Source organism: Amycolatopsis sp. SB7-3, from assembly GCF_041021335.1.
Lineage (GTDB): Bacteria > Actinomycetota > Actinomycetes > Mycobacteriales > Pseudonocardiaceae > Amycolatopsis > Amycolatopsis japonica.
Genome location: NZ_JBFPJQ010000002.1, coordinates 450,099 through 679,623, shown reverse-complemented (window position 1 = coordinate 679,623; position 229,525 = coordinate 450,099). Strand labels below are relative to the sequence as shown.

Sequence of the window (229,525 nt, the reverse complement as noted above, 5' to 3'; positions counted from 1 at the left end):
GCGGCGCAGAAAGCGAGACAAACGGGGTGAAGGGAGCCTCCATCCGGACAGCGGGCCGTATGGGATCGTGAGCGGATGAGGATCTTGCTCGTGGAGGACGAGCGACGCCTGGCCGAGTCGCTCCGGGCGGGATTGAGCGCCGAGGGTTACGCCGTGGACGTCGCGCACAACGGCCGCGACGCGCTCTGGTACGCCGCCGAACATCCGTACGCCGCGATGATCCTCGACATCATGCTGCCGGGGCTGAACGGGTACCGCGTGTGCCGGAGGTTGCGCGAACGGGGCGACACCACCCCGATCCTCATGCTGACCGCGAAGGACGGCGAGGACGACGAGATCGAGGCGCTCGACACCGGCGCCGACGACTTCCTCCCGAAGCCGTTCTCCTACGGCGTCCTGCTCTCCCGGCTGCGTGCGCTGATCCGGCGCGGGGGAGCGATCCGGCCGGGCACACTGCGCCTCGGCGACCTCGAGCTGGACCAGGCGAGCCACACCTGCCGTCGAGGCGGCGCCGATATCCCGCTGACCACCAAGGAATTCGCCCTGCTGGCGTATCTGATGAAACGGCAGGGCGAGGTGGTCACCAAGGCGGAACTGCTGGAGAACCTCTGGGATTTCGCGGCTTCGGCGACCACGAACCTGGTGGAGGTCCACGTGAGCGCGTTGCGGCGGAAGATCGACCTGCCGTTCGGCGCGGAGACCATCCGGACGGTACGCGGCGCCGGCTACCACGTGGTGGGCTCCGGTGCCTAAGGCGTGGCGGTCGACCCGCTTCCGGGTCGCGCTGACGTCGTTCGTGACGTCCCTTGTCGCGCTCAGCGTCGTGTCGGCATGGCTGGTGCTCGATGCCCAGAACCGGCTGGGCAACGGCGCCGCGCAGGTGGCGAGGGAGCGTGCGGCCGCGGTCGTCCACGTGCTGAACACCGGCGCCGCTCCGGCTGATCTAGGGTTCCTTGTCCGGGGTTCGATCTACGAGGTGACCACCCAGACCGGTGAGCGGGTCGCGACCTGCCCCGGCCTGCGGTTCGGGACGATCGTCCCGGACGGAGGCTTCGAGTACGGCGACAGTGTCCAGAACCTCAAGCCCGGCGCCGTCGACCTCGCCAGCCGGGAATCCGTCGGCTGCGCGCGTGAGCTCGGGGAAGATCCGGAGAGGAACGGGATCCGGCTGCACGTGGCGGCCACCGTGAGTGGCGACAGCAAGTACCGGATCTACGGCGCCGCCATCGTCGACGAGTCCGGACAGGCGGCGCTCGATTCGGTGCGGGTGACGCTGCTGGTGGGTGTCCCGGTGATCGCCCTGCTGATCGGGGCGATCGCGTGGTTCGCGGTCCGCCGGTCACTGCGACCGGTCGAGGCGATCCGTTCCGAGGTGGCGGAGATCGGCGCGCACGACCTCTCCCGCCGGGTCCCGGCGCCGGACAGCGCCGACGAGATCGCGAAGCTCGCCGAAACGATGAACACGATGCTCGCGCGCCTGGACACCGCGGTCACCCGGCAGAGCCGGTTCACCTCGGACGCGTCGCACGAACTGCGCACTCCGCTGGCGTCCCTGCGGACTCAGCTGGAGGTGTTGCTCGCGCATCCGGACCGGCTGGACTGGCGCGACGCCTGCCGCAACGCGCTCCTCGACATCACGCGGCTGCAGGATCTCGTCGGAGACCTCGTCCTGCTCGGCAAGCTGGACAACGCCGAGCCGGACCGGGCCGCCCCGGTGCGACTGTCCGAAGTGGTCGAATCCTGTCTGTCCGGGAGGGTGGGTGTCCGCGCCGAGATCAGGGACGATCCGATGGTTTTCGGCGACCGCGGCAGGCTGGAGCGGCTACTGCGGAATCTGGTGGACAACGCGCAACGCCATGCCAGGACCGGGGTCGAGGTACGAACGTCCATTGTGGACGAATTCGCCGTGGTGACGGTGACCGACGACGGACCCGGCATTCCCGCTGCGGACCGCGAGCGGGTGTTCGACCGCTTCGTGCGGCTGGACGACGGACGTGCGCGTGACGAAGGCGGCGCGGGCCTCGGGCTGGCCATCGTGGCCGAGATCGCCCACGCGCACGGCGGCACCGTCGAGGTCGCCGACTACGACGGCGGCGCCCGTCTCGTCGTCCGCCTGCCGTTGGCGGAAGTGCGAAGCTGAAGACGTCTTCAGCTTCCTTAAGCTTCGGTTCAGCGTCCGGGCCCGAATCTTCGGGCCATGTTCGCTCCTTCGCTCCGTTCGTGGTGGCGGCCCCTCGGCCACGCCGACTACCTGGCCTCGTCGTGGTTCCCCGGCCTCACCGGTGTGCGCGCGCTCGCCGCCGTGGCCGTCGTGTTCTTCCACTACGGAGGTCCCGTCGTGGACCGCCTCCAGGGCTGGATCGCCGTGCAGCTGTTCTTCGTGCTGTCCGGTTTCCTCATCACGACACTGGCCCTGCGCGAGGAAGACCGTGACGGCCGGATCTCGCTGCGCGGGTTCTACCTGCGCCGGATCTTCCGGATCATGCCGGTGTACTTCCTGCTCCTGGCGCTGACCACGGTCGCGGTGACGATCGCCGGGACGTATCAGAGCAGCAGGCTCGCCGACGCCATGCCGTACTACCTCGTCTTCGGCAACGAACTCGTCGACTTCAACACGCCGTATCCGACCTCGTGGTCACTGGGGGTGGAGGAGAAGTTCTACCTGGTGTGGCCGGCGCTGCTGGTGCTGACGTCGTTCGCGAGAAGCGGGAAGACCGCGTTGCGCCTGTTGCTGGGCGTATCGGCCGTTCTCGGCGTGGTGCTGTTCGCGGTGCCGCTGGCACCGTCGCACACCTGGGCGAGCCTTTCGGTGCATTACTGCTCGCTGGTCGTCGGCTGTCTCTTGGCGATGACGCTCCACCATCCGCGCGGGTTCGCCCTGGTCCGGCCCTTGACCAGCCCGGCAGTCGCCACGGTGATCGGCTGCGGGTTCATCGTGCTCCAGTTCTCCGTCGGTCCGCTGGCGAAGGCGCTCGGCGGGCATTGGCAGTTCGTCGTCCCGGTCTACGCGGCGGGCTCGGCGCTGTTGCTCGTCGCCGTCGTCTCGCCCGGCCCGGTGCGAGCCCTGCTCGCGAGCAGGCCGTTGACGTTCGTCGGAGATCGTTCGTACGCGCTCTATCTCGCCCAGACCGGCGCCGCCGGGGTCACCGGCTGGCTGCTGCCCAGCGGACTCGCCAAGGCCGCCGCGACCACCGGTGTCGCGCTGGTGTTCGCCTGCGCGCTGCGCCGCTGGGTCGAACAGCCCGCCATCGCCTACGGCCGGAAGGTGCTCGAACGACGCGCGCCCGCCGAGCCTCCGGTGGAGGCCACGGCGGGCGCGCGGTGAAGCGGCGGATCAGTGGTGAGCGGCGGCCGGGGTGCCGCCGGCGCTCTTCTTGACGAACAGCGAACCGACGAACGCGGCCAGCCCGACGCAACCGGCGACCATGAACGTGGTGCGGATACCCGCCGAGTCGGGGCTGGCCGCCCCGGCCGTGGTCGTGCTCGCCGTGGCCACCGCGATGAACACGGCGGTGCCGAGTGCGCCGGCGAGCTGCTGCAGGGTGGCGAGGATCGCGCTGCCGTGTGAATAGAGGTGCTCGGGCAGCGACCCGAGCGACTCGGTCATCAGCGGGGTCATCATCAGGCCGAGCCCGCCCATGAGGAGGACGTGGATGGCGATGGCCGCGATGAGCGGCGATTCCGGGCCGAGCAGCGCGAACAGCCACAGCGAGACCGCCATCGCGGCCGCGCCGGGGATGACCAGGGGCCGGGGGCCGAAGCGGTCGTACAACGCGCCGACCGGGCGGCCGAGCAACCCGAGGACCAGACCGCCGGGGAGCACCGCGAGCCCGCTGACGAACGTGCTGGTGCGCAGGACGGTCTGCAGGTACAGCGGAAGCAGGATCGCCGCGGCGCCGAGCAGGCACATGAACAGCAGCGCCGTCAGCACCAGCGAGACGACGAAACTGCGGTGGGTGAACGGGCGCAGGTCCAGCAGCGCGCGATCTTCCTTCTGCAGGCGCAACTGGCGCCAGGTGAACACCGCGAGCGCCGCGGCCCCGACGACGATCGGCACCCACGGCGGCACCGGCTGGTGTCCACCCGCGGACTCGCCGGACACGGACAGGCCGTACAGCACGCCACCGAAACCGACGGCGGACAGGATCACCGACAGCACGTCCAGCGGAACCTTGCGGGTGTCGCTCTCCAGGCGCAGCTGAAGCAGGCCGACCACCAGGGCGGCGAGCGCGAGCGGCAGCACGATCCAGAACATCCAGCGCCAGCCGAGCGAGGAGAGCACGGCCCCGCCGATGGTCGGGCCGATCGCCGGGGCGACCGCGATGACGATGGTGATCGTGCCCATCGTGGCGCCGCGTTTCTCGACCGGGACCAGGCGCATCACCGTGGTCATCAGCAGCGGCAGCATCACCGCGGTACCGCAGGCCTGGATGACCCGGCCGGTCAGCAGGAGCGCGAAGCCCGGGGCCAGCGCGCTGACCAGGGTGCCGGTGCTGAACAGGGTCAGCGAGGCGAGGAAGACCTGGCGCGGGGTGAACCGTTCGAGCAGGAACCCGGTGGTCGGGATGACGACCGCCATGGTCAGCAGGAAGCCGCTGGTCAGCCACTGGACGGTGGTGGTCGGGACCTTCAGGTCGACGGTCAGGTCACGCAGCGCGACGCTCAGGATGGTCTCGTTGAGGATCATCACGAACGCGGACAGGACCAGGACCCCGATCAGGAGCCCGGCTTTCGCCGGTGCCCGTTCCTGGTCTTGGGTGGTTTCGGGCAGGGTCTCGGTCATCAGTGAAGGGCTCCTGGAAGGGCGCGGGTCCGCGTGGGCCGCCTTCGACGACGGCAACGGTGACAGCGAAGGCGAGGGTGAATTCGTCCTTCAGTCTGCCTGTGCCGGTCCTTGCCTGTCACGTGAATTTCCGTAGTGAGTACGGTCACTGCCCTTTCGGGCGGCCTCGGACAGCACGCCGGCGGAACGGATTTTCGGTGGTGGCACGATAAAATCGGCCTGTGACCAGAGCGATCACGGCGGAGCGGTGGCATTCGGTGCGGCGAGCCTATCGGGTGACGGGCGCGCGATTCGCGGAAATGGTGGGCCGCGTCCGGGATCCGGCGGCGATGGTCACCGCGGAGTGGACGGTGGCCGAAACGGTCGCCCACGTCGCGATGATCGCGAAGATGTACACGGCGCTGGTGCGCCCGGACAGCGCCCCGGTACTGGACGCCAGCGGCCGGAGCCAGGTCGAAAAGACCACTGTGGACACGGTTTCCGTATTGAACGGCTTGGTGCTTCGGGACTTTCCCGAACGCGACCTCGGTGTGCTGGTGACCGGATTGCTGGCGGACATCGAAGAAGTACTGCGCGTGACCGAGGACGCCGATCCGGCGAGGTTGCTGGATTGGCTCGGGGATTCGAAGGTGCCGCTGGCCGGTGTGCTCGCCCACCTGGTCAACGAACTGCAGATCCACGGCTGGGACATCGCCAGGGCGCTGAGACTGCCGTGGACGATTCCGCCGGCCGACGCGGCGTTGTTCTTCGATCTCTTCCTGGTCGGTGTGCTGGGTCACGACGTCGGGCACCTCCTCGACACCGACGAGCCGCCGCGAGAACGACGGATCGCCGTGGCGTTCCGGTCGGCCTACACGTCGCCGGTCGTGCTGGTGCTGCATCGGGGACGGGTGAGCGTCGAGGAGCCCGGAGGACCGGTCGACGCGCGGATCTCGTTCGATCCGCCGTCGCTGAACCTGATGCTGTTCCACCGGGTCGGCAAGGTCCGTTCCGCGCTGACGGGCAAGATCGTCATCGGCGGTCCGCGACCGTGGCTGCTCCCCGCATTCCTGCGTGTCGTGCGTCTGCCCTGAGCGCACGGCTAGGCTTTCGCGGTGCCGAGGGATTCCATCGACCGCATGGTCGACGAGTGGGCCGCCAGCGACGGCGCGCTCGACGTCAGCGCCCTGCAGGTGGTCGGCCGGTTGTTCCGCACCGCCGGGCACGGCCAGGCGGCCGTCGTCGAGGCACTTCGGCCGTTCGGTCTGAGCTATGCCGACTTCGACGTCCTGAACACGCTCCGGCGGCGCGACGATCCCGGCGGGACGCATCCGCGGGATCTGGCGGAGACCGCGCTGATCACCTCCGGCGCGATGACCGCGCGGCTCGACCGGCTGGAGCGGAGTGGCCTGGTGAAGCGTCACTCCGATCCCGAGGATCGCCGCGCGGTCCGGATCCGGCTCACCAAGGCCGGGACCGACCTCGCGGCGAAGGCGCTGGACGCCGTTCTCGTCGCCGACGAGGACATCCTGTCGCCGCTCAGTCCCGCGCAACGGCGGACGCTGGCCGCGCTGCTGAAGAAGCTCCTCCTGCACGCCGAAACGGGCTAAGCGTTCTCGGTCTCGAACTCCGCCTTGTACGCGGCCGCGCGCTCGATCGAGTCGACCGGCCAGGCGACCAGGCTCACCGGGACTCGGTCGCCGACGGCCGCCGCGACGTCGCGCGCGATGGTCAGTGAGGTGCCACCGCAGATCTCGATCGCCTCGGTCCCGGCGTCGGCCAGTTCGCGGGCGATCCGGACCGCGGTGGGGGAGTCCGGCACTGAAACCACCGTCGTCCTGCCGCCGTTCGCGTGCTCGCGGACCAGGCGGTGCTTCGCCGGATCGGCACTCGGATGCCCGACGAAGACGGTGGCGGAATCGCGGATCGGCCGCGGCGCCGGTGCCCCGTACCCCGCGATACCGACCGCGGCCCTGCCGTCGACGGCCTCGATGACCTGAGCGGCAGAGGCGAGGTCGAAACCGCGGTACAGCTCCATGAGCCGGGCGCCGTCGGCCACCGCCTCGGCCGCGACCTCCGCGGCGGCGGCGCCGTCCGGAACCCAGACGAGCAGGGCCTCCGCGTCGCCGAGGTCTTGTGTCACCCGGTCGATTCCGGGGTCGGAACCCGGCTCCAGAAAGAGGAACAGATCGATGTTCTCGGTCATGACATCCACCCAGTTAGCTTGGTATTAAACTACTTGACGCCAAGGTTAACCAGCCGGGAGTGCCGCGTATTCCGGGAAGTTCAGGCGGGAGCGTCGAACCGGCGCCGCGAGTCCTCGATGTGGCCGAGGAACCGGTGGGTCCAGTCGCACATCCCGTCGACCGTCGCGCGCAGGCCGTGGCCCGCCTCGGTGAGGGTGTAGTCGACGCGCGGCGGCACCGTCGGATGCACGGTTCGCTCGAGCAGGCCGTTGCGCTCCAGCATGCGGAGGTTCTGGGTGAGCATCTTGTGGCTGATGCCCTCGATGTCGTCGCGCAACTCGGTGAACCGCCGCGTGCGGTCGCCGATCGTTTCGATGATCAGGAGCGCCCACTTGTTGGCGACGTCGGAGAAGATCTCGCGCGCCAATGAGTCCGCCCGCAGGAGATCGGCGTCGTCCGAACCGTCGAGCTGCTTGGTCACCATCAGGTTCCCCAGTCACGAAAAAGTGCGTTCTTCCAGGTCGCCGCACACTCTCCTACAGTTCCTGGGTAACCACAAGTGACCTATGAGGAGTACGGATGAGCATCACCCTGGTGAATCCCGCGGGACTGCCGGAGATCCCCGCCTACCGGCAGGTGTCGATCGCGACCGGGTCGAAGCTGGTCTTCATCGCGGGGCAGGTCTCCTGGGGCGCGGACGGCGCCCTTGTCGGCGAAGGCGACCTCGCCGCCCAGGTCGAGCAGTGCTACCTGAACGTCGGTACCGCGCTCGCCGGGGCCGGCGCCACCTTCGACGACGTTGCGAAGGTGACCGTCTACGTCGTCGACTGGACGCCGGACAAACTCGCGCTGTTCCTCGAAGGCGTGGACCGGGCCGCCGCGAAACTGGGCGGTACCCCGGTCCCGCCGGGAACGCTGATCGGTGTCGCGGCACTCGACGTGCCCGAGCACCTCGTCGAGGTCGAGGCGACCGCGGTCATCGACTGAGGCTCACTGACCGCGTGCGGCACGCCAGATGGGGCTGTCGACGTAGTGGTTGTCGTACTGCTTCGAGGACGCGGCGATCTCCGAAGGGTCCGCTTCGCCGCGCGCGACCCGGTCGAGGAGGCGGTAGTAGTCGAAGCGGGCCATGCCCGGCGTGAAGGTGACCAGGACGTCCGCGTCCGATCCGGCGGCGGGCCCGAACGCGTGCGGCACCTGGGGCGGCACGGCGAGGAAGTCGCCCTTTTCCAGCGTGTGCAGGGTTTCCTCGACGAGGACCTGGAGTTTCCCTTCGAGCACGAAGAAGAACTCGGTCGCGCGGGTGTGGAAGTGGGCCGGAGTGCCGAAGACGCCGTCCTTCAGGGTCGCGCGGTTCGCGGTGAAGCCCCCGTCGGTGGTGTCCGAGTCGGCCAGCAGTGTGATCTCGCTGCCCGGCGCGTCGCTGACGATCTCGGCGTCGGCGGCCCGGAGGAGAATGGGGTCGAACATGGTGGCGGCTCCTTGGTTCTGCGTGTTCAGCAGGCTCGCTGACAGGACCAAGCCTCTCCCGGTGGCGGAAGGTGATCAACGCGGAAAGCCGCGCTGATCGATAATGCGGAGGTTATCGATGCGGCCTGGTCGCGCGTGAAGGACTCCTTTCCTCGGCTCAGCCGAGGGAAGGAGTCCTTCACGCGCTCGCCCATAGGTCAGGCGGCGAAGACCTGCGAGTCGTCGGCGAAAGCCTTGAACTCCAGTGCGTTGCCCGCCGGGTCCAGCAGGAACATCGTCCACTGCTCGCCGGTCTGACCCTCGAAGCGGACGTAGGGCTCGATGACGAACGAAGTGTCCGCGGCGCGCAGCCGGTCCGCGAGCTTCTGGAACTCCGGGACCGTCAAGATCAGCCCGAAGTGGGGGACGGGCACGTCGTGGCCGTCGACGGGGTTGTGGATCCGCTGCGGCCGTTCCGGGGCGAGGTGCGTGACGAACTGATGGCCGTGGAGGTTCCAGTCGATCCAGGTGTCGGAGCTGCGGCCCTGCTCGAGACCGAGGACTTCGCCGTAGAACGTGCGCGCGGCGGCCAGGTCGTCGACGGGCATGGCGAGGTGGAAGCGCGGGATGGGGGAGTCGAGGACGGTCATTCCGGGGGATCCTTTCCGGCGGGGCGAGCACTTGTCGCAATGTTAACATTAGGACAAAGTGCGTGGTCGCTACGATCGGGCGGTTCCGGCGGAAGGATGAGGATGAGCGAACCCGGCAGGGTGGTGCCGGCGCGTCGTCGCGGGCTGGCGGACGAGGTGGCCGACAGGGTCAGGGACGCCATCTTCGGCGGCGCCTATCCGCCCGGCGCGCAGCTGCGCGAGGTCGAGCTTTCGGAGGCGCTGGGTGTCAGCCGTGGTCCCGTACGGGAGGCGCTGCTGAAACTGGAGCGCGAGGGCTTGGTTCGCAGTGAATGGCATCGCGGCGCGATCGTCACGACGCTGTCCGATGTGGACGTCGCGGAGCTCGACAGCCTGCGCTCGGCCCTGGAACAGCTCGCTGTCCGGCTCGTGGTCGCGAACGCGCCGGAGGCGGACCTGGCCGCGATCGACGAGGTCGTCGACCGGATGGACCGGGCGCGCGACGAGCACGAGATGGTCCGCTGCGACATCGACTTCCACGACGCGGTCTATGCCGCGTCGGGGCACCGGCGGCTCGTCGAGGCGTGGCAGGCGATCCGCTCCCAGGTGTACCTGTTCCTGCTGACCCGGATCGGCGTGAGCTCCGACGGCTACCTCACGTGCATCCCGGCCGAGCATCGCCAGCTGGCGTCCGCGCTTCGTGCCCGTGATGGTGAGAAGGCGCTCGAACTGTTCGCCGTCCACCGCGGGGAAGCCTTCGACGTGCTGACCGGTAAGTGACCGTGCTCAATATCCGGTTCAACGACCTGGCCGCCGCCGCACTCGGCCCGGCGGATGCGATACCGCCCGGCCAGCTGGCGCCCGGGCTGCGGGAGATGATCGCCGACGGGGTCGTTCTGACCGGTGAAGTGCTCACTCTCGGTGGGATTCCCGACTGGGCCGGACGGCCGCCGGGAAGGCAGGCCAACCTGACCGGCTGGGAGTGTTTCGTCAGCAGCTTCCCTCTCGAAGACCATCTGCCGATCGAAGTGGGAAGCCTGCCGGACGGCGAACCGGTGATCTCCGAAGCGGATCAGACCCTAATGTTGCGTCACGGCCTCGGGTTCGCGCTCGAGATCGCCAAGGCGGCGCCGGTCGCCGTCCGGTGCGTCGTCGGGGCCAACAGTACGAACGGGACGTTCCGGTTCCACCGTGCCCGGCCGGGGGAGTCCTGGCTTCACAGCGATCTGGACGCCTATCGTATGGAGAAGGTGATCACCGTCGATCGCGGTCCCGCGACCCTGGGCGGAACCCCCTGGTGACCGATACGGCGCCGAGGCGGACGAAATGGTGCCCTGGGTCTTGACGCCAAGGTGGGCCACGGCTTAACTCAAGCCCTGAAATAAGGCGTGTCCCGGGTCACAGGCCCGGACGCGGCTTGGCCACTCACCCCGAGGACCATCGATGCGAATCGGAAAGATCGCTCCCGCGCTCGTCCTGGCGCTGGCGGCCGCCGCCACGACGGCTTGCGGCGGCGGCGACACGTCGTCCAGTGCTCCCAAGGAGCTCGTGTACTGGGCGTCCAACCAGGGCACCAGTCTCGACAACGACAAGGCCGTCCTGCAGCCCGAACTCGACAAGTTCGAGAAGGCCTCCGGGATCAAGGTCAAGCTCGAGGTCGTCCCGTGGACGGATCTGCTCAACCGGATCCTCGCGGCCACCACGTCCGGCAAGGGGCCGGACGTGCTCAACATCGGCAACACCTGGTCGGCCTCGTTGCAGGCGACCGGGGCGTTCTTGCCGTTCGACGACGCCGCGCTGGAGAAGGTCGGCGGGAAGTCGCGGTTCCTCGGGCCCTCCCTGGCGGCCACCGGGGCAAGCGGGCAGCCGCCGGTCGGCGTACCGCTCTACGGCCAGGCGTACGGCCTGTACTACAACAAGAAACTCTTCGCCGAGGCCGGCATCCCCAAGCCGCCCGCCACCTGGGAAGAGCTCGTCGAGAACGGCAAGAAGCTCACCAAACCGGACAAGGGTCAGTGGGGGCTGTCGCTGCAAGCCGGCCAGGTCACGGAGAACAGCCACCACGCGGCGATCCTCGGCGCTCAGCAGGGTGCGCAGTTCTTCACCGCCGAGGGCAAACCGCAGCTCGCGTCGGATCCCTCTGTCGCGGCCGTGCGGCAGTTCGTCGACCTGATGCAGAAGGACAAGATCGTCAACCCGGCCAACGCCGAGTACGCCGACACCGCCAAATCCCTCAAGGACCTGTCCGACGGCAAGGCCGCGATGTTCATGAACCAGGCTTCCGCGGGGTCGTTCAAGAACATCGGGATGGACATGGCGAACCTCGGTGTCGCACCGATCCCGTTACCCGCCACCGCGCCGCCGAACGGCCGGAAGGTGACCAGTTTCGTCGCGGGCATCAACATGTCGGTCTTCAAGAACACCAAGAACCCCGACGCCGCCCTGGACTTCGTCAAGTTCATGGTTTCGGCGCCGGAGCAGGCGCTGCTCAACAAGACCTACGGTTCGCTGCCGACCGTCCAGGACGCCTACAGCGACGCGGCGTTCCAGACCGAAGACGTCAAGGTGTTCCAGAACGTGCTCGCGAATTCGGCCGAGCCGATGCCGCAGGTTCCGCAGGAATCGCAGTTCGAGACCCTGATCGGCACCGCGATGAAGGGGATGTTCGCCGACGTCGCGGCGGGCAAACCGGTCGACGAGGCCAAGATCCGCGACCAGCTGAACCAGGCGGACCAGCAGATCGCGGCCGGTAGTTGATGCCGACCGCGCTCGACGAAGCCCCGGCCGTGAAGGCGGCCGGGGCCCCCGGACCCCAGGGTGTCCGGCGCAAGCGGCGCCGGGTCGCGCTGCCGTATCTGCTCCTGCTTCCGGCGATCCTGCTCGAACTGCTCGTCCATCTGATCCCCATGGTCGCCGGGCTCGTGATGAGCTTCTTCAAGCTCACGCAGTTCTCCATCCGGGACTTCTCGTCGGCCCCGGCGGCAGGTCTGGACAACTACAAGTTCGTCCTTGACTTCAACGCGGCGGCGGGGAAGTCGCTGCTCGGCTCGTTCTGGATCAGCATCCTCTACACCGTCCTTTCGGTCGGCTTCTGCTGGCTCTTCGGGACGTCGGCGGCCGTGCTGATGCAGAAGGACTTCCGCGGGCGCGGCCTGCTGCGGACGCTGTTCCTGGTGCCGTACGCGCTGCCGATGTACGCCGCGGTGATCACCTGGTCGTTCATGTTCCAGAAGGACACCGGCCTGGTGAACGACCTGCTGGGCACCGATTCCTTCTGGCTCATCGGGGACAACAGCTTCTGGTCGCTGGTGGTCGTCTCGGTGTGGCGCAACTGGCCGTTCGCGTTCCTGATCGTGATGGCCGGACTGCAGAACATCCCCGGCGAACTGTACGAGGCGGCCGCCATCGACGGCGCGAGCTGGTGGCGCCAGTTCCGGGCGATCACCCAGCCGATGCTGCGCCCGGTCAACCAGGTCCTGCTGCTGGTGCTGTTCCTGTGGACGTTCAACGATTTCAACACGCCGTATGTCCTTTTCGGAGCGTCCGCGCCGAAGGAGGCGTCGCTGATCTCGATCCACATCTACCAGAGCTCGTTCGTGACCTGGAACTTCGGTCTCGGCTCGGCGATGTCGGTGCTTCTTCTGCTGTTCCTGCTGATCGTCAGCACCGTCTACTTGGGACTGACCGCACGCAGGAGGAACGCCGTTGTCTGAGCCTCGCTGGGTCCCGTGGGCCCGCCGATTCGTCCTCGGTTTCCTCGCCCTGTTCACCCTGATTCCGCTGTACGCGATGGTTTCTTCGTCGCTGAAGCCGCTCGGGGACGTGCAGGGCACCTGGGAGTGGATCCCGACGACGCTGACCATCCAGCCGTTCTTCGACATCTGGGAGACCATCCCGCTCGCCGAGTACTTCGTGAACAGCCTGGTCATCTCCGGATCGGCGGCGATCCTCTCCGTGGTGATCGCGATTTTCGCGGCGTACGCGCTGAGCAGGTTCCGCTTCCGCGGCAAGAACTTCTTCAAGATGACCGTGCTGTCCACGCAGATGTTCCCCGGCATCCTGTTCCTGCTGCCGCTGTTCCTGATCTTCGTCAACATCGGCAACACCACCGGCATCGTCCTGTACGGCTCCCGGCTCGGGTTGATCATCACGTATCTGACCTTCTCGCTGCCGTTCGCCATCTGGATGCTCGCCGGCTACATCGACTCCATCCCCAAGGAACTCGACGAAGCCGCGATGGTCGACGGCACCGGGCCGTTCGGCGCGCTGATCCGCGTGGTGGTCCCGGCGGCCATGCCGGGCATCGTCGCGGTGGGGATCTACTCGTTCATGACGGCCTGGGGCGAGGTCCTGTTCGCGTCGGTGATGACCGACTCGGGCACGCGGACCCTCGCCGTCGGTCTCCAGGAGTACTCCACCCAGGTCCAGGTGTACTGGAACCAGGTCATGGCCGCGTCCCTGATCGTCTCCGTCCCGGTCGTCGCCGGATTCCTTCTGCTCCAGCGTTACCTCGTCGCCGGGCTCACCGCCGGTGCCGTGAAATGACCCGCCCGTCGTTCCGTACAGAGAGGTCCGCCTTGAATCTGCACCTGCCCGCCGATTTCCTGTGGGGTGCGGCCACCGCCGCGTACCAGGTGGAAGGCGCCGTCGACGCCGACGGCCGCCTCCCGTCCATCTGGGACGACTTCGTCCGGGTCCCGGGTGCCGTCCTGAACGGCGACACCGCCGACGTCGCGTGCGACCACTATCGGCGCTGGCCGGAGGATCTCGCCATCATGAAGCGGTTGGGCCTTGACGCGTATCGCTTCTCCGTCGCTTGGCCGCGGGTGATCCCGACCGGTCGCGGCACGGTCAACGCGGCGGGTCTCGACTTCTACGACCGGCTGGTCGACGCGTTGCTCGAAGCCGGGATCCGGCCGTTCGCCACGTTGTTCCATTGGGACCTGCCCTCGGCGCTGAAAGGCGGCTGGCCGGAGCGCGACACGGCCTACGCGTACGCCGATTACGCCGCCGTCGTCGCGGCTCGGCTGGGAGACCGGGTCGCGGACTGGAACACCGTGAACGAGCCGCTGTGCTCAGCCTGGCTCGGCTACCTCGAAGGCCGGTTCGCCCCCGGCGTCAAAGACCTCAAGCAGGCCATCGACGCGTCGCACCATCTCCTGCTCGCGCACGGCCTCGGCGTGCAGGCGATCACCGCCAATGCCGCGAAGCCCGCCAACGTCGGCCTGGTGGTCAACCTCAGCGGGATCGAGCCCGCGTCGGACTCCACCGCGGACGTCGAGGCGGCGAAGCGGATGGACGGACACGTCAACCGGTGGTGGCTCGACCCGTCGAACGGCCGCGGCTACCCGGCGGACATGATCGAGGTCTACGGCGTCGAACCGCCCGTGGTCGGTAACGACCTCGAAGTGATCTCGACGCCGGTCGGCTTCCACGGGCTGAACTACTACTTCCGGCAGATCGTCGAGGACGACCCGGACGGTCCCGCACCCCGTGCCCGGCAGGTGCCGGTCGAAGGCGCGGCGACCACGGCGATGGGCTGGGAGATCCACGGGCAGGGACTCGCGGACCTGATCCACCGGCTCGCCAACGAGTACGGCGCCCGCGCCATCTACGTCACCGAGAGCGGGGCGGCCTTCGACGACAAGGTCGCCGAGGACGGGTCGATCCACGACGCCGACCGCATCGCCTACCTGGAGGAACATCTGGGCGCCGTGGCCGGGGCCGCCGAAGCCGGGGCGCCGGTGAAGGGTTATTTCGCCTGGTCGCTGCTCGACAACTTCGAATGGGACAGCGGGCTGAGCAAACGGTTCGGGCTCGTGCGGGTCGATTACGACACGCAGGTCCGCACGGTCAAGGCGAGCGGGTACCGGTACGCGGAGATCATCGCGGAACACCGGAAACGCTGAGGGGTCCCGGTATGTCATGAAAGGGCCGTTCAGGACATATTTCGTCCTGAACGGCCCTTTCATGACACCCGACCCGCCGGGGCTGAGCCGGCAAGCGGTTCGTGCGGACGGATGGACCGAGGGGTCCGGATTCGTCGCGCGGTACGAACGGACGTCCGCCGAAACCTCCTAGGGTCGCCATGAACGAGGCGATCCTAGGAGGCGAAGTATGCGGACACTCTTGCGTGGCGGTCGTGTCGTCGATCCGGCGACGGGCTTCGACGGTACGGCCGACGTGCTGGTATCCGACGGGGTGGTCACCGCCGTCGGGGAGGGTTTGACCGCCGAGCCGGGCGACGTGGAGATCGACGTCCGCGGGCTCGTCGTCGGACCGGGTTTCATCGACCTGCACAGCCACGTGCACACCATCGCGGGCCAGCGGCTGCAGGCGATGGACGGGGTGACGACCGCACTCGACCTCGAAGCCGGGCTGATGCCGATCGAGCGAGCGTATGCCGAGGCGGCCGCGGCGGGACGGCCGCTGCACTACGGGTTCTCCGCGTCCTGGGGTGCCGCGCGGGCGCAGGTGCTCGCCGGGATCGAGCCGGACGCGAATATCGACAGCGGTTTGGCGGTCCTCGGAAACCCTGTCTGGCAAAGGACGTCGTCGCCCAAGGAACTCGCCGCATGGCTGTCCCTTGTGGACGGTGAGCTGGCCGCGGGCGCGCTCGGCGTCGGCGTGCTCCTCGGCTACGCGCCCGACACCGACCCCGGCGAGTTCCTCGCGTTGGCCCGGCTGGCCAAGGAGGCCGGGGCGCCGACCTACACCCACGTCCGTGAACTGGTCGAGGTGAATCCGGAGACGCCCATCGACGGCTCGGCGGAGATCGCGATCGTCGCGGCCGAGACCGGCGCGGCGATGCACCACTGCCACGTGAACAGCACCTCCGGTCACCAGATCGAGCGAGTGCTCGCGGCGCTCGAAGCCGGGCGCGCGGCCGGGTCGCGGGTGACCGTCGAGGCTTATCCGTACGGGGCGGGCAGCACGGGGATCGGTGCGGCGTTCCTCTCACCCGAACGCCTGAAGATGAAGGGCCTGTCCCCGTCCAGTGTGATCATGCTGGAGTCGGGGGAGCGGATCGCCGACGAAGGCCGCCTGCTCCAGGTACGTGCCGAGGATCCCGGCGCGCCGTGCATCCTGGAATTCCTCGACGAGAGCAGCCCGCACGATCTCGGGCTGCTGCACCAGGCGCTCGCGTTCCCGGACGCCATCGTCGCCAGTGACGCGCTGCCCGTGTACTGGAAGAACGGCACGAGCGAGAGCACCGAATGGCCGTTGCCGCCCGGCGGCGCGACGCATCCGCGCACGGCGGGGACCTACGCCAAGACGTTGCGGCTCATGGTGCGGGAGAGCAAGGCCTGGACGTGGCTGGAGGCGTTCCGGCGCTGCTCCTACCTGCCGGCGCGCGTACTCGACGAGGTCGCTCCCGGCGCGCTGGCGAAGGGACGGCTGAACGTCGGGGCCGACGCCGACATCGTCGTCCTCGACCCGGAAACCATCACCGACGCCGCGACCTACTTCGACTCGACCAGGCCGTCGGTCGGCGTCCGGCACCTGTTCGTCTCGGGGGTCCCGGTCGTCACCGACGGGAATCTGCGCACGGACGCGTTCCCCGGCAAGCCGTTGCGGGGTGAGCCTCGATGAGCGAGCTGCTCGCCGACATCGAGACACTCGTGCGCTGCGAGTCACCGTCGTCGGATCACGCGGCTGTGGCCCGCAGTGCCGAAGTGGTGGCCGAGGTCGGACTGAGGCTGCTCGGTGCGGAGCCCGAGCGGATCGTCGTGGACGGGGTCACCCATCTCCGCTGGCGATTCGGCGACGGCCCGCCCCGGGTGTTGCTGCTCGGTCACCACGACACGGTGTGGCCCCACGGTTCGCTGGAGACACATCCGTTCTCGGTGCGGGACGGGGTGCTGCGCGGCCCCGGTTGCTTCGACATGAAGGCGGGCGTCGTGATGGCGCTGCACGCCGCGGCGACCGTTCCTGACCGCGACGGACTGTCCATTCTGGTCACCGGTGACGAGGAGATCGGTTCGCCGTCGTCCCGTGCGCTGATCGAGGAGACCGCGGCGGGCTGTGACGCGGCGTTCGTGCTGGAGGCTTCGGCCGACGGCGGTGCGCTGAAATGCCGCCGCAAAGGCGTTTCCCACTACCGGGTCGAGGTCGTCGGCCGCGCCGCGCACGCCGGGCTCGAACCGGAGAAGGGCGTCAACGCGGGAATCGAGATCTCCCACCAGATCCTCGCGGTGGCCGCGCTCGCCGACCCCGCGGCCGGGACCAGCGTGACACCCACCGTCGTCTCGGCGGGAACGACCGTCAACACCGTGCCCGCCGCCGCGAGCGTGGCCGTCGACGTCCGCGTATGGGACGAGGCCGAGCAACTCCGCGTCGACCGGGCCATGCGGGCACTTCCTCCGGTACTGGAAGGAGCCGAGGTCCGGGTGACCGGCGGGATCAACCGGCCGCCGCTCGAAGCGGGCTCGTCGGCCGGATTGTTCACGCTGGCCCAGGATCTGGCGGGCGAACTCGGCCTCGGAGAACTGACCTCGGCGTCGGTCGGTGGCGCCTCGGACGGCAATTACACCGCGGGTATCGGGGTTCCCACCTTGGACGGTCTGGGTGCCGTCGGGGGCGGAGCGCACGCGGATCACGAACACGTCGTCGTCGCGGAACTGCCGCGCCGCACCGCTTTGCTGGCCGCGCTCGTGGAGAACGTGCTCGCGAAACGGGATCCGTCCGGTGCGACGAATCGCGCGGGCGAATCTGGTACGGCACGACGGTGACTCGGCCGTCGTGCGGGGAAAGGATTGTCCCGTGACGAATCTTGCGACGAACGCGGAAAGCCTCGCGTCGGCGGAGGTGCGCGACGAAGCCGTCGCCGCCGCGCGGGCCGCGGCCGCGGCTTCGGGCGTCGAAATCCGCGAACTCACCGAAATCGCCGAGCTGGCCGCGGTGGTCGGCCTGTTCGAGTCCATCTGGCGATCGGCACCCGGCGCGCGGCCGGTGAGCACGGAACTGCTCCGCGCGATGTCCAGCGCGGGGAACTACGTCGCGGGCGCCTTCGAGAACGGTGAGCTGCTGGGGGCTTGTTTCGGATTCTTCGGGAGTCCCGGAAAGGCGAGTCTGCACAGCCACATCGCCGGTGTCGCCAAGGCGGGGGCGGGCCGTGGGATCGGGCACGCGCTCAAACTGCACCAGCGCGGGTGGGCCCTGCTCCAGGACGTCTCGGTGATCACCTGGACGTTCGACCCGCTGGTGCGCCGCAACGCCTATTTCAACCTGGGGAAACTCGGCGCGCGCCCGATCGGCTACCTGCCCGATTTCTACGGTCCGATGGAGGACAGCATCAACGGCTCGGGCGACACCGACCGGCTGATGGTCGGGTGGGATCTCAAAAGCCCGGAGGTCCGTGCCGCCGCCTTCGGAGAACCCGTCCTCATCGACGCCGAAGCACTGGGCGCGGTGAAGGCGCTCACGGTCGACTCCGACGGCGGCCCGAGCATTGGTTCGGCCGACGCGCCGACCGTGCTCGTCGCCGTCCCGCCCGACATCGAACGGTTGCGCCGCACCGACCCCGGTCGCGGCACCGCGTGGCGCGCCGCCCTGCGTGAAGTCCTCGGTGGACTGATGGCGGACAACGCCCAGGTCACCGGTTTCGATCGTGCCGGCTGGTACGTGATCTCGAAGGAGCAGTCGTGAAACTCAGCGGTGTGGAACTGCGCCGGGTCCGGATGCCGCTCGTGGCCCCGTTCCGGACGTCGTTCGGAACGCAGTCCGAACGGGAACTGCTGCTCGTCCGCGCGGTGACGCCGGCGGGCGAGGGCTGGGGCGAATGCGTCGCGATGGAGGCGCCGCTCTACTCGTCGGAGTACAACGACGCCGCCGAACATGTGCTGCGCACCCATCTGATCCCCGCCCTGCTGGCCGCGGAGGACGTGACCGCGTACAAGGTGACGCCGTTGCTGGCGAAGTTCAAAGGACACCGGATGGCGAAGGGGGCGCTGGAGATGGCGGTCCTCGACGCCGAACTCCGCGCGCACGAACGATCCTTCGCGGCCGAGCTCGGGTCCACCCGCGACTCCGTGGCCTGCGGGGTCTCGGTCGGGATCATGGACTCGATCCCGCAGCTGCTGGACGTCGTCGGCGGCTACCTCGACGAGGGCTATGTCCGGATCAAACTGAAGATCGAGCCGGGCTGGGACGTCGAGCCGGTCCGTCAGGTGCGCGAGCGCTTCGGTGACGACGTGCTGCTCCAGGTCGACGCGAACACCGCGTACACCCTGGGCGACGCGCCGCTGCTGTCGCGGCTCGACCCGTTCGGGCTGCTGCTGATCGAGCAGCCGCTCGAAGAGGAGGACGTGCTCGGCCACGCCGAACTGGCCAAGCGGATCCGGACACCGATCTGCCTCGACGAGTCGATCGTCTCGGCCAAGGCCGCCGCGGACGCGATCAAGCTGGGCGCGTGCCAGATCGTCAACATCAAACCGGGCCGCGTCGGCGGCTACCTCGAAGCACGCCGGGTGCACGACGTCTGCGCGGCGCACGGGGTGGCGGTGTGGTGCGGCGGGATGATCGAGACCGGGCTCGGCCGCGCGGCCAACGTCGCGCTGGCCTCGCTGCCCGGTTTCACGCTGCCGGGTGACACCTCGGCCTCCGGCCGGTTCTATCGCACCGACATCACCGAGCCTTTCGTGCTGGACGCCGGGCATCTGCCGGTACCGACGGGACCGGGACTGGGCGTGACTCCGATTCCGGAACTCCTGGACGAGGTCACCACCGAGAAAACGTGGATCGGTTCGTAGCGCACCACGAAATCCGGGGTTAGATTTGGTCGGATCGAACCAGTCGGTTCGGTGAGACCGGGTTTAACTTCGGGGGGTGCTGACACCGGTGCCCAGCAAGCCGCATACGAGCTTGGGACGCGTCCTCGAAGACCTCGGGGACGTGCTCCTGGAGCCGGTCGCGGTCGGCCGGACCACCCGCAAGCAGCTGGGCGGGGTGGTCATCCACGATCCGCACGACGAATCCGAAATCCCTGGCGGGGCCGTCGTGCTCGGCGTCGGGGTGCGGGATCGGGACGAGATCGTCCGCCTCTTGCACGACGTGGGTGCGCGAGGCGCGGCGGCGCTCGTCGTCCGGTCTCCCGTCACCCCGGCGCCGGAACTCCGCCGCGCCGCGGACTCGTCCGGGGTCGCCCTGCTCGGCCTCGCGCGCGGCGCGTCCTGGGCACAGCTCGCCGCCATGCTCCGGACCTTGCTGGCGGAAGAGGACGTCGGCGAGGTCTCACCCCAGACGCTCGGCGGAATGCCGTCGGGGGATCTCTTCGCGCTGGCCAACGCGATCGCCGCGCTCATCGACGCGCCGGTGACCATCGAGGACCGCAGCAACCGGATCCTCGCCTTCTCCGGGCGCCAGGACGAAGCGGACCCCTCCCGGGTCGAGACCATCCTCGGCCGTCAGGTGCCGGAGCGGTTCGCCCGCGGCCTGGAACGGGACGGCGTCTTCGAGCGGCTGTACCGCGACCACGCGCCCGTGTATGTCGATCCGCAGCGGTACGACGACAACGAGATCGCGATCCCGCGCGTGGCGTTCGCCGTCCGCGCCGGCGACGAGGTACTCGGGTCGATCTGGGCCGCGGTGCGGGAACCGCTCAGCGAAGAGCGGACGCAGGCGCTGATCGACGCCGCCAAACTCGTCGCGCTGCACCTGCTTCGGCTGCGTGCGGGCGCCGATGTCGAACGGCGGCTGCGCGCGGACCTGGTGAGCACGGCGCTCGAAGGCGGGACCGGTGCGCCGGAGGCGATCGCCCGGCTCGGCCTGCTCGGCCAGCCGTCGATCGTGCTCGCCATGGGCCTGCTCGGCGCGCCCGATCCCGAGGACGATCTGAGGCTGGTCGCCGACCGTCAGAGGGTCGCCGACGCGCTGGCCATGCACCTGAGCGCCGTCCAGCCCCGGTCGGCCGTCGCGCTGGTCGGCGACGTCGCCTACGGCATCCTTCCGATGCCCGGCGGGCACGCCGACTGCCAGGAGCGTTCGGTGCGGGTCGCGTCGACCTTCCTGGAGCGCACGGGACGCCGGGCGGCGGCCGCGATCGGCATCGGACCGCTCGCGCTCGACGCGTCCGGGCTGCACGCCTCCCGCGACGGCGCGGACCGGGCGTTGCGCGTGCTGCTCACCAACGGCGGCGCCAAACGCGTCGCGACCGCGGACGACGTCCACGTCGACGCGCTCATGCTCGATCTGGCCGACCTCGCCGCGGCCAGGGGAGACGTCGCGACAGGACCTGTCGCGCGGTTGCTCGCCTACGACGCGCAGCACCAGTCACAACTGGTGCACACCCTTCGATGCTGGCTCGACGCCTTCGGTGACATCGGCGCCGCGTCCGCGTCGGCCTACGTCCATCCGAACACCTTCCGCTACCGGCTGCGGCGGCTCGCCGAGGTCGGCGAGATCGACCTCGACGACGCGGGGGAGCGGTTCGCCGCGATGCTGCAGTTGCGGCTGCTGCCCCGTGACGCGCGGACCGGACTGCCGGGCGCCGAAGACTGACGTTGGTCTTCCGGCCCGAAACGACGGCCGATGTTCGTGTGATCGCACGAACTCCGCTCGACGACCGCGTTTCAGAATGAGTGATCGGCGCCACGCTCGCGTCGTTCTCCTTTTCTCCCCAAGTTTCCGCGGAGGCGCCATGACGGCAGTGGTCAACGAGGACACCTGGACAGCACGGCGGATCAACCGGACGGCGCTCATCACGATGGTGGTGATGGTGTTCGCCTGGGCGGTCGACTACATCGACCGGTTCTCGATCGGGATGGCGCTGCCGATGATCGGCGCCGAATTCGAGCTCAGCAAGACCCAGCAGGGCTGGCTCGTCACCGTGTTCGCGCTGGTGTACATGGTCTGCCAGATCCCGGCGGGTTTCCTCGCCGACCGGTACGGCTCGCGGGGGCCGATGCTGGCCACGCTGCTGCTCTGGTCGGCGTTCACCGCGATGACCGGGATGGCGGGCACGTTCGGCATGCTGCTCGTCGTCCGCGGCCTTTTCGGTGTGTGCCAAGGACTTTTCCCGGCGGCCTCGTTCAAGGCGATCGCCGAACGGACCACGCCCGGGAATCGCGCGACAGTGACCGGCGTGATGCTGTCCGCCGGTGGCATCGGTGCCGGCCTGGCGCCGTTGATCGTCGGCCCGCTGCTGATGGCGGTCGGCTGGCGGCACACGTTCTTCTGGATGGCGGGTGTCGGCGCGATCATCGGCGTGGTCGTCTGGACGCTGCTGCCCAAGGCGCTGCCCGAAAGGCTGAGCAGCCTTCCGCGCGACGAGGCCAAGACCCCGGAGGTCTCCCGCAAGCAGGTGCTGAAGTCCTTTGTGGTCTGGAAGTTCACGCTGTTGTTCTGTGCCACCAACATGCTGAACTACGGCCTGATCACCTGGGTGCCCAGCTATCTGCTCGAGGCGCGTGGCCTGACGCTGAACCAGACCGGTGTGCTCGCGGCGATCCCGATGCTGGTCAGCATCGGCACCACCATCCTCGGCGGCTGGCTGTTCGACCGCTACTTCCACGACCACGGCCGGTGGTACCTCAGCTCCATCGCGCTGGTGACCGTGGTGCTGCTGATCCTGATGGTGTCCGCGGAGACCACGGCGGAGTTCACCCTCTACGAGACGCTGGCGCTCGCGGTGTTCGGCATGGCGACGATGGCCGTCTTCGGTCTGCCGCTGCGAGTGCTGCCCACGGCGGTCACCGGGATCGGGATGGGAGTGATGAACTTCGGCGGCCAGGTGGCGGGCGCGGTCGCGCCGGTGGCCATGGGCTGGCTCGCCGACGCGTTCTCCTACACCGCGGCGTTCGGTTTCCTCATCGGCACGACGTTCCTCACCGCCGTGATGGCGTTCTGGGTACCGCAGAACCCGGCGCAGTTCACGTTCTCCCCGGCCGGTTCCCGCTCGGCGTCGTGAGTGGCGTTTCGGGTTCTAACCCGAAACGCCACTCACGACCCCAACGCAGACAAGGAGTTCCATGTCTACCGCGTCCCAAGTCACCGAAAAGATCACCGAGCGCGCGAAGGAGGTCGGAGTCCGGGTCCGGCTGCACGCGGCCGAAATCGACGGCTCCCGGAGGATCGGCGTCGACGAACACGCCCCGGTCGTCACGGCGTCGGTCTTCAAGGTCCCGATCGCGCTCGAACTGGCGAAGCAGGGAGCGGAGGGCGCGCTCGACCTCGGCGAGCGGATCACCGTCCCGCCGGGGCATCCCACGCCCAGCCCGTACGGTCTGGCCACCTTCCGGCACGAGATCACGATGTCCTGGTACGACCTCGCGATCCTGATGATCGGGATCAGCGACAACGTCGCCACCGACCTGATCCTCGAGCGCGTCGGCAAGGAAGCGACCGAGAAAACGTTGCGAGACCTCGGTTTCGAGCACACCACCGTTTCGCAGGACTGCGGTGAGGTGCTCGGCGGTATTGGGGAAGACCTCGGGATCTCCTACGAGGACGACGAAAGACTGCTGACCGAGCTCCCGATCGAGCGGATCAAGGCGTTGCGCGCCCTGCAACCGGAGCACAGTTGCGCCACGACCGCGGAGGAGATCACCCGGCTGCTCGCGCTCATCTGGCGCGACGAGGCGGCGGCTCCGGCGGCGTGCGCGGACGTCCGGCGCTGGATGGACCTCCAGGTGTGGCCGCACCGGCTGCGGTCCGGGTTCCCGGACGACGGGATCCGCGTCAGCGGCAAGACCGGGACCCTGCCGTCGGTGCGCAACGAGGTCGGCGTGGTCGAGTACCCGGATGGCGGCCGTTACGCGGTAGGGATTTTCACCGACGCGGTCGACGGGCGGTCGCGGGTGCCGGAGCGGGACGCGTTCATCGGTTTCGCCGCGGCACAGGCCGTCGAATGGCTCAGGCTTCCCGAGGCCGACCGCGAATGATTCGTCCGCCCGGATGAATTTTCCCGCCGCTCTCGTCGTTCCGCACGAACCGGTGACGCCCGTCACCGGCCTAGCATTCCGGGAACCGCCGGACCACCCTTTCCACGGACAAGAGGTGCGCATGTCGAAACTTTCCGAAATCGATACCTGGCTCGCGGAGAACTTTTCCGCCCTTCTGGAGAAGCATCAGGTGCCCGGCGCCGCCATCGCGGTCTTCGCGAACGGCGAGGTGATCGACCACGCGGCCGGAATCCTGAACAAGAACACCGGTGTCGAGTCCACAGTGGACTCCGTATTCCAGATCGGGTCGATCACCAAGGTGTGGACGACCACCCTGGCGATGCAGCTCGTCGACGAAGGCAGGCTCGACCTCGACAAGCCGGTCCGCGACTACCTTCCCGAGTTCACCCTCGCGGACGACGACGCGGCGTCGCGGATCACGGTGCGGCAGCTGACCTGTCACACCTCCGGATTCGAGGGTGACATCTTCACCGACACCGGGCAGGGCGACGACTGCGTCGCGAAGCTCGTGGCGACGCTTTCCGACGTGCCCCAGCTGTTCCAACCGGGGGAGATGTTCTCCTACAACAACGCCGGGTACTGCGTGCTCGGCAGGATCGTTGAAGTCCTGCGCGGCAAGTCCTACGACGACTGCCTGCGCGACCATCTCTTCACGCCGCTCGGCCTGACCCACGCCGCGGCCGGGCCCTACGACGCGATCCGGTACCGCGCGGCGATCGGGCACCTCCAGCCGAAGCCGGACGACGAGCCGGTGGCCGCGCCCGCCTGGGCGTTGACGCGGTCCAATGTGCCGGCGGGTTCGCATCTGGCGATGCGCCCGCGTGACCTGCTGACCTTCGTGCGCATGCACCTCAACGAAGGCCGTGCGGACGACGGCACCCAGGTCCTGAAGCCCGAAACCGCCCGCGCCATGTGGGAACGCCAGGTCGAACTGCCCTACCTCGGCTTGATGGGCGGGGCGTGGGGCCTCGGCTGGATGATCTTCGACTGGGACGGCGGCCCGGTGATCGGCCACGACGGCGGCACCATCGGCCAGTCCGCGTTCCTTCGCGTGGTGCCGGGCAGCAACGTCGCGGTGGCCCTGCTGACCAACGGCGGCAAACCGTTGCACCTGTACCTGGACGTCTTCCGGAAGGTGCTGGGCGACCTCGCCGGCGTCGAGGTCCCGCCGCTGCCGGAGCCGAACGCCGCGGAAGCGCCGGCGGACCCGTCGCGCTATGTGGGCGAGTACTCGTCGCAGGTGGCGGACATCGTCGTCACGCAGGACGAAGAGGGCGGCCTGTGGCTGGAACGCACGATGAAGGGCATGTTCGCCGACCTCGGTTCGGCGCCGGAGAAGACCAGGCTGCTCGGCTACAAGGGCGACACCCTGGTCGCCGAGCACGACGGCCTCGGCCTGCACATGCCGCACGCGTTCGTCGGTGACGACGGCACCGGCCGCGCGTTGTTCGTCCACACGGGACGGGCCGACCGCCGGGTGGCCCGGTGACGGCGATCGCCGACGAGATCGAGGCCGTCTTCGCCGAGGCGGGGGCACGCGGATTCGTGCACGCGCGCGAGATCGGCGTCCCCGACGGCCCCGAAGTCGGTGTCGGCGCCGACGATCCGGTCGTGCTGGCGTCCGTGTTCAAGATCCCGGTGGCGGTCGCCTTCGCCCGTGAGGTGGCCGCCGGACGGATCGACGAAACCGAGCGGACCCGCGTCACCGCACGGTACCGGATCGGCGGGATCGGGACCGCCGGCTGCGCGGACGACGTCGAGATGAGCTGGCGCGACCTCGCGCATTTCATGCTGACGATGAGCGACAACGCCGCGACCGACGTCGTCTACCACCGGGTCGGGCAGGAGGCCGTCGACCGGGTGCTCACGGACCTCGGCCTCGCCAGGACACGGCTGGTCGGCTGCTGCGAAGACCTGTTCGCCTCGGTGATCGCCGATCTCGGCGCGAAACCGGACGACGACCTGGAAGCCGTCTTCGCCGCGGCGACCGAAGAACAGATGTGGAAGCTCTCGGTGCTCGACCCGGAACGCACGACGTCGTCGACGCCGAGGGAGATCACCGCGTTGCTCGACGCGATCTGGACCGACCGCGCGGGCGACCCGGCCGCCTGCGAACGCGTGCGGACGATCATGGCGCAGCAGATCTGGCCGCACCGGATCTCGTCCGGTTTCCCCTCGGGGGTCGCGATCGCGGCCAAGACCGGGACGCTCCCCGCCGTCCGCAACGAAGCGGGGGTGGTGACCCATGTGGACGGTCGCCGCTACGCCGTCGCGGTGTTCACCCGCGCCGAATCCCTCGCCGACCGCCAGCCCGCGGTCGACTCCGCCCTCGGTGAGGCCGCCCGCCTCGCCGTCGATCACCTCCGTGCGCAGACCGTGACCCAGTAGGAGAAACCGCATGAAGAAAGCCCGGCTCACCGCCGCGATCACGAGCGTGGTGGCCTTGACCGTGAGCGCGTGCGGGGGGACGTCGCAATCCGGGCAGGACCGGACCGCGAACCAGAAATTGACCGAGGGCAAGACCTTCACGATGGCGATCGGCACCGATCCGGGAGCACTGGACCCGGCGATGACCGTGCTCTCGGTCGCGCTCGACATCGGGCGCTACCTCTACGACAGCCTGATCAACCTCGACGAGGCGGGCAAGCCGATCGCCGGCCTCGCCGAGAAGTGGGAGGCCACCACGACCACGGCCTCCTTCATCCTGCGGAACGGGATCACCTGCGACGACGGCTCGCCGCTGACCGCGAGCGACGTCGCCGCGAACGTCAACTTCGTCGGCGATCCCGCCAACAAGTCGCCGATGTCCGGGCTCACCGTCGCGCCGGGGACCAAGGCGACCGCCGACGACGCGGCGCGGAAGATCACGCTCACCAGCGGTGCGCCGGACGCGTTCCTGCTGCGCAACGTCGGCGGCCTGCCCATCGTGTGCGGCAAGGGCGTGACCGACCGACAGGCGCTGGCCAAGGGCAAGTACGGCACCGGCATGTTCACCATGACCGAGATCGTGCCGAACGACCACTACACCCTCACCCGGCGAAAGGACTACGCGTGGGGGCCGGGGGACTGGCAGCGTGAGCAGCCCGGACTGCCGGAGAAGGTGACCTTCCGAGTCATCCAGAACATGACGACCGCCGCGAACCTGCTGCTGTCCGGTGAGCTCAACGGCGCCCGGATCACCGGCCAGGACCAGCAGCGGCTGCGTGCACAGAAGCTGTTCCACGGCGAGCAGGTCGTGCCGATGGGCGAGATGTTCTTCAACCAGGCACCCGGCCGGGCGGGCGGCGACCTGGCCGTGCGTCGCGGACTGGTGCAGGCACTCGACCTCGCCCAGATCGGCAAGGTGCTCACCAGCGGCTCCGGGGCGCCCAGCCAGGGGATGGTCACCACCGAACCCAGGGCGTGCGCCGGGGACGCGGTGGCGGGCAAACTCCCCGCGTTCGACGTCGCCGCCGCGAAGTCGGCTCTCGACGCGGCCGGCTGGAAGCCGGGAGCGGACGGGGTGCGGGTCAAGGACGGCAAACGGCTCGCGCTGACCGCCATCTACGGCACGCAACTCGGGCCGACGATGGCGCCCGCGGCGGAACTGATGCAGCAGTCGTGGAAGGCCGTCGGCGCCGACGTGACGCTCAAGGGCCTCGACAGCCCCGGGACCAGCCAGGTGCTCTTCAACACCGGCGAGTGGGACATCTCGCTGGCGCCGGTGACCTTGCTGCTGCCGAGCCAGGTCGGCCCGTTCGTCTCGGGACCGAAACCGCCGGCGGGCACGAACTTCGCCCATATCGAGAACGAGAAGTACACGTCGCAGGCCGCGCAGGCGGCGCGGATGTCCGGTGAATCGGGCTGCGCGACCTGGCTCGCGGCGGAACAGGCGCTCATCGAGCGGCTGGACGTCGTGCCCTACGTCAACTCGGTCATCCCGACCTTCGGCAGCAACGCGCGGTTCAAGGTCATCTTCGGTTCGGTGGAGCCCTCGTCGATCCGGATGTACAGCTGATGGCCGTCTCGGTCGCCCCGGCCGGATTGCGCGGCAACCCTTGGCTGTCGTTCGCCGTGCGCCGCCTCGGCCGGTTCGCGATCTCGTTGTGGGTCCTGATCACCACGGCGTTCCTGATGATCCAGCTGATCCCGGGCGACCCGGTCCGGGCGGCGCTCGGCCTGACCGCGCCGGTCGAGCTGGTGAACGCGCGGCGGGCGGCGCTCGGCCTCGACGATCCACTGTGGCTGCAGTACGTCCACTACCTCGGCGGACTGGTCACCGGTGACTTCGGGACGTCGATGACGAGCGGGCAGCCGGTCTCCGAGGTGATCGGCGACCGGCTGCCCGCCACCCTCGAACTGGCGTTGCCCGCCTTCGCGGTGGTCATCGCGGTGGCGATCCCGCTGGGCCTGCTGTTCGCCGTGCTGACCCGCGGCGGACGCCGTCGGGGCGGCGAGCTGGCGTTCACCTCGACGACCGTGCTGCTCGCGGCCATCCCGGAGTTCCTCCTCGCCGTGGCGTTGGTCGCGTTCTTCTCGGTCCAGCTGGGCTGGTTCCCGGTCGCGGGGAACGCGGACGCGAGTTCGTTCGTGCTCCCCGTGATCGCGCTGGCGCTCGGTCCGGCGTCGGTACTCGCCCGTATCGTCCGGGTGGAGACGCTTTCCGTGCTGGGCAACGACTTCATCCGCACCGCGCGGGCGAAGCGGCTGCCCGCGAGGCTGGTGTACCTGCGCCACGCCTTGCCGAACGCGTTGACCGCGACGCTCACCATGGGCGGGCTGATGCTGACCGGCATGGTCGCCGGGACGGTGCTGGTGGAGAACGTCTTCGCCTGGCCGGGCCTCGGTTCGACCATCGCCCAGTCGATCCTGCAGAAGGACTATCCGCTGGTGCAGGGGATCGTGCTGGTCTACGGCATCGGGGTCCTGCTGGTGAATCTGACGGTGGACGTGCTGCTGGCCGTCCTCGATCCGCGTTCGACGATCCGGGAGAACTGAGATGGCGAAATGGTTCGCGGCCCTGCGCACCCCGGTCGGCGCGTTCGCGGCGGCCCTGCTGACGCTGGTGCTCGCGCTCGCGGTGTTCGCCCCGATCCTGTGGCACGACAACGCTTTCGCGATCGACACGAACGCCATCGGGCAGGGACCTTCGGCGGCGCATTGGCTGGGCACCGACGACCTCGGCCGCGACATCCTCTTCCGCGTCCTGGTCGCGACCCGGCTTTCGGTACTGCTCGCGGTGCTCGCGACGGTGATCGGAGTGGTGAGCGGGCTCGTGCTCGGCACGTTGCCCTCGCTGCTGCCACGCCCCGCCGCACGGCTGGTGACGTCCGCGGTGAATATCGCGGTCGCGTTCCCCGGGCTGTTGCTGGTGTTGTTCTTCTCGGTCATCTTCGGGGTCGGGACGCACGGCGCGGTGTTCGCGGTCGGGTTCGCGCTGGCACCGGCGTTCGCGCGGCTCGCGCAGACACTGTCGGCCTCCGTCGCGGGGCAGGACTTCGTGTCCGCCGCCCGGATCTCCGGGGTCGGCCGGATGCGGTTGCTGCTCCGGCACATCCTTCCCAACATCGGCGAACCGCTGGTGGTGAACGCGACCATCGGCGCGGGTGCTTCCCTGCTGGCCTTCTCCGGACTGTCGTTCCTCGGCATCGGCGTGCAGGCACCGGATTACGACTGGGGACGGCTGCTCGGCGAAGGGCTCAACGGGATCTACGTCAACCCGGCGGCCGCGCTCGCGCCGGGCGTGGCCGTGGTGCTGGCGGGGCTCGCGTTCAACCTGGTCGGTGAGACCGTCGCCGGGGTGATCGGCGTCCGCACGGGACTTCGCAAGCTCGCGCCGCGGCCGGTCACGCCCGCCAGGGAGGCCGCCGCCGACGACCGCGACGACGCGGTGCTGGTGGTGGAGAACCTTCAGGTGGCGTTCCCGCGTCCGGCGGGCTGGACCGTTCCGGTACGCGGGGTGAGCTTCACCGTCCGCGCGGGCGAGGCGATCGGGGTCGTCGGCGAGTCGGGCTCGGGGAAGAGCCTGACCGGGCTGGCGGTGTCACGGCTGGTCGAAGCGCCGGCCGTGGTCACCGCGGACAAACTCGAATTCGCCGGGAAAGCGGTGCTGACGACGCCGGAACGGGAGTTGCGCGGGTTGCTCGGCACCTCGCTGGCGATGGTGTTCCAGGATCCAATGACGTCGTTCAACCCGACCAGGCGGATCGGGCGTCAACTGGCCGAAGTCGCCGAGCAGCACCAGGGACTTCCGCGTGCCAAGGCCTTCGAGCGGGCCGTTGACCGGTTGCGCGCGGTGCGGATCCCCGCCGCCGAACGCCGCGCGCGGCAGTATCCGCACGAGTTCTCCGGCGGGATGCGGCAGCGCGCGATGATCGGCATGGGCCTGATGGGCGACCCGAAGCTCATCATCGCCGACGAGCCGACCACCGCACTCGACGTCACCGTGCAGCGGCAGTTGCTGCGCCTGCTGGCGCGGACCAGGGCCGAGCGGGACACGGCGATCATCCTGATCAGCCACGACATCGCGGTCGTTTCCCAGACGTGCGAACGGATGCTGGTCATGTACGCGGGCCGGGTGGTGGAAGATCTGCCGTCCGCCGCGACGCCGCGGCATCCCTACACACGGGCCCTGATGGCCGCGACGCTCGACCTCGAAACCGATCGTGAGGCGTCGCTGGCGGTGATCCCGGGCCGTCCGCCGGAGCCGGATCGCGTGCCCAACGGCTGCGCTTTCGCCGACCGATGCCCGTCGGCGACCGACCGGTGCCGTCTCGAAGACCCGGCGTTGGAGCGCGTGGGGGCCGAGCATCGCGTCGCGTGCTGGTATCCCGCGCCGCTTTCCCAACCCGCCAAGGAAACCGTGACCGCCGGAGGTGCGGAGTGAGCGATCTCGTGTTCGACGCGGTGAGCGTGCGGTACGGCGGCAGGCGCGGGCTCACCGCCGTCGACCGGGTCGGCCTGACCGTCCCTTCCGGACAGGTCGTGGGGCTCGTCGGCGAATCGGGCTCCGGGAAATCGACGCTGGCCCGTGCCGCCGTCGGGCTCTCGCCGATCAGCGCCGGACGGGTCCTACTCGGTGGCGTGGACGTGCGGAAACTGCCCCGCCGTCCGCCCTTGCAGATGGTGTTCCAGGATCCGTATTCCTCTTTGGACCCCCGGATGAGCATCGGGGAGTCGATCACCGAGGCGATCCCGCGCGGGGTCCTGCCCGGCCGCGCCGCGCGCCGGGACGAGGTCGCCCGGCTCCTGGAACTGGTCAATCTCGATCCCGAGCGGGCGGCCCACCTGCCGGGGCAGTTGTCCGGCGGCCAGCGGCAGCGGGTGGCGCTCGCCCGTGCGCTGGCCGGACGGCCGGAGGTGCTGATCGCGGACGAGATCACCTCCGCACTCGACGTTTCGGTGCAGGGAGCGGTGCTGAACCTCGTCCGGTCGGTGCAACGGCGGCTGGGCCTGTCGATGTTGTTCATCTCGCACAACCTCGCGGTGATCCGCTATCTCAGCGACATCGTCGCCGTGATGTACCTCGGCCGGATCGTGGAGGTCGGCCCGGCCGAACAGGTGCTCACCGATCCGCAGCACCCGTACACCCGGGATCTGCTCGCCGCGGCGCCGTCGGCGACCGGTTCGCTGCTCGACGTCGGTGACGCGAGCGAGACCGCCGACGCCGAACCCGCCGACCCGCACCATCCGCCGGCCGGATGCCGCTACCACACCCGCTGTCCGGTCGGCCCGCTCGTGCGGACCGGCCGCGAACTCTGCCTCCAGGCGGATCCCGCCGATGACGCGGCACACCGACGTCATTCGGCGGCCTGCCACTTCAGCGAAACCGAGAGCCACCAGCTCACGATCTCCAGAGGAGCAAGCGCATCATGACCCGACGTCTCGGTCTCGACGACCTGTACGACATCGCCGTCCCCAGCCAGCCTTCGCTTTCCCCGGACGGCGACCGGATCGTCTACGTCCTGCGCACCGCCGACCGCGACGAGGACCGGAACGTCCACACGCTCTGGGAGGTCGGCGCGACCGGAGGCGAAGCGCGACAGCTCACGCGCGGAACCGCCGACATGGCACCGAAATGGGCGCCGGACGGCACGCGGATCGCGTTCCTCCGTGCCCAGGACGGACCACCGCAGGTGTGGTTCCTGCCGTCGTCGGGCGGGGAGGCCGAACGGATCACCGAACTCCCGCTGGGGGCGGGTGCCCCGGTCTGGAGCCCGGACGGCGGCAAGATCGCGTTCTCGGCCGCGGTCGACCTCGCGGGCGGTGAACTGGCGCCGAACGCCCCCGTGGTGGCCGACCGGCTCGACTTCAAGGCCGACGGCGCGGGGCTGATCAAGACCATCCGCAAACATCTGCACGTCCTCGACGTCGCCACCCGGGAAGTCCGGCAGGTGACCTTCGGCGATTGGCACGCGGGGGACCCGGCCTGGTCGCCCGACGGAACCCGGCTGGCCTTCTCCGCCGGGCGGGACGGTGACGCGGATCTGACCTTCCGCTCCGGTGCCTACGTGCTCGACGTGACCACGAAGACCTCCGAGCCGCGGCTGATCGGCTCCGGCGAAGGGATGGCGGGCACGGTCGGCTGGACCGCCGACGGCGCCGCGCTGCTGGTGGTCGGCAGGCCCGATACCGAGGTCGGGCACCTGGGGTTGTGGCGGGTACCGCTCGACGGTGGCGATCCGGTCGACCTGGCCGCCGCGCTGGACCGGAACGTGATGTCCGGCGGCCCCGGTTATCCGGGAGCCCTGCCGCAGGTGACCGAGGACGGAGCCGTGCTGTTCGGCGTCCGGGACCGCGGGTGCACTCATCTGTACAAAGTGGACACCGAGGGCGGGACGCCACGAGCGGTACTGGCGGGCGCGGACCGCGTCGTGTCCGGAATGGACATCGCGGGCGGCAGGGTCGTAGTCGTCCTGGCCACGGGCACGTCGTTCGGCGAGGTCACCCTCGTCGACCCGGCCACCGGCGCGGTCGACGTGCGGACGAAACACGGCGAGTCCGACATCGAGCTTTTTCGTCATGAGGAACGGGAATTCACCATCGGCGACGGCACCGTCGTCCACGGCTGGCTCCTGCGGGACCCGTCACGAACCGGTGCGGCGCCACTGCTGCTCGACATCCACGGCGGGCCGCACAACGCCTGGAACGGCGCGGCCGACTCGATCCACCTCTATCACCAGGAGCTCGTGGCACGAGGCTGGGCGGTGCTGCTGCTCAACCCGCGTGGCAGCGACGGCTACGGAGAGGACTTCTACACCGGCGCCGTCGGCGCGTGGGGGGCCGCCGACGCGGCCGACTTCCTCGAACCCCTCGACCACCTGGTCGCCGAAGGGATCGCCGACGCGGACCGGCTCGCCGTGGCGGGCTACAGCTACGGCGGGTTCATGACCTGCTACCTGACCAGCCGCGACGACCGCTTCGCCGCCGCTGTCGCCGGCGGTGTGGTCAGCGACCTCACCAGCATGGAAGGCACGTCCGACGCCGGGCACTACCTGGCCGTCGGCGAGCTCGGCGGTTCGGCTTGGGACAAGGAGAACGAGCGGTTCTCGCCGTTCGCCCGCGTCGCCGACGTGCGGACGCCGACGCTCGTCGTCCAAGGCGCGAACGACGACCGGTGCCCGGTCGGTCAAGCCGAGCAGTGGTTCGGCGCCCTGCGTGCGCGCGGTGTCCCGTCGCGGCTCGTGCTGTACCCGGACGCCTCGCACCTGTTCATCCTCGATGGCCCGCCCTCGCAGCGTGTCGACTTCAACCGGCGCGTTCTCGAGTGGGTCGAGCAGTACGCCGCGCCCGCGGACGGGGTGTCGCGAGTGCCGATCGAAGCGGCGCACTGGCGGCGACGGCTGGCCGAACTCGCGCGCAAGCACCGCGTCCCCGGAGCCGCGCTGGGCATCACGCGCGTCGGTGATGACGCGGAGGTCTTGGCCTCCTACGGCGTGCTGAACACGAAGACCGGCGTCGAGGTCACCGAGGATTCGGTGTTCCAGATCGGCTCGATCTCCAAGGTGTGGACCGCGACCGTGGTCATGCAGCTGGTCGACGAAGGTCTTCTCGACCTCGACGCCCCGATCGCCGACGTCGTCCCCGAGCTGCGGCTCGCCGATCCGGACGTCGCCAAGCAGGTGACCATGCGGCATCTGCTGACGCATACCAGCGGGATCGACGGGGACGTCTTCACCGACACCGGCCGGGGCGACGACTGCCTCGAACGCTATGTCGAAATCCTCGACCAGGCCGCGCAGAACCATCCGCTCGGCGAGACGTTCTCCTACTGCAACTCGGGTTTCGTGCTCATGGGGCGGGTGATCGAGAAGCTCACCGGGCAGACCTGGGACGCCGCGATGCGGGAGAAACTGTTCGCGCCGCTCGGTCTCACCCACACCGTGACGCTGCCCGAGGAAGCGCTGCTGCTCCGTACCGCCGTCGGGCACGTCGGTGGCGCGGACGAAGACCCGAAACCCGCGCCGGTCTGGGGATTGCCGCGGAACATGGGCCCGGCGGGCCTGATCACCGCCACCGCCAAGGACGTGCTCGGCTTCGCGCGGCTCCACTTGGCCGGCGGTCTCACCCCGTCCGGTGAACGGATCCTGACGACGGCGTCCGCCACCGCGATGGCCGAGAAGCACGCCGACCTGCCCGACAAGCACTCGCTCGGTGACTCCTGGGGCCTCGGCTGGATCCGCGACGAGTGGAGCGGACGACGGGTCATCGGCCACGACGGCAACACGATCGGGCAGTCGGCGTTCCTGCGGCTGCTGCCCGATCAGGGGCTCGCCGTCACGTTGCTCACCAACGGCGGCAACGCCCGCGACCTGTTCGAGGAGCTGTACTGGGAGATCTTCGCCGAACTGGCGGATGTGGCGATGCCGCGGCCGCTGACACCGCCCTCGTCTCCGGTCACCGTCGACGGTTCGAGGCACGTCGGCGTCTACGAGCGGGCCGGGGTGCTGATGGAGGTACTGTCCGAAAAGGACGGACTCCGGCTGCGGCAGACCGCAACGGGCCCGCTTGCCGAGCTGATGCCGGAGAAGACGATGGAATTCGACCTGGTCCCGGTGACCGATTCGCTCTACGTCTGCCGTGAGCCGGGCGCGCAGACCTGGATGCCGGTCACGTTCTACACGTTGCCGACCGGTGAGCCGTACATGCACCACGGCGTGCGCGCGACGCCGAAGGTGTCCTGAACGCACTTCGGCCCGCCCGGACTTCCGGGCGGGCCGAAGTGTTCAGGCCCTGCGCCGGGCGACGTAACGGACGATCAGCAGCACGATGCACACGACCGCGACTGCGCCCGCGATCGTGCGGAAAGTCCAGTCCAGCCCCGCGAACTGGCCGATCGCGTTGATGGCCGAGCTGACGAGGAGGACCAGCCAGAGGGAGGCGGTGACGAGCGTGCCGCCGGCGTTTTTGGTGTCGTTCATGGGAAAGACGCTATGGTCCGGCGGATCGGGGAACCAGGGGAGTGACCCCCGTCGTGGGGTGGTGCCAGCGCTACCGCGCCTGCCGGGTCGAGGCGCTGACCCTTCGCTTTAGGACCTCACGAGGGCGTCAGCCTTTACCGCCCAAGTAGGCCAGCACCGCCAAGACCCGCCGATGCCCGCTGTCCTCCGGCAACCCGAGCTTCGCGAAGATGTTCCGGATGTGCTTGTGCACCGCGCCGTCGCTCACCACCAGCAGCTCGGCGATGGTGGTGTTGTTGTAGCCCTCCGCCATCAGCCCGAGCACCTCGCGTTCGCGCGCGGTCAGCCCTTCGAGCGGATCGGTCGCCCGGCGGTGCGCCATCAGCTGGGTGATCACCTCGGGATCCATCGCCGTCCCGCCCTTGACGACCCGGTCCAGCGCGTCGAGGAACTTCTCGACCTTCCCCACCCGCTCCTTGAGCAGGTATCCGACGGCACCCTTGCCGTCGGCCAGGAGTTCCGCCGCGTAGCCGGTTTCGACATGCGCGGACAGCACGAGCACGGGCAGCCCGGGGTACATCTTCCGCGCCTTGACGGCCGCGCGGAGGCCCTCGTCGGTGTGGGTCGGCGGCAGCCGGACGTCGGTGATCACCGCGTCGGGCCGGTCCTTGGTGACCAGTTCGAGGAACTCCTCCACGTCGTCCACCGCGGCGACGACATCGATGCCCGAGGTGTTCAGCAGCATCACCAGGCCTTCGCGCAGCAGCGCGTCGTCCTCGACGATCACGACCCGCATGGCAACTCCACTTTCAGTACGGTCGGCCCACCGGCGGGGCTCGACAGTTTCAAGGTCCCATCGAAGGCCTCGGCCCGTTTGCGGATCCCGGACAGGCCACTGCCCGCGGCTTCGTCGGCGCCGCCGTGGCCGTCGTCGCGGATTTCGATGAGCAGGGTGTCGGCGGTGCCGTCGAGGGTGATCCAAGCGTGTTCGGCGCCGGAATGCTTGGTGATGTTGGCCAGCATCTCGGCGACGACGAAGTAGGCGGCCGCTTCGACGGCGGCGGGACGGCGGCTGCGGCTGCGAACGTCCACAGTGCACGGAACCGGGCAGCGGTCGGCCAGCGCGGTGACGGCGCCGTCGAGGCCGCGGTCGGTCAGCAACGGCGGATGGATGCTGCGCACGACGGTCCGGAGTTCGGCGAGCGCGCCGGTCGCGGTGTCCTGCGCCTTGCCGAGCAGTTCCCGTGCCCGCTGCGGGTCTTTGTCGAAGAGCGAATCGGCGATCCCCAGCTGCAGCACCACCGCGGCGATCCTCGCCTGGGTCCCGTCGTGCAGATCGCGTTCGAGGCGACGGAGTTCGGCGCCGTGGGCCTCCAGCGCGGCGGCCCGCGACGCGGCCAGTTCGACGACGCGGTCGGTCAGCACCACCCCGGGCGCCGGCCCGAGCAGCCTGCGCGCGATGGAAGCCTGCCAGCGAGCCAGACGAGGATACAGGAACAGGAGCGCGATCATGCCGGCGCCGGTGACCGCGCTGAGCGCCGCGAGCGGCCACGACGTGACCATGAACCCGAGCGAGCTTTCCACTCCGCCGGGCACCAAGGGCCAGATGAACGCCGTGACGATCTGGCGGACCCCGCCGAGCGGAAAGGCGATGGCGAAGATGCCGATGAGGAAACCGGTGGCGGCGTGGAAGGCGAGCCAGGCCAGATCCCGTCGCGAGGCAGGATCGGTCACCGGGTTCCCGGATCGGTACGGCTCGGGGATGGGCTCGTCCAGCAGGCGCGCCGATCGCCGTCGTTCGAAGTTGACCGGATACCTGATCAGCCTGAGCGCGTGCGGCACCGCCGGGATCCCGACACCGAACGGGCACATCATCAGCACGAACAGCATGCCGACGAGGACGAACCAGGAGACGATGGACGAGGCCGCGCCGACCGCCAGGTACCGGATCGCGGACCAACTGGACCGGAGCCGGGTGATCACCCCGTCAGTCTTTCATCCGGCCGCCGGCGGCCTCGGAGCGGAGCGCGTGAAGGCCCGCTTTGCGATACTCGGACCATGATCCTGATCGTTCTCAAAGCACAGATCCGCCCCGAGAAGCGCACCGAATGGCTCGCGGGTATCGAGCGCTACACGCAGCAGGTGCGTAGCGAACCGGGCAACATTTCGTTCGACTACTACCAGAATGCCGGCGACGAGAACGAGTTCGTCCTCGTCGAGGTCTTCGCCGACAGCGCCGCCGGTGACGCCCACGTCGCCACGCAGCACGCACAGGAGTTCTTCCCGTTCATGGCGACCGTCGTCGCCGAGAAGCCCCGGATCAACTACCAGAACCTCGACGGCGATGCGTGGTCGGAGATGGCCGAGGTCACACCGGTCGACTAGCGGCCTCCGTGGCGGTGCGGTCGATGATGGCGGCGAGCGTCGTGGCCGCTTCTTCGGGCACCCAGTGGCTGACGCCGGTCAGGATTTCGAGCCGGTAGGCGGCGTCGACGTACTGGCCGGCGAGTTCGGCGCTGCACCGGGACAGGGCGGTGTCGCCGTCGCTCCAGACGTGGGTGGTCGGCACGGTGACCCGGGCGCGGAGGGCGGCCGGGTGGTTGAAGACCATCGCGCGGTACCAGTTCAGTCCGCCGGTGAGGGCGCCGCCGCGGACGATGTCCTGGCGGACCTGGTCGATCTGGGCGGGTGTCATCCCGGTGCCGGCCAGCGTGCGTTCCAGTACGCGTGGCCGGCTCCGGATGGCGAGTTCGGGCAGCCAGGGGAGCTGGAAGAGGAACATGTAGTACGACCGGATCAGCTGATCGCTGCCGAGCATCGCGCGGAGGAACGCCCCGGGATGGGGGACCGACACGGTGGTCAGGGAGGTGACCAGGTCGGGTCGCCGGGCCGCGGTCGACCACGCGGCGACGGCACCCCAGTCGTGTCCGACGAGGTGGACCGGGCCGGTGCCGAGGGTGTCGATGAGGGCGACGGTGTCCGCCACCAGACGGCTGGATCGGTAGGCGAAGCGGCCCCGCGGGCGTGCGCGGGGTGAGTAGCCGCGCTGGTCGGGCACGATCGTGCGGTATCCGCGCTGGTGGAGCAGGGCGGCGGTGTCGGCCCAGGAGGCGCCGGTCTGCGGGAAACCGTGCAGCAGGACGACGACGTCGCCGTCGAGCGGGCCGGTGTCCCGGACGTCGAAGACGAGTCCGTCGTGGTCGAAGGTGGCGATGCGGCGGGGCGCGGTCATGGGCGGATTTCCCCTTCTTTCGTGGACTGCTCGTATATGTTACCTTGAGTAACAGTGAATCGCGGTAACAGGTAGCCGCGCACTCTGTCGACGTCGTCAGGGAGGTCCGTATGACCAGCACCGATGTGCCACGAACGGCCGGGGCAGGCCGCCACGAGACCGCGCAGCGGCTCCTCGATTCGTCCGCGATGCTGTCCTACGACCCGGCCACCGAGGTGGACTGGGAGACGCCGCTGGACAAGGACTTCCACGGCGCCAGCCCGGAGTGGAGCACCCTCTACGGCACGAGCTACTGGGCCGAGATGAGCCCGGAGCAGCAGAAGGAGCTCACGCGCCAGGAAGCCGCTTCCGTGGCGAGCACCGGCATCTGGTTCGAGATGATCCTGCAGCAGATGGTGCTGCGCGACTTCTACGCCAAGGACCCGACCGATCCGGCGTTCCAGTGGGCGCTGACCGAGATCGCCGACGAATGCCGTCACTCGATCATGTTCGCCCGCGGCGCGGCGAAGCTCGGCGCGCCGCCGTACCGCCCGCGCAAACTCGCCGTCGAACTCGGCCGGATCTTCAAGGCGACGGCCAGTGGCGAAGCGGCGTACGCGGCGATCCTCGTCGCCGAGGAAGTCCTCGACGTCATGCAGCGCGACTGGATGCGCGACGAACGCGTGGTCCCGTTCGTGCGCACCATCAACAACATCCACGTGGTCGAAGAGTCCCGGCACATGAAGTTCGCCAGGGAGGAGACGCGTGAGCAGCTGGAGGGCGCGGGTTTCCTGCGCCGCCGGATCAACGCGCTGGTCATCGCGATCGCTTCGTACTTCATCGTCAGCAGCATGATCAACCGCGACGTGTACAAGCACGCGGGACTCGACACCAAGCGCGCCTTGCGCGAGGCGAAGGCCAACGAGCACCACAAGTCGATGATGCGGTCGAGCTGTGCCGGGCTGATGGAGTTCCTCGGCTCGTGCGGCCTGCTCACCCGCCCCGCGCTGGTGTTCTACAAGCGGGCGAACCTGATCTGACATGGCCTTCGCGATCACCCAGACCTGCTGCAACGACGCCACCTGCGTGTCGGTCTGCCCGGTCAACTGCATCCACCCGACGCCGGACGAGCCCGATTTCGGCACCACCGAGATGCTCTACGTCGATCCGGACACTTGCATCGACTGCGGGGCGTGCGCGGACGCCTGTCCGGTGGACGCCATCTTCCCGGCGGACCTGCTGACCGGACCGCTCCAGGTCTACGCGGGAATCAACGCGGCCTTCTACGCCGACCGCGAGCCCGTCGCCTCGGTGGATCCGGCGCCGAACTTCCACCGGTGGAGCCCGCCGACGTTCGACCGGGCCATCCCGAGCGACTTCGCGCCGCCGGACATCGCCGTCGTGGGCACCGGCCCGGCCGGTATGTACGCGGTGGAGGACCTGCTTCTCCACACGAACGCGCGGGTCACGCTGATCGACCGGCTGCCGGTCGCCGGCGGGCTCGTCCGCTACGGCGTCGCCCCTGACCATCCCGCCACGAAGCGGATCGGCGAGACCTTCTCGCGTCTTCACGAGCATCCGCGGCTGAAGATGCGCCTGGGCACCGAGATCGGGCGCGACGTGTCGGTGGACGAGCTGGCCGAGCGGCACGACGCCGTCGTCTACGCGGTCGGCGCCTCGTCCGCGCGCCGGCTCGGCCTGGACGGCGAGGATCTGCCCGGCAGTATCGCCGCGACCACCGTCGTGGCCTGGTACAACGGCCATCCGGACGTGCCCGCGAACGCGGTCGACCTGTCCGCGGAACGTGTCGTGCTGGTCGGCACGGGCAACGTCGCGCTGGACGTGGCCCGGATCCTCACCGCCGACCCCGACGACCTCGCCGGGACGACGATCGCCCCGCACGCCCTGGAACGCTTGCGCACCAGCAAGATCCGGGAGGTCGTACTGCTCGCCCGGCGCGGACCGGAGGACGCGGCCTACACGTCACCGGAGCTGCTCGCCCTGGCGGGACGCGACGGTGTGCCGCTCGTCGTCGATGACGCCGACCCGCGCACCACGGCCGCGATCGACGCGGGCACCGGCAAGGCGGCGCTGCTGCGCGATATCGGCCGGGAGACCGTCGACTGGACCGTTGCGCCGGGTTCGGACGCTCGCCGGATCGTCCTGCGGTTCCACTCCGCGCCCACCGAGATCGTGGGCGACACCCAGGTGCGCGGCGTGCGCGTCACGGGGCAGGAGGGGCCAGTGGAGATCGCCGCCGGTCAGGTCATCCGCGCCGTCGGCTATCGAGGTGTCCCGGTGCCGGGGCTTCCATTCGACGACGACCGCGGCACCATCCCGAACACCGCCGGTCGCGTCGACGGGCGCAGTGGCGCCTACGTGGTCGGCTGGATCAAACGCGGTCCGTCGGGCGGGATCGGCGCGAACCGCACTTGTGCGCGGGAGACCGTGGCGACGTTGCTGGAGGACATCACTTCCGGCGCAGTTCCGGTGCGGGCGCGGCGATCGCCGGTGGCCGCGCTGGCCGCACGGTTCCGCGGACGGTGACGCGACGGTTTCGACGTCCGATGTCGCTGTTGGTTTGATGCGCGGGCGGCGATGTCGCGTGACTGGATGGCCGACACGTGTGATCAGGTGGACGACACGCGTGTCCAGGCGGACGGCTCGGCGCCAGGCCACGGCCACGCGTGTGTCGTCCGTCCAGTCACGCGTGTCGTCCGCCTGAGCACGCGTGCCGTCCTCTGTACCTACTGGTCCGGACTGGGCGCACAGGGCGCGGCGTGATCAGGCGCGTGACTCACGTGATCAGAGACGTGACTCGTGTGATTGGACGCCGCACTCGGTGTTCCGCCTCTGATCACGCGAGTTCCGGCTTCGATCACGCGTGTGCGGCGTTCACAACACCGACCTGACCGAGTCCGACAAGACTCGCTCGACATCTGGCGGAATCGGCCACATCATGGGGGGATGGATCCACTCGATCTCCGTATCATCGGCGCCCTGCAGGTGGACGGCCGGGCGTCGTGGCGGCGTATCGCCGAAGCGCTCGGCGCCCCCGAGCGCACCGTGGCCCGGCGCGGGGTTCGGTTGCTGGAAACCGGGATCGTCACGGTGACGGCGGTGACGCCCTACGGCGTGCCGATGCTGGTGCGCGCCAAATGCACCGCCGGGCTCGCCAGGACGGCCGCGACCGCGCTGGCCCGCCGCGCCGAGGCGAGCTTCTGCTACCTGCTCACCGGTCAGGCCGAGGTCGCCGCCGAGGTGTGCTGCTCGCGCGAGCGGCTCGCGGCCTACCTATCGGAGGACATCGCCACGACCCCGGGACTGCACGAGATCACCGCGGATCCCATCACGAAGTACTACCGGACCGTGCACGAATGGCAGCCGGGGATCCTGACCGCGGCGGAAGTGGCCGAACTCAGCGAAATTCCCCAGCTGACGCCGCAACCCCGGCATCCGGACGGCGACGTCTTCACCCCGGACGAGCGCGCGCTCGTCCGGGCGTTGCGCGAGGACGGCAGGCGGACGCACGAGGAACTCGCCCGGCTGGCCGGGGTGTCGGAGTCGACGGTGCGCCGCCGGGTGGAGTCGCTGCGCCGGAGCGGGGAGATGTTCATCCGCGCCGTCGTCGAACCGGCGGTGCTCGGTCTGCCGATCGAAGCCTTGCTGTGGATCCGCAGCCGTCCGTCCGATGTGGACGGACTCGGCCGGGAGCTGCTCGCCTCGCCGTACGTCCGGTACGCCGCGGCGACCATGGGGGAGCACCAGCTGATGGCCGACGTGACGTTGCCCGATTTCGAGACCCTGCACCGGTTCATCGCCGAATCGGACTGGGCGCGGCTCGCGGTTTCGGTGCACACCGGGCTGGTGACGAAGGGACTGAAGCGGAGCAGCGTGCTGACACCCGAGCTACAAGGCTGAAGCCGGGCTCTTGAGCCGGACCGGTAGCGATCGATGGCCGTTGGAGATGAACGAGTCGAGATGCCGTAAGGCCTCCGGTGGCGTCGCGAGAGTCATGTCCGGGAAACGCTCGAACAGGGCCGGAAGGGCGATCGCCGCCTCCAGCCGGGCCAGCGGCGCGCCGATGCAGAAATGCGCGCCGTACCCGAACGCGATATGCGCTTTGTCCTTCCGCGTCACGTCGAACGCGTCGGCGTCGTGCCCGTGCAGCGCCGGGTCACGGCCGGCGGCGGCGTAGCCCGCCAGAATCGCGTCGCCCTGCCGGATGACCACACCGGCGACGGCGATGTCCTCGACGGCGTAGCGCAACGGCAGGTTCGCCACGGGAGCCTGCCACCGCAAGGTTTCTTCGATCGCGTCGGTCCAAGAGACCTGCCCTGCGCGCAGCAGTGCGAGCTGATCGGGATGGGTCAGCAGCGCGGTGATGGCCTGGTCGAGGAGATTCACGGTGGTTTCGTGACCGGCCGAGATGAACAGGATCAGGGTGTCGATCAGTTCGGCTTCATCCAGCCGGGCGCCGTCGTCCTGTGCCGCGATGAGCGCGGTGGTGAGATCCTCGCCGGGGTTCTCCCGCTTGGCGGCGACGAGCTCGGTGAAGATCGAATGGATGTCCTGGTACGCGGCCAGCATCGCCTCCTGGCTCGCCGAAGTCCGGAAGAAGACGTCGACCGAGTGCCGCAGTCTGCCGCGGGCCGAGTCCGGTACGCCGAAGAGGTGGCAGATCACTTCGATGGGCACCGGATAAGCGAAGTTCTCCCGCAGGTCCACGGGTTCGTCGGCGGGCAGGGCCGCGAGCCCGTCCAGCAGATCGGTGACGATCCGGGTGATCCAGGGCTCCAGCGTGGCGATCCTGCGTGCCGTGAAGGCCTGCGTCACGAGCGAGCGGAGCCGTTTGTGGTCGGCGCCGTAAGCGGTGAACATGTTCCGCACGTTGACCCACACCAGCAACGGCCAGTCCGCGCTGACCTCGGCCAGCGCCGGCCAGTGCTGCCGGGCGTCCTTGGACACCCGCGGGTCGCTGAGCAGGTCACGCAGGAGTTCGTAGCCGGTCACCGACCACGCCACGACACCGCCCGGCAACTCGACCTGGGTGATCGGGCCTTGTTCGCGAAGTCGTTCGTTCTCGGCATGGATGTCTTGGCCGTTCGGGTCCAGAACCAGGGGACGCGTCACCGGGGATCACCCTTTCTCGGCGGAGCGGACCGGGTCCAGCGTGCCAGCGGTGGCCGTCGCCGGGCTATTCGCCAAACGGTGGTCGCCCAAACGGTGGTCGCTCAGTACAACTCGATGACGAGCCGGTCGGTGAGCGCGCGCGAAACGCAGAGTGCCATCTGGCCCTCGCGGTCGGCGGCGGTCAGGCAGTTGTCCCGATGGTCCGGGGTGCCTTCGAGCACGCCGGACACGCACGAGCCGCAAATCCCTTCCTCGCAGGACTTGAAGACCTCGATGCCGTTGTCCTCGAGCACCGCCAGGATCGATTTCCCGGCCGGTACCTCGAATTCCTCGCCGGTGTCGAGTTCGACGGTGAGGGGACGGTCGCCGGAGGTGTCCACCTCGGCGGCTTCGAAATGTTCGACGTGCACGTGGTCCGCGCCGACGACCGGGCCGAGCACGTCGCCGACCTGTCGCATGAAACCGTCGGGTCCACAGGTGTAGACGTGGGCCGACGGGGTGATGCCCTCGGCGATCGTCCGCAGTACGGCGGGATGTCCGGCGCGGGGGACGCCGAAATGAAGCCGGACGCGGTCGGCGAATTCGACCCGTTCTTCGAGAAGTTCCACGAAAGCCGCGGTTTCCCGCGAGCGCGCGAAGTAGTGCAGCTCGAATTCGCTGCCCCAGGTGTAGAGCTCGTAGGCCATCGAAAGCAGCGGCGTGATGCCGATGCCGCCGGCGACGAGGACGTGCCGGTCCGCGTCTTCGGCGACGGTCAGCAGATTGCGCGGCTCGCTGATCTTGAGGTGGTCGCCGACCGAGACCTGGTGCATCGCCACGGATCCACCGCGCGAGGCCGGTTCCCGTTTGACCGCGATCAGGATCGAACGCGGGTCGTCGGGGGCCCCACACAGCGAATACTGCCGCAGCACCCCAGTCGGGCCGACCACGTCGACGTGCGCCCCGGCCCGGTAACGGACGCGCAGCGGCTCGTCGTCCTGCCGGACCAGCCGCAGGGTACGGATTTCCGGTGTCTCTTCGATGATTTCGACGACGCGGAAGAGGACGTTCGTCATCTGGATGCCTCCTGGTCAGCGCATGAACAGGCCGCCGTTCGCGTCCCAGCAGGCGCCGGTGACGGAGGCGGCTTCGGGGGAGGCGAGCAGCGCCACCATCTCGGCGATGAACGTCATGCTGCCCAGCCGTCCGACCGGGATGCCCGCCGTCAGCTTCGCGAGGTTCTCCTCACCGACGATCCGGTGGACCATGGGGCTGTCCTGCGGTCCGGGGGAGACCGCGTTCACGGTGACTCCCCGTGCGGCGAGCTCGCGGGCGAACACCTTGGTCGCGGTCAGGACCGCGCCCTTGGAGGACGCGTAGTGCCCGCCGGTCGAGGTGCCGCCATTCTGCCCGGCCAGCGAGGCCAGGTTCACGATCCGGCCGTACCCGGCTTCGGCCATATGCGCGCCGAACAGCTGGCAGGCGTGGAAGGTGCCGTTGAAGTTCACCGCCATCACCTCGTCGAGCTCCTGCGGCGTGATCTCCAGCAACGGCCGTGCCTGGGTGCGGGCGGCGTTGTTGACCAGCACCTGGACGCCGCCGAAATCGCCGAGCACCGACGCGAGCAATCGATCGATGTCCGGGCGGTTGGCGACGTCGACGTGGTAACTCTGGGCGTGCGCCCCGGTCCGGTCCAATTCGGTCGCGAGCCGTTTCGCGGCCGCCTCGTCGAGGTCGGCGATCGCCACCCGGTGGCCGCCGCCATGCAGGCGCCGGACGATCTGCTCGCCGAGCCCGGTCGCCCCGCCGGTGATCACGGCGACCGGCGCGGTGCCGCTCACAGCAGGAATCCCGCGGCGGGCACGGCTTCGTCGGCGTTGACGAGCCGGACGACCTTGCGGGCGAAGCGGTCTTCGTCGGCACTGGCGCCGAGGCGGACGACGTAGTCGACGTCCGCGGCCCAGAGGTCGTGACGGCCGCGTTTGTACGCCACGATGATCTGCGCTGCTTTGAGCGTGACCGATCGGTCGTCGACGTCCGTGGGGATGAAACGCGACACGGTCCGCACGGTGATCGCCGAGTCCACCGCGGCGATCGCGTAGCCCTCGGTCATCCGCCGTACGCGCAACCCGCGCATCCGGGCGTCGTCGTTGACCATGTTGAGGACGTCGTCGAAATCCTCGGCGTCGCGTTCGATCGGGATGACGTACATCGCGTCTTCGGCGTAAAGCCCTTGCCAGGTCTCGTAGTCCTTGCCGTCCAGCAGCGCGGCTTCGCGCCAGGCCAGCTCGATCGCGCGGACCACCCGCGGATCGGTGAGGGTCTCAGTCATCGCTCATCATCCGCTTCCATTGGGCGTACGCCGCCCGCATCCCGGTCTCGTCGGTGACATGGCTGGTCGGCCAGCCTTCGGCGGAGGGCTTCTCGCGCCCCAGACCGCGGTTGACCATGATCGGCAGCTCGGGCGCGCCCTGGGCGCCGCGCTGCACCCGGTCCCAGCCCTCGGAGTCGTCCGGGGTGCCGAATCCGAACGGACCCTGGAAATGTTCGTGGGCGCGCAGCCGCTCGCGGTTGACCGGCCCGACGATCTCGGCCGGGCCGTCACTGCCGAGGGCGACGTGCTCGATGACGGTCTCGTCGACACTGATCGGCCGCAGCACCCGGAAGAACGAGATCGACATCGACACGTTCGGGAACAGGTTGAGGTTGAAGCCCGTCCCGTGCACGGCACGGACGAGCCTGCGGATCTCGGTCTCGTCCGCCCCAGCGGCTTCGAGTTGGGCGACCAGGCCGTCGAACCGCGGCTGGAGCGGCTCGCTGCCGTCGTCCGCGTCCAGATCCGAGTGCTCGGGGACCATCTGCATCACCGAGTTGCCGTTCCCCAGATCGTGGGTGACCGCCGTCGGATCGGTCATGAACGACATCATCTCGGCGGTTTCCGCATCGACCGAGGCCATCCAGGACCGGTGCACGATGGGGAAGTGGTACCCGTCGGTGGTGTTCTCCAGCTGGATCTTCCAGTTGCCCCGATAGGTGAACCGGTGGGTGCCGAGCACCTTCACCGGATAACCGCCGCCCTGCGCCATGAAGCGATCGATCCACAGCTTGACGTCGCCGAGGAAGCCGGCCAGCGGCTCGGCGTCGGCGTTCAGGGTCGCGAAGATCATCCCGCCGTAGGACTCGGTGCGCAGGGTCTTCAGGCCGAGATCGGCCTTGTCCATGACGCCCTCGTACCCGTCGGGGTACGGGATGCCGCGCAGTTTGCCGTCCAGCCCGTAGGACCAGGCGTGATAGGGACAGGTGAAGCCGTTGGCGTGGCCGGTCTTCTTCTCGCAGAGTGACGCGCCCCGGTGGCGGCAGCGGTTCACCAGCGTGCGGATCTCGCCCTTGCGGTCCTTGGTGACGATGACCGGATGCCGTCCGACATGGGTCGACTTGAAACTGCCCGCCTTGGGCAGTTCCGATTCGTGGGCGACCCAGATCCAGGACCGCTCGAAGATCTTCGTCATCTCCTGGTCGAAGATCGCGGGGTCGGTGTACATCCGGCCGGCGACCCGGTCGCCGAGGACGAGGTCCGCGGGAGGCAGGTCGTACACGGTGGCGGCGGTGAAGTCGGTCATCGCGATCAGCCCCGGTATTCGCGCGGAGTGAGGGCGCGGCCGATGCGCGCTTCGATCTTGGCGTACTTCCACAGCTTCCACGGGCTGTCGCCGACGGGTGTGGTGCGCAGGAAATCGCACGCCTTCTTGACGGTCTCCTGCGTGTCGACGTCGCAGAGCAGGTAACAGGTCCACGGCCACCCGTCGGACGGGCCGACCATATGCGAGTCGTCGTCGATGTCGCCGATGAAGTCCACGCCGGGCAGGCCCTTGATGCCGTCCATCAGCGCGACGAAGGCGGTCCAGACGTCACCGGCGGCGACGCCGCCATCGGGCAGGTCGAAGAAGTTCTGGTTGATACCGATGCAGAACAGCACGCGCAGCGGGGTATCGCTCATGGTGGTGGTCCAACTCCTCGTCAGCGGTCGGTGGTGGGTCACTGGAAGCCGGGAACGGTGGGCGGATGGCCCATCAGCACCGCACCCGCGGCGTCGTACATGGCCGGACCCAGGAAGGCGTGCTGCTGCGGGACGAGGGCGTCGCCGAGCAGCCATTGCAGCGGGTGGTCGTCGGCGATGGCGCCCGTCCCGGACAGGCCGATGACCCGGTTGACGGTGTCGGCGGCGGTCTTCGCGAGATGGGTCGAGGCCAGCCGGAGATGGGCGTTCTGGTGCGGCGCCACGGGATCGCCGTCCAGCACGGTCTGCCACGCCTCGTCGGTGACCTCGTAGAAGTACGCCCGTGCCGAACGCATCGTCGCCTCGGCTTCGGCCAGTCCCGTCCGGTAGTAGGCGCGGTCGGCGAGTTTCGGCGCGCCCGTGACACCCGAACGGCCGCTGCCGACCTCGGTCGCGAAGTCGAGCGCCGCGCGGGCGACACCCGCTCCGACGACCGCCAGCACCTGTGAGGCGTACGCGAGCGTGGGGTAGCGGTACAACGGCTCGTCGATGGTGGGCTCACCGCCACGGATGAACGTCCATTCGCGTGGCACCTCGACCTTGTCGACGACCAGGTCGAAGGAACCGGTGCCCTTCATCCCGACGACGTCCCACTCCTGGACGATCTCGACCTGCTCGGGTCGTAGCAGGGCGGTGCGCGGCTTGCCGGCGGTCGTGTCGTCGCCTGGGATCCCGACGCCGAGGATGTCCGCACCCATGCAGCCGCTCGCGAACTTCCAGCGCCCGTCGACCAGGAAACCGGAGGCGGTCGGCTCGGCTCGTTGGACGGGGAAGAGACCACCGGCGAAGCACACGTCGGGACCGTCGGCGTAGAGCTCGGCCTGCGTCTCGACGGGCAGCGCCGCGAGGTACACCAGCGCAGAGCCGAAACTGGCCACCCATCCGGTGGATCCGTCGACGACGGAGATCCGCTCCACCATCCGCAGGAATTCCGCCGGGGGCAGGGGCCTGCCGCCGAACCGTCCGGGCGTCGCGGACCGGTAGACGCCTATCGCCTTGAGCCGGTCGACGAAGTCGCGGGAGACGTACCTCTGGTCCCGGAACTCCTGACGGCGCTCGAGGAGTTCGGCCAGGACATCGTCGAGTGTCACGGCCGGGCTCTCCTGGATCTGGGCCATCGGGCGCTCCTCGCGTCGTAGGGAAGATGTCTCCGACGCTAGGGATCATCGCCGCGTGTGGCCATTGGTCATTGCCTGCCGGTGGCCGGGGATTCCCACGCAGAGGGGTAGGGGAAATCCTTACCGGAGGGCCCGGCGGCGAACTCCTATGCTGAGGCCGTGGAGGTCGACCCGATCGCGCCCGAGCTGGCCACCGGCGACTTCGTGGCGATGATGAACGCCTCGAAGGTGTGCGTGCTGGTCCACGACGCGGCGACCAAGAACATCCTGTGGGCCAATCCCGCCGCGTGCGAAATGCTCGAATTCAGTCTTTCCGAGCTGCGCCCGCTCAAGGCCAACCACATGAGCAGCTCCGCCCAGCAGTACGACCGGGTGATCGGGCGGGCGTGGCTTCAGGCGGCGGTGGAACACGGTTCGAGCCGGATCGTGTGGCACTACCGGAGCAAATCCGGCCGGGTCATCCCCACCGACGCGGTCGCCATCCGGGTCGAACTGGAGCGCGGGCCCGCGGTGATGGTCCAGTTCCGCGACATCCAGCGCGCGGAGGAGATCGAACGAGAGCTGAAGCTGACGACGTCGTACGTCGACGCGCTGGCACGGCACACCTCGACCGTGGCGTTCATGCTTGACGCCGCCGGCGCGGTGCGGTTCGCGACGGACAGCGCGCTGACGTTCCTCGGCCTGACCGGCGACGACGACCGCCTGGCAGGCGAGCCGCTGACCGCGTACGCACGGCTGTACCTGGGCGGCAGGCCGGTGCGCTGGGCCGAGGTGGTCGCCGGTGCCGACCCGGTCGGGCCGGTGCAGCTGGAGTTGCCGGGGGAGAGCTCGATCTGGCTGGAAGGGAGCCTGGAGCGGCTTTCCGAGTCCGAGGTCGACGCGTATCTGATGATCCTGCACGACGTCTCCGAGCGCGTCCGCGGCGAAGCACGGCGAGAGCTGGAACTGCGGCACGAGAACTACTTGGCGCGCTACAACGCCATGGGGGACATGGCGATGGCGATCGCGCACGAACTCGGGCAGCCGCTGGCCGCCGCCGCGAACTTCATCGCGGGGATTCGCGCGCGGGCCGCCACGATCGCGGACGGCGGTGACGTCCGCGAGCAGATGGGCTACGGCCTGGACAGCGTCGCCCGCCAGATCGACCGGGCCAAGGACATCGTCGGTTCGCTGCGGTCCTTCGTCGGGCATCTGGAACAGGTCGAGCAGGTGGTCGACCTGAACGAGATCGTCCGGGAGTGCCTGTACTTCATCGAGCTGAGCGCCGCGCCGAACTCCGTCGCCGTCGAGGTCCGGCTCGATCCGGCGCCGGTGCTGGTGCGGTGTGAACGCGTCCTCACCGGGCAGGTGGTGATGAACCTCTGCCTCAACGCGATCGACGAGACCACCGAATGCGAACCCGTGCAGCGACGGATCACAGTGGGCACCGAGGCCAAGGAAGGCGTCGGCGTCCTCACCGTCGACGATCACGGCCGTGGTGTCGCCAGGGATCCGTTCGCCGAGTCCTTCACCAGCAAACCCGGTGGCAGCGGGATCGGGCTGGCGCTGAGCCACCGCATCATCACCCGGCAGCACGGGAGCATCTGGGCCGAGCGGCGGGAAGGCGGGGGCTCGCGGTTCGGGTTCGCGCTGCCGCTGGACACGTAAGGGAAATCCTCAGGCGGCGCGGTGGAAGTCGGGATATCGCCGGTTTCGGCCCCGGCTCTAGCGTCGAGGTATGCCCGATGAGCTGACCACCACCCAGCGACGGTTTCGCGCGGCGATGGCGAACCTTTCGACGGCTGTCAACATCGTCACCACCGACGGCGTCAGCGGCCGCGCCGGCATCACGGTGAGCGCGGTCTGCTCGGTCACCGACTCGCCGCCGACGCTGCTGGTCTGCGTCAACCAGTCGAGCTACACGCACGACATCTTCCGGACCAACGGCAGGATGGCCATCAACGTCCTGGCCCCCCAGCACGAGGATCTCGCCCTGCAGTTCGCCGGGGCGACGGACGTGCCGATGCTCGACCGGTTCCGGTTCGAGGTCTGGGATCACGACAGGTTCCGCATCCCCGTCGTCCGCGACGCGGCCGCCGTTCTCATCGGAGGAGTCGGCGCCGAGTTCACCCAGGGCACGCACACGGTGCTTTTCGTCGAGGTCGAGGACGTCTTCGTCGACGAGGACGCCGGGGGCCTCGCCTACTTCCGCCGCGAGTTCCACCGGATCGCGCCATGAGCGAGCGCACGACGTTGATGTGTTACAACGACAACCACGGGTACGGCTGGCGCCATGTGGATCTGTTCGTGCACGACGCCGAGGGCCGTGAGCTGAACTGGGTCCATTGGCAGGCCCCGGCCGACGGTCCCGACGCCGCCGACGAGGTGACGGCGCGGGTCGAACCCAGGCTGAAGCGGACGTCCGAGTGGCGGCACGCGGTCAGCGCCGGCGGCGTCGACTACTGGGAAGCGGATGCCGCTTGGGAGGACGAGTGAACCTCAGGCGCCCGTGGTCGCTGCGGGAACTCGTCCAGGACCTGCGGCAGGGGCGCACCACTCCGGAGGCGGCCGCGAAACGCGCCCTCGCCCGGATCGCCGAGACGGACGCGGAGCTGCGCGCCTGGGTCGACCGGACGGACTTCCCGCCGGGCGCGGGTGTGCCACTCGGGGTCAAGGACATCATCGATCTGGCGGGTTTGCCCACCCGTTGCGGTTCGACACTGCGCGCGGAGGCCGCTCCGGCGACCTTGGACGCGGCGATCGTGACGGCGTGGCGCGCGGCCGGGATGGCTCCGCTCGGAAAGACGGTCACTACCGAGTTCGCGTTCTTCGCGCCCGGCCCGACCCGGAATCCCGCGGCTCTCGGCCATACCCCGGGAGGTTCGTCGAGCGGGTCGGCCGCCGCGGTCGCGTCCGGGCAGGTGCCGTTGGCGCTCGGTTCGCAGACCGCCGGGTCGGTCACCAGGCCGGCGTCGTACTGCGGGGTCGCGTCGCTGGTGATGAGCCACGGCCGGTATCCGGTCACCGGGGTGACGGGATTGAGCCCCAGCTTGGACAGCCACGGCGTCTTCGCGGCCACGGCGGCCGACCTCGCGCTCGCGTGGTCCGCGCTGACCGGCGATCCCGCACGGGAATCGCGTCCGCCGCGGATCCTGGTGTGGTCCGCCGACGCGCTCGACGTCGTCGAAGCACCGATGCGGCATGCGCTGACCCAAGCGGCGAAGCGTCTGCAGGACGCCGGGGCGACCGTCGAGCCGTTCCGCGACGAACAGCTGATGGTCGAGCTCACGGCCGCGCATCCCGTCGTGATGGCCTACGAAGCAGCGCGGGAAAGGGCCGCCGAACTCGCGGTGGCCGAGCGCTTGAGCGCTCCCTTGGCGCGGTTGCTCCAGGCCGGGGCAGCGACGTCGGCCGACGAATACGAAACCGCCCGCGCCACCATCGCCGACGGTGCCGTCCGTCTGGCCGACGCTTTCGACGTCGTGCTCGGCCCGGCCGCGCCCGGCGCGGCGCCACACGGACTGGACGCGACCGGGAACCCGGTGCTGAGCCGAGGCTGGCAGGCGCTCGGCCTGCCCGTGGTCACCATTCCCGGATTCACCGACGCGGCGGGTCTGCCGCTCGGTCTGCAACTCGTCGGCCGTCACGGTGGGGAGAACGAGCTGCTCGGGCACGCGTGCTGGGCGGAGCGGGTGCTCGCCGGGGATTCATGATAGGGAGCTCTTCATGGTCACCACCGATTCCGCGTCCGGCGGCGAGACGTCGCCGGTGGTCTACATCGTCGACGACGACGAGGCCATCCGCCAATCCCTGGTGTTCCTGCTGGAGAGCGTCGGGATCCAGGCGCTCGTCTACCCGGACGGGCCGACGTTCCTGGAGGAGTTCGACCCCGGCGAGCCGAGCGTGCTGATCATCGACGTCCGGATGCCGGGGCTCAGCGGCCTGCAACTGCAGGAGAAGCTGGTCGCCCGTGAATTCCCGGCCCCGGTGATCTTCTGTTCTGCGCACGGCGACATCCCGATGTCGGTGCGGGCGCTGCGCCTGGGTGCCGTCGACTTCCTCGAGAAACCGTACGAGCCGCAGCGGATGCTGGAGGTCGTCCAGGCGCAGCTGGTGGTCGCGGCGGAACGGTTCGCGGAGGCCGCGTGCCGCAAAGCCGTCGCCGAGCGGATCGCGACGCTGACCCCGCGCGAACGGGAGGTGCTCCGGCTGGTGATCGACGGCCTGCCCAGCCAGCTGATCGCGCGGCGGCTGGGCACGAGCGTGAAGACCGTCGACGTGCACCGGGCCCGGATCAAGGCCAAGACCGAGTCGGACAGCCTCGGCACTCTGGTGCGGGATGTCCTTCAGCACCAGGTCACCGTCTAGGTGCGAGCGGGAATTCCGGCGCAAGTCCGTGAAGGCCTCCTTGAGGGACTCTGGGTCCCTCAAGGAGGCCTTCACGGACTGGGCACCCAAGCGCGGCGTGAGCGGAGGCGTGACTCGCGTGATCAGGGACGTGACTCGCGTGATTGGAGGCCGCGCTCGGGGTGTTCCGCCGCTGATCACGCGAGTTCCGGCTTCGATCACGCGAGTTTCGGCTTCGATCACGTGAGTGCGGCCGATCGGTCCAGGTGGTCGTGAGTGGCGATTCGGGTTAGAACACGAATCGCCACTCACGACACGCGGTCAAGCCATCAGTACCGAAGTCGCCGGGAAGTCCGAAGCGAACCCCGCGGGCAGCGGCGCGATGAAGACGTTCTCGGTGCGCGTACGGGTGATCAGCCAACGTCCGTCCTCGCGCCGGAACGCGTTGTTGAGCCTGCTCGATCGCAGCAGCCCCGTCCCGTCGGCGTACAGCCACGGCTGGACGTGGATCCATTGCCCGTCGGCCTGATCGCCGTCGACGTGGATCTGTTCCGAGGTCAGGTAATGGGCGTTGAGGACCAGCGCCGGGTCCCGCTTCTCGCCCCAGAACCGCCGGAAATGCGCCCGGATCGCGTCCTTGCCCACCGCGCGGCCGAACTGCCCGTCGTAGTGCTCGCCGACGCCTTCCCAGACGGCGTCCTCGGCGTAGAGCTCGAGGATCAGGTCGATGCGCCGGTCGTCGTCGGTGACGCCGTACTCCGGACACGGCGTGTCGCAGAGGAACATGTAGCGGGCCTGGACGCGGCGGATCTCGGCCTCGGCCTCCAGCACCTCGACGCGGCACCGGAGTCCGGTGAGTTCGTCGTTCATCGGTGGGTCCTCACGGGTGCGGTTTCGGGAAGGGCCAGCAGGCAGACGACGGTCAGCGCCATCCCGCCCGCCAGGTAGTAGCCGACCGACGTCGACGTGCCCGTCCATTCGATGAGCCGGTTCGCCATCGACGGCGCGAGACCGCCGCCGAGTACCGCACCGATCTGGTACGCCAGCCCGGCGCCGGATTGCCGTTGTTCGGGCGTGAACAGTTCCGTCAGGTAGGTGATCAGCGGGCCGAACAGGAACCCGGTGAGCGCGAAACCGACGGCGATGGCGAGCGCCCAGGCGGTCAGCGTGCCGACCCGCGCGATCGGGAAAAGCGCGAACATGTACGCCAGGACAGCGACGGACGCCGCGAGCATTACGGGTTTGCGGCCCAGTCGGTCCGAGAGCCGGGCGCCGAGCACGACCGTCACCGCGTGGATCGCGAGGCCGGGCAACGTGCACCACAGCACGTCCTGGATGTCCAGGCCGAGGCCCTTCGGTGCGGGACCGGCGGCGTAGGAGAGCATGAATCCGGCCAGGACGAACATGACGCCGTTGAGCCCGGTGTTCGCGCCGGCGGCGAGCAACAGCCTGCCCCAGTTGTCGCGGATGACGTTCCAGATCGGGATCTTGACGATTTTCTCGTCCAGTTTGCTGGCCGCGAGCTCGTGGAAGACCGGCGATTCCTCGAGCGCGCGCCGTGCCCAGACACCGATGGCGAGGACGACCGCGCCCGCGATGAACGGGATCCGCCAGCCCCAGCTTGTGATGACCCCTTGCGGCAAGTAGAAGATCAGCACGAAGGCGAGGTTCGCCAGCAGCGCGCCGAGCGGCGAACCCAAGGCGACGAAGGCGCCGAACGCCGCCCGTCGTGACGGCGGCGCGTGCTCCACGGCGAGCACCGACGCTCCGCCCAGTTCACCACCCCGGGAGAAACCGTGCACCAGGCGCAACAGGACGAGCAGGAACGGCGCCGCGACCCCGATGGTGGCGTAGCCGGGCAACAGTCCCATCAGGACGGTGGCCGCGCCCATGAGGTAGAAGGTGATGAGCATGGCGCGACGGCGGCCGTAGCGGTCGCCCACCCAGCCCATCACGATCGCGCCGAGCGGCGCGACGACGTAGCCGATCGTGTAGGTCGCCAGGCTCATGAACGAGGCGAACCAGGGATCGGTGTCGCCGGAGAAGAACACCTTCGGGAAGACCAGCGCGGAGGCGACGGTGTAGATGGAGAAGTCGAAGAACTCCAGCGAGGTCCCGGCACCCGCGCCGATCGCGAGCCGGCGGGTCTGGGTCGAAGTGGTCCTGGATGGAGCGGTGGATGCTGTCATGCGCGCTCTTCCTTGAACGGTGACGGGCGGTCGACGTTGCGCCCCTCCCCGGCAACGTTCGTCCCAAGGTAGGAAGGCCGGGGTGCCGCGCCTATTGGAGGAAACTGTTGGCGGGCTGAAGGATTTCCCTACCGTGGCCCACCTGGAGCCAGAATCGGCCACGGATGTGGCGATAACGAGCAGGTCGCCACCGCTTCTTGTCCGAAAGGGCCATCGGGTGCGATGGTGTGCGTCGTGAGCGCGATCAACGATCTGCCCGCCACCGTTCAGGCCGGACTGCTGGCCTCCGGAGAGTTGTCGGCGAGGGAACTGCTCGACGCCACCCTCGATCGCGTGGCGGCGGTGAACCCGGTGCTGAACGCCGTCGTCAGTATCGACGAGGAGCGGGCGTGGGCCGCTGCGACGGCGGCCGACGAGGCACGGGCCGCCGGTCGGTCGCTCGGGCCGCTGCACGGGCTTCCACTCGCGATCAAGGACCTCCACGCGACGGCGGGGATGCGCACCACCCTCGGTTCGCCGGCGTTCGCGGACAACGTCCCCGACGCCGACGAACTCGTCGTCGCCCGGATGCGCGCGGCCGGGGCGATCGTCTTCGGCAAGACGAACGTTCCCGAGTTCGGCGCTGGTTCGCACACCTTCAACCCGGTGTTCGGCCTGACCCGCAACCCCTACGCGCCGGACCGTTCAGCGGGCGGTTCGAGCGGAGGCGCGGCCGCCGCGCTCGCGGCCGGGATGACGTCGCTGGCCGACGGCAGCGACATGGGCGGCTCGCTGCGGAATCCCGCCTCCTTCTGCAATGTCGTCGGCCACCGGCCGAGTCCGGGGCGGGTCCCGACCTGGCCAGCCAAGGACGCCTGGTTCACCCTCGGCGTGCAAGGCCCGATGGGACGCACGGTCGCCGACACTGCGCTGCTGCTGTCCGTCCAGGCGGGCCCCGACGAACGCGCCCCGCTGTCGCTGGCCGAACCCGGCAGCGTGTTCACCGCCGGATTGCCGACCCGGTTGGACGGCTTGCGGATCGCGGTTTCGCCCGATCTGGGCGGCCTTGTGCCCGTGGACGCCGACATCGCGACGGTCGTGGAAGGGCAGGTGGACGTGCTGCGCCGGCTCGGCGCCGAGGTCGTCTCCGGCTGTCCGGATCTGACCGGGGCCGAGGAGGTGTTCCAGACCTTCCGCGCGCTGAACTACGCGCAATCCGTCGGCGACCTCGTCGACAGCGAGCCGGACAAGGTCAAGGAGACCGTCCGCTGGAACGTCGCGAAAGGACGCGCGCTCACCGGAGCGGACGTCGCGACCGCCAACCGGCTGCGCACCGAACTGTTCCACCGCGTGCGCGCCTACTTCGCCGACGTGGACGCCGTCGTTCTTCCCGCCAGCCAAGCACTTCCGTTCGACGCGGAGCTGGAATACCCGAAGACCGTCGGCGGGACCGAGGTCGAGAACTATCTGCACTGGATGCGCGCGGCCTACCTGATCACGGCCACGGAATGCCCGGCCACGGCCGTCCCGGCGGGGTTCACCGCCGACGGGCTGCCGATCGGGGTCCAGGTGGTCACCCCGCATCATGCGGATTTGCGCGCGCTGGGGATCGCCCACGCGCTGGAGCAGGCGACCGGTCACACCGCTCGCAGACCGGCCTGACCGTCGCATGGTGGTGCCAGCGCTACCACGAGTCTTCCCTCACGCGGGATCGATCACGGCCCTCGCCGCCCGTAGGTTTTGGCGAGAGAGATCACCACCGCTAAGGGGAAATGATGAATTCAGGGGGCGCATGCGCCTTGACGCTGGAATCCGTGAGCAAGGTCTACGGATCCGGTGATGGCGCGGTCACGGCTTTGAACGGGGTGACCGTCGATGTGCGCCGGGGCACGTTCACCGCGGTGATGGGACCGTCGGGCTCGGGCAAGAGCACCTTCCTGCACTGCGCGGCCGGGCTGGACAAGCCCAGCTCGGGCCGGGTGCTGCTGGGGGACACGGAATTGAGCAGGATGCGGGAGAAGGCGCTCACCGAGCTGCGGCGGACGCGTATCGGGTTCATCTTCCAGGCCTACAACCTGTTGCCGTCGCTGAACGTGCTGCAGAACATCACGCTGCCGCTGCGGCTGGCCGGGAAGAAGCCGGACCCGCAGTGGCTGCGCGAGATCGTCGAAGGCGTGGGGATCGCGAAGCGGCTCGAACACCGTCCGTCCGAACTGTCCGGTGGCCAGCAGCAGCGGGTCGCGATCGCCCGCGCGCTGGTCACCCGGCCGGAGGTCGTCCTCGCCGACGAGCCGACCGGGGCGCTGGACACCCGCACCGCGAAACAGGTCCTCGACCTTCTTCGCTCCATTGTGGACGGTATGGGGCAGACCGTGCTGATGGTCACCCACGACCCGGTCGCGGCGTCGGCCGCGCACAGCGTCCTGTTCCTCGCCGACGGCAGGCTGGCCGGTCACCTCCCGGCGCCGACGCCGGAGCGGGTCGCCGAGCGTATGACCCACCTCGGGGAGTGGTGACGTCATGTGGGATTTGGCCTGGCAGACGACGAAGACCCGCTTGAGCGGTTTCGTCGGCGCGTTCGTCGCGATCCTGTGCGGGACGGCGCTGGTCGCCGGTTGCGGCGTCCTGATGGAATCCGGACTGCGCGCCGGTGTCCCCACCCAGCGGTACGCCGACACGGCGGTCGTCGTGGGCGGCGGGCAGACGGTCGCCCCGCCCGGGACCGGTGCGCTCGACGGCCAGCAGGTCGCCGAGCAGGCGACGGTGCCGGTGACGCTCACGGGCGCGATCACCGCGGTGCCCGGCGTGCGTGGTGTGGTGGCGGAGCAGAGCTTCCCGGCCACCGTGGTGACCGCCGACGGCCGGCCGTTGACCGGGCCGGAAGGCGGCCAGTCGCTCGGTCACAACTGGGACGCCGCCGTACTGGCGCCGTTCTCCTTGCGCGACGGCCAGGCGCCCGCCGGTGCCGACGACGTGGTCCTGGACGCGGACCTCGCGTCACGGAGCGGTGTGACCGTGGGGCAGCGGGTGAAGATCGCCGTCCGCTCGGCACCGGTCGAGTTCCGGGTCTCCGGGATCGCCGCCCCGAAGACGGGTGACGGTCTCACCCGGCAGTCCGCGCTGTTCTTCTCACCGGAGAAGGCCACCGAACTCGCCGGGATCCCCGGACAGGCGCACGCGATCGGCGTGCTGGCGGAGCCCGGTGTCACGCCGGGCGACCTCGCCGAAAAGATCAGCGCCGCGGTCGGCGACAAGGTGACGGTGACGACCGGGGTCGAGCGCAGCACGGTCGAGTTCCTCGACGTCAGCCAGACCCGGATGCTGCTGATGGCGCTCGCGGGCTCGTTCGGCGGGTTCGCGCTCCTCATCGCGGTGTTCGTCGTGGCCAGCACCCTGGCGCTCGTCATCAACCAGCGCCGCCGGGAGTTCGCCCTGCTGCGGGCGATCGCGGCGACACCGCAGCAGATCCGCAAGCTCATCGGCGCCGAGACGATGATCGTCGCCTCGGTCGCCGGGGTGCTGGGCAGCGGTCTCGGGGTGGCGGTGGGCTTCGGCCTGCGCAACGCCTTCGGTGCCATCGGGGTGATCCCGCCGGACTTCGAACTGGCGATCAGCCCGATCCCGCTCGTCGCCGCACTGGTGCTGGGTCTAGGCACGGCGCGGCTGGCCGCCTGGTCGGCTTCGCGGCGTCCGTCGTCGATCCGGCCGGTGGAGGCACTCGGCGAGGCCGCGGTGGAGCGGCGCGAACTCGGCCGGGTGCGCCTGATCGTCGGCTGCGCGCTGATGGCGGTCGGTCTCGCCGGGGCGATGGTCCCCATCTTCGTGCGTGGTGAGGCGGGATTGGCGGCTTCGGGCAGTTCGGCGCTGGTGATCGTGATCGGGCTGGGCGTGCTCGGCCCGAAGGTGGTCGCCCTCATGACGCGGCTGATCGCCCCGGTGCTGAACCGGACTTCGCGGATCAGCGGCTACCTGGCCGCCGCGAACAGCCAGGCCAACGCGCGGCGGCTGGCGGCCGCGGTGACACCGGTGATGCTGGCGGTCTCGTTCGCGCTGACGATGTTCTACAGCCAGACCTCGGCGGCCGCGGCACGCCAGGAGGAGACCGTCGAGTCGACGACGGCGGACTACGTGCTCGCCAGTGGCACCGGCGGGCTGTCCCCGGAGGTCGCCGAGGCGGCACGGCGTGTCCCCGGTGTCTCCGCCGCGACGCCGGTCGTGCGCACCGAGGTGCTGAACACGGTGCAGGAGCAGGACAAACTGCGCGTCGAGCGGTACGCGGCACAGGGACTGGACGGCGCGCAGGTCCGCGGGAACCTCGATCCGGGTGTCGTGTCGGGCAAGATCACCGACCTGACCGGGAACACCGTGGCGATGAGCGAATCGGAAGCCGACTGGTACGAGAAGAAGATCGGCGACGAGGTCGAGTTCTTCTTCGGTGACGGCGCTCCGGCGAAGCTGCGGCTGGTCGCCACGTACACCCGTGAGCAGGCTTTCGGCCGGTACGTGCTGCCCGCCGAGCTCGCGAGGGCGCACACCGGCGACCGGATGGACGATTCGGTGCTGGTGCGGCAGCAACCCGACGCGGATTCCGCCGCCGTGACCGCCGCGCTGAACGAACTCGCGGTCCGCTATCCGGGGCTGGCCGTGACACCGGCATCGGCGGTGGCCGCACCCGCGAACGGGCAGCAGGACGCCCAGTTCTACGTGAACCTGGTCGCCGTCGGGGTCATCCTCGGCTACGTCGTGATCTCGGTGGCGAACACACTGGTGATGAGCACGGCACAGCGCTCACGGGAGTTCGCGTTGCTGCGCCTGATCGGCACGACGAAACGCCAGGTGGTGCGGATGATGCGCTTCGAAGCACTGGCGACGGTCGGGGTCGCGGCCCTGCTGGGCACCGTGGTGGCGGGGATCCCCCTGATGCTGCTGAACCTCGGCCTGCGCGGGACACCGCTGCCGTCGGGCACGGTCACCGTCTTCGGCGGGGTCATCGCCGGGGCGATCCTGCTCGGGCTGGTCTCGCTCGGCCTCGCCACCCGCGTGGCGCTGCGGTCGAAGCCGATCGAAGCGATCGGTCTCCGCGAATAGCGCGTTCCCGTCGTCCGGTCAGCTCTCAGCGGCGGGCCGGACGGCGGGGATCTTCCCGCCGCGGAAGGCGTCCACGAACAACCGGTGGTCGTCCCGCGACTGCTCGGCGTAGGCCATCCCGAACTCGGTCAGCGTGCGGACGAACTCGTCCTCGCGATCGCCGATGACCGCGGCGATGGCCTCTTCGCTCTGGAAATCGACCAGCGTCTGCTCGGAGTCCGAATCGGACACGCAGTGCATCTTCGCGGTGGCGCGGCCGAGATAGTCGAGGACCGGCCCCATCTCCGACGGCTCGGTCAGCTCGGACCAGTCCAAGTCGTCGACGTAGGGCGACAGCTCCGAGACGACGAACCCGGTCCCGTCGATCTCCGTGTACCCGAGCCACGGGTCCGCGTGCGCCTGCAACGCGCGCTGGGAGACGGCGGTGCGATGCCCCTCGTTGGTGAAGTAGCCGCGGATGCGCTCCTCGGCGACGATGCGGCTCGGCGCCGCGACATTCCCCTGTTTCATCGACAGGACGACGTCGTTCTCGAGCGCCTGGGTCCGTCCCTCGACGAGGATGTTGTACGCGGGCAACCCGGCGGAACCGATCCCGAATCCGGTCCGGCCGACGATGTCCTTGACCCGGTAGGTGATGCTGCCGAACCGCTTGTTCTCCGGAATGGTGTCCAAATAGGACTCGAAGGCCTGGATCGCGATTTCGCGTTCGGCCTCGTCGAGGACGCGGACGCCCGGACCGTGCCGGAACCTGCGGTCGTAGTCCTCCACGGTGGTCAGCTCGTCGAGCAGGTCGATCCGGGTTTTAAGCCGGGCCCTGAGCAGGACGTTGTGCAGGACACCCTCGGTGCTGTCCAGCTGGAGCCGGACGAGTTCGTCGCCGGGGCGCTCGGCGTACTCGCGCACCTGTTTGACGTAGGCGCGCAGATAGGTGCCGATCAGCGTCTCGATGTCGTCGTCGGAGATCGCCTTGCTCCACGCCAGTAGCGCGACACTGGCGGCCAGCCGTTTGAGGTCCCAGGTGAAGCAGCCGAGATAGGCCTCGTCGAAGTCGTTGACGTCGAATACCAGCGTCCCGGACGAATCCATGTAGCTGCCGAAGTTCTCGGCGTGCAGATCGCCCTGGATCCACACGCGGCCGGTCTCGGCGTTCGACCACGGATCGTCCTCGTCCGCCATGTCCGCGTAGAACAGGCACGCCGAGCCCCGGTAGAAGGCGAACGGCGCGGCGGCCATCTTGCGGAACTTGCGGCGGAACGCGTCGGCGTCCGCGCGCATGAGGTTCTCGAAGGCCTCCACCAGCACCTCGACGATCCGCGCCTGACGAGCGTCCTCGCCCTGCTCGCGGATCGACTCGACCACACCTGCCATCACGACCTCCCGACATCGTTCACGGTGCCACAGGTCGCTTCGCCGGGCAGATCAGATCTTGCGGAAACGCGCGTCCAGGAGCGCGAAAGCGCCGAACGCGGCGATGCCCGCCGAGAGCGCGAGGAGCATCGGACCGCCGTACGGCTGAGCGGACAGGGTCTTCAACGCGGCGTCGAGGCCGCTCGCCTTGGCCGGGTCGAAGGTGACCGCGGCGACGACCGTCAGCACGCCGATGGTGCCGTACGCGGCGGAGAGCGCGATCCAGCCGATCTGCCCGAGCCGGATCGTCACGGTCCTGGCCGTCCCGGTGGCCCCGCCGAAGTCGAGTTCCCGCACGAAGGTCTTCCGGAAGCCGCGCTGGGCGAGGAACACCGCCACCGCCACGACGGCGACTCCGGCGACAGTGACCAGGGCAGGTCCGTAGGACTCCGCGAGGATCCCGGCCACGAGGGAACCTTGGCCGTCGTCGGCGCCCGCGAGGGCGATCTTCACCGCGCTGTAGGAGACGAGGCCGTACAGCACGACCTCGATCCCGCTGACGATCCTTCGCACGGTCCTCCGCCGCGTCTTCACGTGCCGGTGCCCGGTGATCGCCTCGCCGAGCTGCCACATCGCCAGCACGGCGAGACCGGCCGCGATCAGCCACAGCAGCCACGCGCCCCCTTCGGCGACGACCATCTGCAGGGCGCCCGCCTTGTCCGCCCTCGCGTGGTCGCCGAGCGCGACCTGCGCCGCGAGCCAGGCCACGAGCAGGTGCACGACCGCGTAGCAGACCAGCCCGCCCCGGGCGATGAGGCCGAACGTCTTGCTGTCGCGCATCGGGCGATCCTCGCCGAGCCGACGTCCGCCCGCCAGGCCCGGCCGGAGCAATGTGCCCGAAATGTCGGGCAGGTCACTCTTGATCTCCACCGAGGTCGAGGGTGAAGGCTGGGTTCATCACCGGCTTTCGAGGAGTGAACATGAGTGAGGACAAGGGTTTCTACTCGATCATCGAGTACGCGGTCGACGGACCGGAGACCCAGGCGGCGTTGGTGGAGGCCTTCGCCGGGATCCAGGACCGCTGGGTGCGGTTCTACCCGGGCTACGTGTCGGCCCGGTTCCACGCGAGCGTGGACGGGACGCGGGTCGTCAACCTGGTCAGCTGGGCGAGCGAGGCGGACTACCGGCATTTCGAGGAGACGTCCGACACCGAGGGCCGGCTCGCGGCCATCCACGCGGCGCTCGACGGGCTGCCCGGCGAGGTCGAGTCGCGGGTGAGCGCGAACCCCCGTTACCGCGTCGTCCGGGAGACCGGCCCCGGCCCGCGGGTGGGTGACTGAGGGCCGAAGGTCCCGAACCGGAAAGGACCACGGCCACTTACGGTCCCGGCGCCCGCGCGAAAGGCTGAGGTGACCTCCACGGGCTAGGGAGCCGCGATGATCCTCACCGAAGCACCGGTCGTCACCGCCGCGCTGGAGGCCGCCGTCCGGGCACCGTCACCGCACAACAGCCAGCCGTGGCTCTTCGAGGTCGGACCGGACGTCATCGGCGTCGTCCTCGACGAGGATCGCGTGCTCGAGGTCTGCGACCCGGATCGCCGTGAGGCGCGGTTGTCCTGCGGCGCGGCGTTGCTGAACCTCGAACTCGCGATCGCCGTCGCGGGGCGGTCCTGCGACGTGGAGCTCCTGCCGGAGAAGGACCGGCCGGAACTGCTGGCCAGGGTGGGGATCGGGCCCCGGCACCGGGCGAGCGCGGCGGAGCAGCGGCTGGCGGCGTCGATCCGCGTGCGGTACAGCAACCGGCGGCCGTTCGCCTCGACCCCGGTGCCCGCCGGAGCCCGGCACGCGGTGCGGCGTGCCGCCGGGGAAGAGGGCGCGAAACTGGTCCTGCTCGACGAAGTGGGTCTGCTGGAGGCCGTCGCGGGACTCATCCGGCGGGCGGATCACCTGCAGACTCTCGACGACCGCTTCCAGGCGGAACTCCGGGTGTGGACCAGGGAAAGCGGGGGCAACGACGGCGTCCCGGCCTACGCGGGCGGACCGCGTCCCTCGGGCGGCTTGCTGCCCGTCCGGCATCACGGGGAGAGCGAGCAGTCCCGGGAGTTCGAGCGCGATCCGGTCGTCGCGGTGCTGACGACACCGACCGACGGGCCGCTTGCCCAGATCCGGGCCGGGCGGGCGATGCAGCGGGCGTTGCTGACGGCGACTTCGCTCGGCCTCAGCGCGTCGTTCTACTCGCAGCCGATGGAGATCCCGTCCGCACGCGCCGTCCTCTGGTCGCTGCTCGGCGAAAACGCGCATCCGCAGGCCGTTTTCCGTCTGGGCTACGGCTTCCCGGGGTCCACCACACCTCGCCGCCCGGTCGGCGACGTCCTCCGGATCATGCGGTAGAGCGCTCGGATCCCGAAGGCCACGAGCAGCCCGAGGACGGCCAGCCCGAACGGGCGCAGCGTGATCGTCCAAGGCCACGCTTCACCCTCCAGCGCGAGATGACCTGTCTCGTACTCCAAGGTCCTGGCCGTCCACCGCGTGGTCGCGGTGTCGGTGGTGCGCACCAGGTCTTCGAGTACGGCGTCGAACGGGAACCCGGGCCCGGCGTGCAGGTACACCGGTGAAAGCGCGGAGTACCGGTCGGCGGCGTGACTCGCGGCGGCCTCCGCGCCGGGCACGACGAGCCGGTCTTCAGCCGCCGGCGTGCCGCGTGGGACGAAGGTCAATCCGTGCCGGGACCGGATCGGCCCGCCGTCGAGACCGACGGCCGTGGTCTCGACCGCCAGCGACTGGCCGTAGGTGTCGAACACCGCGGCGAGTTCGAGTTCCCGGATCCCGGGAGTCAGCAGGATCCCCAGCATCGGCTTGTCCCAGCGGAACGCGGTGTTGAACCCGACGACGGTGTCCGCCGCTTCGAAGCTGTTCTGCGTCATCGGCGCGCTCGAACCGGGGGAGTAGTGGGTCCAGCCGACGGCTTCGGCCGCCTTCCGCGCGACTTCGGTGCCGGCGAACCGCTCAGCGATGTGGAGCGCCCCGTCGATCCCGGAAAGGATGCCTGCCGTGGTGACGATGTTCCCGTCGTCGACGTAGCGCGTGCCGCGGATCCAGTCCACGGCGGGGAATTCGTCGTCGAACCCGCCGATGCGGATCCAGTGCGCGGTGGCCTTCCGCCCGTCGAGGAGCCCGGCCGAAGCGAGGACGCCCGAACCGTTGCAGACGCTCATGAGCAGCGAGCCCCGCGACGACTGCCGCTTCAGCCACTCGGTCACCGGCCGCGTGGTCGGCTCGCCGAGATCCGGTAACGCGGGGACCACCACGACGTCCGGCGCTTTCGACGAGAGCAACCGATCGAGATCGGCGAAACCCAGGTCCGGGCTCAGATCGAGACCGCCGGTCAAGGTGACCGGCCGGGCCTGCGGCGCGACGGTGTAGACGTTGAACGCGCCGGACGCCGCCAGGACCTCGTACGGTGCGAGCGCGTCGGAGACGACGGCGCCTTCGTTCCCGACGACGACCACCGCGGTCGGCTTGGCGGGATCGTGCGCCTTGGGTGTCGGTGGCGGCGCGACCCCGTCAGTTCTCTGCGTGTAGCGGTTCTCGAAGCTGGCGTTGAGCGTGACGGCGCCGAGCGTGACCGGCAGTGCGAGCGCGGCGACGGTGAACGCCAGCACGGTCAGCGTGACACGGACGAAGGAGCGCATGGTCAGGCTCCGTACTCGGCACGGCGGCGGAACATGGCGGCGAGCATCGCGGGCACCATCAGCACGTGCCCGGCCGTCATCAGGGTCGATCCCGAGATCAGGCCGGTCCAGAAGAACGGCATGAACAGCAGGTAGGGGACGTACATCGCGGCCGACATCTCCGCGATGGACGCCCAGCCGTGGCGCCGGATCCGCATCCACAGCGCCATGCCGAGCGACATGTTCGTCGCCATCACCAGCGCGTTCGCGGTCACGTTCCCGGCGAGGCCCGGCCACAGGAACGACCAGACCGGTTCGAGGACGATCATCCCGGCCACCATCGAGATCAGCATCTCCACGGCGTGGCGGGTGAAGTGCAGGACGGCCTGCTTGCGGGTCTTCTGTTCGGTCGTGTGGTTCATTTCCGGCTCCCTCGGTCGTTGCGACGGGAGCAATGTTCGGTCGCGGCGGGGCACGAGGGCAGGTGCCGGAAGTCATGCGCGAGGTCATGTGACCGGGTCTTCGAATCGGTCCAGGTGGTCGTGAGTGGCGTTTCGGGTTCTAACCCGAAACGCCACTCACGACCACCTGCGGTCAGAACAGGCCGAGTTCCTTCGCGCGCAGGGCGGCCTGGGTGCGATCCCGCACCTGGAGTTTGGACAGGACATTCGTCACCAGGTTCTTCACCGTGCCCTCGGCGAGGAACAGCGTCTTGGCGATCTCGCGGTTGCTCCGGCCGTCCGCGAGGAGCCGGACGACTTCCAGTTCCCGTTCCGAAAGCGGCGTCGCCGACGGCCGGGGTGTTTCGGCGGGGAGCCGGGCCACCCGCGCGACGAGTTTCGCCGCGACGGAAGGCTGCAGCACCGACTCGCCCCGTTCGGCCGCCGTCAGCGCCTCGACCAGCCGCGTCGACGAGACGTCCTTCAACAGATAACCGACGGCGCCCGCGCGCAACGCGGCGAACACGTCTTCGTCGTCGTCGAACGTCGTCAGCGCCAGGACGCGCACGCCGGGCTGCTCGGCGCGAAGCCGCGCGGTGGCCGCGATTCCGTCCAGCACGGGCATCCGCAGGTCCATCAGCGCGACGTCGGGGCGGAGTTCGGCGCAGAGCCGCACGGCCTCCTCGCCGTTCGCCGCCTCACCGACGACGTCGATCTCGGGCTGGACTTCCAGCAGGGTCGCCAGCGCCTCGCGGAACAACGCCTGGTCGTCGACGATCAGCACGCGGACGGTCATCCCGGCACCTCCACGGTGAGTGTCAGGCCCTGGCCTTCGGTGGAGTCGACCGAGACCCGGCCGCCGAGGCCGGCGACCCGCTCGCGGAGCCCGACGAGGCCGAAACCCTTGTCCGATGGGGAATCCGCGGCGATCCCGACACCGTCGTCGCGGACTTCGAGGCGCACACTATCGGCGACGGCGTAGTCGAGCAGCACGGTCGCGGCCTTGGCGCGCGCGTGCTTGCGCACGTTGGTCAGTCCCTCCTGCGCCGCCCGGAACAGCGACTCCTCGACGTCGGGGCGAGTGTCGCGTGCGGTGCCCTTGACCTCGAACCCGGTCGGCACGCCTGCCGCGGAAGCCTCTTCCGCCAGCGTCCGCAACGCGTCCGTGAGCGGCTCGGAGCGCGGCTCCCGCAACGCCGACACCGAGCGCCGGACCTCCGCCAGCGCCTCACGCGACTGATCCTGTGCCTTGGCGAGCATTCCGTCGGCCCGCTCCGTGTCGCCGGTGCCGATCACCGCGCGGGCGGCCTGCAACATCATCTGGACGACCGTGAGGTGATGGCCGAGCCCGTCGTGGATGTCGCGCGCGAGCCGGTTGCGCTCCTGGATCGTCGCGAGCTGCTCGGCCTGGGCGGCATGATCGCGAAGACGTTCGTGTGCCTCGGCGAGCTCCTCCCGCGCCCGCTTCTCGCGGACGACCAGTTCGGTCACCACGGCGGCGAAGACCATGACCGCCAGCGTCCCGAGCCCCTCGCGTAGGCCGTCCATCGGCGCCATCGGCAGGTGGATGAGCGGGATCACGACCGCGACCCCGAACGCCACCGGCAACGGCAGCAGCAACACGGTGTGGCAGACGAGGACCACGAGAAGCAGGACCGCCCCGACGGCGGCGCCCGAAAGCGAGAACAGGGTGAAACCGAGCGGTAACTGAACGCAGACGTACGCGATCGCCCACGCGCGTCCGTGTTTCTGCACCCAGGGGAAGCCCACGATCGCGATCGCCGCGTAGACGAGCCCGGCCAGGAGCGTCGGCAGCACGAGCGTCTCGTACTTGGCCGAGCCGAGCGGCAACGTCACGTACGCGACGAGGGTCAGCACCGCCAGGGCCCGGTTCACGGACACACCATGCCACGCCTCCCGCATTTCGTCCTCTGAATGCGGTCCTTGCACACGCAACTACCGCATTCAGAGGACGAAACGCGGGGTTAAGCGATGGTGCTGTTCCGGATTTCGAGCGAGAAGGGGGTCTGGACGTCTTCCGGTTCGAGGTCGCTCCCGCCCGCGATACGACGGCGCAGGAGGTCGACGGCGGCACGCGCGATCGCCGCCTTGTCCGGCGCGATCGTCGTCAGGGACGGCAGGCTGTACGCGCTCTCTTCGTTGTTGTCGAAACCGACGATCGCCATGTCCGACGGCACCTGGATGCCGCGTTCCGCCGCGGCGCGAAGGGCGCCGATGGCGAGTAGGTCGTTGAAGCAGAAGACGGCATCGGGCGGTTCCGGCAGCGCGAGGAGATGCGCCATCGCTTCGGCGCCGTTGGCACGGTGATACCGCAGCGCGGGCAGGACCAGTTCCGGGATGGGCGCGAGCCCAGCCTCGGCGAGCGCGGAGTGGTAGCCCTCAAGCCGCTGCGCGGCGGTATGGCGCTGCGGATGCGCACCGATCGCGGCGATCCGGCGGCGGCCGAGCGAGATCAGATGCCGCACCGCGATCCGGGCGGCCTGGACGTTGTCGATGCCGACGTGGTCGATCGGGACGTCCACGACGTGCTCACCGAGCATCACCAGCGGGACACCCGGCGCGAGATCCTCGAAATCGTTGGTGTGCAACGCCTCCGGGCTGATGATCGCCCCGTCGATCAGATGCGGGCCCAGCGCGGACAGCGCGTTGCGCTCACGTTCCCTGGTGCCGAGGGTCTGCTCGATGAGGACGTTCCACTCGTGCTCCTGCGCCGCCTGCAGCACCAGGCCGGCCAGCTCGCCGAAGTACGGGATGCTCAGCTCGGGCAGCATCAGCCCGAGGAACCCGGTACGCCCGCGGCGGAGGTTCCGGGCGCCGAGATTGGGCCGGTACCCGGTCGACGCCAGTGCCTCCTCGACGCGTTTGCGGTTCTCCGGCTTGACGAAGTCGTAGCCGTTGACCACGTTCGACACGGTCTTGACCGAGACGCCCGCAAGCTTGGCGACGTCCTTGAGCGTGGCCACCCTCGCTCCCCTCCGCAGTGCTCCGGTACAGATCCGGCACAGCCTAGCCGCGCGAACGGCGGATTTACAACGTTGTACCAACGATGTAAATCTGGCATCGTCCCTATGAGTGACATGGGTCACCGCAGATCCGTGTGCTCGACTTCCCCGAGGAGCGATCGATGTCCCTGCCCATCCGCCGCACCCTGCTCCTGGCGACCGGCCTCGCGCTCGCGCTGACGGCCTGCACCAGCCGTGAGACCCAGCAGTCCGCCCCGTCGGGGGCGGGGCCCGCCGCTTCGGCGGCGCCGAACCAGGCCGCGGGGCCGGGCTGCGCCCGCGAGAAGACCGGCTACCCGCAGGTGGACGTGAAGAACGCGGTCATCGGCTTCTCCCAGTCGGAGAAGGAGGCGAACCCGTTCCGGATCGCCGAGACACAGTCCATCAAGGACGAAGCGAAGAAACTCGGTGTCCCGGACGACAAACTCCTGGTCACCAACGCGCAGAGCGACCTCAACAAACAGGTCAGCGACATCAAGTCGTTGCTGGACCGGGGTGCGCAGCTGCTCATCGTGGCCCCGCTGAACTCCGACGGCCTCCAGCCCGCCCTCGACGCGGCGAAGGCCAAGAAGGTCCCGGTCATCACGATCGACCGCAAGGTGACCTCGCAGCCGTGCACCGATTACCTGACCTTTATCGGCTCGAACTTCGTCGAGCAGGGCAAACGCGCGGCGCAGGAGATGGTGAAGGCGACCGGCGGCACCGGCAAGGTCGCGATCCTGCTCGGCGCGTCCGGCAACAACGTCACCACCGACCGCACCAAGGGTTTCAAGGACGAGATCGCCGCGACCACGGGCATCCAGGTCGTCGCCGAGCAGACCGGCGAGTTCGACCGCTCCAAGGGACAGGCGGTCATGGAGCAGCTCATCCAGAGCAACCCCGAGATCACCGCGGTCTACGCCGAGAACGACGAAATGGGAATCGGCGCGGTCACCGCGCTCAAGGCTGCGGGCAAGACGCCGGGCAAGGACGTCAAGATCGTCTCGATCGACGGCACCCGCAACGCCGTCCAGCTCATCGCCGACGGCAGCTACAACGCGGTGATCGAGTCCAACCCGCGTTTCGGTCCGCTCGCCTTCTCGACGCTGCAGGACTTCGCCGCGGGCAAGGAGATCCCGCCGACCGTCGTGATCTCCGACGACCAGTACGACTCGGCGAACGCCGCGCAGAAGCTCGGAAACGCGTACTGACGATGGAACCGGTTCTCGAGGTCGAAGGCGTGACGAAGACGTTCGCCGGGGTGCGCGCGCTCGACGACGTGTCGTTCGCGCTGCGGCCGGGCGAGGTGCACGCGCTGGTGGGCGAGAACGGCGCCGGCAAGTCGACGCTGATCAAGGTGCTCACCGGCGTGCACAAGCCGGATTCCGGCACGATCCACGCGCGGGGTGCGATCTCCACGATCTACCAGGAGGTCAACCTCATCCCGCTGATGAGCGTGGCGAGCAACGTGTACCTCGGCCGGGAGCCGAGGAAGCGGTTCGGGCTGGTCGACTGGGCGCGGATGAACTCCGACGCGGCGGCGCTGCTGGCGGATTACGGCATCGACGCCGACGTCCGCCGTCCACTCGGGACACTCGGCGTCGGCGCGCAGCAGATGGTCGCGCTGGCCCGCGCGGTGTCGGTCGCCGCCGACGTCGTGATCATGGACGAGCCGACGTCCTCGTTGGAACCGCGTGAGGTCGAGACGCTGTTCGAGGTCATCGGCAGGCTGCACGAACGCGGGATCGCGATCGTGTACGTCAGCCACCGCATGGACGAGCTGTACCGGATCTGCGAACGCGTCACGGTGCTGCGGGACGGCAGGCGTGTCCACACCGGACCGCTCGCCGACCTGCCGCGGCTGGAACTGGTGTCGATGATGCTCGGCCGCAGCGTCGGCGACATCCGCTCGCACGGCGCGACGGCCTTCGAGGGCGACCATGAGGCGGGCCGGGAACCGGTGCTGCGCGCGGAGAATCTCACCAGCGGCAACCGGCTGGGCGGTGTCTCGGTGGAGATCAAACCCGGCGAGATCGTCGGTCTCGCGGGGCTGCTCGGCTCCGGCCGCACGGAGACCGCGCGGGCGATCGTCGGCGACCTGCCGCTGTCGGGCGGCACGGTGCTCGTCGGCGGAAAGCGAGTCCCGCAAGGGAATGTGGCGGCCGCGATGCGCGCGGGCGTGAGCATGCTCGCCGAGGACCGCAAGATCGAAGGCATCATCCCGCATCTTTCCGTGCGGGAGAACATCGTGCTCGCCGCGTTGCCGAAGCTGTCCCGTTTCGGCCTGGTCAGCCGGGCCCGGCAGGACAGGATCGTCGACACGTTCGTGAAACGCCTGCGGATCAAGGTGTCGAGCCCGGACCAGAAGGTCGCCGAGCTCTCCGGCGGCAACCAGCAGAAGGTGCTGCTGGCCCGCTGGCTCTGCACCGAGCCGAAGGTACTGCTGCTCGACGAGCCGACCCGGGGTATCGACGTCGGCGCGAAGGCCGAGGTGCAGGCGCTCATCGACGAGCTCGCCAAAGAAGGGCTCGCCGTCCTGCTGATCTCGTCGGAGATGGAAGAGCTTCTCGACGGAGCGGACCGGCTGGTCGTGCTCAAGGACGGCGCGGTGGTCGGGGAACTCGCGGGTGAGCAGCTGACGCAGGACCACGTGCTGGCCGCGATCGCTTCGGGCGGCGCGGATGACTAGCACTCAGCGGAGAACGGAGGAACCGGTACCCACCATGACGGACACGGCGAAAACGGTGGACCGGACCCGGGTGGCGCGGTGGCTGCAGGAGTACGGCGTGTACGTCGCCGTCGTCGCGCTCGTGCTGTTCAATATCGCGTTCACGGCGAACTTCCTGACCGTCGGCAACTTCCGCACCCAGCTCATCCAGGCCGCGCCGGTACTGGTGGTCGCGCTCGGGATGGCGCTGGTGATCGGCACCGAAGGCGTCGACCTGTCGGTGGGCGCGGTGATGGCGCTCTCGGCCGCACTCGTCCCGCTGTACCTCGGCGCCGGGACCCTGCCGGCGGTGGCCGTCGCGCTCGCGGCGGGGCTGGCCGCGGGGACGCTGAACGGGGTCCTCGTCGCCAAGGTCGGGATCCAGCCGATCGTGGCGACACTCGCACTGCTCGTCGGCGGTCGCGGGCTCGCGCTCGTCCTCGCCGACGGCCAGCTGATCCAGTTGCACGATCCGGATTTCCTCGCGCTCGGCAACGGCGAGGTGCTCGGGATCCCGGTGAGCGTGCTCATCGCGGCCGTACTGGCCGTGCTGGTGGCGGCGCTGGTCGGGAAGACGGCGTTCGGCAGGCGGCTGGTCGCGATCGGCGGCAACCGGCGGGCCAGTGTGCTCGCCGGGCTGCCGGTCAACCGCGTCCTCATCGGCGTCTACGCCATCTGCGGCGTGCTGGCAGCCCTGGCCGGGGTGCTCTCCACCGCACGGCTCGGTGCCGGTGACCCCGCGGACGCCGGATTGCTGATGGAACTGTCCGCGATCACCGCGGTCGTGGTCGGCGGCACCCCGCTGACCGGCGGCCGTGTCCGCATCCTCGGCACGGTGATGGGTGTCCTGCTCATGCAGCTCGTCCGCGCCACGCTCATCAAGCACAACCTGCCGGATTCGACCGCGCAGATGATCCAGGCCGCGATCATCGTCGGCGCGGTGTACGTCGCACGGGAACGGAGCAGCCGATGACCGCGGCGCCCACGATGGCCGCCCAGGACTCCACCCGGCGCGAGCTCATGACCGGGGTCCTGCAGAAACAGGGCGCGGCAATCGCGCTGGTGCTCATGGTCGCCGTCGCGTGGCTGCTGTTCCCGCGGTTCGGCAGCCTGGACAACATGCGCGACATCGCGTTGCAGAGCTCGTTCCTCGCGATCATCGCCCTCGGGATGACGTTCGTGATCATCACCGGCGGGATCGACCTCTCGGTGGGTTCGGTCTACGCGCTCGGCGGGGTCCTCGCGGCTTACGGGTCGCAGTGGGGTTTCCTTGTCGCGCTCCTGCTGCCGTTGGCCGTATGCGGGCTGATCGGCCTGATCAACGGGTTGCTCGTCGCCAAGACCGGGATGGCACCGTTCATCGTCACGCTGGCGTCGCTGCTGTTCGCCCGCGGACTGCTGCTCGCGATCACCACCGAGGGCGCGACGACGTACAAAATCCCGGAGGGCGAGGCGTTCGTCGAACTCGGACGCGGCACGCTGTTCGGGTTCGGCTATCCGGTGTTCATCGCGGCGGCGCTGTGCCTGATCGGCGGGCTCCTGTTGCGGCGGACCCGGTTCGGGCAAGCGGTGTTCGCGACCGGCGGCTCGGAGCAGTCCGCGAAGCTGATGGGGCTCCCGGTGGCGCGAACCAAGGTCGCCGTCTACGTGATGAGCGGGGTGCTTTCCGGGCTCGCGGGCGCGCTGACCGCGGCCTACCTGCAGTCCGGTGTCACGGTGATCGGCGTCGGCCTCGAACTGGACGCCATCTCCGTCGTCGTCATCGGCGGCACCCTGCTGACCGGCGGGATGGGCACGATTCTCGGAACGGTCATCGGCGTGGGCATCCGAACGGTCATCCAGAACGTCATCAACCAGATAGGAACTCTCGACAGCAACTACCAGTCGGTGGTCAGCGGTGCGTTCCTGCTGGTGGTCGTTGTGCTGCAGCGGTCGCTGGCGCGCACGACCGCCAGGAGATAGGGGAGATCGCATGCACCGAAGAACCGCGCGCGCCCTGAGCGTCGTGGCCGGTCTGCTGGCCGCCGCGACGACACTCGTTCCCGTCGCCCAAGCCGCTCCTGTCCCGCTACCGACCCCGTGGACGGACCAGGTCTCGCCGTCGAACGCGCTGCCCGAGTATCCACGCCCGCAGCTGGTGCGCTCGGAATGGCTCAACCTCAACGGAACCTGGGGTTTCACCGGCGCGCCGAACCTGAATTCACCGCCGATCGGCAGGCCGTTGAGCGAAAACGTACTCGTGCCTTACCCGATCGAGTCGATGCTTTCGGGGATCAAACGGCATGAGGACAACATGTTCTACCGGCGGACGTTCACCGTTCCGTCCACTTGGGACGGTCGCCGGGTGAAACTCAACTTCGGCGCCGTCACCTGGGAGACCAAGGTCTGGGTCAACGGGACGTCGATCGGGAGTCACACCGGTGGTTTCGACGCCTTCTCCTTCGACATCACCCCGGCGCTGAAGGCGGGGGAGAACGAGATCGTCGTCGGCGTCGCGTCGCCGGTCGACGGCAGCCGGTACCCGGTGGGGAAACAGCGCAAGAGGCCAGACGGCATCTTCTACACGGCGGCGTCGGGGATCTGGCAGACCGTCTGGCTGGAACCGGTCCGGGCGGAGCACATCACGCGGCTCGACACCACCCCCGACGTCCCCGGCGGCGCGCTCGACCTCGTCGTCCAGGGCACCCCCGGGCAGCAAGCGACCGCCGAAGTGCTTTCAGGCGGCCAAGTGGTCGGCACCGCCACCGGTGCCGTCGGGTCTCATCTGCGGGTCCCGGTGCCGAACGCGCGGCTGTGGTCGCCCGACGACCCGTTCCTCTACGACCTGCGCGTGCGGCTGCCGGGCGGCGACGTCGTCACCGGATACTTCGGTATGCGTTCGCTGGGCAAGGCGATGGTCGGCGGTGTGATGCGGCCGCTGCTCAACGGCAAGTTCGTCTTCCAGCTGGGCACGCTCGACCAGGGCTACTGGCCCGACGGCATCTACACCGCGCCGACCGACGAGGCACTGCGGTTCGACCTCGAACGCCAGAAGGCCCTGGGCTTCAACATGGTCCGCAAGCACATCAAGGTCGAGCCGGCACGGTGGTTCTACCACGCCGACAAACTGGGGCTGATGGTCTGGCAGGACATGCCGTCGCTCGACTCGATCGACGAAGTCCCGAACGGGCACGCGAACTACGAATCCGAACTGCGGCGGATGATCGAGCAGCACAAGGGCATCACGTCGATCGTGCAGTGGGTGCCGTTCAACGAGGGCTGGGGCGAGTACGAAGCCGGCCGCATCGTGGATCTGGTGCGTTCGATCGACGACACCCGGCTGATCAACCACAACTCCGGGTCGAACTGCTGTGTGTCCGATCCGGATCCGGGCAACGGCGACGTGATCGACGACCACGCGTATCAGGTTTCCACCGGCACGAGGCAACCCGACGCGCGAAGGATCGCGGTGCTGGGGGAGTACGGCGGCCTCGGGCGGCGCGTCACCGGGCACGAATGGGAGCCGGGCAAGGGCTTCGCGTACGGCGCGCTGTATCCGGACGAGACGTCGCTGACGAACCGGTACGTCGAGATCACCAAACAGGTCGGGCGGTTCGTGCACGGCCGGGGGCTTTCCGCGTCGGTCTACACGGAGCCGTACGACGTCGAGAACGAGGTCAACGGCTTCTACACCTACGACCGCCGCGTGCTGAAGATGTCCGAAGCGCGGGTGCGCGAGATCAACCAGAAGGTGCTCGCCATCTCCAAGGGCACCGAGGTCGGCCGAGGCGAGCTCCTGTCGCTTCGGGTCACGACGGCCGGGTACACGGATCGCTATCTGCGGCACCAGGACGATTTCGTCCGTACGGACGTCCTCGGTGAAGGCAGTGCGGACCTCGGGAAGAAGGACGCGACGTTCTGGGCCCGGCAGGGACTGGCCGACGCGTCGTGCCTGTCGTTCGAGTCGCGGAACTACCCTGGGCACTTCCTGCGCCATGCGTCGTCGCGGATCCGGAAGGACGCGAACGACGGTTCGGCGTCCTTCGCGGGCGATGCGACGTTCTGCGCGCGGGAAGGTGCCGGGGGAACGGCACTGGAGTCGTTCAATCAGCCCGGTGCCTTCATCCGCCACTACGCCGCGACCGTCTATCTCGCGCGCAGCGGCGGGCCGAACCCGTGGGACACGCCGTCGAGCTTCGCGGCGGACACGACGTGGGCGGCGTCGGTGCCGCTCTGGCGCAGCGGCGCGGATCTACCGCTGGACCAGGCGCGCTCGTTCAAGGTGACCACGCCCGGTTTCACGGATCGCTTCCTGCGGCATCGTGACGGCCTCGCGCGGACGGACGTGGTGAACGCTGGGAGCGCGGCTCTGCTGAAGGCGGACGCGACGTTCGTCGTGCGGCGCGGTCTCGCGGATCCGTCGTGCTACTCGCTGGAGGCGCGGAACTATCCGGGCAATTTCCTGCGGCACGCGGACTTCCGGGTGCGGCTGAGCGGGAACGACAACACCGACCTGTTCCGGAAGGACGCGACGTTCTGTGCCCAGCCCGGGGCCGGCGGCGTGCGGTTGGCGTCGGTGAACGAGCTGGGGACGAACATGCGGCACTACGCCGAGGAGGTCTACGTCGCCACCAGCGGCGGCGGCCACCCGTTCGACAACCCGGTCTCGTACGACCAGGACGTCACGTGGGCGGTTTCGGCGCCCTGGGCTCCGTAGCCGGTCCGGTGGGTCGTGAGTGGCGTTTCGGGTTAGAACCCGAAACGCCACTCACGACCCTGCCGACCACTCCCGGTAACCTTGCCCCCATGACCGGCCCGGACACCCCCGCCTCCTTCAAGCTCGCGTACGTCCCCGGCGTCACGCCCTCGAAGTGGGTCCGGATCTGGGACGAGCGGTCGCCCGACGTCCCGCTCGAGCTCGTCCAGACGACGGCCGCCGATGCGGTCGGGCTGGTCCGGGAACGTGAGGTGGACGCCGTCCTGCTGCGACTCCCGATCGACCGCGAGGGCCTGCACGCGATCCCGCTCTACACCGAGACGACGGTCGTGGTGGTCCCGAAAGACCACCTGGTCGCCGCCGCGGACGAGGTCTCCGTCGACGACATCGCCGACGAGATCGTGCTGCACCCGCTCGACGACACGCTGGACTGGGAAACGCCGCCGGGGAAGCCCGCGCTGGAGCGGCCCGCCACCACCGCGGACGCCATCGAGCTGGTCGCCGCCGGGGTCGGGCTCCTGATCGTCCCGCAGTCGCTCGCGCGGCTGCACCATCGGCGTGACCTGACCTACCGTCCGATCTCCGGCACTCCGGAGTCCGGGGTCGCGCTGTCCTGGCCGGACGACGAGACCACCGACCTGATGGAGCAGTTCATCGGGATCGTCCGCGGCCGGACGGTCAACAGCACGCGCGGTCGGCAGCAGGCCCAGGAAAAGCAGGCCCAGGAGAAGCAAGCGCCGGCGAAGAAGACCCCGGTCAAGGGCAACCGTCCCCAGGCCGGCGGCCGGAAGCCGCAGTCGGGGAATCGCCGCGCTCCTCAGGGCGGGAAACGCGGCAAACCCCGTCGTCGCGGCTAGCTTTCGCTGCGGGCGGCCTTGAGCCGCGCCTCCTCCTTGCGGACCTCGGCCTGCGTCTCGCGCTCCCGCTGCAGCCAGTCGGGGTTCTCGGACTTGATCGCGTCGATCTCTTCGGTGGTGAGGGCGCCGGTGATCCCGCCGCGCGCCAGACCGCTGATCGACACGCCCAGCTTCGCCGCGATGACCGGACGCGGATGCGGCCCGTTGCGGCGCAGGTCCCGCAGCCACTCGGGCGGCTCGGCCTGCAGTGCGTTCAGCTCGTCGCGGGAGACGACACCCTCCTGGAACTCCGCCGGGGTCGCCTCCAGGTACACACCCAGCTTCTTCGCCGCTGTCGCGGGCTTCATCGTTTGAGGGGTTTTCTGCGACGTCATTGCCTCAGGGTAACGCCCTGTGATCAGGTGCCTTTCTCGGGCAATGTCACGACGCCGAATCCGGTGAGCACCGCGGCCACCGCGACCGCGCCGAGGACGACCCACGCGATCGGATGCCCGAGGTTGAGCGTCCAGTAGGTCCCGACCCGCCGGTGCACCAGCAGCGCCGGATCGTTCCGGTTCAGGTAGACCATCCCGGCGGCGTACCAGTGGCGGTCGTCGTCACGCTGTTCGTAGCGGGTCGCCGGCTCGTCGCCGGCACGCGGTAATCGGTGCCCGGCGTCGCCCGCCCGGACGGTGAAACCGATCCACGCGATGAACGCGGCGGCGAGCGGAAGGTACGCCACGATCGTCACCGGCACCGTCGTGTCGACGACAGCCCACAGCTGAAGCGAGACGACGAGCAGGGTCGCGTTGACGCAGCCCGCCGAGATCAGCAGCAGTGCGAGCACGCCGTGCAGGTACTCCCGGTACCGCGAGGCCGACGCCGACGGCTGCGCGGCGTCGATCTCCGGTCTGGCGCGTGAGATCGCGGCGGCCATGAGCGAGGTCAGCATGATGACCAGGATCTGCGCGAAGACCGTCGAGAAGCCGGTCGCGCCGGTGAACCATCCGCCGGCCGCCGTGGCGAACGCGAGCACGACGGCAGGCACCAGAAGAATCCACTGTGGACGGACTGGATCCGTGCGCAGCGACGTGTCGGTGCTGACTGCCTGCCGCGTGCCGGAGTACCAGCCTTCCTCGCGTTTGGCGGTGGCGATCGAGCGGTGAGCCAGGCAGCCGAGCAGGGAGTACGCGGTGGCGAGAACGAGCAGGACGACCTCGGGCGCGAGCCAATCGAAGAGAAGCACGACGCAGGCCGCGATCGCCCCCGCGCCGATGCCCCGGTTGTAGCGACGCCGGGCCAGGAGGACGACGGCCTCGCCGGAACGCCGGGCGGGGATCCGGACGCCGAAGGGGAGTGTCGGCCGGGCGAGCGCGGGCGCGGAGCCGAAGGCCGCCGCGGTGAACGCGATCAAGGCCAGGTGCAGCCAGATCATCGCCGCGCGCTCACCGCGAAGGAATCCAGCACCGTTTCGCAGCGGCTCGTCACTTCGCGCGGGCCCACGCCGAGCGCGACGGCCTCGGCGAGCAGGGTGCGGAGGCGCTCCTGCCACTCGTCCGCGTAACCGTCTTCCGCCGGACCCGAGGTCGCGTCCCGCCGGACGACCGCGCCGGTCTTGCGGTTGATGCGGATGAACCCCTGTGTCCGCAGCAGGTCGTAGGCCTTGTTGACGGTGTGGAAGTTGATCGCCAGGTCGGCGCCGAGCTGACGGGTGGAGGGCAGGGCGCTGCCCTCGGCGAGCGTGCCGTCGGCGACGGCTTCGACGATCCGATCGCGGATCTGCTGGTAGATCGGAACCTCGCTGTCGAGGTCGAGAGTCAGCAACACCCGGTCAGGATATCTGCTATACACTTGCTATAACAACTACATCAGCTGGCTATGCAGGGGAAGGTGGTCATGATGGCGACGATCGACATCGCCGATGGCGGAGTGCGCGTGAGGTTCTCGTCCTGGGAGCGGCTGGCCGTATGGCGTGACGAAGCGGTCGTGCCGTCGTCGGCGATCAAGGCCGTCGAGTTCGTCGAAGAGCCCGTGCGACGGACACGCGGGGGACGGGCCGGGGTGCTGATCAGCGGAGTGCTGAAGGTGGGTTACTGGGGGCTGGGGACGGGGACGCGTCAGCTGGTGTCGGCTCGCAGGGGTGTGTCAGGGCTGCGGATCGAGCTCGATCGCGCGGTCGCCGGACTCCCCTTCGATGAGATGCTCGTCAGCGCGCCGAACGCGAAGGATCTCGTCGGCGTGCTCGTCTAGAGGTAGTCGAAGAACCTGTCCCACCAGGAAGGTGGCCGATCTGGCGGATACAGCGCGTCGAATCCGCTGATCCCGGTGTACTTGGTCCACAGCGGGTGCTCGGAGACGGGCAGGTAGCCGAGCGCCTCCAGCTCGTCTTCGACCTGTCTTCGCACCTGCGCCGGGAAGAACTCGCGTTCCTCGTCTTCGTCGTAGCTGCCCGGATTTCCCAGTGTCACCGCGACGAGACCGCCGAAGTTGCTGACCGTCACGGTGACCTGGTCCAGTGCGGCGGTCGCGTCCGCCGGGATCACGATCCGGCCGAGGTGGCTGGCGTCCTGGACATGGCGATCGACTTCGCAGGAACAGTCGAACAGCCGCTCCAACCGTTCGGCCAGTCGCTCGAATCGAGCTCGTGCGGCCGGTCCGTCGAAGTCGTGCGGCACCTCCCAGTGGCCGGGTTCGTCCAGCTCTCGCAGCAGTGCCCAGGTCTGCTGTTCGTCGAGGGGCATCGTCGCCTCCCGGCCTCGGGTGGTCTAGTCCACTTACCGGACTGACCTTAGCCAGCCACGTCCCGCGCGGACAATGGTGGGACGAATTCCGATCGAAAATGTTCGTGGGGTAGCGCCAGCACCACCCCGGATCCGGGAGCCTGCACTGCTGATCTTCGCGCCGGCCTCGGCCACTGTTGTCACTGTCGATCTCGTCGGAGAAGGAGTGCGAATGACGGTACGCAAAGGTGTGGTGGTCCTGACGGTGGCGGGGCTGATGGGCGCGGCGTGGACGACGGCGGCGGACGCGGCGCCTGCCAAGGGAGCGGAGCTGCGGAAGAGCCTCGACTCGTTGGTGCGTCAGGAGAAATTCCCCGCCGCGCTGGTCGCCGTGTCCGACGGCAGGCGGACGACGTCGCTGGTCGCGGGCTCGTCGCGGATCGATCGCCAGGTCCCGGTCCCGCGTGACGGCAGGGTGCGCGCGGGCAGCAACACCAAGACGTTCACGGCGGTCGCGGTCCTGCAACTGGTGGCCGAGGGCAAGGTCGAACTGGACGCGCCGATCGAGAAGTACCTGCCCGGCATCGTGCGCGGAGAGGGCATCGACGCCACCAAGATCACCATCCGGCACCTTCTGCAGCACACCAGCGGGCTGCCGAACTACACCGAGTACCTGGGACTTCAGGATTTCGAACAGGTGCAGCACCGGTATTTTCCCACCCACGAGCTGCTCGCCGCCGCGCTGAGTCACCCGGCGAAGTTCGCGCCCGGCACCAAGTGGGAGTACAGCAACACCGGGTACCTGCTGGCGGGCATGGTGATCGAGAAGGTCACCGGACGCCCGCTCCAGGAGCAGATCACCGAACGCGTGATCAAGAAGGCGGGTTTGAAGAACACCTACTGGCCGCAGGTCGGTGACCAGACCATCCAGGGACGGCACCCGCAGGGCTATGCCATCGGCAACTCCGCCACCGGCAAGGTGGTCGACGCGACCGAACTGGATCCGTCCTGGGGCGGTGCCGCCGGTCAGCTGATCTCTACGCCCAGTGACCTCGGCGAATTCTTCCGCGTGCTGCTCGAAGGCAGGCTGCTGCCCGCCGCGCAGCTGGCCGAAATGCGGAAGACGGTCGACGCGCCCTTGTTCCCTGGCACGAAGTACGGGCTCGGCCTGATGAGCAACCCGCTCAGCTGCGGCGGTGTGTACTGGGGCCACGGCGGGGACATCCACGGGTTCGAAACGCGCGGTGGCGCCACGGAAGACGGCCGCACCGTCGGGCTCGCGGTGACCGCGATGCCGGGGACCTTCGGCGACGGGGAGAAGGGCTCGAACGCCGTCATGGCCACTGTGGACACCGCGTTCTGCAAGTGACGACGCGAAGGCCACTTTCGCAAGGTTGTGAAAGTGGCCTTCGCAACGCCTCACCTCGCTAGAGTCCCGATCGCGGTGCGGAATCCCTCCAGTGCCGCGCGATAGAAGCGCGGGCCGTACGACACCCGCGCCACACCGAGTTCGCGGAGCGCGGCGAGGTCCAGTTCCTCTCCGACGTTCCCGTTCACCGGACACGCGAGTTCGGTGACCAGCGTGGCGAGATCGTCCCGGCGCCGGACCCCGATCGGATACACGCAGTCGGCACCGGCATCGCGGTAGAGCCTGCCGCGCCGGACGGCCTCGGCGAGTCTGTCGGGCTCCGGGACCCCGCGGTCGCCCAGGAACGTGTCGACCCGCGCGTTGACGACGATCGGCACCCCGGCGCCGGTCGCGGCCGAACGGATCTCCGCGATCCGCTCGGCGTGCTCGTCCGCGTCGGCCAGTCCGCCCGACCGGTGATCGGTGTCCTCCAGATTGCAGCCGACGGCTCCCGTTTCCACCAGCCGCTCCACGAACTCCCGTGGCGCCAGGCCGTAGCCTGCCTCCGCGTCCACGGTGACCGGTGCGGAGACCACGCGGGCGATCCGCGCTGCCGCGGCGAACATCTCCTGCCACGGCGCGCCTTCGCCGTCGGGGTACCCGAGCATCGCCGAGACGGCGGCGCTCGCCGTGGCGACCGCGGGGAAACCCGCTTCTGCCACGATTTCGGCGCTCGCCGCGTCCCAGACGTTCGGCAGCACGAGCATTTCCCCGCTGTGCAGGCCGCGAAGTGTTTCGGCCAGCGTCTTCGGCTCGGTCATCGGTTTCCTCCTCGATCGGCAGTGGTCAGGGCGGCCGGCATGCGCAGGGCGACGAGCATGCCGACGAAGGCGAACGCGACGACAGCGGCCATCGCCGCCGTGAAGCCGCTGCCGAACTCCTCGGGGGACAGATGGCTTCCGGCACCGGCGAAGACGGCGACCACCACCGCCACCCCGAAGACGCCGCCGAAGATCCGCAGCGTCATGAACGCGCCGGACGCTTGGCCGATCTCGGTGGGTCGCACCGCTCCGACGGCCGAGCGCTGTGCGGCGGGCATCGCGGACGTGATCCCGGCGCCGCTGACGATCAGCCCCGGCAGCAGGAGGGCGTAGCCCGCGCCGGGTTCGGCGACCAGGACGATCCAGCTCATGCCGATCGTCTGGAGCAGCAATCCGATGGCGACGAACATCCGCGCGCTGTACCTGTCCGCCAGCTTTCCGGCGAGCGGCGCGCAGATCATCAGGGTCGCGGTCCACGGCATCATCCGCAGTCCCGCCTCGAACGGACCGAGACCTTGCGCGGTCTGGAAGTACTGGGGCAGGAAGAACAACGTGCCGTACAGCGAGGCGAAGACGCAGAAGTTCGCCGCGTTGGCCGTCGAGAAGGCTCGCAGCCTGAAGAACCGCATCGGCAGCATCGGCGCCTCGCTGCGTCGCTCCCACGACACGAAGGCGATCACCAGCGCGACGCCGAGGGCCAGCGAGCCCAGGACCTCGGCACTGTCCCAGCCCGAGAGGTTTCCGCGGACGAGGCCCCACACGATGCCCAGCGATCCCAGTGACACCAAGACGACGCCGCCGTGGTCGAGCCGGTGGCCCGGTCCGGTGCTCTCGTCGACGCGTCGGAGCGTCAGCAGGACCGCGACCACGCCGACCGGCAGGTTGAGCCAGAAGATCCACTGCCAAGCCAGCCCTTCGGCGATGACGCCGCCGATGAACGGGCCGCTGAACGTCGCCAGCCCGGTGAGCCCCAGGTAGAGCCCCATCGCCTTGCCCCGCCGCTCGGGCGGGAAGATCGCGCTGATCAGGGTGAGCGACAGCGGCAGCACCATCGCGGCACCGGCGCCCTGCACCGCCCGCGCGACGATCAGCGTGCCGATGTCCCCGGACATCGCGCAGCCCACCGAGGCGAGGGTGAAGACCGTGAGACCGGTGACGAACATCCGGCGGCGGCCGAACCGGTCGCCGAGCGCCGCCCCGGTGAGCAGCAGGACGGCGAAGCTGAGGTTGTAGGCGTTGACGATCCATTCGAGTTGCTCGATCGACGCGGACAGGTCTTCGCGGACCGTGGTCAGCGCCGTCGTCACGACCTGGCTGTCCAGCGCCATCATGAAGGACGCCACTGAGGCGAGCGCTAGGACCCACGCCTGCTTCGGGGTCAAGATTTCTCCTTGGTGGAAGGGTTTCCGGGCATGACGAGGCACACGCCCGGCGGGGCGTGGCCAGGGAAGTGCGGGCGTCAGCCGCGCAGCGAGCGGGGCAGCCCGAAGGCCGCGAGCAGTGAGTTGTCGAGGAACCGGGTCACCGCGGTGACCCGATCGCCCGCGAGTTCCAGCACGAGCACGCCGTGCGCGTGGCCGATGGGCGTCCTCGGGTCGCGGAGGTAGCAGCCGAAGGCGGGCTGGCCGTTGGCGCGGGTCGGGATCAGCGAGTACCGGCGGCCGTCGCAGAGCGCGACGGTCGCCAGGAAGTGCCCGACAGCCTCCGGGCCTTGGTATTCCAGAGGAAGCGGGGGCATGGTCAGCCAGGCGTCGTCGGTCAGAAGCGCCACGATGGCCTCGACGTCGCCGTTCTCGAAGGCACGGGTGAACTCGTCGACGATCCGGCGTTCCCGCGGCGAATCGGGCAGGGGAGCGGACTCCCGTTCACCCGGCGGCATCTCCTTGGCCAGTGCCGAACGTGCCCGGTTGAGCGCGCTGGTCACGGCGTTCTCGGTGGTGTCGAGGATGCCTGCCACCTCGGCCGCGCGGAACCCGAGGACGTCGCGCAGAACCAGCACGGCCCGCTGCCGGGGAGGAAGCCGCTGGAGCGCCGCCAGGAACGCGAGCGAGATCGACTCCCTGGCCTCGTAGCGCGCCTCCGGGCCGGGCACCCGGTCGGCGATCTCGGCGAGCAGCAGATCCGGGTACGGCTCCAGCCAGCTGGGTTCGGGGCGACGGCGCGTCGGCTCGGGCAAGGGGACCTCCGGTCGGTAGGCCGCGTGGTCGTGCGGGCGGCGGGCACCCGCCCGCAGCGCGTTGAGACAGCGGTTGGTCGCGATCCGGTACAGCCAGGTCCGGATGGACGCCCGTTCCTCGTACGCGTCGATCCCGCGCCACGCGGCCAGCAGCGTCTCCTGCAGCAGATCCTCGGCGTCCTGCACCGAGCCCAGGATGCGGTAACAGTGCACCTGCAGTTCACGGCGGTACGGCGCCACGAGGTCACGGAACGCCTCGCCGTCACCGGTTTTCGCCAGGGCCAGCAGTTCGTCCACCCGCATACCGGGTTCCCTCCTCTTGTGGTGTCTCTCGAAGGGATGGACACCGCCGTCGCCGGAAACTTGTCGGTCGCCGACCAGTTTCCCCCGAATCCGCGGAAAACCGGTTCGCGGTCCACAGCGGAGTGGCTACACTCGCCACGAAATCACCCCGGCGAGGAAGGACAGGACCGTGCGTCATCACCACGCCGTCGTCGTCCCCTCGGCTCGCTACGAGGTGATCCTGGTGTCTCCGCGCACCCGGTGCCGGCCGCGCGGCTAGCACCGGCCCTTCTCACGAACGCCTGACCTCTTCCCGTTGCCGCGCAACGGTGGTTGATGCCTGCCCGCGTTCGCCGAATCGCGCCGTCGGAGTTTTCGCCAGTTCAGCCCGAAAGGCCCGCGCCATGCGCACCGTCCCGCTGTCCGCCGTCCGCAACCTGGGCATCCTCGCCCATGTCGACGCCGGCAAGACCACCCTCACCGAACGGATCCTGTACGTCACCGGCACCACCTACAAACGAGGTGAGGTCCACGACGGCACGACCGTCACCGACTTCGATTCCCAGGAGCGCGACCGTGGCATCACCATCTTCGCCGCCGCCGTCAGCTGTTCGTGGGACGGCCATCGCGTCAACCTGATCGACACGCCCGGCCACGTCGATTTCTCCGACGAGGTCGAGCGGTCGCTGCGGGTCCTCGACGGCGCGATCGCCGTGTTCGACGGCGTCGCCGGGGTCGAACCGCAGAGCGAATCGGTGTGGCGACAGGCCGATCGGCACGGCGTGCCGCGGATCGCGTTCGTCAACAAACTCGACCGCGCGGGTGCCGACCTCGACGCGGCCGTGGCGTCCATCCGCGAGCGGCTGCATCCGCGTCCGCTGGTGGTCCAGCTGCCGATCGGGGCGGAAGACGGCTTCGTGGGCGTCGTCGACCTGCTGCGGATGCGGGCACTCGTCTGGGCCGATGGCGCCGAGACCGCCGAGGAAGGACCGATTCCGGAGTCCCTTGTGGACGAAGCGAACCGGCGACGGCGCCTGCTCGACGAGGCCGTCGCGGAAGCCCATCCTGGGGCGCTGGAGGAGTTCTGCGCGTCGTCGGCGGTGTCGACGGACACGCTGGTCTCTGCGCTGCGTGAGCTCACCCGGACCGGTGACGGCGTCGTGGTCCTCTGCGGCTCGGCCTACCGCAACCGCGGGGTGGAGCCGTTGCTGGAAGCCGTGGTGGCGTACTTGCCCGCGCCGTCGGATGTTCCGCCGGTGCGAGGTGAGTACGAGGGCACGACCCAGGAACGTCCCGCCGATCCGTCTGCGCCGTTCGCGGCACTGGCGTTCAAGGTGACCTCGACCGCCACCGGGCGATTGACGTTCCTGCGGGTGTATTCGGGCACGATCCGGACTTCGGAGGCGGTGATGGACGTGGGCAGCGGCCGTAGCGAGCGCGTGGGCCGCATCCTGCGGGTCCAGGCGGACCGGCACACCAGGGTGGACAGCGCCGTCGCGGGCGACATCGTCGCGGTGGTCGGGCTCAAGACGGTCCGTCCCGGCGCGACGCTGTGCACGCCGTCGGAGCCGATCCTGCTCGAGCCGACCGTCGCGGCCGATCCGGTCGTCTCGGTCGCCGTCGAACCGCGGAAGGGCACCGACACGGAACGCTTGATGTCGGCGCTGGCACGGCTGGTCGAGGAGGATCCGTCGCTGGTCGTCCGGACCGATCGTGAGACCGGTCAGACCCTGTTGTCGGGAATGGGCGAACTGCATCTGGAGGTGGCGGTGGAGAAGATCCGCCGCGACCACGGGCTGGACGTCGGCGTCGGACGGCCTCGGGTCGCCTACCGCGAGACGGTCGCGCGCGGCGTGTCCGGTTTCGTCCACCGGCATGTCAAGCAGGACGGCGGCGCCGGGCAGTTCGCCCACGTCGTCATCGACACGGAACCACTGGAGGAAGGGGAGTTCGCGTTCGAGTCCACTGTGGTCGGTGGCCGGGTGCCGCGGGAATACGTCCGTGCCGTCGAAGCGGGTTGCCGTGACGCGCTGGCGGAAGGCCCGCTCGGCGGGCATCCGGTGACCGGGGTCCGGGTCACGCTGACGGACGGGGCGACCCACCCGAAGGACTCTTCGGAGCTGGCGTTCCGGGCTGCCGGACGATTCGCGCTCCGGGCCGCGTTGGCCGCCGGTGCGATGACGCTGCTGGAGCCGATCGCCGAAGTGACCGTCACGGTGCCCGAAAGCGCCGTCGGCGTGGTGCTCGGCGACCTCGCCGCCCGGCGTGGCCGGGTGCTGGGGTCGGTGGTGCGCGCCGGAACGACCGTGGTCACCGCGACCGTGCCGCTGGCCGAACTGTTCGGCTACGCGACGCGGCTGAGGAGCCGGACCCAGGGCCGGGGCACGTTCACCGCCCGGCCGGTCGGCCACGCTCCGGCGCCGGAGGGCCTGCCGGTCCGGTAGTTCGCGCCGGTCCGAAGCCCGACGTTGGCCCGCCCACGACACTGTGGGCGGGCCAACGCCCGAATCGCTGTCACCCGGCTATCGGGCGCCGGGCGGCAGCCGTCTTCATCCGGTCACACCGAAGGCCACGGAGGACGGCAGTTCTGCCGCGGCAGCGCGTGCGATCCGTTGGTGAACACGCCGTCCGCGATCGTGTCCTCCATGATCGAACGGTGATCGGTGGGACGGGCCCACTGGTAGCAGAGGTGCTGGGCGAAATAGCCGCCAGGCGCCTCGATGGTGTCGAAGTGGCAGACACCGTCGGTTTCGATGCAGTAGCGGATGAACGGGATGCCGCCGAAGTCGGTGCGGCCGGGCCCGAACGACACGTAGCCGCCGAACGGCGACGGTGCCCCGGTCCCCGCCGGGAGCACCGCGCTGATCCCGCGTCCCGGAGGACCGACGGGCTGCATCGGATCGGCGAAGATCTTCGCCCGGAACCGCGACTTGTCCACGGCCAGTTTCCCGTCGGCGATGTCGTTCAGCACCAGGTTCGCGACGAGGGCGCCCTGCGAGTAGCCGACGACGGTGAACTCCGCCCTGGGGTTCTCGTCGAAGGAGCTCTGGACGACACGGCGGGCCTCTTCGTGCCCGCGGGCGACGCTCTGGTCCATGGGCGTCTGGTCGCAGTTGGGTGCACCGGCGGCCCCTGCCGGGTAGTGGACCACCTTCTTGATCCCGCCCCGCAACCAGGCGTCGTTGTACACGGTCGCGGCCCCGTCACACGTGCCGCCGACGAGGATGTAGTAGCGCGCCTGGTCGGCCTGGGCCGTCGGCGCCATGACACTGATCAAGCCGGTGGCCAGTGCGGCCGCCGCCAGGACCCCCCTGAGCTTCTTCACATTCATCGTCCTTTCGTTCGACTACGGTGCGTGGTCGAACGCTAGGGACGAGTCATGAAATTTCGATGAAACACCCTTCGGACGTCAGCGGTGGGACAGGACGTTGACCACGTGCCCACTCGGATCCCGGACGAAGAACCGCCGGACACCCCACGGCTCGTCGGTCAGTTCGTGCACGATCTCGGCACCGGATGCCTTGGCGGCCGCGTACCTCGCGTCGACGTCGTCGACCTCGATGGAGGCGATCGGCACGACGGGTGCCGTCTCGTCATGGGTCATGAGGCTCAGCTGGACCTCCGGCCGCTCCGGATCGGCCAGGGTCACGATCCAGCCGTGATCCATCACCACCTCGAAGCCGAGAACCTGTACGTAGAAGGCCTTCGCTTCCGGCAGCGTCTTGGTCTCGAGGTCGGTGACCACTCTCTTGATCGACATACCCGGATACTGGCACAGGGGTCCGACGGTTTCGGGGGAGCAGGAGCGGTGTCGCCAGCATGAGCGCCCCGGCGATGCCGACCGCGGCGCGCGGGCCGGTGAACACGGCGAGCAGGCCCCACAGCGCGGTCAGGCCGGCGGTGGTGAGCTTCCCGGCGATCGACCAGGCCGACAGCGTGCGGGCCGCGCGATCGAGGGGCACCTGTTCGAGCCTGCTGGTGGCGAGCACCGGGTTGAACACACCGATACAGGTGATCAGGCACAGTTCGACGACTATGACCAGGATCAGGCCGGGAACACCGGGCTGGACGAAAACGAGCCAAACAGGCCAGCAGACCCGCAGCCACCCGAAGACGAAGAGGATCTTGCCCCGGCCGTACCGGGCGACCAACGGCCGGGAGAGCCGCGCCCCGATCAACCCGCCGAGACAGGGCACCGCGAAGGCGACCGCGTACTCCCAGGGCGCGAAGCCGAGTTGCCCGAGCATCAGCACGGCGAACAGCGGCGCGGTCGCCATGATCAGGCCGTTGACCACGATCGTGTTGACGAAGAGCGGCCGCAACAACGGATGGGCGAGGATGAATCGCCAGCCTTCCCGCAGGTCGCCGCCGGTCAACCGGGCGCCTTCCGGCTTCACGGGCGGTGGCTCCGAACCACCGACGGCACGGATCCCGAGCGCCGAAAGCAGATAGCTGACCGCGTCGGCGGCGATCGTGATCACCGGCCCGAACAGACCGACGGCGAAACCGCCGAGCGGCGGCCCGAGCACGGTGGCCGTCCAGGTGGTCGACTCGAACCGGGCGTTCGCGACCAGCAGGTCTTCGCGGGGCAGCAGGGTTTTGAGGAAAGCCCCGCTGGCGGCCAGGAACGTGATGTCGGCCGCCGCGACGACGACGGACACCGCGAGAAGCTGGCCGAAGCCGAGCAGCCCGAACGAGTACGCCACCGGGACGGTCAGCAGCGCCCCGCACCGGACGAGGTCCATCGCGATCATCACCGGCCGTTTGCGGCGGAACTCGACCCAAGGGCCGAGCGGCAGCGCGACCACCGCGCCCACGACGAGACCGGCGGCCGCCAGCAACGAGACCTCGGCGGTGCCCGCGCCGAGTACGACGATGGCGATCAGGCTGAACGCGTCGAACGCGAACCTCGTCCCGAACGCGCTCGCCGCGTATGCCGCCCACAGCCAGCCGAACCGTCGCCCCAGCGATCTCCCACCCACGCGCGAGATCAAAGCAAGGTGGAGCCCCGAAGTCGAACAACGGGTCGTTGGCGGGTCACAACCGTCGGTTGTGCGACCCGCTCAGAGGTCCCCGAGCGCGGTGATCGGCGACTCGACACAGTCCGCGACGAACCGAAGGAACCCGCCCGCGGTCCCGCCGTCGCACACCCGATGGTCGAACGCCAGGGTCAGCTCGCAGATCTTCCTCGCCACCAGCTCGCCGTCGACCACCCAAGCGCGGTCGATGATCCGGCCGATGCCGAGGATCGCCGCCTCCGGGTGATTGATGATCGCGGCGGAGCCGTCCACCCCGAACACCCCGTAGTTGTTGACCGTGAAGGTTCCGCCGGTGAGGCCCGCCGGGCCGAGCTTCCCTTCCCTGGCTTGCGTCGTCCGGTCGCCGATCGCCGCCGAAAGCTCCCTTGTGGACAGTGAGCCCGCGTCGCGGACCACCGGCACGACGAGACCTCGGTCGGTCTGCGCGGCGAAACCGAGGTTGATGTCGCGAAGCTGGACGATCTCGTCGCCTTCCACCCGAGAGTTCAGCTCAGGGAACTTCCGCAGCCCCGCGACGGCGAACCGCGCGACGAGCCCGAGAAGGCTGACCGGACGATCCGGTGCCGAGGCGTTGAGCGACTTCCGTGCGGCGACGAGTCCGGTCGCGTCGACGTCGACCCAGACCGTCGCCTCGGGGATCTGACGCCGCGAGGTCGTCAGCTTGTCGGCGACCGCCTTGCGGACGCCGGTCAGCGGGATCCGTGTCTCGCCGTCTCGCTGCTCCGGGACGGCGAGGGCCGCTTCGACGTCGGCGCGCCGGATGATGCCGCCCGGACCGCTGCCGGTCAGCTTCGTCAGGTCGATCTTGTTGTCCACAGCCATTTTGCGGACGAACGGCGAGATCACGCCCGGCGCTTTCGACGGTTTCTCCGGGGTCGCGACGACGGTGCGGGTCCGGCGGCGCCTCGTCGTGGTGGTCGTGCCGTAGCCGATGAGGACGTTGCCGCTGCCCTCGCTCGCGGTCGTCACGCCGGGTTCGGTGAACCCGGGGCCGATGGTGAGCAGGGGAGCGCCGACGGGCAGCGACTGGCCGGGTTCACCGTGGAGGCGGGTGACGACGCCGGCGAACGGCACCGGCACCTCGACGGCGGCCTTCGCGGTCTCGACCTCGACGACAGGCTGGTCGACGCCGACGGTGTCGCCTTCCGCGACGAGCCAGGTGACGATGGTGCCCTCGGTCAGGCCCTCACCGAGGTCGGGGAGCAGGAAATCAGGCACCGGCCACCACCGGTTCGTCGTTCCACTGCAGCCGGGCGACGGTGTCCAGGATCCGGTCGACGTCCGGAAGCTGATGGCGCTCCAGTTTCGGCGGCGGGTAAGGGATGTCGAGCCCGGTCACGCGCAGGACGGGCGCGTGCAGCTGATGGAAGCACTGTTCGGTGATCCGGGCGACCACCTCGGCGCCGTAGCCGCCGAACCCGGCCGCTTCGTGGACGACGACCGCGCGGCCGGTGCGGCGCACCGAGGCGGCGACGGTCTCGTCGTCGAACGGGCTCAGCGACCGGAGATCGACCACTTCGATGTCCCAGCCTTCGGCGGTCGCGGCCTCCGCGGTTTCCAACGCGGTGGCGACCATCGAGCCGTATGCGATGAGCGTGACGTCCTTGCCCTCGCGGCGCACGACCGCGCGGTCCATGGCCGCGCCTTCCCGGGTGAAGGACACGGGCTCCTTCGACCAGTATCGGCATTTCGGTTCGAGGAAGATCACCGGATCCGGCGAGTCGATCGCGTCGCGCAGGAGGTCGTAGGCGTCCTGGGGCGTGCCGGGTGTGACGACGCGCAGGCCGGGCGTGTGGGTGTAGTAGGCCTCGCTCGAATCGCAGTGGTGCTCGACGCCGCCGATGCCGCCCGCGTAGGGGATCCGGATGACCATCGGCAGCGACAAGGCGCCGCGGGTGCGGTTCCGCAGCTTCGCGACGTGCGAGGTGATCTGCTCGAACGCGGGGTAGGCGAAAGCGTCGAACTGCATTTCGACCACCGGACGGAACCCGCCCATCGCCATCCCGACCGCGAAACCGACGATGCCGGACTCGGCCAAGGGCGTGTCGAAACAGCGTTCCTCGCCGAAATCGGCGGTGATGCCGTCGGTCACCCGGAACACGCCGCCGAGCGGGCCGACGTCCTCGCCGAAGATCAGCACGCGGTCGTCGTCCTTGACCGCGTCACGCAGGGCGGCGTTGAGCGCTTGTGCCATCGAGAGCTCGGACATCAGGCCTCCAGTTCGGCCGCGACCAGCGCCCGCTGGGCGGCCAGCTGACGGGTCGGGACGGCGTACACGTGCTCGAACAGCGACAACGGATCCGGCTCGACGTCGGCGTTGAGGGTGTCGCGCACTCCGGCGGCGAACGTCTCGGCCTCGGCCCGGAATCGCTCGATGTCGTTGTCGGACAACAGGTTCTCGGTGGTCAGATAGGTCTGGAGACGGCGAACCGGGTCGGCCGCGCGCCACTTCTCGACCTCGGCCTGATCGCGGTAACGGGTCGCGTCGTCGGCGTTGGTGTGCGCGTCGATCCGGTAGGTGTGCGCCTCCACCAGTACCGGCCCGCGACCGGAACGCGCGTGCGCGACGGCGTCGTCCAGCACGGAAAGGACGGCGAGGGCGTCGTTGCCGTCGACCTGCTCGGAGCGGACGCCGTAGCCGACACCCTTGTACGCCAGCGCGGGTGCGGCGCTCTGCTTCTCGAACGGTACGGAGATCGCGAACCCGTTGTTCTGCACGAAGAACACCACCGGCGCCTTGAACACGGCGGCGAAGTTGAGTGCCTCGTGGAAGTCGCCCTCACTGGTGGCGCCGTCGCCGATGAGCGCGAACGCGACGGCGTCCTCGCCGCGGCGTTGCATCGCGTGGGCGAGCCCGGCGGCGTGGAGGGTCTGCGTCGCCAGCGGCGTGCACTGGGGAGCGACACGGGTCTTGGCGGGGTCGTAACCGCAGTGCGCGTCGCCGCGGAGCAGCGTCAGGATCTCGCCCGGTTCAAGGCCGCGGGCGACCAGCGCGACGGAGTCGCGGTAGGTGGGGAAGAGCCAGTCGGCGTCGGTGAGGGCGAGCGCGCTCGCGACCTGGCAGGCCTCCTGGCCGGCGCTGGACGGGTACACGGCGAGGCGGCCCTGCTTGGTCAGCGCGGTCGCCTGCGCGTCGAACCGGCGGCCGAGCACCATCAGCCGGTAGGCCTCGACGAGCCGTTCGGCCGGCGGCACGGTGTAGTCACCGTGCTCGTCGACGCGCGTGCCGTCCTCGGCGAGGAACCGCACCGGGATCCCGGACGGCAGCAACGCGGCGGCAGGGGTCTCCCGCGACATGGCGCAGCACCACCTTTCACAGACATATGATGCTGAGATCGTGGTTTCCGGAGTCCCAGTGTTCAAGAGGTGCGCGAAATGAGCGACAAACTGTCGGCAGAATCGGTTCAGCCGGGCCGACCGTCCGGTAGTGGCGTGGCTCACGGGCCGGATCCGGGACGAACGGTCCTTGCCCTCGACGACATCGATCGGGCCATCCTCGCCGAGCTGACCGCGGACGGCAGGCTCGCCGTCCGGGCGCTGGCGGAGCGGCTGCACATCTCGCGCACCAACGCCTACGCGAGGCTGGACAGGCTGATGTCCGAAGGCGTCATCACCGGCTTCGGCGCCCGGATCGACCCTCGGCGAGCCGGGCTCGGAACGAGCGCGTACATCCTGATCACTGTCGAGCAGACGTCGTGGCGCACGATGTCTGCCGAGCTGCGGCAAATCCCGTTCGTCGAGCATGTGTCGCTCGTCGGTGGCGACTTCGACATCCTGCTGCTGGTGCGGACACCGGACAACGCTTCGCTGCGGGACGTCGTGCTGGAACGCCTGCAGGCGCTGGACGGCGTGCGCTCGACGCGGACCTGGCTGATCTTCGAGGAACAGTCGGGCGTCGCCCCTCGTGAGTGGTGAGGACGGTTCTAACCGTCATTACCACTCACGAGGCGGTGGTGGGCAGTGGCCGGTCGTTGACCACCTGCTTCATCACGAGCGTCGAGTTCAGCCGCTGCACCCCGGGCAACGCGGACAGCACGTCGTCCTCAAGCCGCTGATACGCGGCGAGGTCGGCGGTGACGATGCGCAGCAGGTAGTCGGGGTCGCCGAAAAGCCGCTGCGCGAGCAGGACGTTCGGGATCCGCGTGACGGCGTCTTCGAAGCTCAGCAGCGTCTCGCGGTCTTCTTGCCGCATGGTGACGAACACGAGCGCCTCGAAGTTCAGCCCCAGCGCGGCGGGATCGACCACCGCCCGGTACGCGCTGATCGTGCCGTCCCGTTCGAGCGCGCGCAGCCGGCGGTGACACGGCGACGCGCTCAACTGGACCCGCTCGGCGAGTTCGGTGAGCGTCAGACGCCCCTCTTCCTGGAGGATGGCAAGAATCTTCCGGTCGACAGCGTCCATGGGGAAGATTCTTCCACGCTTGCCGCCCGAAGGGGCAGAAGTTGGAAGCACCTTCGGTCGGATCGCGAATAGCTTTTCGAACATGCCTCTCGGATCCGTTCTCGCCTTCTGGGGCGTCGCGGCATTGCTCATCGCGGTGCCCGGCGCCGACTGGGCTTTCGCGATCAGCGCTGGACTTCGTCGCCAGGTCCTGCCGGCCGCCGGCGGCATCGTTCTCGGCTACCTGGCCATGACGCTGGTGGTCGCCGCGGGACTGGGTGTCCTCGTCGCGTCGACGCCGATCGCCTTGCTCGCGCTCACTGTCGCCGGTGGGCTCTACCTGATCTGGCTCGGCTTCAAGACCGTGCGCCATCCGTCGACGCCGGGTAGCGCTCCAGGGGAAGTCGGGAGCCGGGGTGGCACGCTGCTGGAAGGGATGGCGGTCAGCGGACTGAACCCCAAGGGACTGCTGGTCTTCGTCGCGATGCTGCCGCAGTTCACCGACCCGGCCGCGCGCTGGCCGATCCCGGTCCAGCTGGCCGTGCTCGGGCTGACCTTCGTCGGCACCTGTGCGATGGTCTATCCGTGCGTCGGCGTGGGAGCACAAGCCCTGCTGCGCGCCCGCCCCGCCGTTTCCCGTGTCGTTTCCCGGATTTCCGGCGCCTCGATGATGCTGGTGGGAGCACTCCTGGTCGTCGAGCGACTGGTGGCGTGAGCCGAATGGTCCATTCCACCGGACAGGTCGCCGAACAAACCTGGCCGCACCGTTGGAAAATCTCATACCCTCCGAAGCAGGCCGAAGGGAGCTGACCTGATGCGGTGGACCTGGGTGCGTACCGCGGTGGCCTTGGTGGTCGCCGCGTCGATCGTCCAAACGAGTCAACCGGATACTGCCGAAGCGCAGGTGATCCCCGCCGCGGCCGGCCGGTCCGCCATCTACGGCGGGGGACCGTTCTATCAGGACGGTCAGGGTGTCATGGACGTCCTGCGGTCGTCGGGTTTCACCACGGTCATCCTGTGGAGCATCCATGTCCACGACAACGGCGATCTGTACTACAACGACCACCTCGTGGTGAAAGACGGCCAGTACGTCGGCGACGCGGGATGGCCGGCCCGGTTGCGGACGCTGAAGCAGGCGCCGACCTCGGTCGATCGCATCGAGGTCTCCGTCGGTGCCTGGGGCACTCCGGACTGGGAAGCCATCGACAACCTGATCACGCGCGACGGCACCGGCAGCGGCACCGTGCTCTACCGCAACTTCCTGGCGCTGAAGAACGCCACCGGCGCGGACGCGATCAACAACGACGACGAAGCGCACTACGACGTCGACTCCACCGTCACCTTCGCGCGAATGGCGAACGCGATGGGCTACCGGAACTTCACGCTCGCTCCGTACACCGCGGTGTCGTACTGGCAAGGCGTGAAGAACGGGCTCGGCGGCCTGGTCGATCGCGTGTATCTGCAGGCATACGCGGGTGGCAGCGGCAACGACCCGGCGACCTGGACGCGGTCACTCGGCATGCCGGTGGATCCGGGACTCTGGAGCAAGAACGGCTCCGGCTGCACAGCGGGGGATTCGCCCGCCCAGGTGGAGAGCAAGATGCGGGCCTGGAAGTCGTCCGCGGGGATTCCGGGCGGCTTCATGTGGCTGTACGACGACATCAAGAAGTGTTCGGCGCAAGGCACGGCTGCCGACTACGCGCGGGCGATCAACACCGCCACCACGAGCTGACGCTGTAACGCTCTCCGCGCTTCCGCCGAATACAGGCGGGTTCGATGGCGGAGGCGGAGGAATCGTGGCGCGTGTGCTGATCCTGTTCGCGGTCGGCACGAGCGTCGAACCGGACTTGACGGACCTGCCGAGCACTGAGGTGCCCACGACGGTCGAAGGCGGACCAGCGGAGAGCGGCGTGCCGCAAGGACGAGAAACAGCGCGACAAGTGGCTCCGCGAGCATCCGGGTTGGTGCCCCGCGGGCGAGACCGGAGCGGTGGCACCCTGTTGACCGACACACGCCATTCGGGTGATAACGGTTCGGCATTCGATGTATCTGCCGTACACCCCATTGACACCTTCCTGCGATCACGGCGACTGGGTGGAGGAATGCGGTGACGGTGGAGAACGCGGGTCAGGACTACCTGACGCGGCAGATCGGGGCGCTGCTCGAAGCGATTCGCGAGGAGGGGCCGGTCGGCGAGGGCAGACGCAGTTTCCGGATCGCCGGGCATCTCGCCGCGGAGGGCGGGTTCCACCTCGGCGACATCCTCGCCGCGACCGCGCAACTGCTGGCGGTCCACGCTTGGAACAACGGTTACCTCGCCGCGGCGGAGCTGCTGACGCGCCGCATGCGGGAGTTCGGCGCCGAATCGGCGGAGCTGGTGCGCTACCTCGTGCGGCTGGAGACCGGCTGCGAGCAGGGCTGGCTCCCGCACGCGGATCGCGACGAACTCATCGCCTACGCCCGGCGTGTCCAGCGCGCGGACATCGAGGAGCGCGCGCAGGCCATCGAAGCGTCGTTGCCCGGGGTCACCGATCCCGAGCGTCCTGATCGGATGACGAGTGAGTCGTGAGATGGTGCTCGGGGTCCGCGAGGATGCCGCGGATCACCGAGCCGGCGGCGCCGCGGACGGCGGCGCCCGTGCCCAGCGCCGAGCGGACGAGGCGCACCGGCGACCACGCCGTGCTGGGCACGCGGCGTTCCAGTTCGGCGAGGAGTGGCTCACGCAGCCACGGCTCCAGCCGCGCGTAGGTTCCGCCTAGCACCACCGCCGGAACGTCCATCAGGTTGACCACAGTGGACAGTCCGACGCCGAGATGTCCCGCGGCGACGGTCACCGCGGAAAGCGCGGCGGCGTCGCCGGATTCCAGGGCGGAAACCAGCTCGTCCACCGTTCCCGCGCCCGCGAGCCGCAGGATCTCTTCCTGACCGGCCATCCGTTCCAGGCAGCCGTTCGCGCCGCAGGAACACGGCGGGCCGTCGGGCGCCACGGGCAGGTGGCCGATCTCGCCGCCCGCGCCGCGGACGCCTTCGAACAGGGCGCGATCCAGCACGATGCCCGCCCCGATCCCGATCTCGCCCGACACGTGGACGAAATCCGGCAACGCCGAGCCGTGCCAGAGTTCGGCGAGCGCCGCGAAGTTCGCCTCGTTGGCGACGGTGAACGTCCCGCCGAGCCGGTCGGCGAGGTCAACGTCGCGCCAGCCCAGGTTGGGGGCGAGCCGCACGAGGCCGGATTCGACCAGGCCCGGCACCGCGATCCCGACGCCGCCGACCGGAACACCCAGCGCGTCCGCCTGCTTCCGGGCTCTACGCAGGAACGCCGACACGCGCTGGAAAACCCGCGGGGTCCGGTTGTCCGCATATCGGACTTCCTGCGCCCGGACGGCGCCGGTCAGATCGACGAGACAGGACGCCAGGTAGTCGACGCCGATCTCGATGCCGAGTCCGTGCGGGCCGGTGGGGGAGAGCGAAACGACGGTGCCACGCCGCCCGGGGCCGACGCGTTGCTCCGGTTCGCCTTCGGCCACGAGATCCGCCGCGATCAACCGGTCGACCACGCTCGACACGGTCGCCTTCGTGAGTCCGGTGGCGGCCGCCAGGCCCGCCCGGGACGTGCCGGGACCGTCCGCGATCGCCCCGAGGACGAGCGCGGCGTTGTGCTGCCGCACGGTGTGCTGTCCCGCCGGGCGCGTGCCGATCATCGCGCGATTGTATTCGTTCGATGCCTGAACGAAAGCCTTGACCCGCCAGGTCGGGCGTCGATAAGTTCAGGCATCAAACTAATGGAGGCGAGATGGCTCAGGCACCGACGCGTGAGGACAAGTTCAGCTTCGGGCTGTGGACCGTGGGCTGGCAGGCGAACGACATGTTCGGCCCGGCGAGCCGTCCGCCGCTCGACCCGGTCGAAGCCGTATACCGCCTCTCGGACCTCGGTGCGTGGGGGATCACCTTCCACGACGACGACCTCGTTCCGTTCGGTTCGGCCGACGACGACCGCGCGCGGCAGCTGAAACGTTTCCAGGGCGCGCTGGCAGAGACCGGTCTCGTGGTCCCGATGGTGACCACGAACCTGTTCAGCCACCCCGTCTTCAAGGACGGTGGCCTGACCAGCAACGATCGTGACGTCCGCCGCTACGCGCTGCGGAAGGTGCTGCGGAACCTCGACCTCGCCGCCGAACTCGGCGCGTCGACGTTCGTGCTGTGGGGCGGCCGCGAAGGCAGCGAGACGGACGCCGCGAAAGACGTCCGCGCGGCGATGGACCGCTACCGCGAGGGCATCGATTTCCTCGCCCAGTACGTCCTCGACCAGGGCTACGGCCTCCGGCTCGCGCTCGAACCGAAGCCGAACGAACCGCGCGGCGACATCCTGTTGCCGACCATCGGCCACGCGCTCGCGTTCATCTCCACCCTCGACAACCACGAGATCGTCGGCGTGAACCCCGAGGTCGGGCACGAGCAGATGGCCGGGCTCAACATCGTCCACGGCATCGGGCAGGCCCTGTGGCAGGGCAAGCTGTTCCACATCGACCTCAACGGCCAGCGCGGCCCGCGGTTCGACCAGGACCTCGTGTTCGGTCACGGCGACGTGCTGTCGTCGTTCTTCCTCGTCGACCTGCTGGAGCACGGCGGCTACGACGGGCCGCGTCACTTCGACTACAAGCCGCTGCGCACGGAGAACATGGACGGCGTGTGGGCCAGCGCCGAGGCCAACATGGCCAGCTATCTGCTGTTCGCCGAGCGTTCCCGCGCGTTCCGGGCCGATCCCGAGGTGCGCGCCGCGCTGGACGCCGCCCTCGTTCCCGAGCTGGCGACGCCGACACTGAACGAGGGCGAGACGGCGGCGGATCTGCTGGCGGACCGGTCGGCGTTCGAGGACTTCGACCCGGAGAAGGCGGCGGAACGCGGTTACGGCTTCATCCGCCTGTCCCAGCTGGCCCTCGAACACCTCACCGGAGCCCGCTAGAAGCGGTCGACGTCGATGACGGCCTTGGCGAACTCCTCCGGTGCCTCCTGCGGCACGTTGTGGCCGATGCCGTTCAGGACGCGGTGCTCGTACTTGCCGGAGAACTTCGACCGGTACGCCTTGCCGTCGGTGTTCGGGCCGTCGAAGTCGCTGCCGATCGTGATGGTGGGCACCGAAACCGCCGGTCCCTGCGCGAGCTTCTGTTCGAGGGCGTCGAGTTTCGGGTCGCCCTCGGCGAGACTCAGCCGCCACCGGTAGTTGTGGATCACGATGGCCACGTGGTCCGGGTTGTCGAAGCAGGCGGCCGAACGGTCGTAGGTCGCGTCGTCGAAGGTCCACTTCGGCGACGCGATCTTCCAGATCAGCTTGTTGAAGTCGTGCCGGTTCTTCGTGTAGCCGAGAATGCCGCGCTCGGTGGCGAAGTAGTACTGATACCACCAGCCGAGCTCGGCGGTGGGCGAGAGCGGCTGCTTGTTCGTCTCCCGGTTGGTCACCAGGTAGCCGCTCACCGACACGAGCGCCTTGCATCGCTCCGGCCACAGCGCGGCGATGATCACGGCCGTGCGGGCGCCCCAGTCGAAGCCGCCGAAGACGGCCTTCTCGATCTTCAGCGCGTCCAGCAGCGCGACGATGTCGGCGGCGATGGCGGACTGCTGGCCGTTGCGGAACGTGTCCTTCGACAGGAACCGCGTCGGCCCGTAGCCGCGCAGGAACGGCACGATCACCCGGTACCCGGCCGCGACCAGGCGCGGAGTGACGTCGACGTAGCTGTGGATGTCGTAGGGCCAGCCGTGCAGGAGGACCACCACCGGGCCGTCGGCGGGGCCGGCTTCGGCGTAACCGATGCTCAGCTCCCCGGCGTCGATCTGCTTGAGCGGGCCGAACGAGGTGTTCCCGCCGGTCGTGGCGGGCGCCGCCACCGGTGCCGCCGCGGGCTGGGCCGAGCAGCCCGCCACGGTGGCACCCGCTGTCGCGGCGATGACGGCCTGCGCGAACCTTCTCCTGCTGAGCATCCTGATTCCTCCCGCGAAACGCCTGGTACGGGACGAAATTAAGGGGACGGCTCCGGACGCGGCGACCGTCGGACGACGTCACCGGTGTAAGTCGCCCTAGGCCACCTCGGGGTGTGCGGCCACGAAGGCCTCTTCCAGCCGGTGGATCCGCGCCCAGAACTCGGCTTCCCGGCCGGATTCGAGCACGCCCAGGTAGCCGCCGGGGACGACGCGGCCCACGAACGGACCGGACGTCCACACCCGCCAGCCGCCCGTGGCGTCGTCGCCCGAAGCGGACGCGGGATCGTCGGTGCCGCGGATCGCCGCGATCGGGCACGAGAGCTGGGTCCTGGCGGGCCCGCGGTAGGCGTTCAGCAGCTGGAGATCGCCGAGCAGCAGGTCCAGGGCGTACTCCCAGCTTTCGGGCGAATCGCGGTAGCCCGCGACGGGGGTGAGCCCGGTGCGGCCGAACACCCGTCCCATCGCCGAGGCGCCCGCCTTGGCGTTCTTGTCCGGTGAACGCCGTTGCGGGGCGCACGCGTCCACGACGATCAGCGCGCGAGGCGAAACACCCAGCCGTTGAGCCGTTTCCAATGCGACGAAGGCGCCCATGCCGAATCCGATCGTCACGGAACGGCTGAACCAGGCCGCCGGCATCGCGGCGGCCGACTGCGCGGCGAGTTCTTCGACAGTGGAAGCCGGTGGATCCGCGAGCCTTTCCCCGTGTCCGGGGTATTCGACGCCTCGAACGTCCGCATCGGCCGCGCCGGCGAGCGGGCCGAACGCGCGCAGCGTGCCGCCGGCGGGCGGAAACACCAGGTAGCCGCGGCCACGACTGTCTGATGTGGACAGTGAAACGAGTGCGGCCGTCATGATCCGAAAGATACGCGCGATTAACCCGAATGGGGTAACGGTTCGGATTCGACCAAGATCAATTCACCCACGAGGGGGAGCTCTTCGGGAAAAGATGCCCGGCCGTGTCGTATCTGGCACTCCCCGTTCGACGTCTTGATAAGAGCCGGAAGGAGAAAGCGATGAACACCACGACACTGGCCTCGACCACGCGGCTGAACCCGGTGAGCCGCACCCTGCCGGTTCTGCTGGCGATGGAGGACGACGCGGAAGACGTCGGCCGCCTGTCCCCGGACGACCGGCTGACCTGCCACGTGCACGGCCGCTGGATCCACCAATGCGTGGCTTCGCCGCTGCACGTCAACCCGATCACACGGCACCGCTGGTGTCGTTCGTGCGCGACCGCGCTGACCGTTTCCATCGACGAACTGTCCGGTGACGTCACGATGTTCTGCCCGCGGTGTGGCCACGGCGAAAGCGCCGCCTCCGCCCGGCTGATCGCCGCGTGCCGGGCCAGCCTGGCCGCCGCGCGCCGCCGTTTCGGTGCGCGTGCCGCTTAACCGGCCCGGCCGAGGACGCGCTCGATGATCCGGTCGCGATCAGGCGGGCGGAGATAGAGATAGTGACCGGCGTCCGGCAGGATCTCGACGTCGGCATGGGGGATGAGGCTTTCGAGCCGTCTGGCGGCAGTGACCGGATCGTGCACGACGCTGCGTCCGCCGAACAGGGCGAACGCGGGCACTTCGATGGACCGTAACGCGGCTTCGCTCGGGCGAACCTGGAACGGCACCCGGGCGCGATAGCACCGGATCCCGGCGAGGATCAGCCGGGCGGCGGGCTGGTCGAGGACGTCCTCCCCGGCGGTCCACGCCACGAACCGCCGCCACAGGCGATCGTTGTCGAGGACGGCCACGGGCAAGCCGTACCAGGACACGCGCCGGGAGAACGGCGCCGAAACGGTGGTGGCGTCCAGCAAGCCGATGGACGCGAGTCTTCCGGGCGCGTGGATCGCCTGGTTGACCGCGTGCCAGCCGCCGGTCGAACCGCCCACGAGATGCACGCCGGTCAGTCCCAGGCGGTCGAAGACGTGGTCGAGAGCGCTCGCCCGGTCACGGATGTCTTTGAACGGGACCTTGTGCACGCTTCGGCCCGCTTCGCCGAGGGTGTCGATCGCATAGACCGGGTGCCGCTCAGCCAAAGCGGGGATCAGGGTCGCGAAACACGCGGAAGTGGCCATGAGTCCCGGCAGGAGGGCGATCGGGCTGCCGCCGTCGCCGTAGCGGTAGACCCGCGTGATGCCATGGTGCGTTTCGACGTCGAAGACCGCGTCCGGGTCCGGACATTCGGCGATGGCGCGGTCATAGGCGGCGAAGTAGTGCTTCTCGGCCGCCGGACTTTTGAAACTCCCGATTTTCCGCATGAGCGGAACGCTAGGCAAAGCCGCGTTTCCGGTCTTGAACGAAAGTAAGGTGCAGGCATGGGCGGGTGGGGTCTCGTGGTGCCGCGGCGGGATATCGCCCGCGCACCCGGGGAGCGGATTCTCCGATGGCCCCATCCCGCGCTGGCCGCCCACGTGGCGAGTTACGTCGCGCACGATCTTCCCGACGCGGGCGCGAACTCCTGGCAGATCACCCCGTTGTCCGTGCTCACCTGGGTGATCGACCTCGACGCCCCGGCCCGCGGTGCCGGGGTCCCCTCTTCGCCGGTGCTTGGGCTGCGAGACCGGCCGTTGCGTGTCGAACAGACCGGAGCTTCACGCGGGATCGTGGTCACCCTGACCCCGCTCGGTGCGTACGCGTTGTTCGGGATTCCGTTGCGGGAACTGACGAATTCAGTGGTCGCGGCATCCGAGACGCTGCCGGCCGGGTCGTTGACCGAACGGCTGGCCGAGGCGACGGACTGGGCGGAGAGGTTCCGGCTGCTCGACGAATATCTCGCGGCGAAGGTGGCTCGCGGCCCCGTGCTGGCCGCCCCGGTCCGGCACGCGTGGGACCGGCTTTCGGCGGGCCCGGTCCGCGTCGACGCTCTCGCGGACGAGATCGGCTGGAGCAGACAGCATCTCAACGCCCGGTTCCGTGAACAGATCGGGCTGAACCCCCGCACGGCCGGGCGGATCGCCCGGCTCAATCGGGTACTGGCGTTGATGAGCCGGGCGTCGTCCCTTCCGTGGGCCGAGGTCGCGCACCTGGGCGGCTACAGCGATCAGGCGCATCTCGTCCGGGAGTTCCGGGCGTTGACCGGATACAGCCCGACCGAGGCCGGGAAACCGACTGGGCTAGTTGTTCCGCCACGTGACGGCGCGTGAATCGGCGCTCTCGTAAGGCTGCGAGGTGTACGACAGCGAGGTGATCGGATCGGACGCGACCCCGAAGTGCAGACGGCAGGACTCGAACACCGCGCCCTTGGTCGAGAAGTCCTTCGGTGCGAAATTCTGGTCCTCGCACCCGGTGACGTCGGCGTCGCCCATGCCCAGAAGCGAACCCGGCCAGCCGCCGCTCTTGGTCTTCGCGCTGAGGATCGGGGTGTACACCTCGGCCATGTTGGAGCCGTCGACGTTGGTGAGCTTTTCGCGGACGAAGAAGAAGTTCTTGCCCCGCAGCTTCGCCTTGTCCTCGTCCTTGAGCGGCAGGCCGTCGATGTCGGCGTCGGGCGCTTTGACCGATTCCACGGTGACCGTCAGCCCGATGACGCCCTTCGCGTAGTGGCTGTAGAACGGGATGATCGCCTGCTCGCCGAATTTGAGCTTCGTACCCGGTTTGACCGCCTCGCCGGTGACCTCCAGGGTCGGCGTGGTGGTGAGATACGGCTTCGGCGTCGTCGTCGGTTCACTGGCCGACGTCTGTCCGGAAGTGGTGGTGGCACCGGCGCTCCGGGCCTGACCGACGTTCTGCGGTGCTGTGCAGCCGACCAGCGCGGCGCCGAGCATCGCGGTGACGACGGCATGACGAACTCTCGGACGTGTGGGCACGACCGATCTCCCCTCGGAAAAGTGAAAACGCTTGGATTTCCCCCGAAGTGCACTTTAGCCAACGAGCGTTCACCCGATCGGTGGAGGTAGGTTGCGGACATGACCCAGGTTTCGCCGCCTGCCGAGGCCGCCACGAGGATCACCGGACGCGCTGTCTCCGAGCAGAGAAGCCTCTCGGGCGGGGTGACCGAAGTGGTGCTGGACAGCGGCGACACCGTGGTCGTCAAACGGGGTCATGCCCGGAACGCGATACCCGCGGAGGCCGCGGGCCTGCGGTGGCTGGGGGAGCCCGGTGCCGTGCGGGTACCCGAGGTGCGCGGCCACGACGACGAGTGGCTGGTCACGGATCTGGTCGGCGGAGGGCGGCCGACGCATCACGCCGCGGAGCGGCTGGGGCGGGGGCTCGCGGCACTGCACGCGGCGGGCGCGCCCGCGTTCGGCGCGGCGCCGCCGGACGGCCCCGCCGACGCGTGGATCGGCCTGGCTCCGATGAAGAACACGCCAGGGGAGGACTGGTCGCGGTGGTACGCCGAGTATCGAGTCCTGCCCTATGTTCGTCGTGCGGTGGACGAGGGCACCTTGAACATTGACGAGGCCGCAGTCATCGAGCGAGCCTGCGCGCGGCTTCCGGAAGTGTCCGAACCTCCGGCGCGTCTGCACGGGGACCTGTGGAACGGCAATGTCCTGTGGGGACCCGTCGAAGCCTCGCTCATCGATCCGGCGGCGCACGGCGGCCACCGCGAAACCGATCTCGCCATGCTGCAGTTGTTCGGCTGCCCGTTGCTCGACCGCGTGCTCGCCGCCTACCAGGAGGTCGCCCCGCTCGCCGACGGCTGGACCGACCGGATCGGTGCGCACCAGCTGTTCCCGCTCCTGGTCCACACCGTCCTTTTCGGACGGTCGTACGCCGGTCAGGCGGTCGCGGCGGCGAAGGCCGTCGGCCGGTAGATCACCGGGCGAGGCGGTCGAGCCATTCGGCGAGCATCGCGTGCTCGGCGGGGGTCAGCGCGTCCCCGGGTTCCTTCTCCAGCGCGGCTTTGAGCGCGATCGCACGGCTGGGGATGTCCGACACCTCCTCCGCGCTGTCGGTGGTGATGGCCGCGATGACATGTTCGCGCGCGGCGACGATCAGGTCCGGGTCGCGTTGTTCGGGCGGGCTGGCGAGGAACGAGAGGATCACGCCCATCCCGGTCGCGTGCACCAGCTGCGCGGCCTGTTCGACCGGGACGCGCAGCCTGCCGGCCTCGGCGATGCGGCCGACGATCCGGCGGAGGATCGCGTCCGCCTCACGGCGGGCTTCGCGGACGCGCGGCTCGCCGTACATGAGCATGTAGAAGGCGGGCTGCTGCAGGCCGAACTCGACGTGCAGGTCCCAGCCCCGCCGCAGATCGCCCACCGGGTCGTCGGTCTCGCCGAGGGCGTGCTTCCCCTCCAGGTAGCTCTTGAAGCCATACGTGGCGACTGCGTCGAGCAGTCCCTCCTTGTCGCCGAAGGTCCGGTAGAGCGTGGGCGCCTGCACTCCGGCGGCGGCGCTGACCGCACGCGTCGACAACGCCTCGCGCCCGCCCTCCCGCAGAAGCTCCGCGGCCGCGCGGACCAACCGGTCTTTCGTCGTCAACGTCATGTATCGACGATAACACCCAGCCGGTAGCAGTGGTTCGGTATCAGTGATACCGTTATCTCGTTACCAATGGAAACGCCTGATGGGAGCAAGTCATGGCACGCGTAGCGATCGTCACCGGCGGGTCGCGGGGCATCGGCAGGGAATCCGCGGAGCGGCTCGCGTCGGACGGGTTCGCGGTCGTCGTCGTGTACGGCGGCAACAAGGACGAGGCGCAGGCCGCGGTCGACGCGATCACCGGTAAGGGTGGCCAGGCGATCGCGGCCCAGGCCGACGTCGCCGACGAGCAAGCCGTCGCGGCCGTCTTCGACACCGCAGAAGAGACCTTCGGCGGTGTCGACGTCGTGGTCCACGCGGCGGGCATCATGTACCTCGCACCGGTGGCCGAACTGGATCTCGACCGGCTGGACCGATTGCACCGCACCAACATCCGCGGCACCTTCGTGGTCGACCAGCAGGCCGCCCGCCGCGTACGCGACGGCGGCGCGATCATCAACTTCTCCACGTCGGTGCTCGGCCTCGCCCTGCCGGGATACGCCGCCTATGCCGCCACGAAGGGCGCCGTCGAGGCCGTCACCCTGGTTCTTGCCCGTGAGCTGCGCGGCCGCGACATCACCGCGAACGCGGTCGCGCCCGGCCCCACCGCCACGGCTCTGTTCCTCGACGGCAAGGACGAGGCGACCATCGCGAGCATGGCGGCGCAGCCCCCGCTCGAACGCCTCGGCACCCCGTCCGACATCGCCGAGGTCGTCTCGTTCCTCGCCGGTCCGGCGCGGTGGGTCAACGGGCAGGTCCTTCGCGCCAACGGCGGCATCGTCTGAAGCGAGGTGTTACGGCCGACCGGGGCTACTCCGGTCCGGTGTGGATGGGAGCGATCCAGTTGACGACGTCGCCGGGGTCGTCTTCACGCTGACGGCGGATCGCGTCGTGCAACGCCAGGGCAGGCCCAGAGGAAAGCCGGGTGTAGACGTGTTCGGCGACAGCGCGGGCGGTGGAGTCGGAGAGTGGCCAGAGTGTGGCGATCACGTGCCGGAAGCCCGCCAGCTGGAAGGCGGAGGCGATATGGATCGATTCGTCGGCCAACGCGGTGCTGGTCCGTGAGGTCTCGCAGGCCGACAGGTAGGCGAGGAAGGCGTCCGGAGAGTGCCTGGCGGCGATGTCGGCGATGGAGAGCACGCCGTCGTGCAGCACCAGGTGGCTTCTGGAGGGGTCGTCGAGATCAGCGGCCGCGTGGCAGGCGAAATGCGCGTAGGTGACCGTATCGAGCGTGGCCAGGACATCGGCCGGCTTCGCCTCCGCGAGAATCTCGGCGCGGGGAAGGTGCGCGGCGGCCACCGCGACCTCGGCCTCGGCGGCGGTGAGCCGAGGATGGCCCGGGACAGCGGTCGCGGCGACGACTATCGCCCCGGACTCGTCCGGTGCGGCCGGTCCCCGCTGCGCGCGGACGACGCTGCGCAGCGTCGGTGCGTACGAGGAGACGACCCGGTCAAGGACCGTGTGCGCGAAAGGTTCGGAGTCCTCGTGCAATCCGGCCGCGTGCAACGGCAGATTGGTGAAAGCGCCGGTCGGTACCCACCACAGTCTGGGCAACGCCGTTCCCGGTTCGGGCGGGGCGGAGAGCCCGAGCCGGCGGAACACCGGGTCGGCCACCGTGTGCCACAGCCACGCCAGGCAGTCGCACACCTTGTCCACCGAGAAGATCCGGAAGTCGTAATCGGCCTGTCCGTCATGAAAGACACCGATCGCCGCCGCGAGTTCGGCCGCATGCAGGCGGAGCTGATCCGCTTGTACGGCGTCGAGCGGCACCACGGTGAGCACGCCGGACTTCACGATCAGCGCGTCGAAACCGAACCGGCTGGCGTTGAGGACCACCGCCGCCGCGCCGTCGGGGACGGTACGGAGGATCTCCTCGGTGTCCGGCGGTCGCAGGAACCGGCTCCATCCGGGCAGGGACCGGATCTCTTCGATGAGTTCGTCGCATTCCGCGGTGAGCCGGTGGAGGACGTCGTTGTCCTGGCCGTTGGTTCCGGCCGGGGCGTCCAACCGCGACCGCACGGCGACGAAACGCCTCGCATGGTCCGGGTGCGTGATCGCCAAGTCGGCGATCTCGTCCCGGGTTTCGAGCGCTTGGGCGAGGAGGACACCGCGGCCCTGCTCGAGGAGCCGGAGTGCCAGCTGCGGATCGCCGGCCCGGATCGCGCACGCGGCGGCGTCCGGTGCGAGCCCGCTGAAGTTGCCGAGTTTGAACTGCTGGTCGCTGCGGTGCAGTCCGCGTGCGACGGCCAACGGCAGGAGTTCGACGGCCAGCGAATAGCCCGCCACGGCGGCGGGCCAGTCGTCTCGGAGCCCCGCCATCGTCCCCCACCATCGCGCGGCCTCACAGCGAAGATCCGCCGGCGCGGTCACCAGTTCCGCGGCTTCGCGGTAGGCGGCCAGCGCACGGCGGTACGCGTCGTCATCCTCCTGTGCCGACTCCGACAGGAAGTGCCCGAGGTTGAGCAGCCAACCGCCGCGGTCGGCACCAAGGGCGCCGGCGGAGGCGAGTACGTTCTCGAGAATCGCGATGGACTCGGTCCGGTCGCGTTCGTCGCCGGTCAACCGGTGGCGGTCATGCAGCTCGGCGGCGAGATTCCCTTGCCACCCCAGTGCTTGATAATGCTCGGGGTGTGCGGCGGCGACGGCGGCCCTGCCGAGTTCGATCGCCTTGGTCAGCTGCTCCAGATCCATCGGGCGCGTCCGTCGCGCCAGCAGCATATGCGTCCCGGCGAGCCCGGAGAGGGCTTTGGGCCTGATGGCGTGCCCTTCGGGAAGAAGATCGAGAGCGGCGCGCAGGTGCGTGAAGGCTTCGTTGAGATCCGCTTCCTCGTTCGTGCGCTGCGCTCGGGCCCAGAGACAGACCCCGAGATCCGCGAGTATCTCCGGCCGCTCGCCGGCGCGGTAGCCCGTGTCCGTGGCAACCAGGCGCATGGCGGCGATCGCCTCGTCAAGATCCGCAAGCCGCCCGAAGCGCTCGAAGCGAAGACGAAGCGGGCCGGAAAGATTGAGGAGGCGCCTGGTCCTGTCGGTGTGGTCTTCGTCCGCGGAGGAGAGCGCGCGGCGTTGGAGGTCGATCGATTCGTCGAGTTCTGCCTGATCCTGGGTGACGGCGAAGCGGCGCATCAGGACCACGCCGAGGTCGGACTCCAGACCGGCGCGGTCGTCCTCGGACCGAATCGTCACGGCACGGCGGAGTAGTTCGAGAGAGGTGTCGATGTCTTCCCTGTCTCCGGCCACTTCGAACCGTGAGCACAAGGACATGCCGGTCGCGGCCAGGCGGGTGGAGTACTCGGGATCCGTTTCGTCGGTCAACGCGAGCGCTTCCCGGTGAGCGTCGACGGCCGCGTCCGCGTCGGACCGGCTTCCGTTCCTTTCCGCGCGGACGCGCAGCGTGTCACCGAGGGTGTCGAGGAGCGTCGGGAGTTCGCCGGGTTCGGGTTCGGAAGCGGTCCGCCGGAGGACGTCCACGGCGGCGTCGAGATCGGCCTCGCTCCCGCTGCGTTCGTATCTCCAATGGAGGACCCGGCCGAGCCGGCTTCCGCACCTGAACCGCTGCCGGGTATCGAATGCCGGGTCCGTCCGGGCGGCCGTCAGCCGTTGGACCATCTCGTCGAGCGGACCCGCTTCGCCGGCCGTCCGCGACACGTGGTCCAACGCCACTATGAGCTCGTCGAGGGCGTTGCTTCGGAGGGCTGGGCCGCCTTCGTCCGCCGCTCGACGAAGCAGGACAATGGCTTCGTTCAGCGAAGCCGGGTCTTTGAGGGCGACTCCGCGTTTCCGAAGGGCGGACGCGAGCCCGCCGAGCCGAAGCAAGTACTGCGGCGTCTCTTCCGCGGTGGACGACAAGGCCGCTCGGTGGAGCGCGATGGCTTCGTCGAGCACCGCCGGATCGTGATTCTCGTCGAAGGAGACCACGAGCGCGCCGGCGAGATTGGAGATCCTTCCGGGCCGGTTGCCGTCGTACTCCGGCGTTTCCCGGACGACCCGGCGAAGGATCCCGACGGCTCGCCGGGCGTCGTCGCTTCGGCCGAACTTTGACCGTTGAAGGAGAAGGGCCCCCATCGCGGAACGCACGGGATCGGTGTCACGCGCCGTTTCGAGTATGGCGATCGCCTCGTCGAGGTGACGGCGGTCATCGGTGTGCTCGGTGCGCATCCCGAGCAGATTCGCCAGCTGGGCGACCGAAGCCGAATGTGGATCTTCGTCGGCGGGCCATTCACGCGCCGCGGCGATCGCTTCGTCGAGCTGATCGAGGTTGCCGCTGGTGAGGTAGCAGTTGCGCAGGAAGTCGGAGAGCGAGGCGAGCGCCAGTCCTCGGTAGTGCCATCCGGACGGCATCAGGGCGCACAGGAACCGGGTGGTCCTGGCCGCCCATTCCTCCACGTCCGGACCGACGGGCCCGCTCGTCCGCTGCAGTACCGACCGGAGCATCGCGTCGGCCTGGGAATCCGGGATCCCGGTTCCTCGCTCGTCAAGGATGCTCCGTGTCCGCTCGAGATGACCTGCGTGGCCGGAGACGGCATAGCGTTGGTAGAGAACGGCCTGAAGGAGCTCTTCCAGCGATGCGTCGGAAGCCGGAGCTGTCCGGAGCGCGGCGCGGAGCAGGATCGCCGTGCGGTCGAAGAGCGGCAGCGACGGCTGTTCTTGCAGAGCCTTCAGGAGCCCGGAGACGACGTGGAGGAGAACTTCGTCCGGCCTCGGCTCGAGGTAGCCGTCTTCCGGGTCGGTCCGGAGAATACGCAGCCCACGGTGGAGGTCGTCCTCGTCGCCTGTTTCGTCGAACCTCGCGACATACGCGACGTTGAGCCAGCGGACGCATTCGTCCCGGAGGTAGCCGGTCTGGTCCGCCGTGCGGCGGCCCTCTTCCAGCGCGGCGATGGCGACATCCAGATCGGCCGTGTCCCCGCCCGCCTCGAAACGTTGTACCGACGCGCGGCCCAGTTCCAGCCGGTCGTCGCCGGTCAACCGTCCGGAGGCCCGCAACTCGGTGAAGTCGTCGATCGACGACTCGAGGTCCGCGAGGTCCCCCTGCTGCTCATAACGCCTCAACTGGATGGACGCGAGAGAACCCAGCGCGCGGCTCCGTTGGTCTTCCGTCTCCGCGCGGGAGAGTACGAGCCGGAACAACTCGATCGACTGTGTCGCGTCGGTCGCGTCTGATCCGGGCCCGGCCCCGGCGAATCGCATGTGCAACGCCGAGCCGACATCGAACAGCAGGGGAGTGAGGTCGGGTTCGTCGTCGGAGGCGAACCGCAGGGCTTCCATACCGCTGTCGATCGCCGGATCCAGGAGTTGCGGATCGCTCGTTCGGTAGTACTGCGAAAGCAACGAGAGAGCCCGGTGCGCCAGCCGGGTGTACTGCCCGCCCGGGGAGCGGAGGAAATCGACCACCTCCACCGGCAGGCTCTCCGGGGATTCCTCCGTCACGGGATGCAACAGGGACAAGGCCGTCCGGAGTTGGTACGACCGCTCGTCCCCGGTCGCCAGCTCGGCCCGGTACCAGAAGAGCAGGCCGACGACTCGAAGTATGGGGAGGTCTCGCCGGAGGTCGCCGGATTGTCCATCCATCAACGCTTCCGCTTCGTCGACGGCAGCGTCGTCGAGGATCCGCGCGGACTCGCCGTCCCGCACGTAGGCGGAAATACGGGCCTCGAGCGTGGAAATATGGCTTTCGATCAGTAACACCCCTCATCCCTGTCACTGCCGATCTGGCCTAGGCTACCAATCCGGAGGTGGCCGGAGCATGGAGAAACGCGACGTGCTCGCGTGGTTGTGCGAAGCCTTGCCCGTCCTGCGCGCACGTGCGGCACGGAGTGGCGAGCAAGATCTTTTGACGAGGGTGATCGCCGATTCCCGTGCCGGGCTGGACGTCGCCGAACAGGCCGACGAACTGCGGCGTCGGCTGCGTCTGCCCAAACCGGGGCCGAGCCGCGCCGCCGACACACCCGCCGAAGGCGGATTACTCGGCATCCCTGGTCAGGATTCCGGGCATCCGGTCGTCGAGATCTATCGATGCCCCAGCGGTGAATGCTCACGAAGCTGGGTTCGGCAGCCCGGCGTCCGCATCCCCGAATGCGGCCTCCGGGGCGGCAGGCTCGACGAGCACGAGATCCAGGCGGGATCGTGAACGCGTTCCTGCAGGAGATCGGCCGCAAGCTCGCCGATCGCTGGCTCACCGTCCTGGTGCTGCCCGGCCTTCTGTTCAGCGGAGCCGTCATGGCCGCGGTCGTGCTCGGCCACACACGCGCGCTGGACGCGGGCCGGTACATCGCCGAGTTGACCGGCCGGGTCGCGAAAATCCAGCAGGGCGGGGGTGCGGGGGTCTGGGTACTCGTGCCGATCCTGGTGCTCGCGGCCTGCGCGGCGGCCTACGGCGCACGGCTGGTGGGTGGCGTGATCCGCCGGATCTGGCTCGGTCAGTGGCCGAGGTGGACGAAACCGGTGATGCGATTGTTCGTCCGGCGGCGCGTCCGGCGCTGGCAGAAGGCCGCGGACGAATACGCCGGCGCGGTCAAGGACTTCGCCGAGACAGAGACCCTCGAACGGCTCGGCGCCGCCCGGAACGCGATCGCCCTCGCGCCGCCGTCCCGGCCTAGCTGGATCGGTGACCGGGTCGCCGCCACGGACGCCAGGGTCCTGGCCGGGTACGAACTCGACCTGGGTTCCGCGTGGCCGAGGCTGTGGCCGATCCTGCCGGACAATCTCCGTGCCGATCTGCGTGCGGCGGGGACCTCTTTCGAAACGGCCACGACACTCGCCGGCTGGGCGGTGGTGTATCTCGGTGTCGGCACGGTCTGGTGGCCGGGGGCCCTGATCGGGATCGCCTGTCTGGCGAGCGCGGTCGGGCGAGCGAGAGGCGCGGCGGCGAATCTCGCGGACCTCATCGAGGCGGCGGTCGATCTCCACGGCCCGGAACTCGCCAAAGCCCTTCGGCTGACCGAAGACGCGGAACTACTCACCCCGGAACTGGGGCGCAAGATCACCAGACTGCTGCGCAAAGGAGCCTGAGGCCTCGCCGACTGGACGAACAGGGCGGGCCCGCCAACGAATTACGGGCCCGCCCGGTCCTTTATGGACAGACGTCAGACGACGGTGCCCTCGGCGTCGTCGTCCGAGTCGGTCTCCTCGATCTTCCACTTCAGCTGGAACTCGACCTCTTCCTCACCGTCACCGCGCTCGTGCTCGATCGAGAACTGCGCACGCGCGGGGACGCGGAACCGTTCCCCGGCGATCTGGATGCGGAACGAGGTCTCGGACTCGAGCGCGTCGGCGAGCCTGCGCAGTTTCGCGACGACGTCGGCGGTGGAGTAGACGCGTTCGACGTCTCGGGGAGCGGTTCCGGTCACGGTTTCCTCCAGAGGTCCGACACCCTGGCCGGGTGTCCTGGCGTCATTCAATCGGGTGATCGACACCTGCGAGAGGCCGGGGTCACAGTGACCGGGCGAGCCGGAAGCCGACGTCGTCGACGCGGAACGTGGGATGGCTGCGACGTCGCACCGAGGCCCGGCAGCTCCACTGCTCGTCGAACCAGCCACCGCCCTTCAGCACCCGGTACTCGCCGTACACCTCGGCGTCGTAGACGTCCCAGCACCACTCCCACACGTTGCCGAGCATGTCGTGCAGGCCCCACGCGTTGGGCGCCTTCCCGCCGACGTCGTGCACGGATTCCGCCGAGTTCTCGCGGTACCAGGCGATCTCGTCGAGCGGTCCGTAACGGGGACCGGTCGTGCCGGCGCGGCAGGCGTGTTCCCATTCCGCTTCGGTGGGCAGGCGGTAGCCGTTCGCGGACCGGTCCCAGGTCGGCGAATCCAGCTCATAGACGGGAGTCAGCCCCTCGCGTTCGGACAAGGTGTTACAGAACAGGAGTGCGTCCTGCCAGGAGACGTCGACGAGGGGAAGCCGTCCGGTCTTCCGAGTGACCGGAACGGGGGCGAGCAGGAACGACGCGACATCGACGGTCCAGCTCCGCTGCGTCCGCCGGTCCGCCAGCGTCGCCCGGCCAGCCGGGACGGTGATCATTTCCATGGTCGGGCCGATGTTACCCAGCTCGCCTTCCGCAGAACGAACGGAAGCGGGACAAGTGCGATCGCCGCACTGATCCAGATGGCGTAGCGGTAGTCGGCCGTCGACTCCGTGACGAAACCGGCGAGCACCGGCCCGAGGAACGCGCCGACGTTGAGCGCGACCGTCGCGAACGAACCTCCGAGCGTCGGAGCTCCGGGAGTCACGTGCATGACCCTGGCCACGAGCGCGGAACCGCAGCCGAACGACAGTCCACCTTGGACGGTCGCCAGGACGAACAACGCGATCGGTTGCGCGCCAGTGACCGCGAGAGCGGCCCAGCCCACCGGCAAGGCGCACAACGCGAGCACCAGACCGCGCCGGAGTTCGCCGTCTCCCGTCCGGCCCGCCACCGTGACACCGAGGAAAGCGCCGACGCCGAACGCAGCCAGGAGCCCGGAAACCGCTCCGCCGGGAAGACGAGCGACGTCCGTCGCGATGACCGCGAGGAAGGCGAACGTCGCGAAGGTCGCGCCATTGACCAACGCGGCCAAGAGCATCGCCTGGCGGACAGGAGGTGTCTTCAGTTCGCGCGCTTCACGCTTGATCGAGACCTCGGGCGGAGTCGCCGCGCCGGTGGGTGCCGAACGGAACACCAGCACCAGTGCGGGAAGGCACAACGCGGCCACCGCCCAGAACGCGGAGCGCCAGCCGGCGAGATCGCCGAGCACGGCGCCCGCGGGAACTCCGGCCACACACGACAAGGTGATGCCCGCCAACAGGATCGCGGTCGCGCGCGCCTGTTTCCCTTGTGGCGCCAGAGCGGTCGCGACCGGCATCGCCACGGCGAGGAATCCCGCGTTGACCACCGCCGCGACCACCCGGGTGCCGAACAGCAGCGGGAAGCTCGTCGTGACGGCGCCGATGACGTGCACGACGACGAAAGCGGCCAGGAACCCGGCCAACGCCCGGCGCCGAGGCCAGCGTGCGCTGAGCACGGCCATCGCGGGAGCGCCGACGATCATCCCGACGGCGTACGCCGAGGTCAGCGCGGCGGCCGCGCCCACCGGCACGGACAGCTCACCGGCGATCCCCGGCACGAGACCGGAGGCCATGAATTCAGAGGTGCCTTGCGCGAAAACGGCAAGGCCGAGGACATAGACGAACAGGGGCAACGGACGACTCCCATGGGAAAGGTGAGCAGGAGGAACCGTGCGCTGGACAGGAGGAGACCCGGCCGGACGCACGGAACAGCGCTCCGGTCACCGGGAGGCGAGAGGACCTAACCGCAGGACACGACGACTCGCCGCCGGATGACCGGCGGCGTGGTTCTGTCCGACTCGGGGCTCGTCACGAGAGCGCACATTACACAGACGTCGCGCGACCGGTCCAACGGGTATTGCCGGACACGGGGAAAACGGTGCTCGTTCCGCGTACCGGAACGGTTTCGTTGCCCGCTCGAATGAACCCGAGTAATGCGGTTTGACCTGCGGTTTTCGTGATTGTTTCGGTACTGGGAACCGCACTTGGATTCGGTTAACCTCGACTTCATGATTCCCACGGTTGTCTGGGGTACGGGCAATATCGGCCGTGCCTCCATCCGGGCCGTCGACGCGCATCCGGCACTGGAACTCACCGGAGTGCTCGTGCACGATCCCGCGAAGGTCGGCCGTGACGCGGCCGCGCTCGCGGGGATCGACGGCGAACTGGGCGTGGCGGCGACCGATGACGTCGAAGCCGTCATGGCGGCGGGGCCACGGGCGGTGGTGTACGCGGCGTCCGGTGACATCCGGCCCGCCGAAGCGCTGGCCGACATCGTCCGCGCGGTCCGGGCCGGTGCGGTGGTGGTGACGCCCGCGCTCTACGCGCTGTACGACCAGCGCAACGCGCCGGACGAATTGCGTGAGCCGGTGCTCGCGGCGATCGCCGAGGGCGGCGGTTCGCTGTTCGTCTCCGGGGTGGATCCCGGTTGGGGCAACGACATCCTGCCGTTGCTGATCAGCGGGCTCGGCACCACCGTCGACGCGGTCCGCTGCCAGGAGATCTTCGACTACTCCACCTACGACCAACCGGATTCGGTCCGCTTTCTGGTCGGGATGGGCCAGCCGATGGACTATCAGCCGCCGATGCTGGCCCCGTCGGTGCCCACGATGGTGTGGGGCGGGCAGGTACGGCTCATCGCCCGCGGTCTGGGCGCCGAACTGGACGAGATCCGCGAGACGCTCGAGCGCCGCCCGCTCGAGGAAACCGTGACCACACGGGCGATGGGCGAGTTCGAGGCGGGTACGCAGGGCGCCGTCCGGTTCGAGGTGCAGGGGATCGTGGACGGCGAACCCCGCATCGTCGTCGAGCACGTCACCCGGATCCACGCCTCGTGCGCGCCGGACTGGCCGATGCCGCCCAGCGGCGACGGCGCGCACAAGGTGATCATCGAAGGCCGTCCCAGGATCGAGGTCTCGGTCGAGGCGACCGACGAGGGCGAGAACCGGTCCGCCGGCGGCAACGCGACCGCGGTCGGCAGGCTGGTCGGCGCCATCGACTGGCTCGTGGACGCGAAACCGGGCCTTTACGACGCACTCGACGTCCCCTTGCGACCGGCCACCGGCAAGCTCGGAAGGAGCGCGCGATGAACATCGACATTCCCGAGGGTAAGGACCCCATCGGCTACGTATGGGGCGAGATGGTGCCCGGGATCGGCGTCGCGGCGTCGAATCTCTCGCTCGCGGTGTACTCGCACACCACACTGGGGCTGCGCGAGTTCGAGGCGGCCCGGCTGCGGATCGCGCAGATCAACGGCTGCGTGTTCTGCCTGGACTGGCGGACCGAACGCGACGGGGTGAAGGTCGAGGAGGAGTTCGCGGACGCGGTCACCGAGTGGCGCACCACCGACGCGTTCGACGAGCGGACCCGGCTGGCCGCCGAGTACGCCGAACGCTACGCGCTCGACCACCACGGTATCGACGACGAATTCTGGAAGCGGATGGCCGAGTATTACAGCCAGAAGGAGATCGTCGAACTGAGCATGAGCATCGGTTCTTGGCTCGCCTTCGGACGGCTGAATCACGTTCTGGGCATCGACACCGTCTGCGTTCTTCCGAAGATATGAGAATAGGCCGGGGTGGCGGCCCCGGCCTATTGTGGATCGTCGTCACAGATCGGTGGCGACGATCTTTTCGATGTTCCTTTCCGCCAATGCGGTAATGGTGACGAACGGGTTCACCGACGTATTGCCCGGAATCAACGCGCCGTCGATCACGTAAAGCCCCGGATGGCCGTGGAGCCTGCCGTAATTGTCGGTCGCCTTGCCGAGCACCGCGCCGCCGAGCGGGTGGTAGGTGAGGTGGTCGCCCCAGATCTTGTACGTGCCGAAGAGGTCGGTCCGGTAGATCGTGCCTTCCTTCGCGTTGATCTTGTCGAAGATCGTCTTCGCCATCTCGATCGAGGGCTGTTTCCAGGCGGTCTGCCAGTTCAGGTCGACCTTGTTCGTGCTCGGGTTCCAGGAGAACGTCGCGCGGTTGAGGTTCTTGGTGATCGACAGGTAGAACGAGGCGTAGGTCTCGATACCGGTCGGCAGCGGCGCGACCTCGGCGAACGCCCCGCCCGCCGCCCAGTTGTCGATCCCCGCGGTGGGGATGGACGACTGCAGGGCCCCGGTGGCGTCCCACATGTGGTTCGCCCGGCCGCACATGACGTTTCCGTTGTCGCCCCAGCCTTTTCCGACCTCGTTGTTGAGGTTGGGCAGGGCGCCGGTCGCTTTGAGCTTGACCAGGAGTTTGCTCGTGCCGACGCTGCCTGCGGCGAAGAAGACCTTGTCCGCGGTGACCGACTTCGTCGCCGTCACCGTGCCTCCGGTGTCGAGTTGTTCCATCGTCACGGTGTATCCGCCGCCGGACGTGGGCGTGACCGACGTGACGCGGTGCAGTGCCGAGATCGTCACCCGCCCGGTCGCCTTGATCCGCGGGAGATAGGTCTGCTGCAACGACTTCTTGCCCGCGTTGTTGCCGTAGAGGATCTCCCCGGCCAGCGCGGACCTCGGAACCGTGCCCGCCTGTTCCTTCTTCATGTAGTCCCAGTCGTACACGTCCGGGACGAACAGGAACGGGAAACCCGACCGCTGCGCGTGTTTCCGGCCGACCCGCGCGTACTGGTAGCACTCGGCGGTCTCGAACCAGTCCGGGTCGATGGTGGCCACGCCGAGACCCGCGTTGGCGCGCGGGTAGTAGACGCCGTACATCTCGTCCGCGTCGACCGTCGGTAGAACCGACCCGAAGTTCTCGCGCTTCGGCGTGACGGCCATCCCGCCGTTGACCAGTGAGCCGCCGCCGACACCTCGGCCCTGGTAGACGGTGATGCCACTGAACTCTTCGGCGTCGAGGATCCCGGTGTGCCGTGGGACGTCCTTGTCGAGCGGGAAGCCGAGGAAGTTGCTCAACGGCTGCTTGGTCCTCGTCCGCAGCCAGAAGGAGCGATAGTCGGGCTTGGTGGTGTTGGCGAAGATCTTGCCGTCCGTGCCCGGGGTGTCCCAGGCCATGCCGAGTTCGACGAGGTGGACGTCGACGCCGGCTTCGGCGAGCCGGAGCGCCGCGACACAGCCGCCGTATCCGGAGCCGATGACGAGTGCCGGGATTCGGGCGGCGTCGGCGATCGAACTTTTCGCGGAAGCCGTCCCGCCGAAGGCGGCGGCCCCCAAGATAGAACCAGTTCCAGCAATAAAGAGGCGACGCGATAACTGTCCGGAAGCGCTTCTCCACATGGTTTCGTCGCTCACGTGATCTTCCTCACCGTTGAGGGATTTAGAACAAGTTATACCTGCGTCTATACCGAGTGGCAATAAAGTCGGCCGATAGGCCACTATGTACTGCTGTGGAGTCCACTCGAGTTGATCGTTGGCTGTGGGCCGTCCGGCTGACCAAGACGCGTCCGGACGCCGCAGCGGCCTGCCGTGGCGGCCATGTCCGCGTGAACGGCAAACCCGCCAAACCCGCGACCACCGTCGTGGCGGGCGACGAGGTCCGTGCGCGGGTTCACGACACGACGCGGATCTTGGAAGTCACGCGGGTGATCCAGAAGCGGGTCGGTGCCGCCGACGCGGCGACCTGTTTCATCGACCGGACTCCGGCCCCGCCGCCCGAGGCCGCCGTGCCGGTCGCACGGCGGGAGCGCGGCGCGGGGCGTCCGACCAAACGGGAACGTCGCGTGCTCGATCGCTTCCGCTCGGGAGAGCGCTGACCGTTCACATACGTGGACGTGATTCACATCCGTTGACGGACGCCAGGGACGTGAACTATAAAGACGGGGTCCGGGTGTACACGCCGCAACACCTTCCGTCAGTCCGTCACGGAGGTTTCGGGTGTCCCGAAAAAGTCCTCTTCGTCGTGCCATCCTACCGGCGGTCGCCGCCGTGGTCGCCACCGTCGCGCTCCTGCAGGTACCGCCCCCGGCGGCGGACGCGGCGCCGGGACCAGGCGCGCTGACCGGCCTCGACCTCGGCGCGGCCAATCGCCGCGCGCCGGTCGCCGGCCTCTACGACTGGTCCAAAGCCGGATATCGCGGTGGCGCCGCGCTACCCGGCGCCGGTGAAGTGAATCCGAACGCCGCCTGCCAGGTCACCGCGGCCGAGCTGGCGAGCCAATACAACGTCAAACCGGACGACGGCGCCGACGACACGAACGGGATCCAGGCGGCGATCGACGGGATCAAGAGCGCGTGCTCGCCGTCCGGGAGCTACACGAAGCTGAGCACGATCACCTTCCCGGCCGGCCGGTTCGACGTCACGCACGAGATCCACGTCGACGCCGACTACCTGATCCTGCGCGGCGCGGGCAAGGACGCCACGAAGTTCGTCTACAAGCCGGACGCGAACACCCTGTACGACGCCCTCACCCCGGACGGTTCCGACTGGGACGAGGACGGGATGACCTCGGGCGCGGGCAAGGGCGGCTGGCTGTGGCCCGGCCGCGGGCTGTTCCGCGTCCAGTCCAGGGGAGTGCACACGTCCTACGCGAGCGACTACGCCGCCGCGCCCGCGAACCGCAAGGACATCTTCGAGGGCACGATCAACGTCCACTGGAAGGCCGGGGTGAAGCTGCGGGGCAAGCCGGGTGACACCGCGTTCGCCGCGCGGACGGGGGACAAGGTCGTCCACCTGGCGAGCAGCGGCGCCTTGACCTCGCTCGCCGCCGGGAACCTGGTCAACATCCGGGCGGCCAACTCGCAGAAGTTCTACGAGCAGCAGCAGGCGACGCCGACCACGTTCCCCTTGCTGAACATGCACATGCGCCAGCAGATCTTCACGATCGCCGCGCTCGACACCACGGCACGCACCATCACCCTCGACAAACCGCTCGAGTACGACGTCCCGGTGAACTCCACTTCGGACGGTTCGGCCCCGATCGACGGCGCCACCTACGACTCGAAGGCGGCGCCGCTGGTCGACCCGGTGCTCGGCGTCGGGTTCGAGGATCTCGGGTTCACCCAAGACATGCCGGGCCTGAACCCCGCGGACGCGAACAACAACTACGGCAACATGGCACCCGCCGCGGAGATGCACGGGATCGTGTTCAAATGGGCGGCGAACTCCTGGGTCCGCGGTATCCGCGCGGATATGACCGGTTCGCACCCGATCGTCACCGAGGAGGCCAAGAACCTCCAGATCGTCGACAACGAGCTCAACGGTTCGTGGAACAAGGGCAAGGGCGGCAACGGCTACTTCCGCGGCTCCCGCGTCTGGGATTCGCTCTACGCAGGCAACACGTCGACCCTGCTGCGGCATTTCACCTTCCAGTGGTCCGCGGCGGGCAACGTGGTGATCGGCAACTCGTTCGACTCCGACCTGAACCTCCACGGCGGCTGGGAACGCAACAACCTCTTCGAGCTCAACACGGTCAAGGTCCCGTACGCGCACCGGTCCGGGAACTGCCGCGCCAACTGCGGCGAGGAGGGCGGCGGCGGACCCGACGACTCGAACTGGTTCCCGATCTGGTGGGGCGCGGGCAAGAAGGCCGTCAAGTGGTCGGGCGGCTCCGGCTACCGCAACGTGTTCTTCAACAACGCCATGACCAAACAGCTTGCGGACAACGGCCCGTATAACGACTTCTACGCCGACCGTCACCGCGTCTACTCCTTCGGGTGGGACGGCACGGCCTACAAGCACCTCGACGTCGGCGGGACCCCGATCGCCGACTGGGCGAAGAACGAGCAGCGGGACTACACCGGTGGGCACGGGGTGGATGCGTCCAAGACGGATGCCGCGTCGTCGCTGTTCCTGAAGTCCGTCGACGGGACGCCGCCGTCTTCCCCGACCAGCCAGAGCCCGACCACGACGACCACGTCCGCGACGACGACACAGAGCCCTGCTGCCTGCCTGAACGCGACCTTCACCCGCAAATCGGTGTGGGACAGCGGCTACGGCGCCGGCTTCACGATCAGCAACACGTGCTCGGCCTCCGTGGGTTCGTGGGCGGTCGAGTTCGACCTGCCCGCCGGGACGACGATCACGAGTTCCTGGAGTTCGGTGCTGACCAAGAGCGGGCAGCACTACCGATTCGGGAACGCCACGTACAACGGGAGCGTCCAACCCGGCGGCACGGCGACATTCGGCTTCAACACCGCCGGTCAGGGATTGCCACTCGCCTGCTCGATCGCCGGAACCAAATGCGGAGGCACGGAATGACGAGGAAACGACTGCTCGCCGCGATCGCGGCCACGGCGTCGGCGGCGGGACTGTTCGGCGCCGTCGTCACGGCCGAAGCCGCCGCCCCGAGCCTGACCGCGACGTTCGCCCAAAGCTCGGCCTGGGACAGCGGATACGGCGGGAAGTACACGCTGACCAACGCCGGCGACGCGAACAGTACACAGTGGACGATCGAGTTCGATCTGCCGGAAGGCACCGCGATCACCACGTCGTGGAGCTCGGTGCTCACCAGGAGCGGGCAGCACTACAAGGTCACCAACGCCGCCTTCAACGGCACGATCAAACCCGGCGGCACGGCGTCCTTCGGATTCAACACCACGGGGCTGGGCCTGCCGACCGGATGCACGGTGAACGGCAGCCCGTGCGGGGGAGGAGTTCCGACCACGACCACCGCTCCGCCGTCGCCGACCAGCACGAGCACTTCACCGACGACCACCACGACCAGCGTGCCGTCCGGGGACGTCGTCGACGTCGCCACCGCCGCGGAACTGCAAGCCGCGCTGGCCGCGGCGATCCCGGGCCGGACCATCCGGCTGGCGCCGGGAACGTATCGGGGTTCGTTCGTCGCGACGAAACCCGGCACGGCGGACGCACCGATCACGGTGACCGGACCGTCGACGGCGGTCCTGATCAACGACGGCCCGTCCGGTGAGGCACCGTCCTGCCCGGCCCCGACGGCGGGCTGGGATTCCGGGTACGGGTTCTGGCTGTACGGCGCGCCGTATTGGCATCTCCAGGGCTTCACCGTGCAGGAAGCCAAGAAGGGGATCGTGGCCGACAACTCGCACCACACGGTGATCGAAGGAGTGCGGGTGCACCGGATCGACGAGGAGGCCGTGCACTTCCGCCGTTCCTCGGCCGACAGCGTCATCCGTGATTCGACGATCAGCCACACCGGGCTCGTTCAGGCCGGTTACGGCGAGGGCGTCTACCTCGGCTCGGCGAACTCGAACTGGGCTTGCCACGGGAACTCCGGCGGGGTCGACCGGAGCGACCGGATCCAGGTGCTCAACAACCACATCGGACCGTACGTGGCCGCGGAGGGCATCGACGTCAAGGAGGGCACCGAAGGCGGTGTGATCCGCGGCAACACCTTCGACGGTCAAGGGATTTCCGGGCAGAACTCGGCCGATTCCTGGATCGACGTCAAGGGATTCGGATACGTCATCGAGGGGAACACTGGCACCTTCGCCTCGCCGGGCACCTTCGCGAACGGCTACGAGACGCACAATCCCGCCACCACCCCGTCGTTCCCGAACGGCTGCGGGAACGTCTGGCGGGACAACAAGTCCGATCTCGGCGGCGTCGGCCAGTACGCCATCAAGATCACGTCGACGTCGAAATGCTCGGAACGGCCGAATGTCGTCTACGCGTCCAACACCGTGTCCAGGGCGGTGAACGGGCTGACCAACGTCCCCGTCACGCCTTGACGGACGCTGGTGACGGGAGCGGCGCGGCTCCCGTCACCGGCGGGTCAGTCCCGGACCGCGGTGATCGCGACGGTGGCGTAGCGCACGGTGAACCGGCCGCCCATCCTGTCGACCGCCGCCCCGACTTCAGCGAGGATCTCTTGTCGCACTGTGGATTCGACCCAGGTCAGCGAGCCGAACGTCGGCAGCTGGTCCAGCCATTCGTCACGGGTGTAGACCCGGTCCCAGTCGTAGCGGCGTCGTTCCGGCTCGCCGAACCCGCCCGCTTCACGCAGACCGTCGGCGACCTTCACGATGAGTGGCCCGTACGGGTCAGAGGGCTGTTTCGGCACGCTCTTGAGGTCGATCGGGGCGTCCGGCACGAGCCGCCGGTAAGCGTCCGCCAAGGCGTCCGCGACCTCTTCCGGCGGTTCGGGTACGTGCCAGAACGCGGCGAAGAGTCCGCCGGGCCTTAGGACTTCGGCGGCCTTGGCTGCACCCGTCACGGGGTCGACCCAATGCCAGGCCTGTCCGGAGACGAGCAGATCGAACCGGCGTCCGGCGGGCTCCCAATCCTCGAACTTCGAGACTTCGACGTCGATTCCGCTCTGCCGGGCGAAGTCGGCCATCCTCGCGTCCGGCTCGACGCCCAGCACGTGACAGCCCGCGGCGTGGAACTGTCGCGCTTCGATGCCGGTGCCGACACCGACGTCGAGGGTCTCGCGGCCGGGCGCGGCGGCGATGAGGTGTTCGACGAGTTCCGGGGGATAGGCGGGGCGGGTCCGGTCGTAGCGTTCGACGTCCACGCCGAAGGATTCCGCGGCCTGTCGATGGCGATGAGGCTCTTGCCCCGAAGGTAGAGTGGGCATGCGCCCACCTTAAGTGGGCACTTGCCCACTCGTCAACGCAAGGGAGCCGAATGCCGACAGGAGTGGCTTTGCGCGCCGTCCGGGCGCAGTTGTTCGACGCCGCCGAACGCGTCCTGCTGCGGGACGGGCCGAGCGGGCTCACCAGCCGTGCGGTGACCACGGAGGCGGAGTGCGCGAAAGGCGTACTGCACCGGCATTTCGACGATTTCGACGGTTTTCTCGCCGAGTTCGTGCTGGACCGGATCGAGAAGCTCGACGAGAAGGGCCTGCGGGAGGCCGTCGGCACCGGGACGGTCGTGGACAACCTCACCGCGGCGCTCACGGCGGTGTTCGAGTCGGTCGCGGTCGCGATCGTCCCGCTCGTGATCTTCCGTGACGAACTTCGCGCCCGGTTACGCCGCGAATGGCCCGCCGGGGTTCCGGTGCTGACCCAGGCCGCCGTCATGATCGGCGGCTACCTCAAGGTGGAGCGGGATCTGGGCCGGGTCGCTGAGGATGCCGACGTCGAGACTTTGGCCGCCACGCTCATCGGTGCCACGCATCTGCTGTACGCGGACCGCACCGCGCCCGCACCGGAGATCGCGCAGGTGCGGAAGGTGGTGGAGACGGTGATCGGGACGTGAAAAAGGCGGCGAGTCCTCAGTGGACTCGCCGCCTCCTTCGGTGGATCAGGACTGCGCGGCGGTGACGGTGTGCCGCAGCAGCAGCGACGTCGTGACGGGGCCGACGCCGCCGGGGACCGGTGTGATCGAACCCGCGATCTCCTCGACCGCGGCCTGGTCGACGTCGCCGACGAGGCCGCCTTCGGGAGTCGGGTTCGTGCCGACGTCGATCACCACGGCACCGGGTTTGACGTGGTCCGCGCCGATGAAGTGCGCGCGGCCGACGGCCACGACCAGGACGTCCGCGGCCTTGGTGACCGCCGCGAGGTCCTTGGTGCGGGAGTGGCAGACGGTCACCGTCGCGTGCTCGCCGAGCAGCAGCAGCGCGGCGGGCTTGCCGACGATGGTCGAACGGCCCACGACGGCGACCTGGGCGCCGGACAGGGCGACCTGTTCGCGCTTCAGGATCTCCAGCACTGCGGCGGCGGTGGCGGGAGCGTAGGTCGGGAGGCCGGCGGTGAGGCGGCCGAGGCTGACCGGGTTGGCGCCGTCGACGTCCTTGCGCGGGTCGATATGCGCGCCGACGTCGTCGAGCGTCACGCCTTCGGGCAGCGGGGTCTGGCAGATGATGCCGTGGACCGACGGGTCCGCGGACAGTTTGTCGAGCTCGCGGGTGACGTCCGCACCGGTCGGCTTCTCGAGCTGGACCACGCGGCAGTCGACGCCGACCTTCTTCGCGGCACGCTCGATCGAGCGCACGTACCAGGCGGTGGCGTCGTCGTCGGTCGGCACGAGTACGGCCAGCGTCGGGGCGGTGCCCGATTCGCGGAGCTTGGCGGCGGTCTCGGTGACCTCGGCGGTGATGGCGGCGGCGATCGCGCGCCCGTCGATCAGGGTCATCGGGCGAGCCTTTCGCGAACCTGGGCGATCAGGGCGTCGGCGCGCCCGGCCGCGGGGGTGTACTCGGTGAGGCGGGCCTCGGTCTCCTTGCGGAGCTGCTCGTCCGCCATGGACGCGAGGTTGACCTCGACGTTGACCACGCCCGATTCGAGCGCGGACTTCGCGGACGAGGCCGCGACGGCGATGTCGGAGATGACGTTGGTGTTGGCGCCTTCGAGGATCGAGGCGGCGACGTCGATGACCTCGGCGGCGAGGGCGGCCGTGCGCAGCGGCACCTCGGCGGCGCCGACCAGCGCGGCCTGGATCGCGGCCGTGCGGGCCTGCTTCTCCTCGTCGGTGGCCTTGGGGAGCTTGTACGCGGCGACCACGGCGTCGAACGCGGCGGCGTCGTCGGCGGCGAGGCCGAGAGCGCGCGCGCGGAGGTCTTCTGCCTTGGCGAGCGCCTCGGTCATGGTGGCCTCGTGCTCGGCGTACTTCGGCTTGCCGATGGTCAGGTTGCACACCATGGAGACCAGGGCGGCACCGACCGCGGCGTTCATCGCGGCACCCGCGCCACCACCGGGCGTCGAGGCCTTCGATGCCAGCTCGTCGAGCCACTGACCGACCGGTTGAGCCTCCACGCGATGTTCCCTTCCCGCTGGTTTTGCCGTCGCGCCGAAGCCTACCCGTGCGTGCCCGGACAGCCCGAAGGCCACCTTCGCGACGATCAATGTCGGCGAAGGTGGCCTTCGGTGCAGGTGTTCAGGAACGCAGGTACTCCTCCCAAGTGAGCTTCGGCGATACGGCGGGGCCGTCGTCGGCACCGCGGCCGGCGAGGCCGTTGTAGCCGAGGTAGTAGTCGCCCGCCTGGTGCTGCGCGCCGGACGACAGGTCCGGATCGGACAGTGCGATGGCGTGGATGTGGTAGGCGAAACCCTGGTCCGGGGTCCGGACCCAAGCCGCGAAGCCGACCTGGCGCAGCTTCCGCGCGACGTCGGTCCGCGTGGTCGAGGACATGCCCTCGACGCCGATGTCGAGCGCGCCGCCACCGTCGTGCGTCCCGGCCGAAGCACCCACGCCGCCGGGGTTGTACGAGCCCTGCGTGATGGTGAGCTGCCTGCCGAGCAGACCTTCGGCCTTCACCAGCATCGCCTTGGTCCGGGTGTTCATCGTCTTGCCGTGGTAGGTCAGGCGGCTGCCCGCCGAGACCACCGCGGTGACGGTGTAACGGTTCTCGCCCAGCTTCTCGAGCGACGTCTTTCCCGGCAGGCCGGAGGCGTCGATCCCGGTGTAGCCCAGCGACTTCTGGTAGCTGGAGTACGCCGTGATCGTCGATGTGCCGAAATGGCCGTCGACGTATTGCTGGTCGAGCAGCCCCTTGGCGGCCAGCGCCTGCTCCACCAACAGCACACTGTCCTTGGCGCCGGGGGTCAGCGCGCTGTCCGCCCGGCGCGGGTCGATCTGCGCGGCCTTGAGCACCGCTTCCATGCTGGCCGTCGGCAACGCGGTCACTTCGGCGCCGGCCGGTGCGGCCACGCCGAAGGAGAGCGCGGTCGCTGTCGCGAGCACGGCTACCTTGGTCAACAATTCCTGCCTCCTGAACGGATCCGGTTGGTCCGGGCAGCATGGGCAGCGGGAATACAAGGTCCGTACAAACGGATCTTCTTCAGGTTTGGTCGCGGCCGGTGACGAACAAGGTCACCGCCTCGGACAAAGTCCGGCAAGCCGGGTCATCGGGGTGTTTGGCGGCTTCTCGCTCGAGTGGGCGCAGCCGATCTTTCGTGCGGACCGATTTGACCGTTTCGGCGCTTTCGATCGCTTGGATGCCGACGGACAGCGCCTGGTCGCCGTCTCCGCCGAGAACGTGTCCCGTGGCCAGCATGGCCAGGCACAGGGAACGGCTGCGCGCCATTTCGGGACCGTATCCGCGTACGGCGTCGGTGAGCGCGGCGATCGCCTGTCCGACATGGCGGCCACCCCGGCGCAAAGCCAGGTCGGTGTGCACCGAGCCCGCCATCGCGGAAACGTCGACCTCGGTGAAGAACCTCGCCCAGTCGGGTGACTCGACGTCACCCTTCTCGGCGAATTCCTCGCCTGCTTGATCCATCAGCCCGACGGCGAGGTTCGCGTCGCCCTTCTTGGCGTAGGCCCAGCCCTGGTTCGCGCTCAGGATGCTCGCGGCCAGCTTCGAACCGGCTCGCTTCGCGGCGAGCCTGCCCAGCTCGAATTGCGCGAGGGCTTCGTCCATCACTCCGTAATGCAGATCGATCCGGCCTCGCCGGTAATGGATGTTCGCGATCAATTCGGCGTTTTCGCCGTCGGCGGCGAGCTCCAGCGCGACATCGAGATGATGGTGCGCGGCGCCGACGTGACCGCTGTCGAAACACGTCCATCCGGCGAGGTTGTGCAGATCCGCGACCACGGAGAAAAGCCTGGCCCGCAACGGTTCGGAGATCGGCATCGCGAGCATCCGATGACCGCGCCGGATCCGGACCACGACCGCGTCGCGGCACATTCCGCCCCCGCATTGGTAGTCGACGGCGCGGAGCGCTTTCGTCTGTTTTTCCAGCGCCTCGACATCATGGTCCCGCACCCGGTCCGGAATGAGGTGGCGGCGGGAGGCGGCTTCAGGATCTGTCATGGTCGTTAACCCCTGACGTAACCCCAGCGCGATTTCGTGGCTCAAAGCGTAGCTCGGCCGAAGCGCCGCCGCGACTGTCTCACCTCGAAACTCAAAGTGCGCTCAGGTAAGAAGACAGGTAGTTGTACGGGTGTCGTCCAGGCGGAACGAGAGCAACCTGGTAGGACTTCCAGTGGATGCCGAAAGGTCGAGACCCACATGGTGCTAAGTGCTACACCGCCTTCGCGAGCCCGTCTCCGGTTGGTCTCCTCGGAGGACGCGCGTACGACACCCCGGACGGGCGGTCGGGTGGACCGGTACGGCGAGCTCGCCGACCGCCGGCTGGCCGCGATCCTCGCCGCCGAAGACGTGGCGGAGGAACACGGGTTGAGCGCACACGCGCGCACGACCTGCTACGTGCACCGGTGCTGGGTACACCAGTGCATCTCCGATCCGTTGCACGTGCTGGTCGTCACCGGCCATCGCTGGTGCCGGCGCTGCGACCGCACGGTCGACGTCGAGATCGACGAGACCTTTCCCGGATCGGTCGAACTCTCCTGCGACGGCTGTGGTGTCCCGCCGGACACGGTCGCGAACCGCGAGGTGCTCTTCGCTTGCCGGACCAGCCTCGTGGCCATGCACGGAGGCGAAGTGTCGACGCTTTATGTGGTGCCGGACCACTGAATCCGGACTGGGCTGACCGAGCGAACGGGCCACCGGCCTCGTTGACCGCCGGTCGCGGGCGTCCGTAGGGTTTTGGGGTGGGCACCGCGGCCGCAGCAGGCCGGCCGGGCAGCCTCCCCGCCGGGACCACGAGTTTCGTAGGTCGGAAAAGGGACGTCGCCGAGGTCAAAAGACTGCTGTCCAAGGCGAGGCTCGTGACCCTGACCGGGGTCGGCGGCGTCGGCAAGACGACGCTGGCCCTGCACACCGCCGCCGAACTGCGCCGGGCCTTCCCCGACGGTGTCTGGTTCGTCGAACTCGCGGATCTGACCGACCCTGATTTGCTGGCTCACACGGTGCTGGAGGCGCTGGGAGTCCGCGACGACACGGGCCGTGACCAGGTGGACGTGCTCGCGGATCACCTGCGGGAGCGCCGGATCCTGGTGATCCTGGACAACTGCGAGCACCTGATCGAGGTCTGTGCGGCGTCGGCGGATCGGCTGCTGAGGGTGTCGCCGGGACTTCGTTTCCTCGTCACCAGCAGGGAACGGCTCGGGATCCGGGGAGAGCACCTCTGGCAGGTCGCGCCGTTGTCGCTGCCCGAGCCCCGGATCCCGCTGCGATCGGGGGCCTGGCGTGGCTATCCGGCGATGGCGTTGTTCGCCGAACGGGCGGCCGCGGTCGAGCCGGGCTTCGTCGTCACCGACGAAAACCAGGCTTTGGTCGCGAACGTGTGCCGGATGCTCGCGGGCATACCGCTGGCGATCGAACTGGCCGCGGTCCGGGTACGGGCGCTGTCGCTCGACGATCTGGCGAACCGGCTGGCGGACAACTTCCACCTGCTCGCCAAGGGGGAACGCGGCGGACTGCCCAGGCACCAGACGCTGCTGGCGGCGGTGGAATGGAGCCACGACCTGTGCGGAGCCGCCGAGCGGATCCTCTGGGCTCGGGCGTCGGTCTTCGGGGGCGGGTTCAGCTTGTCCGCGGCCGAATCCGTCTGCGCCGGGGAGGGGCTGTCCGCTCGGTCGGTGCTCGGGCACCTGGCCGGGCTGGTGGACAAGTCGGTCCTGCTCGTCGAACGCGACGGCGACCGGACGCAGTACCGGCTGCTGGAGCCGCTTCGTCAGTTCGGCAGGGCGAAGCTGCACGGAATGGGTGACGAGGACACGGTCCTGCGCCGCCATCGGGACTACTACCTCGCGCAAGCCGAGCGGAGCGAGCGGGACTGGTTCGGGCCGAAGCAGGCGGAGATCTGCGCGCGGACCAAACTGGAGCACGCGAACCTGCGTGCCGCGCTCGACTACTGCCTCGCCACGCCGTCCGAAGGCAGGACCGGGTTGAAGCTCGCGGGCACGTTGTGGTTCTACTGGGCGGGCTGCGGTGTGCTGGGGGAGGGGAGGCACTGGCTCGACCACGCGCTCGAAGCCGTCCGAGAAGGCAGCAAAGACCGCCTGAAAGCCTTGTGGGTCAACGGATACGTGTCAACGCTGCAGGGTGACGTCGCGCGTGCGGTGACTCTGTTGGGGGAGTGCCGCACCGAAGCGGGCAGGGTCGGGGACGAGGCGGCGCTCGCCTACGCGATCCACCGCCTGGGTTGCAACGCGCTGGTCGGCGACGACGTCGGCTACGCGAAGGACCTGTTCCAGGACGCCCGGATCCGCTATCGACGGCTGGGCGAGATGAACGGCAACGTGATGCTGGCCGGAATCGAGATGGCGATCGCGTCGATATTCCTCGGCGAGTTGGAGGAGGCCGCGGAGCTGTGTGAAGAGGCGCGCGCGATCGGCGCCGCGCATGGCGAGGAATGGGCCTACGCCTACGCGATCTACGTGCTGGCGCTCGTGGCGCTGAACCGGGGCGAGCTCGAGCCGGCGATCGGTTACGCGCGCACCTGCCTGAGGATCAAGCGCACCTTCAACGATCTGCTCGGCATGGTGTTGTCGATCGAGGTGCTCGCGTGGATCGAGTCGTCGCTGCGGCATTGGGTGCGCGCGGCGACCCTGCTCGGCTGCGCCGGGCGGATCTGGCAATCGGTCGGCTACCCGATGTTCGGCTCGAAGTATTTCGGTGCCCCGCACGGTGACTGTGAGGCGCGGACCCGCGAGGCGCTCGGTGACAGCCGGTACGCGGCCATGTCGCGGCACGGGAGCGAGTTCACGTTGGAAGAGGCCGTCGCCTTCGCGCTCGACGAAGCCGAGGGCACGGAGAGCGGTCCCGCCGCCGAGGTCGAGACGGTGCTCACCGACCGAGAGCACGAGGTCGCGCTCTTGATCACCGACGGCCTGTCCAATCGGGAGATCGCCGATCGGCTGGTGATCTCCCGCCGCACCGCCGAGGGCCACGTCCAGCGCATCCTGCGGAAGCTGGACTTCGATTCCCGTGCGCAGATCGCGGCCTGGGTGACCCGAACGGCGGTGCGAGGCGATCGGAACGGCGGTACTTCGAGGGGCCGTCCGGAGTAGTCAGTGGTTTGGACCACCAGTGTTACCGAAGCGTGATCTGGACATATCGCACGGACGGCTACTTTGTTGTGGCGCGCAACGAATTGCTTCGCCCGTGGATTTCCAACGCCGGAGGTGTCACGACGTGAACCGGATCTTTGTGCAGCCCGAACGGCGGAAAGGGTTCCGGGGCGCGCTCGCCCTCGGCCTTTCCGCACTCCTCATCGCGGCGGGAATCGGCGGTGCCACCGCCGCGGCCGCCGACTACAGCCAGAGCGCCGCGTCGTTGAACGCGACCCAGGCGCAGTTCTCCTTCACGCCGGCGAGCCCCGCGCGCTACGTCGACATCCACTACACCGGCGTTCCGGGAGTGGGGCAGCAGAACGTCCGCATGACCGACAACGGGGGCACGTGGCGGCACACCGTCGGCTCGCTGTCGGCCGGCACGGTGCTCGACTACTGGTTCACCTACGAGAAGAACGGGCCGCAGTACGACACCCCGCACTTCACGTACACCCACGGCGGCAGCGGCACGACGGTCGCGTCACCGACCTTCGATCCGCCGGGCGGCAGTTACCCGAGCGCCCGTTCGGTGACGCTGTCGAGCGCGACCTCCGGCGCGACGATCCGGTACACAGTGGACGGTTCCACGCCGACGGCGTCGTCCACTGTGTACACCGGGCCGATCACGGTCTCCGCGTCCTCGACGATCTCCGCGATCGCCCTCAAATCCGGCTCGGCGAACTCCCCGGTGGCGTCGGCGAGCTACACGATCGGATCGACACAGGCGACCTGCCCGGCTCAGGCCGAGGTGCCGGACTTCGGCCCGAACGTGCGGATCTTCGACCCGGGGATGTCCGCGGCGTCGATCCAGTCCCGGCTCGACGCGGACTTCAATGCGCAGAAGGACACCCTGACCGCGCAGTTCACCGAGCGCCGGTACGCGCACCTGTTCAAGCCCGGTGTGTACAACGGCATCCACGACAACGTCGGCTATTACACCTCGGTCGCCGGCCTCGGGCAGAACCCGGGCGACGTGGTGATCAACGGTGACGTGACCGTCGACGCGTTCAACGAGTCGGACAAGGGCGTGGCGCTGCAGAACTTCTGGCGCTCTGCGGAGAACCTCGCCGTCGTCCCGAGCAGCGGCTCGACCCGCTGGGCCGTCGCGCAGGCCGCGCCGTTCCGCCGGATGGACATCCGAGGAGGACTCCAGCTCTACCCGGCCAGCTACGGGTTCGCGAGCGGCGGCTACACCGCCGACACCAAGGTCTCCGGACAGGCCGCGTCGATCTCGCAGCAGCAGTGGTACACCCGGGACAGCAGTTACGGCAGCTGGGACGGCGGTGTCTGGAACATGGTCTTCTCCGGAACGAGCGGCGCTCCCGCGAACACCTTCCCGAACCCGCCGGAGACGACGCTTGGCACCACGCCGGTGTCCCGCGACGTCCCGTACCTCTACCTCGACGGCTCCGGCAAGTACCGCGTGTTCCTGCCCTCCTTGCGCACCAACGCTTCCGGACCGAGCTGGGCCAACGGCGGTACCCAGGGTTCTTCGCTGCCGATGAGCCAGTTCTACGTGGTGAAGGCGGGGGACACGGCGTCGTCGATCAACACCGCGCTTTCCCAGGGCTGCAACCTGTTCTTCACGCCCGGCGTCTATCACCTGAACCAGACGCTGAACGTGACCAAGGCGAACACCGTCGTCCTCGGTGTCGGCTACCCGACGCTGGTGCCGGACAACGGCGTCGACGCCATGAAGGTCGCCGACGTGGACGGCGTCCGGCTCAAGGGGCTGCTGTTCGACGCGGGAACGACCAACTCGCAGTCGCTGCTCACGGTCGGACAGGCGGGCTCGACCGCGAACCACGCGGCGAACCCGACGACCTTGCAGGACGTGTTCTTCCGGATCGGCGGTCAGATCGCAGGGAAGGCGACGAACAGCCTGATCGTCAACAGCCGTGACACGATCATCGACCACATCTGGGCCTGGCGGGCCGACCACGGCAACGCGGGCACCTACGGCTGGACGATCAACACCGGCGACACCGGCGTGGTCGTCAACGGCGACAACGTGCTGGCGACCGGCCTCTTCGTCGAGCATTACCAGAAGTACCAGGTGATCTGGAACGGGCAGAACGGCAGGACGATCTTCTTCCAGAACGAGATCCCCTACGACGTCCCGGACCAGGCGGGCTGGAAGAGTCCCAACGGGCTCAACGGGTACGCCGCCTACAAGGTGGGGGACACCGTGACCACGCACGAGGCGTGGGGGCTGGGCAGCTACTGCTTCTTCAACGACAACCCGTCGGTGAATCTGTATCACGCGTTCGAGGTGCCGAACCGCTCCGGCGTCCGGTTCCACAATCTGGTGACGGTCTCGTTGAACTACAAGGGGACCATCACTTACGTGATCAACGACGCCGGGGCGGTGACGCCGCCGGACACGCGGCCGAGCAACCTGGTGAGCTACCCGTAACTCCCGGGCGCGGCACCGCACTCACGTGATCGAGGGCGGAACTCGCGTGATCAGCGGCGGTACACCCCGAGTGCGGCCTCCAATCATGCGAATCACGTCTCTGATCACGCGAGTCGCGCCTTCGCGCACGCCGCGCCTGTGTCCAGTCCTTCACGGAATTCGGATCAGTAGGTACACAGGACACGGTTGGCCCTAACCCGAAACGCCAGTCACGACCACCGGGGCGGGCACCTGAAGTACATGAAGGCCCCCTTCCTTGCGTCTAGCGCAAGGAAAGGGGCCTTCATGTACTTGGGAAGGTGTGAAGGTCGAGTTTCCTCGGCTGAGCCGAGGGAAGGAGGCCTTCACGCGCCGCCGTGGTGGTTGTTGTGGTTGCTGGTGCAGGTGGGCTGCAGGTGGCGGTCTCTGAAGGTAGTGAAGGCCTCCTTCACTACCTTCAGGGTAGGCAAGGGGGCCTTCACGGACTTTCGACCAGCAGGAACAGAGTCGCGGCACCGCACTCACGTGATCGAGGGCGGAACTCGCGTGATCACAGGCGGAACATCCGAGTGCGGCCTCCAATCACGCGAGTCACGTCCCTGATCACGCGAGTCACGCTTTCGGCTTCTTGTATAACGCCCTATACCGCCCAGCGCTGGGCATCCGTCAGCATCCATGGTTAGGCTCAAAGCCATGACCAGCAGCGATGCCTCCGCCGTCGTCGAAGAACTGCGCACTCTCTTCCGTTCCGGTGTCACGAAACCGGTGGAGTGGCGGCGTACGCAGCTCACGGGCCTGCGGAAGCTCCTGTCCGAGCAGTCGGACGTCTTCCTCAAGGCGCTCTACGCCGATCTGCGCAAGAACGCCGCCGAGGCGAAGCGCGCGGAGATCGCGCTCGTGCGGAACGAGATCGACCATACGCTGGAGAATCTCGACTCCTGGCTGAGCCCGGAGCCCGCCGGCCTGCCGTATCCGCTGCGACCGGCCGACGGCCGCGTCGTTCGCGAGCCGCTCGGGGTCGCGCTGATTATCGGGCCGTGGAACTATCCGCTGCAACTGGTACTCGCGCCGCTGGTCGGCGCGCTGGCGGCGGGCAACTGCGCGGTCGTCAAGCCGAGTGAGCTGTCGCCGAACACCTCGGCCGCGATCGCGGAGCATCTGCCGAACTACGTCGAGGGCGTCCGTGTCGTCGAAGGCGCGATCCCCGAGACGACGGCGTTGCTGGAGCAGAAGTTCGACACCATCTTCTACACCGGCAACGGGACGGTCGGGCGGATCGTCATGGCCGCGGCGGCGAAGCATCTCACGCCGGTCACGCTGGAGCTGGGCGGGAAGAGCCCGGCGATCGTCGAGCCGGGGGCGGACCTCGCCGTGACCGCCCAGCGGCTGGCCTACGGCAAGTTCGCCAACGCGGGCCAGACCTGCGTCGCGCCCGACTACGTCCTCGCGATCGGCGACACCGGCCCGAAGCTGGCGGAACACCTGGCCGAGACCGTCCGAGCGATGTTCGGCGACGACCCGGCCACCAGCGAAGCCTACGGCCGGATCATCTCGACCCGGCACCATGACCGGCTCGCCGCCTTGCTCGACAACGGAACCGTGGTCGTCGGTGGTCAGGCCGATCGCGACGAGAAGTACATCGCGCCGACCGTGCTCACCGATGTCCCACCGGACGCCCCGGTGATGCGGGACGAGATTTTCGGCCCGATCCTGCCGATCATCGACGTACCCGACATCGACGCGGCGCTGGCGTTCGTCAACGAACGCGACAAGCCGCTGGCGCTCTACGCCTTCACCGAATCGGAGGAAACCAAGCGCAGGATCGAGACGGAGACCTCGTCGGGCGGGCTGGTGTTCGGCGCGGCGATCATCCATCTCGCGGCGCCGGAACTGCCGTTCGGTGGGGTGGGGGAGAGCGGGATGGGCCGCTATCACGGGCGCTATTCGATCGAGAACTTCAGCCACGTGAAGGCGGTGCTGGACAAGCCGCTCGCGGGATGATCAGCGTCCTTCGCGGCTGCCCTCGTAGGCGCGCTCGCGTAACGCGGTGAGCCAGCGGGGCCGCAGCTCCCAGCCGGGGGGAGCGTTCAGCATCGGATCGAAGGCGGGGCGCGGGGCGTCTTCGTCCACCTCATGGAGGGTGAGCGTCGCGCAGGGCTTCCGATGCCCGTTCGCGCGGACGGTCTCGACGAGGTAGGTCACCGGTCCTTCCTTCACCAGTCGACTCAAGGCGTCGAGTGAGGCTTCGGCGCGCCGCGGCGTTTCCGCGCGTGCCGACAGCCAGACCTGCTCACCGTTCACGCGATAGGGCAACAACGAGCTGAAGCGGCCGGTGGTCCAGGATCGCGCCGGCCGCGGCACCACCCGGACAGCCGAAGTGGTCAAGGTGAGGTCCCACGGATCGCCGTCGGCGGCGGGAACGCGGACCGCCAGCCCCAGCGCGTCGGGTACACGACCCGGGAGACCGGCCCCTTTGGACATTCGCACGGTGACGGTCACCGGCTCCGGCGGCAGCGCGAGGTCGTCGCGGCTCAAAGCGTGAAGCTCGCCTTTGAGCAGTAGGCCGTTCGGGTGGAACGCTCGTGCTCCGCGCAGTGCGGAGAGGGCGTGGAAGCCGGCCCGGAAAAGCCTGCCGACCGGCCCTGCCTGCGGTGCGTCGTGCTCGGCCACGATTTTCGTCCTCCTTGCCAGATGAGTACCTGGCGGTGGCTACCCCGGCGGCCCCGGATTACACGGGAATTCCCACGAATTCGAAAACACAGATTCCCCGGTGTGACCGGCTCCGCCACGGGTACTCGACGTTCCAGAAGCTCATTCCACCTGGATCGGAGGAAATCATGACTGCATCGCCGGCCACCGTTCGGCGGGCTCCGCGCCAGCTCATCGCCCTCGGCGTGGGCGCGGTCTTCCTGCTCGTCGGCATTCTCGGCTTCATGCCCGGCATCACGACGAACTACGAGCAGCTGAGCGGTGCCGGGCACGAGTCCGGCGCTCTGCTGCTGGGCGTGTTCCAGGTTTCGATCCTGCACAACATCGTCCATCTGGCGTTCGGCGTCGCGGGCATTCTGCTGGCCCGGACGGCGAGCGGCGCGAAGGCGTTCCTCGTCGGCGGCGGGGTGATCTACCTCGTGCTGTGGCTGTACGGACTGCTGATCGACCACGGGTCGGCGGCGAATTTCGTGCCGGTCAACAGCGCCGACAACTGGCTGCACCTCGGGCTGGCCGTCGGGATGATCGCGCTCGGGCTCATTCCGCTTTCCGGTTCGAAGGCGCCGATCGCCGACTCCCGCTGACCCGTTCTTCTCAAATATTCGGAGGTAATCAGTGTTCCGTCACACCAAATCGCTCCAGTTCGAGGCCAAGCCGGAAAAGCCGGACGCTTTGTACGCCCGAAAGCTGCAGGAGCTCATCGGCGGCGCCTACGGCGAAATGACCGTGACCATGCAGTACCTCTTCCAAGGTTGGAATTGCCGGATCGAGGGCAAGTACAAGGATTTGATCATGGACACGGCGACCGAGGAGATCGGGCACGTCGAGATGCTCGCGACGATGGTCGCCCGGCTGCTGGAAGGGGCACCCGCCACCACGGTGGCCGAGGCGGCGAAGGATCCGGCCACCGCGGCGATCCTGGGCGGGATGGACCCCCAGCAGGCGATCATCTCCGGTGGCGGCGCCACCCCCAGTGACAGCCAGGGCTACCCCTGGAACGGCCGCTACGTCGTCGCGTCTGGCAATCTGCTGGCCGATTTCCGGGCGAACGTCGCGGCCGAGGCGCAGGGCCGGTTGCAGACGGCCCGGCTGTACAACATGACCGACGACCCGGGCGTGAAGGCCATGCTGCAGTTCAACCTCGCCCGCGACACGGTGCACCAGAAGCAGTGGCTCGCCGCGATCGAGGAGCTCAAGGCCGACGGCCTGGAAAGCGACATCGCGCCGACAGCGTTGTTCGACGAAGAGAACCAGGACCACAACAACACCGTGTGGCATCTGTCCGACGGGCCGGACGGCGCGAAGGGCGGCTGGAGCTTCGGCGAGGACGGGATCGAGTACCTGATGGATCCGGAGCCGCTCGGCGGTCCGGGCACCGCTCCGAAGCCCGATCCCGCGCTGTTCGGCACCTATGCGCCGCTGCAGGACGCCGTCGGGACGGTCAAGGGCAAGGCCAAGGACGCGAAGAAGAAGGCCACGAAGTCACGGAAGAGCTAATCCCGTTCGCGATGGGGCTCACGGTCCGTGGAGTGCTGGAGATGTCGCGAAAGCCACTTTCGCAACCTTCAACGTTGCGAAAGTGGCTTTCGAAACCCCCGCGGCGACGGCCGAGGCCGAGTCTCGACCGTAGGCACCTAAGACCCCCACTCACGAGGCGTGCCCCCTGCAGTCCGTGAAGGCCTCCTTGCCTACCTTCAGGGTAGGGAAGGAGGCCTTCACGGACCTGCGGCCAACCGCCACCCGATTCAGTAGGTACCTAATGCAGCCTTGGGTCCAACCGTCCTTACCCCTTACGAGGTCTGCGTGGAGCCGGAGGCGGCGGCACCGTCTTCGCCAGGACGATGTCCGCCAGCCGGATCTTCGAGAGTCCGCGTTTGGTCTCCACCGTGCATTCCGTCTCGTCACGGGAGCGCAGGTAGCCGAGGGCGTCGGTGAATCCGCCTTCGATCCGGTACCGCACGACGACCCTCGTGCCGACCGGGACGTCCGGGAGGGTCACCGGTTCAGGTGCGCGGTGAGCTCGTCGTCGCTCGGCTCGACCAGATGGGTGCCGTCCGGCCAGACGATGGTCGGGATCCGCCGCTCACCGTTCTGCAACGCGCGGACCGTCTCCTCCGCGCCGGAGTCCGCTTCGACGTCGATGTAGTCGTACTCGACGCCCTTCGAGTCCAGCAGGGCCCGGCTGCGTTTGACGTCGGGGCACCAGCCGGCGCCGTACACGATGAGGTCGCTCATGGCTCACAGCATGCCAGGTCGCGGTCCGGCGGCGTGTTCGGCGAGGGCCGCACGGTCGGCGAGCCCGGTCTTGGCGAGCAGGCTCGCGACATGCTTCTCGACCGTCCGGGGCGAGATGTGCAGGCGGGCGCCGATGTCCTTGTTCCCCATCCGCTCGGCGAGCAGCACGAGCACCTCGTATTCGCGCACGGTGACTCCGGCCGCGCGCAGGTCGCCGGGTACGCGGTCGACCCCGGAGCGCCGCTGCCGGACGGGCGCGCCGAGCTTGCGGAGCAGGGTCCGGCAGGCGGCCGCCACCGCTTGGATGTCCCTGCCGTGGAAATACTCTTCGGCCTCCTTGAGCCAGCCTGCCGGATCGCCCCAGCCGTCGGCGGCGGCCGGCTCGGCGATGAGCCTGAGCCCGAGATGGCGGGCCAGAGGATAGGGCGCCGACGTCTCCAGCGCGGAGGCCACCGCTCGTTCGGCTTCGGCCGCGTCACCGCGCCTGCCGTGCTCGACGGCGCGCGCGAATTCGACGAACTGCCGGTTCCACCGCATCCCGCTCACCGCGGAGCCGTCCTCCGGGCAGGGCGCGCCGCCGAGGGTGTCGACGAGCGCCCGGAGCCCGTGCTGGCCGGCGAGGTGGAACCGGCTCGGCCGCCGGTCCTCCAGCTCGACGACCTGGCCGAGTTCGCGGCGGGCCCGGTCGAAGTCCTCTTCGAGCAGGGAACAGAAGACCCGCGCCAGCCCGATGCTGAGCACCATCTCCTGCGCGTTCTCGCCGCCGCTCTCGCGGAAGTCGTCGAGTGCCTGCTCCATCGCGGGACGGTCCGCGCGGTGCCCGGCCGACATCGCCCTCGTCATATGCGCGTACTGCAGCAACGCGGTCAGCCGGAGCCTGCCCAGCACGGCGAGGTTCTCCGCGAGGAGCGAGTGCGCGGTGCCGAAATCGCAGCGCAGGATCGCGTGCATGGTGCGTACGGAATCGACCGCGCAGTGCAGCGTGATCGACCCGGTCCGCTGGGCGTCGGCGCGGGCGAGCAGCAAGGTCTGCTCGTCGCCGTTCATCAGCACGCGATGTCCGCCGAGCCGGACCAGCGCCTGGGTCCGCAGATGGTGCAGATGGTTGTCCTCGGCGGTCCGCCGCGCGAGTTGCATGTAGTGCTCGGATTCGCTGAGATCCCGTGACAGCGCGAGCATCCCGAGCACCTGCAACGCCTGGCAGACGACGAACGGCTGCTCGGTCGCCTCGGCGACCTTCCACGCCTGACGCGCGAGCCGCTCGGCCGTTCCGGTCTTGCCGGGGACGTCGAGCCAGAGGTTCGCTTCGACGGCGTCGAGTGCCGCCTGCTGAGCGGGGGTGATCGCCGAGCCGAGCGGAGCACGGGCACGTTCGATCTGGCCGAGGCATTCGTCGTGCCGTCCCGCGATGTAGGCGGCCCAGGCCAGCTGGGTGCGCAGTTTCGCGGCCCTTTCGAGTGTGCCGATCTCGCCGAACGCCGCGGAAAGCTCGACGGCCCGGTCGAACTGACCGGTCTGCCCGAGCGCGTGCACCAGTGTCTCCAGCACCTCGGCCCGATCGCCCGCGTCGGCCCCGGCGAGCAGGTCGAGGGCCTTGGTGAGCATCGTGACCGCGGAGTCCGCGGCACCCGCGTCGAGAGCGCGACGGCCGGTCTCCGCGAACAGCCTGCCCGCCGCCCGCTCGTCCAGGGCGGTCAGCCGGAGCGACGCGACGAGCGCGCACAGGTCGCCCGGCAGTCCCGGGTACAGCTCCTCGACGGCGTCGGCGGTCTGCCGGGCGAGTTCCGCCTTCCGCGCCGGTGACTGGCGCGCCAGCAACGCTTCCGCGGTCAGCGGATGGCGGAAGGCGTACCAGCCTGGCGTCATCTCGTCGGTGGTCACCAGGTTCGCGGAGACCGCGGCGCCGAGGTGGTTGTGCAGTGTCCGGTCGTTGGTCCCGGTGACCTTCTGCACCACGGTCAGGGGGAAGCGGCGGCCGATGATCGCCGCGACCGAAAGCAGTTCGCCGGCCTGCTCGCCGAGTTGCTCCATCCGGGCGCCGATACTGGTGACCAGCGCGGCGGGAACGCGGGCACGGAGTTCGCCGATGACGCGCCAGCCGTCACGGCCTTCGACCAGCAGACCGTCGTTCACCATGCCGTGGAGCAGTTCCTCGACGATGAACGGAAGACCGGCGCTGTTGCGCCACAACAGTTCCGTCGCGGTCGACGGCAGCAGACCCGGCTCGGTCTCGAGGCAGGCGGCGGCGAGCGCGTGGGTGTCGGCGAGCCCGAGCCTGCCGAGTTCGACGACGGCGCAGCTCATCCGCTGCGCTCCGGAGGTCGCCAGGCGCAGCGCGTCGGAGGGCTCGTTGCGGAGCGTGCCGACGAACAGGGTCTGCGCCGCGGGCAGGTTGTCGACGAGGTATTCGAGGATGAACAGCGTCTCGGCGTCGGCGTCCTGGAGATCGTCGAGGACCAAGAGCGCGCCGCGGTCGCGGCTGGTGACGGCCAGCAGCCGGAACACCGCTTCGGCGAGCACCATCAGGGAGCCCGACTCCCGGGGCCGGTCTCCTCTGCTCCAATCGGGGATGAGCTGGGCGAGCACGGGGATGAACGGGTCGAGTTCGGTCGCCTCCGGCGGGCCCCCGCCGCGGAAATGCGAAAGCAATGCCTGGGTGAGCGGACGGAACGGGACGAGCGGGCCGATCGAACTGGCCCTGCCCTGCAACACCGGGACGTCGGCGGCGACCGCCCGCGAGGCGGCTTCGACGGCGAGCCGGGATTTGCCGATGCCGCCTTCGCCCACGAGGAAGATCGCGCCGCCGCGACCCGCGATGGCGCGATCGAGAGCCCCGGAGAGCTCGGCCAGTTCGGCGTCGCGGCCGATCACCCGCGACGAACGGATACCCACCGCCGTGACTATAGCGAGCGGATTCCGCTGTCACGGCCAAAAGTTGATCACGAAGGCGGGCGGCGCGAGCCCGCCTCCGTGAGCCTGTCTCTAAATCCAGCCGCCGGTGAAGACGCTGACGACGGACGGCGAACCGGTGTCCGTGGACAGGGTGGCGAGCGGGTTGGCGCTCAGCCGCGGCTTGCTGCCCGCCAGCGCGTGGTTGCGCGAGCCGACCTCGAGGGCGCGCGGCAGGTTCACGGCGCCGAGGACGTCTTCGGTGGCGGGCAGATCTCTTTCGTACATGTGGTTCTTCTCCTCATACTCGGTTTACCGGCGGAAAAACGGTGGCCGCGGGATGCGGCCGGTCGGGGCGGAGCAGGAGCGCGGACGGGACCCGGTCGCCGAATCCCAGCCGCAGCAGGCCGTAGCCGATCCCCGCCAGGCCACTCAGCAGCCCTGGCGAGGGGACCGCGCCGGGTGTCCCGCAGCGGGCACCGCGCTGGTCGATGGCGGCGAGCAGATGACCGGTCCGGCGGCGTACCGCGGCCGCGGCGCCAGTGTGCCCGTTCTCCGCCAGCACGCACAACACGTCCAGCACTCCGGACTCGCCGTGGCACAGGCTGAGATCCTTGAGCGGTGCCCTGTCAGTCAGCCGTCTGATCGTCCGGTCCAGGTCCCTGGCGTGTTCGGGCTCGGGCAGGTGCGCGGCCATTCCGAGGGCGTCGCCCGCGAGTCCGTCGCACCAGCCTCCGGTGCTTTCCGCCCGATCGTCCGCCTTTCCGGGTGGTTCTTCGCCGGGACGGTCGTGTGCCCGCAGGACCCAGTCGATCCCGGCCGAACCGCGGGCGAAGGCCCTCTCCGATGGACGTTCGCGTTCGAGCAGTTGTGCGGCGTAGCGGTCGGCTCGCGCCAGCGCCGTCTCCAGTCCTGTTTGGACATACACCGAACGCATCGAGGCGACACCGCCCGCGAGTCCGGTCGTGAACCCGGATGGCGTTTCGGAGGTCGCCTCGGGCATCAGCTCGACGGCCTGCTCGATGAGATCACCCGCGGGAAGCCCGACCAGGGTGCTGAGCCGGGCGATCGTGTACGCGACACCGCCGAGCCCGAGAAGCCCGCCGCAGCCGGCGGTGGCGGCCAATTCGCGATCGGCGCGGAGGGTGGCGAAGAGGCCAGGAAGCGGGCTGATCGCGTACGCGGCCAGATCGCGGTATCGCGCGATCCCGGTCAGCTCGGCGAGCTGGGCGAGGAACAACGCCACACCGCAGTAGCCCTCGCCGAGCCCCGCGCCCATCGGGAGAACGGTCCAGTAACGGTCGTCGACGAGTTCGATACCGAGCCAGTTGGAGCGGTGCTCGTCGGAGAAGGCGTTGGCGACGATCTGGTCGGCGATCCCGCACGCGGTGACCAGCAGCCGTTCCGCGTCCGGCGCCTGATTCGGCACCGCCGTTTCCGCGGTCTCGCCGCCGCCGTGGTGGCCGTCGGCCGCCGTGCTGATGGCGAGAGTGGCCGAGATCAGCCATTCCTGGTCCCGCTGGTCGAGCGGATCCATGTCGGCGACCTTCGCCAGCACGGTGTCCAGCGACGGATGTTCGACGACCCCTTCGACGCTTTCGCCACGCGAATCCAGCAGCGACGTCGAACCGGGGTTCGAGGTGAACATCGGCACGTCGCCCGCCCACAGATCGTCCCGCTCGTGCGGCACCAGCCGGAGCAGCTTCTCCTCCCGCACCGAGTCCTCTTCGAGCAGGTCGAACGCTTGGTCGCGGTCGGCGGCGTCGCGCAGCAGGTCGGGATGGGTGGTCTCATCCAGCAGGCGGGAGTAGAAGTTCGTCGGCCGGATGAGTACCCGGATGGGGTCCTCGGCGCAGCGCCGGAGAAGCTCGGCGAGTTCGTCCCGTCCGGTGGAGATCGCGTCGTAGCCGAGCCGGAATCCGGCCAGCAACGCCGCGCTGTGTTCGGCGGGGGCGACGTCGCGACCGTCGAGGCGGGGCAGGTTGTTGCTTCCGGCGAGTTCGCCGCGCACCCGGACCAGCCGCATCCGGTCGGTCCCCGCGTCGGCCCAATCGACCCGGTCGGTGGGCAGTTTTCCACCGCGGCCGGCGAGTCCGGAGATGTCGACGGCACCGTGCTCGCCGGCGAAGAGCTGCGGGAGCAGCAGCGTGCGCTGCACCGACCGCGCGAGCATCGCCGCCGCGGGATCGCCCTCCGGCGGGACGGGCGGGGACGGCTGGAACAGGGTCTCGATGTCGATCAGCACCGGCTGGTCGCCGCAGGCGATGATGTTCTCGTAGTGGACGTCGGTGGCGTCCAGCGCGTGCAGGAGCGCCAGAAGGATGCCCTGCCTGCGGTAAAAGCGGTCGACGTCGCCGAGGTCGGCGCACGGCCGATGTTCGACGAACCGGAGCCAGCCGTATCCGTCACGCGTCAGCGCGTCGGCGGTGCGCAGTTCGAGCCCGGGCAGTCGTTTGTTGAGCTGTTCGACGACGTCGGTGAAGCGCTCGTGCAGGATCAGCGAGCGCGGTTTGTAGATCACCTTGGCGCCGCTGGAGAAGCGGAGCAGTTTGACCGAACGTCCGCGGGCGTGCGAGTCACCGAACCCGCCCGCGACCTCGACGAGCGTGCCGAGTTCGCCGTCGATGACCGAACAGGGCAGCACGGCCGCGTCGGCCGAGAACCGGGCGAGCGTTTCGGCGTGGGCTTTGGCGGCGTACAGGCATGCCTGGGCCAGGAGCCGGGCCAGCACCGGGTACTCGCCGAACAACTGGACCAGCCCGGCCGGAGTGGATTGCCGGCGCACGAAATCCGAGAAGCGCTCTTCGGGCGTCTCGCCCTGGAGAGCTCCGGCCTTGCGGGCGCGATGGAGTTCGAGGACCAGCGTGCGGACCGAGAGGTTGAGCAGGTGCTGGTCGAGTTGCGTGGCGAAACCCTGGCGAAGCGCATCGACGTCGGCGCCGGGGAGATCGTCCGGGACGGCGTTACGCGAGGCTGCGTCGACGAGAGACCTGAAGACCCCGGCGAACTGCACACGCCAGTCACCGACTGGGGGGCGCTCCGGCAGAAGCGTGGTGACAGCGTGTTCGGCGAAGTCGGCCCAGAGGGGCTTGTCCGCTGTCCGTTCGCGCGGGGTCCGGCCGTGGTCCCACCACCTCGGAGGCAGGGACGTCGCCGATGGTGGGGGCGTCACGGCGGTAATGCTTTCAGCCCGGCGCGGTACGCACATGGGGGCGGCACCCCCACATTCAGCGCACACACGAAGATGTCCGGAGAGTGACCGCCGGGCACGGACGGTGGCCGTTCGACGCCGCACCGGAATATGGGGTCCCGGCACCCATGCGCGGGCACCGGTCCCGGTCGCACCATGGTCGGGCGGGGCCGGACGCGGGCCGGTTTCTGGGGGTCCGGCCCGCGCCGGCGAGGGGCTCCTCGGGCATGATCGGCTCATGCGCGTCTTGTCGGAGAGCCAGCTCGGTTCCGTTCTCGCGGGCGTGCCCGCTTCGCGTCCGCGAGTGGTGGTGAGCGGGAACTTCGCCACGCCGATGCGGGCGCTGAAGGTGCTGGACGCGGCACTGGCCGAGTACCGCTTGTTCGCGTTGAACGCGCAGGCCGGCATGCCGGACCGTGAGGGTGTCCTGCTGGAGACGCCGTTCGTGGGCGCGGGTATGCGCGGCCGTCCCGGACTGCGGTACTTCCCGTCGCGGCTGTCGCTGGTGCCGCAGCTGCTCAAGCACTCGCTGCCGCCGGACGTCGTCCTGCTGCACACCTCGGCCCCGGTGGACGGCGTGGTGTCGCTGGGTACGGAGGTGAACATCCTTCCGGCCGCCATCGAGGCGGTGCGGGCCCGCGGCGGCCTGGTCGTCGCGCAGCTCAACCCGGAGATGCCGTTCACCTACGGCGACGGTGTCGTGCCGGTCGACGAGATCGACTACGGCATCGAGGTGGTGGAGCCGCTGCTGTCGCCGGTCCCGCGGCCGGTGGGGGACACGGCGCGGACCATCGGTGAGCGGGTGGCCGGGCTGGTCGAGGACGGCGCGACCCTGCAATTGGGCATCGGCGGGATCCCCGACGCGACCTTGGCGGCGGTGACCGGACGGCGCGGGCTCGCGATCTGGTCGGAGATGTTCAGCGACGGCGTGCTCGCACTCGACCGAGCGGGGGCTCTCGATCCGGCGGAACCGGTGACGGCGTCGTTCGTGTTCGGCAGTGCGGAGCTGTACCGCTGGCTCGACCGCAATCCGCGGATCCGCCTGCTGCGTACGGAAAAGACGAACGATCCCGCCGTGATCGCCCGCCAGCGAGGTCTGGTCTCGGTGAACAGCGCCCTCGAAGTCGACCTGTACGCCCAGGCCAACGCGAGCCGGGTGCGAGGGGCGATCTACTCGGGGTTCGGCGGGCAGACCGACTTCGTGGTCGGGGCCCTGCATTCGCCCGGTGGCCGGGCGATCATCGCGCTGCCGTCGTGGCATCCGAAGGCCGACGTTTCGACGGTCGTGCCCCGGCTGACCGGTCCGGTGACGTCGTTCCAGCACAGTTTCGTGGTCAGTGAGCACGGTGTCGCGACCATCTGGGGCAACGACGCGAGCGAGCAGGCACGGCAGATCGTCGACCAGGTCGCGCATCCTTCGGCGCGGGAAGAACTCGTGGCGCGGGGCAGGGAACTGGGATTCGCGCTTTAGCGGTATTTCTTTTCCGGCCGGAAAAACCGGAACCCGGTAAAGGGACACGATCGTGCCCCTTTACCGGGTCGCAAACACGAGGGGCCGACCCGCGCCAACAGATTGGCCCCCGTCAATCCCTGTGCTTAGAGCGTCAGACCAGCCATCCGAGCACGTGGGCCAGGTGCGCGAGCAGACCCGAAATGAGGTCGTGACCGTGGTGCACGTGCTGGGTGAACATCTGCATTGAGGGGCTCCTTGTTCGGATTTCGTGTTCGGTTGTGCTCTCGCGAGGAGCGATCGAAGATTTTCACCCCGTTGGCGACCTGTCAAAAAACGATTTCCCGGGCTTTCGGCGGGTCGTGAATCTTCCTACGATAAACACGTAAGTCTTTCGTGTTTTGCGTCAGGGGTGGGTTTCGTGGGCGCTGACACCGTGCGTAGCGGGCTGCGGGGCGCCGATGTGGACGTTGAGCCTCCGCTACGGCAAGTGGGCGGCGGGGTGACACGAACCGGTGATCCACATGCCACGAATGGTGAGTCGGCGAGAATCACCGGTACGGGTGACGGGCCCAGGGAGGAATCTGGGCTGGATGGCCGATCTTGCGTGTTTGGAGGCGTAACTCGTCACGGATGGATGGGCGCGCCCCAGTCGTAGAGCTCCAAGGGAATGGCTTTGACCGCTCGGGCCTTGGAATCGAGGTAGCGGCACGAGATGCCGGGCACATAGATCCACTCGCCGACGACTGACGACCCGGACGGCCGTCGCCGGGTGGAGTCGAATCCGAAGCGCACGTGCTCGGGCATGTCACAGGCCGCGTACTCGGTGCTGTTCTGGTAGCGCAGCACCGCCTCGACCTGGTCGCGGATGATCGGCCCAGCGGTGAGGTCCGCCTTGTAGGAGACGGTCCCTTGTTCGGTGCGGCCGTTGGTCAGTCCGGTGCCCTGGAACTTGATGTCGCGCAGGACGTAGTCGTAACCCTCGCCGAGATAGGTGACCGTGCAGGTCACCGTGGTGGTGCGGCCCGGGTCGAACGCGGGACACGACGAGCGCGCTGCGGGGTCGAGGCGATGCGCGAATCTGGTCACTTTTTGCAGTGCTTCCCAAGCGATCCGTTCCCGCAGCGGTGCGGAATCCGCGGGCTTGGGCGGCAACTTGCTCATATCCGGCTCGGGGTACTTCGCCGGGACCGCGCCTTGACGCAGCGACGAAAGATCGACCGTCGGCGTCGTGCTCGTGGGTGCGGTGGTCGCCGGAGACGATGGTGCCGTGCTGGGCGGGGGAGCCGCCGGAGAACTGCATGCTGCCGCGAACAGGAGCAGTGCCGCCCCCGCCGAGCGCCCGAGGACGGTGCCTTTCACGCCGGTCATCTCCGATCTCGCTGATTCGATGACCAGTTCCCCCGGTCCCTCCGGGGAGGAAACTAGCGGGAAAGCAGCTGCGGAATGAGCGTAAAAATGCCGTTCCCCCACGGCCCTGGCGGGGATCGCTAGGAATCGAACCATCGATACCAGATCGGTTTGTCCACGCCCGCATCCCAGCGTTCGAAAGCGGCGCGACGCTGTTCGGGGCTCACCAATGCCTCCTCATGGGTTCCCGCACCTGGCCGCCGGCGCTGACCCGCACCAGGTATCGGCGATAGTCCTCGGGGAACTCGAGACCGAAATGCGCTTCGGCCTGGCGCACTTGGGCTTCGCTCAAGACCTCCGGGAGGCGTCGGCCGCCGAACCCGGGTCGCGCGTGGAGCGCGACGGCCGTCAACCTGTGCGGTAGGGAGGTAGTCCCGGCGCCGGACGCGCGACGATGGCTTCGACGGCTATCGTTCCGTGTGCGCCCACCGACCTGGCTGAGAAGGAACGCTCTCGAAGTGGGCGACGCGGTTCTCGCGGTGTTCATGATCGCGTTCACCATCGAGGCGGGTTTCGCCGTCGACCTCCCCGGCTTCCGGCCGTTCGACACGACCGGTGTCCTGCTGAGTGTGGTGGCCAACGCGCCGCTCGCGGTCCGGCGCCGTGCGCCGCTGACGGTGTTCGCCCTCGTGCTTGCCGGATGGGCCGGCTACCTGCTGCCGGGGTACTGGCCGGGTGTCAGCGCGCTGGCGCTGTTGCTCGGTCTGTACACCGTCGCCGCGTCCCGGTCTCTTCCGGTGACCGCGCTGTGCGCGGCGGTCACGCTGGCGGGCGAGACCTACTCGGCCTGTCATTCGCAGCTGATCGGCTCGGTGTGGACAGCGGTGTTCCAGAGCGTGCTCCTGACCGGCGTCGCCTGGGGTTTCGGCGCGAACGCGGGCCGGCTGGCCCAGCGCAACGGCCAGCTGCGGGTGCTGACCGAGCAGCTGCGCCGGGAACAGGAGGACAGGGCGCGGCGTGCTGTCACGGAGGAACGGGTCCGCACCGCGCGAGAGCTGCACGACGTCGTGGCCCACCACATGTCGGTCATCGCGGTGCAGGCGGAGATGGCGCGGTACGTGTTCGAGTCGGATCCGGCGGCCAGCCGGGCGGCGCTGGACGTCATCGGCCGCACCGGCAGTGAGGGCCTGGACGAACTGCGGCGCATGCTGACGGTGCTGCGGTCCGGCGAGGACGACGACACCTACGTACCGGCTCCTGGGCTGGAGGGGTTGGAGGAACTGGCGGCGAGGGTCGGTGCCGCGGGGGTGCACGTCGAGGTTTCCGTGCGGGGAACGGTTCGCTCGTTACCGGACGGAGTGGGACTCTGCGTTTATCGCGTCGTGCAGGAGGCCTTGACCAACGTGGTCAAACACGCCCGTCCGGCCAGGGCGTGGGTGTCGCTGACGTACGGCGCGGAGGAAGTGACGGTCCGGATCGCCGACGACGGCCGCTCCGAACGGTTCCACGAGGGCGCCGGACACGGCATGATCGGCATGCGTGAGCGCGCCGAACTGTATGGGGGAACACTCCTGGCGGGCGCGGGCACGGAAGGGGGTTTCGTGGTGACGCTCGTGCTCCCGCTGGCGGCCGGGGGAGACGGTTCATGATCGAAGTGCTGGTCGTCGACGACCAGGATCTGGTCCGCGCCGGATTCGTCGCGCTGTTGCGGGCCGCGCCCGGGATCACCGTCGTCGGTGAGGCCGCCGACGGACAGGAGGCGGTGGACCTGGCGGAGCGGCTGCGGCCCGACGTCGTCCTGATGGACATCCGGATGCCGGGCACGAACGGTGTGGTCGCGACCGAGCGCATCCTCGCCGCGGAACGCGACCGGCCGACGCGCGTGCTGGTGCTGACGACGTTCGACCTGGACGAGTACGTGTACGCGGCCTTGCGGGCGGGGGCTTCGGGCTTCCTGTTCAAGGACGTCCGGGCGGAACGGCTGGTCGCCGCGATCCACACGATCGCGGCGGGGGAGCAGCTGTTCGCGCCCTCGGTCATGCGGCGGCTGATCGAGGCATACGCGAACCGGCCGGGCGGCCCCACCGGCGCACCCGGACCGGAACTGGAGTGCCTCACCGCCCGGGAGACCGAGGTGCTCCGCCTGGTCGGCAAGGGCATGACCAACGGCGGCATCGCGGGCGAGCTGGTGGTCAGCGAATCCACGGTGAAGACGCACGTGAACCGCGCGATGACGAAACTCGGACTCTCCAGCCGCGCGCAGATCGTCGCGCTGGCCTACGAGTCCGGTCTCGTCACGCCGGGTGCCTGAGGCTTCCGGCGAAGAGCCCGGAAGCCTCAGGACGTTTCATCGTCCGGCCTGCAAAGCCCGCCAGGTGTTCGCGCCGGCGATCCCGTCGGCGTCGAGCCCCCGCGAGGTTTGGTAGCTCTTGACGGCCGCGGTGGTCTTGGCGCCGAACTTGCCGTCGACGGTCAGCTTCGCCGAGATGGCGGCGTTGAGCGACCGTTGCAGCCGGAAGACGGCTTCACCGGACGAGCCGTCCTGAAGCTGCGGCGTGGCGCCGCGGGCCAGCAGCGCCGTCCAGGTGTGCGAGTCCACCGAGCCCGCCTCCGCGAGCCCCACCTGCGCCTGGAACCGCTTCACCGCGGACACCGTCGCCGGATCCAGGACACCGCTGGGGTCGCCCGCGCCCGTGTCCTGTCCGGCCGCGCGGAGCAGGCATTGCGCCGCCTTCACCTCGGGCCGGGTCGCGCCGGCGTCGAGCCGCGGATAGGGGCCGTCGACACCGACGTTCGCGCACCCGCGGCCTCGGGACACCAGCTCCGTCGCGGCCCGCTTGCCTTCGGTGGCCGCGTCGAGGGCGTCGTGGATGGGCGAGGCCTTGACTCCGGGGAAGACGATGTAGTCGACGACCTTGCCGGACACCCCGCCCGAACGCGGGTCGGGGTTGATGCCGAGCGCTTTGGCCAGCGCGTAGGAGCCTTCGCCGATCGCCCCTGTCGGGCCGACGTCGCCTACGACGGCATAGGCGACCCTGCCCTGATAGACGACCGCCGCGACCGTGGCACCGGTGATGCCGGAGCCGGAGTAGCTCCACGTCGAGCTGATCCCGGGTACCACGATGTAGGGCAGTTTCTCGGCGTTGAGCGGCTTGCCGTCCGGCTGCGCCCAGGCGGTCTGCCCCTGCCAGGAGGGATCGGTCGAGGCGTTGCACTTCTCGGTGCGCTGCCCGTCACAGTCGATCGTCATCCCGGACCGCCAGTGCACCGCCCCGCCGGTCGCGCAGACGGGCACCGAGCGCGTACCGCCGCTGCGCTCGGCGTACTTCCCGGCCGACACCTGCTGCGCGCAGGTCGCGACCACCGCACTCAACTCGGCACCGGTCGGGTCACCGGCCGTGGTCGCCGTCGCCTGGTTCGCCGTCGCGAGGCCGAAGGCGACCATCATGGCCATTCCCAGCGCCGCCGTCTTCACCCGCATCGCATTCCTCTTCTCCGTCCACAGTGGATTTCTCATTTGCCGGCCTGCAACGCCGCCCAAGTCTTCGGCCCGGCGATTCCGTCGGAGGTGAGCCCTTGCGCGCTCTGATACCGCTTCACCGCGGCCGTGGTGTTCGCGCCGAACCGGCCGTCGAGTTCGAGCCCCGCGTCGAGGGCGGCGTTCAGCGCACGCTGAAGACGCAGGACCGCGTCTCCGGAGGCGCCGTCCTGGAGCTGTGGTGTCGTTCCCCTCGCCAGCAGCGCCGTCCACGTGTGCGAGTCCACCTTGCCGAGCGCCGGCAGGCCGAGACTCGCCTGGAACTGTTTCGTGGCGTCGGTGGTCGTCGTGTCGAAGGTGCCCGTGGGACCGTTCGCCCCGGTGGGGAATCCCGCCGCGGTGAGCAAGCATTGCGCCGTCTTGACCAGGGCCCCGGTCGCGGCGGCGGCGATCTCGGGATAGCGGGAGTGGTCGAGGCTCACCGCCGCGCAGGTCTTGGCGTCGCCTTCGACGACGTTGCGGTACCGGATCGCGCTGAATCCCGCCGTCCGGTCCGCCGACCAGGTGCGCTGTGACGCCACGGTTCCGGAGCGGTACTCCTCCCACACCACCGCCTGGGTCTTCGCGGCGTCCGCCCACCGGATGAACAGTGCCATGTGCTGGTGAGCGCTGGAATGCACCCACAGGCTGTCGCCCGGCAAGAGGTCCTTCTTGTCGATCCGGGTGGCGACCTGCATGATGTCGCCCGTCCAGCGGGCGGTCTTCAGGCCCCAGGCCATCGACACGTAGCCGGAGCAGTCCTGCCGGTAGGTGCCGAACTGGTTGGTGTGCTTCGCTTCCTGGCTGTAGGGCACTCTCTCGTCGAGCCAGCTCTTCGCTCTGGTCAGGATGTCGTCCCTGGTCAGTTTCAAATCGGCGGTGGGATGCCCTGCGGCGTGGAGATCCGGTTCCGCGTGGGCGAGCCGGGAAACCGGCTGGAGAAGTCCACAAAGGACCAATACGGCGGTGAGGACGCTCGCGGCTGTGGTTCGCATGGCCCCAGCATCGGAGGGGCGGCCGGACGAGGCAAAGGTTTTCGCCCACTCCAAAGGGGTGTTCGGCGGGTCAACCCTGGTGGTAGTCGAAACCCGGTCCTGTGCGGTATTTCCGCCCGTGATGGTGTCGGGGCACGCCGCGGATCCCCTAACATCGGGCGTCGCAAGGGGGGATTCATTCCAGGGGGGATGTCTTGTCGTTCGTTTTCGTTTCGGTTCAACGGAAGTGCGGTTCTCGTGGGAGACGGCCGTGCTGAGAATCCATTTCACTCCCGAAGACCTCGCCAGGACCCGGATCAGTGCGGCACCGCAGCCGATGTGGGAGATCCTGCTCAGCATGTACCGGCTGCGAGGCCGCGAAGGCGGGATCATCTTCGAAGAATGGCGAAGATCGGTGGCACAGGCGGCACACACCACCACCCGGTTGCTCGCCGACCTCGCTTCCCAGTCCGGCTACGCGGTCGATTTCCTCACGCCCACCCTGCGGGACCTGTCGCTGGCGGAGGGACTCGAAGCGCTGCGCCGAACCCCGAAGAAGCGGCTCCGGACCGACCTCACCGTTCTCGCCGGGAGCCGGCGGCTCCCATCTTGGACGGCAGGCCTCGCCGAGGGCAGACCGGAGACACTCACCCAGCTCGCCGACTCGGTCGAGCGGTACTTCACGGCCTGCCTCGCCCCGTACTGGGTGCGGGTGTGCGGCCGGGTCGAGCAGGTACGCGCCAGACAGGTCAAGACGATGACCGAAGAGGGATGTGAGACCTTGCTCGCCGAGGTGCATCCCACGGCGCGGTGGACCTATCCCGTGCTGGAGCTGGACTATCCGGTCGAGCACGAACTGCGCCTGAACGGGCGAGGGCTGTGTCTCACGCCGTCCTTCTTCTGCTGGGGGCTGCCCACGACGTTCTTGGCCGGTGAGCTGGAGCCGACCTTGGTGTATCCGATCGAGCACAAGGTGGGCTGGTCGGCGAACGGGGCGGTGCACCGGCCGCTGACGTCCCTGCTCGGCCGGACAAGGGCCCGGGTCCTCGAAGCGATCGGGGAGTCTCCCGGCACCACCACCGAAGTGGCCACCCGGACGAAGACCAGCCTCCCGACGGCGAGTCAGCAGGCCGCCACTCTGCGCGCCGCCGGTCTGGTCACCAGCCGCCAGACCGGGCAGTCCGTGCTGCATTCGATCACCCCGCTCGGCCTCGCGCTCCTGGCCGAAGGCTGAGCGTCCGGGGCCCGGTCGCGAGTGATTCGCGGCCGGGCCCCGGACACAGGTTCACGGGGTCTGCAAGCCCGGACGGCCTTCTTCGATCACGTACGACTGCAGTGTCGTCACCGGTTCACCGCGTACGGTGATCTTCTTGACGGCACGGAAATCGACGTCCATCTTGGCCTGGCTCACCTTCGCCCGGACGTATCCGCGGTGCTGGGAATAGAACTTCAGGTGCGGGTTGCCCGCCTGGTCCGGAACACCCGTGGTGTCCGCGCCGTTGCCGCCGGAGGAGACGGAACTGGTGACCAGCTCCGTCCCGACCACCGGCGAGCCCGGATTGGTGTAGTCGGCCTTGAGTTCGTTCGCCCAGGCCCGGTGCACGTCGCCGGTGAGCACCACCGGGTTGCGAACACCGCGCTGCACCCAGCCTTTCTGGATCCGGTCACGGGACGCTGGGTATCCGTCCCAGCCGTCCATTCCCGACGCGCCGTTCTGGTCCGCCCGCCGCGCGAAGAACACCTGCTGGCCGATCACGTCCCAGGTCCCCTGCCGCTGCGAAAAGCCGTCCAGCAGCCAGTTCTCCTGCGCCATGCCGGGCAGGCTCCGTGACGGATCACCGGCTTCTGGGCAGTACTTCCAGCCGTCGCCACAGGCCTGATCGCTCCGGTACTGGCGGGTGTCGAGCATGTGGAAGGTCGCGAGTTTCCCCCAGCGCACCCGCCGGTACAGCTGGATCTTGTCCCCGTTGGGTTTCGCCCCGCCCCGCAACGGCATGTTCTCGTAGTAGGCCTTGTAGGCGGCCTCGCGGCGCTTGGCCCATCCTTCCGGCAGGGGCGGCTTGTCGTTGTCCCGCTTGCCCGCGGCGTAGTTGTTCTCGACCTCGTGATCGTCCGGTACGACCAGCCACGGGGCGACGGCGTGCGCGGCCTGGAGATCGGCGTCCATCTTGTACTCCGCGTACCGTTGCCGGTAGGCGCCGAGGGTGGTCAGTTCCTCCTTGTTCTTGTGCCGCCGCGGGCACGGGTCTTCGGCCTTGTGGCTGGTTTCGTAGATGTAGTCACCGAGATGCAGGATCAGGCCGGGACGATCCTCGGCCATGCGCCGGTACACGGTGTAGAACCCGTCTTCGTAATGCGCGCACGAAGTGAAGGCCATCACCAGGTCGCGTCCGAACGTGTCGAGCGCGGGAGCGGTGCGGGTGCGGCCGACGGGCGAGATGTGCCCCGCGGCGCGGAACCGGTAGAAGTACTCGTAGTCCGGTTGCAGCCCGTGGACCTCGACGTGCACCGAGTGCGCGTCCGCGTACACGGCGGTGGCCTGACCGTTCTTGACCACGTTCGTGAACTTGTCGTCGGTCGCGACCTCCCAGTCCACCGCGGTCGCCGTGGTCGGCATCCCGCCGTTGCCGTTCTCCAGTGGGTCCGGCGCGAGCCTCGTCCACAGCACCACACCGTCGGGCAGCGGATCGCCCGACGCGACGCCGAGTTTGAACGGGTAGGGCAGCGCGGCGGTCGCCCGGCCGCCCAGTGCCACCGCCCCCACGGCGACGGCGGTACCGAAGACGAAGGTCCGTCGGTTGAACTTGCTCATTTCCCCATCCCTACTTCGGTGTTTCCAGGTTGTCGTCCAGTACGGCGGAGTTGCCCGCGAACGGGGCGCCGGGGCCGAAGGCGGTGGCCGTCCCGATCTCCGCGCGGGTGAGCTTGCGCGCCGCCGTCACGGTCAGGGCGTTGCCGGTGAGGCCGGTGTTCAGCACGAACATCGCCCCGGTCTGCGGGGTTCCGTTCTCCCAGGGAGCCGAGACGGTCAGTTCCGGTTTGCCGTCGCCGGTGATGTCGAGGATCCGCAGGCCGTATCCGAATCCCTCGCCCACGGCCGCCCCGGCGTTGACCGGCGCGGTGTTCTCGCCGACCGCGGTGGCCGGGAAGGACGACAACCCGGCCGCGCCGCCGCGCAGCAGGCACAGCGCGCCGGTGCGGTTGTCCTCCTTCGGGATTCCGACGGCCAGGTCGTCGACGGTGTCGCCGTCGAGGTCGCCGACGGCGAGGGAACCCCCGAAGTAGTCGTTCGCCTCGGGGCTTCCCGGGATCGCGTCACCGGACTGGTCGATCACCTCGACCGCGGTGGTCAGCCCGGCGTTCCCGCCCCGCACGGAGACGAGCGCTCCCGACCCGGCAGGGCCGCCGCGACGGCGGTCGGCCTGGATCACCAGGTCTGCGTTGGCGCCGCCGTGGAAGCGGCCGATGACCGCGCCCCGCCACTTCCCGTCGGTCGCCGCGTTGCCCACGCTGACGTAGGAGGACGCCTTGGCGGAAAGCCCGCTCGCCGAGCCGTGCAGCAGGTGGACCGACCCCCAGGCGTTGGCGGTCCCGGTGATCACCTCGCCGGACGAAACGACGGCGAGGTCGTCCCGTTTGTCCCCGGTGACGTCTCCGGCGGCCAACGCCCAGCCCATCAGGTCGCCCGCTTCGGACGCCCCGGCCAGATCCGGGTCGTCCTGGTTGAACGCGATCGCGTTCTTCGCGGTGAGCCCGGTGCCGCTGCCATAAAGGATCCACACCGCGCCGGCGCGCGCCTTCGTCTCGATCGCCTCACCGGGTGAGCCGATGCCGAGGTCGGCGTAACCGTCACCGTTGAAGTCGCCGGTCGCCAGGGAAGCCCCGAACAGATCGCCTGCCTCCATCACCCCCGGCACGTCGGCGGTGTCCTGGTTGATCGTGCCGAGCGCCCCGGGAAGGGCGCGGAGATAAGGCGCCGTGCGCTGGCCGTAGAGGACGCTGACCGTCCCGGCGTTCGCCAGGCCGCCAACCGACTCGCCCGGGTTGCCGATCGCGACGTCGGCCAGCCCGTCCCGGTTGAAGTCGCCGGTCGCGAGCGCGGCACCGAACTTGTCGGAGGCCTCCATGCCCAGACCGACGCCGGCGGTGTTCTGGTTGACCAGTGCCGACGGGGCACCGGGTGGAGTGGCCCCGCCGGGCATCACCAGCACGGAGCCGCCGAGATCGTGAGGAGGGAGGGAGGTGTCGCCGCTGTACGTCAGCCGCGCCCCCGTGGACAGCACGAGGTCGGCGACGCCGTCGCCGTTCACGTCCGCCTGCGGGAGGGCCGGGAGCGCCGCGGGTGTCGGCGCGGCCGTCGCCGGTGAGGTCACGAAGGTCAGTGCGGCCGCGGCCGCCAGTACGGGAAACCATTTGTTCGCCACGACGGACGACGGTAGGAAGCGGGAACGAGCGGGGACAATGGTTTTCGCCTGAGTGAAAAGGTTCGGCACCGCGCTCACCGCCCGGCCTGCAGGGCGCCCCAGGTGGCTTGACCGACCACACCGTCGACACCGAGCCCGCGGGAGCTCTGGTAGTCGCGGACCGCCTGTTCGGTGTTCGGCCCGAACGCGCCGTCGATGGCGAGGGTCTTGCCGGACGCGGCGGTGAGCGCGCGCTGCAGCCGGTTCACCGCGGCGCCCGCCGCACCTTCCCGCAGGGTCGGAGTGTCCCCTGTGGACAGTAGCGCGGTCCATGTGCGCGCCTCGATCACGCCGGTCGCGGTGAGTCCGCGGGCCTGCTGGAACGCCTTGGTGGCGGACACCGTCGCTTCGTCGAAGGTGCCTGTCGGTCTGCCGTTGGGCGCCAAGAGACATTGCGCCGCCTTGACCGGATTCCCGGTCGCGCCCGAGGCGATTCGCGGGTACGCGGCGAAGTCGAGGCTCACCGTGTCACACGGCAGCGTCGTGCCCGGCCCGACGTCCAGATAGTCACGGTCGAGCCCCGGGACACGCACCCCGCCCCAGGTTTCCGCGACTTCACCGGCGTACTGATGGATACGCTGATGGTTCGCCCAGTAAGTGCTCGGTGCGTAGGAGCCGGTGTCGATGTCGGCCTTGTCGTTCCACCAGGCGAACCAGATGTGGTCGGGCCTGGTGTACGAGGTGTTCGTGTAGGCGCTCGCCAGATCCTTGATCCCGGATCCGGCGCTGGTGTAGACGCCGGAGAGCCAGCCCTTCGCGTGCAGTGCCTCGGTCCAGCCGCTGACGTAGGACAGCACGCCGGCCTTGCACGCAGCCGTCGACGAGTAACCCTCGATATCGCTGTAGATCACACTGCCCTGGCCGAAACCGAGCGCGGTGTTGGCCGCGATCGCGCTCGCCGCCGCGTCCCGGCCCTGCCGCCGGGCGACCGCGGGATCACCGGACATCTTCAGCCGGTACCCGGTGCACGGGGCCTGTCTGCCGACGTCGGTGAGGATGAAACGCCAGCCGCGGGCCGCCTGGTTCGCCACCCACGCCGGGGTGAGATTGGGTTGCGCGCAGGCGCGCAGATCACCACTGCTGTAGATGCCGACGGCCCGGTACGGAGAGGCTCGCCAGGCGTCCATCGTGGCCTGCGCAGGTGCGGCGCAGGTTTCGAATCCCTTGCCCTGGAAGGTGCCCGGCGCCACGATCGGCGCCGCGGCTGCCGCCTTTCCAGGTCTGGTGGGCAGGGCGGCACGCGCGCCGCCCGTGACCAGACGTGCGCCGGACAGCGCAGCCCGCACCGTGTGTTCGGTCGCACCGGTATGGCCCGCGGTGACCAGCACACCGGCGTCCGGGACGGCGACGCGGATCGCCCCTTCGCGAGACGGCGCCGCTGGCGGTGGAGTGGCCGTCCTCGGTGCCGCGGTCACCACGCCCTCGGGTACCTGTTCGGGCGTGAGGTCGGCGAGCGGTTCGATCACCACACCCGCCGTCCGGCCGACGAGTTTCGCCGGGCAGTCCGGTTCTTCGGTCTGGTGTCCTAAGTAGACGGTCTCGGAGTCGAACCGGACGCAGGTGCCCGGGGCGGTGGCCAGATCGACCACCCGCCAGTTTTCGGGGACGTCGAGCTGGTAGCCGTGGTAGGTGATGGTGCGCGAGCCCGCGGCCGCGTCGGCGGCCGGGGTCACGAGGGACAGCAGCGCGACCGCGAGTGCGGTGGCGCCTGCCCGCCGGATTCGTTTCATCGGTTCTCCTCCCGGAATCGAGGGCGGGAGGCTATCGGCGCGCGAGTGACGGCCGGAAGCGTTTTGGTGCCCGTGGAAAGGCTTCCAGCGCAAGGAATCCGCGTTCTAGTGTTCCGGCTCCGTACCAGCGCGAACAAGGAGTGTCATGCGGCGCCTACTGACTTTTCTCGCCACGGTCGTGGCCTTGGTGATGATCGGCGCGGGATCCGCGCACGCGGCACCCGCCCCGGCGTGGCCGTTGGTGGGCGGTGATTCCACCGGCCCGGAGGTGACGTCGGCGCAGTACCTGCTCCGGCAGCGCGGCGCGCAGATCGAGGCCGACGGCATCGTCGGCCCGAAAACCCAAGCGGCGGTGAAGGCGTTCCAGACCGCACAGGGCCTGACGGCCGACGGCATCGTGGGCCCCAAGACCTGGGCCAAGCTGGTGATGAACCTCGACAACGGCGCCAGCGGAGAGGCGGTCAAGGCAGCGCAACACCAGTTGGCGCGGCACGGTTACCAGGTCAAAGCGGACGGTACGTTCGCGGCGAGCACCGCGACCGCGGTGACGGACTTCAAGACCAAGCACGGGCTCCCCGCGACGTCGCTCGTCGACGCCATCGCGTGGCAGTGGCTCATCGGCGGGACCCCCTCCGTCGCGGGCTGGTCGCTCCCGCTCTCGCGTTCCGCGCTGCCGCGCAGCGAGTACGACGATCCGCATCACGACTACCCGGCGATCGATCTGCCGGTCGGCACGGGCACCCGTGCCCTCGCCGTCACCGCGGGCACCGTGGCGCTGGTCAACGACAGTTCCTGTGGCCGAGGCGTGGTGCTGACCGCCAACGGGACCCGCTTCGTCTACTGCCACTTCTCCCAGCACGCCGTCGCGTCCGGGGCCACCGTGCAGGCAGGCCAGCTCATCGGTTACACCGGGAACACCGGCAACTCGACGGGACCGCACCTGCACTTCGGTGTCAAGATCGGCACGACCAGTCATTGTCCGCAGCGGCTGCTGCTGGCGATCTACGACGGCGTGGCACCTCCCGCTCCGTCGAGCCTGCCCACCTCGGGCTGTTCCTACTGAAACCACTGCGAAATCCGGAGAATCCCATGCGCAGATTCGCGGCGGCCCTCGCCGTCCTGATGCTGTCGGCCGGTTCGACGATCCTCACCGTGGAACCGGCCCACGCGTACGGAAACGCCTTCTTCCACACTCAGAGCAGCGGAAACCGGGGAGTGGAGGTGCTGGCGATGCAGCATCTCCTCGCCCACCACGGACACGCCGTACCCGCCACGGGTGTGTTCGATTCCGCCACGGTCGCGGCCGTGCGCGCTTTCCAGACCGCCGAAGCACTGGGAGTGGACGGTATCGCGGGCCCCAAGACCTGGGCCGCGCTGGCGCCGACGGTCCGGGCGGGCGACAGCGGGGAGGCGGTCAAGGCACTACAGGTGGAATTGAACGCCAAACGCAGGTTGAACCTGCCGGTGAGCGGCCGATTCGACGCGGCGACGACCACCGCGGTCCGTGGCTTCCAGGAACACGCGGGCATCTCCGTGGACGGTATCGCCGGGCCTGCCACGTGGAAGAACCTCGTCTGGCACCACGACTATCCCGATTTCGGCCAAGGGTTGTGCGATCAAGACCCGGACGGGAACGGAACGGCGGCCAACTGGGGAACCGGCGCCGCGGTCGCGCAGCTCGAACAGGCGGCGAAATCCTTCGCGGCCAGTGGCCGCGGAAAAGTCCCGCTGGGCGACTTCGGTTTCGAACACGGCGGCGCCATCCCCGGGCACAGCAGCCACCGGGTGGGACTCGACGTCGACCTGTGGCCGATCCGTACCGACGGCGCGCAATGCGGCGGAGGCCGGATCACCTGGCGCTCGTCCACCTACGACCGAGCGGCCACCCGTGACCTGGTCAAAGCCATCCGCGCGGCCGCGCCCGGACACGTGAAGCTCATCTTCTTCAACGACCCCACGCTGATCGACGAAGGCTTGACGACCAGCTACGCGAACCACGACAACCATCTGCACGTCCGGTACTGCGAAGCGGTGCATCCGAACAGCCTCTACGTCTGCTGATCGTTCACAGTCGGCGGCCGCGACCCCGGTTTCGGGTCGCGGCCGCCGACTGTGTTCCACGTTGCGAGCGGCGCGGAATCAGCGCCGGTAGTGGACCTTGCCACGCAACGCGGGTGAAGTGGGGCTGCCGCAACGCTGCTCGAACGTCGCGTCGAGCGCGACCAGCCCTTCGGCGCCACGTTCGATGTGCTCGATCGTGAACGTCGAATAGTCGTCGACACAGCCGAGTCCGTTGGAGATGGCCAGGATATGCGCTCCCTCTGCGTGGCTGTAGGTTCCAGCCTGCAGGTTTCCTGACGGCGCGGTGAAGTCGAGCGCGATGTAGTCGAATCCGTGGTCGGTCTCTGCGTCGACCCGCAGGGTGGCGCCGTTCTCCCAGAAGCGCACCTCGTTCTCCGGCGAGGCGGTCCAGTGACCGCTTCTGCCGCTGACGGGGTGGGCGCCCTGTTCGGCGCTGAAGTCGAGGCTCGCGACGGTTTCGGCGGACGCGGCAGGCGTCAGTGTGGTGGCCAGGCCGGCGGCGATGGCGAGCGTGGTGAGGACACGAGTGAACTTCATGGAACCCCCTGATGTCGGCCGCTCTGTGGAGCGGGTCCTCACCGATATTGCCGGTCCTCCCGCTGCCTGTCGCAAGTAGAACTACTCAACGGGACACGGTGCCTCGGAGGGGGAGTGGGCCATCACCCACCGTCCACGACATGGTGGCAACGGGTCGGCGGGCTCCGCCAATGGTAGGAATGCCTGGTGACCGAACCGAATTTGATCGAAGCAGCAGCCGAAGAGGCAGTCACCCTCACCAGTGAACTGATCCGCATCGACACCACCAACACCGGTGACCCCGACACGCTGGTCGGTGAACGCGCCGCGGCCGAGTACGTCGCCGAGAAGCTCACCGACGCGGGCTACGAGATCACCTATGTCGAGTCCGGCGGCAAGGACCGCCACAACGTGATCGTCCGGCTGCCGGGCGCCGACCCCTCGCGCGGCGCGCTCCTGATCCACGGTCACCTCGACGCCGTCCCCGCCGACGCCTCGGAGTGGTCGGTGCACCCGTTCTCCGGCGCGATCCAGGACGACTACGTCTGGGGACGTGGCGCCGTCGACATGAAGGACATGTGCGGGATGGCGCTCGCGCTGGCCCGTCACTACAAGATCAACGGCATCGTCCCGCCGCGTGACCTCGTCTTCGCGTTCCTGGCCGACGAAGAGGCGGGCGGCAAGTACGGCGCGCAGTGGCTGGTCGAGAACCGGCCGGAGCTGTTCGAGGGCGTCACCGAGGCGATCAGCGAGGTCGGCGGCTTCTCGATCACGCTGAAGGACAACGTCCGCGCGTACCTCATCGAGACGGCCGAGAAGGGCATCCGCTGGATGAAGCTGCGTGTGCGCGGCACCGCCGGCCACGGCTCGATGATCCACCGCGACAACGCCGTCACCAAGCTGTCCGAGGCCGTCGCCAGGCTCGGCAACCACCGTTTCCCCCTGGTCATGACCGACTCCGTCCGCGAGTTCCTGGACGGCGTCACCGAGATCACCGGCTGGGACTTCCCCGAAGATGACATCGAGGGTTCCGTCGCGAAACTCGGCAACATCTCCCGGATGATCGGCGCGACCCTGCGCGACACGGCGAACCCGACGATGCTCACCGCGGGCTACAAGTCGAACGTCATCCCCTCGGTCGCGGAGGCTTCGGTCGACTGCCGGATCCTCCCCGGGCGTCTCGAGGCGTTCAACGCCGAGCTCGAAGAGATCCTCGGCCCGGACATCGAGAAGGAGTGGATGGAGCTGCCGCCGGTCGAGACGACCTTCGACGGTGCCCTGGTCGACGCCATGACCAACGCGGTCCTCGCCGAGGACCCTGGCGCCCGCACGCTCCCGTACATGCTCTCCGGCGGCACCGACGCGAAGTCCTTCCAGTCACTCGGGATCCGCAACTTCGGGTTCGCCCCGCTGCAGCTGCCCGCCGACCTCGATTTCTCGGCGCTGTTCCACGGAGTCGACGAGCGCGTCCCGGTCGACGCGCTGAAGTTCGGCGTGCGCGTGCTCGACCGCTTCCTCCGTTCGGCCTGATGCCCGGTCTGCTGGCCGCCGACGGGACACCCCTGCATTTCGAACGCTGGGGTGATCCGTCGGCGCCGGTGACCGTCGTCCTGCTCCACGGGTACGCCCTCGACAGACGAAGCTGGCGCGCCATCGCGCCGGTTCTGGCGGAAGCCGCGGAGAAGCCGGTCGCGGTGCTCGCCTACGACCAGCGCGGGCACGGCGAATCGGGCGAGGTCCGGGCCGCGTCGGCGACCATGGGGCACCTCGCCGACGATCTGGCCGAGGTGCTGGAGAAGGTGATCCCCGACGGCAAGGTCGTCCTGGTCGGCCACGACATGGGCGGGCTCGCGATCCTGTCGCTCGCCCAGCGCCACCCGGACGTCTTCGCGGCGAGGGTGGCGGGGATCGGGTTGCTCGCCATGTCGGCGGGCGGTGTCACGCCGGACGCGATCTGGCCGAACGCGCTCGGCAAACTCGGCCGCGACCTGGAGATGGTCTTCGGGACCAAACTCATCGGCCTGGTGCGTGAGCACACGAGCAAGGCGGTGACCGCCGGGCTGCGGTGGTGGCTTTTCGGGGACGACCCGGTGCCCGCCGACGTCGAACTGACGGTGCGGATGATCCGCGGCAACTGGCCGCAGACGGTGTCGGCGTTCCGCCCGGCGCTGGACGCCTACACGCGGGAATCCGCGTTGTCGCAGGTCGGCGCGGTGCCGGTGATCGCGATCGTGGGGGAGCGCGACAAGCTCGTGCCCACGGCGGACGTCGAGGAGCTGGCCGGCGCGGTCCAGAACGGGACGGCCGTGGTCCTCCCCGGGGTCGGGCACGTCGTCCCACTCGAGGCGGCCCCACAGGTCGTACCCCGTCTGCTGGCCCTGGCGAACCGGGCGCACCGACAAGACTGACGTCCTTGACAAAAACTCTTTTCGGTGACACCTTCTTGGCATGTTCTCCGTTGCGGTGATCGAGGACGCGGAAGCGGCCGAAGTGTCGCTGGATCCGGTCCGGGCCAGGCTGCTCGCCGAACTCGCCGAGCCCGCGTCGGCCACTATGCTGGCCGCGCGGGTGGACCTGCCGAGACAGAAGGTGAACTACCACCTTCGCGCGCTGGAGAAGCACGGGCTGGTCGAGCTCGTCGAGGAACGGCGGAAGGGCAACGTCACCGAGCGCATGATGCGCGCGACGGCGTCCTCGTACGTCATCTCGCCGACGGCGCTCTCGGCCGTGCAGCCCGATCCGGCGCAGTCACCGGACCGGCTGTCCGCACGCTGGCTGCTCGCGGTGGCCGGGAGGCTCGTGCGCGACGTCGGCCTGCTGATCACCGGTGCGACCAAGGCGCGCAAGCGGATCGCGACCTTCGCGATCGACGGCGAGGTGCGGTTCTCCTCCGCCGCGGACCGGGCCGCGTTCGCCGAAGAGCTCACCGTCGCGATCACGAACCTGGTGAGCAAGTACCACGACGAGGGCGCCGAACAGGGCCGCGACCACCGGATCGTCGTCGCCGTCCACCCGAGTGTCAAAACCGAGGAGCGCTGAGTGGGTCACGAATTCGAGATCACCGACCGCCTCGAGGTCGACGCGACGCCCGAACAGGTCTGGGACGCCATCGCGACCGGACCGGGGATCACGTCGTGGTTCATGGGCCGCAACGAGGTCGACGGCGGCGTCGGCGGAACCGTGAAGACCGCGTTCGGCGGCTACGAACCGACGTCGGCGATCACGTCCTGGGACCCGCTGGAGCGGCTCGTCTACGGTACGGAACCCGCGCCGGACGGACGGTTCGTCGCGTACGAGTTCCTCATCGAAGGCCGCTCCGGCGGCAGCACCGTACTGCGGACCGTGACGAGCGGCTTCCTGCCCGGCGACGACTGGGAAGACGAGTTCGAGGCGATGACCGCGGGTGGTGAGCTGTTCCTCCGCACCCTCGTCGAGTATCTCAACCGGTTCGCCGGCCGGAAGGCCGTGCCGGTGACGGTGTTCGGGCCGATGATCGGGGATTGGGACAGCGCGTGGCTGAAGCTGGGCCGGGAGCTCGGCCTCGCGGGGCGGCCGGAAACGGGGGACCGGGTCCGGCTTTCCACCGACTCCGTGTCCACTGTGGAGGGCGAGGTCTACCTCGCGAACGCGCAGACGGTCGGTATCCGGACCTCGGACTCGTTCCTGCGCTTCGTGCGCGGGTTCGCCGGGCCGATGGTCGCGATGCATCACCTGTTCGGCGACGTCGATCCTGCGGAGCAGGACGGGATCTGGGCTGACTGGCTGGGCCGGGTCTTCAGGAGCTGAAGGGGCCTTTCGCCGCATCTGATGCGGTGAAGGACGCGTTCGTCGCGCGTGCCAAGGCCGTGAAGGCCTCCTTGAGGGACCCAGAGTCCCTCAAGGAGGCCTTCACGTACTTCAGGCGCTAACAGACGCCGCTTCTCAGGTGATGAGGCCGGGCAGCGGCGTAGCGGTGCGCTTCCGGCGCAACCACACCCTCCGGGTCCCGTCCGAGTAGAGCCGGACGGTCGAAAGCTCCCAGCCGGCGAACTCGGCGTGGATCGACAGCTGCGTCGCCGCCGCCCGCCGCGAAACACCAGGAGGCAGCTGCAGCCGCCGGTACTCCCAATCCCCTTCGACCACCGCCTCGTCCACGACTGTCATGGCGTGATCACCTGGATCCCTTCTCCGATGGCCGAGCCGACGACCACGCGGCCGCCCTGCTCGTCGACGGTGACCGAATCTGGCTGCCGCACGGTGGGGAACCGGTGCTTCTCGATCGGCTCTCCACCGCGGACGTCGAAACCGACGACCTCGTTGCGTTCGGTGAGCGTGACCCAGGCGAGGCCGCGCGTGCGGTCGTAGGCGATGCCGTATGCCCCGCCGGGAACGGGATAGCGCTGGCGCAACAGCAGCGGCGTCGTGGAGAACGCCAGCAGGGCGCCCGCGCGCGCGTCGGTGATGAAGACGCGGCCGAGATCGTCGGTGACGGCGTTGGCCGCACCGTCGCCTGCGCGCAGGCCCTCGCCGATCTTGCCCTCGGCGAGGTCGACGGCGAAGAGGGCAGTGCGGAGCTTGTCGAGCACGACCACACCGTCACCGGTGTTCAGCACGTCGTCGGCGCTGTAGATCTGGCCGGTGATGGTCTTCGGTCCCGCGTTCTTCGACAGCACCTCGACGGCCTTGCGGTCCCGGACGGAGACCAGCGTCGCGTCGCCGTCGGCGAGGCCGGCCGACGGCTGCCCCGCGACCGGGACCGTCTCCAGCGCGCCACCGGGCAGGGAGACCTTCGCCAGGAGACTCTTGCCGGGAACGCTGGCGAGCACCTGGGAGCCCGAGACCGTCAGGCGCTCGGCAGGACCGGGCAAGGCCACCGTCGTCTTCGGCTTGTCCAAGGCGGCGAGATCGTAGATACGCAGCGACGGCGGCTCCGAAACGGCGACGACCAGCGACTTGCTCGCCTCGTCGGTCGCCAGGGCCCGCACCCCCGGCACCGCGAACACCGAACCGGCGGGTTTGACGGTCACGGCGGGGGAGACCGCCGCGGTCGCCGCGACGGGGTTCTGCACGATCTGCAAGGAGTCGTTCGGCGTGTCGTCCGTACTGCACGACGAGAGCACCAGGACACCGGCGAGCGGGATCGCGATCCGGGAAACGGCGGACAGCCGACCCACCTTGGTGCCTCCACCTGCTAATCGTCGAACGGACTTGTCCAGCATCCTCCTGGAACTCCACCACGTCACGTCAGCGTCACCCAACAGTCACCTAATCCAGTATTCGAGACGGCTCAGAGGCCGCGTTCCGGGTACCCGACCTCGATCGCGCTGACGTCGTCGAGCGCCGAGCGGATGGCGGGCGGCAGCGTGATGTCCTCGGCTGTCAGCGAGCCGGTCAATTGACCGGTGTCACGGGCTCCGACCACGGGCGCGACCACTCCGGGCCGGTCGCGGACCCAGGCCAGCGCGACCGCCAGCGGCGAGGTGCCCAGGCCGTCCGCGGCCGTCGCGACCGCCTGCACGATCCTGGCCGCGCGATCGGTCCGGTGATGTTCGACATAGCCCGCGAAAACGCTCGAAGCGCCGCGCGAATCGGCGGGCGTCCCGCTGCGGTACTTGCCGGTGAGCACGCCCCGGCCGAGCGGCGCCCACGGCAGGAGCCCGATGCCGTGGTGCTCAGCGGCGGGGACGACCTCACGATCGACGCCGCGCTCCAGCAGCGAGTACTCGACCTGCGTCGAGACCAGCGGTGCGACGGCGGCACTGCGGGCCGCAGCGGTCGCCAGCTGCCAGCCCGAGTAGTTGGAGACGCCGACGTAGCGGACCTTTCCGCTGGTCACGGCGTATTCCAGGGCGGCGAGCGTCTCGTCGACCGGCACGGTGGTGTCCCAGGCGTGCAGCTGCCAGAGATCGATGTGGTCGGTGCCGAGCCGTCGCAGCGAGCCTTCGAGCGCGCTCAGCAGGGCACCGCGCGAGGCTCCGCCGCCGAACGGGCCGTCGGTCCGGCGGGCGACGGCCTTGGTGGCGAGCACGATGTCGTCGCGGGGGACCAGGTCGCCGAGCAGCGCGCCCAGGACGCGTTCGCTCTCGCCCTCGCCGTAGATGTCGGCGGTGTCGACCAGGGTGCCCCCGGCGTCGACGAACGCGACCAGCTGGCTGGCCGCCTCCTCCGAGTCGGTGTCGCCACCCCACGTCATGGTCCCGAGGGCCATCCGCGAGACCCGAAGTCCCGACCGGCCGAGCTGTCGCTTTTCCACGACGGGCGAGCCTAGCCGGAAGGCAAGTGCGGGTCGCGGAGCAGGTGAGCGTGTCGTGATCGAGTACCACCGTGCGGGTCATCGGCTGTCAACACCCTGAACGGAGGAGTGACACTCCGATGGATACATTCACGCCGTGCGACTCGGACTGAACTTGGGCTATTGGGGCGCGGGGAACGACGCGGCCAACCTGGCATTGGCGAAGAAGGCGGACGAACTGGACTACGCGGTCGTCTGGGCCGCGGAGGCCTACGGTTCGGACGCGCCGACGGTGCTCTCATGGGTGGCGGCGCAGACCTCACGGATCGACGTGGGCAGCGCGGTGTTGCAGATCCCCGCGCGGACACCGGCGATGACCGCGATGACCGCCGCGACCCTGGACACGCTTTCCGGCGGCCGGTTCCGCCTCGGCCTCGGTGTTTCCGGCCCTCAGGTCTCCGAGGGCTGGCACGGCGTGAAGTTCGCGTCGCCGCTCGGCCGCACGCGGGAATACGTCGAGATCGTCCGCAAGGCGCTGAGCCGCGACCGCGTCCGGTACGACGGCGACCACTTCCAGCTGCCGCTGCCCGGCGGGCCCGGCAAGGCGCTGACCCTGACCGTGCACCCCGTGCGCGAAGAGATCCCCGTGTACCTGGCCGCCATCGGCCCGAAGAACCTCGAACTGACCGGCGAGATCGCGAACGGCTGGCTGCCGGTCTTCTACTCGCCCGAGCACGCCGGTGAGCAGCTGAAGCTGATCCAGGCCGGGGCGGACAAGGCCGGGCGCTCCCTCGACGGCTTCGACGTCGTCCCCACCGTCCCGCTCGTGGTCGGTGACGACTGGAAGACCTGCGCCGACGCGGTCCGCGGATACGCGGCGCTGTACATCGGCGGGATGGGCAGCCGGGAGAAGAACTTCTACAACCAGCTCGCCTGCCGGATGGGTTTCGAGCGCGAAGCGGCCGACGTGCAGCAGAAGTACCTGGGCAAGAACTACGAAGGCGCCATGGCAGCCGTCCCGCTGGAGTTCATCGACGCGACGTCGCTGCTGGGGCCCAAGGAGCGCATCGCCGAACGGATGCAGGCCTTCGCGGAGTCCGGTGTCACGACGCTGACCGTCGCACCCGCCATGCCGGATCCCGAGGGCTCCGCACACGCCCTCGAGGTCGCAGCCGAAGCCGTCGAATCGGCCGGTGTCGCCTGATGGGATGGTTCGAAGCACTGGTCCTCGGGCTCGTCCAGGGCCTCACGGAGTTCCTGCCGATCTCGTCCAGCGCGCATCTGCGGATCACCGCGGCGCTCGCCGGCTGGGACGACCCGGGCGCCGCGTTCACCGCGGTGACCCAGATCGGTACCGAACTCGCGGTCATCCTGTACTTCTCGTCGAAGATCGGGAAGATCCTCCGCGCCTGGTTCTTCTCGATCTACAAGAAGGACTGGCGGCAGGATCCCGACGCCCGGCTGGGCTGGCTGATCATCGTCGGCTCGCTGCCGATCGTGGTGCTGGGCCTGCTGCTGCAGGACGCCATCGACGAAACCTTCCGTGACCTGCGGATCACCGCGACCACGCTGATCGTGTTCGGCCTGATCCTCCTGGTGGCCGACCGGATCGGGAAGCAGGAGCGCACCCTCGACCACCTGACCGTGCCGCACGGTCTCGGCTTCGGGTTCGCGCAGGCGCTGGCGCTGATCCCGGGTGTCTCGCGTTCCGGTGGCACCACCAGCGCCGGGCTGCTGCTCGGCTACACCCGCGCGGAAGCGGCGGAGTACTCCTTCCTGCTGGCGCTGCCGGCGGTGTTCGGCTCGGGTCTGTACAAGCTGACCGACATCGGCAAGGACGGCGCCCCGGCGCAGTGGGGGCCGACGATCCTGGCGACGCTGGTCGCCTTCGGTGTCGGGTACGCGGTCATCGCGTGGCTGATGTCGTACATCAAGACCAAGAGCTTCGTGCCGTTCGTGATCTATCGGCTCGTCCTCGGCGCGCTGCTGTTCGTCCTGATCTTCACCGGTGTCCTGGACCCCCAAGAGGGCCCGCACCTGTAACCCCCGGCGCATTTAGTCCTCTGGATGCGGTCCTTGCACGCGCAAGTACCGCATCCAGAGGACGAAACGCGGGGAGGGGGCAAAGCACGACACGTAGGGTGGGCCACGTGAGTACTGTGATCCTTCTGCGCCACGGCAAGTCGACGGCGAACGGTTCGGGTGTCCTGGCCGGGCGCACGCCCAAGGTCGGACTCGACGACACCGGCCGGGCGCAGGCGGCCGCGCTCGTCGAGCGTCTGGCGCCGGTCCCGCTCGCCGAGCTGGTGGTCTCGCCGATGCTCCGCTGCCGCCAGACGGTCGCGAAGCTGGCCGAGGCACGCGGTCTGGACAAGGTCAAAGAGCCCGGTTTGTCCGAAGTGGACTACGGCGAATGGACCGGGCGCGCGCTCAAGGATCTGGTCAAGGAACCACTCTGGCGGGTCGTGCAGGCGCATCCGTCGGCCGCGGTCTTCCCCGGCGGCGAAGGGCTCGCCGAGATGCAGGCGCGGTCGGTCGCGGCCGTCCGCGCGCACGACGCCCGGATCACCGAGAAGTACGGCGAGAACGCGGTATGGCTCTTATGCAGCCATGGCGATGTGATCAAGGCGATCCTCGCCGACGCGCTCGGCCAGCATCTCGATTCTTTCCAGCGGATCGTGGTCGACCCGGCGTCGGTTTCGGTCGTCCGGTACACCGAGACTCGTCCGTTCGTGTTGCGCGTCAACGACAACGGCGGCGACCTCGCCGGTATCGCCCCACCGCCGCCCAAGGCGAAAGCCAAGCGTGGCAAGGGAAAACAGAGCTCCGACGCGGTGGTGGGCGGTACCACCGGAGCGTGACCACTCCCGTCCGCGGTGTCACGCCACGGACGGCATCCACCGGCCCCTCACTGCCCGTAAGGTGGCCAGAACAGCAGATTCGACGACCCGGGAGCAACACCGATGATTTCGCAGGACAACCCGTTCGCCGTGCCGAGTGAGCTGCCCTACGCCCTTCCGCCGTTCGACCGGATCGCCGACGAACACTTCCTTCCCGCCTTCGAAGCGGGCCTTGCCGAGCACGCCGCCGAAATCGAAGAGATCGCCAACTCCACGGAGCCGCCGACCTTCGAGAACACGATCGTCGCGCTCGAGAAGTCCGGCAGGCTGCTGTCCCGCGTGTCCAGCGTGTTCTTCAACCTCGCCGGATCGAACGCGAACGACGAGATCCAGCGCGTGCAGGCCGAGATGGCGCCGCGGCTGGCCGCACACGCCGACGCCATCAACCTCAACCCGGCGTTGTTCGCCAGGATCAACTCCCTGTTCGAGCGAAAGGACGAACTCGGCCTCGACACCGAGTCGCTCCGTCTCCTGGAGCGGCACCACACCGACGTGCGCCGCGCCGGCGCCGGGCTGCCCGAGGCCGATCAGAAGCGGCTGCGCGAGCTGAACGAGCAGCTTTCGACGCTGTCGACCCGCTTCCAGCAGAACCTGCTCAAGGACACCAACGAACTCGCCGTGGTCGTCGACGACGTCGCGGAGCTCGCGGGACTGGGCGAGGACGAGATCGCCACCGCCGCCGAAACCGCCGGTGAGGAAGGCAAGTACGTCCTCAAGCTGACCTTGCCGACGGCGCAGGCCGCGTTGGCCTCGCTGGAGGATCGCGCGCTGCGCGAGCGGATCTTCACCGCGTCGGTCTCGCGCGGCAACCGGGGCAACGAGTCCGACAACAACGAGGTCGTGGCCGAACTGGTCCGCCTGCGTGCCGAGCGGGCCGCCGTACTCGGCTTCCCCGACCACGCGTCGTACGTCATCGAGGACGAGACCGCGAAGACCGCTCAGGCCGCTGTCGGGCTACTGGAACGTCTCGCGCCGGTCGCGGTCGCCAACGCCAAGGCGGAGGCCGAAGAACTGCAGCGCTACCTCGAAGCCGACATCCCCGGCGCGATCCTGCGCCCGTGGGACTGGGCGTTCTACGCCGAACGCGTGCGCAAGGACCGGTTCGAGGTCGACACCGCGGCGCTGCGCCCGTACTTCGAGCTGAACCGCGTGCTGACCGACGGCGTCTTCTTCGCCGCGTCGAAGCTGTACGGCCTGAGCTTCACCGAGCGGGAGGACCTGCCGAAGTACCACCCCGAGGTCCGGATCTTCGAGGTCTTCGACGCCGACGGTTCGGAACTCGGCCTGTTCCTGCTCGACTACTACGCCCGCGACTCCAAGCGCGGCGGCGCCTGGATGAACAACTTCGTCGACCAGACGAAGCTCCTGGGCACGAAGACGGTCGTGGTGAACGTGCTCAACGTCGCCAAGCCGCCGGCGGGCGAGCCGACCCTGCTGACCTTCGACGAGGTCGTCACCGCGTTCCACGAGTTCGGGCACGCGCTGCACTCGCTGCTTTCCGACGTCGTGTACCCGATGTTCTCGGGTACCAACGTCCCGCGTGACTTCGTCGAGTACCCCTCGCAGGTCAACGAGATGTGGATGCTGTGGCCGGAGGTGCTGGCCAACTACGCCAAGCACCACGTGACCGGCGAGCCGCTGCCGCAGGAGCAGATCGACAAGCTCCTCGCGTCGCAGCAGTACGGCGAAGGTTTCTCGACCACCGAGTACCTCGCGGCGTCGCTCCTCGACCAGGCGTGGCACGCCCTGGGCACCGAGGACAATGTCGACGACGTCCAGCGGTTCGAGGCCGAGGCGTTGACCAAGGCCGGGGTCGCGCTGGAAGCGGTGCCGCCGCGCTACCGCACCACCTACTTCGCGCATATCTTCAGCGGCGGCTACAGCGCCGGGTACTACTCCTACATCTGGAGCGAGGTCCTCGACGCCGACACCGTCCAGTGGTTCCGCGAAAACGGCGGGCTCTCCAGGGAGAACGGCGACCATTTCCGCCGCGAGCTGCTCGGGCGGGGCGGCAGCGTCGACCCGATGGCCGCCTTCCGTGCGTTCCGTGGCCGTGACCCGGAGATCGAGCCGCTGCTGAAGCGCCGCGGTCTCGCCGGGGCCTGATCCTCCTGACGGTCTCCCCGCCCGGGCACCCCCAGTGCCCAGGCGGGGAGACCGCGTTCAGGCGGCGAGTTCGGCGACGGCCGCGGCGACGTCGTCCACTTCCCGCTCGGTGTTGTAGTAGTGCGGGCTCAGCCGCAGGCACCAGTCGACGTCCTTGTCCCCGAAGTCGAACTGCGCGAACTCCCGGTAGCTGAGCGCCGAGTTGATCCGCCTGGCGTCCATCGCCGCCTTGAAGGGCACGGCTTCCCAGCCCTTGATGGAGAACGTCACCAAGGCACCCAGTTCCGGGCCACGGTCGAGCACTTCGACGCCCGCGATGGCGCGGAGACCGTCCCGCAGCCTGGCCGCGAGCGCGGGGGTGCGTCGTGAGATCGCCTCCAGGCCGACCTCACGGGCATACCGCGCCGCCGTCGCGCAGCCGAGCACGGTGGCGTAAGGGAATTCCCATTCCTCGAACCGGGAAGCAGACTTCGCGGGTTCATATACGCCGGGCGCGGTCCATCGGGCGCCGTGCATGTCGATGAACAGCGGCTCGTGCCCGACTGCGAGGAACCGGTCGGACACGAACAGGAACCCCGAACCGCGGGGGCCACGCAGGAATTTGCGGCACGTCGAGGTGAGCAGGTCGGCGCCGATCTCTTCGACGTCGATGGGGTACTGGCCGATCGACTGGCAGGCGTCGACCAGGTACAGCAGGCCGAGCTCCCGGCAGTGCCGTCCGATCTCGGCGACCGGCTGGACGAGCCCCGAGTTGGTCGGGATATGCGTGGCGGCGACCAGTTTCGGTTTCCTCGTGCGCATCCGGGCCGCCATGGCCTCGACGTCGACACCGCCTTCCCGCGTGTCCGGCGCGTGCACGATCTCGACGCCGAACCGCTTCCGCAGCGACAGGAACGCGATCTGGTTGGAGATGAAGTCGTTGCGGGTGGTGAGCACGACGTCGCCGGGCTCGAAGCGGATCGAGGAAAGCGCGGTGGAGTAGGCGTGGGTGGCGCTCGCCGCGAAGGCGATGTTGCGCGGCCGCGCGTTGATCAACGCGGCGATCTCGCGGTAGAAGCCCGCGACCTGATCCGACCGTGCCGCGGCGGCCTCGTAGCCGCCGAACTCGGCTTCGAGATTCAGATGATCGAGCATGGCGGCCAGTACCGGCTTCGCCAGGAGCCCGCAGCCCGCGTTGTTGAAGTGGACGACCTTCTCGCTGCCCGGTGTATCGGCCCGCAGCGCGGGAACGTCCAGTAGTGATTCCGTGGGATTTTCAGTAGCACTATCATAGTCTTTCATGTCGGATAGTAGCACTTCCGCCCTCGTTCTCCAGCTGCGTTCCCTGATCCGCACGGCGGCCGCGGGGGACCGGTTGCCCAGCAGCCGGGAGCTGATCGAGCGATACCGAGTCGGCCCGGTGACCGTCTCGCGCGCGATCGCTCTGCTGGCGGCCGAGGGCGCTGTCGTGACCCGACCTGGAAGCGGGACGTATGTGGCTGCCAGGCCGTCGACGGCGGACGGGCCACTCGACACGGCATGGCAGACCGTCGCGCTGACCGATCGCAGCGTCGACACCACATCGCTCACCGGCGTCCTCGGCCCGCCACCGGAGGGCGCGATCCTCCTCGACGGCGGATATCCGCACCGATCACTGCAGGCGACCCGTTTCCTGAGCGCGGCGCTCGCGCGGGCGGGGCGCCGTCCGGATTCCTGGGATCGGGCCCCCGCTTCCGGGCTGGCCGCGCTGAGGTCGGTGTTCGCGGGGCCCGCCGGTGCGTCACCGGACGACGTCCTGATCACCGCCGGCGGTCAGAGCGGGCTCTCCATGGCGTTCCGGGCGATCGCGGCGCCCGGCAGCCCGGTCCTCGTCGAGTCGCCGACCTATCCGGGAGCGCTCGCCGCCGCGCGGGCGGCGGGGCTCCGCCCGGTGCCGGTTCCCCTCGACGACGACGGGGTCCGGCCGGATCTGCTGGCGGAGGCGTTCGCGATGACCGGCGCCCGGCTCTTCTACTGCCAGCCCACGTTCCACAACCCGACCGGGACCGTGCTCACGGCGGAACGCCGCACCCAGGTGCTCGAGGTGGCGCGGGCGACGGGTGCTTTCGTGCTGGAGGACGACTTCGCGCGGCACCTCGCCCACGGAGTCACGACACCGCGTCCGCTGATCGCCGACGATCGCGACGGTACGGTCGTGCATCTGACGTCGGTGACCAAAGCCGCCGCGCCGAGCCTCCGGATCGGGGCGCTGATCGCGCGTGGACCCGTTCTCGACCGGATGAAGGCGATCCGGCGGGTCGACGACTTCTTCGTCTCCCGTCCGCTGCAGGAGGCGGCCCTCGAACTGCTCAGCGCGCCGTCCTGGGAACGTCACGTGCGGAAGCTGGGCTCCGAACTGCGACAGCGATGCGGAAAGGCGGCCGCGGCGCTGGCGGGGGAGTGTCCTGAGTGGACTGTCGCGCGGTTGCCCGAGGGCGGGTTGCATCTGTGGGTGCGGCTGCCGGCGGGGAGTGACGCGAACGCCGTCGCCCGCGCGGCGAGAGAGCGGGGAGTCGTGGTGGGGGCGGGGGACCGGTTCTTCGCCGCCGAACCGGCCGGACCGTTCCTCCGGCTCGGCTTCGCCGCCGCGGCCGACGTCGCCGAGCTCGTCGAAGGCGTCAAGCGACTGCGTTAAATGTATAACGACCTATACAGTGGGCCTCAGGCCAAAATCGCGTCAAGCAACAGATAAACACCACCGCCGAGGACGACACCGGCGGCTATCCCGGCCGTGACCTCGGCTTTGGTGTGGTCCCCGAGTTCGACGCGGGACCAGCAGACCCAGCCGACGCCGAGGAAGACCAAGGCGAGCCAGGGGCCGTAGACACGGATCAGCATCACGGCCGCGCCCGCCGCCACCATCGCGTGCATCGAGATCTTGAACTCGAGCCCGAAGGTGATCGCGAGCGCGGCCACCAGGCAGACGAGTTCGGCGGCCGCGAGCGCGATCATCTCGTGCGGGGCGTCGCCGGCGATCAGGACGACGAAGCCTGCGGTCAGCGAGCCGATGCAGACCGCGAACGGGATGAGCCGCCCGGCGCGATCGGTGACGTGGTGGCTGTCCCACTTGCCCTTCCTGGCGCCGCGCACGATCACGGCCATCGGGATCAGCGAGCCGGTGACGCCGACGACGAGACCCCAGAGCACCGTCTCGCCGACGTGGTATCCGGTGACCTTCCAGGCGACGATCAGCGGGAGACCGAGCACCCAGACCCAGGGAGCGAGCACCTCGGTCGCGATCCGCGCGAGCCGTCGGCGGGTCCCGGGGGCTTCCGTGGTCTGGGTCGGCATCGCGTGTGGTCTCCTCGGTAATCGTGGCCGGAGCGGCTCCTGCCGGACTCGCGCCCGGCAGGAGCGGTGATCATCGTTCCAGACCCCGGCGGCCCGCCCGCGCGAGGATGTCCGCGCTTGCCGGGTCCGCCCGCGCAGCCTCGTCGAAATTCTCCTTGGGCAGCACAGTGTTTCCCGCCACGGTCACCGTCTCGGGTGGGGTGTCGTAGCCGTCGGGCAGGACGTCCCAGAAGTTGCCGATGAAGGCGACGTTCTCCATCGGCGGGCCCACCTGGAGCACGATCGGGGTGTCGGCGCGGTGGACGATGTTGCCGAGGACGGTGACCCACGCTGCGCCGTAGTCGGTGTAGAGGCCGAAGTTGTACGAGGTGAGGACGTCGCGGACGACGTTGCCGCGGACCAGTGCCCCGCCGGCGAACGACGAGCCCTGTGGTGCCGACAGGTAGATCCCGCCGCCGTCCATGAGCTTGCCCATGCTGCGCTCGACGAGATTCGAGATCACCTGCGTGCCCTTGGCGCGCTCGCCGCCGGTGATCACGATGCCGTTGTGCGGGACGTCGTGGATCTCGTTGTGTGCCACGGAGGTCTCCGCGGACTCGACGACGAGGACGGCGGGCGAACCGCGGTACTCGGTGCCGATGTGATGGACGAGGTTGTCTTCGACCGCGACCCGGGTGCTCGTGTGGACGGCGATCCCGCTGCCCGAGATCTCGTCGAAGACGTTCGCCAGGATCCGCACGTCGGTGGCGTCCTCGATCAGCAGACCTCCTGCGCCGAGCCGGGTGAAGTGGTTGCCCTCCAGGGCGACCCGGCTGACCGACGCGAGGCTGACGTTGGCGGGCAGCTGGACCGGCTCGGCGGGCACGTGGACGTAGCCCACGTCCGCGCCGAGGTCGATCTTCTGGAAGTCGCCCCGTTCGTAGCGTGCGTTGCCGTGGTAGTGCAGGTAGCCGCCGGTGCGATCGGGACCGGACCAGGTCGCGTCGGTGAAGGTGAGGCCGCGCAGCACGAGGTCGTGGACACCTTGTCCGCTGATGAGCGTTTCGAGCACCGGAGCGACGACGTTGGTCTCGTTGAGCTTCTCGCCTGGACGCGGGCGGTAGTGCAGGACGTGATCGCCTGTGTCGGTGCGGCGGACGGCGAAGGTTCCCGGTTCGGTCAGGAAGGCCACGTTGTTCTCGAGCGTGGACGGTGCGGCCAGGCCGTCCCAAGCGCCGTCGCCACCGGCGCCGTACCACTTGGCGTCGTAGAGGGATTTGGCGTTGTCGAAGGCGGGCTGAGCCATCGTGATCGTGGTCGAGGAGGCGTCACCGGAGATGGACGCGACCGGGATCCGGGCTTCGGACCACGGGTAGACGCCCGGGTAGACGAACTCCAGCCCGGAGGGGTCCGGCCACGACTGAGGCTCCACGCTGTCCGTGACGTAACCGGCGCCTGTTTTCGTCACGCTTCCCGGGAGTCCATCCGTGCGGGCTGCTCGGGTCGCGGGCTTGCCGTCGACGGTGAGCCGCCGCGGTGTCAGGTCGCCGATCGGCGCGGTCCAGACACCGTCGTCGCCTGTCGACCAGCCGGTGATCTCGCGGCCGCCGCACAGTTCGACGTTTGCCTGGTCGGCTGTTCCGTAGCCGTGTGCCTGGTAGATCACGCGGAAGCCGTTCGAGCCGGAATCGCCCTGCGTGTCAGTGAAAGAAAGGAGTTCGTCCAATCGGTAGACGCCCGTCGCGAAGGAAACGACGACGTCGCCGGTCATGGTGGCCGTCGCGGCGCGGACCGCCTTCTGAGCGGCTTTCGGCGTGGCGAATGGCTGGTCGGCGGTCCCAGGCCAGTCGTCTCTGCCGTCCGGGGATGCGAAGAACCTGATTTCGGGCATGCTGAAGCGCTCCTGCGAGAGGTATATGGGATATACTGAGGTTTATCAGCTAAACACGAACGAGCGAAGAGCGTCAAGGAGCAGCGGGTGGCGGAAGACGACGCGCAGCCGGATCCGGAGCGTGCGATCGAACTGCTGTGGGGGACTTCCGAGCCGGAGCGGCCGGGATTGAGTCTCGGCCGGATCGTCGCGGCGGCCGTCGAGGTCGCGGACGCCGAAGGGCTCGCCTCACTGTCGATGCGCAAGGTCGCGGAACGGTTCGGCACCACCACCATGTCGCTCTACCGGTACGTCCCCGGCAAGGCGGAACTGGTGGAACTCATGCGTGACGCGGTGTACGGCGAGTTTCCGATGGGGTCTTCGGAGGGGCTCGGCTGGCGGGCCGGCCTCGAACGGTGGGCGCGGCGGGCCCGGGAGATGTACGACCGGCATCCGTGGCTGGTCCACAGCGCCGGGTCCCGCCGCCTGCCGGGGCCGAACATCATGGCCGGCTACGACCACGCGCTGGACGTGGCCTCGCGTAGCGGTCTGGCGCCGGCGCAGGTGATCGCGGTGGTGAACCTGGTGGGCGGATTCGTCGAGTCGGCCGCGCGTCAGGCGGGGGAGGCCGCGGAACTCCAGCGGCGCACAGGGGTGACCCATGAGCGTTGGTGGAGCGAACGCGAGTCGCTCTTCGAGCGTCTGGACCGCTATCCGGCGCTGGAGCGGCTGTGGAAGGCCGGGGGAATGGATGCTCCGCTGGACGCCTTCGAGTTCGGGCTGAGGAGGACCCTCGATGGTATCGAGGCGCTCATCCAAAGCCAGGGGAGTGAGGTAATCAGTGACGATAACGGGGGAGGGGAGTGCGTCGTCTGCGGTAAGCCCTTGGCCGGGGGAGGGCGAGGCCGGCCTCGGGACTACTGCTCGCGGGCGTGCCAGCAACGCGCCTACCGGCGTCGTCAGGCTCAAAGTGTATAACGACCTATTCAGTCGAGCTTGGAACAAGATCAACTTCAGGCTCAGTGTAAAACCCGCAAAGACTGTCGGAGGCTCTGGCTAGGGTTGTCCGGTGATCACCGAAGTCTTGCTGGAGCAGCTGGAAGAGGACGCCTCATCGGCTGTGCTCTTCCAGGGCTTTCTGGAGCCTGGAGCACAGGCGGCCCAGGCGCTGCTCGTGCTGGGGAAGGTCGCCCGCACCCGGTTCTGGATGCCTCCGTCCATGGTGAACCGGCTGATCGCCGAGTCCGATCCGGTGTTCACCGCGGATCGGACGACGCTGCGCGCGGAGGCTTTTTCGCCGTGCTGTGGCTTGTACGCCAGGCTGGATCTCCTGGAAGCGGGTGACCTCGGCGAGGGTTGTACCAATGTGGACCTGTCCGAGGCGACGCGAACCGTTCTGGCCGGAGTCGTCGCCCGGGATCCGTTGCACTTGACCGTTCGTGGCGAGGGAATCCGGCTCCGCACGCTCGACGGGCAGAACGACGAGTCCGTGGTGCCGCTGCCGGATCGCTGGGTGTCGGGGTTCGCCGAGGTCGCCGCCGTCACGGCGGGAGCGGTCGAGAAGGCGGAGCTGGACAAGGCGGAGGCGCGGAACTTCCTGCGGAGGCTGCCCACTTCGGTCGGCCAGTCGTGGGCGGTGGCGTCGGGTCGTGGGCTACGGCTGACGTCACGATCAGGCCGGGACTCGATCCCGGCGACCGGGCTCCATCGGTTGCGGGTCGTCGAGCCGCTCGTTCGGTTCGCTCAGGGGCTGACCGTCTACACGCGACCGGACAGCGAGGTCGCGACCTGGGTGCTCCGGTTGGAGCGAGCGCGGCTCGTCGTCACGTTGTCTCCGGAGCCGTCCCGGGGTTTCTCGGGTGAAGGCGGTTGGTTGAACGCGTTGGCGGCGGGTCTCGATGCGCCGGAACTCGTCGCTGGTCGCGCCGGTCACGACGTCGTCGACGGCACGTGGTTCCCGCGCGAGCTGCCGAGCGGGACTGCTCCGGCGAACGGCCGGCTCGCGAAAGCCCGCGAGCTGCTCGCCGCCGGAGCCGTCCACAAGTTGGCGGACGGTGGCTACGAGATCACCCGTGCCGGCTCGGTGCAGCGCGTCCGGCTTTCGCCCGCCGGCTGCACGTGCGCGTGGTGGGCCAAGCATCAGGAGAACCGAGGTCCTTGTTCGCATGTGCTGGCGGCCAGGATGTCAGCCGCTGAGTCGTGACGCCGCCTTCGCCGCTTTCGAACTGCCCTTGAAGCCGATGAGCCACTCTTTCGTTTCGGCGCTGATCGTGCCCGCGCCGCGGTCCACGAGGTCCGCGGCGAGTTCCAGCAACGCGAAGATGCCGCGGTGTGAGGGCGCCAGCTTCGGCAGCAATGTGTCGAGTGTGGACAGTACGGCGATCGGGTGTTCGTTCGCGATGACCGAGAGCCGGGGTGCCAGTCGCGTGATGATGAGCTGCGGCCCGAGTGCGCCCAACGCCTCGCCGAGTGCGCGAGGGCCGAGCATCCGACGGTCCAGCAGGGTCAGCACGGCGTCCGTGCCGAGCTGGACGGCGGCGGGGCGTTTCAGCGCGAGGGTGGTGGCGAGGAGCATCGTGCCGGGGATGCCCGGGACCGAGGGGCTGTCGAGGAACGGAGGCAGCGCGGCCTTCTCCACGGGATAGCCGACTTCGATGTCGTTGAAGTACAGGTTTCCGGCGACGGTGGCTTCGAGGTGGTCGCGGTCGTAGGGGGAGGAGACCGCTTCGTGGCATTCGGTGAAGCCGAGCCACTCGGGGGCCCGGTTCTCGAAGAGCACGCCCAGCCAGGGAACTTCCGGTGCGGCGGGTTCCGGGGTTCGTTCGATGTCCAGTGTGTTCGAGCCGTAGTCGGTAAGGCCGGCTTTCAGTGTCCAGGTGATCGGCGGGCCGGGTTCGCCGCGGAGTGCGGCGGCGGGGTCTGCGGATTCGGGGTGTCGGGCGCGGGCGGCGGCGAGGGCGGTCCAGCCGGTGTCGCCGATGGCCGGTCCGCCGAGGGCGTAGCGGATGGTGTCGGCGTGCGGTCCGGTGAGTTCCGAGGCGAGCGCGAGGGCCGCGGGTCGCGTGTCGGGGGCGAGGCGGAGCAGTGCGTCGGCGACGTCGTCCTCTGCCGCGTCCGGGTGTTCGAGCATGCGGGCGACGAAGACGACGGGGTCGAGCCAGCCGCCGTGGTGGGTGGCGGCGGAGACGGGGACGGCGGTGCCTTCGAGCAGGGCGGTGATCCGGTGGTGGAGGGGGCGGCGCCAGCCGTCGACCTGAGGTAGAGGGGCGACGTCACGGCCAGCGAGGCCGAGGACGAGCGTGGCGATCATCTTCGGTACCGCCGCGCTGTACTGCTGGGCGGCGATTCGCGCGGCGCGTTTCACCAGCGGTTTGAGGGCGTCCTGGAGTTCGCCGGCGACACGGTGGGCCCCGTCGAGGGCGGCCAAGAGGAGGTCGGCCTGGTCGGGGTCGGCGAGCAGGGAGGAGAGGGCTTCGGCGACCGCGGCCGGGGTGTCGGGGACTTCGAGCGGGACGGTCAGCGTTTTGCGCTGGTCCCACGGTGTTCGGGTGGGTTCCGGGTACTCGGTGGTCTCGATGACGGGCGGCGTCTCAGGGGTGACACCGAGCTGGGCGGTGGCGATGGCGCGGACGTCGGAGGCGTCGTGGGTGATCGCCGCTTCGAAGACTTCGTTGGCGAGGTCGGTGAGCTCGGGTCGCCGGTCGGCGATACGGCCGGCGAGTTTGAGTGCGAGTTTGGCGGTGGCGGCGCCGCGTCCGGCTGCTGCGGCGGGGAGGTGCTGGAGCGCGACTTCGTCGTCGAGCGTGCCCTGTTTGTCCACAAGGGACAGTGCTTTGACGGCGAAGGAGACGGTGCGGGGGAGGCTACTTCCGCACAGCCGGGCGTAGCGGTGCTGCGCCGCGGTGCGTTCGTCCGGGGTGGGGGCGAGCGCTTCGTGGAGTGCGGCGTACCACTGGGCGCGGAAGGCGGCGAAGTCGCGGGCGAGGACGTCGAGGGTGAGGTCGAGGAGCCGGGTGCGGTCGAGTTCGCCGGTCTCGGTGAGTTCGAGCAGTGCGGTGGACCATTTGTCCTGGTCGCGGACGTACTTGTCGAAGGCGGCGAAGCTCCCGTCGCCGTTGCCTTCGATCGTGAGCAGTTCCCAGATCTCGGTGAGGGCTTCGCGTTCGGTCCGGAGCCGTTCGGCCAGCGATTTCCCGCGGAAGCGTTCGGCCCAGCGGAACCAGCCGGTGTGGTATTCCGGTGTCCGGATGGGTTCGAGGTCGCCGTCGAGGACCATGCGGCGGACGGCTTCCCAGGCGGTGTGGTGGCCGATCATGCGCAGCGCGATCGTCTTGCGTTCGGTGAGCGAGCGGTCCTGCAGGACGCGTTCGAGGATCGTGGGCGAGGCGATCCAGAGTTTGCGCAGCAGGGGGTCGCTCGCGGGGAGTGCGGTCCAGAGGGCGGTCGCGGCTTGCTGGGCCCTGAGCGGGTTGCGGGCGCCGTAGGTGTCGGGCTTGATCTCGACGAACTCGCGGCTGTCCTTGAAGGTGGCCAGGAGTTCGGGGACGAGGGCTTTCCGCTCGGCTTGGGAAAGCTCGAGGGCCCTGGTGAGGACTTCCGAGGGCTGGCCGGTGAGGAGCTCGTCGAGGTGCACGGGTCCATTGTGGCGTGAGCACCGCACTCGCGTGATTGGAGGCGGAACTCGCGTGATCAGGGGCGGAACACCCGAGTTCCGCCTCCAATCACGCGAGTCACGTCCCTGATCACGCGAGTCACGCCTTCGGTCACGCCACGCGGCTGCCCACCCCGGAGCGGCGTCCGCGAAAAGGCGGCCGTGTCCCGGGGGACACGGCCGCCTTCGTGAGGTGGTTCAGGCTCAGATGAGGCCGAGCTTCTTCACCGCGTCGCGCTCTTCGGCCAGCTCGTTGACCGAAGCGTCGATGCGGGCACGGGAGAAGTCGTCGATCTCCAGGCCCTGGACGATCTTGTACTCGCCGTTCGCGGCGGTGACCGGGAACGAGGAGATCAGGCCCTCCGGGACACCGTAGGAGCCGTCGGACACGACCGCCGCCGAGGTCCAGTCACCCTCGGGGGTGCCGTTGACCCAGGTGTACACGTGGTCGATCGCCGCGGAGGCGGCCGACGCCGCGGAGGACAGGCCGCGAGCCTCGATGATCGCCGCGCCGCGCTTGGCGACGGTCGGGATGAAGTCGTCGGTGAGCCAGGCCTGGTCGGTGATGACCTCGGTCGCGGCCTTGCCGGACACCTCGGCGTGCGCGATCGACGGGTACTGGGTCGCGGAGTGGTTGCCCCAGATCGCGACCTTCTTCAGCTCGGTCACCGGTACGCCCAGCTTCTTGGACAGCTGCGCGAGGGCGCGGTTGTGGTCGAGGCGGGTCATCGCGGTGAAGCGGTCGGCCGGGACGTCGGGCGCGTGCGCCTGGGCGATGAGGGCGTTGGTGTTGGCCGGGTTGCCGACGACGAGGACCTTGATGTCGCTCGCCGCGCCGGCGTTGATGGCCTCACCCTGCGGCTTGAAGATGCCACCGTTGGCCTCGAGCAGGTCGCCGCGCTCCATGCCCTTCGCGCGGGGACGGGCGCCGACGAGCAGGGCGACGTTCGCGCCCTCGAAGGCCTGCTTCGGGTCGTCGAAGATGTCGATGCCCGACAGCAGCGGGAACGCGCCGTCTTCGAGTTCCATCGCGGTGCCCTCAGCCGCCTTGACCGCCTGCGGGATCTCCAGGAGCCGCAGCTTCACCGGGGTGTCCGGGCCGAGCAGCTGACCGGACGCGATGCGGAAGAGCAGCGCGTAGCCGATCTGGCCGGCCGCACCGGTGACGGTGACGTTGACAGGGGCTTGGGTCATTGCGGTTCTCCAGCTTGAGGCGACATCGACTTGTACCGCGATGCTAGTCCTGTCCCGAGTCGCCGTTCGGGTGCGTCCAGTCACTGTTTTCTTGATCGATGCCGTCGGTGGCCACGTTCGCGGCGAGTCGCGAGAGCAGCCCGGCCAGTGTGGTGATCTCTTCGTCGCTGAACCCGGCCCGGATTCGTTTGTCGTGCGCGATCGCCGCCTTCGCCAGCCGGTGGAAGACCGTTTCACCCTCGGCGGTGAGTTCGACGACATGCACTCGCCGGTTGTCGGGATCGCGTCGCCGGGTGATCAAGCCCGCACTCTCCATGGCGTTCAGATGATGGGTGAGCGTGGCGCCCTGGATGCCGACCGCGGCCGCGAGCTCTCGCTGATTGGCCACGCGCCGGGTCTTCAGCGTGATCAGGATCTGCCAGACGGGCTGTGAGCCGCCGTCGGCGGCCAGTGCCTGATCGAAGGCGCGCCCGACGGTCTTGGCGGTTTTGGCGAGGACGACGCCGATGGGTGCCGCGGTGGGTTTCTGCACGTCCAGGAGCATAGCGCATTGCTCTAAGGGTTTGACATCGAATCATTAGATATCTAACGTTAGCGGGGTCGAACGAACGGAGGAAACGCCATGCGCAGTACGGAGAGCGAGATCCGCGACCTCGGGGCCCGCTGGGCCGACGCCGAGGTCCGCGGCGACACGGAAGCACTCGACGCGATGGCCACCGCCGACTTCACCCTGGTCGGACCGCTGGGGTTCGTGCTCGGGAAACCGCAATGGCTGCAGCGCTACCGCGGCGGCGACCTGGTCACCGAGAAACTCGACTGGACCGAGGTCGACGTCCGCGAGCACGGCACGGCCGCCGTGTCCGTCGGCGTGCACGCCCAGGAGGGCACGCATCAGGGGAACCGCGTCGACGGCCGGTTCCGCGTCACCCACGTGTTCGTCCGCGACGACGACCGCTGGCTCATCGCCGGCATCCACCTGAGCCCGATCGGCGGGCCGCCGCCCTTCGCGCGTCCCGAAGCACCCGGAAGATGAGGAAGATCATGCGAATCAGCGTCAGCGTCACCGATTTCTCCTGGCCCGGCGGTCTGGTCGACAACCTTCTCGAAGTCGCCCGGACGGCCGACGCGACCGGCCTCGACACCCTCTGGGTCGCGGACCACCTCCTGCAGACCGCGCCGGGCAGCACACCGGACTCGGAGATGCTGGAGGCGTACACGACTCTGGGCTTCCTCGCCTCGGCGACGTCCCGGATCCGGCTCGGCACCATGGTCAGCGCCGCCACCTTCCGGGCTCCCGCCCTGCTGGTGAAGGCGGTCACGACACTCGACGTCCTTTCGCGGGGCCGCGCCTGGCTCGGGATCGGCGCCGGCTACCAGGAGGACGAGGCCCGCGCGATGGGGCTGTCGCTCCCACCGATCCCCGAACGGTTCGAACGGCTGGAGGAGACCCTCCGCATCGCAGGCCGGATGTGGGACGGCGACACCTCGGAGTTCGCCGGCAGGCACTACCGGCTGGAGCGGCCGGTGAACAACCCCTTGCCGGTGCGGCGGCCGAAGGTGCTCATCGGCGGCACCGGGCCGAAGCGGACCCTGCGGCTGGTCGCCGAGCATGCCGACGCCTGCAACCTCTTCGACATCCCCGACGGAGGCAAGACCGTCCGCGCGCAGCTGGACGTCCTCGCCCGGCATTGCGCCGACGTCGGACGGCCTGTCGAAGAGATCGAGAAGACCATCGCGACCCGGCTCGCGCCGGGGGAGTCCTCAAAGGACTTCGCCCGCCGGTGCGGTGAGTTCGCGTCCTGGGGGCTCGACCACGTCGTGGTGATCACCGCCGGCGCGTGGGATCGCGGCGCGGTGGCCGTGCTCGGCGAAGCCGCGGGCCTGGTCGCCGCCTGAACCGGCCTGTCTCCGCGAAATCGTCAACGGCGAAGCCGCGAAAGCTTTTTCCATATCGTGCGAATCGAATGGTGTTTTCCGGGGCCGACGGTGTTCCCATTGGTCCCGGAAAACGGTTACAGTCCATAATATCTTTTCATGAACCGATCGCCGAGACGATTTCGTCCGATCGGCGGGCGGCATCGTGATGATCGACTCGCTAGCATGAGTCCGCCCAGTTCCCCGCCCCCCGTGTGGAAGTTTTGGGAAGGACCCCATGCTCAATGCAGTGGTTGCCGCCGTATCTCTTTTCTCGTCGATAATAACGCCGAACAGCATGTCCCCGCCGCCCGGACCGCCGCCCGACCGGGTCGTCATCGACGTCGTCACCGTCAACGGTTCCGGCTGTCCGCCGGGTTCGTCCGCCGTCGCCGTGGCCAGGGACAACAGTTCTTTCACGGTCACCTACAGCGAATACACCGCGCAGGTCGGCGTCGGCTCGAAGCCCACCGATTTCCGGAAGAACTGCCAGCTGAACCTCAACATCCACGTGCCGCAGGGATTCACCTATGGTATCGCCAGCGCCGATTACCGCGGTTTCGCATCGCTCGAATCCGGCGCCAAGGCATTGCAGCGGGCGAATTACTACTTCCAAGGGAATTCGCCGACCGCGCAGGTGAGCCATCCCGTCAACGGGCCGCTGTCGGACAACTGGCAATTCCGTGACGAAGCCGAAGGTGGCGTCATCATCTACAAGCCGTGCGGCGAGGACCGGAATCTCAACGTGAACACGGAACTGAGGGTCGGCGCGGGTTCGTCGGATCCGAAGAAGACCACCAGTTTCATCACGATGGATTCCACCGACGGCGCGTTCAAGACCACCTACCACTTCTCGTGGAAGACCTGCCCGGCTTCCTGACCTCTCCTCCAGGGTGACGGCCTGCTTCCCGGTCCGGAAGAAGGCCGTCCCACCCATGCCCGGTCAGGGCCTTGGCCGCTCTGAACGAGGACTTCACCGCTCGTCGCCGCCCTGCCCGGCGGCGACGAGTCTTCTCGACGACCCCATTTCCGGCGGGCGGCAGGGAGAAATCGTCTCGCTGAATCCGCCGCTCCCGCCGTGTCGAAGCTTTGGGAAGGATCCCATGCTCAACGTGCTGGTCGCTGCCGTGACGCTGTTCTCCTCGGTCGTCACTCCGAACGCGTGGGTGCCGCCCCCGTTGCCGTCCGACAAGATAGTCATCGACGTCGTGACGGTCAACGGAACCGGATGCAAACCCGGTACGGCGGCCGTTTCCGTCTCACCGGACAACACCGCGTTCACCGTCACCTACAGCGAATACACCGCCCAGGTCGGCGTCGGCGCGAAACCGACCGATCTGCGCAAGAACTGCCAGCTCAACCTCTACGTCCACGTGCCGCAGGGATTCACCTACGGCATCGCGGGCACCGACTACCGCGGCTTCGCCTCCTTGGCCGCGGGAGCCACCGGACTGGAACGCGCCAACTACTACTTCCAAGGCAATTCGCCGACGTCGTACGTGAACCACAACCTCAAAGGCCCGTTCGAGGACAACTGGCAGTTCACCGACGACATCGAGGTCGGTGCCATCGTCTACAAACCCTGTGGTGAGGACCGGAACTTCAACATCAACACGGAACTGCGGGCCGCGGTCGGCACTTCCGATCCGAAGAAGACCACCAGCTTCGTCACCATGGACTCGACCGACGGTTCCATCAAGACCACGTACCACTTCTCGTGGAAGAACTGTCCCAAGCCGAAGAACTGACCGCTGAAACCTCGTGAGTGCTCGCAAGGCGTGAAGGAGTCCTTCACGCGCAGCCGCTGTGACTGCTGGTGCTCATGGGGCGCACGTCCGCGAGCCGCGAGTCTGTGAAGGCCTCCTTGAGGGACCCAGCGTCCCTCAAGGAGGCCTTCACAGACTTGTTTTATCTACATCTGACCTGTGCGTGAGCGGGATTCGCTTCGTCCCAGGCCGGGGCGAGCGTTGTTGATGAAGGATTCGGGACGTTCACTGTCCTAAATCCTTCATCAACCAATCCAAACGTGGAGAAGCCAGGACGTACAACGCCCCGATCCCCGCAGGCTCGACCCATACCAGTGGACAAGCCAAAGACGAGTCCTCAAGGAGGCCTTCACGGACCGAGCACGAGACGTCACAGCTTCCCGGAAGGCTCCGGATCCGTGGCCTCCACCCCGAACACCCGCCCCAGCGCGATCACCGTCTCGTCCAGGTGCCCGAGACTGGTCAGCACCGAACGCGCCCGCGGATCGTCGATCCGGTCCGCCACCGGCGTCCCGTCGTCGCGGACCAGCGTCCCGTGCCCCGAACCGCCGGGATCACCGATCGCCTCCCGCAGTACGGCGGTGTTCGCCCGGATCCGCCCGGTGTACAGCAGCAATCGGTCCGCCTCGTTGAGCAGCAGCCCCGCCTGCGAGCGCGCCGCGACGTGCCGGGCGCGGAAGGCGATCGTCTCCACCGTCGTGAGCACGTGCCAGCCGTAGTCGCGGCGGCTGCTGAGGTTCACCGGATGCGTCAGCGGCTCGATCGTCGTGCGGACCTTGTCCACCGCCCGGTCCAGATCACGCGACTTCTCGATGACGCTCACGTTCTCCGCACCGGACAACAGACCCGCGGTCTTCTCGACGAACTCGTCCAGTTCCTCCAGCAACGCCGAGACGTCGTCGAGCATCACCGCGCGCGTGCGCACCGGCACGATCACCACCGCCGCCAGCACGCCGGCCGCCGCGCCGACGGCGGTCTCCGCGACCCGGATCCACAGCACCTCGAGGCTGAACGTCCCCAGCAGGCTGTACAGCAACCCGAGCATGCTGGTGATGAAGAACGCCATGATCACCTGCGACACCCGGGCCATGTAGACCATGCCGAACACGCACACCAGGATCAGCGCCAGCGTCGCCGGCACACTGCCCGACACGAGCAGCGTCAGCACCAGCCCGCCCACGATCCCGATCAGCGTGCCGCCGATCCGCCGGACACCCTTGACGAACGTCGCCCCCGCGGTCGACGAGCCGATGAACACCACGAACACGGTCAGCACCGCCCAGTACCAGCGCTGGCTCGACACCAGCTCCCCGCCGAGCACGGCGAGCCCGCCACCGACGACGGCCTGGATGGCACTGCGCGTCTGGTTGTCGTAGGCGAACGCCGACGACTTCTCCTCGTCGGGATCCTCGGGATCGTCGACGGCATCGGAGACGTCGTGTTCGGCGACCCGCTGCGCGCGGACGTCGGCCAGCGCGAGTTCGGCGAGCGCACGCCGGACGCCGTCACCGGGCGCGGCGTGCTCGTCGATCCGGCTGCCTTCCACCAGCATCTTGCTGAACTCTTCGGTCTCGCTGATCAGCGGCAGCTCCCGCGGGTCGCGCTCGATCAGCGACCGGAACCGCCGCATCCGCGCGATCAGATCGTCGCGGACGTCGTCGTCGAGATCCTCGGCGCAGGTGCGCTGCACCGTGATCGTCAGCCACTGCACCGCCAGCTCGACCTCGATCGCCCGGCGGCGCAGCCGGTTCACCGAATCCGCGCCGGTCACTTCGGGCGCCGTGTCCTCGATGAGCAGCACGGACTCGTGCATCCGGGCGTTCGTCGTGCGGAGCCGCTTGCGGGTGCGCTCGCTGCCGCCGACCGCGAGATGGTCCTCCGCCGCGCGCACCACCGCGGCGAGCCGGGCCCGGAACGCCCGCCGGATCCGCAGGAACTCGGCGTCGGTATGCCGGCGCAACAGGACGAACCGGACCACCGCGTTGGCCGCGATCCCGATCGTCAGTGCCAGCAGCAGTACCGGGACCTGCTTCAAATGGGTCTGCAGGAACATCGCGAAGAAGAACAGGAAGAACGACAGCGAACCCAGCGCGATCCCGCGCGCACCGAATCGCTGCGCGTAGACCGCGACGAAGATCAGCAACACGAACACGATGCTGTCCAGCGGCGGCACCGCCGAGCCCACACTCGCCGCGGTGAGCGACGCCGCGCCGAGCACCAGCCCGAGTATCAGCGTCACCGCCTGCTGCCCAGGGGTCTCGTCGTTGACGGTGAAGGCGGACGTCATCGCGGCGATCGCGGCGACGAGGATGACCGTGAGCGGCTGGTGGAACGGCAGGATGGCCAGCACCGCGACGACGATGCTGAGCACGGCCGAGAAACCGAGCCGGAGCCGGACCAGGCCGGGATCGGAGGCGACCAGACGGTCGGTCGTGGCCTGGGTGATGCGGGAGATCATCGGGCGAGCAGCTCTCCTTGGGCGAGGGTGACCCGCCGGGCGGTGGACGAGGTGACGCGAAGACGGTATCGGGCGTGCCTCACCGGCCCGGCGAGGGCGAACGGCCGCGTCTGACGCCGCCAGCGGAACCGCTCACCTTCCCGCTGGTCCAGCAGCGCCCAGTGCTCGCCGTCGTCGGAGCCCTCCAGCACCCACGAACGCGGATCACCCCGCCGGCTGCCCGAGGTCAGCGTGTACATCACGACCTCACGCGAGGCGTCCTCGACCGGGAACTCGATGACGGGTTCGCGTCCGGGGAAGGTGATCTCGGTCTTGGTGGTGTCGTCGAACAGAGGGCCGTCGGCCACCGTGATGTCCGTGAGCGGGCCCGGGGCGGCGGGCTCGGCGGGGGAGCGACCCCATTCCGACGGCTGCTCGCCCATCGCGAACTTCAGCACCGCGCCCTCGGCCAGCACGGAATGCGACAGCGCGCTGCTGTCGTGCGGTCGCCCGTCGATCGTCAGCCCCTGGACGTACACGGTGTCCTCCGTGTTGCCGGGCGCCTCGATGACCAGGTCCTTCCCGTTCTCCAGACGGACGGTCGCCTTCGTGAACAGCGGCGAGCCGATCACGTACTCGGGACTGCCCATCGCCAGCGGGTAGAACCCGAGCGCGGCGAAGACGTACCAGGCGGACATCTCGCCGTTGTCCTCGTCGCCCGGATAACCCTGGCCGAGGTCGCTCCCGACGTAGAGCCGCCGCAGGACCTCCCGCACGATCCGCTGCGTCTTCGACGGCGCACCCGCGTGGTGATAGATCCAGGGAATGTGGTGCGACGGCTGGTTGGAATGCCCGTACTGTCCCATCCGGACGTCGCGGGCCTCGGTCATCTCGTGGATCAGCCCGCCGTAGGAACCCGGTTTGCGGCCGGTCTCCGGGGTCGCGAAGAAGGTGTCCAGTTTGGACGCCAGCGCTTCGGTGCCGCCGTGCAGCGCGGCGAGCCCGGCGCCGTCGTGGGGGACGGAGAACGCGGTGTTCCAGGAATTCGTCTCGGTGAAGTCGCCGCCCCACGCCTCGGGGTCGTAACCCGCGGCGCCGAAATGCCGGCTCCCGTCACGGTTGCGGCCCTGGAAGAATCCGATCAGGTGGTCGAAGTGGTTCGCGTACTGCTGCGAGCGCTGCCGGAAGTACGCGGCGTCGTCGCTCCGCCCGAGTGCCTCGGCGAAATTGGCGAGGCCGAAGTCGTTGACGCAGCCCTCCAGCGCCCACGACAGGCCTTCGTGGACCGACGTCGGCGTGAACCCGAGGAAGATCGACTCGTGCAGCCCCTTCCGGCCGACGCTTTGGCCGCTCGGTGTCACGGTCGCGTTCTTCAGCGCCGCTTCGTAGGCGGCCTCGACGTCGAAGCCGCGCACCCCCTTGAGATACGCGTCGGCGAACGCCACGTCGGAGCTGGTGCCGGTCATGAGGTTGGCGTAGCCGGGGGAGGACCAGCGCGAGATCCAGCCGCCCTCGCGGTACTGCTGGACGAACCCGTCGATCATCCGCCCGCACCGGCCGGGGGTGAGCAGGGCGTACGCGGGCCACGTGGTGCGGTAGGTGTCCCAGAAGCCGTTGTTGACGTACATCTCGCCGTCCACGACCTTCGCGCCGGTCCTGGTGCGTGTGCTCGGCCACCACCGCCGGATCACCGGACTCGCGTGACGGACGCCCTTCGGCGTGTCCTCGTGCGCGGAGTTCGGATAGAGGAAGAGCCGGTAGAGGTTGGAGTAGAACGTCGTGCGCTGGTCCTCGGTCGCGCCCTCGATCTCGATTCGGTCCAGCACTTCGGACCATCGGGCGCGGGCCTGGTCACGGACCTGCTCGAAGCTCGTGCCGGAGGGGATCTCCTGGTCGAGGTTCCGTTTGGCCTGCGCGAGGCTGATCAGCGACGTCGCGATCCGCATCGTCACCTCACCGGCGGCGAATTCCAGGAACCCGGTCACCGTGCGCCACACCGGACGCCGGATCTTCCCGCCGCGTTCGGCCGGGACGTCGAACTCGGCGTACACGAACATCCGCCGCGCCCCGGCCGACAACCGGCTGCGGACCCAGGTGTGCCCGGTGACCACGCCGTTCGCCGCGTCGAGGCGCACACCGCCCCGGTTGCGGGCGTTGTCGAAGAGCAGCCAGCCGCGATCACCCGGGAAGGTGAAGCGGAACAGCGCCGCGTGATCCGCCGGGGCGATGTCGGTGGTGACGCCGTTGGCGAACCGGACACCGTAGTGATGCGGCCGGTCGATCTCGTCGTCGTGCGAGAACGCGAGTGCGCGGCGGGACCGGTCTGCCTCCACTTCTCCGATGCCCGGCATCACCTGGAAGGTGTGCCGGTCGCCCATCCACGGGCTCGGCTGATGCGACAGCGCGAACGCCTGCAGCGCCGGCCGGTTCGCGGCGTCGTTGTGCCGGTGGTAGCTGTAGATCCAATTGGTGGCGCTCGCGTCGGTGACCGGGGTCCAGAAGTTGAAGCCGTGCGGGATCGCCGTCGCGGGGAAGTTGTTTCCCCGTGAGAACTTGTCGCTGGAATGCGTGCCGCGGGTCGTGCGGACGTGGTCGACCGGCTCACGGATCTCGATCACGCGCTCGGCGAGCCGGACGTCGTCCACCCAGCCCGCGCTCCCGCCGTCCGGCGGTTCGCTGACCAGGACGATCCGGGTGATCCGCCGTCCGGCGAACGCACCCAGCCGTCGGCGCACGAGGTTCCACTGGTCCACGTACAGCGTCTTGCCCAGGCCCTGCTCCGTGGCGCTGAACCCGGCCGACGTCCCGTCGGCGAACTCGACGTCCAGCGCCACGAAGGTGCCGCGATAGCCGGGCACGTCGGATTCGGCCTCGGGGAAGACCACATAGGACAGTTCGGTGTGGCCGGTGACCTCGACGTCCACTTCGAACAGCGTCGCGCGCAGCGTGTTCTCGTAGCGGAGCGCGTGCGCGCCGGTGAACCCGACGCCGGGCTTCGCCGTCGGCGACGAACGCGGTCCGGTGCCGACACGCAAGGCCGGATCCACCGGCTGCGGATCACCCGTTTCGAAGGAGGAGAAGAACCCGGTGATCGTCACCAGGCCACCGTAACTCCCGCGCGTGAGCCCGGCTCGGTGTGCCGCATCCAGAGGACTAAACGCGGGAGGAGAGGAACTCCTCGAAGGTGCCGACACCGGTCGCGTTCTCCGGGGTCAGGTTGCCGCCCGCCCGGAACGCCTTGGCCGCCTTACCCGGCAGCCACAGCGACACGATCGGCTTCCGGCGCCCGACGGAGCGCTGATACGCCTCCGCGAGGTCACGCGCGCTCCGCACCTCCGGGCCGCCCATGTCCGCCACCCGACCCGACGGCTCACCGGACGCCAGCGCGACCAGCCGGTCCGCGACATCACCGGTGCTGACCGGCTGGAACCGGAACCCCGACGGCATGATCGTCACCGGCAGCCGCCGCTGCGCCGACGACGCGCGCGCGACGAGCTCGTGGAACTGCGTCGCGCGCAGCACCGTCCACGGCAGACCGGACTCCTCGATCACCTTCTCCGAGGCCAGCTTCTCGTTGTAGTAGAAGAACCGGATCACGTCGATGCCGACGATCGAGATGTACACCACGTGCGGATCGCCCGCCCGCTTCGCCGCCTCGACCAGGTTCCGCGTCACCTGCTCGTCGCCGCGGCCCAGCGTCGACGCGCAATGGATGATCGCCGACACACCGTCGACCGCCTCGGCGAGACCGTCACCGGTCTTCAGATCGCACCGCGCCCACTCGTGCCGCACGTCCGCGGGCCGCGGCCGCCTGCTCATGACGCGGACCAGCCGATCTTCGGCCGCCAGCCGCCGCACCACCTCACGGCCGAGGTCGCCGGTACCGCCGGTCACCAGAATCGGGTTCGCCACCTTGGTCCTCCTTCTCGAGAGCTTTCACCCTCAAGAACCAGCGGGCCACCCGGAACGTGACAGCTGCCCCGACAGGAAGGCGAGCTTGTCCGGATTGCCGACCGCGCGCAGCCCGCGGATCCGGCCGTCCACCACCTCGAACCCGAGGACGCCGAACAGGGCGCCACCAGCCGTCGCGACCACCGCCGGGCCGCCGTTGACCTCCAGGATCTCGATCGACACCTGGCCGGCGCCGGCGAACATCCCGGCGTACAGGCGTGCGACCTTGGCCGCGCCGTGCACCGGACGCCGCGCCGCGGTGACCTTGCCGCCACCGTCCGACCAAGCCGTCACGTCGGCGGCGAGCAGACTCTCCAAAGCGGGCAAGTCGCCGTCCCGCGCCGCGGACAGGAAGCTCTCGACCAGTTTCTCGTGCTGTCGCGGGTTCGAAACCCGTCGCTCATCCGAGCGGTCCAACGCCTTTCGCGCACGGCTGTGCAACTGACGCGAATTGACCTCGGAGACGTCGAGGATCCCGGCGATCTCCCGATGGCTGTAGGCGAAGGCCTCCTTCAGCACGAAAACCGCGCGCTCCACCGGGCTGAGCTGCTCCAGCAGTACCAGCATCGCCAGCGACACGGAATCCCGCTGCTCCGCCGTCTCCAACGGACCGAGCACGTCGGTCGAGGTCAGAACCGGCTCGGGCAACCACGGCCCGACGTACCGCTCGCGCTGCGCCCTGGCCGACGTCAGCCGGTTCAGGCAGAGATTGGTGACCACCTTCGCCAGCCACGCCCGCGGCGAGCCGATCGACTCGCGCTCGGCGCCCGCCCATTTCGGATACGCGTCCTGGACGGCGTCCTCAGCCTCGGCGGCCGAACCGAGCAGGCGATACGCGAGCCCGAACATGGCGGGCCTCAGCCGCTCGAATTCCGTCGCGCTGTCCATCGTCCCCTACGAATCCCTCTTGAATCCACTGTGGACACCATCCTGCCAGGGGTACCGCTCACCGGGATTGCCGTACCTGATCGGCGCTGACGTCCACTGTGACTGTATCGGTACGAATGGAACGTCTGCGTCACCACCGAGAGAGGGGTCTGGAGTGACGTCACGTTCGTCGCGTTCGCGTGCCTCGCTGTGCGCCGCGACCGCCATCACCGTATTAGCGCTGGTCACGGCGCCCCAAGCCGGTGCGGCACCGGCACCGGGCGCCGTGCACACCACACCGGACAGATCCGGGAAGGACGTCGATGTCCGTGACACGGCGAGAACCAGTCCGCGCGTCCTGGCCGCGCGGGACCGGCTCGCGGCGTCGCGGGCGAACTCCGTCGCGACCGCGCGGGCGGAACTGGGCAACCAGGCCCTGCTCGACTTCGACGAGCTGACCGGCACGCCCCGGGTCCTGGCCCGCACCGACGGTTTCCTCACCGGACCGAGCGGCCGGTCACCGCGCGACATCGTGCTGAACTACCTGCGGGACAAGGAAGGCCTCGTCGGCCTCAGCGCCGCCGACACCGCGAAACTGAACCTGCGCAAGGACTACGTCGACGTCGAAGGCACGCACCATCTGTCGTTCACCCAGTCCGTCGGCGCGGTTCCGGTGTTCGGCAACGGGCTGAAGGCACACGTCGCCAAGGACGGCAGGCTGATCCAGCTGGACGGCGCGCCCGTGCGCGACCTTCCCGCTTCGCTCAGCGCGGCGACGCTGGCCGCGCCCGGCCCCGACTCGAAACAGGTCGCGTTCCTGACCGGCGACGGTATCCGTCCCGCCTGGTACACGCTGACCAAACCGGCCGTGGACCAGATGTTCCAGGAAGTGACCGACGCCGGCACCGGGAAACTGCTCTACCGCAAGAACCTGGTGAATCACGCCAACGACGCCGATGGCGCCAAGGGCCTCGCTTGGGAGGCTCAGCCTGGTCCGCAGAAGCAGGTCAACCTGAGCCAGAAGGGCTGGCTGCCCGCCGACGCCAAGACACTGGACGGCAACGTCGCGCACGTCGCCGCCGACGTCAACGGCGACCTGAAGTTCCAGCCGCAGGAAGAAGTCGGCCGGAACACCGACGGCACCTTCCGCTACAAGTTCAGCGACTTCAACGCCGTCGTCGGCCCGCCGTGCTCGGCGGCGAGGCCCTGCTCCTGGGACCCGAAGACGCCCGGCTCATGGGCGAAGAACCGCGAGCAGAACGCAGTGCAGGCGCTGGCCTACGTCGGGAGCTTCCACGACCACCTCGCGTCCTTCCCGATCGGCTTCACCCGCGAGGCCGGGAACTTCGAGAAGGTCGACGGTGACGCCGTCCAGGTCCACACCCTGCTCGGCGCGCAGACTCCGGGCTACTACGACAACGCGTTCATGGGCACCCCGCCGGACGGCCAGCCGCCGACGATGGGGATGTTCCTGTTCCACGACCCCCGGGATCCGAGCGACCCGTTCCTCGCGGCGAACTCGGCGGACGACGCCACGATCATCCACCACGAGTACACCCACGGCCTGTCCAACCGGCTCGTCGTCGACGCGCAGGGCAACTCCACCTTGAGTTCGCTGCAGTCCGGCTCGATGGGCGAGGCGTGGAGCGACTGGTACGCCTTCGACTACCTCGTCGGGCGCAACGCGATCAAGGACACCTCGGCACCGGGTGAGCTCCTCGGCGGCGACTACGTCAGCAACGGCGTTCCGCTCGCCCGCACCCAGCCGCTGGACTGCCCGGTCGGCGCCGGCGCGCCGCAGTGCCCCGGCACGCCCGGAGCCGGTCCCGGCGGTTACACCTACGGCGACCTCGGCCGGATCATCGGTTTCCCGGAGGTCCACGCCGATGGCGAGATCTGGGCGAGCACGCTGTGGGACGTCCGCTCGGCGCTCGGGGTGCAGCTGACGCGGGCGCTGGTCACCCGTGCGATGGAGCTTTCGCCCGCCGCGCCGTCGTTCCTGGACATGCGGAACGCGATCCTGCAGGCCGACACGGTGATCAACGGCGGCCGCGCGCACGCCAAACTGTGGAAGACGTTCGCCGCCCGCGGCATGGGCTACTTCGCCGCGTCGATCACCGGCGCCGACACCGCGCCCGCCGAGGACTTCTCCACCCCGCCGCCGGCAGGCACCCCGACCGGGACCGTGACCGGCAAGGTCACCAACCGCGACAGCGGCACCCCGATCGCGGGCGTCGCGATCCGGTTCAGCGGGCACGACTCCGGTTTCGCCGGTTCGCTGGCCGCCGTCACCGACGCCGCGGGTGGCTACACCATCCCCGGCGTGCTCCCCGGCACCTATCCGAAGGTCTACGCCTCCGGAGGCGGCGCGGACAGCGAGACCCGCGCGGTCTCGGTGCGGTCGGGAACCACGAAGGTCGACTGGGCGCTGCGGTTCAACTGGGCGTCCGGCGACGCGGGCGCCGGTGTCACCGCGTTCAACGGTGAGGACTTCACCCCGTACGGCTGCGGTCCCGGTGATCTCGTGGCCTCGTCGGTGCTCGGCGGTGGCGGCTGGTCGACCGACAAGGTCGTCGGGCCAGACGGCAAGATCGAGACGCGGTTCGTCACGATCAAGCTGGGCAAACCGGTCAACGTCAGCGCCATCGAGATCGATCCGACCAACGTCTGCGGCGACGACCCGCCCGCCGCGGCCAAGGACGTCACGGTGGAGACCTCGGTCGACGGCACGACGTGGGTGAAGGCGGGTATCGGCGACTTCAAACCCGCCGACCTGAACAAGCTCACCGCGCTCCAGCTCGCTCCGGGCAGCGCGACCGGGGTGCGGTTCGTGCGGCTGACCGTCTCGTCCAACCAGCTGTCGTTCTATCCGGACAGGCCCTGCTCGCCGCAGCCGACGACGGCCGGGTGCCTGTACATGGACGTGCAGAAACTGGCGGTGCGGGGCGCCGCCGCCTGACCCGTCCGCACGTGATCGAAGGCGGAACTCGCGTGATCAGCGGCGGAACACCGAGTGCGGCCTCCGATCACGCGAGTCACGTCCCTGATCACGTGAGTCACGCCTTTGTTCACGCCGCGCCTGTCCGTGAAGGCCTCCTTGCCTACCCTGAAGGTAGGGAAGGAGGCCTTCACGGACTTTTGACCAGTAGTGCGTTGGCCCTCACCGTCCTTACCACTCACGAGTGCGATAGGCTGGAGGCATCGGGGTAGAAACGTGCTCACCTCGCTGAGCACGCGCATACGCGGTATCGAACGAACCGTCACTCCTTCATTCCGAAGGAGTAGACCCTTTGCGTACCCCCGCTCTCGCCGAGAAATGGCCCGCGCTGGCCGGGCTCTCGGCCGTGTTCCTGTTCGAGATGCTCGACAACTCGATCCTCAACGTCGCGCTGCCGACCATCGGCCGCGAACTCGCCGCCTCGACGACGACCCTGCAATGGATCACCGGCGCGTATTCCGTCGTGTTCGGTGGCCTCATGCTCACGTTCGGCGCGCTGGCCGACCGGGTCGGCAGGCGCAAGATCATGCTCACCGGTCTCGTCCTGCTCGGCGTGGCGAGCCTGGCCACGATGGTCGTCACCGCCGCGTCGCAACTGATCGCCGTCCGCGCGCTCATGGGTGTCGCGGCCGCGATGACGACACCGGGTTCGCTCGCCCTCGCGTTCCGCCTGTTCGACGAAGACCTACTGCGCGTCCGCGCGACCACGCTGATCTCGACGGTGGGCCTGATCGGTCTCGCCGTCGGCCCCACTGCCGGCGGGCTGGCGCTCACCGTCGCGCCGTGGCAGGCGCTGCTGCTGGTGAACGTGCCCGTCGCCGCGCTCGCGTTCCTCGGCATCCGCACCGGTATCCCCGCCGACGATCCCGCCGATCTGCACCGCGAACCGATCGACGTCGCGGGCGCCGTCCTGGGAACCGCGACGATCGTCCTCGCCTTGCTCGCTCCCACGTTCTTCGTCGAAGCGGGCACCTCCTCGGCTCTGCCGTGGGGCGCGGCCGCGGCTGCCCTCGTCGCCGGAGCCTGCTTCGTCGTCCGTGAGAAGACCGCCCGGCATCCACTGCTCGACCTGGCACTCGTCGCCAGGCCACTCGTGTCCAGTGGCCTGGCGTTGAAGGCCGCGGCCGGATTGGCGACCGCCGGACTGAGCTACCTCGTGACGCTGCACCTCCAATTCGGTCTCGGCTGGGCGCCGGCCGAAGCGGCGCTGGGGATGCTGCCCCAGGTCGTCGTCCTCATCGCAGGCGGCGCCGTCATCAGCCCGCTGATCACCCGCGTCGGGCTCACCAAAGCCGCCTGGCTCAGTGCCGCCGCCGTCGTGTGCGGACTCGCGATCTACACCGTGTTCGGCGGGCTCGGCTACGCCTGGATCGCCGTCGCGCTCGCCCTGGTCGCGGTGGGGATGCGGGTGGTCGGCGTCGTCGCGGGCACCAACGTCATGCGGGGCCTGCCCTCGAACCGGACCACCATCGGAGCCGCCCTTGTCGACACCGCCAGCGAGGTCACGACCGGGATCGGTATCGCGTCGAGCGGCACCATCCTGGCGCTGGCCTTCCCCGGAGCGCTGACCGCGGCCCTGCACTCGGCCGACTTCCTGACGGCGGCCACCTACGCGGGTCTCGCGCTCACGGTGCTGTCCGCGACCTTGGTCGGGTTCGGCATCCTGCGCTCCCGAAACGCGTGAAGGCCTCCTTCCCTCGGCTCAGCCGAGGGAAGGAGGCCTTCACGCGCATACCGGAGGACTACAGCTTCGCGCACTGCCCGGCGGCCGGGCCGCGGACGGTGTTCTGCAGGTCGTAGTCCGTCGGAGCGGGGGAGTTGGCCGCGCACGCCAGGGGGCCGCCGATCGTGCTGGAAGTCAGCACCGGCCCCTTGTTGCCCGTCAACGCCACCGGCCCGCCGATCTCGGTCAGCTCGATCGAGACCGTCCCGGTCGTCCCGGTGATCGCCACCGGGCCGCCCACCTTCGTTCGGTCCAGCACGACCTGCGCCGCGCCGTTCGCGGTCACCGGACCGGAGATCGAGCCGCCGCGGACGACCAGGCTCGCACCCGCCGCGACCGACACCGGACCGGACACCGTCGCACCGTCCACACAGGTCACCCCGCTCCGCACGGTCAACGGACCCTTGCGCTCACCCGTGATCGTCTGGGTGCACGCCGCGTCGGGCTTGCCCAGCACCTCGAACTCCGACAGCGACGCCTCGCCGCCCGTGGTCGCGGTGACCTCGAGCCGGTAGTAGGCGTAATGCGCCGGGTTCGCGATCTTGAACGCCCTGGTCTGCTGCCGCCACGAGAACTTCTGATCGGTCCGCTGATCCGCGACCGCCCAGGTCTTCCCGTCGTAGGAACCCTTCAGCACCCAGCTCTTCGCGTCGCCCGCGCCCTTACCCGAAGTCAGCGTGTAGAACGAACCCGCCTCGTTCGTCGAGGGCACCTGGTACTGGATCGGTGCCTTGACCTTCGCCTCGGTCCGCGACGTGTTGTCGAAGAACGCGGCGTCCCCGCCGGAGACCGGTTTGGTCAGGTCGTGCACCGGCGTCGGCACCGCGTCGCCCTTGGTGATCGACTTCGGCGCGTCGTCCGGGCCGGTACCCCACGACGACGGGTTCGGACCCATGTCGAAGTCGAGCGTCCCGCCGTTCGCGATCGCCGAATGCGGCAGCGACGTCGACGTCTGCGCCTTGCCGTTCACCTTCAGGCCCTGCACGTAGACGTTCTTCGCGCTGTTCTTCGGCGCGTTGACCACGATCTTCTTGCCGCCGGGCAGGTTCACGGTCGCCTTGGTGAACAACGGCGAGCCGATCGCGTAATCCGAACTGCCGACCTGAAGCGGGTAGAAGCCCAGCATGCCGAACAGCCACCAGGCCGACTGCTCGCCGTTGTCCTCGTCACCGCCGTAGCCCTGGCCGAGCTCGCTGCCGACGTACAACCTGGCCAGCGCCTCGCGGACCTTCGCCTGCGTCTTCGACGGCTGGCCCGCGTAGTCGTACATGTAGAGCGTGTGGTGCGCGGCCTGGTTCGAATGCGCGTACATGCCCATCCGCACGTCCCGGGCCTCGGTCATTTCGTGGATGACGCCGGGATAGGTGCCGAATTTGAGCCCCTGCTCGGGTTTGGCGAAGAATTCATCCAATTTGGACGCCAGCCCCGCCTTGCCGCCGTAGAGGTTCGCCAGGCCCTGTCCGTCCTGCGGAACCGAGAACCGCATGCCGTACGCGTTGGTCTCGGTGTAGTCGATACCCCAGACCTCCGGGTCGAACTGCTCCTTGCTCCGGGTGAACTTGCCCGCCGCGTCACGGCCCTGGAAGAAGCCGACACTCGGATCGAACACGTTCACGTACTGCGTGGCCCGCTCGGTGAAGTACCCGTAGTTGTCCAGGTACTCCTGCTTGCGCGGATCGTTCGCCGGAGCCTCGTCGTAGAGCTTCTTCGACATGTTCGCGATGGCGTTGTCGTTGACGTAGCCCTCGATCGCCCAGGAGAACCCGTGGTCCGCGGTGTTCGGCGCGTACCCGAGGAACGTGCCCTCGTCGATGCCCTTCCGCCCGACCGCGCCGTTCGGCGGGGTCACGGTGGCGTTCTTGATCGCCGAGTCGTAGGCCGACTGGACGTCGAATCCCTTGACTCCCTTGAGGTAGGCGTCCGCGAACGCGGCGTCAGAGCTGGTGCCGGTCATCAGGTCCGCGTAGCCGGGGGAGGACCAGCGCGAGATCCAGCCGCCGTCGCGGTACTGCTGCACGAAACCGTCGACGAGCTTGCCGGTGGTCTCCGGGCTGAGCAGCGAATACGCCGACCACACCGTGCGGTAGGTGTCCCAGAACCCGTTGTTGACGTAGAACTCGCCGTCGACCAGTTTCGCCCCGGTCTGGGTCGGAGTGTCCTGACCGGCCTTCGGCGACACCGGACTCGCGTACTTCTTCACCGGCTTCTCGACCGTGCCGACGTTCTCGAAGCCCGAGTTCGGGTACAGGAACAGGCGGTAGAGGTTGGAGTACAGCGTGATTAGCTGGTCCTTCGAGGCCCCTTCGACCTCGACGACCTTGAGCTTCTGATCCCACGCGTTCTGCGCGGCGTCGGCGACGGATTCGAGAGTCGCGTTCGGCGCGAGCTCCTGCTCCATGTTCTTCTTCGCCTGGTCCACACTGATCAGCGAGGTCGCGATCCGCATGTTCACCGTCTTGTCGGCGCCCGCGTCGAACTTGAGGTAGCCGAGGACGTTGTCCCGCTTCTGGTCACCCGAACCGGTGGACAGCTTCGAACCGGCGGTCACCGGCTTGTCGAAGGTGGCGTAGACGAACATCCGGGTCGCACCGGCCGACAGCCCGCTCTTCACGTCGCTGTACCCGGTGATGGACCGGCCTGCCGGGTCGAGGGTGAGCCCGCCGTTGTTGTTGACGTTGTCGAAGATCAGGTTCGAGTCCGCGCCGGGGAACTTGAAGCGGTACAGCGCGGCGTGATCGGTCGGCGCGACCTCGGTCTTGATCCCGTTCTCGAAATCGACGCCGTAGTAGTGCGCCCGCGCCGTCTCGTTGGAGTGCTTGAACGGCAGCTTCCGCGCCTCACGATCGGGATTCGGCACACCGCTCGCGGTCGAGGGCAGGAACTGGAAGGTCTGCCGGTCGGCCATCCACGGGCTGGGCGCGTGGCTCGCGGAGAACGCCTGCAGCGCCGGGAGGTTCTGCTCGTTGTTGCGCGAGTGGTAGGAGTACATCCAGCTCAACGTGCCCGCGTCGGTCGTCGGGATCCAGAAGTTGAACCCGTGCGGAACCGCGGTCGCGGGCATGTTGTTGCCGCGGGAGAACGACCCGTTGGACAGCGAACCGCGCGTGGTCAGCACGTTGTCGGACGGGCGCAGGCTCGCCGGCGGCGTCGGCGTCGCAGAGACCTTGATGTCGTCCAGCCAGCCCTGCAGCGAACCAGGACCGTCGGCGTTGTCGTAGCCGACCAGGATCCGGTCGATCGTCTTGCCCTTCGCGACCACGCCGATCTGCGAGCGCACCAGGTTCCACTGGTTGGTGTAGAGCACCTTGCTCGCGCCCTGGCCCTGCGGGGAAAGGCCGAAACCGTGCTGGTCGACCGCGCCGAGCTGACTCAGATAGGTACCGTCGGTGAACGCCAGGTCCACCGCGACGTTCGTGCTCGGGTACTTCAGGTCGCCGCGGATGAACTCGGGCTGCACCTTGTACGACAGCTCCGAGGTCGCCGCCACCGGGATGTCGACGTCGAAGATCTTGTTGTACGACCAGCCATGCCCCTGCGCCTTGTGGCTGCCGGAGTAGCGGAACGCGCGCAGGCCGGTGAAGCCGACCCGGTTCTTGCTGGTGTAGCCGCTGCCCGGACCGCTGTCGGTGAAGCTGCGCATGTTCGGCAGCGCCGGCGGGGCCGGGTCCTCGTTCGCCAGGAGCAGCTCCGAGAGCTGCATGATCGGGCCGCCGTTGTTCTTGGTGACGTCGAGCCGGAAGAACTTGTACGCGGCACTCGCGGCGGCGAGGCGGTACTCCTTCGTCTGGAACGGCTCGCTGAACTTCTGCCCGGTCTGCTTGTCCAGATCGGTCCAGGTCTTGCCGTCGGTGGAGCCCTGAAGCGTCCAGTCCTGCGGGTTGCGGTTGTCGAAGTCGTTCGCCGAGGACAGCGCGTACCGGGTGATCGACGTCGGCTCGGAGAGCGTGACCTGCGCCCAGCCGGTCGGGGTCCAGGCCAGCCATTTGGTGTCGGTCGAACCGTCGACCAGGTTCGCCACACCCTCGTTCGGGGTGTTCTCGCTGTTGGCGGTGACCTCGGTGACCTTGCCGCGGATGTCACCGGGGATGGTGGTGGCGTTCGCGCCGTCGACACCGAACGCCTTGGGCTTGCCGGACGGGTCGACGTCGACGGTGTCGCTCCACGTCGGCTCCGGTTCGCCTTGTTCGAACGACGAGTAGAAATCCGGTGGGAGCTCTTCGGCCGAGGCGGTGGCCGGGAGGGCCACCAGCCCGGACGCCACCACCGTGGCACTCAGGAGGCCGCAGACCCAAGGTCTGACGCTTCGGGGCATCGTTGCACCAATGCTTTCTCGCGGGGGCATGCTGGGCGCCGACCAGGCAGGGGGACCGGTGGCGCCCAGAGAGAAAAGCCCGGCTGTGACATCGATGTCAAGACACTCGGACAAACCTGGCCCGAACTGGACAACCCGGCTGTCCCGAAACCCGGTGGACAACGGACAGAGCCGGGGCCAGGGTGAAGTGACGGCTGAAGTCGATCCGGGAAACTGGGGTGGGGACATGCGGCGGTTGTCCATGCTCGGCGTGGCGGCGCTCATCACGGCAGGCTCGATACTCACGGCTCCGGCGGCCACCGCCGGCGAAACGACGTTCCACCCGGTGCGCACCTGCGCCGACCTGGTGCGGACCTACGACGTTCCCGGCGCGACCACACACGTCGAGAGCGCGACCGTCGTACCGGCGACGGCGACCGAACCGGAGAACTGCGACGTCCGCGGCTACGTGGAGCCGGCGGTGCGGTTCCAGCTGCGGCTGCCGACCAAGACCTACGTCGGCCGGTACCTGCAGTTCGGCTGCGGCGGCTTCTGCGGCGTGGTCACCACACCGCCGTTCGCCGATTGCGGTCTCCCGCACGGCGGCGACGTCGCCGTGGCGGCCACCGACGACGGGCACGTCGGCAAGACCCCCTCCGTCGTCGACGACGGCAAGTGGGCCGAGAACGACCAGGCCGCCCGTGACGACTTCGCGTTCCGTGCCCCGCACGTGGTCTCGAAGGCGTCCAAACGGCTGATCACGGCGTTCTACGGCGCTCCGCCGAGGAAGTCGTATTTCAGCGGCTGCTCCGACGGCGGCCGTGAGGCGCTCCTGCTCGCGCAGCGCTATCCGCACGACTTCGACGGCATCGTCGCGGGCGCACCGGCCGGATACTGGGGCCCGCTGCTCGGCGTGTATCAGACCTGGCTCGCGAGGGCGAACACCGGCGCCGACGGCAAGCCGATCCTGACCGCCGAGAAACTCCCGGCGCTGCACGCCGCCGCACTGTCCTCTTGCGACAAGTCCGACGGACTCGGTGACGGCGCCATCGACGACCCGCGCACCTGCCGCTTCGATCCGGCCACGATCGCCTGCCCGCCGGGCACCGACAACGCGGGCTGCCTCACGCCGGCGCAGGTGGCCGCCACGAAGAAGATCTACGCCCCGCCGACCGACGAACGCGGCCGCAAGCTGTACCCGGGCGGCCAGACCGTCGGTTCCGAACTCTCGTGGTACGGCTGGATCATCCCGTCGCCGGAAACCGGCGGCATCGCCTTCGCGCAGGCACTCGCCGACAACTACCTGAAGTACATGGCCTACCCGATCGGCACCCCGCATTCGTCGGTCGAGAAATTCGCCTTCACCTCCCGTGAATTCGACCGGCTGACCCCGGAAGGCATCCGCTCCAACGCGATGTCGACGGATCTGCGCGAATTCCGTCGTGCGGGTGGGAAACTCGTGATCTGGCACGGCTGGGCGGACCAGGCGATCCCCGCCGCGGGCAGTATCGACTACTACGAGCGGCTCACCCACGCCAACGGCGGCCCCGCCGCGACGCGGGACTGGGCCCGGCTGTTCATGGTTCCCGCGCTGTACCACTGCGCGACCGGCGACAAGCTAACCGAGTACGACCCGCTGAAGGAACTGGTCTCCTGGGTCGAGCGTGGCACCGCACCGGACCGGACGATCGCCACCGGCCGCGACGCCGACGGCAAGGTCTTCCGCACGCGGCCCGTGTTCCCGTATCCGCTGCAGGCCAAGTACGACGGCACGGGAAGCGTCGACGATGCCGCGAACTTCGTGCCCGTTCCGCCTTCGCGGCCTTCGCACGATCTCGTGAACTGGGCGGGGAACGGGCTGTACAACAAGCCGGGGCCGGTCGCTCCGTAGCCGCGCCAAATGTCATGAAAGGGCCGTTCAGGACGAAAAACGTCCTGAACGGCCCTTTCATGACATCCGGAAGCTAGGAAAGGACGCCGTCCAGCAGCCGGACCCTCCGGTCCGCGATCCGGTGCACCTCGTCGTCGTGCGTCGCCACGATGACCGCGGCACCCTCTTCGGCGCAGCGCCGCAACAGCCGCAGCACCCGCGGCGTGCTCCCCGCGTCCAGATGCGCCGTCGGCTCGTCGGTGAGCAGGACCCGGGGCCGCCCGCTGACCGCCCTGGCGAGCGCGACGCGCTGCTGCTGCCCGAAGGAGACTTCCAGCGGGTAGCGGTCGCCGAGGTCGCCGATCCCGAGCTCCTCCAGCAGTTCCGAAACCCGCGTGTGGATGTCCTTCGCGCTGGGCTTGGGGATGTCGGACCGGAGCCGCAGCGGCAACGCCACGTTCTCCGCGATCGTCAGTTCGTTCGCCAGGCCGAGCGCCTGCGGCAGGACGGCGCAGGTGTGCCATGGCGGCGCGCCCGCTATCGGGACACCGTCCAGCAGGACACTGCCGGAATCGGGCGAGTCGAAACCGCACAGCAGGGCCAGCAACGCGCTCTTGCCGGAGCCGGAGCGGCCGGACACGGTGACCAGCTCACCCGCGGCCACCCGCAGTTCGAGCCCGCGCAGGACTTCGACGTCCCCGCTGGGATGGGGGAACCGGCGGCGCAACCCGACGGCCTCGAGGGCGGGTTCCGCCATCACGGCACGACCTCCCGTTCTTCGACCTTTTCCAGTCTGCCCTTGTGCATCCGCGCCACCCGGCTGCCGAGTTCGATGAGCCGGTCGTCGTGCGAGGCGACGATGACGGCGAAATCCTGACCCGCCAGGTACTTCAGGGTGTCGAGCACGCGGTCGGCCGAGGCTTCGTCCAATTGGGACGTCGGTTCGTCGGCGAGTACGACGGTCGAGCGGCGAGCGAGCGTGCAGCCGAAGGCGAGACGCTGCTGCTGCCCACCCGACAGCGCGGAGATCCGCCAGCTGCCGGTCCCGCCTAGCCCCAGCTGATCGAGGATGTCGTCGGGCAGGCATTCGGTTCCGGCCGATTCCGCCGCCGCGCGGAGATTGTCGGCGACACTCAGATACCCGAGCAGGTTGTCGGTCGGGTTCTGGAACACCAGGCCGAGGTGGTGCCGCCGCAGTGCCCGCCGGTCGCGATGCCGGAGCTTTCCGGTTTCGGTGCCCTGGAAGGAGATCGTGCCCCGCACGGGCTGCTCGAACAGGCCGAGCGTCCGCAGCAGGGTCGACTTCCCGGAGCCGGACGGCCCCGCCAGCACGGTGATGCCGCGCGCCGGGATGTCGATGGTGACGTCGTCGACGCCGGTCACGGTGCCCGCCGGCGTCTGGTAGTCGACGCCGATGCCGCGGAGCCGGAAGATCGGTTTCTCAGGCACGGATCAACTCCGCGGTCCGGGCGGTGCGCACCGAGCGCATCGCGATCCAGCCCGCCAGCGCCACGACGAGCACACCGACGGCGAGCACGGTCAGGGCGAGCGGGGTCGGGTCGGGAAGCGCCGATTGCGGCGGCAGGAACGTCGCCGGGTCGAAGCGCGGCACCGAAAGTCCCGCGACCGACACACCGCAGACGACGCCGATCACCACGGCGAGCCCGCTGAGCGCGCCCAGTTCCATCAGGTGACTCGCCAGCAGGGCGCGAGGCCGCATCCCCATCCGCAGCACCAAGGCCCCGGCCAGCGCGTTCTGGCGACGGCGGACTTCGACCGCGACCAGGAGCGACAGCACCGCCACCACACCGAGCACGGCACCCAGCAGGGCCATGAACGAGAACGTCCACGACACCACGTAGAACGGGAGCGCGTCGAGCGCGGACTCGCGGGTGACCCGGTTGACCGCGGTCATCACCCCTACGGAGGCCAGTGCCTCGGTCACCTGCGTCATCGACGAGCTGGACAGCAGGCTCCACTTGGGCACGGAGCGCAGCTGCGCCTCGCTGAGCGAATCCCGGGAGACCACGTACCCGGCCTTGGTGCCGATGATCGGGAACATCGGCAACTCGCCGACCGCCCTGGCTTCCCCGAGACCGGCAGGCAGCGTGGCCTTCTGGGCGGGGTCGTTCCCGATCCGGATCGCGGGGACACCGGCGCCGGGGCTCGACAGATCGCCCAGCAGCCGGTCGACCTCCGCTCCGTCGAGCGGGCCGAACGTGGCCGCCTGCCGGAACGTCCGCGGATCCACGACCAGCACGACGTTGCCCGCACCGGTCAGTTCGCCGACGATCGCGGTGCTGCCGGTGATCGAGTCGGGCAGCGCGACCTTGCCGGTGCCGACGACGCTTTCGGTGTCGACCCTGGTCTCGGCCCCGACGAAGATGGCGGACTTCGTCTGCAGCGCCTCCTCCTGGCCTCGGGCGATGCCGATCCCCGTGGCCAGCGTCCCGATGGCCAGCGTGCCGATCACGAGCACGCCGGTGACCGGGGCACGGGCGCTGGCGAGCCGCCGGATGGCCAGTTGCAGCGCGGGCCGGGACCACAGGTGCGCGCGATGCGACGCGTGCAGGGCGAGCCAGGCCAGCCGCGCGGCGACGATCCCGACGGTGAGCACGACGAACACCGGATAGGTGAGCGCGAGCGGATCGACCTGGGGGAGCGGGTTGCCGATCCGCGATCCCTTGCTGTAGTCGACGAGCCGGTTCCAGCCGAGCAGGGCGACAGCGGCGGTGAGCAGCTCCCACGGGAAGAAGGCCAGGAGCTTCACCTTCTTGCGCCGCCCGGAGCGGACCCGGCCGAGTTCGAATTCCCGATGGGTGCGGACGGAGATCACGCCGGCGAGCAGCGTGAGCGAAACGAGCAGGATCGCGGCCGCGACGAGCGACCCCCACAGTGTCGCCCCGTCGTTCAGCTCACCCGGTGGTCCGTACACGCCGAGCAACAGCCGGGCCAGTACCGCGCCCGCCGCGCCGCCCGCAACGATCGGGAGCCCGAGCTCGGCCACCGCGAGCAGTCCGAGCGCTCCCGGGCCGCTGCCGCGGGCCGACAGCAACCTCAGCTGCGGATGCCGCCGCTGGTACCACTGCAGGGCGACCGTGCCGATCCCGGCGCAGCCGACCAGGATGCTGATGGCCGCGAGCGGCAGGATCGAGATCAGGACGTTCGATTCCGCCTGGTTGCTGATCTCCACGGAGCGCTCGAACGGCAGCGACCCGGTGATCGCGTCACCGAGGCCGCGGGAACCCAGATCCGCCTTGACCGCGGCGATGAGCGCTTTCCCTCGTTCCTGGAGATCCTCGGCCTCGCCCACGGTCTTGGGCGGGGCCCCGTAGAACGACATGTGGAGCGTCTTGATCGTCGGGATGTCCAGCGCGCGGACCGTGTCGTCGAAGGTCTTGCCGTCGTTGGCGAACATGACCGAGTCGAGCGGGTCGTTGGCGAGCCTGCTGACGACGGCGTTCCGCTGTTGCGAGCACCACCAGCGCGGCGCGGGATCGGGAAGGTCGCGGTACAGCCCCGTCACCGGGGGTATCGGGGTGCCCTTGATGCTCGGGGTGGCGCCGGGCTTGATGTTCTCCGCCCCGGCCACGACGGTGCCGAGCAGGAAGCCGGCGCCCGTCGAGCCGCCCGCCACATCGAGATGGCCTTGAAGCGCCTGATCCCGATGAGCGAGGACGACCTTGTAGTTGGGGTCGCCGTTGAATTCGGTGCCGAAGAGGTACGGCGTGTAGCGGGAGGTGACCGGCGCGGGGAAACCGTGCGCCGGCGCGTTCCGGCGGACCGAATCGATCACCTGCGGAGCGACCGCGGCGGGGACGTTGTCCTTGCTGAACACGGGCCCGTAGTAGTCCGGGCACACGATGTCGGACTGATACGTGACCGCCGCGCCGCCCGCGGCCGAGGCCTGCAGGACCGCTGCCGTGCCGAGGAAACAGGCCAGCAACGCGGTCACCGCGGCGATGATCAACGTCAGGGGACTGGTCAGTGCCGCCCTCGGAGCCGCTCGCCACGGCATTGTCACCCTGGGCCCGCCGGGAGCCCCCCACCTCACCCGCATGGATACGCACGCTACCGGTCGAGGCGCCCGGGCGACAGAAAGAAATCACCGTTTGTTGCTGACGTGAAGTAAGGGATGGTCCATTGTGGTGATACGGGTGCATGTCTACTGACTGTCCGTCACCAGCTGATCGATCGGTGTGGCCTCACCCGCCTCGCACTCCGCCGAGAATGCGGTTTCTCCGAGCGCCGCGACGACGACGCCGGTGATCCGGTCGACGTCACCGCGTTCGGCCTTCGGCAGGGGAGCGCCCACCGAACGCCGGGAAGCCGCCGCCGCACCCAACAGCCGCGCGGCCAGGCGATACGCGCCGGCCGCCGCTTCCGCGCCGGCGAGACCTTCGAGGCCGAGTGCGATCGCACGGGGATCTTCGCTGTGGCGTGCGATCGCGAGGCCGTCGAGCTGGAGTCGTTTCGCCGTCGCCGCGTCTCCGCGCTGTTCGGCGATGAACCCGAGCTCGGCGAGGACTAGGGTGCTGCCCGCTTCGGACTCCACGCGGCGGTGCCAGTCCAGTATGGACAGCAGCCGCTGCTCGGCCTCGTCGAACAGTCCCTGGCGTCGCGCGCCGAGCGCGAGCCCGGTTTCGGCGTAGACCTCAGCGGGTTTGAAGCCGTGTTCGACGGCCAGCGTCCTCGCCCGCTCGTGGAACTCCCTCGCCTCGTCGAAGTCGCCCATGAGCAGCGCCGTCCGGCCCAGCCAGGACAGTTTGTAGGCGACTTCCGGCCACAGCTCGAGTTCCTCCGCGCGGCGAAGGCTTTCCCGATGGACGCGAAGGGCGTGCTCGTAGTCCCCGGCGATCGAGGCCAGCATGCCGAGGACGAACGACGCCTGCAGCCAGCCCCAGCGTTCGCCGAGTCCGTCGAAGGTCGCGGCGCTCTGTCCGGCGACCCGGCCGCCTCCGGTGAGGTCGCCGCCAGCGATAAGATGGGACGCCCGGTCGCTCAGCGCCGCCGCGGCACTCCAGTCGTCGCCGATGTCGCGGGCGGTTTCCCACGCGTCGAGGGTGAGCTTCTCCGCCCGGCACAGGTCGCCGACCGTCGACCACGCGTAGCCGAGGAACCACGACATCCGCGCCCGGACACCGGGATCGGCGATACCCCGCACGGTCTCGTCGACGGCGGCGTCCGTGCCGGTGCCGTCGAGCACGGCGATCCCGGTGCGCCAGCCGAGCGCCTGGGCGTACTCGTCACCGGCGTCGATCTCCATACCGAGCACGAGGTCCAGCGATCGCCGGGCCTCGGTGAGCCGCCCGCGCAGGAACCAGAACCAGGTCGTCGCGTTGACCAGCCGTGCCGCGAGCCGTTGTTCTCCTTGCCTCGACAGCGTTTCCAGTGCTCGCCGGGTGTTGGCGCCCTCGGCGTCCAGCCTGTCGAGCCAACGGCGCTGCTCCCGGCCGCGCAACCCGACGTCACCACGTTCGGCCAGCTCGACGTGGAAACGGGCGTGCCGCAAGTACAGATCGTCGAGTTCGCCCGCTCGCTCGGCATGCTCCAGGGCGTACGCCGAAACGGACTCCAAGAGCCGGAACCTCGGCTCGCCGGACCTGCCCGGCCTGCTGACCACCAACGACCTGTCGACGAGGCGGGACAGCAGATCCAGGACGTCCCCGGCGGCGATCTCACCGCCCGCACAGACCGACTCGGCCGCGTCGAGCCCGCACCCCTCGGCGTGGACGGCGAGCCTGCGCAGCACGATCTGCTCGGGCTCGCTCAGGAGGGTCCAGCTCCAGTCGATCATCGCGCGGAGGGTCTGCTGACGGCGCGGCCCGCCTCGTCTGCCCGAGGACAGCAGGCCGAACCGGTCGTCCAGGCGGGCGAGGAGCTCGTGCACGCCGAGCGTCCGGACCCGGGTGGCGGCGAGTTCGAGCGCCAGCGGGATTCCGTCGAGGGTGCGGCAGATCCGGGCGACCACCGCCGCGTTCTCCGCGTCCAGCGCGAACCCCGGCGCCGCCGCCTCGGCGCGGGCCGCGAACAACCGGACCGCGCTCGATTCCCGCACGGCGGCGAAATCCGGGTGCTCGGGCAGTTCGAGTGGCGGCACCGCCCAGACGTTCTCCCCCGGCAGCCCGAGCGGTTCCCGGCTGGTGGCGAGCACCCGCAGCCGAGGCACCGCCGCGAGCAACCGCTCCACCAGCGCCGCGACCGGCTCGACGACGTGCTCGCAGTTGTCGAGGACTAGCAGGATCTCCTTGTCCCGTAAGGCGGCGGCCATCGACTGGGTCAGTGTTCCGGTGGACGTCGCCTCCTCGCGAAGGTCCAGTACGGCCGCGACGACCACGGCGACGAGATCCTCCGGCGGGCACGTCGGGCACTCGACGACGTCCAGACCCGCGAGCTCGACGAGCCAGGTGCCGTCGGCCATCGTGAGCCGCGACGCGGCCTCGATGGCGAGCCTGGTCTTGCCCACACCGCCAGGGCCGGTGAGGGTGACCAGCCGCGCGTCGGTGAGGAGCGCCCCGACCTCCTTGACCGCGGTCGTGCGGCCGATCAGCTCGGTCAACGCCTCAGGAAGGTTTCCGCGCACCGGCTCGGCGGCGCGAGCGGTCTCGAGCTCCGGGCTGCGGGTGAGGATCGCCTGGTGCAGCGCCGCGAGGTCCGGTCCCGGTTCGAGGCCGGACTCGTCACGCAGGCGGGCCCGCAGCTCGGCATACGTTTCGAGCGCCTCGCTGTGTCGCCCGGCCGCGTACAACGCGCGCATCAACAGGCCGCGCATCCGCTCCCGCAGCGGATTCCGCGAGACCAGACCGGCCAGTTCCCCGGTGAGGACGCCGTGTTCGCCGAGCGCCAGCCGGGCTTCGGCACGGTCTTCCTCAGCGAGCAGCCTTTCCTCTTCCAGCCGCTGAGCGGCGGCGACTGCGAAGGGCTCGTCCTCGAAGCCGGCATAGGCCGGCCCTCGCCACAGCGCCAGCGCGTCTGCCAGCAGGGCCGCACGAGCTCGCGGGTCGACCGCCTCGCGGGCGCGGGCGGTGAGCGCGCGGAACCGATGGACGTCCAGCTCACCGGACTCGACGGCGAGAACGTAGCCGGCCGGTTGGTGCGTCACGAGCTCCCTGGCGCCCGGCTCGGCCCGGTCCAAGGCGCGACGCAACTGGGAGACCTTGGTCTGCAGGGTGTTGCCGGGATTGCCCGGCGGGTGCTCGCCCCAGAGATCGTCGGTCAACGACGACACCGACGCCGCCCTGCCCTCGCGCGACAGCAGCGCGGCGAGCAGGAGGCGGACCTTCGCCTCGGGCACGACGACGGGCTCGCCCGCGGTCGTCCACGCGGCGAGCGGCCCCAGCACTCCGAATCGCACGAAACCGACGTTAGCGCGGACCACCGACAAGACCGTGCGTGAACCCGCAGCGATCCGTGCGCGGGCCGCGTCACGGTGGTCCCATGAGCGAACACGGAAAGACCCCGGTGACCGTGCTGGGGCTGGGCGCGATGGGAACCGCGCTCGTAGAAGCACTACTGGCGGCGGGCCATCCGGTCACCGCCTGGAACCGGACCGCGAGCCGGGCCGAGGCGGTGGCTGCGAAGGGAGCTTCGGTCGCTTCGACCATCTCGGAGGCTCTCGCGGCGAACACGATCGTGATCGCCTGCCTGCTCGACTACGACTCGGTGCACGAGGTCCTGGACCCGGTGGCGGCGGAGCTCGAGGGACGGCAGCTGATCAACCTGACCAACGGCACCCCCGGCCAGGCCCGTGAAATGAGCGCTTGGGCGGAGGGACTGGGCGCGGCCTACTTGGACGGCGGGATCATGGCCGTCCCGCCGATGATCGGCACGCCGGCGGCGTTCGTCTTCTACAGCGGATCGGGCACCGTCTTCGGCCACGCCCGCACCGCGCTCGACACCTTCGGCGGCGTCAACTACCTCGGCGCCGATCCCGGACTGGCGCCGCTGCACGACATCGCGCTGCTCAGCGGGATGTACGGATATTTCATCGGCGTCATCCAGGCGTACGCGCTGGTCGGCTCGGCCGGAGTCAAGGCGCGGGAATTCGCGCCGCTGCTGCGCGGCTGGCTGGACGCGATGGGCGGCTTCCTGGAGCGCTCGGCCGAACAGATCGACGACGGCGACTACGTGACCGACGTCGTGTCGAACATCGGGATGCAGGCAGCCGCCTACCCGAATCTCGCGCAGGCGGCGAAAGACCAGGGCATCAGCGCCGAGTTGCTCACACCGCTCCAGTCGCTGATGGACAAGCGGGTCGCCGGCGGACACGGCGCCGAAGACCTGATCGGCGTCATCGAACTCCTCAAGAAGTAAGGAAGAACAATGATCACACTGATCGGGCTCGGCCCGATGGGACAGGCCATGGTCCGGGTGCTCCTGGAGAACGGCCACGGAGTGACGGTCTGGAACCGCACCGCCGCCCGCGCGGACGGCGTCGTCGCCGCCGGTGCCGTGCGTGCCGAGACTCCGGCGGACGCGGTGTCGGCGTCGGAGCTGGTGCTGTTGAGCCTCACCGACTACGCCGCGATGTACGACATCCTCGGGAAAGCGGAGGACGCGTTGGCGGGCAAGGTGATCGTCAACCTCAGCTCGGACACCCCGGAGAAGACCCGCCAAGCCGCCGAATGGGTCGAGGCCCGCGGAGCGCGGTTCGTCGCCGGCGGAGTGATGGTGCCCGCCGAACTGGTGGGCAAGGACGAGGCGTATGTCTTCTACAGCGGCCCCACCGACGCGTTCGAGAAGCACCGCGACACCCTGGCGCTGATCGGGCGGCCGGACTACCTCGGCGAGGACGTGCGGCTGGCACAGCTGTTCTACCAGGCGCAGCTGGACGTCTTCCTGACCTCGCTTTCGGTGTTCATGCACGCGAGCGCGCTGGTGCGCTCGGCCGGGGTGCCGGTGGAGAAGTTCCTCCCGTACGCCAAGGACAACTTCAAGATGATGGATTTCTACCTGGACGCCGCGGCCGAGCAGATCGAGAAGGGCGAGCACCCCGGCGACGAGGCCAACGTCACGATGATGGGCGCGACGGCCGACCACATCGTCGAGGCGAGCCGGGACGCGGGGATCGACCTTGCCCTGCCGGAGGCGATCAAGTCGCACTACGACCGGGCGATCGCCGCGGGCCACGGGCGTAGCTCGTGGACCAGCCTGTTCGAGATCATCAAGGCCGACGTCAAGTAGGCGCTGTCTTGGGTACCTGGTGATTGTGGGCCGTTGGCCGCAGGTCCGTGAAGGCCTCCTTGCCTACCCTGAAGGTAGGGAAGGAGGCCTTCACGGACTTCAAGCGGGCAAGGCGGCGGTGACGTGGTGGGGCGCGTGTGCCACCCGAGACCACTGTCCACAGTGGTCACTTTCCGGGTGGCATACGCCTGGTTTATGTCTGTAAGTCCGGTTTCGCGGAGAGTCGTGAGTGGCAAAGAGGGTTAGAACGACAATTGCCACTCACGACCCCTGGGCAATACTGCGCAAAGTGCCCAAAACCGGCACTCTGGATCTCGAATCGTGTCCTATTTGGACAGCCTCCTCAAGAATCGTCCTCAACACTCACCACGCCCAGCACCTCCAGAAAGGCCTTCGCCGCCGGAGTGACGGTGAAGCGGTTCCAGACCAGGTGCTCGATCCGCGCGGGCGCGTCCCGCACCGGCACGGTGACGACGTCGGTCAGGTTCGGCACGTACTTCGACGGCAGCAGCGCCACCCCCAGTCCCTGATGGATGAGCCGCGCCATGAAGTCGGCGGCGGTCACCTCGAACGCGACCTCCCGCGTCACCCCGGCCGCGGCGAACGCCTGATCCGTCTGTGCCCGCCCCGCCGATCCCGACGGGAAGTCCACGAACACTTCGGACGAAAGCCGCTTCAAGTCCACTTCCGACTCCGCGGCGAGCGGATGTCCGGGAGCCACCACGGCGATCAGGTCGTCGCGCCCCAGTTCGCAGGTGGCCACGCCGTCCGGCCGATCGGTCACCGGGAGGCCGAGGAACGCCACTTCGATCGCGCCGTCCTTGATCTGCTCGACCAGTTGCCCGCTCGCCCCGACCCGCAGTCCGATCCGGACGTGCGGGTACCGGCTGCGGAAGGTCTGCAGGGCGGCCGGGACGTCGACCGCGGCGACGGTCGGGATCACCCCGACGGTGAGCCGTCCGCGGATCTCGCCGACGGCCGCCGCGACCTCCGAACCGGCCCGTTCGGCGGCTTCGAGGCATTGCCGGGCGGCGGGCAGGAACGCCTCGCCCGCGGCGGTGAGCCGCACCCGGCGGCTCGTGCGTTCGAACAGCTTCGCGCCGAGTTCGCGTTCCAGCCGGGCGATCTGGTGACTCAGCGCCGACTGCACGACGAGACACCGTTGCGCGGCCAGCGTGAAGCTGTTCGTCTCCGCCACGGCCACGACGTACCGCATCTGCTGAAGCTCCATGGATCCATCTTGAATCACGATGGATCAAGTGACAAACATGTGTTGGACTCATTGATCCGCAAGGCCGAAGCTGAGAAGCGTGAAAACGCTGACGACCACACCGCTCGCCGCCGGTCTCGCCGGTACCGCGCTGACCGCCTTCGCTCCCATGGTCTGGGGGACGACCTACGTGGTCACCACCGAACTCCTCCCGCCGGGGCACCCGCTGTTCGCCGGGCTCATGCGCGCCCTGCCCGCCGGCCTCATCGCGCTCGCCATCACCCGCACCCTCCCGCGCGGCACCTGGTGGCTGAAGGCCGCCGCACTCGGCGTCCTCAACATCGGGATGTTCTTCCCCCTGCTGTTCGTCGCCGCCGAACGGCTGCCCGGCGGAGTCGCCGCCACACTCGGCGCCGCCCAGCCGCTGCTCGTCGCGATCCTCGCCGTGGCCGTACTTCGGCAGAGCCCGTCCGCGTGGCGGTTCGCCTGGGGGATCGTCGGGATCGTGGGTGTCGGGCTGGTGGTTCTCGGGCCGGCCGCGGGCTTCGACGTCCTCGGCGTGATCGCCGGACTCGGCGGCGCCGCGACGATGGCACTCGGCGTCACGCTCACCAAACGCTGGGGACGCCCCGCGGACGTGGGGCCGACAGCCTTCGCCTCGTGGCAGCTCACCGCGGGCGGCTTGTTCCTGGTGCCGGTGACCTTCCTGTTCGAAGGGGCCCCGCCCGCCATCGACCTGAACGCGGCTCTCGGCTACCTCTGGCTCGGCCTGATCGGCGGCTTGCTCGCCTACGTCCTGTGGTTCCGCGGTATCACGTCGCTGCCGGTCACCTCGGTCGCCGTTCTCGGCCTGCTCTCGCCGATGGTCGCCGCGCTGCTCGGCGCCGCGCTCCTCGGTCAGTCGCTCGGCCCGGTCCAGCTCGCCGGGTTCGCGCTCGCCCTGGCCTCGATCGTCGCGGGCCAGATCACTCCGAAGGGTGCCGTCCGATGAAGATCGCCGTCGTCGGAGCCTCGGGGATGACGGGTTCCCGCGTCGTCGCCGAAGCCGCTTCCCGTGGACACCACGTCACCGCCGTTTTCCGCAGTACGCCGCCGGAATCTCCGCATCCGGGCGTCGAGGTCGTGCGCGGTGACGCCACCGATGTCGATCGGATGAGCGCCGTCTTCGCGGGAGTCGACGCCGTCGTGAGCGCGACGAGACCTCGGCCCGGCGCGGAAGACACCGTCGCCGCCACGGTCACGACGCTGCTCGACGCGGCGGCCGGCACCCGTGTCCTGGTGGTCGGCGGCGCGGGGCCGCTGCGTTCGCCTTCGGGCGGGTTGGTGATCGACGATCCGGCGTTCGTCCCGGCGGCGTGGCGGACCATCGCCTCGGCCAGCACGACGCAGCTCCAAGCCTGCGAAGCGCACACAGGCGACTGGGTCTATCTCAGCCCGCCCGCGCTCCTCGAGCCCGGCGTCCGGACCGGGACCTACCGGCGAGGGACGACGACCATCCTGGCCGCGGCGGACGGATCGTCCCGGATCTCGGTGGAGGATCTCGCCGTCGCCATCGTCGACGAACTCGAGAATCCGGGGCGGGACCGGCATTTCACCGTCGGCTACTGAAGTCGGGCGGATCGCCGGGGGAGGGCGTTTCCGGACTCCGCTCAGCCTCGATCTGGATCTCGATGTTCGTCTTGTGCGCGATCGGATCCCAGATCTCCTCGATCGGCGCGAGCAAGGACTGGCTGACACCGCAACGCCGGGCACGCATGGCGTACCACGCGAATCCGGCCAGGAAGAGGGGAAGGCTCAGAAACGCCGCCACCGGTGCCAGGAAGTCCATGCGGACGACGGTACAGTAACGTCGCGTTTCCAGAAACACTCCGTTACTGAATGCGAGACGATGACCAGGCTGACGCGAGCCGAGCAGCAGCGCCGCACCCACGAACACCTGCTGGCAGCCGGACGCCAGGTCTTCCTGCGGCGCGGCTTCCTCGCGGCCACGGTCGAGGAGATCGCGGCCGACGCCGGGTATACCCGCGGCGCCGTCTACAAGCACTTCGGCGGCAAGGAAGGGCTGTGGCTGGCGATCATCGAAGCCGACGCGGACGGCCATCTGCGGGGACTGCGCGAAGCGCTGGCTCAGGCCACTTCACGCGACGAGGTGATCGCGGCGTTGAACCCCGTCGACGTCGCGGACAAGGACGCGGCGAAGTGGAGCGCGGCGGCCGCGGAGGTGCTCGCGGCAACGGCGCAGCAACCGGAAACCGCCGCACTGGTCGCGGCGATCCAGCGACGCCACGACGACGAAGTGGTCGCCCTGCTCGCCGAACACACCCGTCGCCTGCGTCTCGAACCCGCCCTGCCGCTGGATCAGGCCGTCGTCATGCTCGGTGCCCTGGGCATCGGCCTCGCGCTGCGTCAGACGGTCGCGCCCGCCGCGGATCCCGCCGCCATCCTCACCCACGCGCTGGACACGCTTTTCCCGCCCTACACTCGGGAACCGTGATCGATTCCTTCACCACCGCCGACCTCGTCGACGAACACGGCGACCGGCTGCGCGTCTGCGACACCCAGTTCCGGCAGTTCGGCGGGCACCGGGCCTTCTCCGGCCCGATCCGCACCGTCTCCTGTCACGAGGACAACGGCCTGGTCAAGAAACTCCTGGCCACCCCGGGTGACGGCGCCGTACTGGTGGTCGACGGCGGCGGTTCCCTGCACAGCGCGCTCACCGGCGACATGATCGCGAAGTCCGCCGTCGACAACGGCTGGGCCGGCATCGTCGTCAACGGCGCGGTGCGCGACAGCGCCGAGCTCGCCGGGCTCCCGCTCGGGGTGAAGGCGCTCGGCACCAACCCGCGCAAGAGCTCCAAGGCGGGCGTCGGCGCTGTCGACGTTCCGGTCGGCTTCGGGGGAGTGACCTTCACTCCCGGCGACACGCTCTACTCCGACGACGACGGCGTCGTGATCCTTCCCGCCGCCTGACCCCGCTCAGACGACGATGACCCGGCGGCCGCGGGTGTGCCCGGCATGGCTGTCGGCATGTGCCGCCGCGGCATCGGCGAGCGAATAGGACTTCTCGACCGGGATGTGCAGCTTCCCCCGCGAGATGAGGTCGACGGCCTCGGCCAGCGCGTCCGGCACGCTCCCGGCCACACCGGAGAAGCGGACGCCGAATTCGGGCGCGCCGAGATCGGCGATCGAGAGGACCCTGCCCGGATCCCCGGTCAGCTCGACCAGTTCCGCGAGCACGCCTGACCCGGCCAGATCGAGGGCGGCGTCGACCCGGCCCAGCCGCCGCACCCGGTCCACCCAGCCTTCGCCATAGGTCGTGGCGAGCGCGCCCAGATCCCTTAGATAGTCCTGGTTCGCGGCGCCCGCCGTGCCGATCACGGTGATGCCGCGTTCGCGCGCGATCTGCAGTACCGCCGAGCCGACCCCGCCGGACGCGCCGCTGACCAGCAGCGTCTCGCCGGCTCGCACCTCGGCTTCGCGGATGAGCCGTAGCGCGGTCTCGACGACGGACGGATATCCGGCCGCCTCCTCGAAGGTGAGCCCGTCGGGCATTACCGCCCAGGCCGACAGCACGGCGAACTCGGCATAGGTGCTCGAACCCTCGCCGAACACGGAGTCGCCGACCGCGACCCCGTCGACGCCTTCGCCCACCTCGTCCACCACGCCGGCGGCGTCGAGGCCCACGCCGGACGGCAGCACGGTCGGATGTGCGCCGAGAACCTGGCCTTCGCGGATTCTCCAGTCGACAGGGTTCACTCCGGCCGCTCGTACGGCAATACGCACCTGGCCGGGGCCCGCGTGCGGTTCTTCGGCGTCGACGAGTTGCAGGACTTCCGGTCCACCGAACTCGGTGAAGATCACTTGCTTCATGCGACCGACCGTAGCACTAACGGTTAGTGTTTTGGAACGGTTATTGTTTCGTATCTGGTAGCTTCACCGCATGACAGCGCCGACCGGACGTCGCGAGCGGAAGAAGGCCGCGACCCGTCAGAAGATCGCCGAGACCGCCTTGCGGCTTTTCCTGGAACGCGGGTACGACGCGGTCGGCATCCGCGAAGTGGCCGCGGAGGCCGACGTCGCTGTCACGACCCTCTTCTCCCATTTCGCCTCGAAAGAGGCTTTGGTGTTCGAGCAGGACGCGAACTTCGAGCAAGGCCTCACGCGGGCGGTCACCGAACGGCAGGCTGGAGAGCCGCTCGTCCCCGCACTGTGCCGTGAGGTTCACGCGATGGTGCGGCATTGCACCGCGGAGGGCGCCGCCCCAATCTGGCGGATGATCGACGGATCGCCCGCGCTGCGGGAGTACGAGGACGCGATGAGGCTGCGCCACGCGGAGTCGCTGGCAGCGGCCATCGCGGCCGATCCGGAGTCGGCGCGGTCCGCGACCGCCTGCCGGACCATCGCGAGGTTCGTGCTCGACGCCTACTCGATCGGCAGGGAGGCGGCCGATCCGGAGGCCGCGGTGGACGAGATCTTCCGGATGATCGAAGCGGCTTGGGAGGTCACCGGAGCATGCTGACCCAGGTCGCGAACGGTGTGCTGGTCCACCAGAGTGCGCTGCTCCGCAACAACACGATCGTCGTCGACGGCGAGGAAGGCGTGCTGCTCGTCGATCCCGGGATCACCGAAGACGAGATGGCCTGCCTCGCGAACGACCTGGCCCAGTCCGGACGGAGCGTGGTGGCGGGTTTCGCGACCCACCCCGATTGGGATCACGCGCTCTGGCACGCCGCGTTCGGCGACGTACCCCGCTACGGCACGGACCGCTGCGCCGCCTACCTGCGCGATCTTCGGTCGAAAGAGGACTGGAAGGCCGACTTCGCCGAAGGGCTGCCACCGGAAATCGCCGGTGAGGTGCCGTTCGAGCTGTTCGGTCTCATCACCGCTCTGCCCGCCGGAAGCACGCGGATTCCCTGGAACGGCCCGGAACTGCGGATCGTCGAGCATCCGGCCCACGCTCCCGGCCATGCCGCGCTGGTGATCGAGGGGCACGGGGTTCTCGTCGCCGGCGACATGCTCTCCGACGTCCTGGTGCCGATGTTCGACGACACCGCCGATCCGCTCGGGGACTACCTGGCCGGGCTCCGGCTGCTCGAAGAGGTGGCCGACGACGTCGAGGTCGTCGTGCCCGGCCACGGGGCCGTCGGCGGTCCCGGCCAGACTCGCGCACGGATCGACCTGGACCGGGCGTATGTCCACGCCGTGCGCGACGGCCGTACTCCCGACGACCCGCGGCTCGGCTCGTCGGCCGAACCGGGATGGGAGTGGGTGAGTGATCTGCACGCCGGGCAGGTACAGCGTCTCACTCAGTCTTTCGGCATGAGACAGAGTTCGCGTGACTGCCCCGAAGTGAAGTCGTAGACGACGGGGTTGCCGTACTCGTAGCCGGGCACGGCGTTGCAATCCGAGCCGGAACTGCTCGAAAGCTGTGCGATCACCGTGTAGTTCGCGGAACCGTCCGAACAGTGCACCCGCACGGCGCTGGAGCTGAACGCGCCGTTGGAGCCGGCGTCTTCGTCGGCCGACAGGCAGTCTCCGGCCTGTGCGGAAAACGGGTCGGGGTCGACCTCGGGGGCGCTGCCGCCGGTGACGAGCGCGACGGTCACCGCGATCGCTCCACCGGTGACGACGAGCGCCCCGGCGGCGATGCCGACGATCAGCCCGGTGTTCGGCGTCTTCTTCGGCGGTGCGACGGGGTACTGCTGCCAGATCGGCGACTGCTGCTGAGGGTAGGTCACGTCCTCAGGATCGTCCGCGTCGATGAAATTCCGATGACACGGCTCATTTGCGGGCGACGAGCCGCTCCACCAGCCCGAGTTTGAACCGCTGCCGCTGTTCGACGGCTAGGCCGAGCTCGCCGATCTTGTCGAACGGCCGCCGGAGGAAGTGCTCGCCGGCCATCGGCACGGTGATCTTCTCGGCGATCCATTGCAGACCGCGGACCGCGCGGGACGAACTCACGATGTGGTCGAGCAGGATGAGCCTGCCGCCGGGCCGGAGCACCCGGGCCATCTCCCGCAACGCCTTGCCGTCGTCGGGGATGGCGCAGAGCCCGAGCGTGCAGACCACGGTGTCGAACGAATCGGCGTCGAAAGGCAGGGCGTGCGCGTCGGCGCGCCGTAGCGTCACCGGATGGCCGAGGCGTTCGGCGCGGCCGCGGGCGATGGCGAGCATCCCGTCGCTGAGGTCGATGCCGGTGAGCGTGACCCCGTCGGGATAGAGCGGCAGGTTCAGGCCGGTCCCGACGGCGACCTCGAGGACGTCGCCGGTGGCCTGTCCGCAGGCCCACGCCCGCGAATCACCGAAGAGCTTCCGGTCCATGAACTGCATTTCCCGGTCGTAGTTGCGGGATTTGCCGTCCCAGTACCGGTTCCACCGTGCGGGCGGGGTCATGGGGCTCCTTTCACTCCATCGAGGAGGGAGACCAGGGTTCGGCACCGATTCGGGTCGGCACGCGCGGGACAGTACAGCCATCGCTGATATGTCAGCAACGGCTGAGCCATGACCCGACGGAGTGTCCGGACGCCACCCTCTGTTTCGTCGCTGTCTGTCAAGCCAGTGGCGAACGAGGACGCGGAGGTGACCCGAAAGAGTCCGGTGTGGCCACTCCAACGGCCGTGTCGCGGGCACGGCGGGGAGTTTCGGCGCGGCCCCGCATGACACCTCAGAACAATTGCTGGCCCGATTGCGTGGCGGACATAAAGCGCCGAGTGACGTGAACAAAAGCTTTCCTGCGCAATGGGAAAATCGGCATTCGGGTGGCCTTGTCGTATTACCTGAAAGTGCGCTTGTGTGGGAAAAACCCCTTGCTATGTTGATCCTGCGGGGCCGCACTTCGGGGCATGACCGGCACGCCGCGATTTGTGGATCTTGTTTGTTCACACGACTATCGAAGGGTGGACCTTGCTGTGACCGTGACCGAATCGGGCACTTCCGCCGAAGGTGTCCAGGGGTCGGAAAACCCGCAGCTGAGTTTGGGTCGCGCCGCCGCGCGCAACCTGGCGACGACGACCAAATCCGTTCCGCAGATGCAGGGAATTTCGTCCCGGTGGCTGCTGAAGTCCCTCGAATGGGTTCAGGTGAACGGCGGTGCCTACCGGGTCAACCGGCGGCTGAATTACGCGGTCGGCGACGGGCGGGTGACCTTCTCGAAGGCGGGCACCGAGGTCAGCGTGATCCCGGCGGAACTCGGTGAACTGAAACCGCTCAAGGGATATGACGACGAAGAGGTCCTCGCCGAACTCGCACGCCGCTTCGAACAGCAGGAAGTGGCGGCCGGCGACGTACTCGTCGAATTCGGGCACCGCGCCGATCGGGTCTTCCTCATCGCGCACGGCAAGATCAGCAAAACCGGTCCCGGTCACTACGGAGACGAGACCGCGCTCGGCGTCGTCAAGGACGGCGACTACTTCGGCGCGCAGGCCCTCGTGGACGACGACGGCATCTGGGAGTTCACCGCCAAGGCGTCCACCGCCTGCACCGTGCTCACCCTGACCCGCCAGGACTTCGAGCGCGTACTCGAACAGTCCGAATCGCTGCAGGCGCAGATCGAGCAGGCCTCGCAGGACTCCGGACGCTCCAACGACTTCGGCGAGGCCGAGATCGACATCTCGTCCGGACACGACGGTGAGCCGCTGCTGCCGGGTACGTTCGTCGACTACGAGACCTCACCGCGCGAATACGAACTGAGCGTCGCCCAGACCGTGCTCCGGGTCCACAGCCGGGTGTCCGATCTCTACAACCAGCCGATGGACCAGACCGAACAGCAGTTGCGCCTGACCATCGAAGCGCTGCGTGAGCGGCAAGAGCACGAAATGATCAACAACACCGACTTCGGCCTGCTCCACAACGCCGACTTCACCCAGCGGATCGCGACGCGCACCGGCCCGCCGACGCCGGACGACTTCGACGACCTGCTCGCCCTGGTGTGGAAGGACCCCGGCTTCTTCCTCGCGCATCCGCGCACGATCGCCGCGTTCAGCCGTGAGTGCAGCAAACGCGGCATCTACCCGACCGGCACCGACCTCGGCGGGCACAAGGTGCCGTCGTGGCGCGGCGTCCCGATCCTGCCGTGCAACAAGATCCCGGTGAGCCAGACCAGCACCAGTTCCGTGCTGCTGATCCGCACCGGGGAGAAGAACCAGGGCGTCGTCGGCCTGCGTCAGATCGGCCTGCCGGACGAATACGAGCCCGGCCTGAACGTCCGGTTCATGGGCATCTCGGAGCAGGCGATCATCTCCTACCTGGTCAGCACCTACTACTCCGCCGCCGTGCTCGTACCGGACGCGCTGGCCGTCCTCGAAGCCGCCGAACTCGGCCGCGAAGGATGACCGCCGCGACGCCGGAGGCCGACCGGCGGCTCAGTCTCGGCCCGGCCGCCGCGCGGAACCTGGCGACGACCACCAAGACGCGGCCGCAGATGCAGAGCATCACGCCGCGCTGGCTGCTGAAGATGCTGCCCTGGGTCGAGGCGACCGGTGGCACCTTCCGGGTCAACCGGCGGCTGACCTACGCGATCGGCGATGGGCGGGTGAGCTTCACCAACGTCGGCACGGAGGTCCGGGTCGTCCCGCAGGAACTCGCGGAATTGGCCCTGCTGCGGGGTTTCGACGACGAGGACACGCTCACCGCGCTCGCCGACCGGTTCGTACAGCACGAGTACCAGCCCGGCGAGACGATCGTCAGCCACGGCGCTCCGCTCGACGAGGTCGTGCTGGTCGCGCACGGCAAGATCGCCAAGGTGGTGCCGGGTGAGTACGGTGCCGATGCCTCCGTCGGCAGCATGGCCGACGGTGACCATTTCGGCGACGAGATGCTCGCCGGTATCGACCGGAACTGGCCCTTCACCGCCAAGGCCGTCACCCCGGTGATCGTGCTGACCCTGCGTGCCGAAGACTTCGCCGACCTCAACGGCCGGTCGGAGGCGATGCGCCGTCATGTGCAGGACATGCTGTCGCACAAGGGAAAGCCGCAGAACGCCAAGGGCGAGGCCGAGATCGGGATGTCGTCCGGTCACGACGGTGAACCGCTGCTGCCGGGTACGTTCGTCGACTACGAGATCTCGCCGCGCGAGTACGACCTGGCCGTCGCGCAGACGGCGCTCCGGGTGCACACACGGGTGACCGATCTCTACAACGGGCCGATGGATCAGTTCGAAGAGCAACTCCGGCTGACCATCTCGGCGCTGCGCGAGCGGCAGGAGCACGACCTGATCAACAACCGTGAGTTCGGGTTGCTGCACAACGCCGATCTCAAGTCGCGGTTCCAGACCCGGTCCGGTCCGCCGACACCCGACGACATGGACGAACTCGTCAGCCGCCGCCGCAAGACGAAGTTCTTCCTCGCCCATCCGCGCGCGATCGCCGCGTTCGGCAGGGAATGCACGCGCCGCAGTCTGTACCCGGAGGGCACCACCGTCGACGGCAAGGTGGTCGCCGCGTGGCGCGGGGTGCCACTCCTGCCCTGCGACAAGATCCCGATCACCGAGAACGGCACGTCCTCGATCCTCGCCATGCGGACCGGCGTGGAGGACAACGGCGTGATCGGGCTGCACCAGACCGGTCTGCCCGACGAGTACGAGCCCGGACTGAACGTGCGCTTCGACGGCATCTCCGATCAGGCGGTCGCCAGTTACCTGGTCAGCACCTACTACTCCGCCGCCGTGCTCGTGCCCGACGCGCTCGGTGTGCTGGAGAACGTCGAGGTCGCGCGGTGACCCCTCGCCCCGCGACGACAACGAACAACAACGCTCCAGAAAGGACCACGCACGTGACCATCGCCCGTACTCCCGCTCCCGCCAAGGTTCTGCGCACCGAGTATCAGAAGTCGGTGGCGTCGTACTGGAACAAGGAGAAGGACCCGGTCAACCTGCGTCTGGGCGATGTGGACGGGCTCTATCACCACCACTACGGGGTCGGCGAGGTCGACTGGTCGGTGCTGGAAGGCCCCGAAGAGACCCGCGACGAGCGGATCATCGCCGAAATGCACCGCCTGGAGACGGCGCAGGCCGACGTCCTGCTCGATCACCTCGGCGACGTCAAACCGGACGACCACCTCCTCGACGCCGGCTGCGGGCGCGGCGGGACCAGCATCATGGCCAACGCGAGGTTCGGTTGCCACGTCGACGGGATCTCGATCTCGGAGAAGCAGGTCGAGTTCGCCAATCACCAGGCGGATATCCGCGGCGTCGCCGACCGGGTGCGCTACCACTTCCGCAACATGCTCGACACCGGCTTCGAAAGCGGCTCGCGCAAGGCCATCTGGAACAACGAAAGCACGATGTACGTGGACCTCCACGAGCTGTTCGCCGAGCACGCGCGGCAGCTGGAGTTCGGCGGCCGCTACGTCACCATCACCGGGTGCTACAACGACGTGACGGGCGGCCGGTCGAAGGCCGTCGCGCAGATCGACCAGCACTACACGTGCAACATCCATCCGCGCAGCGAGTACTTCAAGGCCATGACGGCCAACGACCTGGTGCCGATCTCGGTGGTGGATCTGACGCCGGACACGATCCCGTACTGGGAGCTGCGCGCGAAGTCTTCGGTGGCGACCGGGATCGAAGGACCGTTCCTGGACGCCTACCGCGAGGGCAGCTTCCACTATCTGCTCATCGCCGCGGACCGCGTCTGAACCTGGAGAGCGAAGCGATGACCGAACAGGGTGCGCTCGCCACACTGCTGGCCGGTCCGAGCGGGCTGGGCACGTCCGCCGCCCGGCTGGCGGCCCGGCTGACCGCGGTCCCTCAGGAGGCTCCGGCACCTGAGGAACCCGGTCTCGACCTGGCTTACGCGTACCGGCCGTGGGGTGACGGGTCGGCGCCGCCGCTGTACTGCCCCGTCACCGAGCGGATCAACGACCCGCTCGCCGTGGAGGTCGACCGGAGGCTTGTGCTGTGGGCGGGGGAGTGCGGATTCTCCGATGAGGAGTGTGAGCAGATCGGGAAGGCGGGCTTCGGCAGGCTCGTCATGCTCGCCCATCCGGACTGCGAGGATCCCGAGCGGCTGTTGATCTCGGCGAGGCTCAACGCCGCCTGGTGGGCGGCCGACGACCTCTACGCCGACGACACGTCGCTCGGCGCGGTGCCGGCCGAGCTGCCGCCGAAGCTCGCGCTGGCGATGGCCGCGATGGACCCGGTGCCGTCGCTGGGCGAATTCAGCCGAGATCTCGACGAAACGCTGCGAAACGACCGGGTCCTGGTGGCGCTGGGCTCGGCGACGGATTTCCTGCGGCGATCCGGGACGGCCGCGCAGGTCCAGCGTGTCTGCTATTCGACCTTCGCGATGTTCGTGAGCTGGACGGCCTACGCGGCGTGGCGTCACAGCGGGAAATACCCGCCCGCGTGGGAGTATCTCGCCGCTCGGCAGCACGACAGCTTCTACACCTCGATGACGTTGATCGACGTCCTCGGCGGGTACGAACTGACGTCGAACCTCTACTACGACCCTCGGGTCCGCGAGGCGGCGATCCAAGCGGGAACGGCGGCGGTGCTCGTCAACGACGTGCACTCCGTCACCAAGGATCTGGAAGACGAATCACCGCCCTGCAACGCGGTCCTGCTGATCGCCGACGACCGGAAATGCACGATCGAAGAGGCCACGGCGATCACCGTCGAGCTGCACAACGACGTCGTGCGTGACTTCCAGGCCGCCCACGAGCAGCTGAGCGCGGTTCCTTCCGTTGAACTGCAGCGGTTCCTGCGTGGATTGAGGGGCTGGATGGGCGGCGGTTTCGAATGGCACTCGACGAGCCCGCGCTACCGGACGAAGCCCAGCGTTTAGTCCTCTGGATGCGGTGGTTCGTGTCGCGAACTTCCGCATTCAGAGGACTAAACGCGGATTGACCGCTCACGGCTGGGCCGGGATCGCGAACGCGTCTTTGGGCTGGAGATCAGGATGGAGGTCGCTTCCGTAGGCCAGCTTCCTGCCGACACGCATCGCGAGAAACGACGGCGGATCCGCCGAACGATTGACCTCCTCCTGTCGCCGGGTCAGTTCTTCGAGGGTGCGCCGTGCGTCGGAATAGTCCATCGTCTCCAGATCGATCCGGGCGAGCCGTCTCGCCGCGTTGCGGACTTCCAGATAGGAATTCCCGCAGCGCTCGGCGTTCGACTGGCGCCGTTGCGCGCCGAGCACGGTTTGGAACGATCCCAGTGTCGCGGAGACCAGGGCGAGCACACCGACCAGACCGGCGCGGCTCGCGCCCGACAGCGCGAGCCCGCCGGCCGCTGCGGCCACGCCGGCGGCGGGCAGGCCGACGAGCAGATTGCTGGTCCACCAGATCCGCGATTGCACGAACTGGGTCCTGGCTATCTGGTGGGTCTGCTGTTGGATCAAGACGAGCTCGCGGACAAGCGGTTCGTAGCGCTCGTCTGTGATCTCGGCGGCTTGTCCCTGATCGCCCAATGTCCGTCTCCTGTCCCGTGCGGCCGATGCTCCCAGTGATATCGCGGACGGAACAGTGGGTCTTACAACCGAAACCGCGTTAACGAGCCTGGACATGCCCACGACTAGCAGTCATGAACTGGCTTCTGGTGGTGGGGACCTTGCTGGGAACAGCGATCGGCGCCGCGGGCACGATCGTGAGCCAGCACGTGGCGGGGCGGTCCGCCGAACGCAGGGAACGCCTGGTGCGTGCGGCGGACCGCCGAACGGAATTGCGTCTCGCAGTGGAGGGATACCTCGAGGTCTACCAGGAGATGGAGCGCGCGACCGCGGACGGGGACGAGCGGTCGACAGAGCTTTCGCATCGCATGTGGTTCCTGCACAACCGGCTGGCGTTGATCGCGCCGACCGGTCTCGCCGGTCCGCTCGGTGAACTGGCCGACCGGCTCAACCGAGCCTATTGGGACGGGACACCCGATGGTCAGCTCGTCTGGGACTACCTGCACGAGCCCTGGGCTCGGTTTCGTGAAGCCGCGCACTCCGAGCTTCAGGCATTGGACCCGCCCGTCGGCTAGACGACGCCGGCCTCGATCAGCTGGCCCCAGATCACGCCCTGGTCCACGACCTCGACTTCGAGCTTTTCGGCCTTGGTCAGCTTGCTCGCGCCGACGTCCGCGCCGGTGATGAGCAGGTCCGTGTTCGCCGAGACCGACGACGCGATGGTCGCGCCCGCCTTTTCGCACAGCCGCTGGAAGGTCGGGCGCGGCACCTTCTCGCCGGAGCGCGGGTCGCTGATCGATCCGGTGACCACGACCGTCTTGCCTTCCAGCGGAGCGCCGGCCGCGACGACCGGCGGGAGGTCTTCTTCCCGTACGTCCAGCGAGACGCCGGCCTCGCGCAGCCGCTCGAGCTCGGGTCGGAGGCGGGTGAGGTGCTCGATGAGGGACGCGGCGACCTTCGGACCGATGTCCTCGACGGCGACGAGACCCTCTTCGCCCGCGTCCACGACGGCTTCCAGTGAACCGAACCCGGCCCGGCACAGCCGCGCGGCGGTGCCTTCGGAGGCCATCGGGATCGCGAGGCCGATCAGCGCGCGGCGCAGGCCGACGGCCCGGCTCGCGTCGATCGACTCGATCATGCGGGTGGCGGAGATGTCGCCGATGCGGTCGAACTCCAGCAGTTTTTCCTTGGTGAGCCGGTAGAAGTCCGAGGGGTGTTCGAGAATCCCGGCCTCGGCGAGCCGCTCGATCCAGACGCCGCCGATCGCGTCGATGTCCGCGGCCGCGCGCGACGCCCAGTGGATCAGCCGCCGGACGGTCTGGGCGGGGCAGGCGACGTTGGTGCAGAACAGTTCCCGGCTGTTGCCCTGTTCGGTCAACGGCTCTTCGCACGACGGGCACACCGACGGCGGCACGATCTCCCGCTCCTCGCCGGTGCGCTTGGCGGCGTCGAGGACACCGGCCACGAACGGGATCACGTCGCCGGCGCGCCGCACGAGCACGGTGTCGCCGATCTTGATCCCGCGGGCCTTGATGACCTCCTGGTTGGCCAACGTCGCCCGCGTGACGGTGGTCCCGCCGACGAACACCGGCTCCAGCCACGCGACGGGCGCGATCTTGCCGGTCTTGCCGACGTCCCAGACGACGTCGGCGAGCACGGTGGTCTTCTCCTCGGCGGCGAACTTGAAGGCCAGCGCCCCGCGCGGTGAACTGGACCGCGTTCCGGCGGCGGCGTACGCGTCGCGATCCGCCAGGCGCAGCACCGCACCGTCGAGGTCGTAGTCGAGATCGTTGCGCTGCTGCTCGATGGTCGTGATGACGGCCTGCGCCGACTCGGCGTCTTCGCAGTGCCGCATGTCGGCGGCGGCGAATCCGAGTGTCCGCAGCGCACCGTCGAGATCGGTTTCCGCGCTGTCGGGCTCCGTGGAGAGGTCGAACGCGAAGAACTGCAGACGCCGCTCGGCGACGGTGGCCGGATCCTTCGCGCGCAGGGTGCCGGCGGCGGCATTGCGCGGGTTGATCAGCGGCTTGTCCGGGTGGACCTTGTTGTAGGCAGCGAAAGTGGAACGCAACATGACGGCCTCGCCACGGACCTCGACCCGGCCGGGCGCGTCGACCTTGTCCGGGACGCCGTCGGTCAGCGCCCGGACCAGCATGGTTACGTCGTCGCCCGTAGTCCCGTCGCCGCGGGTGACAGCCCTGGCGAGCCGGCCGTTCTCGTAGACGAGGGCGAGCGACAGGCCGTCGAGCTTCGGCATGACGACCACCGGCTGCCCGGGGAACCGGGCGAAGAACGCCTCGACCTGCTCGGGTTTGGTCGCCTTCTCCAGCGACAACATCGGCCGCGAGTGCCGGATGGGCGCGTGCAGAACCGCGGGCGCGCCGACCTGGTCGAGCGGGTTCGGCTCCGGGGCGAGCTCGGGATTCGCCTCGATGAGCCCGCGCAATTCGTCTTCGATCGCGTCGTAGTCGGCGTCGGCCACCTTCGGCGAGCCTCGGTAGTAGGCGTCGCGAAGGACGACGATCTGATCGGCGAGTTCTTGGATGCGGTCCCGAGCGTTCACGGGGCTGAGATTACCCGGGACCTCCGACAGAACCCGGTCCGAAGAGGACTCGTGTCACGGGTTGATGGCGAGCACCAGGAAGGAGGCCAGCAGGACCAGGTGCACCCCGCCCTGCAGCCGGGTCGCGC

At 68.9% G+C, this 229,525-nt stretch carries 204 protein-coding genes and 1 pseudogene (2 of these 205 only partly in view); 110 read left to right on the top strand and 95 right to left on the bottom strand.

What is annotated here, in order from left to right; translation table 11 throughout:
- The 4 genes in view from AB8M46_RS21330 to AB8M46_RS21315 are tightly spaced (at most 57 nt apart) and all read left to right on the top strand, a layout consistent with a single transcriptional unit that may run on beyond the window.
- Positions 1-30, top strand: the end of a protein-coding gene (locus AB8M46_RS21330; RefSeq protein WP_378421631.1) for an SDR family oxidoreductase. 1,437 nt of this gene lie to the left of the window's left edge; 30 of the gene's 1,467 nt are visible here — the last part of the coding sequence; the start codon falls outside the window, past its left edge; the stop codon is at positions 28-30.
- Positions 31-75: 45 nt separating this feature from the next.
- Positions 76-753 (top strand): response regulator transcription factor, encoded by a 678-nt coding sequence (locus tag AB8M46_RS21325; RefSeq protein WP_378421629.1) that lies wholly within the window; start codon positions 76-78, stop codon positions 751-753.
- Positions 746-2,140 carry an ATP-binding protein gene (locus tag AB8M46_RS21320; RefSeq protein WP_394361312.1) on the top strand — a complete coding sequence of 465 codons (1,395 nt, stop codon included), beginning with the start codon at positions 746-748 and terminating at the stop codon, positions 2,138-2,140. The genes AB8M46_RS21325 and AB8M46_RS21320 overlap by 8 nt, the downstream gene beginning before the upstream one ends.
- Before the next feature lie 57 nt (positions 2,141-2,197).
- Positions 2,198-3,325, top strand: a complete 1,128-nt coding sequence (locus tag AB8M46_RS21315; RefSeq protein ID WP_394361311.1) for an acyltransferase family protein — start codon at positions 2,198-2,200, stop codon at positions 3,323-3,325.
- Between the two features lie 9 nt (positions 3,326-3,334).
- Here AB8M46_RS21315 and AB8M46_RS21310 read toward each other — a convergent pair whose 3' ends face one another.
- Positions 3,335-4,783, bottom strand: a complete 1,449-nt coding sequence (locus AB8M46_RS21310) for a DHA2 family efflux MFS transporter permease subunit (RefSeq protein WP_037338577.1) — start codon at positions 4,781-4,783, stop codon at positions 3,335-3,337.
- A 299-nt stretch (positions 4,784-5,082) separates the two neighbouring features.
- Here AB8M46_RS21310 and AB8M46_RS21305 point away from each other — a divergent pair, with 299 nt between their 5' ends.
- Positions 5,083-5,856, top strand: a complete 774-nt coding sequence (locus tag AB8M46_RS21305) for a maleylpyruvate isomerase N-terminal domain-containing protein (RefSeq protein ID WP_394361736.1) — start codon at positions 5,083-5,085, stop codon at positions 5,854-5,856.
- A gap of 21 nt (positions 5,857-5,877) precedes the next feature.
- A complete protein-coding gene (locus tag AB8M46_RS21300) occupies positions 5,878-6,372 on the top strand; it encodes a MarR family winged helix-turn-helix transcriptional regulator (protein WP_394361310.1) in 495 nt (164 codons plus the stop codon).
- Here AB8M46_RS21300 and AB8M46_RS21295 read toward each other — a convergent pair.
- Together AB8M46_RS21295 and AB8M46_RS21290 are read right to left on the bottom strand one after the other, a co-directional pair.
- Positions 6,369-6,968 carry a DUF6506 family protein gene (locus tag AB8M46_RS21295; RefSeq protein ID WP_394361309.1) on the bottom strand — a complete coding sequence of 200 codons (600 nt, stop codon included), beginning with the start codon at positions 6,966-6,968 and terminating at the stop codon, positions 6,369-6,371. The genes AB8M46_RS21300 and AB8M46_RS21295 overlap by 4 nt on opposite strands.
- A gap of 80 nt (positions 6,969-7,048) precedes the next feature.
- Complete coding sequence (locus tag AB8M46_RS21290; protein ID WP_037338572.1) at positions 7,049-7,432, bottom strand: helix-turn-helix domain-containing protein; 384 nt, start codon at positions 7,430-7,432, stop codon at positions 7,049-7,051.
- A 95-nt stretch (positions 7,433-7,527) separates the two neighbouring features.
- Between AB8M46_RS21290 and AB8M46_RS21285 the strand changes: the two genes are divergently transcribed.
- Positions 7,528-7,935, top strand: a complete 408-nt coding sequence (locus AB8M46_RS21285; protein WP_394361308.1) for a RidA family protein — start codon at positions 7,528-7,530, stop codon at positions 7,933-7,935.
- Between the two features lie 3 nt (positions 7,936-7,938).
- Here the strand turns inward: AB8M46_RS21285 and AB8M46_RS21280 are convergent, their stop codons facing one another.
- Together AB8M46_RS21280 and AB8M46_RS21275 are read right to left on the bottom strand one after the other, a co-directional pair.
- Positions 7,939-8,418 (bottom strand): cupin domain-containing protein, encoded by a 480-nt coding sequence (locus AB8M46_RS21280; protein WP_394361307.1) that lies wholly within the window; start codon positions 8,416-8,418, stop codon positions 7,939-7,941.
- Between the two features lie 197 nt (positions 8,419-8,615).
- Positions 8,616-9,047 carry a VOC family protein gene (locus AB8M46_RS21275; RefSeq protein ID WP_016334582.1) on the bottom strand — a complete coding sequence of 144 codons (432 nt, stop codon included), beginning with the start codon at positions 9,045-9,047 and terminating at the stop codon, positions 8,616-8,618.
- Between the two features lie 102 nt (positions 9,048-9,149).
- Here AB8M46_RS21275 and AB8M46_RS21270 point away from each other — a divergent pair, with 102 nt between their 5' ends.
- The 20 genes from AB8M46_RS21270 (at position 9,150) to AB8M46_RS21175 (ending at position 35,088) form a co-directional block, all read left to right on the top strand.
- Entirely contained in the window at positions 9,150-9,806 is a 657-nt protein-coding gene (locus tag AB8M46_RS21270) for a GntR family transcriptional regulator (RefSeq protein WP_394361306.1), read from the top strand.
- Complete coding sequence (locus tag AB8M46_RS21265; RefSeq protein ID WP_394361305.1) at positions 9,803-10,327, top strand: hypothetical protein; 525 nt, start codon at positions 9,803-9,805, stop codon at positions 10,325-10,327. The genes AB8M46_RS21270 and AB8M46_RS21265 overlap by 4 nt, the downstream gene beginning before the upstream one ends.
- Positions 10,328-10,469: 142 nt before the next feature.
- Positions 10,470-11,783 carry an ABC transporter substrate-binding protein gene (locus AB8M46_RS21260; protein WP_394361304.1) on the top strand — a complete coding sequence of 438 codons (1,314 nt, stop codon included), beginning with the start codon at positions 10,470-10,472 and terminating at the stop codon, positions 11,781-11,783.
- Positions 11,783-12,739, top strand: a complete 957-nt coding sequence (locus AB8M46_RS21255) for a carbohydrate ABC transporter permease (protein ID WP_394361303.1) — start codon at positions 11,783-11,785, stop codon at positions 12,737-12,739. The genes AB8M46_RS21260 and AB8M46_RS21255 overlap by 1 nt, the downstream gene beginning before the upstream one ends.
- Positions 12,732-13,571 carry a carbohydrate ABC transporter permease gene (locus tag AB8M46_RS21250; protein ID WP_037338559.1) on the top strand — a complete coding sequence of 280 codons (840 nt, stop codon included), beginning with the start codon at positions 12,732-12,734 and terminating at the stop codon, positions 13,569-13,571. The genes AB8M46_RS21255 and AB8M46_RS21250 overlap by 8 nt, the downstream gene beginning before the upstream one ends.
- Positions 13,572-13,603: 32 nt before the next feature.
- Complete coding sequence (locus AB8M46_RS21245; protein WP_378421605.1) at positions 13,604-14,935, top strand: GH1 family beta-glucosidase; 1,332 nt, start codon at positions 13,604-13,606, stop codon at positions 14,933-14,935.
- 208 nt (positions 14,936-15,143) lie between these two features.
- Positions 15,144-16,619, top strand: coding sequence for an amidohydrolase family protein (locus tag AB8M46_RS21240; protein WP_037338557.1), 1,476 nt, complete (start codon positions 15,144-15,146; stop codon positions 16,617-16,619).
- Entirely contained in the window at positions 16,616-17,758 is a 1,143-nt protein-coding gene (locus AB8M46_RS21235) for a M20 family metallopeptidase (protein WP_394361302.1), read from the top strand. The genes AB8M46_RS21240 and AB8M46_RS21235 overlap by 4 nt, the downstream gene beginning before the upstream one ends.
- Before the next feature lie 31 nt (positions 17,759-17,789).
- Positions 17,790-18,674, top strand: a complete 885-nt coding sequence (locus AB8M46_RS21230) for a hypothetical protein (RefSeq protein WP_037338555.1) — start codon at positions 17,790-17,792, stop codon at positions 18,672-18,674.
- On the top strand, positions 18,671-19,777 hold the full coding sequence (menC, locus tag AB8M46_RS21225) for an o-succinylbenzoate synthase (RefSeq protein ID WP_394361301.1): 1,107 nt from the start codon (positions 18,671-18,673) through the stop codon (positions 19,775-19,777). Before AB8M46_RS21230 ends, menC begins: the two co-directional genes overlap by 4 nt.
- A gap of 76 nt (positions 19,778-19,853) precedes the next feature.
- Positions 19,854-21,524 (top strand): PucR family transcriptional regulator, encoded by a 1,671-nt coding sequence (locus AB8M46_RS21220; RefSeq protein ID WP_394361300.1) that lies wholly within the window; start codon positions 19,854-19,856, stop codon positions 21,522-21,524.
- Between the two features lie 139 nt (positions 21,525-21,663).
- Entirely contained in the window at positions 21,664-22,932 is a 1,269-nt protein-coding gene (locus AB8M46_RS21215) for an MFS transporter (RefSeq protein WP_037338545.1), read from the top strand.
- Positions 22,933-22,993: 61 nt separating this feature from the next.
- Positions 22,994-23,905, top strand: a complete 912-nt coding sequence (locus AB8M46_RS21210; protein ID WP_394361299.1) for a serine hydrolase — start codon at positions 22,994-22,996, stop codon at positions 23,903-23,905.
- Positions 23,906-24,026: 121 nt separating this feature from the next.
- Positions 24,027-25,415: a serine hydrolase gene (locus tag AB8M46_RS21205; protein ID WP_125733772.1), complete on the top strand. Its 1,389-nt coding sequence runs from the start codon at positions 24,027-24,029 to the stop codon at positions 25,413-25,415.
- Positions 25,412-26,314 (top strand): serine hydrolase, encoded by a 903-nt coding sequence (locus tag AB8M46_RS21200; protein WP_037338537.1) that lies wholly within the window; start codon positions 25,412-25,414, stop codon positions 26,312-26,314. The genes AB8M46_RS21205 and AB8M46_RS21200 overlap by 4 nt, the downstream gene beginning before the upstream one ends.
- Positions 26,315-26,324: 10 nt before the next feature.
- Positions 26,325-27,923, top strand: a complete 1,599-nt coding sequence (locus AB8M46_RS21195; protein ID WP_394361298.1) for an ABC transporter substrate-binding protein — start codon at positions 26,325-26,327, stop codon at positions 27,921-27,923.
- Complete coding sequence (locus AB8M46_RS21190) at positions 27,923-28,903, top strand: ABC transporter permease (RefSeq protein WP_394361297.1); 981 nt, start codon at positions 27,923-27,925, stop codon at positions 28,901-28,903. The genes AB8M46_RS21195 and AB8M46_RS21190 overlap by 1 nt, the downstream gene beginning before the upstream one ends.
- Before the next feature lies 1 nt (position 28,904).
- Positions 28,905-30,791 (top strand): dipeptide/oligopeptide/nickel ABC transporter permease/ATP-binding protein, encoded by a 1,887-nt coding sequence (locus AB8M46_RS21185; protein WP_394361296.1) that lies wholly within the window; start codon positions 28,905-28,907, stop codon positions 30,789-30,791.
- A complete protein-coding gene (locus AB8M46_RS21180; protein ID WP_394361295.1) occupies positions 30,788-31,780 on the top strand; it encodes an ABC transporter ATP-binding protein in 993 nt (330 codons plus the stop codon). The genes AB8M46_RS21185 and AB8M46_RS21180 overlap by 4 nt, the downstream gene beginning before the upstream one ends.
- Positions 31,777-35,088, top strand: a complete 3,312-nt coding sequence (locus AB8M46_RS21175) for a serine hydrolase (RefSeq protein ID WP_394361294.1) — start codon at positions 31,777-31,779, stop codon at positions 35,086-35,088. Before AB8M46_RS21180 ends, AB8M46_RS21175 begins: the two co-directional genes overlap by 4 nt.
- Positions 35,089-35,130: 42 nt before the next feature.
- Here the strand turns inward: AB8M46_RS21175 and AB8M46_RS21170 are convergent, their stop codons facing one another.
- The 3 genes from AB8M46_RS21170 to AB8M46_RS21160 form a co-directional block, all read right to left on the bottom strand.
- On the bottom strand, positions 35,131-35,325 hold the full coding sequence (locus tag AB8M46_RS21170) for a hypothetical protein (RefSeq protein WP_394361293.1): 195 nt from the start codon (positions 35,323-35,325) through the stop codon (positions 35,131-35,133).
- Positions 35,326-35,452: 127 nt separating this feature from the next.
- Entirely contained in the window at positions 35,453-36,100 is a 648-nt protein-coding gene (locus AB8M46_RS21165) for a response regulator (protein WP_394361292.1), read from the bottom strand.
- Positions 36,088-37,287: a sensor histidine kinase gene (locus AB8M46_RS21160; protein WP_394361291.1), complete on the bottom strand. Its 1,200-nt coding sequence runs from the start codon at positions 37,285-37,287 to the stop codon at positions 36,088-36,090. Before AB8M46_RS21160 ends, AB8M46_RS21165 begins: the two co-directional genes overlap by 13 nt.
- Positions 37,288-37,362: 75 nt before the next feature.
- Between AB8M46_RS21160 and AB8M46_RS21155 the strand changes: the two genes are divergently transcribed.
- Positions 37,363-37,689, top strand: a complete 327-nt coding sequence (locus AB8M46_RS21155; protein ID WP_037338511.1) for a putative quinol monooxygenase — start codon at positions 37,363-37,365, stop codon at positions 37,687-37,689.
- Here AB8M46_RS21155 and AB8M46_RS21150 read toward each other — a convergent pair.
- Positions 37,673-38,536 (bottom strand): alpha/beta fold hydrolase, encoded by an 864-nt coding sequence (locus AB8M46_RS21150; RefSeq protein ID WP_394361290.1) that lies wholly within the window; start codon positions 38,534-38,536, stop codon positions 37,673-37,675. The two genes, AB8M46_RS21155 and AB8M46_RS21150, sit on opposite strands and share 17 nt — an antisense overlap.
- A gap of 110 nt (positions 38,537-38,646) precedes the next feature.
- Between AB8M46_RS21150 and AB8M46_RS21145 the strand changes: the two genes are divergently transcribed.
- From AB8M46_RS21145 to AB8M46_RS21135, 3 genes are all read left to right on the top strand, one after another.
- A complete protein-coding gene (locus AB8M46_RS21145) occupies positions 38,647-39,555 on the top strand; it encodes a diiron oxygenase (RefSeq protein WP_016334557.1) in 909 nt (302 codons plus the stop codon).
- Between the two features lies 1 nt (position 39,556).
- On the top strand, positions 39,557-41,062 hold the full coding sequence (locus tag AB8M46_RS21140) for an FAD-dependent oxidoreductase (protein ID WP_394361289.1): 1,506 nt from the start codon (positions 39,557-39,559) through the stop codon (positions 41,060-41,062).
- 420 nt (positions 41,063-41,482) lie between these two features.
- Positions 41,483-42,436 carry an Lrp/AsnC family transcriptional regulator gene (locus AB8M46_RS21135; RefSeq protein ID WP_394361288.1) on the top strand — a complete coding sequence of 318 codons (954 nt, stop codon included), beginning with the start codon at positions 41,483-41,485 and terminating at the stop codon, positions 42,434-42,436.
- Here AB8M46_RS21135 and AB8M46_RS21130 read toward each other — a convergent pair.
- The 7 genes from AB8M46_RS21130 to AB8M46_RS21100 all read right to left on the bottom strand — a co-directional run bounded on the left by AB8M46_RS21130 (position 42,425) and on the right by AB8M46_RS21100 (position 48,802).
- Entirely contained in the window at positions 42,425-43,648 is a 1,224-nt protein-coding gene (locus AB8M46_RS21130) for a cytochrome P450 (protein ID WP_394361287.1), read from the bottom strand. The two genes, AB8M46_RS21135 and AB8M46_RS21130, sit on opposite strands and share 12 nt — an antisense overlap.
- A gap of 101 nt (positions 43,649-43,749) precedes the next feature.
- On the bottom strand, positions 43,750-44,703 hold the full coding sequence (locus AB8M46_RS21125) for a PDR/VanB family oxidoreductase (RefSeq protein WP_394361286.1): 954 nt from the start codon (positions 44,701-44,703) through the stop codon (positions 43,750-43,752).
- A gap of 15 nt (positions 44,704-44,718) precedes the next feature.
- On the bottom strand, positions 44,719-45,468 hold the full coding sequence (locus AB8M46_RS21120) for an SDR family NAD(P)-dependent oxidoreductase (RefSeq protein WP_394361285.1): 750 nt from the start codon (positions 45,466-45,468) through the stop codon (positions 44,719-44,721).
- The gene (locus AB8M46_RS21115) at positions 45,465-45,959 is read right to left on the bottom strand and encodes an aromatic-ring-hydroxylating dioxygenase subunit beta (protein ID WP_125733788.1); all 495 of its coding nucleotides are present in this window, start codon (positions 45,957-45,959) and stop codon (positions 45,465-45,467) included. Before AB8M46_RS21115 ends, AB8M46_RS21120 begins: the two co-directional genes overlap by 4 nt.
- Positions 45,952-47,247: a Rieske 2Fe-2S domain-containing protein gene (locus AB8M46_RS21110; protein ID WP_394361284.1), complete on the bottom strand. Its 1,296-nt coding sequence runs from the start codon at positions 47,245-47,247 to the stop codon at positions 45,952-45,954. Before AB8M46_RS21110 ends, AB8M46_RS21115 begins: the two co-directional genes overlap by 8 nt.
- Positions 47,248-47,252: 5 nt before the next feature.
- Positions 47,253-47,624: a hypothetical protein gene (locus tag AB8M46_RS21105; protein ID WP_037338488.1), complete on the bottom strand. Its 372-nt coding sequence runs from the start codon at positions 47,622-47,624 to the stop codon at positions 47,253-47,255.
- A gap of 38 nt (positions 47,625-47,662) precedes the next feature.
- On the bottom strand, positions 47,663-48,802 hold the full coding sequence (locus AB8M46_RS21100) for an acyl-CoA dehydrogenase family protein (RefSeq protein ID WP_394361283.1): 1,140 nt from the start codon (positions 48,800-48,802) through the stop codon (positions 47,663-47,665).
- 159 nt (positions 48,803-48,961) lie between these two features.
- On the opposite strand from AB8M46_RS21100, the gene AB8M46_RS21095 reads away from it, so the two are divergent.
- The 5 genes from AB8M46_RS21095 (at position 48,962) to AB8M46_RS21075 (ending at position 53,149) form a co-directional block, all read left to right on the top strand.
- On the top strand, positions 48,962-50,449 hold the full coding sequence (locus tag AB8M46_RS21095; RefSeq protein WP_394361282.1) for an ATP-binding protein: 1,488 nt from the start codon (positions 48,962-48,964) through the stop codon (positions 50,447-50,449).
- Positions 50,450-50,519: 70 nt separating this feature from the next.
- On the top strand, positions 50,520-51,020 hold the full coding sequence (locus AB8M46_RS21090; protein WP_037338480.1) for a flavin reductase: 501 nt from the start codon (positions 50,520-50,522) through the stop codon (positions 51,018-51,020).
- Complete coding sequence (locus AB8M46_RS21085) at positions 51,017-51,277, top strand: hypothetical protein (RefSeq protein ID WP_037338477.1); 261 nt, start codon at positions 51,017-51,019, stop codon at positions 51,275-51,277. The genes AB8M46_RS21090 and AB8M46_RS21085 overlap by 4 nt, the downstream gene beginning before the upstream one ends.
- Positions 51,274-52,494, top strand: coding sequence for an amidase (locus AB8M46_RS21080; protein WP_394361281.1), 1,221 nt, complete (start codon positions 51,274-51,276; stop codon positions 52,492-52,494). Before AB8M46_RS21085 ends, AB8M46_RS21080 begins: the two co-directional genes overlap by 4 nt.
- 13 nt (positions 52,495-52,507) lie before the next feature.
- Positions 52,508-53,149: a response regulator transcription factor gene (locus tag AB8M46_RS21075; protein ID WP_378415086.1), complete on the top strand. Its 642-nt coding sequence runs from the start codon at positions 52,508-52,510 to the stop codon at positions 53,147-53,149.
- 300 nt (positions 53,150-53,449) lie between these two features.
- Here the strand turns inward: AB8M46_RS21075 and AB8M46_RS21070 are convergent, their stop codons facing one another.
- Together AB8M46_RS21070 and AB8M46_RS21065 are read right to left on the bottom strand one after the other, a co-directional pair.
- A complete protein-coding gene (locus AB8M46_RS21070) occupies positions 53,450-53,998 on the bottom strand; it encodes a nuclear transport factor 2 family protein (protein ID WP_394361280.1) in 549 nt (182 codons plus the stop codon).
- Entirely contained in the window at positions 53,995-55,317 is a 1,323-nt protein-coding gene (locus AB8M46_RS21065; RefSeq protein ID WP_394361279.1) for an MFS transporter, read from the bottom strand. Before AB8M46_RS21065 ends, AB8M46_RS21070 begins: the two co-directional genes overlap by 4 nt.
- A 234-nt stretch (positions 55,318-55,551) precedes the next feature.
- On the opposite strand from AB8M46_RS21065, the gene AB8M46_RS21060 reads away from it, so the two are divergent.
- From AB8M46_RS21060 to AB8M46_RS21050, 3 genes are all read left to right on the top strand, one after another.
- Positions 55,552-56,958, top strand: coding sequence for an amidase (locus AB8M46_RS21060; protein WP_394361278.1), 1,407 nt, complete (start codon positions 55,552-55,554; stop codon positions 56,956-56,958).
- A gap of 113 nt (positions 56,959-57,071) precedes the next feature.
- Complete coding sequence (locus AB8M46_RS21055) at positions 57,072-57,812, top strand: ABC transporter ATP-binding protein (RefSeq protein ID WP_037338465.1); 741 nt, start codon at positions 57,072-57,074, stop codon at positions 57,810-57,812.
- 4 nt (positions 57,813-57,816) lie between these two features.
- A complete protein-coding gene (locus AB8M46_RS21050) occupies positions 57,817-60,384 on the top strand; it encodes an FtsX-like permease family protein (RefSeq protein WP_394361277.1) in 2,568 nt (855 codons plus the stop codon).
- Positions 60,385-60,402: 18 nt separating this feature from the next.
- Here AB8M46_RS21050 and AB8M46_RS21045 read toward each other — a convergent pair whose 3' ends face one another.
- Positions 60,403-61,752, bottom strand: a complete 1,350-nt coding sequence (locus AB8M46_RS21045) for a DUF2252 domain-containing protein (protein WP_394361276.1) — start codon at positions 61,750-61,752, stop codon at positions 60,403-60,405.
- Between the two features lie 51 nt (positions 61,753-61,803).
- Positions 61,804-62,661, bottom strand: a complete 858-nt coding sequence (locus AB8M46_RS21040; RefSeq protein WP_378425957.1) for a DUF1206 domain-containing protein — start codon at positions 62,659-62,661, stop codon at positions 61,804-61,806.
- Between the two features lie 50 nt (positions 62,662-62,711).
- Between AB8M46_RS21040 and AB8M46_RS21035 the strand changes: the two genes are divergently transcribed.
- Together AB8M46_RS21035 and AB8M46_RS21030 are read left to right on the top strand one after the other, a co-directional pair.
- Positions 62,712-63,071: an antibiotic biosynthesis monooxygenase gene (locus AB8M46_RS21035; RefSeq protein ID WP_394361275.1), complete on the top strand. Its 360-nt coding sequence runs from the start codon at positions 62,712-62,714 to the stop codon at positions 63,069-63,071.
- A gap of 96 nt (positions 63,072-63,167) precedes the next feature.
- Positions 63,168-64,121 (top strand): Acg family FMN-binding oxidoreductase, encoded by a 954-nt coding sequence (locus AB8M46_RS21030; protein ID WP_394361274.1) that lies wholly within the window; start codon positions 63,168-63,170, stop codon positions 64,119-64,121.
- On the opposite strand, the gene AB8M46_RS21025 is transcribed toward AB8M46_RS21030, so the two are convergent.
- From AB8M46_RS21025 to AB8M46_RS21005, 5 genes are all read right to left on the bottom strand, one after another.
- On the bottom strand, positions 64,055-65,422 hold the full coding sequence (locus tag AB8M46_RS21025) for a GlxA family transcriptional regulator (protein WP_394361273.1): 1,368 nt from the start codon (positions 65,420-65,422) through the stop codon (positions 64,055-64,057). The two genes, AB8M46_RS21030 and AB8M46_RS21025, sit on opposite strands and share 67 nt — an antisense overlap.
- Positions 65,423-65,424: 2 nt before the next feature.
- Positions 65,425-65,823, bottom strand: coding sequence for a hypothetical protein (locus AB8M46_RS21020; RefSeq protein ID WP_378425962.1), 399 nt, complete (start codon positions 65,821-65,823; stop codon positions 65,425-65,427).
- 172 nt (positions 65,824-65,995) lie between these two features.
- Positions 65,996-66,637 (bottom strand): response regulator, encoded by a 642-nt coding sequence (locus AB8M46_RS21015; RefSeq protein WP_394361272.1) that lies wholly within the window; start codon positions 66,635-66,637, stop codon positions 65,996-65,998.
- The gene (locus AB8M46_RS21010) at positions 66,634-67,737 is read right to left on the bottom strand and encodes a sensor histidine kinase (RefSeq protein ID WP_394361271.1); all 1,104 of its coding nucleotides are present in this window, start codon (positions 67,735-67,737) and stop codon (positions 66,634-66,636) included. The genes AB8M46_RS21015 and AB8M46_RS21010 overlap by 4 nt, the downstream gene beginning before the upstream one ends.
- An 89-nt stretch (positions 67,738-67,826) precedes the next feature.
- Positions 67,827-68,825: a LacI family DNA-binding transcriptional regulator gene (locus AB8M46_RS21005; protein ID WP_394361270.1), complete on the bottom strand. Its 999-nt coding sequence runs from the start codon at positions 68,823-68,825 to the stop codon at positions 67,827-67,829.
- Between the two features lie 161 nt (positions 68,826-68,986).
- Here AB8M46_RS21005 and AB8M46_RS21000 point away from each other — a divergent pair, with 161 nt between their 5' ends.
- The 6 genes from AB8M46_RS21000 (at position 68,987) to AB8M46_RS20975 (ending at position 77,103) form a co-directional block, all read left to right on the top strand.
- Positions 68,987-70,054, top strand: coding sequence for an ABC transporter substrate-binding protein (locus AB8M46_RS21000; RefSeq protein ID WP_125733806.1), 1,068 nt, complete (start codon positions 68,987-68,989; stop codon positions 70,052-70,054).
- Positions 70,055-70,056: 2 nt separating this feature from the next.
- Positions 70,057-71,532 (top strand): sugar ABC transporter ATP-binding protein, encoded by a 1,476-nt coding sequence (locus AB8M46_RS20995; protein ID WP_394361269.1) that lies wholly within the window; start codon positions 70,057-70,059, stop codon positions 71,530-71,532.
- Between the two features lie 34 nt (positions 71,533-71,566).
- Positions 71,567-72,523 (top strand): ABC transporter permease, encoded by a 957-nt coding sequence (locus AB8M46_RS20990; protein ID WP_394361268.1) that lies wholly within the window; start codon positions 71,567-71,569, stop codon positions 72,521-72,523.
- Entirely contained in the window at positions 72,520-73,512 is a 993-nt protein-coding gene (locus AB8M46_RS20985) for an ABC transporter permease (protein WP_394361267.1), read from the top strand. The genes AB8M46_RS20990 and AB8M46_RS20985 overlap by 4 nt, the downstream gene beginning before the upstream one ends.
- A 10-nt stretch (positions 73,513-73,522) precedes the next feature.
- Positions 73,523-76,246 (top strand): AbfB domain-containing protein, encoded by a 2,724-nt coding sequence (locus AB8M46_RS20980; protein ID WP_394361266.1) that lies wholly within the window; start codon positions 73,523-73,525, stop codon positions 76,244-76,246.
- Between the two features lie 89 nt (positions 76,247-76,335).
- Positions 76,336-77,103, top strand: a complete 768-nt coding sequence (locus AB8M46_RS20975) for a LysR family substrate-binding domain-containing protein (protein ID WP_394361265.1) — start codon at positions 76,336-76,338, stop codon at positions 77,101-77,103.
- Here AB8M46_RS20975 and AB8M46_RS20970 read toward each other — a convergent pair.
- From AB8M46_RS20970 to AB8M46_RS20960, 3 genes are read right to left on the bottom strand one after another with little or no spacing between them, the layout of a single operon-like run.
- Positions 77,100-77,477 carry a DUF5997 family protein gene (locus AB8M46_RS20970; protein ID WP_037338432.1) on the bottom strand — a complete coding sequence of 126 codons (378 nt, stop codon included), beginning with the start codon at positions 77,475-77,477 and terminating at the stop codon, positions 77,100-77,102. The two genes, AB8M46_RS20975 and AB8M46_RS20970, sit on opposite strands and share 4 nt — an antisense overlap.
- Positions 77,478-77,500: 23 nt before the next feature.
- Positions 77,501-78,517, bottom strand: a complete 1,017-nt coding sequence (locus AB8M46_RS20965) for a DUF1648 domain-containing protein (protein ID WP_394361264.1) — start codon at positions 78,515-78,517, stop codon at positions 77,501-77,503.
- On the bottom strand, positions 78,514-78,909 hold the full coding sequence (locus tag AB8M46_RS20960) for a GntR family transcriptional regulator (protein WP_037338426.1): 396 nt from the start codon (positions 78,907-78,909) through the stop codon (positions 78,514-78,516). Before AB8M46_RS20960 ends, AB8M46_RS20965 begins: the two co-directional genes overlap by 4 nt.
- A 72-nt stretch (positions 78,910-78,981) precedes the next feature.
- Here AB8M46_RS20960 and AB8M46_RS20955 point away from each other — a divergent pair, with 72 nt between their 5' ends.
- The gene (locus AB8M46_RS20955) at positions 78,982-79,332 is read left to right on the top strand and encodes a hypothetical protein (protein WP_394361263.1); all 351 of its coding nucleotides are present in this window, start codon (positions 78,982-78,984) and stop codon (positions 79,330-79,332) included.
- On the opposite strand, the gene AB8M46_RS20950 is transcribed toward AB8M46_RS20955, so the two are convergent.
- Positions 79,329-79,823 carry a hypothetical protein gene (locus AB8M46_RS20950; protein ID WP_125733813.1) on the bottom strand — a complete coding sequence of 165 codons (495 nt, stop codon included), beginning with the start codon at positions 79,821-79,823 and terminating at the stop codon, positions 79,329-79,331. The genes AB8M46_RS20955 and AB8M46_RS20950 overlap by 4 nt on opposite strands.
- A gap of 211 nt (positions 79,824-80,034) precedes the next feature.
- On the opposite strand from AB8M46_RS20950, the gene AB8M46_RS20945 reads away from it, so the two are divergent.
- Entirely contained in the window at positions 80,035-81,171 is a 1,137-nt protein-coding gene (locus AB8M46_RS20945) for a serine hydrolase domain-containing protein (protein WP_394361262.1), read from the top strand.
- 50 nt (positions 81,172-81,221) lie between these two features.
- Here the strand turns inward: AB8M46_RS20945 and AB8M46_RS20940 are convergent, their stop codons facing one another.
- The 3 genes from AB8M46_RS20940 to AB8M46_RS20930 all read right to left on the bottom strand — a co-directional run bounded on the left by AB8M46_RS20940 (position 81,222) and on the right by AB8M46_RS20930 (position 84,450).
- Positions 81,222-81,971: an isocitrate lyase/phosphoenolpyruvate mutase family protein gene (locus tag AB8M46_RS20940; RefSeq protein ID WP_394361261.1), complete on the bottom strand. Its 750-nt coding sequence runs from the start codon at positions 81,969-81,971 to the stop codon at positions 81,222-81,224.
- Positions 81,968-83,353, bottom strand: a complete 1,386-nt coding sequence (locus tag AB8M46_RS20935) for an MFS transporter (protein ID WP_394361260.1) — start codon at positions 83,351-83,353, stop codon at positions 81,968-81,970. The genes AB8M46_RS20940 and AB8M46_RS20935 overlap by 4 nt, the downstream gene beginning before the upstream one ends.
- A 77-nt stretch (positions 83,354-83,430) precedes the next feature.
- Positions 83,431-84,450, bottom strand: a complete 1,020-nt coding sequence (locus AB8M46_RS20930) for a sigma-70 family RNA polymerase sigma factor (protein WP_394361259.1) — start codon at positions 84,448-84,450, stop codon at positions 83,431-83,433.
- Between the two features lie 383 nt (positions 84,451-84,833).
- On the opposite strand from AB8M46_RS20930, the gene fusA reads away from it, so the two are divergent.
- Positions 84,834-86,873 (top strand): elongation factor G, encoded by a 2,040-nt coding sequence (gene fusA / locus AB8M46_RS20925; protein WP_394361258.1) that lies wholly within the window; start codon positions 84,834-84,836, stop codon positions 86,871-86,873.
- Positions 86,874-86,986: 113 nt separating this feature from the next.
- Here fusA and AB8M46_RS20920 read toward each other — a convergent pair whose 3' ends face one another.
- The 6 genes and pseudogenes from AB8M46_RS20920 to pdhA all read right to left on the bottom strand — a co-directional run bounded on the left by AB8M46_RS20920 (position 86,987) and on the right by pdhA (position 92,765).
- Positions 86,987-87,760 (bottom strand): PE-PPE domain-containing protein, encoded by a 774-nt coding sequence (locus AB8M46_RS20920; protein WP_394361257.1) that lies wholly within the window; start codon positions 87,758-87,760, stop codon positions 86,987-86,989.
- Between the two features lie 78 nt (positions 87,761-87,838).
- Positions 87,839-88,114: pseudogene (locus tag AB8M46_RS20915) on the bottom strand (VOC family protein); the annotation flags it as partial.
- Positions 88,023-89,411: an MFS transporter gene (locus tag AB8M46_RS20910; RefSeq protein ID WP_394361256.1), complete on the bottom strand. Its 1,389-nt coding sequence runs from the start codon at positions 89,409-89,411 to the stop codon at positions 88,023-88,025. The gene AB8M46_RS20910 and the pseudogene AB8M46_RS20915, both read right to left, overlap by 92 nt.
- Before the next feature lie 81 nt (positions 89,412-89,492).
- The gene (locus tag AB8M46_RS20905) at positions 89,493-90,686 is read right to left on the bottom strand and encodes a dihydrolipoamide acetyltransferase family protein (RefSeq protein WP_125733821.1); all 1,194 of its coding nucleotides are present in this window, start codon (positions 90,684-90,686) and stop codon (positions 89,493-89,495) included.
- A complete protein-coding gene (locus tag AB8M46_RS20900; RefSeq protein ID WP_394361255.1) occupies positions 90,679-91,677 on the bottom strand; it encodes an alpha-ketoacid dehydrogenase subunit beta in 999 nt (332 codons plus the stop codon). Before AB8M46_RS20900 ends, AB8M46_RS20905 begins: the two co-directional genes overlap by 8 nt.
- On the bottom strand, positions 91,677-92,765 hold the full coding sequence (gene pdhA, locus AB8M46_RS20895; protein WP_394361254.1) for a pyruvate dehydrogenase (acetyl-transferring) E1 component subunit alpha: 1,089 nt from the start codon (positions 92,763-92,765) through the stop codon (positions 91,677-91,679). Before pdhA ends, AB8M46_RS20900 begins: the two co-directional genes overlap by 1 nt.
- Before the next feature lie 78 nt (positions 92,766-92,843).
- On the opposite strand from pdhA, the gene AB8M46_RS20890 reads away from it, so the two are divergent.
- Positions 92,844-93,383: an Lrp/AsnC family transcriptional regulator gene (locus AB8M46_RS20890; RefSeq protein WP_394361253.1), complete on the top strand. Its 540-nt coding sequence runs from the start codon at positions 92,844-92,846 to the stop codon at positions 93,381-93,383.
- Positions 93,384-93,408: 25 nt separating this feature from the next.
- Here the strand turns inward: AB8M46_RS20890 and AB8M46_RS20885 are convergent, their stop codons facing one another.
- A complete protein-coding gene (locus AB8M46_RS20885; RefSeq protein ID WP_038513131.1) occupies positions 93,409-93,870 on the bottom strand; it encodes an Lrp/AsnC family transcriptional regulator in 462 nt (153 codons plus the stop codon).
- An 82-nt stretch (positions 93,871-93,952) separates the two neighbouring features.
- Here AB8M46_RS20885 and AB8M46_RS20880 point away from each other — a divergent pair, with 82 nt between their 5' ends.
- From AB8M46_RS20880 to AB8M46_RS20870, 3 genes are all read left to right on the top strand, one after another.
- Positions 93,953-94,564 carry a LysE family translocator gene (locus AB8M46_RS20880; RefSeq protein ID WP_125733823.1) on the top strand — a complete coding sequence of 204 codons (612 nt, stop codon included), beginning with the start codon at positions 93,953-93,955 and terminating at the stop codon, positions 94,562-94,564.
- 99 nt (positions 94,565-94,663) lie between these two features.
- The gene (locus tag AB8M46_RS20875; RefSeq protein WP_394361252.1) at positions 94,664-95,581 is read left to right on the top strand and encodes a lysyl endopeptidase; all 918 of its coding nucleotides are present in this window, start codon (positions 94,664-94,666) and stop codon (positions 95,579-95,581) included.
- Positions 95,582-95,956: 375 nt separating this feature from the next.
- Positions 95,957-96,418, top strand: a complete 462-nt coding sequence (locus AB8M46_RS20870) for a hypothetical protein (RefSeq protein ID WP_394361251.1) — start codon at positions 95,957-95,959, stop codon at positions 96,416-96,418.
- On the opposite strand, the gene AB8M46_RS20865 is transcribed toward AB8M46_RS20870, so the two are convergent.
- Positions 96,375-97,550 carry an ROK family protein gene (locus tag AB8M46_RS20865; RefSeq protein WP_394361250.1) on the bottom strand — a complete coding sequence of 392 codons (1,176 nt, stop codon included), beginning with the start codon at positions 97,548-97,550 and terminating at the stop codon, positions 96,375-96,377. The genes AB8M46_RS20870 and AB8M46_RS20865 overlap by 44 nt on opposite strands.
- 92 nt (positions 97,551-97,642) lie before the next feature.
- Here AB8M46_RS20865 and xylA point away from each other — a divergent pair, with 92 nt between their 5' ends.
- Positions 97,643-98,812: a xylose isomerase gene (gene xylA, locus AB8M46_RS20860; RefSeq protein ID WP_394361249.1), complete on the top strand. Its 1,170-nt coding sequence runs from the start codon at positions 97,643-97,645 to the stop codon at positions 98,810-98,812.
- Here the strand turns inward: xylA and AB8M46_RS20855 are convergent.
- Both AB8M46_RS20855 and AB8M46_RS20850 read right to left on the bottom strand, forming a co-directional pair.
- Positions 98,809-99,825 (bottom strand): alpha/beta fold hydrolase, encoded by a 1,017-nt coding sequence (locus AB8M46_RS20855; protein WP_125733827.1) that lies wholly within the window; start codon positions 99,823-99,825, stop codon positions 98,809-98,811. The genes xylA and AB8M46_RS20855 overlap by 4 nt on opposite strands.
- A 96-nt stretch (positions 99,826-99,921) precedes the next feature.
- The gene (locus AB8M46_RS20850) at positions 99,922-100,677 is read right to left on the bottom strand and encodes a thioesterase II family protein (RefSeq protein ID WP_394361248.1); all 756 of its coding nucleotides are present in this window, start codon (positions 100,675-100,677) and stop codon (positions 99,922-99,924) included.
- Positions 100,678-100,838: 161 nt separating this feature from the next.
- Here AB8M46_RS20850 and AB8M46_RS20845 point away from each other — a divergent pair, with 161 nt between their 5' ends.
- Positions 100,839-101,216, top strand: a complete 378-nt coding sequence (locus tag AB8M46_RS20845; protein ID WP_125733829.1) for a hypothetical protein — start codon at positions 100,839-100,841, stop codon at positions 101,214-101,216.
- Here the strand turns inward: AB8M46_RS20845 and AB8M46_RS20840 are convergent.
- Entirely contained in the window at positions 101,213-102,076 is an 864-nt protein-coding gene (locus AB8M46_RS20840; protein WP_394361247.1) for an alpha/beta fold hydrolase, read from the bottom strand. The genes AB8M46_RS20845 and AB8M46_RS20840 overlap by 4 nt on opposite strands.
- 57 nt (positions 102,077-102,133) lie before the next feature.
- Between AB8M46_RS20840 and AB8M46_RS20835 the strand changes: the two genes are divergently transcribed.
- Positions 102,134-102,961 (top strand): helix-turn-helix domain-containing protein, encoded by an 828-nt coding sequence (locus tag AB8M46_RS20835; RefSeq protein ID WP_394361246.1) that lies wholly within the window; start codon positions 102,134-102,136, stop codon positions 102,959-102,961.
- Here the strand turns inward: AB8M46_RS20835 and AB8M46_RS20830 are convergent.
- Positions 102,932-103,624 carry a hypothetical protein gene (locus AB8M46_RS20830; protein ID WP_394361245.1) on the bottom strand — a complete coding sequence of 231 codons (693 nt, stop codon included), beginning with the start codon at positions 103,622-103,624 and terminating at the stop codon, positions 102,932-102,934. The genes AB8M46_RS20835 and AB8M46_RS20830 overlap by 30 nt on opposite strands.
- Before the next feature lie 99 nt (positions 103,625-103,723).
- Between AB8M46_RS20830 and AB8M46_RS20825 the strand changes: the two genes are divergently transcribed.
- Positions 103,724-104,572, top strand: coding sequence for a fructosamine kinase family protein (locus AB8M46_RS20825; protein ID WP_394361244.1), 849 nt, complete (start codon positions 103,724-103,726; stop codon positions 104,570-104,572).
- A 1-nt stretch (position 104,573) separates the two neighbouring features.
- Here the strand turns inward: AB8M46_RS20825 and AB8M46_RS20820 are convergent, their stop codons facing one another.
- Entirely contained in the window at positions 104,574-105,248 is a 675-nt protein-coding gene (locus tag AB8M46_RS20820) for a TetR/AcrR family transcriptional regulator (protein WP_394361243.1), read from the bottom strand.
- Between the two features lie 92 nt (positions 105,249-105,340).
- Between AB8M46_RS20820 and AB8M46_RS20815 the strand changes: the two genes are divergently transcribed.
- Positions 105,341-106,066, top strand: coding sequence for an SDR family oxidoreductase (locus AB8M46_RS20815; protein WP_394361242.1), 726 nt, complete (start codon positions 105,341-105,343; stop codon positions 106,064-106,066).
- A gap of 25 nt (positions 106,067-106,091) precedes the next feature.
- On the opposite strand, the gene AB8M46_RS20810 is transcribed toward AB8M46_RS20815, so the two are convergent.
- Positions 106,092-110,966 (bottom strand): CHAT domain-containing protein, encoded by a 4,875-nt coding sequence (locus AB8M46_RS20810; RefSeq protein ID WP_394361241.1) that lies wholly within the window; start codon positions 110,964-110,966, stop codon positions 106,092-106,094.
- Between the two features lie 58 nt (positions 110,967-111,024).
- Here AB8M46_RS20810 and AB8M46_RS20805 point away from each other — a divergent pair, with 58 nt between their 5' ends.
- Together AB8M46_RS20805 and AB8M46_RS20800 are read left to right on the top strand one after the other, a co-directional pair.
- The gene (locus tag AB8M46_RS20805) at positions 111,025-111,408 is read left to right on the top strand and encodes a hypothetical protein (RefSeq protein ID WP_378425711.1); all 384 of its coding nucleotides are present in this window, start codon (positions 111,025-111,027) and stop codon (positions 111,406-111,408) included.
- Entirely contained in the window at positions 111,405-112,289 is an 885-nt protein-coding gene (locus AB8M46_RS20800; RefSeq protein ID WP_394361240.1) for a hypothetical protein, read from the top strand. The genes AB8M46_RS20805 and AB8M46_RS20800 overlap by 4 nt, the downstream gene beginning before the upstream one ends.
- Positions 112,290-112,363: 74 nt before the next feature.
- On the opposite strand, the gene AB8M46_RS20795 is transcribed toward AB8M46_RS20800, so the two are convergent.
- From AB8M46_RS20795 to AB8M46_RS20785, 3 genes are all read right to left on the bottom strand, one after another.
- Complete coding sequence (locus AB8M46_RS20795) at positions 112,364-112,627, bottom strand: amphi-Trp domain-containing protein (protein ID WP_016334492.1); 264 nt, start codon at positions 112,625-112,627, stop codon at positions 112,364-112,366.
- A gap of 82 nt (positions 112,628-112,709) precedes the next feature.
- Complete coding sequence (locus AB8M46_RS20790; RefSeq protein ID WP_394361239.1) at positions 112,710-113,306, bottom strand: formylglycine-generating enzyme family protein; 597 nt, start codon at positions 113,304-113,306, stop codon at positions 112,710-112,712.
- Positions 113,297-114,457, bottom strand: coding sequence for a Cmx/CmrA family chloramphenicol efflux MFS transporter (locus AB8M46_RS20785; RefSeq protein ID WP_394361238.1), 1,161 nt, complete (start codon positions 114,455-114,457; stop codon positions 113,297-113,299). The genes AB8M46_RS20790 and AB8M46_RS20785 overlap by 10 nt, the downstream gene beginning before the upstream one ends.
- A 375-nt stretch (positions 114,458-114,832) precedes the next feature.
- Here AB8M46_RS20785 and AB8M46_RS20780 point away from each other — a divergent pair, with 375 nt between their 5' ends.
- Positions 114,833-115,912, top strand: a complete 1,080-nt coding sequence (locus tag AB8M46_RS20780; RefSeq protein WP_394361237.1) for a dihydrodipicolinate reductase — start codon at positions 114,833-114,835, stop codon at positions 115,910-115,912.
- A complete protein-coding gene (locus tag AB8M46_RS20775) occupies positions 115,909-116,388 on the top strand; it encodes a carboxymuconolactone decarboxylase family protein (protein ID WP_037338350.1) in 480 nt (159 codons plus the stop codon). The genes AB8M46_RS20780 and AB8M46_RS20775 overlap by 4 nt, the downstream gene beginning before the upstream one ends.
- A 42-nt stretch (positions 116,389-116,430) precedes the next feature.
- Here AB8M46_RS20775 and AB8M46_RS20770 read toward each other — a convergent pair whose 3' ends face one another.
- Positions 116,431-117,972 (bottom strand): GMC oxidoreductase, encoded by a 1,542-nt coding sequence (locus tag AB8M46_RS20770; RefSeq protein ID WP_394361236.1) that lies wholly within the window; start codon positions 117,970-117,972, stop codon positions 116,431-116,433.
- A gap of 173 nt (positions 117,973-118,145) precedes the next feature.
- Between AB8M46_RS20770 and AB8M46_RS20765 the strand changes: the two genes are divergently transcribed.
- The 3 genes from AB8M46_RS20765 to AB8M46_RS20755 all read left to right on the top strand — a co-directional run bounded on the left by AB8M46_RS20765 (position 118,146) and on the right by AB8M46_RS20755 (position 122,405).
- Entirely contained in the window at positions 118,146-118,511 is a 366-nt protein-coding gene (locus tag AB8M46_RS20765) for an RNA-binding S4 domain-containing protein (protein WP_007029562.1), read from the top strand.
- 172 nt (positions 118,512-118,683) lie between these two features.
- A complete protein-coding gene (locus AB8M46_RS20760) occupies positions 118,684-120,954 on the top strand; it encodes a cellulose binding domain-containing protein (protein WP_394361235.1) in 2,271 nt (756 codons plus the stop codon).
- The gene (locus AB8M46_RS20755; protein WP_394361234.1) at positions 120,951-122,405 is read left to right on the top strand and encodes a cellulose binding domain-containing protein; all 1,455 of its coding nucleotides are present in this window, start codon (positions 120,951-120,953) and stop codon (positions 122,403-122,405) included. Before AB8M46_RS20760 ends, AB8M46_RS20755 begins: the two co-directional genes overlap by 4 nt.
- Positions 122,406-122,449: 44 nt before the next feature.
- On the opposite strand, the gene AB8M46_RS20750 is transcribed toward AB8M46_RS20755, so the two are convergent.
- Positions 122,450-123,190: a class I SAM-dependent methyltransferase gene (locus AB8M46_RS20750; RefSeq protein WP_394361735.1), complete on the bottom strand. Its 741-nt coding sequence runs from the start codon at positions 123,188-123,190 to the stop codon at positions 122,450-122,452.
- Between the two features lie 113 nt (positions 123,191-123,303).
- Here AB8M46_RS20750 and AB8M46_RS20745 point away from each other — a divergent pair, with 113 nt between their 5' ends.
- A complete protein-coding gene (locus AB8M46_RS20745; RefSeq protein WP_394361233.1) occupies positions 123,304-123,876 on the top strand; it encodes a TetR/AcrR family transcriptional regulator in 573 nt (190 codons plus the stop codon).
- 45 nt (positions 123,877-123,921) lie between these two features.
- Here the strand turns inward: AB8M46_RS20745 and AB8M46_RS20740 are convergent, their stop codons facing one another.
- From AB8M46_RS20740 to AB8M46_RS20725, 4 genes are all read right to left on the bottom strand, one after another.
- A complete protein-coding gene (locus AB8M46_RS20740; RefSeq protein WP_016334478.1) occupies positions 123,922-124,755 on the bottom strand; it encodes a bifunctional 5,10-methylenetetrahydrofolate dehydrogenase/5,10-methenyltetrahydrofolate cyclohydrolase in 834 nt (277 codons plus the stop codon).
- A complete protein-coding gene (locus AB8M46_RS20735) occupies positions 124,752-125,375 on the bottom strand; it encodes a cyclodeaminase/cyclohydrolase family protein (RefSeq protein WP_126735132.1) in 624 nt (207 codons plus the stop codon). Before AB8M46_RS20735 ends, AB8M46_RS20740 begins: the two co-directional genes overlap by 4 nt.
- A 121-nt stretch (positions 125,376-125,496) precedes the next feature.
- The gene (locus tag AB8M46_RS20730; RefSeq protein WP_037338331.1) at positions 125,497-126,321 is read right to left on the bottom strand and encodes a hypothetical protein; all 825 of its coding nucleotides are present in this window, start codon (positions 126,319-126,321) and stop codon (positions 125,497-125,499) included.
- A 79-nt stretch (positions 126,322-126,400) separates the two neighbouring features.
- Positions 126,401-127,375: a tetratricopeptide repeat protein gene (locus tag AB8M46_RS20725; protein ID WP_394361232.1), complete on the bottom strand. Its 975-nt coding sequence runs from the start codon at positions 127,373-127,375 to the stop codon at positions 126,401-126,403.
- A 288-nt stretch (positions 127,376-127,663) separates the two neighbouring features.
- Here AB8M46_RS20725 and AB8M46_RS20720 point away from each other — a divergent pair, with 288 nt between their 5' ends.
- From AB8M46_RS20720 to AB8M46_RS20705, 4 genes are all read left to right on the top strand, one after another.
- A complete protein-coding gene (locus AB8M46_RS20720; RefSeq protein WP_235213280.1) occupies positions 127,664-128,038 on the top strand; it encodes a hypothetical protein in 375 nt (124 codons plus the stop codon).
- 77 nt (positions 128,039-128,115) lie between these two features.
- Positions 128,116-130,479, top strand: coding sequence for an ATP-binding protein (locus tag AB8M46_RS20715; protein WP_394361231.1), 2,364 nt, complete (start codon positions 128,116-128,118; stop codon positions 130,477-130,479).
- Positions 130,480-130,603: 124 nt separating this feature from the next.
- Positions 130,604-132,937, top strand: coding sequence for a chitobiase/beta-hexosaminidase C-terminal domain-containing protein (locus tag AB8M46_RS20710; RefSeq protein WP_394361230.1), 2,334 nt, complete (start codon positions 130,604-130,606; stop codon positions 132,935-132,937).
- Positions 132,938-133,591: 654 nt separating this feature from the next.
- The gene (locus AB8M46_RS20705) at positions 133,592-134,917 is read left to right on the top strand and encodes an aldehyde dehydrogenase family protein (protein WP_394361229.1); all 1,326 of its coding nucleotides are present in this window, start codon (positions 133,592-133,594) and stop codon (positions 134,915-134,917) included.
- On the opposite strand, the gene AB8M46_RS20700 is transcribed toward AB8M46_RS20705, so the two are convergent.
- Positions 134,918-135,586, bottom strand: a complete 669-nt coding sequence (locus tag AB8M46_RS20700; RefSeq protein ID WP_394361228.1) for a hypothetical protein — start codon at positions 135,584-135,586, stop codon at positions 134,918-134,920.
- 167 nt (positions 135,587-135,753) lie between these two features.
- Here AB8M46_RS20700 and AB8M46_RS20695 point away from each other — a divergent pair, with 167 nt between their 5' ends.
- Both AB8M46_RS20695 and AB8M46_RS20690 read left to right on the top strand, forming a co-directional pair.
- The gene (locus AB8M46_RS20695; RefSeq protein WP_394361227.1) at positions 135,754-136,209 is read left to right on the top strand and encodes a DUF4383 domain-containing protein; all 456 of its coding nucleotides are present in this window, start codon (positions 135,754-135,756) and stop codon (positions 136,207-136,209) included.
- Positions 136,210-136,240: 31 nt separating this feature from the next.
- Positions 136,241-137,122: a manganese catalase family protein gene (locus AB8M46_RS20690; RefSeq protein ID WP_037338319.1), complete on the top strand. Its 882-nt coding sequence runs from the start codon at positions 136,241-136,243 to the stop codon at positions 137,120-137,122.
- 286 nt (positions 137,123-137,408) lie between these two features.
- Here the strand turns inward: AB8M46_RS20690 and AB8M46_RS20685 are convergent, their stop codons facing one another.
- The 5 genes from AB8M46_RS20685 to AB8M46_RS20665 all read right to left on the bottom strand — a co-directional run bounded on the left by AB8M46_RS20685 (position 137,409) and on the right by AB8M46_RS20665 (position 143,762).
- Complete coding sequence (locus AB8M46_RS20685; RefSeq protein ID WP_394361226.1) at positions 137,409-137,624, bottom strand: ferrous iron transport protein A; 216 nt, start codon at positions 137,622-137,624, stop codon at positions 137,409-137,411.
- The gene (locus AB8M46_RS20680; protein ID WP_037338316.1) at positions 137,621-137,860 is read right to left on the bottom strand and encodes a glutaredoxin domain-containing protein; all 240 of its coding nucleotides are present in this window, start codon (positions 137,858-137,860) and stop codon (positions 137,621-137,623) included. The genes AB8M46_RS20685 and AB8M46_RS20680 overlap by 4 nt, the downstream gene beginning before the upstream one ends.
- Positions 137,861-137,863: 3 nt before the next feature.
- Positions 137,864-140,752, bottom strand: coding sequence for an AAA family ATPase (locus AB8M46_RS20675; RefSeq protein ID WP_394361225.1), 2,889 nt, complete (start codon positions 140,750-140,752; stop codon positions 137,864-137,866).
- Between the two features lie 90 nt (positions 140,753-140,842).
- Positions 140,843-141,037: a hypothetical protein gene (locus tag AB8M46_RS20670; protein WP_016334466.1), complete on the bottom strand. Its 195-nt coding sequence runs from the start codon at positions 141,035-141,037 to the stop codon at positions 140,843-140,845.
- A 13-nt stretch (positions 141,038-141,050) separates the two neighbouring features.
- Entirely contained in the window at positions 141,051-143,762 is a 2,712-nt protein-coding gene (locus AB8M46_RS20665; RefSeq protein ID WP_394361224.1) for a type 2 lanthipeptide synthetase LanM family protein, read from the bottom strand.
- Positions 143,763-144,177: 415 nt separating this feature from the next.
- Between AB8M46_RS20665 and AB8M46_RS20660 the strand changes: the two genes are divergently transcribed.
- The gene (locus tag AB8M46_RS20660; RefSeq protein ID WP_394361223.1) at positions 144,178-145,410 is read left to right on the top strand and encodes an acetyl-CoA hydrolase/transferase family protein; all 1,233 of its coding nucleotides are present in this window, start codon (positions 144,178-144,180) and stop codon (positions 145,408-145,410) included.
- A 606-nt stretch (positions 145,411-146,016) separates the two neighbouring features.
- Here AB8M46_RS20660 and AB8M46_RS20655 read toward each other — a convergent pair.
- Positions 146,017-146,760: a hypothetical protein gene (locus tag AB8M46_RS20655; protein ID WP_394361222.1), complete on the bottom strand. Its 744-nt coding sequence runs from the start codon at positions 146,758-146,760 to the stop codon at positions 146,017-146,019.
- Positions 146,761-146,962: 202 nt separating this feature from the next.
- The gene (locus AB8M46_RS20650) at positions 146,963-147,091 is read right to left on the bottom strand and encodes a hypothetical protein (protein WP_394361221.1); all 129 of its coding nucleotides are present in this window, start codon (positions 147,089-147,091) and stop codon (positions 146,963-146,965) included.
- 166 nt (positions 147,092-147,257) lie between these two features.
- On the opposite strand from AB8M46_RS20650, the gene AB8M46_RS20645 reads away from it, so the two are divergent.
- On the top strand, positions 147,258-148,388 hold the full coding sequence (locus AB8M46_RS20645; protein ID WP_394361220.1) for a sensor histidine kinase: 1,131 nt from the start codon (positions 147,258-147,260) through the stop codon (positions 148,386-148,388).
- The gene (locus AB8M46_RS20640) at positions 148,385-149,050 is read left to right on the top strand and encodes a response regulator (protein WP_394361219.1); all 666 of its coding nucleotides are present in this window, start codon (positions 148,385-148,387) and stop codon (positions 149,048-149,050) included. The genes AB8M46_RS20645 and AB8M46_RS20640 overlap by 4 nt, the downstream gene beginning before the upstream one ends.
- Before the next feature lie 36 nt (positions 149,051-149,086).
- On the opposite strand, the gene AB8M46_RS20635 is transcribed toward AB8M46_RS20640, so the two are convergent.
- Together AB8M46_RS20635 and AB8M46_RS20630 are read right to left on the bottom strand one after the other, a co-directional pair.
- Positions 149,087-150,220, bottom strand: a complete 1,134-nt coding sequence (locus AB8M46_RS20635) for a peptidoglycan-binding protein (protein ID WP_394361218.1) — start codon at positions 150,218-150,220, stop codon at positions 149,087-149,089.
- 32 nt (positions 150,221-150,252) lie between these two features.
- Positions 150,253-151,251 (bottom strand): peptidoglycan-binding protein, encoded by a 999-nt coding sequence (locus tag AB8M46_RS20630; protein WP_052120574.1) that lies wholly within the window; start codon positions 151,249-151,251, stop codon positions 150,253-150,255.
- Between the two features lie 250 nt (positions 151,252-151,501).
- On the opposite strand from AB8M46_RS20630, the gene AB8M46_RS20625 reads away from it, so the two are divergent.
- The gene (locus AB8M46_RS20625) at positions 151,502-152,464 is read left to right on the top strand and encodes a helix-turn-helix transcriptional regulator (protein ID WP_037340052.1); all 963 of its coding nucleotides are present in this window, start codon (positions 151,502-151,504) and stop codon (positions 152,462-152,464) included.
- 51 nt (positions 152,465-152,515) lie between these two features.
- Here AB8M46_RS20625 and AB8M46_RS20620 read toward each other — a convergent pair whose 3' ends face one another.
- The 3 genes from AB8M46_RS20620 to AB8M46_RS20610 form a co-directional block, all read right to left on the bottom strand.
- Complete coding sequence (locus tag AB8M46_RS20620) at positions 152,516-154,042, bottom strand: alkaline phosphatase D family protein (protein WP_394361217.1); 1,527 nt, start codon at positions 154,040-154,042, stop codon at positions 152,516-152,518.
- 10 nt (positions 154,043-154,052) lie between these two features.
- Positions 154,053-155,654 (bottom strand): hypothetical protein, encoded by a 1,602-nt coding sequence (locus AB8M46_RS20615; RefSeq protein ID WP_394361216.1) that lies wholly within the window; start codon positions 155,652-155,654, stop codon positions 154,053-154,055.
- 74 nt (positions 155,655-155,728) lie between these two features.
- Positions 155,729-157,423, bottom strand: coding sequence for a glycoside hydrolase domain-containing protein (locus tag AB8M46_RS20610; RefSeq protein ID WP_394361215.1), 1,695 nt, complete (start codon positions 157,421-157,423; stop codon positions 155,729-155,731).
- A gap of 145 nt (positions 157,424-157,568) precedes the next feature.
- Between AB8M46_RS20610 and AB8M46_RS20605 the strand changes: the two genes are divergently transcribed.
- Positions 157,569-158,486, top strand: coding sequence for a peptidoglycan-binding protein (locus AB8M46_RS20605; RefSeq protein WP_394361214.1), 918 nt, complete (start codon positions 157,569-157,571; stop codon positions 158,484-158,486).
- A 26-nt stretch (positions 158,487-158,512) separates the two neighbouring features.
- Complete coding sequence (locus AB8M46_RS20600) at positions 158,513-159,484, top strand: penicillin-insensitive murein endopeptidase (RefSeq protein ID WP_394361213.1); 972 nt, start codon at positions 158,513-158,515, stop codon at positions 159,482-159,484.
- A 78-nt stretch (positions 159,485-159,562) separates the two neighbouring features.
- Here the strand turns inward: AB8M46_RS20600 and AB8M46_RS20595 are convergent, their stop codons facing one another.
- Positions 159,563-160,042, bottom strand: coding sequence for a hypothetical protein (locus AB8M46_RS20595; RefSeq protein ID WP_037338286.1), 480 nt, complete (start codon positions 160,040-160,042; stop codon positions 159,563-159,565).
- A 186-nt stretch (positions 160,043-160,228) separates the two neighbouring features.
- Between AB8M46_RS20595 and AB8M46_RS20590 the strand changes: the two genes are divergently transcribed.
- From AB8M46_RS20590 to AB8M46_RS20575, 4 genes are read left to right on the top strand one after another with little or no spacing between them, the layout of a single operon-like run.
- Entirely contained in the window at positions 160,229-161,551 is a 1,323-nt protein-coding gene (locus AB8M46_RS20590; protein WP_037338283.1) for a M20/M25/M40 family metallo-hydrolase, read from the top strand.
- On the top strand, positions 161,551-162,429 hold the full coding sequence (locus AB8M46_RS20585; protein ID WP_378429470.1) for an alpha/beta fold hydrolase: 879 nt from the start codon (positions 161,551-161,553) through the stop codon (positions 162,427-162,429). The genes AB8M46_RS20590 and AB8M46_RS20585 overlap by 1 nt, the downstream gene beginning before the upstream one ends.
- Before the next feature lie 40 nt (positions 162,430-162,469).
- Complete coding sequence (locus AB8M46_RS20580) at positions 162,470-163,060, top strand: winged helix-turn-helix domain-containing protein (protein ID WP_394361212.1); 591 nt, start codon at positions 162,470-162,472, stop codon at positions 163,058-163,060.
- Positions 163,061-163,807: an SRPBCC domain-containing protein gene (locus tag AB8M46_RS20575; protein ID WP_394361211.1), complete on the top strand. Its 747-nt coding sequence runs from the start codon at positions 163,061-163,063 to the stop codon at positions 163,805-163,807.
- A gap of 135 nt (positions 163,808-163,942) precedes the next feature.
- Here AB8M46_RS20575 and AB8M46_RS20570 read toward each other — a convergent pair whose 3' ends face one another.
- From AB8M46_RS20570 to AB8M46_RS20560, 3 genes are all read right to left on the bottom strand, one after another.
- Positions 163,943-164,164, bottom strand: a complete 222-nt coding sequence (locus AB8M46_RS20570; protein WP_016334446.1) for a DUF5703 family protein — start codon at positions 164,162-164,164, stop codon at positions 163,943-163,945.
- The gene (locus tag AB8M46_RS20565; protein WP_394361210.1) at positions 164,161-165,174 is read right to left on the bottom strand and encodes a YncE family protein; all 1,014 of its coding nucleotides are present in this window, start codon (positions 165,172-165,174) and stop codon (positions 164,161-164,163) included. Before AB8M46_RS20565 ends, AB8M46_RS20570 begins: the two co-directional genes overlap by 4 nt.
- Positions 165,175-165,287: 113 nt before the next feature.
- Positions 165,288-166,253, bottom strand: coding sequence for an aldo/keto reductase (locus AB8M46_RS20560; protein WP_037338267.1), 966 nt, complete (start codon positions 166,251-166,253; stop codon positions 165,288-165,290).
- A 136-nt stretch (positions 166,254-166,389) separates the two neighbouring features.
- Here AB8M46_RS20560 and AB8M46_RS20555 point away from each other — a divergent pair, with 136 nt between their 5' ends.
- The 4 genes from AB8M46_RS20555 to AB8M46_RS20540 all read left to right on the top strand — a co-directional run bounded on the left by AB8M46_RS20555 (position 166,390) and on the right by AB8M46_RS20540 (position 171,238).
- Entirely contained in the window at positions 166,390-167,436 is a 1,047-nt protein-coding gene (locus tag AB8M46_RS20555; protein WP_394361209.1) for an LLM class F420-dependent oxidoreductase, read from the top strand.
- Positions 167,436-168,275, top strand: a complete 840-nt coding sequence (locus AB8M46_RS20550; RefSeq protein ID WP_037311927.1) for an undecaprenyl-diphosphate phosphatase — start codon at positions 167,436-167,438, stop codon at positions 168,273-168,275. The genes AB8M46_RS20555 and AB8M46_RS20550 overlap by 1 nt, the downstream gene beginning before the upstream one ends.
- Before the next feature lie 107 nt (positions 168,276-168,382).
- Positions 168,383-169,093, top strand: a complete 711-nt coding sequence (locus AB8M46_RS20545; RefSeq protein WP_394361208.1) for a histidine phosphatase family protein — start codon at positions 168,383-168,385, stop codon at positions 169,091-169,093.
- Positions 169,094-169,195: 102 nt separating this feature from the next.
- Entirely contained in the window at positions 169,196-171,238 is a 2,043-nt protein-coding gene (locus AB8M46_RS20540; protein ID WP_394361207.1) for a M3 family metallopeptidase, read from the top strand.
- 57 nt (positions 171,239-171,295) lie between these two features.
- Here AB8M46_RS20540 and AB8M46_RS20535 read toward each other — a convergent pair whose 3' ends face one another.
- Positions 171,296-172,519, bottom strand: a complete 1,224-nt coding sequence (locus AB8M46_RS20535; protein ID WP_394361206.1) for an aminotransferase class V-fold PLP-dependent enzyme — start codon at positions 172,517-172,519, stop codon at positions 171,296-171,298.
- Between AB8M46_RS20535 and AB8M46_RS20530 the strand changes: the two genes are divergently transcribed.
- Positions 172,518-173,891: a PLP-dependent aminotransferase family protein gene (locus AB8M46_RS20530; protein WP_394361205.1), complete on the top strand. Its 1,374-nt coding sequence runs from the start codon at positions 172,518-172,520 to the stop codon at positions 173,889-173,891. The genes AB8M46_RS20535 and AB8M46_RS20530 overlap by 2 nt on opposite strands.
- A gap of 26 nt (positions 173,892-173,917) precedes the next feature.
- On the opposite strand, the gene AB8M46_RS20525 is transcribed toward AB8M46_RS20530, so the two are convergent.
- A complete protein-coding gene (locus AB8M46_RS20525) occupies positions 173,918-174,547 on the bottom strand; it encodes a hypothetical protein (protein WP_394361204.1) in 630 nt (209 codons plus the stop codon).
- A gap of 70 nt (positions 174,548-174,617) precedes the next feature.
- Entirely contained in the window at positions 174,618-176,417 is a 1,800-nt protein-coding gene (locus tag AB8M46_RS20520; protein WP_394361203.1) for a right-handed parallel beta-helix repeat-containing protein, read from the bottom strand.
- An 87-nt stretch (positions 176,418-176,504) separates the two neighbouring features.
- On the opposite strand from AB8M46_RS20520, the gene AB8M46_RS20515 reads away from it, so the two are divergent.
- Together AB8M46_RS20515 and AB8M46_RS20510 are read left to right on the top strand one after the other, a co-directional pair.
- Positions 176,505-177,374, top strand: a complete 870-nt coding sequence (locus AB8M46_RS20515) for a TetR/AcrR family transcriptional regulator C-terminal domain-containing protein (RefSeq protein WP_394361202.1) — start codon at positions 176,505-176,507, stop codon at positions 177,372-177,374.
- Positions 177,375-177,465: 91 nt separating this feature from the next.
- Positions 177,466-178,599, top strand: a complete 1,134-nt coding sequence (locus AB8M46_RS20510) for an SWIM zinc finger family protein (protein WP_394361201.1) — start codon at positions 177,466-177,468, stop codon at positions 178,597-178,599.
- Here AB8M46_RS20510 and AB8M46_RS20505 read toward each other — a convergent pair.
- The 3 genes from AB8M46_RS20505 to AB8M46_RS20495 form a co-directional block, all read right to left on the bottom strand.
- Complete coding sequence (locus AB8M46_RS20505) at positions 178,582-181,029, bottom strand: DUF6493 family protein (protein ID WP_394361200.1); 2,448 nt, start codon at positions 181,027-181,029, stop codon at positions 178,582-178,584. The genes AB8M46_RS20510 and AB8M46_RS20505 overlap by 18 nt on opposite strands.
- Before the next feature lie 222 nt (positions 181,030-181,251).
- Positions 181,252-182,241: a malate dehydrogenase gene (locus AB8M46_RS20500; RefSeq protein WP_037338241.1), complete on the bottom strand. Its 990-nt coding sequence runs from the start codon at positions 182,239-182,241 to the stop codon at positions 181,252-181,254.
- A 43-nt stretch (positions 182,242-182,284) separates the two neighbouring features.
- Complete coding sequence (locus AB8M46_RS20495; protein ID WP_394361199.1) at positions 182,285-182,773, bottom strand: MarR family winged helix-turn-helix transcriptional regulator; 489 nt, start codon at positions 182,771-182,773, stop codon at positions 182,285-182,287.
- Between the two features lie 90 nt (positions 182,774-182,863).
- Here AB8M46_RS20495 and AB8M46_RS20490 point away from each other — a divergent pair, with 90 nt between their 5' ends.
- From AB8M46_RS20490 to AB8M46_RS20475, 4 genes are all read left to right on the top strand, one after another.
- A complete protein-coding gene (locus tag AB8M46_RS20490) occupies positions 182,864-183,274 on the top strand; it encodes a nuclear transport factor 2 family protein (protein WP_394361198.1) in 411 nt (136 codons plus the stop codon).
- Between the two features lie 8 nt (positions 183,275-183,282).
- Entirely contained in the window at positions 183,283-184,137 is an 855-nt protein-coding gene (locus AB8M46_RS20485) for an LLM class F420-dependent oxidoreductase (RefSeq protein ID WP_394361197.1), read from the top strand.
- 256 nt (positions 184,138-184,393) lie between these two features.
- A complete protein-coding gene (locus AB8M46_RS20480) occupies positions 184,394-185,035 on the top strand; it encodes a DUF4360 domain-containing protein (RefSeq protein WP_199754976.1) in 642 nt (213 codons plus the stop codon).
- Between the two features lie 223 nt (positions 185,036-185,258).
- Positions 185,259-185,903, top strand: a complete 645-nt coding sequence (locus tag AB8M46_RS20475; RefSeq protein ID WP_125733869.1) for a DUF4360 domain-containing protein — start codon at positions 185,259-185,261, stop codon at positions 185,901-185,903.
- 388 nt (positions 185,904-186,291) lie between these two features.
- Here AB8M46_RS20475 and AB8M46_RS20470 read toward each other — a convergent pair whose 3' ends face one another.
- From AB8M46_RS20470 to AB8M46_RS20455, 4 genes are read right to left on the bottom strand one after another with little or no spacing between them, the layout of a single operon-like run.
- Positions 186,292-188,379: an FUSC family protein gene (locus tag AB8M46_RS20470; RefSeq protein ID WP_394361196.1), complete on the bottom strand. Its 2,088-nt coding sequence runs from the start codon at positions 188,377-188,379 to the stop codon at positions 186,292-186,294.
- Positions 188,376-191,456: a GH92 family glycosyl hydrolase gene (locus AB8M46_RS20465; protein ID WP_394361195.1), complete on the bottom strand. Its 3,081-nt coding sequence runs from the start codon at positions 191,454-191,456 to the stop codon at positions 188,376-188,378. The genes AB8M46_RS20470 and AB8M46_RS20465 overlap by 4 nt, the downstream gene beginning before the upstream one ends.
- A 55-nt stretch (positions 191,457-191,511) precedes the next feature.
- Complete coding sequence (locus AB8M46_RS20460; protein ID WP_037338230.1) at positions 191,512-192,270, bottom strand: SDR family oxidoreductase; 759 nt, start codon at positions 192,268-192,270, stop codon at positions 191,512-191,514.
- A 30-nt stretch (positions 192,271-192,300) separates the two neighbouring features.
- Positions 192,301-193,197 (bottom strand): RNA polymerase sigma-70 factor, encoded by an 897-nt coding sequence (locus AB8M46_RS20455; protein ID WP_394361194.1) that lies wholly within the window; start codon positions 193,195-193,197, stop codon positions 192,301-192,303.
- Between the two features lie 154 nt (positions 193,198-193,351).
- Here AB8M46_RS20455 and AB8M46_RS20450 point away from each other — a divergent pair, with 154 nt between their 5' ends.
- Together AB8M46_RS20450 and AB8M46_RS20445 are read left to right on the top strand one after the other, a co-directional pair.
- Complete coding sequence (locus AB8M46_RS20450) at positions 193,352-196,135, top strand: M36 family metallopeptidase (protein WP_394361193.1); 2,784 nt, start codon at positions 193,352-193,354, stop codon at positions 196,133-196,135.
- A 331-nt stretch (positions 196,136-196,466) separates the two neighbouring features.
- Positions 196,467-197,858 (top strand): MFS transporter, encoded by a 1,392-nt coding sequence (locus AB8M46_RS20445; RefSeq protein ID WP_394361192.1) that lies wholly within the window; start codon positions 196,467-196,469, stop codon positions 197,856-197,858.
- Positions 197,859-197,916: 58 nt separating this feature from the next.
- Here AB8M46_RS20445 and AB8M46_RS20440 read toward each other — a convergent pair whose 3' ends face one another.
- Positions 197,917-202,209, bottom strand: coding sequence for a GH92 family glycosyl hydrolase (locus AB8M46_RS20440; RefSeq protein WP_394361191.1), 4,293 nt, complete (start codon positions 202,207-202,209; stop codon positions 197,917-197,919).
- Between the two features lie 241 nt (positions 202,210-202,450).
- Between AB8M46_RS20440 and AB8M46_RS20435 the strand changes: the two genes are divergently transcribed.
- Complete coding sequence (locus AB8M46_RS20435) at positions 202,451-204,079, top strand: tannase/feruloyl esterase family alpha/beta hydrolase (protein ID WP_394361734.1); 1,629 nt, start codon at positions 202,451-202,453, stop codon at positions 204,077-204,079.
- 73 nt (positions 204,080-204,152) lie between these two features.
- Here the strand turns inward: AB8M46_RS20435 and AB8M46_RS20430 are convergent, their stop codons facing one another.
- The 4 genes from AB8M46_RS20430 to AB8M46_RS20415 form a co-directional block, all read right to left on the bottom strand.
- Entirely contained in the window at positions 204,153-204,815 is a 663-nt protein-coding gene (locus AB8M46_RS20430; protein ID WP_037338216.1) for an ABC transporter ATP-binding protein, read from the bottom strand.
- Positions 204,815-205,507, bottom strand: a complete 693-nt coding sequence (locus tag AB8M46_RS20425) for an ABC transporter ATP-binding protein (protein WP_037338214.1) — start codon at positions 205,505-205,507, stop codon at positions 204,815-204,817. Before AB8M46_RS20425 ends, AB8M46_RS20430 begins: the two co-directional genes overlap by 1 nt.
- Positions 205,500-208,076 carry an FtsX-like permease family protein gene (locus tag AB8M46_RS20420; RefSeq protein WP_394361190.1) on the bottom strand — a complete coding sequence of 859 codons (2,577 nt, stop codon included), beginning with the start codon at positions 208,074-208,076 and terminating at the stop codon, positions 205,500-205,502. The genes AB8M46_RS20425 and AB8M46_RS20420 overlap by 8 nt, the downstream gene beginning before the upstream one ends.
- A 147-nt stretch (positions 208,077-208,223) precedes the next feature.
- On the bottom strand, positions 208,224-211,412 hold the full coding sequence (locus AB8M46_RS20415; protein WP_394361189.1) for a BTAD domain-containing putative transcriptional regulator: 3,189 nt from the start codon (positions 211,410-211,412) through the stop codon (positions 208,224-208,226).
- Between the two features lie 83 nt (positions 211,413-211,495).
- Here AB8M46_RS20415 and AB8M46_RS20410 point away from each other — a divergent pair, with 83 nt between their 5' ends.
- Complete coding sequence (locus tag AB8M46_RS20410; RefSeq protein WP_394361188.1) at positions 211,496-212,371, top strand: NAD(P)-dependent oxidoreductase; 876 nt, start codon at positions 211,496-211,498, stop codon at positions 212,369-212,371.
- A gap of 9 nt (positions 212,372-212,380) precedes the next feature.
- Positions 212,381-213,241, top strand: a complete 861-nt coding sequence (locus tag AB8M46_RS20405; RefSeq protein ID WP_394361187.1) for an NAD(P)-dependent oxidoreductase — start codon at positions 212,381-212,383, stop codon at positions 213,239-213,241.
- Positions 213,242-213,584: 343 nt separating this feature from the next.
- Here AB8M46_RS20405 and AB8M46_RS20400 read toward each other — a convergent pair whose 3' ends face one another.
- Positions 213,585-214,472, bottom strand: a complete 888-nt coding sequence (locus tag AB8M46_RS20400) for a LysR family transcriptional regulator (protein ID WP_394361186.1) — start codon at positions 214,470-214,472, stop codon at positions 213,585-213,587.
- 79 nt (positions 214,473-214,551) lie between these two features.
- Here AB8M46_RS20400 and AB8M46_RS20395 point away from each other — a divergent pair, with 79 nt between their 5' ends.
- A complete protein-coding gene (locus AB8M46_RS20395; RefSeq protein WP_394361185.1) occupies positions 214,552-215,442 on the top strand; it encodes an EamA family transporter in 891 nt (296 codons plus the stop codon).
- Positions 215,439-216,059 (top strand): NAD(P)-dependent oxidoreductase, encoded by a 621-nt coding sequence (locus tag AB8M46_RS20390; protein ID WP_394361184.1) that lies wholly within the window; start codon positions 215,439-215,441, stop codon positions 216,057-216,059. The genes AB8M46_RS20395 and AB8M46_RS20390 overlap by 4 nt, the downstream gene beginning before the upstream one ends.
- Here the strand turns inward: AB8M46_RS20390 and AB8M46_RS20385 are convergent.
- Complete coding sequence (locus AB8M46_RS20385) at positions 216,043-216,279, bottom strand: hypothetical protein (RefSeq protein WP_394361183.1); 237 nt, start codon at positions 216,277-216,279, stop codon at positions 216,043-216,045. The two genes, AB8M46_RS20390 and AB8M46_RS20385, sit on opposite strands and share 17 nt — an antisense overlap.
- Before the next feature lie 60 nt (positions 216,280-216,339).
- On the opposite strand from AB8M46_RS20385, the gene AB8M46_RS20380 reads away from it, so the two are divergent.
- Together AB8M46_RS20380 and rraA are read left to right on the top strand one after the other, a co-directional pair.
- Positions 216,340-216,945 carry a TetR/AcrR family transcriptional regulator gene (locus tag AB8M46_RS20380; RefSeq protein WP_125733882.1) on the top strand — a complete coding sequence of 202 codons (606 nt, stop codon included), beginning with the start codon at positions 216,340-216,342 and terminating at the stop codon, positions 216,943-216,945.
- The gene (gene rraA, locus AB8M46_RS20375; RefSeq protein WP_125733883.1) at positions 216,942-217,421 is read left to right on the top strand and encodes a ribonuclease E activity regulator RraA; all 480 of its coding nucleotides are present in this window, start codon (positions 216,942-216,944) and stop codon (positions 217,419-217,421) included. The genes AB8M46_RS20380 and rraA overlap by 4 nt, the downstream gene beginning before the upstream one ends.
- 6 nt (positions 217,422-217,427) lie before the next feature.
- Here rraA and AB8M46_RS20370 read toward each other — a convergent pair whose 3' ends face one another.
- Positions 217,428-218,321, bottom strand: a complete 894-nt coding sequence (locus AB8M46_RS20370) for an NADP-dependent oxidoreductase (protein WP_394361182.1) — start codon at positions 218,319-218,321, stop codon at positions 217,428-217,430.
- A gap of 70 nt (positions 218,322-218,391) precedes the next feature.
- Between AB8M46_RS20370 and AB8M46_RS20365 the strand changes: the two genes are divergently transcribed.
- Positions 218,392-218,970 (top strand): TetR/AcrR family transcriptional regulator, encoded by a 579-nt coding sequence (locus tag AB8M46_RS20365; RefSeq protein ID WP_394361181.1) that lies wholly within the window; start codon positions 218,392-218,394, stop codon positions 218,968-218,970.
- The gene (locus AB8M46_RS20360; protein WP_394361180.1) at positions 218,964-219,812 is read left to right on the top strand and encodes an MBL fold metallo-hydrolase; all 849 of its coding nucleotides are present in this window, start codon (positions 218,964-218,966) and stop codon (positions 219,810-219,812) included. Before AB8M46_RS20365 ends, AB8M46_RS20360 begins: the two co-directional genes overlap by 7 nt.
- On the opposite strand, the gene AB8M46_RS20355 is transcribed toward AB8M46_RS20360, so the two are convergent.
- A complete protein-coding gene (locus AB8M46_RS20355; RefSeq protein ID WP_378425370.1) occupies positions 219,758-220,189 on the bottom strand; it encodes a hypothetical protein in 432 nt (143 codons plus the stop codon). The genes AB8M46_RS20360 and AB8M46_RS20355 overlap by 55 nt on opposite strands.
- 43 nt (positions 220,190-220,232) lie before the next feature.
- Complete coding sequence (locus AB8M46_RS20350) at positions 220,233-220,844, bottom strand: class I SAM-dependent methyltransferase (RefSeq protein WP_394361179.1); 612 nt, start codon at positions 220,842-220,844, stop codon at positions 220,233-220,235.
- 515 nt (positions 220,845-221,359) lie between these two features.
- On the opposite strand from AB8M46_RS20350, the gene AB8M46_RS20345 reads away from it, so the two are divergent.
- The 4 genes from AB8M46_RS20345 to AB8M46_RS20330 are packed head-to-tail and all read left to right on the top strand — an operon-like array spanning position 221,360 to position 226,231.
- On the top strand, positions 221,360-222,781 hold the full coding sequence (locus AB8M46_RS20345) for a family 2B encapsulin nanocompartment shell protein (protein WP_038513282.1): 1,422 nt from the start codon (positions 221,360-221,362) through the stop codon (positions 222,779-222,781).
- Complete coding sequence (locus tag AB8M46_RS20340) at positions 222,778-224,166, top strand: family 2B encapsulin nanocompartment shell protein (protein WP_037338180.1); 1,389 nt, start codon at positions 222,778-222,780, stop codon at positions 224,164-224,166. Before AB8M46_RS20345 ends, AB8M46_RS20340 begins: the two co-directional genes overlap by 4 nt.
- Positions 224,167-224,219: 53 nt before the next feature.
- Positions 224,220-225,083, top strand: a complete 864-nt coding sequence (locus AB8M46_RS20335) for a geranyl diphosphate 2-C-methyltransferase (protein ID WP_037338179.1) — start codon at positions 224,220-224,222, stop codon at positions 225,081-225,083.
- A gap of 17 nt (positions 225,084-225,100) precedes the next feature.
- Complete coding sequence (locus AB8M46_RS20330) at positions 225,101-226,231, top strand: family 2 encapsulin nanocompartment cargo protein terpene cyclase (RefSeq protein ID WP_394361178.1); 1,131 nt, start codon at positions 225,101-225,103, stop codon at positions 226,229-226,231.
- 66 nt (positions 226,232-226,297) lie between these two features.
- Here the strand turns inward: AB8M46_RS20330 and AB8M46_RS20325 are convergent, their stop codons facing one another.
- Positions 226,298-226,855, bottom strand: coding sequence for an SLATT domain-containing protein (locus tag AB8M46_RS20325; RefSeq protein WP_394361177.1), 558 nt, complete (start codon positions 226,853-226,855; stop codon positions 226,298-226,300).
- A gap of 113 nt (positions 226,856-226,968) precedes the next feature.
- Between AB8M46_RS20325 and AB8M46_RS20320 the strand changes: the two genes are divergently transcribed.
- Complete coding sequence (locus AB8M46_RS20320; RefSeq protein WP_394361176.1) at positions 226,969-227,409, top strand: hypothetical protein; 441 nt, start codon at positions 226,969-226,971, stop codon at positions 227,407-227,409.
- Here AB8M46_RS20320 and ligA read toward each other — a convergent pair.
- Both ligA and AB8M46_RS20310 read right to left on the bottom strand, forming a co-directional pair.
- Entirely contained in the window at positions 227,406-229,397 is a 1,992-nt protein-coding gene (ligA, locus tag AB8M46_RS20315) for an NAD-dependent DNA ligase LigA (protein ID WP_125733893.1), read from the bottom strand. The two genes, AB8M46_RS20320 and ligA, sit on opposite strands and share 4 nt — an antisense overlap.
- Before the next feature lie 54 nt (positions 229,398-229,451).
- On the bottom strand, positions 229,452-229,525 hold the 3' portion of the coding sequence (locus AB8M46_RS20310; RefSeq protein ID WP_037338171.1) for a calcium:proton antiporter. It continues 1,024 nt past the right edge of the window; 74 of the gene's 1,098 nt are visible here — the last part of the coding sequence; its start codon lies off the right edge, out of view — the gene reads right to left on this strand; the stop codon is at positions 229,452-229,454.

Excerpts from the sequence above, each read along its gene's own strand:
- AB8M46_RS21325 (WP_378421629.1), top strand. The coding sequence starts at position 76 with ATGAGGATCTTGCTCGTGGAGGACGAGCGACGCCTGGCCGAGTCGCTC.
- AB8M46_RS21315 (WP_394361311.1), top strand. The coding sequence starts at position 2,198 with ATGTTCGCTCCTTCGCTCCGTTCGTGGTGGCGGCCCCTCGGCCACGCC.
- AB8M46_RS21310 (WP_037338577.1), bottom strand. The coding sequence starts at position 4,783 with ATGACCGAGACCCTGCCCGAAACCACCCAAGACCAGGAACGGGCACCG.
- AB8M46_RS21305 (WP_394361736.1), top strand. The coding sequence starts at position 5,083 with ATGGTGGGCCGCGTCCGGGATCCGGCGGCGATGGTCACCGCGGAGTGG.
- AB8M46_RS21295 (WP_394361309.1), bottom strand. The coding sequence starts at position 6,968 with ATGACCGAGAACATCGATCTGTTCCTCTTTCTGGAGCCGGGTTCCGAC.
- AB8M46_RS21290 (WP_037338572.1), bottom strand. The coding sequence starts at position 7,432 with ATGGTGACCAAGCAGCTCGACGGTTCGGACGACGCCGATCTCCTGCGG.
- AB8M46_RS21285 (WP_394361308.1), top strand. The coding sequence starts at position 7,528 with ATGAGCATCACCCTGGTGAATCCCGCGGGACTGCCGGAGATCCCCGCC.
- AB8M46_RS21280 (WP_394361307.1), bottom strand. The coding sequence starts at position 8,418 with ATGTTCGACCCCATTCTCCTCCGGGCCGCCGACGCCGAGATCGTCAGC.
- AB8M46_RS21275 (WP_016334582.1), bottom strand. The coding sequence starts at position 9,047 with ATGACCGTCCTCGACTCCCCCATCCCGCGCTTCCACCTCGCCATGCCC.
- AB8M46_RS21270 (WP_394361306.1), top strand. The coding sequence starts at position 9,150 with ATGAGCGAACCCGGCAGGGTGGTGCCGGCGCGTCGTCGCGGGCTGGCG.
- AB8M46_RS21260 (WP_394361304.1), top strand. The coding sequence starts at position 10,470 with ATGCGAATCGGAAAGATCGCTCCCGCGCTCGTCCTGGCGCTGGCGGCC.
- AB8M46_RS21255 (WP_394361303.1), top strand. The coding sequence starts at position 11,783 with ATGCCGACCGCGCTCGACGAAGCCCCGGCCGTGAAGGCGGCCGGGGCC.
- AB8M46_RS21240 (WP_037338557.1), top strand. The coding sequence starts at position 15,144 with ATGCGGACACTCTTGCGTGGCGGTCGTGTCGTCGATCCGGCGACGGGC.
- AB8M46_RS21235 (WP_394361302.1), top strand. The coding sequence starts at position 16,616 with ATGAGCGAGCTGCTCGCCGACATCGAGACACTCGTGCGCTGCGAGTCA.
- AB8M46_RS21215 (WP_037338545.1), top strand. The coding sequence starts at position 21,664 with ATGACGGCAGTGGTCAACGAGGACACCTGGACAGCACGGCGGATCAAC.
- AB8M46_RS21210 (WP_394361299.1), top strand. The coding sequence starts at position 22,994 with ATGTCTACCGCGTCCCAAGTCACCGAAAAGATCACCGAGCGCGCGAAG.
- AB8M46_RS21205 (WP_125733772.1), top strand. The coding sequence starts at position 24,027 with ATGTCGAAACTTTCCGAAATCGATACCTGGCTCGCGGAGAACTTTTCC.
- AB8M46_RS21195 (WP_394361298.1), top strand. The coding sequence starts at position 26,325 with ATGAAGAAAGCCCGGCTCACCGCCGCGATCACGAGCGTGGTGGCCTTG.
- AB8M46_RS21190 (WP_394361297.1), top strand. The coding sequence starts at position 27,923 with ATGGCCGTCTCGGTCGCCCCGGCCGGATTGCGCGGCAACCCTTGGCTG.
- AB8M46_RS21185 (WP_394361296.1), top strand. The coding sequence starts at position 28,905 with ATGGCGAAATGGTTCGCGGCCCTGCGCACCCCGGTCGGCGCGTTCGCG.
- AB8M46_RS21175 (WP_394361294.1), top strand. The coding sequence starts at position 31,777 with ATGACCCGACGTCTCGGTCTCGACGACCTGTACGACATCGCCGTCCCC.
- AB8M46_RS21170 (WP_394361293.1), bottom strand. The coding sequence starts at position 35,325 with ATGAACGACACCAAAAACGCCGGCGGCACGCTCGTCACCGCCTCCCTC.
- AB8M46_RS21165 (WP_394361292.1), bottom strand. The coding sequence starts at position 36,100 with ATGCGGGTCGTGATCGTCGAGGACGACGCGCTGCTGCGCGAAGGCCTG.
- AB8M46_RS21155 (WP_037338511.1), top strand. The coding sequence starts at position 37,363 with ATGATCCTGATCGTTCTCAAAGCACAGATCCGCCCCGAGAAGCGCACC.
- AB8M46_RS21150 (WP_394361290.1), bottom strand. The coding sequence starts at position 38,536 with ATGACCGCGCCCCGCCGCATCGCCACCTTCGACCACGACGGACTCGTC.
- AB8M46_RS21145 (WP_016334557.1), top strand. The coding sequence starts at position 38,647 with ATGACCAGCACCGATGTGCCACGAACGGCCGGGGCAGGCCGCCACGAG.
- AB8M46_RS21140 (WP_394361289.1), top strand. The coding sequence starts at position 39,557 with ATGGCCTTCGCGATCACCCAGACCTGCTGCAACGACGCCACCTGCGTG.
- AB8M46_RS21135 (WP_394361288.1), top strand. The coding sequence starts at position 41,483 with ATGGATCCACTCGATCTCCGTATCATCGGCGCCCTGCAGGTGGACGGC.
- AB8M46_RS21125 (WP_394361286.1), bottom strand. The coding sequence starts at position 44,703 with ATGACGAACGTCCTCTTCCGCGTCGTCGAAATCATCGAAGAGACACCG.
- AB8M46_RS21115 (WP_125733788.1), bottom strand. The coding sequence starts at position 45,959 with ATGACTGAGACCCTCACCGATCCGCGGGTGGTCCGCGCGATCGAGCTG.
- AB8M46_RS21110 (WP_394361284.1), bottom strand. The coding sequence starts at position 47,247 with ATGACCGACTTCACCGCCGCCACCGTGTACGACCTGCCTCCCGCGGAC.
- AB8M46_RS21105 (WP_037338488.1), bottom strand. The coding sequence starts at position 47,624 with ATGAGCGATACCCCGCTGCGCGTGCTGTTCTGCATCGGTATCAACCAG.
- AB8M46_RS21100 (WP_394361283.1), bottom strand. The coding sequence starts at position 48,802 with ATGGCCCAGATCCAGGAGAGCCCGGCCGTGACACTCGACGATGTCCTG.
- AB8M46_RS21090 (WP_037338480.1), top strand. The coding sequence starts at position 50,520 with ATGCCCGATGAGCTGACCACCACCCAGCGACGGTTTCGCGCGGCGATG.
- AB8M46_RS21085 (WP_037338477.1), top strand. The coding sequence starts at position 51,017 with ATGAGCGAGCGCACGACGTTGATGTGTTACAACGACAACCACGGGTAC.
- AB8M46_RS21075 (WP_378415086.1), top strand. The coding sequence starts at position 52,508 with ATGGTCACCACCGATTCCGCGTCCGGCGGCGAGACGTCGCCGGTGGTC.
- AB8M46_RS21070 (WP_394361280.1), bottom strand. The coding sequence starts at position 53,998 with ATGAACGACGAACTCACCGGACTCCGGTGCCGCGTCGAGGTGCTGGAG.
- AB8M46_RS21065 (WP_394361279.1), bottom strand. The coding sequence starts at position 55,317 with ATGACAGCATCCACCGCTCCATCCAGGACCACTTCGACCCAGACCCGC.
- AB8M46_RS21055 (WP_037338465.1), top strand. The coding sequence starts at position 57,072 with ATGAATTCAGGGGGCGCATGCGCCTTGACGCTGGAATCCGTGAGCAAG.
- AB8M46_RS21050 (WP_394361277.1), top strand. The coding sequence starts at position 57,817 with ATGTGGGATTTGGCCTGGCAGACGACGAAGACCCGCTTGAGCGGTTTC.
- AB8M46_RS21045 (WP_394361276.1), bottom strand. The coding sequence starts at position 61,752 with ATGGCAGGTGTGGTCGAGTCGATCCGCGAGCAGGGCGAGGACGCTCGT.
- AB8M46_RS21035 (WP_394361275.1), top strand. The coding sequence starts at position 62,712 with ATGAGTGAGGACAAGGGTTTCTACTCGATCATCGAGTACGCGGTCGAC.
- AB8M46_RS21030 (WP_394361274.1), top strand. The coding sequence starts at position 63,168 with ATGATCCTCACCGAAGCACCGGTCGTCACCGCCGCGCTGGAGGCCGCC.
- AB8M46_RS21025 (WP_394361273.1), bottom strand. The coding sequence starts at position 65,422 with ATGCGCTCCTTCGTCCGTGTCACGCTGACCGTGCTGGCGTTCACCGTC.
- AB8M46_RS21020 (WP_378425962.1), bottom strand. The coding sequence starts at position 65,823 with ATGAACCACACGACCGAACAGAAGACCCGCAAGCAGGCCGTCCTGCAC.
- AB8M46_RS21015 (WP_394361272.1), bottom strand. The coding sequence starts at position 66,637 with ATGACCGTCCGCGTGCTGATCGTCGACGACCAGGCGTTGTTCCGCGAG.
- AB8M46_RS21000 (WP_125733806.1), top strand. The coding sequence starts at position 68,987 with ATGTCCCTGCCCATCCGCCGCACCCTGCTCCTGGCGACCGGCCTCGCG.
- AB8M46_RS20995 (WP_394361269.1), top strand. The coding sequence starts at position 70,057 with ATGGAACCGGTTCTCGAGGTCGAAGGCGTGACGAAGACGTTCGCCGGG.
- AB8M46_RS20990 (WP_394361268.1), top strand. The coding sequence starts at position 71,567 with ATGACGGACACGGCGAAAACGGTGGACCGGACCCGGGTGGCGCGGTGG.
- AB8M46_RS20985 (WP_394361267.1), top strand. The coding sequence starts at position 72,520 with ATGACCGCGGCGCCCACGATGGCCGCCCAGGACTCCACCCGGCGCGAG.
- AB8M46_RS20980 (WP_394361266.1), top strand. The coding sequence starts at position 73,523 with ATGCACCGAAGAACCGCGCGCGCCCTGAGCGTCGTGGCCGGTCTGCTG.
- AB8M46_RS20975 (WP_394361265.1), top strand. The coding sequence starts at position 76,336 with ATGACCGGCCCGGACACCCCCGCCTCCTTCAAGCTCGCGTACGTCCCC.
- AB8M46_RS20970 (WP_037338432.1), bottom strand. The coding sequence starts at position 77,477 with ATGACGTCGCAGAAAACCCCTCAAACGATGAAGCCCGCGACAGCGGCG.
- AB8M46_RS20965 (WP_394361264.1), bottom strand. The coding sequence starts at position 78,517 with ATGATCTGGCTGCACCTGGCCTTGATCGCGTTCACCGCGGCGGCCTTC.
- AB8M46_RS20955 (WP_394361263.1), top strand. The coding sequence starts at position 78,982 with ATGGCGACGATCGACATCGCCGATGGCGGAGTGCGCGTGAGGTTCTCG.
- AB8M46_RS20950 (WP_125733813.1), bottom strand. The coding sequence starts at position 79,823 with ATGCCCCTCGACGAACAGCAGACCTGGGCACTGCTGCGAGAGCTGGAC.
- AB8M46_RS20945 (WP_394361262.1), top strand. The coding sequence starts at position 80,035 with ATGACGGTACGCAAAGGTGTGGTGGTCCTGACGGTGGCGGGGCTGATG.
- AB8M46_RS20940 (WP_394361261.1), bottom strand. The coding sequence starts at position 81,971 with ATGACCGAGCCGAAGACGCTGGCCGAAACACTTCGCGGCCTGCACAGC.
- AB8M46_RS20930 (WP_394361259.1), bottom strand. The coding sequence starts at position 84,450 with ATGCGGGTGGACGAACTGCTGGCCCTGGCGAAAACCGGTGACGGCGAG.
- fusA (WP_394361258.1), top strand. The coding sequence starts at position 84,834 with ATGCGCACCGTCCCGCTGTCCGCCGTCCGCAACCTGGGCATCCTCGCC.
- AB8M46_RS20920 (WP_394361257.1), bottom strand. The coding sequence starts at position 87,760 with ATGAATGTGAAGAAGCTCAGGGGGGTCCTGGCGGCGGCCGCACTGGCC.
- AB8M46_RS20900 (WP_394361255.1), bottom strand. The coding sequence starts at position 91,677 with ATGTCCGAGCTCTCGATGGCACAAGCGCTCAACGCCGCCCTGCGTGAC.
- pdhA (WP_394361254.1), bottom strand. The coding sequence starts at position 92,765 with ATGTCGCGGGAGACCCCTGCCGCCGCGTTGCTGCCGTCCGGGATCCCG.
- AB8M46_RS20890 (WP_394361253.1), top strand. The coding sequence starts at position 92,844 with ATGAGCGACAAACTGTCGGCAGAATCGGTTCAGCCGGGCCGACCGTCC.
- AB8M46_RS20885 (WP_038513131.1), bottom strand. The coding sequence starts at position 93,870 with ATGGACGCTGTCGACCGGAAGATTCTTGCCATCCTCCAGGAAGAGGGG.
- AB8M46_RS20880 (WP_125733823.1), top strand. The coding sequence starts at position 93,953 with ATGCCTCTCGGATCCGTTCTCGCCTTCTGGGGCGTCGCGGCATTGCTC.
- AB8M46_RS20875 (WP_394361252.1), top strand. The coding sequence starts at position 94,664 with ATGCGGTGGACCTGGGTGCGTACCGCGGTGGCCTTGGTGGTCGCCGCG.
- AB8M46_RS20865 (WP_394361250.1), bottom strand. The coding sequence starts at position 97,550 with ATGATCGGCACGCGCCCGGCGGGACAGCACACCGTGCGGCAGCACAAC.
- xylA (WP_394361249.1), top strand. The coding sequence starts at position 97,643 with ATGGCTCAGGCACCGACGCGTGAGGACAAGTTCAGCTTCGGGCTGTGG.
- AB8M46_RS20855 (WP_125733827.1), bottom strand. The coding sequence starts at position 99,825 with ATGCTCAGCAGGAGAAGGTTCGCGCAGGCCGTCATCGCCGCGACAGCG.
- AB8M46_RS20850 (WP_394361248.1), bottom strand. The coding sequence starts at position 100,677 with ATGACGGCCGCACTCGTTTCACTGTCCACATCAGACAGTCGTGGCCGC.
- AB8M46_RS20845 (WP_125733829.1), top strand. The coding sequence starts at position 100,839 with ATGAACACCACGACACTGGCCTCGACCACGCGGCTGAACCCGGTGAGC.
- AB8M46_RS20840 (WP_394361247.1), bottom strand. The coding sequence starts at position 102,076 with ATGCGGAAAATCGGGAGTTTCAAAAGTCCGGCGGCCGAGAAGCACTAC.
- AB8M46_RS20835 (WP_394361246.1), top strand. The coding sequence starts at position 102,134 with ATGGGCGGGTGGGGTCTCGTGGTGCCGCGGCGGGATATCGCCCGCGCA.
- AB8M46_RS20825 (WP_394361244.1), top strand. The coding sequence starts at position 103,724 with ATGACCCAGGTTTCGCCGCCTGCCGAGGCCGCCACGAGGATCACCGGA.
- AB8M46_RS20820 (WP_394361243.1), bottom strand. The coding sequence starts at position 105,248 with ATGACGTTGACGACGAAAGACCGGTTGGTCCGCGCGGCCGCGGAGCTT.
- AB8M46_RS20815 (WP_394361242.1), top strand. The coding sequence starts at position 105,341 with ATGGCACGCGTAGCGATCGTCACCGGCGGGTCGCGGGGCATCGGCAGG.
- AB8M46_RS20805 (WP_378425711.1), top strand. The coding sequence starts at position 111,025 with ATGGAGAAACGCGACGTGCTCGCGTGGTTGTGCGAAGCCTTGCCCGTC.
- AB8M46_RS20790 (WP_394361239.1), bottom strand. The coding sequence starts at position 113,306 with ATGGAAATGATCACCGTCCCGGCTGGCCGGGCGACGCTGGCGGACCGG.
- AB8M46_RS20780 (WP_394361237.1), top strand. The coding sequence starts at position 114,833 with ATGATTCCCACGGTTGTCTGGGGTACGGGCAATATCGGCCGTGCCTCC.
- AB8M46_RS20775 (WP_037338350.1), top strand. The coding sequence starts at position 115,909 with ATGAACATCGACATTCCCGAGGGTAAGGACCCCATCGGCTACGTATGG.
- AB8M46_RS20755 (WP_394361234.1), top strand. The coding sequence starts at position 120,951 with ATGACGAGGAAACGACTGCTCGCCGCGATCGCGGCCACGGCGTCGGCG.
- AB8M46_RS20745 (WP_394361233.1), top strand. The coding sequence starts at position 123,304 with ATGCCGACAGGAGTGGCTTTGCGCGCCGTCCGGGCGCAGTTGTTCGAC.
- AB8M46_RS20740 (WP_016334478.1), bottom strand. The coding sequence starts at position 124,755 with ATGACCCTGATCGACGGGCGCGCGATCGCCGCCGCCATCACCGCCGAG.
- AB8M46_RS20725 (WP_394361232.1), bottom strand. The coding sequence starts at position 127,375 with ATGACAGATCCTGAAGCCGCCTCCCGCCGCCACCTCATTCCGGACCGG.
- AB8M46_RS20705 (WP_394361229.1), top strand. The coding sequence starts at position 133,592 with ATGGTTAGGCTCAAAGCCATGACCAGCAGCGATGCCTCCGCCGTCGTC.
- AB8M46_RS20695 (WP_394361227.1), top strand. The coding sequence starts at position 135,754 with ATGACTGCATCGCCGGCCACCGTTCGGCGGGCTCCGCGCCAGCTCATC.
- AB8M46_RS20680 (WP_037338316.1), bottom strand. The coding sequence starts at position 137,860 with ATGAGCGACCTCATCGTGTACGGCGCCGGCTGGTGCCCCGACGTCAAA.
- AB8M46_RS20670 (WP_016334466.1), bottom strand. The coding sequence starts at position 141,037 with ATGTACGAAAGAGATCTGCCCGCCACCGAAGACGTCCTCGGCGCCGTG.
- AB8M46_RS20660 (WP_394361223.1), top strand. The coding sequence starts at position 144,178 with ATGCGCGTCTTGTCGGAGAGCCAGCTCGGTTCCGTTCTCGCGGGCGTG.
- AB8M46_RS20655 (WP_394361222.1), bottom strand. The coding sequence starts at position 146,760 with ATGACCGGCGTGAAAGGCACCGTCCTCGGGCGCTCGGCGGGGGCGGCA.
- AB8M46_RS20640 (WP_394361219.1), top strand. The coding sequence starts at position 148,385 with ATGATCGAAGTGCTGGTCGTCGACGACCAGGATCTGGTCCGCGCCGGA.
- AB8M46_RS20635 (WP_394361218.1), bottom strand. The coding sequence starts at position 150,220 with ATGCGGGTGAAGACGGCGGCGCTGGGAATGGCCATGATGGTCGCCTTC.
- AB8M46_RS20630 (WP_052120574.1), bottom strand. The coding sequence starts at position 151,251 with ATGCGAACCACAGCCGCGAGCGTCCTCACCGCCGTATTGGTCCTTTGT.
- AB8M46_RS20620 (WP_394361217.1), bottom strand. The coding sequence starts at position 154,042 with ATGAGCAAGTTCAACCGACGGACCTTCGTCTTCGGTACCGCCGTCGCC.
- AB8M46_RS20610 (WP_394361215.1), bottom strand. The coding sequence starts at position 157,423 with ATGAAACGAATCCGGCGGGCAGGCGCCACCGCACTCGCGGTCGCGCTG.
- AB8M46_RS20605 (WP_394361214.1), top strand. The coding sequence starts at position 157,569 with ATGCGGCGCCTACTGACTTTTCTCGCCACGGTCGTGGCCTTGGTGATG.
- AB8M46_RS20600 (WP_394361213.1), top strand. The coding sequence starts at position 158,513 with ATGCGCAGATTCGCGGCGGCCCTCGCCGTCCTGATGCTGTCGGCCGGT.
- AB8M46_RS20595 (WP_037338286.1), bottom strand. The coding sequence starts at position 160,042 with ATGAAGTTCACTCGTGTCCTCACCACGCTCGCCATCGCCGCCGGCCTG.
- AB8M46_RS20585 (WP_378429470.1), top strand. The coding sequence starts at position 161,551 with ATGCCCGGTCTGCTGGCCGCCGACGGGACACCCCTGCATTTCGAACGC.
- AB8M46_RS20580 (WP_394361212.1), top strand. The coding sequence starts at position 162,470 with ATGTTCTCCGTTGCGGTGATCGAGGACGCGGAAGCGGCCGAAGTGTCG.
- AB8M46_RS20570 (WP_016334446.1), bottom strand. The coding sequence starts at position 164,164 with ATGACAGTCGTGGACGAGGCGGTGGTCGAAGGGGATTGGGAGTACCGG.
- AB8M46_RS20550 (WP_037311927.1), top strand. The coding sequence starts at position 167,436 with ATGGGATGGTTCGAAGCACTGGTCCTCGGGCTCGTCCAGGGCCTCACG.
- AB8M46_RS20540 (WP_394361207.1), top strand. The coding sequence starts at position 169,196 with ATGATTTCGCAGGACAACCCGTTCGCCGTGCCGAGTGAGCTGCCCTAC.
- AB8M46_RS20530 (WP_394361205.1), top strand. The coding sequence starts at position 172,518 with ATGTCGGATAGTAGCACTTCCGCCCTCGTTCTCCAGCTGCGTTCCCTG.
- AB8M46_RS20535 (WP_394361206.1), bottom strand. The coding sequence starts at position 172,519 with ATGAAAGACTATGATAGTGCTACTGAAAATCCCACGGAATCACTACTG.
- AB8M46_RS20525 (WP_394361204.1), bottom strand. The coding sequence starts at position 174,547 with ATGCCGACCCAGACCACGGAAGCCCCCGGGACCCGCCGACGGCTCGCG.
- AB8M46_RS20520 (WP_394361203.1), bottom strand. The coding sequence starts at position 176,417 with ATGCCCGAAATCAGGTTCTTCGCATCCCCGGACGGCAGAGACGACTGG.
- AB8M46_RS20500 (WP_037338241.1), bottom strand. The coding sequence starts at position 182,241 with ATGACCCAAGCCCCTGTCAACGTCACCGTCACCGGTGCGGCCGGCCAG.
- AB8M46_RS20490 (WP_394361198.1), top strand. The coding sequence starts at position 182,864 with ATGCGCAGTACGGAGAGCGAGATCCGCGACCTCGGGGCCCGCTGGGCC.
- AB8M46_RS20485 (WP_394361197.1), top strand. The coding sequence starts at position 183,283 with ATGCGAATCAGCGTCAGCGTCACCGATTTCTCCTGGCCCGGCGGTCTG.
- AB8M46_RS20480 (WP_199754976.1), top strand. The coding sequence starts at position 184,394 with ATGCTCAATGCAGTGGTTGCCGCCGTATCTCTTTTCTCGTCGATAATA.
- AB8M46_RS20475 (WP_125733869.1), top strand. The coding sequence starts at position 185,259 with ATGCTCAACGTGCTGGTCGCTGCCGTGACGCTGTTCTCCTCGGTCGTC.
- AB8M46_RS20470 (WP_394361196.1), bottom strand. The coding sequence starts at position 188,379 with ATGATCTCCCGCATCACCCAGGCCACGACCGACCGTCTGGTCGCCTCC.
- AB8M46_RS20455 (WP_394361194.1), bottom strand. The coding sequence starts at position 193,197 with ATGGACAGCGCGACGGAATTCGAGCGGCTGAGGCCCGCCATGTTCGGG.
- AB8M46_RS20440 (WP_394361191.1), bottom strand. The coding sequence starts at position 202,209 with ATGCCCCGAAGCGTCAGACCTTGGGTCTGCGGCCTCCTGAGTGCCACG.
- AB8M46_RS20435 (WP_394361734.1), top strand. The coding sequence starts at position 202,451 with ATGCTCGGCGTGGCGGCGCTCATCACGGCAGGCTCGATACTCACGGCT.
- AB8M46_RS20430 (WP_037338216.1), bottom strand. The coding sequence starts at position 204,815 with ATGGCGGAACCCGCCCTCGAGGCCGTCGGGTTGCGCCGCCGGTTCCCC.
- AB8M46_RS20420 (WP_394361190.1), bottom strand. The coding sequence starts at position 208,076 with ATGCCGTGGCGAGCGGCTCCGAGGGCGGCACTGACCAGTCCCCTGACG.
- AB8M46_RS20410 (WP_394361188.1), top strand. The coding sequence starts at position 211,496 with ATGAGCGAACACGGAAAGACCCCGGTGACCGTGCTGGGGCTGGGCGCG.
- AB8M46_RS20405 (WP_394361187.1), top strand. The coding sequence starts at position 212,381 with ATGATCACACTGATCGGGCTCGGCCCGATGGGACAGGCCATGGTCCGG.
- AB8M46_RS20400 (WP_394361186.1), bottom strand. The coding sequence starts at position 214,472 with ATGGAGCTTCAGCAGATGCGGTACGTCGTGGCCGTGGCGGAGACGAAC.
- AB8M46_RS20390 (WP_394361184.1), top strand. The coding sequence starts at position 215,439 with ATGAAGATCGCCGTCGTCGGAGCCTCGGGGATGACGGGTTCCCGCGTC.
- AB8M46_RS20385 (WP_394361183.1), bottom strand. The coding sequence starts at position 216,279 with ATGGACTTCCTGGCACCGGTGGCGGCGTTTCTGAGCCTTCCCCTCTTC.
- AB8M46_RS20380 (WP_125733882.1), top strand. The coding sequence starts at position 216,340 with ATGACCAGGCTGACGCGAGCCGAGCAGCAGCGCCGCACCCACGAACAC.
- AB8M46_RS20370 (WP_394361182.1), bottom strand. The coding sequence starts at position 218,321 with ATGAAGCAAGTGATCTTCACCGAGTTCGGTGGACCGGAAGTCCTGCAA.
- AB8M46_RS20365 (WP_394361181.1), top strand. The coding sequence starts at position 218,392 with ATGACAGCGCCGACCGGACGTCGCGAGCGGAAGAAGGCCGCGACCCGT.
- AB8M46_RS20360 (WP_394361180.1), top strand. The coding sequence starts at position 218,964 with ATGCTGACCCAGGTCGCGAACGGTGTGCTGGTCCACCAGAGTGCGCTG.
- AB8M46_RS20350 (WP_394361179.1), bottom strand. The coding sequence starts at position 220,844 with ATGACCCCGCCCGCACGGTGGAACCGGTACTGGGACGGCAAATCCCGC.
- AB8M46_RS20340 (WP_037338180.1), top strand. The coding sequence starts at position 222,778 with ATGACCGCCGCGACGCCGGAGGCCGACCGGCGGCTCAGTCTCGGCCCG.
- AB8M46_RS20330 (WP_394361178.1), top strand. The coding sequence starts at position 225,101 with ATGACCGAACAGGGTGCGCTCGCCACACTGCTGGCCGGTCCGAGCGGG.
- AB8M46_RS20320 (WP_394361176.1), top strand. The coding sequence starts at position 226,969 with ATGAACTGGCTTCTGGTGGTGGGGACCTTGCTGGGAACAGCGATCGGC.